The sequence below is a fragment of the Azospirillum soli genome (assembly GCF_017876165.1).
Classification (GTDB): domain Bacteria; phylum Pseudomonadota; class Alphaproteobacteria; order Azospirillales; family Azospirillaceae; genus Azospirillum; species Azospirillum soli.
In genome coordinates this window covers 1-224,515 of record NZ_JAGINQ010000004.1, presented here as the reverse complement: position 1 = coordinate 224,515, position 224,515 = coordinate 1, and the positions used below count along the sequence as shown (strand labels likewise).

Annotated in this window: 218 protein-coding genes, 4 tRNA genes and 2 pseudogenes (1 of these 224 cut by a window edge); 153 read left to right on the top strand and 71 right to left on the bottom strand. The window is 67.1% G+C overall.

Features of this window, described 5'->3' with window-relative positions; genetic code table 11:
• Positions 1-904, top strand: partial view of an ATP-dependent DNA helicase RecG gene (gene recG / locus J2852_RS08750; protein ID WP_209873961.1) — the end only. Its footprint begins 1,178 nt before the window's first position; the window shows 904 of its 2,082 coding nt (coding positions 1,179-2,082); its start codon lies off the left edge, out of view; its stop codon occupies positions 902-904.
• Positions 905-910: 6 nt separating this feature from the next.
• Here the strand turns inward: recG and J2852_RS08745 are convergent, their stop codons facing one another.
• Positions 911-1,645 (bottom strand): DUF502 domain-containing protein, encoded by a 735-nt coding sequence (locus tag J2852_RS08745; RefSeq protein WP_209873958.1) that lies wholly within the window; start codon positions 1,643-1,645, stop codon positions 911-913.
• 133 nt (positions 1,646-1,778) lie between these two features.
• Between J2852_RS08745 and J2852_RS08740 the strand changes: the two genes are divergently transcribed.
• Complete coding sequence (locus J2852_RS08740) at positions 1,779-2,825, top strand: type III polyketide synthase (protein ID WP_209873955.1); 1,047 nt, start codon at positions 1,779-1,781, stop codon at positions 2,823-2,825.
• Between the two features lie 2 nt (positions 2,826-2,827).
• A complete protein-coding gene (locus J2852_RS31990; protein ID WP_209873952.1) occupies positions 2,828-3,367 on the top strand; it encodes an isoprenylcysteine carboxyl methyltransferase family protein in 540 nt (179 codons plus the stop codon).
• Here J2852_RS31990 and J2852_RS08730 read toward each other — a convergent pair.
• Entirely contained in the window at positions 3,339-3,722 is a 384-nt protein-coding gene (locus J2852_RS08730) for a hypothetical protein (RefSeq protein WP_209873949.1), read from the bottom strand. The two genes, J2852_RS31990 and J2852_RS08730, sit on opposite strands and share 29 nt — an antisense overlap.
• A gap of 144 nt (positions 3,723-3,866) precedes the next feature.
• On the opposite strand from J2852_RS08730, the gene J2852_RS08725 reads away from it, so the two are divergent.
• Together J2852_RS08725 and J2852_RS08720 are read left to right on the top strand one after the other, a co-directional pair.
• Complete coding sequence (locus J2852_RS08725; RefSeq protein WP_343206697.1) at positions 3,867-4,574, top strand: Crp/Fnr family transcriptional regulator; 708 nt, start codon at positions 3,867-3,869, stop codon at positions 4,572-4,574.
• 108 nt (positions 4,575-4,682) lie between these two features.
• Positions 4,683-6,446 (top strand): monovalent cation:proton antiporter-2 (CPA2) family protein, encoded by a 1,764-nt coding sequence (locus J2852_RS08720; protein ID WP_209873943.1) that lies wholly within the window; start codon positions 4,683-4,685, stop codon positions 6,444-6,446.
• Between the two features lie 99 nt (positions 6,447-6,545).
• Here the strand turns inward: J2852_RS08720 and J2852_RS08715 are convergent, their stop codons facing one another.
• Together J2852_RS08715 and J2852_RS08710 are read right to left on the bottom strand one after the other, a co-directional pair.
• Positions 6,546-7,181 (bottom strand): calcium-binding protein, encoded by a 636-nt coding sequence (locus J2852_RS08715; protein WP_209873931.1) that lies wholly within the window; start codon positions 7,179-7,181, stop codon positions 6,546-6,548.
• Between the two features lie 358 nt (positions 7,182-7,539).
• On the bottom strand, positions 7,540-9,495 hold the full coding sequence (locus tag J2852_RS08710; protein WP_209873929.1) for an AI-2E family transporter: 1,956 nt from the start codon (positions 9,493-9,495) through the stop codon (positions 7,540-7,542).
• Positions 9,496-9,652: 157 nt separating this feature from the next.
• On the opposite strand from J2852_RS08710, the gene J2852_RS08705 reads away from it, so the two are divergent.
• Positions 9,653-10,099 (top strand): PRC-barrel domain-containing protein, encoded by a 447-nt coding sequence (locus J2852_RS08705; RefSeq protein WP_209873927.1) that lies wholly within the window; start codon positions 9,653-9,655, stop codon positions 10,097-10,099.
• A 6-nt stretch (positions 10,100-10,105) separates the two neighbouring features.
• Here the strand turns inward: J2852_RS08705 and arfB are convergent, their stop codons facing one another.
• Entirely contained in the window at positions 10,106-10,525 is a 420-nt protein-coding gene (arfB, locus tag J2852_RS08700) for an alternative ribosome rescue aminoacyl-tRNA hydrolase ArfB (protein WP_209873925.1), read from the bottom strand.
• A 13-nt stretch (positions 10,526-10,538) separates the two neighbouring features.
• A complete protein-coding gene (locus tag J2852_RS08695) occupies positions 10,539-11,192 on the bottom strand; it encodes a DsbA family oxidoreductase (RefSeq protein WP_209873922.1) in 654 nt (217 codons plus the stop codon).
• A gap of 175 nt (positions 11,193-11,367) precedes the next feature.
• On the opposite strand from J2852_RS08695, the gene J2852_RS08690 reads away from it, so the two are divergent.
• Both J2852_RS08690 and J2852_RS08685 read left to right on the top strand, forming a co-directional pair.
• Positions 11,368-11,829, top strand: coding sequence for a hypothetical protein (locus tag J2852_RS08690; protein ID WP_209873919.1), 462 nt, complete (start codon positions 11,368-11,370; stop codon positions 11,827-11,829).
• 87 nt (positions 11,830-11,916) lie between these two features.
• Positions 11,917-12,096, top strand: a complete 180-nt coding sequence (locus J2852_RS08685; protein ID WP_209873916.1) for a hypothetical protein — start codon at positions 11,917-11,919, stop codon at positions 12,094-12,096.
• Here J2852_RS08685 and J2852_RS08680 read toward each other — a convergent pair.
• The 4 genes from J2852_RS08680 to J2852_RS08665 all read right to left on the bottom strand — a co-directional run bounded on the left by J2852_RS08680 (position 12,093) and on the right by J2852_RS08665 (position 14,495).
• Positions 12,093-12,488 (bottom strand): hypothetical protein, encoded by a 396-nt coding sequence (locus J2852_RS08680; protein ID WP_209873913.1) that lies wholly within the window; start codon positions 12,486-12,488, stop codon positions 12,093-12,095. The genes J2852_RS08685 and J2852_RS08680 overlap by 4 nt on opposite strands.
• A 62-nt stretch (positions 12,489-12,550) precedes the next feature.
• Positions 12,551-12,805 (bottom strand): hypothetical protein, encoded by a 255-nt coding sequence (locus tag J2852_RS08675; RefSeq protein ID WP_246499393.1) that lies wholly within the window; start codon positions 12,803-12,805, stop codon positions 12,551-12,553.
• A 53-nt stretch (positions 12,806-12,858) separates the two neighbouring features.
• The gene (locus J2852_RS08670; protein ID WP_246499392.1) at positions 12,859-14,016 is read right to left on the bottom strand and encodes an extracellular catalytic domain type 1 short-chain-length polyhydroxyalkanoate depolymerase; all 1,158 of its coding nucleotides are present in this window, start codon (positions 14,014-14,016) and stop codon (positions 12,859-12,861) included.
• A 71-nt stretch (positions 14,017-14,087) separates the two neighbouring features.
• On the bottom strand, positions 14,088-14,495 hold the full coding sequence (locus J2852_RS08665) for a CopG family transcriptional regulator (RefSeq protein ID WP_209873907.1): 408 nt from the start codon (positions 14,493-14,495) through the stop codon (positions 14,088-14,090).
• 68 nt (positions 14,496-14,563) lie between these two features.
• Here J2852_RS08665 and J2852_RS32320 point away from each other — a divergent pair.
• Positions 14,564-14,995: pseudogene (locus J2852_RS32320) on the top strand (DUF6538 domain-containing protein); the annotation flags it as partial.
• Positions 14,996-15,007: 12 nt separating this feature from the next.
• Positions 15,008-16,456, top strand: coding sequence for a site-specific integrase (locus J2852_RS08660; protein ID WP_209873904.1), 1,449 nt, complete (start codon positions 15,008-15,010; stop codon positions 16,454-16,456).
• Between the two features lie 609 nt (positions 16,457-17,065).
• Here the strand turns inward: J2852_RS08660 and J2852_RS08655 are convergent.
• The 3 genes from J2852_RS08655 to J2852_RS08650 all read right to left on the bottom strand — a co-directional run bounded on the left by J2852_RS08655 (position 17,066) and on the right by J2852_RS08650 (position 18,828).
• A complete protein-coding gene (locus J2852_RS08655; RefSeq protein WP_209873901.1) occupies positions 17,066-17,287 on the bottom strand; it encodes a hypothetical protein in 222 nt (73 codons plus the stop codon).
• Between the two features lie 566 nt (positions 17,288-17,853).
• The gene (locus J2852_RS31985; RefSeq protein ID WP_281418432.1) at positions 17,854-17,982 is read right to left on the bottom strand and encodes a hypothetical protein; all 129 of its coding nucleotides are present in this window, start codon (positions 17,980-17,982) and stop codon (positions 17,854-17,856) included.
• 300 nt (positions 17,983-18,282) lie between these two features.
• Positions 18,283-18,828, bottom strand: a complete 546-nt coding sequence (locus J2852_RS08650) for a recombinase family protein (RefSeq protein ID WP_209873899.1) — start codon at positions 18,826-18,828, stop codon at positions 18,283-18,285.
• Positions 18,829-19,106: 278 nt separating this feature from the next.
• Between J2852_RS08650 and J2852_RS08645 the strand changes: the two genes are divergently transcribed.
• On the top strand, positions 19,107-20,015 hold the full coding sequence (locus J2852_RS08645; protein WP_209873896.1) for a DUF7946 domain-containing protein: 909 nt from the start codon (positions 19,107-19,109) through the stop codon (positions 20,013-20,015).
• Between the two features lie 406 nt (positions 20,016-20,421).
• Here the strand turns inward: J2852_RS08645 and glnA are convergent, their stop codons facing one another.
• Together glnA and J2852_RS08635 are read right to left on the bottom strand one after the other, a co-directional pair.
• Positions 20,422-21,831 (bottom strand): type I glutamate--ammonia ligase, encoded by a 1,410-nt coding sequence (gene glnA, locus J2852_RS08640; protein ID WP_209873894.1) that lies wholly within the window; start codon positions 21,829-21,831, stop codon positions 20,422-20,424.
• A gap of 249 nt (positions 21,832-22,080) precedes the next feature.
• A complete protein-coding gene (locus J2852_RS08635) occupies positions 22,081-22,419 on the bottom strand; it encodes a P-II family nitrogen regulator (protein ID WP_012974531.1) in 339 nt (112 codons plus the stop codon).
• Between the two features lie 353 nt (positions 22,420-22,772).
• On the opposite strand from J2852_RS08635, the gene J2852_RS08630 reads away from it, so the two are divergent.
• The 39 genes from J2852_RS08630 to J2852_RS08440 all read left to right on the top strand — a co-directional run bounded on the left by J2852_RS08630 (position 22,773) and on the right by J2852_RS08440 (position 60,094).
• Positions 22,773-22,848: transfer RNA gene (locus J2852_RS08630), tRNA-His, on the top strand.
• A 97-nt stretch (positions 22,849-22,945) separates the two neighbouring features.
• Positions 22,946-23,728 (top strand): HpcH/HpaI aldolase family protein, encoded by a 783-nt coding sequence (locus tag J2852_RS08625; protein WP_209873891.1) that lies wholly within the window; start codon positions 22,946-22,948, stop codon positions 23,726-23,728.
• Positions 23,728-25,182 carry an NAD(P)H-hydrate dehydratase gene (locus tag J2852_RS08620; protein ID WP_209874499.1) on the top strand — a complete coding sequence of 485 codons (1,455 nt, stop codon included), beginning with the start codon at positions 23,728-23,730 and terminating at the stop codon, positions 25,180-25,182. The genes J2852_RS08625 and J2852_RS08620 overlap by 1 nt, the downstream gene beginning before the upstream one ends.
• A 92-nt stretch (positions 25,183-25,274) precedes the next feature.
• Positions 25,275-26,786, top strand: a complete 1,512-nt coding sequence (locus J2852_RS08615; protein WP_209873888.1) for a malonyl-CoA decarboxylase — start codon at positions 25,275-25,277, stop codon at positions 26,784-26,786.
• Positions 26,787-26,923: 137 nt separating this feature from the next.
• Positions 26,924-27,008 (top strand) — tRNA-Leu (locus tag J2852_RS08610).
• Positions 27,009-27,099: 91 nt separating this feature from the next.
• Complete coding sequence (gene tig, locus J2852_RS08605) at positions 27,100-28,434, top strand: trigger factor (protein WP_209873885.1); 1,335 nt, start codon at positions 27,100-27,102, stop codon at positions 28,432-28,434.
• Positions 28,435-28,547: 113 nt separating this feature from the next.
• Entirely contained in the window at positions 28,548-29,174 is a 627-nt protein-coding gene (gene clpP, locus J2852_RS08600) for an ATP-dependent Clp endopeptidase proteolytic subunit ClpP (protein WP_209873882.1), read from the top strand.
• Positions 29,175-29,418: 244 nt separating this feature from the next.
• Positions 29,419-30,687 carry an ATP-dependent Clp protease ATP-binding subunit ClpX gene (clpX, locus tag J2852_RS08595; RefSeq protein ID WP_209873879.1) on the top strand — a complete coding sequence of 423 codons (1,269 nt, stop codon included), beginning with the start codon at positions 29,419-29,421 and terminating at the stop codon, positions 30,685-30,687.
• A gap of 317 nt (positions 30,688-31,004) precedes the next feature.
• A complete protein-coding gene (lon, locus tag J2852_RS08590; protein WP_209873876.1) occupies positions 31,005-33,419 on the top strand; it encodes an endopeptidase La in 2,415 nt (804 codons plus the stop codon).
• A 163-nt stretch (positions 33,420-33,582) separates the two neighbouring features.
• Entirely contained in the window at positions 33,583-33,855 is a 273-nt protein-coding gene (locus J2852_RS08585; protein WP_209873875.1) for an HU family DNA-binding protein, read from the top strand.
• A gap of 104 nt (positions 33,856-33,959) precedes the next feature.
• Positions 33,960-34,034: transfer RNA gene (locus J2852_RS08580), tRNA-Val, on the top strand.
• 114 nt (positions 34,035-34,148) lie between these two features.
• Entirely contained in the window at positions 34,149-34,373 is a 225-nt protein-coding gene (locus J2852_RS08575) for a hypothetical protein (RefSeq protein WP_209873873.1), read from the top strand.
• A 164-nt stretch (positions 34,374-34,537) separates the two neighbouring features.
• A tRNA-Asp gene (locus J2852_RS08570) sits at positions 34,538-34,614 on the top strand.
• Between the two features lie 336 nt (positions 34,615-34,950).
• Positions 34,951-35,319: an NADH-quinone oxidoreductase subunit A gene (locus J2852_RS08565; protein WP_209873871.1), complete on the top strand. Its 369-nt coding sequence runs from the start codon at positions 34,951-34,953 to the stop codon at positions 35,317-35,319.
• Positions 35,310-35,852: a NuoB/complex I 20 kDa subunit family protein gene (locus tag J2852_RS08560; RefSeq protein ID WP_014240121.1), complete on the top strand. Its 543-nt coding sequence runs from the start codon at positions 35,310-35,312 to the stop codon at positions 35,850-35,852. The genes J2852_RS08565 and J2852_RS08560 overlap by 10 nt, the downstream gene beginning before the upstream one ends.
• A 26-nt stretch (positions 35,853-35,878) precedes the next feature.
• The gene (locus J2852_RS08555) at positions 35,879-36,508 is read left to right on the top strand and encodes an NADH-quinone oxidoreductase subunit C (RefSeq protein WP_209873869.1); all 630 of its coding nucleotides are present in this window, start codon (positions 35,879-35,881) and stop codon (positions 36,506-36,508) included.
• Between the two features lie 68 nt (positions 36,509-36,576).
• Positions 36,577-37,725, top strand: a complete 1,149-nt coding sequence (locus tag J2852_RS08550) for an NADH-quinone oxidoreductase subunit D (protein ID WP_211112168.1) — start codon at positions 36,577-36,579, stop codon at positions 37,723-37,725.
• Complete coding sequence (gene nuoE / locus J2852_RS08545) at positions 37,722-38,345, top strand: NADH-quinone oxidoreductase subunit NuoE (protein ID WP_209873863.1); 624 nt, start codon at positions 37,722-37,724, stop codon at positions 38,343-38,345. The genes J2852_RS08550 and nuoE overlap by 4 nt, the downstream gene beginning before the upstream one ends.
• A gap of 10 nt (positions 38,346-38,355) precedes the next feature.
• Positions 38,356-39,648 carry an NADH-quinone oxidoreductase subunit NuoF gene (gene nuoF, locus J2852_RS08540; protein ID WP_209873859.1) on the top strand — a complete coding sequence of 431 codons (1,293 nt, stop codon included), beginning with the start codon at positions 38,356-38,358 and terminating at the stop codon, positions 39,646-39,648.
• Between the two features lie 14 nt (positions 39,649-39,662).
• Entirely contained in the window at positions 39,663-41,738 is a 2,076-nt protein-coding gene (gene nuoG, locus J2852_RS08535) for an NADH-quinone oxidoreductase subunit NuoG (protein WP_209873857.1), read from the top strand.
• Entirely contained in the window at positions 41,731-42,741 is a 1,011-nt protein-coding gene (nuoH, locus tag J2852_RS08530) for an NADH-quinone oxidoreductase subunit NuoH (protein ID WP_209873855.1), read from the top strand. Before nuoG ends, nuoH begins: the two co-directional genes overlap by 8 nt.
• Before the next feature lie 77 nt (positions 42,742-42,818).
• Complete coding sequence (gene nuoI, locus J2852_RS08525; RefSeq protein WP_209873852.1) at positions 42,819-43,307, top strand: NADH-quinone oxidoreductase subunit NuoI; 489 nt, start codon at positions 42,819-42,821, stop codon at positions 43,305-43,307.
• A gap of 30 nt (positions 43,308-43,337) precedes the next feature.
• Positions 43,338-43,952, top strand: coding sequence for an NADH-quinone oxidoreductase subunit J (locus J2852_RS08520; RefSeq protein WP_209873848.1), 615 nt, complete (start codon positions 43,338-43,340; stop codon positions 43,950-43,952).
• Between the two features lie 2 nt (positions 43,953-43,954).
• The gene (nuoK, locus tag J2852_RS08515; protein ID WP_209873846.1) at positions 43,955-44,263 is read left to right on the top strand and encodes an NADH-quinone oxidoreductase subunit NuoK; all 309 of its coding nucleotides are present in this window, start codon (positions 43,955-43,957) and stop codon (positions 44,261-44,263) included.
• A 9-nt stretch (positions 44,264-44,272) separates the two neighbouring features.
• Complete coding sequence (gene nuoL, locus J2852_RS08510; RefSeq protein ID WP_209873844.1) at positions 44,273-46,360, top strand: NADH-quinone oxidoreductase subunit L; 2,088 nt, start codon at positions 44,273-44,275, stop codon at positions 46,358-46,360.
• A 24-nt stretch (positions 46,361-46,384) separates the two neighbouring features.
• Entirely contained in the window at positions 46,385-47,914 is a 1,530-nt protein-coding gene (locus tag J2852_RS08505; RefSeq protein ID WP_209873841.1) for an NADH-quinone oxidoreductase subunit M, read from the top strand.
• A gap of 11 nt (positions 47,915-47,925) precedes the next feature.
• Positions 47,926-49,374, top strand: coding sequence for an NADH-quinone oxidoreductase subunit NuoN (gene nuoN, locus J2852_RS08500; protein ID WP_209873838.1), 1,449 nt, complete (start codon positions 47,926-47,928; stop codon positions 49,372-49,374).
• Positions 49,371-50,165: a biotin--[acetyl-CoA-carboxylase] ligase gene (locus J2852_RS08495; RefSeq protein WP_246499390.1), complete on the top strand. Its 795-nt coding sequence runs from the start codon at positions 49,371-49,373 to the stop codon at positions 50,163-50,165. The genes nuoN and J2852_RS08495 overlap by 4 nt, the downstream gene beginning before the upstream one ends.
• Positions 50,166-50,168: 3 nt before the next feature.
• Complete coding sequence (locus J2852_RS08490; RefSeq protein WP_209873835.1) at positions 50,169-50,942, top strand: type III pantothenate kinase; 774 nt, start codon at positions 50,169-50,171, stop codon at positions 50,940-50,942.
• Positions 50,939-52,657 carry a ribonuclease J gene (locus tag J2852_RS08485; protein WP_209873832.1) on the top strand — a complete coding sequence of 573 codons (1,719 nt, stop codon included), beginning with the start codon at positions 50,939-50,941 and terminating at the stop codon, positions 52,655-52,657. The genes J2852_RS08490 and J2852_RS08485 overlap by 4 nt, the downstream gene beginning before the upstream one ends.
• Positions 52,658-52,705: 48 nt before the next feature.
• Positions 52,706-53,110: a methylmalonyl-CoA epimerase gene (mce, locus tag J2852_RS08480; protein ID WP_209873829.1), complete on the top strand. Its 405-nt coding sequence runs from the start codon at positions 52,706-52,708 to the stop codon at positions 53,108-53,110.
• 30 nt (positions 53,111-53,140) lie between these two features.
• Positions 53,141-53,398, top strand: a complete 258-nt coding sequence (locus J2852_RS08475; protein WP_209873816.1) for a DUF1467 family protein — start codon at positions 53,141-53,143, stop codon at positions 53,396-53,398.
• Complete coding sequence (locus tag J2852_RS08470; protein ID WP_209873813.1) at positions 53,395-53,994, top strand: DNA-3-methyladenine glycosylase I; 600 nt, start codon at positions 53,395-53,397, stop codon at positions 53,992-53,994. The genes J2852_RS08475 and J2852_RS08470 overlap by 4 nt, the downstream gene beginning before the upstream one ends.
• A 405-nt stretch (positions 53,995-54,399) precedes the next feature.
• Positions 54,400-55,290 carry a hypothetical protein gene (locus J2852_RS08465; protein ID WP_209873803.1) on the top strand — a complete coding sequence of 297 codons (891 nt, stop codon included), beginning with the start codon at positions 54,400-54,402 and terminating at the stop codon, positions 55,288-55,290.
• An 8-nt stretch (positions 55,291-55,298) separates the two neighbouring features.
• The gene (locus J2852_RS08460) at positions 55,299-55,691 is read left to right on the top strand and encodes a hypothetical protein (protein ID WP_209873801.1); all 393 of its coding nucleotides are present in this window, start codon (positions 55,299-55,301) and stop codon (positions 55,689-55,691) included.
• Between the two features lie 96 nt (positions 55,692-55,787).
• On the top strand, positions 55,788-57,101 hold the full coding sequence (gene proS, locus J2852_RS08455) for a proline--tRNA ligase (protein ID WP_209873799.1): 1,314 nt from the start codon (positions 55,788-55,790) through the stop codon (positions 57,099-57,101).
• A 133-nt stretch (positions 57,102-57,234) separates the two neighbouring features.
• A complete protein-coding gene (locus J2852_RS08450; protein ID WP_209873796.1) occupies positions 57,235-58,482 on the top strand; it encodes a lipoprotein-releasing ABC transporter permease subunit in 1,248 nt (415 codons plus the stop codon).
• On the top strand, positions 58,475-59,170 hold the full coding sequence (locus tag J2852_RS08445; RefSeq protein WP_209873794.1) for an ABC transporter ATP-binding protein: 696 nt from the start codon (positions 58,475-58,477) through the stop codon (positions 59,168-59,170). Before J2852_RS08450 ends, J2852_RS08445 begins: the two co-directional genes overlap by 8 nt.
• Before the next feature lie 66 nt (positions 59,171-59,236).
• Positions 59,237-60,094: a dienelactone hydrolase family protein gene (locus J2852_RS08440; RefSeq protein ID WP_209873792.1), complete on the top strand. Its 858-nt coding sequence runs from the start codon at positions 59,237-59,239 to the stop codon at positions 60,092-60,094.
• 5 nt (positions 60,095-60,099) lie between these two features.
• Here the strand turns inward: J2852_RS08440 and J2852_RS08435 are convergent, their stop codons facing one another.
• Together J2852_RS08435 and J2852_RS08430 are read right to left on the bottom strand one after the other, a co-directional pair.
• Entirely contained in the window at positions 60,100-60,978 is an 879-nt protein-coding gene (locus J2852_RS08435; RefSeq protein ID WP_209873790.1) for an EamA family transporter, read from the bottom strand.
• 72 nt (positions 60,979-61,050) lie between these two features.
• Positions 61,051-61,650, bottom strand: a complete 600-nt coding sequence (locus J2852_RS08430) for a hypothetical protein (protein ID WP_209873788.1) — start codon at positions 61,648-61,650, stop codon at positions 61,051-61,053.
• Positions 61,651-61,828: 178 nt separating this feature from the next.
• Here J2852_RS08430 and dnaE point away from each other — a divergent pair, with 178 nt between their 5' ends.
• From dnaE to gloA, 17 genes are all read left to right on the top strand, one after another.
• Positions 61,829-65,311, top strand: coding sequence for a DNA polymerase III subunit alpha (gene dnaE / locus J2852_RS08425; protein ID WP_209873787.1), 3,483 nt, complete (start codon positions 61,829-61,831; stop codon positions 65,309-65,311).
• A gap of 199 nt (positions 65,312-65,510) precedes the next feature.
• Entirely contained in the window at positions 65,511-66,872 is a 1,362-nt protein-coding gene (locus J2852_RS08420; RefSeq protein ID WP_209873784.1) for a hypothetical protein, read from the top strand.
• A 233-nt stretch (positions 66,873-67,105) separates the two neighbouring features.
• On the top strand, positions 67,106-67,891 hold the full coding sequence (rpsB, locus tag J2852_RS08415; protein ID WP_209873780.1) for a 30S ribosomal protein S2: 786 nt from the start codon (positions 67,106-67,108) through the stop codon (positions 67,889-67,891).
• Between the two features lie 114 nt (positions 67,892-68,005).
• Positions 68,006-68,935, top strand: a complete 930-nt coding sequence (tsf, locus tag J2852_RS08410; RefSeq protein ID WP_209873777.1) for a translation elongation factor Ts — start codon at positions 68,006-68,008, stop codon at positions 68,933-68,935.
• A gap of 57 nt (positions 68,936-68,992) precedes the next feature.
• Complete coding sequence (gene pyrH, locus J2852_RS08405; RefSeq protein ID WP_209873774.1) at positions 68,993-69,748, top strand: UMP kinase; 756 nt, start codon at positions 68,993-68,995, stop codon at positions 69,746-69,748.
• A 40-nt stretch (positions 69,749-69,788) separates the two neighbouring features.
• On the top strand, positions 69,789-70,310 hold the full coding sequence (frr, locus tag J2852_RS08400; RefSeq protein ID WP_211112165.1) for a ribosome recycling factor: 522 nt from the start codon (positions 69,789-69,791) through the stop codon (positions 70,308-70,310).
• Positions 70,311-70,314: 4 nt separating this feature from the next.
• Positions 70,315-71,055, top strand: coding sequence for an isoprenyl transferase (locus J2852_RS08395; RefSeq protein WP_209873771.1), 741 nt, complete (start codon positions 70,315-70,317; stop codon positions 71,053-71,055).
• On the top strand, positions 70,997-71,878 hold the full coding sequence (locus J2852_RS08390) for a phosphatidate cytidylyltransferase (RefSeq protein WP_209873769.1): 882 nt from the start codon (positions 70,997-70,999) through the stop codon (positions 71,876-71,878). The genes J2852_RS08395 and J2852_RS08390 overlap by 59 nt, the downstream gene beginning before the upstream one ends.
• Entirely contained in the window at positions 71,869-73,074 is a 1,206-nt protein-coding gene (locus tag J2852_RS08385) for a 1-deoxy-D-xylulose-5-phosphate reductoisomerase (RefSeq protein WP_209873767.1), read from the top strand. The genes J2852_RS08390 and J2852_RS08385 overlap by 10 nt, the downstream gene beginning before the upstream one ends.
• A gap of 24 nt (positions 73,075-73,098) precedes the next feature.
• Positions 73,099-74,232 (top strand): RIP metalloprotease RseP, encoded by a 1,134-nt coding sequence (gene rseP / locus J2852_RS08380; RefSeq protein WP_209873766.1) that lies wholly within the window; start codon positions 73,099-73,101, stop codon positions 74,230-74,232.
• A gap of 80 nt (positions 74,233-74,312) precedes the next feature.
• On the top strand, positions 74,313-76,607 hold the full coding sequence (bamA, locus tag J2852_RS08375) for an outer membrane protein assembly factor BamA (RefSeq protein WP_246499388.1): 2,295 nt from the start codon (positions 74,313-74,315) through the stop codon (positions 76,605-76,607).
• 1 nt (position 76,608) lies between these two features.
• Positions 76,609-77,184, top strand: coding sequence for an OmpH/Skp family outer membrane protein (locus J2852_RS08370; RefSeq protein WP_209873761.1), 576 nt, complete (start codon positions 76,609-76,611; stop codon positions 77,182-77,184).
• Between the two features lie 205 nt (positions 77,185-77,389).
• Positions 77,390-77,860: a 3-hydroxyacyl-ACP dehydratase FabZ gene (gene fabZ, locus J2852_RS08365; protein WP_209873758.1), complete on the top strand. Its 471-nt coding sequence runs from the start codon at positions 77,390-77,392 to the stop codon at positions 77,858-77,860.
• The gene (gene lpxA, locus J2852_RS08360) at positions 77,857-78,651 is read left to right on the top strand and encodes an acyl-ACP--UDP-N-acetylglucosamine O-acyltransferase (RefSeq protein WP_209873755.1); all 795 of its coding nucleotides are present in this window, start codon (positions 77,857-77,859) and stop codon (positions 78,649-78,651) included. The genes fabZ and lpxA overlap by 4 nt, the downstream gene beginning before the upstream one ends.
• A 10-nt stretch (positions 78,652-78,661) precedes the next feature.
• Positions 78,662-79,519 (top strand): LpxI family protein, encoded by an 858-nt coding sequence (locus J2852_RS08355; RefSeq protein ID WP_209873752.1) that lies wholly within the window; start codon positions 78,662-78,664, stop codon positions 79,517-79,519.
• The gene (lpxB, locus tag J2852_RS08350; RefSeq protein WP_209873749.1) at positions 79,516-80,700 is read left to right on the top strand and encodes a lipid-A-disaccharide synthase; all 1,185 of its coding nucleotides are present in this window, start codon (positions 79,516-79,518) and stop codon (positions 80,698-80,700) included. The genes J2852_RS08355 and lpxB overlap by 4 nt, the downstream gene beginning before the upstream one ends.
• Positions 80,697-81,092: a lactoylglutathione lyase gene (gloA, locus tag J2852_RS08345; RefSeq protein WP_209873746.1), complete on the top strand. Its 396-nt coding sequence runs from the start codon at positions 80,697-80,699 to the stop codon at positions 81,090-81,092. The genes lpxB and gloA overlap by 4 nt, the downstream gene beginning before the upstream one ends.
• A gap of 13 nt (positions 81,093-81,105) precedes the next feature.
• Here gloA and J2852_RS08340 read toward each other — a convergent pair whose 3' ends face one another.
• Positions 81,106-81,633, bottom strand: a complete 528-nt coding sequence (locus tag J2852_RS08340) for a GNAT family N-acetyltransferase (RefSeq protein WP_209873743.1) — start codon at positions 81,631-81,633, stop codon at positions 81,106-81,108.
• Between the two features lie 268 nt (positions 81,634-81,901).
• Here J2852_RS08340 and J2852_RS08335 point away from each other — a divergent pair, with 268 nt between their 5' ends.
• On the top strand, positions 81,902-82,510 hold the full coding sequence (locus J2852_RS08335) for a glutathione S-transferase family protein (protein ID WP_209873740.1): 609 nt from the start codon (positions 81,902-81,904) through the stop codon (positions 82,508-82,510).
• A gap of 6 nt (positions 82,511-82,516) precedes the next feature.
• Here the strand turns inward: J2852_RS08335 and J2852_RS08330 are convergent, their stop codons facing one another.
• The 3 genes from J2852_RS08330 to gltX all read right to left on the bottom strand — a co-directional run bounded on the left by J2852_RS08330 (position 82,517) and on the right by gltX (position 85,537).
• The gene (locus tag J2852_RS08330; protein ID WP_209873737.1) at positions 82,517-82,723 is read right to left on the bottom strand and encodes a hypothetical protein; all 207 of its coding nucleotides are present in this window, start codon (positions 82,721-82,723) and stop codon (positions 82,517-82,519) included.
• Positions 82,716-84,029 (bottom strand): citrate synthase, encoded by a 1,314-nt coding sequence (gltA, locus tag J2852_RS08325; protein WP_209873734.1) that lies wholly within the window; start codon positions 84,027-84,029, stop codon positions 82,716-82,718. The genes J2852_RS08330 and gltA overlap by 8 nt, the downstream gene beginning before the upstream one ends.
• 95 nt (positions 84,030-84,124) lie before the next feature.
• Positions 84,125-85,537 (bottom strand): glutamate--tRNA ligase, encoded by a 1,413-nt coding sequence (gene gltX / locus J2852_RS08320; RefSeq protein WP_209873731.1) that lies wholly within the window; start codon positions 85,535-85,537, stop codon positions 84,125-84,127.
• Positions 85,538-85,608: 71 nt separating this feature from the next.
• On the opposite strand from gltX, the gene J2852_RS08315 reads away from it, so the two are divergent.
• Positions 85,609-87,804, top strand: a complete 2,196-nt coding sequence (locus tag J2852_RS08315) for a ComEC/Rec2 family competence protein (RefSeq protein ID WP_209873727.1) — start codon at positions 85,609-85,611, stop codon at positions 87,802-87,804.
• A 37-nt stretch (positions 87,805-87,841) separates the two neighbouring features.
• Here J2852_RS08315 and lexA read toward each other — a convergent pair whose 3' ends face one another.
• The 8 genes from lexA to J2852_RS08275 all read right to left on the bottom strand — a co-directional run bounded on the left by lexA (position 87,842) and on the right by J2852_RS08275 (position 93,858).
• On the bottom strand, positions 87,842-88,540 hold the full coding sequence (gene lexA, locus J2852_RS08310) for a transcriptional repressor LexA (protein WP_209873725.1): 699 nt from the start codon (positions 88,538-88,540) through the stop codon (positions 87,842-87,844).
• A gap of 127 nt (positions 88,541-88,667) precedes the next feature.
• A complete protein-coding gene (locus J2852_RS08305) occupies positions 88,668-89,891 on the bottom strand; it encodes a molybdopterin molybdotransferase MoeA (RefSeq protein ID WP_209873722.1) in 1,224 nt (407 codons plus the stop codon).
• Positions 89,888-90,367, bottom strand: coding sequence for a cyclic pyranopterin monophosphate synthase MoaC (gene moaC, locus J2852_RS08300; protein WP_209873720.1), 480 nt, complete (start codon positions 90,365-90,367; stop codon positions 89,888-89,890). Before moaC ends, J2852_RS08305 begins: the two co-directional genes overlap by 4 nt.
• Positions 90,364-90,822 carry a GNAT family N-acetyltransferase gene (locus tag J2852_RS08295; RefSeq protein WP_209873718.1) on the bottom strand — a complete coding sequence of 153 codons (459 nt, stop codon included), beginning with the start codon at positions 90,820-90,822 and terminating at the stop codon, positions 90,364-90,366. The genes moaC and J2852_RS08295 overlap by 4 nt, the downstream gene beginning before the upstream one ends.
• Before the next feature lie 18 nt (positions 90,823-90,840).
• Complete coding sequence (trpC, locus tag J2852_RS08290) at positions 90,841-91,629, bottom strand: indole-3-glycerol phosphate synthase TrpC (RefSeq protein ID WP_209873717.1); 789 nt, start codon at positions 91,627-91,629, stop codon at positions 90,841-90,843.
• 1 nt (position 91,630) lies between these two features.
• A complete protein-coding gene (gene trpD, locus J2852_RS08285) occupies positions 91,631-92,680 on the bottom strand; it encodes an anthranilate phosphoribosyltransferase (protein ID WP_209873715.1) in 1,050 nt (349 codons plus the stop codon).
• Positions 92,677-93,270 (bottom strand): anthranilate synthase component II, encoded by a 594-nt coding sequence (locus J2852_RS08280; protein WP_209873714.1) that lies wholly within the window; start codon positions 93,268-93,270, stop codon positions 92,677-92,679. The genes trpD and J2852_RS08280 overlap by 4 nt, the downstream gene beginning before the upstream one ends.
• 144 nt (positions 93,271-93,414) lie before the next feature.
• Positions 93,415-93,858: an STY0301 family protein gene (locus J2852_RS08275; protein WP_209873712.1), complete on the bottom strand. Its 444-nt coding sequence runs from the start codon at positions 93,856-93,858 to the stop codon at positions 93,415-93,417.
• Positions 93,859-93,975: 117 nt separating this feature from the next.
• Here J2852_RS08275 and J2852_RS08270 point away from each other — a divergent pair, with 117 nt between their 5' ends.
• Together J2852_RS08270 and J2852_RS08265 are read left to right on the top strand one after the other, a co-directional pair.
• The gene (locus J2852_RS08270) at positions 93,976-95,097 is read left to right on the top strand and encodes a divergent polysaccharide deacetylase family protein (RefSeq protein ID WP_209873708.1); all 1,122 of its coding nucleotides are present in this window, start codon (positions 93,976-93,978) and stop codon (positions 95,095-95,097) included.
• Between the two features lie 29 nt (positions 95,098-95,126).
• A complete protein-coding gene (locus J2852_RS08265) occupies positions 95,127-95,333 on the top strand; it encodes a heavy-metal-associated domain-containing protein (protein WP_209873705.1) in 207 nt (68 codons plus the stop codon).
• Positions 95,334-95,353: 20 nt separating this feature from the next.
• Here the strand turns inward: J2852_RS08265 and J2852_RS08260 are convergent, their stop codons facing one another.
• From J2852_RS08260 to J2852_RS08250, 3 genes are all read right to left on the bottom strand, one after another.
• Positions 95,354-96,157: a hypothetical protein gene (locus tag J2852_RS08260; RefSeq protein ID WP_209873702.1), complete on the bottom strand. Its 804-nt coding sequence runs from the start codon at positions 96,155-96,157 to the stop codon at positions 95,354-95,356.
• A 112-nt stretch (positions 96,158-96,269) separates the two neighbouring features.
• Positions 96,270-97,781 carry an anthranilate synthase component I gene (gene trpE, locus J2852_RS08255; protein ID WP_209873700.1) on the bottom strand — a complete coding sequence of 504 codons (1,512 nt, stop codon included), beginning with the start codon at positions 97,779-97,781 and terminating at the stop codon, positions 96,270-96,272.
• 11 nt (positions 97,782-97,792) lie between these two features.
• Positions 97,793-99,676 carry a SurA N-terminal domain-containing protein gene (locus J2852_RS08250; protein ID WP_209873696.1) on the bottom strand — a complete coding sequence of 628 codons (1,884 nt, stop codon included), beginning with the start codon at positions 99,674-99,676 and terminating at the stop codon, positions 97,793-97,795.
• 216 nt (positions 99,677-99,892) lie between these two features.
• On the opposite strand from J2852_RS08250, the gene tpiA reads away from it, so the two are divergent.
• From tpiA to kdsA, 5 genes are all read left to right on the top strand, one after another.
• Entirely contained in the window at positions 99,893-100,648 is a 756-nt protein-coding gene (gene tpiA / locus J2852_RS08245; protein WP_209873693.1) for a triose-phosphate isomerase, read from the top strand.
• 153 nt (positions 100,649-100,801) lie between these two features.
• Positions 100,802-101,134, top strand: a complete 333-nt coding sequence (gene secG, locus J2852_RS08240; RefSeq protein ID WP_209873690.1) for a preprotein translocase subunit SecG — start codon at positions 100,802-100,804, stop codon at positions 101,132-101,134.
• Between the two features lie 134 nt (positions 101,135-101,268).
• A complete protein-coding gene (gene pyrG / locus J2852_RS08235; protein WP_209873687.1) occupies positions 101,269-102,900 on the top strand; it encodes a CTP synthase in 1,632 nt (543 codons plus the stop codon).
• 150 nt (positions 102,901-103,050) lie between these two features.
• Positions 103,051-103,746: a dienelactone hydrolase family protein gene (locus J2852_RS08230; protein WP_209873684.1), complete on the top strand. Its 696-nt coding sequence runs from the start codon at positions 103,051-103,053 to the stop codon at positions 103,744-103,746.
• Positions 103,747-103,816: 70 nt separating this feature from the next.
• Positions 103,817-104,644 (top strand): 3-deoxy-8-phosphooctulonate synthase, encoded by an 828-nt coding sequence (gene kdsA / locus J2852_RS08225; RefSeq protein ID WP_209873681.1) that lies wholly within the window; start codon positions 103,817-103,819, stop codon positions 104,642-104,644.
• Here kdsA and J2852_RS08220 read toward each other — a convergent pair whose 3' ends face one another.
• Positions 104,645-105,268 (bottom strand): DUF1194 domain-containing protein, encoded by a 624-nt coding sequence (locus J2852_RS08220; protein ID WP_343206710.1) that lies wholly within the window; start codon positions 105,266-105,268, stop codon positions 104,645-104,647. It lies immediately after the preceding gene.
• Positions 105,269-105,359: 91 nt separating this feature from the next.
• On the opposite strand from J2852_RS08220, the gene J2852_RS08215 reads away from it, so the two are divergent.
• Both J2852_RS08215 and J2852_RS08210 read left to right on the top strand, forming a co-directional pair.
• Positions 105,360-105,815, top strand: a complete 456-nt coding sequence (locus tag J2852_RS08215; RefSeq protein ID WP_209873676.1) for a ComEA family DNA-binding protein — start codon at positions 105,360-105,362, stop codon at positions 105,813-105,815.
• Positions 105,816-105,947: 132 nt separating this feature from the next.
• A complete protein-coding gene (locus tag J2852_RS08210; RefSeq protein ID WP_209873673.1) occupies positions 105,948-106,331 on the top strand; it encodes an avidin/streptavidin family protein in 384 nt (127 codons plus the stop codon).
• 34 nt (positions 106,332-106,365) lie between these two features.
• On the opposite strand, the gene pqqE is transcribed toward J2852_RS08210, so the two are convergent.
• The 5 genes from pqqE to pqqA are packed head-to-tail and all read right to left on the bottom strand — an operon-like array spanning position 106,366 to position 109,605.
• Positions 106,366-107,472 (bottom strand): pyrroloquinoline quinone biosynthesis protein PqqE, encoded by a 1,107-nt coding sequence (gene pqqE / locus J2852_RS08205; RefSeq protein WP_209873670.1) that lies wholly within the window; start codon positions 107,470-107,472, stop codon positions 106,366-106,368.
• The gene (gene pqqD, locus J2852_RS08200) at positions 107,469-107,765 is read right to left on the bottom strand and encodes a pyrroloquinoline quinone biosynthesis peptide chaperone PqqD (protein WP_209873668.1); all 297 of its coding nucleotides are present in this window, start codon (positions 107,763-107,765) and stop codon (positions 107,469-107,471) included. The genes pqqE and pqqD overlap by 4 nt, the downstream gene beginning before the upstream one ends.
• Positions 107,762-108,538, bottom strand: coding sequence for a pyrroloquinoline-quinone synthase PqqC (pqqC, locus tag J2852_RS08195; RefSeq protein WP_209873665.1), 777 nt, complete (start codon positions 108,536-108,538; stop codon positions 107,762-107,764). Before pqqC ends, pqqD begins: the two co-directional genes overlap by 4 nt.
• The gene (gene pqqB / locus J2852_RS08190) at positions 108,535-109,464 is read right to left on the bottom strand and encodes a pyrroloquinoline quinone biosynthesis protein PqqB (protein ID WP_209873662.1); all 930 of its coding nucleotides are present in this window, start codon (positions 109,462-109,464) and stop codon (positions 108,535-108,537) included. The genes pqqC and pqqB overlap by 4 nt, the downstream gene beginning before the upstream one ends.
• 60 nt (positions 109,465-109,524) lie before the next feature.
• Complete coding sequence (pqqA, locus tag J2852_RS08185; protein ID WP_014240199.1) at positions 109,525-109,605, bottom strand: pyrroloquinoline quinone precursor peptide PqqA; 81 nt, start codon at positions 109,603-109,605, stop codon at positions 109,525-109,527.
• Between the two features lie 285 nt (positions 109,606-109,890).
• Between pqqA and eno the strand changes: the two genes are divergently transcribed.
• Positions 109,891-111,168: a phosphopyruvate hydratase gene (gene eno / locus J2852_RS08180; RefSeq protein WP_209873659.1), complete on the top strand. Its 1,278-nt coding sequence runs from the start codon at positions 109,891-109,893 to the stop codon at positions 111,166-111,168.
• A 69-nt stretch (positions 111,169-111,237) separates the two neighbouring features.
• On the opposite strand, the gene J2852_RS08175 is transcribed toward eno, so the two are convergent.
• Positions 111,238-112,278 (bottom strand): extracellular catalytic domain type 2 short-chain-length polyhydroxyalkanoate depolymerase, encoded by a 1,041-nt coding sequence (locus J2852_RS08175; protein ID WP_246499386.1) that lies wholly within the window; start codon positions 112,276-112,278, stop codon positions 111,238-111,240.
• A gap of 286 nt (positions 112,279-112,564) precedes the next feature.
• On the opposite strand from J2852_RS08175, the gene J2852_RS08170 reads away from it, so the two are divergent.
• Together J2852_RS08170 and J2852_RS08165 are read left to right on the top strand one after the other, a co-directional pair.
• On the top strand, positions 112,565-113,353 hold the full coding sequence (locus J2852_RS08170) for a rhomboid family intramembrane serine protease (RefSeq protein ID WP_209873656.1): 789 nt from the start codon (positions 112,565-112,567) through the stop codon (positions 113,351-113,353).
• Positions 113,354-113,463: 110 nt separating this feature from the next.
• Positions 113,464-113,688: a DUF2061 domain-containing protein gene (locus tag J2852_RS08165; protein WP_209873653.1), complete on the top strand. Its 225-nt coding sequence runs from the start codon at positions 113,464-113,466 to the stop codon at positions 113,686-113,688.
• Positions 113,689-113,757: 69 nt separating this feature from the next.
• Here the strand turns inward: J2852_RS08165 and J2852_RS08160 are convergent, their stop codons facing one another.
• Both J2852_RS08160 and hutH read right to left on the bottom strand, forming a co-directional pair.
• A complete protein-coding gene (locus tag J2852_RS08160) occupies positions 113,758-114,288 on the bottom strand; it encodes a peroxiredoxin (RefSeq protein WP_209873650.1) in 531 nt (176 codons plus the stop codon).
• A 133-nt stretch (positions 114,289-114,421) separates the two neighbouring features.
• Positions 114,422-115,951, bottom strand: coding sequence for a histidine ammonia-lyase (hutH, locus tag J2852_RS08155; RefSeq protein ID WP_209873648.1), 1,530 nt, complete (start codon positions 115,949-115,951; stop codon positions 114,422-114,424).
• A 341-nt stretch (positions 115,952-116,292) separates the two neighbouring features.
• Here hutH and J2852_RS08150 point away from each other — a divergent pair, with 341 nt between their 5' ends.
• Together J2852_RS08150 and J2852_RS08145 are read left to right on the top strand one after the other, a co-directional pair.
• Positions 116,293-117,900 carry a type I secretion system permease/ATPase gene (locus tag J2852_RS08150; RefSeq protein WP_246499384.1) on the top strand — a complete coding sequence of 536 codons (1,608 nt, stop codon included), beginning with the start codon at positions 116,293-116,295 and terminating at the stop codon, positions 117,898-117,900.
• Positions 117,901-117,956: 56 nt separating this feature from the next.
• Positions 117,957-119,315 (top strand): HlyD family type I secretion periplasmic adaptor subunit, encoded by a 1,359-nt coding sequence (locus J2852_RS08145; RefSeq protein ID WP_209873643.1) that lies wholly within the window; start codon positions 117,957-117,959, stop codon positions 119,313-119,315.
• A gap of 326 nt (positions 119,316-119,641) precedes the next feature.
• Here the strand turns inward: J2852_RS08145 and J2852_RS31440 are convergent, their stop codons facing one another.
• Both J2852_RS31440 and J2852_RS08135 read right to left on the bottom strand, forming a co-directional pair.
• A complete protein-coding gene (locus J2852_RS31440) occupies positions 119,642-120,163 on the bottom strand; it encodes a response regulator (RefSeq protein ID WP_343206696.1) in 522 nt (173 codons plus the stop codon).
• A 140-nt stretch (positions 120,164-120,303) separates the two neighbouring features.
• A complete protein-coding gene (locus tag J2852_RS08135; RefSeq protein ID WP_246499382.1) occupies positions 120,304-120,999 on the bottom strand; it encodes a hypothetical protein in 696 nt (231 codons plus the stop codon).
• A 221-nt stretch (positions 121,000-121,220) separates the two neighbouring features.
• Between J2852_RS08135 and J2852_RS08130 the strand changes: the two genes are divergently transcribed.
• Positions 121,221-122,651, top strand: a complete 1,431-nt coding sequence (locus J2852_RS08130) for a hypothetical protein (RefSeq protein ID WP_209873638.1) — start codon at positions 121,221-121,223, stop codon at positions 122,649-122,651.
• A 265-nt stretch (positions 122,652-122,916) separates the two neighbouring features.
• On the opposite strand, the gene J2852_RS08125 is transcribed toward J2852_RS08130, so the two are convergent.
• Entirely contained in the window at positions 122,917-123,696 is a 780-nt protein-coding gene (locus tag J2852_RS08125) for an alpha/beta fold hydrolase (RefSeq protein ID WP_209873635.1), read from the bottom strand.
• A 158-nt stretch (positions 123,697-123,854) separates the two neighbouring features.
• Here J2852_RS08125 and murJ point away from each other — a divergent pair, with 158 nt between their 5' ends.
• A complete protein-coding gene (gene murJ, locus J2852_RS08120; protein WP_209873632.1) occupies positions 123,855-125,405 on the top strand; it encodes a murein biosynthesis integral membrane protein MurJ in 1,551 nt (516 codons plus the stop codon).
• Here the strand turns inward: murJ and J2852_RS08115 are convergent.
• Positions 125,402-126,250, bottom strand: a complete 849-nt coding sequence (locus J2852_RS08115; protein ID WP_209873629.1) for a sulfurtransferase — start codon at positions 126,248-126,250, stop codon at positions 125,402-125,404. The genes murJ and J2852_RS08115 overlap by 4 nt on opposite strands.
• A gap of 194 nt (positions 126,251-126,444) precedes the next feature.
• Between J2852_RS08115 and fliN the strand changes: the two genes are divergently transcribed.
• Both fliN and J2852_RS08105 read left to right on the top strand, forming a co-directional pair.
• Positions 126,445-126,747: a flagellar motor switch protein FliN gene (gene fliN, locus J2852_RS08110; RefSeq protein ID WP_209873626.1), complete on the top strand. Its 303-nt coding sequence runs from the start codon at positions 126,445-126,447 to the stop codon at positions 126,745-126,747.
• A gap of 71 nt (positions 126,748-126,818) precedes the next feature.
• On the top strand, positions 126,819-127,157 hold the full coding sequence (locus tag J2852_RS08105) for a cupin domain-containing protein (protein ID WP_209873623.1): 339 nt from the start codon (positions 126,819-126,821) through the stop codon (positions 127,155-127,157).
• A 48-nt stretch (positions 127,158-127,205) separates the two neighbouring features.
• On the opposite strand, the gene J2852_RS08100 is transcribed toward J2852_RS08105, so the two are convergent.
• Positions 127,206-127,487, bottom strand: a complete 282-nt coding sequence (locus J2852_RS08100) for a DUF2312 domain-containing protein (RefSeq protein WP_343206695.1) — start codon at positions 127,485-127,487, stop codon at positions 127,206-127,208.
• A gap of 172 nt (positions 127,488-127,659) precedes the next feature.
• On the opposite strand from J2852_RS08100, the gene J2852_RS08095 reads away from it, so the two are divergent.
• Positions 127,660-128,889, top strand: coding sequence for a diaminopropionate ammonia-lyase (locus J2852_RS08095; protein ID WP_209873620.1), 1,230 nt, complete (start codon positions 127,660-127,662; stop codon positions 128,887-128,889).
• On the opposite strand, the gene J2852_RS08090 is transcribed toward J2852_RS08095, so the two are convergent.
• Entirely contained in the window at positions 128,879-129,607 is a 729-nt protein-coding gene (locus J2852_RS08090; protein ID WP_209873617.1) for an HAD family hydrolase, read from the bottom strand. The two genes, J2852_RS08095 and J2852_RS08090, sit on opposite strands and share 11 nt — an antisense overlap.
• Before the next feature lie 147 nt (positions 129,608-129,754).
• Here J2852_RS08090 and J2852_RS08085 point away from each other — a divergent pair, with 147 nt between their 5' ends.
• On the top strand, positions 129,755-130,939 hold the full coding sequence (locus J2852_RS08085; RefSeq protein ID WP_209873613.1) for an aminotransferase: 1,185 nt from the start codon (positions 129,755-129,757) through the stop codon (positions 130,937-130,939).
• 3 nt (positions 130,940-130,942) lie between these two features.
• Here J2852_RS08085 and J2852_RS08080 read toward each other — a convergent pair.
• Positions 130,943-131,536, bottom strand: a pseudogene (locus tag J2852_RS08080) (ion channel); the annotation flags it as partial.
• Positions 131,537-131,784: 248 nt separating this feature from the next.
• Positions 131,785-132,453 (bottom strand): ATP-dependent Clp protease proteolytic subunit, encoded by a 669-nt coding sequence (locus J2852_RS08075; RefSeq protein WP_209873606.1) that lies wholly within the window; start codon positions 132,451-132,453, stop codon positions 131,785-131,787.
• A gap of 224 nt (positions 132,454-132,677) precedes the next feature.
• Here J2852_RS08075 and J2852_RS08070 point away from each other — a divergent pair, with 224 nt between their 5' ends.
• From J2852_RS08070 to J2852_RS08025, 10 genes are all read left to right on the top strand, one after another.
• Positions 132,678-133,460 carry a CE1 family esterase gene (locus J2852_RS08070; RefSeq protein ID WP_209873594.1) on the top strand — a complete coding sequence of 261 codons (783 nt, stop codon included), beginning with the start codon at positions 132,678-132,680 and terminating at the stop codon, positions 133,458-133,460.
• 201 nt (positions 133,461-133,661) lie between these two features.
• Entirely contained in the window at positions 133,662-134,504 is an 843-nt protein-coding gene (locus tag J2852_RS08065) for an ABC transporter ATP-binding protein (protein ID WP_209873591.1), read from the top strand.
• A gap of 7 nt (positions 134,505-134,511) precedes the next feature.
• Entirely contained in the window at positions 134,512-135,321 is an 810-nt protein-coding gene (locus tag J2852_RS08060) for an ABC transporter permease (RefSeq protein WP_209873589.1), read from the top strand.
• Positions 135,322-135,368: 47 nt separating this feature from the next.
• A complete protein-coding gene (locus J2852_RS08055; RefSeq protein ID WP_209873586.1) occupies positions 135,369-136,388 on the top strand; it encodes an ABC transporter substrate-binding protein in 1,020 nt (339 codons plus the stop codon).
• Positions 136,389-136,503: 115 nt separating this feature from the next.
• Positions 136,504-136,935: an ArsC/Spx/MgsR family protein gene (locus tag J2852_RS08050; protein ID WP_209873583.1), complete on the top strand. Its 432-nt coding sequence runs from the start codon at positions 136,504-136,506 to the stop codon at positions 136,933-136,935.
• A 215-nt stretch (positions 136,936-137,150) separates the two neighbouring features.
• Positions 137,151-139,220, top strand: a complete 2,070-nt coding sequence (locus J2852_RS08045; protein WP_209873580.1) for a hybrid sensor histidine kinase/response regulator — start codon at positions 137,151-137,153, stop codon at positions 139,218-139,220.
• Positions 139,221-139,224: 4 nt separating this feature from the next.
• Positions 139,225-141,201, top strand: coding sequence for a response regulator (locus tag J2852_RS08040; protein WP_209873578.1), 1,977 nt, complete (start codon positions 139,225-139,227; stop codon positions 141,199-141,201).
• Entirely contained in the window at positions 141,198-141,824 is a 627-nt protein-coding gene (locus J2852_RS08035; RefSeq protein WP_209873575.1) for a glutathione S-transferase family protein, read from the top strand. Before J2852_RS08040 ends, J2852_RS08035 begins: the two co-directional genes overlap by 4 nt.
• A gap of 109 nt (positions 141,825-141,933) precedes the next feature.
• Positions 141,934-144,534 carry a PAS domain-containing hybrid sensor histidine kinase/response regulator gene (locus tag J2852_RS08030; protein WP_246499380.1) on the top strand — a complete coding sequence of 867 codons (2,601 nt, stop codon included), beginning with the start codon at positions 141,934-141,936 and terminating at the stop codon, positions 144,532-144,534.
• Positions 144,535-144,552: 18 nt separating this feature from the next.
• Positions 144,553-146,433, top strand: a complete 1,881-nt coding sequence (locus J2852_RS08025; RefSeq protein WP_209873573.1) for a response regulator — start codon at positions 144,553-144,555, stop codon at positions 146,431-146,433.
• A 272-nt stretch (positions 146,434-146,705) separates the two neighbouring features.
• On the opposite strand, the gene J2852_RS08020 is transcribed toward J2852_RS08025, so the two are convergent.
• From J2852_RS08020 to J2852_RS08010, 3 genes are all read right to left on the bottom strand, one after another.
• Entirely contained in the window at positions 146,706-147,476 is a 771-nt protein-coding gene (locus J2852_RS08020) for an alpha/beta hydrolase (RefSeq protein ID WP_343206694.1), read from the bottom strand.
• Between the two features lie 132 nt (positions 147,477-147,608).
• Entirely contained in the window at positions 147,609-148,253 is a 645-nt protein-coding gene (locus J2852_RS08015) for a dienelactone hydrolase family protein (protein WP_209873568.1), read from the bottom strand.
• 66 nt (positions 148,254-148,319) lie between these two features.
• Positions 148,320-149,294, bottom strand: coding sequence for a UDP-glucuronic acid decarboxylase family protein (locus J2852_RS08010; protein WP_343206693.1), 975 nt, complete (start codon positions 149,292-149,294; stop codon positions 148,320-148,322).
• Between the two features lie 225 nt (positions 149,295-149,519).
• On the opposite strand from J2852_RS08010, the gene cobU reads away from it, so the two are divergent.
• The 5 genes from cobU to J2852_RS07985 are packed head-to-tail and all read left to right on the top strand — an operon-like array spanning position 149,520 to position 152,813.
• Complete coding sequence (gene cobU, locus J2852_RS08005) at positions 149,520-150,044, top strand: bifunctional adenosylcobinamide kinase/adenosylcobinamide-phosphate guanylyltransferase (RefSeq protein ID WP_209873563.1); 525 nt, start codon at positions 149,520-149,522, stop codon at positions 150,042-150,044.
• Positions 150,041-150,661: a cob(I)yrinic acid a,c-diamide adenosyltransferase gene (cobO, locus tag J2852_RS08000; RefSeq protein WP_209873560.1), complete on the top strand. Its 621-nt coding sequence runs from the start codon at positions 150,041-150,043 to the stop codon at positions 150,659-150,661. The genes cobU and cobO overlap by 4 nt, the downstream gene beginning before the upstream one ends.
• Before the next feature lie 2 nt (positions 150,662-150,663).
• On the top strand, positions 150,664-152,121 hold the full coding sequence (locus tag J2852_RS07995; protein ID WP_209873557.1) for a cobyric acid synthase: 1,458 nt from the start codon (positions 150,664-150,666) through the stop codon (positions 152,119-152,121).
• Between the two features lie 45 nt (positions 152,122-152,166).
• Entirely contained in the window at positions 152,167-152,418 is a 252-nt protein-coding gene (locus tag J2852_RS07990; protein WP_209873554.1) for a type II toxin-antitoxin system VapB family antitoxin, read from the top strand.
• Entirely contained in the window at positions 152,418-152,813 is a 396-nt protein-coding gene (locus J2852_RS07985) for a type II toxin-antitoxin system VapC family toxin (protein WP_211112147.1), read from the top strand. Before J2852_RS07990 ends, J2852_RS07985 begins: the two co-directional genes overlap by 1 nt.
• Before the next feature lie 2 nt (positions 152,814-152,815).
• On the opposite strand, the gene cbiB is transcribed toward J2852_RS07985, so the two are convergent.
• The gene (gene cbiB, locus J2852_RS07980) at positions 152,816-153,778 is read right to left on the bottom strand and encodes an adenosylcobinamide-phosphate synthase CbiB (RefSeq protein ID WP_209873548.1); all 963 of its coding nucleotides are present in this window, start codon (positions 153,776-153,778) and stop codon (positions 152,816-152,818) included.
• Between the two features lie 3 nt (positions 153,779-153,781).
• Between cbiB and cobD the strand changes: the two genes are divergently transcribed.
• The 3 genes from cobD to J2852_RS07965 all read left to right on the top strand — a co-directional run bounded on the left by cobD (position 153,782) and on the right by J2852_RS07965 (position 157,257).
• Positions 153,782-154,852, top strand: coding sequence for a threonine-phosphate decarboxylase CobD (cobD, locus tag J2852_RS07975; RefSeq protein WP_425514359.1), 1,071 nt, complete (start codon positions 153,782-153,784; stop codon positions 154,850-154,852).
• Between the two features lie 135 nt (positions 154,853-154,987).
• Positions 154,988-156,625: a sensor domain-containing diguanylate cyclase gene (locus tag J2852_RS07970; protein ID WP_209873545.1), complete on the top strand. Its 1,638-nt coding sequence runs from the start codon at positions 154,988-154,990 to the stop codon at positions 156,623-156,625.
• 107 nt (positions 156,626-156,732) lie between these two features.
• Positions 156,733-157,257 carry a GNAT family N-acetyltransferase gene (locus J2852_RS07965; protein WP_209873542.1) on the top strand — a complete coding sequence of 175 codons (525 nt, stop codon included), beginning with the start codon at positions 156,733-156,735 and terminating at the stop codon, positions 157,255-157,257.
• Positions 157,258-157,291: 34 nt separating this feature from the next.
• Here J2852_RS07965 and J2852_RS07960 read toward each other — a convergent pair whose 3' ends face one another.
• On the bottom strand, positions 157,292-158,101 hold the full coding sequence (locus tag J2852_RS07960) for a cytochrome c oxidase assembly protein (RefSeq protein ID WP_209873539.1): 810 nt from the start codon (positions 158,099-158,101) through the stop codon (positions 157,292-157,294).
• 154 nt (positions 158,102-158,255) lie between these two features.
• Between J2852_RS07960 and ltnD the strand changes: the two genes are divergently transcribed.
• The 4 genes from ltnD (at position 158,256) to J2852_RS07940 (ending at position 161,560) form a co-directional block, all read left to right on the top strand.
• Complete coding sequence (gene ltnD / locus J2852_RS07955; RefSeq protein WP_209873536.1) at positions 158,256-159,188, top strand: L-threonate dehydrogenase; 933 nt, start codon at positions 158,256-158,258, stop codon at positions 159,186-159,188.
• Positions 159,189-159,192: 4 nt separating this feature from the next.
• Positions 159,193-159,936: an SDR family oxidoreductase gene (locus J2852_RS07950; protein ID WP_209873533.1), complete on the top strand. Its 744-nt coding sequence runs from the start codon at positions 159,193-159,195 to the stop codon at positions 159,934-159,936.
• Positions 159,937-159,939: 3 nt separating this feature from the next.
• Positions 159,940-160,917, top strand: a complete 978-nt coding sequence (locus J2852_RS07945) for a threonine ammonia-lyase (protein WP_209873530.1) — start codon at positions 159,940-159,942, stop codon at positions 160,915-160,917.
• A gap of 73 nt (positions 160,918-160,990) precedes the next feature.
• Positions 160,991-161,560, top strand: coding sequence for a putative metalloprotease CJM1_0395 family protein (locus tag J2852_RS07940; protein ID WP_343206692.1), 570 nt, complete (start codon positions 160,991-160,993; stop codon positions 161,558-161,560).
• Positions 161,561-161,716: 156 nt separating this feature from the next.
• Here the strand turns inward: J2852_RS07940 and aguB are convergent, their stop codons facing one another.
• The gene (aguB, locus tag J2852_RS07935; protein ID WP_209873527.1) at positions 161,717-162,613 is read right to left on the bottom strand and encodes an N-carbamoylputrescine amidase; all 897 of its coding nucleotides are present in this window, start codon (positions 162,611-162,613) and stop codon (positions 161,717-161,719) included.
• A gap of 505 nt (positions 162,614-163,118) precedes the next feature.
• On the opposite strand from aguB, the gene J2852_RS07930 reads away from it, so the two are divergent.
• Positions 163,119-163,622 carry a MarR family winged helix-turn-helix transcriptional regulator gene (locus tag J2852_RS07930; RefSeq protein ID WP_246499378.1) on the top strand — a complete coding sequence of 168 codons (504 nt, stop codon included), beginning with the start codon at positions 163,119-163,121 and terminating at the stop codon, positions 163,620-163,622.
• Between the two features lie 6 nt (positions 163,623-163,628).
• Here the strand turns inward: J2852_RS07930 and J2852_RS07925 are convergent, their stop codons facing one another.
• Together J2852_RS07925 and J2852_RS07920 are read right to left on the bottom strand one after the other, a co-directional pair.
• Positions 163,629-163,901, bottom strand: coding sequence for a TfoX/Sxy family protein (locus tag J2852_RS07925; RefSeq protein ID WP_209873523.1), 273 nt, complete (start codon positions 163,899-163,901; stop codon positions 163,629-163,631).
• A 3-nt stretch (positions 163,902-163,904) separates the two neighbouring features.
• The gene (locus J2852_RS07920) at positions 163,905-165,218 is read right to left on the bottom strand and encodes a pentapeptide repeat-containing protein (RefSeq protein ID WP_209873521.1); all 1,314 of its coding nucleotides are present in this window, start codon (positions 165,216-165,218) and stop codon (positions 163,905-163,907) included.
• A 209-nt stretch (positions 165,219-165,427) separates the two neighbouring features.
• On the opposite strand from J2852_RS07920, the gene phoU reads away from it, so the two are divergent.
• The 3 genes from phoU (at position 165,428) to J2852_RS07905 (ending at position 166,999) form a co-directional block, all read left to right on the top strand.
• Entirely contained in the window at positions 165,428-166,147 is a 720-nt protein-coding gene (gene phoU, locus J2852_RS07915; protein WP_209873519.1) for a phosphate signaling complex protein PhoU, read from the top strand.
• Positions 166,148-166,207: 60 nt separating this feature from the next.
• A complete protein-coding gene (locus J2852_RS07910) occupies positions 166,208-166,654 on the top strand; it encodes a hemerythrin domain-containing protein (protein ID WP_209873516.1) in 447 nt (148 codons plus the stop codon).
• A gap of 96 nt (positions 166,655-166,750) precedes the next feature.
• Positions 166,751-166,999 (top strand): hypothetical protein, encoded by a 249-nt coding sequence (locus J2852_RS07905; RefSeq protein ID WP_209873512.1) that lies wholly within the window; start codon positions 166,751-166,753, stop codon positions 166,997-166,999.
• Between the two features lie 97 nt (positions 167,000-167,096).
• Here J2852_RS07905 and J2852_RS07900 read toward each other — a convergent pair whose 3' ends face one another.
• Positions 167,097-167,321: a ChaB family protein gene (locus J2852_RS07900; RefSeq protein ID WP_209873509.1), complete on the bottom strand. Its 225-nt coding sequence runs from the start codon at positions 167,319-167,321 to the stop codon at positions 167,097-167,099.
• A gap of 229 nt (positions 167,322-167,550) precedes the next feature.
• A complete protein-coding gene (locus J2852_RS07895) occupies positions 167,551-168,387 on the bottom strand; it encodes a hypothetical protein (RefSeq protein ID WP_209873506.1) in 837 nt (278 codons plus the stop codon).
• Between the two features lie 486 nt (positions 168,388-168,873).
• Here J2852_RS07895 and J2852_RS07890 point away from each other — a divergent pair, with 486 nt between their 5' ends.
• From J2852_RS07890 to J2852_RS07870, 5 genes are all read left to right on the top strand, one after another.
• Complete coding sequence (locus tag J2852_RS07890; protein WP_209873503.1) at positions 168,874-170,412, top strand: DegQ family serine endoprotease; 1,539 nt, start codon at positions 168,874-168,876, stop codon at positions 170,410-170,412.
• Positions 170,413-170,681: 269 nt separating this feature from the next.
• Positions 170,682-171,428, top strand: a complete 747-nt coding sequence (locus tag J2852_RS07885) for a glycosyltransferase family 2 protein (protein ID WP_425514358.1) — start codon at positions 170,682-170,684, stop codon at positions 171,426-171,428.
• A 46-nt stretch (positions 171,429-171,474) separates the two neighbouring features.
• Positions 171,475-171,810, top strand: a complete 336-nt coding sequence (locus tag J2852_RS07880; RefSeq protein WP_209873497.1) for a lipid-A-disaccharide synthase N-terminal domain-containing protein — start codon at positions 171,475-171,477, stop codon at positions 171,808-171,810.
• The gene (locus J2852_RS07875; protein WP_343206691.1) at positions 171,807-173,492 is read left to right on the top strand and encodes an ArnT family glycosyltransferase; all 1,686 of its coding nucleotides are present in this window, start codon (positions 171,807-171,809) and stop codon (positions 173,490-173,492) included. The genes J2852_RS07880 and J2852_RS07875 overlap by 4 nt, the downstream gene beginning before the upstream one ends.
• A 124-nt stretch (positions 173,493-173,616) precedes the next feature.
• Positions 173,617-173,973 carry a hypothetical protein gene (locus tag J2852_RS07870; protein WP_209873494.1) on the top strand — a complete coding sequence of 119 codons (357 nt, stop codon included), beginning with the start codon at positions 173,617-173,619 and terminating at the stop codon, positions 173,971-173,973.
• Here J2852_RS07870 and J2852_RS07865 read toward each other — a convergent pair.
• Positions 173,961-174,890 carry an ROK family protein gene (locus J2852_RS07865; RefSeq protein WP_209873492.1) on the bottom strand — a complete coding sequence of 310 codons (930 nt, stop codon included), beginning with the start codon at positions 174,888-174,890 and terminating at the stop codon, positions 173,961-173,963. The two genes, J2852_RS07870 and J2852_RS07865, sit on opposite strands and share 13 nt — an antisense overlap.
• 226 nt (positions 174,891-175,116) lie before the next feature.
• Between J2852_RS07865 and J2852_RS07860 the strand changes: the two genes are divergently transcribed.
• From J2852_RS07860 to J2852_RS07830, 7 genes are all read left to right on the top strand, one after another.
• Positions 175,117-175,908, top strand: a complete 792-nt coding sequence (locus tag J2852_RS07860; RefSeq protein ID WP_209873489.1) for a hypothetical protein — start codon at positions 175,117-175,119, stop codon at positions 175,906-175,908.
• A 352-nt stretch (positions 175,909-176,260) separates the two neighbouring features.
• Entirely contained in the window at positions 176,261-177,166 is a 906-nt protein-coding gene (locus J2852_RS07855; protein WP_209873486.1) for a branched-chain amino acid ABC transporter permease, read from the top strand.
• Positions 177,167-177,170: 4 nt separating this feature from the next.
• Positions 177,171-178,688, top strand: coding sequence for a high-affinity branched-chain amino acid ABC transporter permease LivM (gene livM / locus J2852_RS07850; RefSeq protein ID WP_209873483.1), 1,518 nt, complete (start codon positions 177,171-177,173; stop codon positions 178,686-178,688).
• A complete protein-coding gene (locus J2852_RS07845; RefSeq protein WP_209873480.1) occupies positions 178,688-179,587 on the top strand; it encodes an ABC transporter ATP-binding protein in 900 nt (299 codons plus the stop codon). The genes livM and J2852_RS07845 overlap by 1 nt, the downstream gene beginning before the upstream one ends.
• A gap of 3 nt (positions 179,588-179,590) precedes the next feature.
• A complete protein-coding gene (locus J2852_RS07840; RefSeq protein ID WP_209873476.1) occupies positions 179,591-180,301 on the top strand; it encodes an ABC transporter ATP-binding protein in 711 nt (236 codons plus the stop codon).
• Positions 180,301-180,660 (top strand): DUF6867 family protein, encoded by a 360-nt coding sequence (locus tag J2852_RS07835; protein ID WP_209873473.1) that lies wholly within the window; start codon positions 180,301-180,303, stop codon positions 180,658-180,660. Before J2852_RS07840 ends, J2852_RS07835 begins: the two co-directional genes overlap by 1 nt.
• A gap of 201 nt (positions 180,661-180,861) precedes the next feature.
• Positions 180,862-181,962, top strand: coding sequence for a branched-chain amino acid ABC transporter substrate-binding protein (locus J2852_RS07830; RefSeq protein WP_209873470.1), 1,101 nt, complete (start codon positions 180,862-180,864; stop codon positions 181,960-181,962).
• Between the two features lie 121 nt (positions 181,963-182,083).
• Here the strand turns inward: J2852_RS07830 and J2852_RS07825 are convergent, their stop codons facing one another.
• On the bottom strand, positions 182,084-182,323 hold the full coding sequence (locus tag J2852_RS07825) for a hypothetical protein (RefSeq protein ID WP_209873467.1): 240 nt from the start codon (positions 182,321-182,323) through the stop codon (positions 182,084-182,086).
• Positions 182,324-182,593: 270 nt separating this feature from the next.
• Here J2852_RS07825 and J2852_RS07820 point away from each other — a divergent pair, with 270 nt between their 5' ends.
• The gene (locus J2852_RS07820) at positions 182,594-182,803 is read left to right on the top strand and encodes a hypothetical protein (protein ID WP_209873464.1); all 210 of its coding nucleotides are present in this window, start codon (positions 182,594-182,596) and stop codon (positions 182,801-182,803) included.
• A 3-nt stretch (positions 182,804-182,806) separates the two neighbouring features.
• On the opposite strand, the gene J2852_RS07815 is transcribed toward J2852_RS07820, so the two are convergent.
• Positions 182,807-183,847: an MBL fold metallo-hydrolase gene (locus J2852_RS07815; RefSeq protein WP_209873461.1), complete on the bottom strand. Its 1,041-nt coding sequence runs from the start codon at positions 183,845-183,847 to the stop codon at positions 182,807-182,809.
• A 282-nt stretch (positions 183,848-184,129) separates the two neighbouring features.
• On the opposite strand from J2852_RS07815, the gene J2852_RS07810 reads away from it, so the two are divergent.
• From J2852_RS07810 to J2852_RS07795, 4 genes are all read left to right on the top strand, one after another.
• Positions 184,130-185,152, top strand: a complete 1,023-nt coding sequence (locus J2852_RS07810; RefSeq protein ID WP_209873458.1) for an OmpA family protein — start codon at positions 184,130-184,132, stop codon at positions 185,150-185,152.
• Between the two features lie 128 nt (positions 185,153-185,280).
• Positions 185,281-185,946 (top strand): TIGR04283 family arsenosugar biosynthesis glycosyltransferase, encoded by a 666-nt coding sequence (locus J2852_RS07805; protein WP_209873455.1) that lies wholly within the window; start codon positions 185,281-185,283, stop codon positions 185,944-185,946.
• The gene (locus tag J2852_RS07800) at positions 185,943-186,554 is read left to right on the top strand and encodes a TIGR04282 family arsenosugar biosynthesis glycosyltransferase (RefSeq protein ID WP_209873452.1); all 612 of its coding nucleotides are present in this window, start codon (positions 185,943-185,945) and stop codon (positions 186,552-186,554) included. Before J2852_RS07805 ends, J2852_RS07800 begins: the two co-directional genes overlap by 4 nt.
• A gap of 66 nt (positions 186,555-186,620) precedes the next feature.
• Positions 186,621-187,814, top strand: a complete 1,194-nt coding sequence (locus J2852_RS07795) for an ABC transporter substrate-binding protein (protein ID WP_209873442.1) — start codon at positions 186,621-186,623, stop codon at positions 187,812-187,814.
• Here J2852_RS07795 and J2852_RS07790 read toward each other — a convergent pair.
• Entirely contained in the window at positions 187,799-188,914 is a 1,116-nt protein-coding gene (locus J2852_RS07790; RefSeq protein WP_209873439.1) for a radical SAM/SPASM domain-containing protein, read from the bottom strand. The two genes, J2852_RS07795 and J2852_RS07790, sit on opposite strands and share 16 nt — an antisense overlap.
• Positions 188,915-188,953: 39 nt before the next feature.
• Here J2852_RS07790 and J2852_RS07785 point away from each other — a divergent pair, with 39 nt between their 5' ends.
• The 3 genes from J2852_RS07785 to J2852_RS07775 all read left to right on the top strand — a co-directional run bounded on the left by J2852_RS07785 (position 188,954) and on the right by J2852_RS07775 (position 191,994).
• The gene (locus J2852_RS07785) at positions 188,954-190,621 is read left to right on the top strand and encodes an ABC transporter permease (protein WP_209873437.1); all 1,668 of its coding nucleotides are present in this window, start codon (positions 188,954-188,956) and stop codon (positions 190,619-190,621) included.
• Positions 190,618-191,265 (top strand): ATP-binding cassette domain-containing protein, encoded by a 648-nt coding sequence (locus tag J2852_RS07780; RefSeq protein WP_209873434.1) that lies wholly within the window; start codon positions 190,618-190,620, stop codon positions 191,263-191,265. The genes J2852_RS07785 and J2852_RS07780 overlap by 4 nt, the downstream gene beginning before the upstream one ends.
• Positions 191,266-191,349: 84 nt before the next feature.
• Positions 191,350-191,994: a response regulator transcription factor gene (locus J2852_RS07775; RefSeq protein WP_209873431.1), complete on the top strand. Its 645-nt coding sequence runs from the start codon at positions 191,350-191,352 to the stop codon at positions 191,992-191,994.
• Here the strand turns inward: J2852_RS07775 and J2852_RS07770 are convergent.
• Positions 191,971-193,440 (bottom strand): sensor histidine kinase, encoded by a 1,470-nt coding sequence (locus tag J2852_RS07770; protein WP_209873428.1) that lies wholly within the window; start codon positions 193,438-193,440, stop codon positions 191,971-191,973. The two genes, J2852_RS07775 and J2852_RS07770, sit on opposite strands and share 24 nt — an antisense overlap.
• Before the next feature lie 379 nt (positions 193,441-193,819).
• On the opposite strand from J2852_RS07770, the gene J2852_RS07765 reads away from it, so the two are divergent.
• From J2852_RS07765 to J2852_RS07720, 10 genes are all read left to right on the top strand, one after another.
• A complete protein-coding gene (locus J2852_RS07765; protein WP_209873425.1) occupies positions 193,820-194,362 on the top strand; it encodes a ferredoxin-type protein NapF in 543 nt (180 codons plus the stop codon).
• The gene (locus tag J2852_RS07760) at positions 194,353-194,661 is read left to right on the top strand and encodes a chaperone NapD (protein ID WP_209873422.1); all 309 of its coding nucleotides are present in this window, start codon (positions 194,353-194,355) and stop codon (positions 194,659-194,661) included. The genes J2852_RS07765 and J2852_RS07760 overlap by 10 nt, the downstream gene beginning before the upstream one ends.
• Positions 194,658-197,150, top strand: a complete 2,493-nt coding sequence (gene napA / locus J2852_RS07755) for a nitrate reductase catalytic subunit NapA (protein ID WP_209873419.1) — start codon at positions 194,658-194,660, stop codon at positions 197,148-197,150. The genes J2852_RS07760 and napA overlap by 4 nt, the downstream gene beginning before the upstream one ends.
• Before the next feature lie 159 nt (positions 197,151-197,309).
• Positions 197,310-198,098 carry a ferredoxin-type protein NapG gene (napG, locus tag J2852_RS07750; protein WP_209873416.1) on the top strand — a complete coding sequence of 263 codons (789 nt, stop codon included), beginning with the start codon at positions 197,310-197,312 and terminating at the stop codon, positions 198,096-198,098.
• Positions 198,095-198,991, top strand: a complete 897-nt coding sequence (napH, locus tag J2852_RS07745) for a quinol dehydrogenase ferredoxin subunit NapH (protein ID WP_209873414.1) — start codon at positions 198,095-198,097, stop codon at positions 198,989-198,991. Before napG ends, napH begins: the two co-directional genes overlap by 4 nt.
• A complete protein-coding gene (locus J2852_RS07740) occupies positions 198,988-199,440 on the top strand; it encodes a nitrate reductase cytochrome c-type subunit (RefSeq protein WP_209873411.1) in 453 nt (150 codons plus the stop codon). Before napH ends, J2852_RS07740 begins: the two co-directional genes overlap by 4 nt.
• Before the next feature lie 18 nt (positions 199,441-199,458).
• Positions 199,459-200,106, top strand: coding sequence for a NapC/NirT family cytochrome c (locus J2852_RS07735; RefSeq protein WP_246499375.1), 648 nt, complete (start codon positions 199,459-199,461; stop codon positions 200,104-200,106).
• Between the two features lie 71 nt (positions 200,107-200,177).
• On the top strand, positions 200,178-200,615 hold the full coding sequence (locus tag J2852_RS07730) for a DUF4383 domain-containing protein (protein WP_209873408.1): 438 nt from the start codon (positions 200,178-200,180) through the stop codon (positions 200,613-200,615).
• Between the two features lie 8 nt (positions 200,616-200,623).
• Positions 200,624-201,742 carry a patatin-like phospholipase family protein gene (locus J2852_RS07725; RefSeq protein ID WP_209873405.1) on the top strand — a complete coding sequence of 373 codons (1,119 nt, stop codon included), beginning with the start codon at positions 200,624-200,626 and terminating at the stop codon, positions 201,740-201,742.
• The gene (locus tag J2852_RS07720; RefSeq protein WP_209873402.1) at positions 201,739-205,140 is read left to right on the top strand and encodes a transcription-repair coupling factor; all 3,402 of its coding nucleotides are present in this window, start codon (positions 201,739-201,741) and stop codon (positions 205,138-205,140) included. The genes J2852_RS07725 and J2852_RS07720 overlap by 4 nt, the downstream gene beginning before the upstream one ends.
• On the opposite strand, the gene J2852_RS07715 is transcribed toward J2852_RS07720, so the two are convergent.
• The 5 genes from J2852_RS07715 to J2852_RS07695 form a co-directional block, all read right to left on the bottom strand.
• Positions 205,092-205,787 carry an RluA family pseudouridine synthase gene (locus J2852_RS07715; protein ID WP_209873399.1) on the bottom strand — a complete coding sequence of 232 codons (696 nt, stop codon included), beginning with the start codon at positions 205,785-205,787 and terminating at the stop codon, positions 205,092-205,094. The two genes, J2852_RS07720 and J2852_RS07715, sit on opposite strands and share 49 nt — an antisense overlap.
• Positions 205,788-205,978: 191 nt before the next feature.
• Positions 205,979-207,613: a fumarate hydratase gene (locus J2852_RS07710; protein ID WP_209873397.1), complete on the bottom strand. Its 1,635-nt coding sequence runs from the start codon at positions 207,611-207,613 to the stop codon at positions 205,979-205,981.
• Positions 207,614-207,845: 232 nt separating this feature from the next.
• Positions 207,846-208,313, bottom strand: coding sequence for a helix-turn-helix domain-containing protein (locus J2852_RS07705; RefSeq protein ID WP_209873395.1), 468 nt, complete (start codon positions 208,311-208,313; stop codon positions 207,846-207,848).
• A gap of 121 nt (positions 208,314-208,434) precedes the next feature.
• The gene (locus J2852_RS07700) at positions 208,435-209,220 is read right to left on the bottom strand and encodes a glycosyltransferase (RefSeq protein WP_209873394.1); all 786 of its coding nucleotides are present in this window, start codon (positions 209,218-209,220) and stop codon (positions 208,435-208,437) included.
• Entirely contained in the window at positions 209,217-212,207 is a 2,991-nt protein-coding gene (locus tag J2852_RS07695) for an SLBB domain-containing protein (protein WP_343206709.1), read from the bottom strand. Before J2852_RS07695 ends, J2852_RS07700 begins: the two co-directional genes overlap by 4 nt.
• A gap of 234 nt (positions 212,208-212,441) precedes the next feature.
• Here J2852_RS07695 and J2852_RS07690 point away from each other — a divergent pair, with 234 nt between their 5' ends.
• The 7 genes from J2852_RS07690 to araD all read left to right on the top strand — a co-directional run bounded on the left by J2852_RS07690 (position 212,442) and on the right by araD (position 220,677).
• Positions 212,442-212,837 (top strand): response regulator, encoded by a 396-nt coding sequence (locus tag J2852_RS07690; protein WP_209873389.1) that lies wholly within the window; start codon positions 212,442-212,444, stop codon positions 212,835-212,837.
• On the top strand, positions 212,834-213,865 hold the full coding sequence (locus J2852_RS07685) for a histone deacetylase family protein (protein ID WP_209873387.1): 1,032 nt from the start codon (positions 212,834-212,836) through the stop codon (positions 213,863-213,865). Before J2852_RS07690 ends, J2852_RS07685 begins: the two co-directional genes overlap by 4 nt.
• 613 nt (positions 213,866-214,478) lie before the next feature.
• Positions 214,479-215,552 carry an ABC transporter ATP-binding protein gene (locus J2852_RS07680; RefSeq protein ID WP_209873384.1) on the top strand — a complete coding sequence of 358 codons (1,074 nt, stop codon included), beginning with the start codon at positions 214,479-214,481 and terminating at the stop codon, positions 215,550-215,552.
• 72 nt (positions 215,553-215,624) lie between these two features.
• Entirely contained in the window at positions 215,625-216,974 is a 1,350-nt protein-coding gene (locus J2852_RS07675; protein WP_209873382.1) for an ABC transporter substrate-binding protein, read from the top strand.
• A gap of 115 nt (positions 216,975-217,089) precedes the next feature.
• Positions 217,090-218,046 carry a carbohydrate ABC transporter permease gene (locus J2852_RS07670; protein ID WP_209873379.1) on the top strand — a complete coding sequence of 319 codons (957 nt, stop codon included), beginning with the start codon at positions 217,090-217,092 and terminating at the stop codon, positions 218,044-218,046.
• Positions 218,047-218,058: 12 nt separating this feature from the next.
• Complete coding sequence (locus J2852_RS07665; RefSeq protein ID WP_209873376.1) at positions 218,059-218,943, top strand: carbohydrate ABC transporter permease; 885 nt, start codon at positions 218,059-218,061, stop codon at positions 218,941-218,943.
• A gap of 6 nt (positions 218,944-218,949) precedes the next feature.
• On the top strand, positions 218,950-220,677 hold the full coding sequence (gene araD / locus J2852_RS07660) for an L-arabinonate dehydratase (protein ID WP_209873373.1): 1,728 nt from the start codon (positions 218,950-218,952) through the stop codon (positions 220,675-220,677).
• 10 nt (positions 220,678-220,687) lie between these two features.
• Here the strand turns inward: araD and J2852_RS31980 are convergent, their stop codons facing one another.
• Positions 220,688-220,813, bottom strand: coding sequence for a hypothetical protein (locus J2852_RS31980; protein WP_281418429.1), 126 nt, complete (start codon positions 220,811-220,813; stop codon positions 220,688-220,690).
• A 149-nt stretch (positions 220,814-220,962) separates the two neighbouring features.
• On the opposite strand from J2852_RS31980, the gene J2852_RS07655 reads away from it, so the two are divergent.
• A complete protein-coding gene (locus tag J2852_RS07655) occupies positions 220,963-221,700 on the top strand; it encodes an HAD family hydrolase (protein WP_209873370.1) in 738 nt (245 codons plus the stop codon).
• A 22-nt stretch (positions 221,701-221,722) separates the two neighbouring features.
• Here the strand turns inward: J2852_RS07655 and J2852_RS07650 are convergent, their stop codons facing one another.
• A complete protein-coding gene (locus tag J2852_RS07650; protein WP_209873366.1) occupies positions 221,723-224,275 on the bottom strand; it encodes a methyl-accepting chemotaxis protein in 2,553 nt (850 codons plus the stop codon).
• Positions 224,276-224,515 lie beyond the last annotated feature (240 nt).

Sequence of the window (224,515 nt, the reverse complement as noted above, 5' to 3'; positions counted from 1 at the left end):
CGACGAGCAGCATCGGTTCGGCGTTCACCAGCGGCTTCAGCTGTCGGCCAAGGGGCGGGCGGTGGACGTGCTGGTCATGACCGCGACGCCGATCCCGCGCACGCTGACCCTGACGGCTTATGGCGATATGGACGTTTCCCGCCTGACCGAGAAGCCGGCCGGGCGCAAGCCGATCCAGACCGTCACCATCGGGCTCGACCGGCTGGAGGAGGTCGTCGGCGGCATCCACCGCAAGGTCAAGGAGGGCGCGCGGGCCTATTGGGTCTGTCCGCTGGTCGAGGAATCCGAACAGTTGGACCTTGCCGCCGTGACGGAGCGGCATGCCTTCCTGCGGGCGACCTTCGGCGACCGGGTCGGGCTGGTGCACGGCAAGATGCGCGGGCCGGACAAGGACGCGGTGATGGCGGCCTTCGCGGCGGGCGATCTCGACGTGCTGGTCGCCACCACGGTCATCGAGGTCGGCGTCAACGTGCCGGAGGCCACCGTCATGGTGGTGGAGCACGCCGAGCGATTCGGGCTGGCCCAGCTGCACCAGTTGCGCGGCCGGGTGGGACGCGGCGAGAAGCCCTCCACCTGCCTGCTGCTGTTTGACCCGCAGCTGACCGAGACGGCGCGCGCCCGGCTGAAGACCATGCGCGACACGGAAGACGGCTTCATCATCGCCGAGGAGGACCTGCGCCTGCGCGGAGCCGGCGAGGTGCTGGGCACCCGTCAGTCCGGCCTGCCGGAATTCCGCATGGCCGATCTGGCGGTGCATGGCGAGCTGCTGGCGGCGGCGCGGGACGACGCCCGGCTGATTGTGGACCGTGACCCTGAGCTGTCCAGCCCGCGCGGACAAGCGCTGCGCACGCTGCTGTACCTGTTCGAGCGGGACGCGGCGGCGAAGACGCTGCGATCGGGGTGAGAGGCTTTACGCTCGCTTCCGTTCCGGGGCGGGTGTGGCGGTCACCTCGCGCGGTTTGCGGTCGGGCGGGGTGACGATGCCGCCGGACATCACCAGCTTCAGGCCGTCCTCGACGGTCATGTCCAGAACCGTCACCTCGCGCCGGGGCACGATCAGCAGATAGCCGGCGGTTGGCGGCGCGCAGGGGATGAAGACATTCACCATCTCCTCCGCCGAGACCTTCTGCACCTCCGGGTGGGCGCTGCCGGTGATGAAGCCCAGCGACCAGACGCCCAGGCGCGGGTACTCGATCAGCACGACCTCGCGGAAGGCGTTGGACTTCTTGGCGAGCACCGTTTCGAAGATCTGCTTCACCGCGCCGTAGATGGAGCGCACGACCGGCATGCGCCCCACCACCCCTTCGCCGATGCGCAGGACGAGCCGGCCGACGTAGCCAGCGGCGAAGGCCCCGATCAGCGTCAGCACGACGATCACCGTCAGAACGCCGATGCCGGGGATGGAAAAGGGCAGGTAGTTTTCCGGATTGTAGGCGGCCGGGATCAGCGGGCGGATGTGGCCGTCGATCAGCGACACGAACCACCAGGCGATGTAGATCGTCACGGCGGTCGGCGCGGTTACCAGCACGCCGGCCAGGAAATAGGCGCGCAGCCGCGCGATCAGCCCGATCCCCTCATGCCGGGGCGGGCGCGGGGCCGTGGCCTCCGCCGTCGTGGGTTGGCCTTCCTGTTCGCTGCCCGCCACCGTCCACCCCCGAAAAGCGCCGATGCGCCATAGTGATACAGGATAATGGTGGGGCTCAACCGGATTGGTGCATCGGGCGGAACTCCGTCCGGATGAGTGGGCCGGCGGACGCGCGGGCATCACATGGAGGGCAATGGATCAAAGCCCCCGACTGGTCTCAGTTGCCACCGCCCTGCCGCCGCACCGGCTCGACCAGCACGACACGCTGGCCGCCGCGCGGGCGGTGTTCGGGCCGCGCATGCGGGATTTCGACCGGCTGGCCCCGGTCTTCGCCAACACCGGCATCGAATCGCGCCACGCCGTGATGCCCATGGAATGGTACCTGGAGCCGCGCGGCTGGCCGGAGCGCACCGCCGCCTTCCGCGACGGGGCGCTGGCCCTGCTGGAAGAGGCGGCGGGCAAGGCGCTGGCGCGGGCGGGGATGAGGCCGCAGGACGTGGATGCCATCGTCTGCGCCTCCACGACGGGGATCGCGACGCCGAGTCTGGAGGCGATGCTGCTGGAGCGCATGGGCTTCCGGCCGGAGACGATGCGCGTCCCGCTGTTTGGGTTTGGCTGCGCGGGCGGGGTGCTGGGGCTGGGGCTGGCCGGAATGCTGGCGCGGGCCGTGCCGGGGATGACTGTGCTGTTCCTGGTGGTGGAACTCTGCACGCTGGCCTGCCGGACGGGAGAGGCGACGCCGACCAACGTGGTGGCCAGCGCCCTGTTCGCCGATGGGGCGGCCGCCGCCGTGGTCCGGGCGGGCGGGGGGAGCGGGCCGCGCCTGATCGCCAGCGGAGAGCACACCTGGCCGGACACCCGCGACGTCATGGGTTGGCGGGTCGAAGACGACGGGTTCGGCGTCATCTTCAGCCAGGACATTCCGGACCTGATTCGCACGCGGCTGGGGCCGGTGGTGGAACGCTTCCTCGACGGGCAGGGCGTGGCGCGCGGCGACCTTGCCGGGCTGGTCTGTCACCCTGGCGGGGCCAAGGTGCTGCACGCGCTGGAGGAGGTTCTCGCCCCGGTGTCGGACGGGCTAGAGGATGCCTGGGCGGTGCTGCGCGACTGCGGGAACATGTCGGCGGCGAGCGTGATGTTCGTGCTGGAACGGCGGATCGCGGGCGGGGCCAAGGGGCCCCATCTGATGAGCGCGCTGGGGCCGGGCTTCACCGCCGCGCTGGCTTTGCTGGAGTTGTGACGATGGAACTGCCGACGATGGGGTTGCCGCAGATCATCGTTTTGCTGGTCGCCGCGCAGAGGCTGGCGGAACTGGCCCTGGCGCGGAGGAACACGAAACAGTTGCTGGCCGAGGGAGCGCGGGAGGTCGGGGCGGCGCACTACCCGCTGTTCGTGGCCTTGCACGCCGGGTGGCTGGCCGTGCTGTTCCTGGGCACGCCGGCCGATGCGCTGGTGGACGGGGCGCTGATGGCCCTGTTCCTGGCCTTGCAGGCTGGGCGGGTCTGGGTGGTCGCCAGCCTGGGGCGGTTCTGGACGACGCGGGTGGTGACGCTGCCGGGGGCGCCGCTGGTGCGGCGCGGGCCGTTCCGCTGGGTGCGCCACCCCAACTACCTGGTGGTGGCGGGGGAACTGGCCGTGCTGCCGCTGGCCTTCGGGGAGGTCTGGATGGCGGTGCTGTTCTCGGCGCTGAACCTGCCGCTGACCCTGCACCGCATTCGGGTCGAGGAGGCTGCTCTTGGCGACCGCCGGGGGATCACGCGGCCAAGAAGCAGGCCAGCGTGACGCAACCGGCGATGGCGGCGCCGTCCAGATGGTTGGGGAAGGCGTGCCAGAACTCTTCCTTGCTGACGGGCTCCGGCTCGTCGTACTCGTCCAGCCACAGGCCGGCGGGCAGGCCGCCGTTGGTGCGCTCGGCGATCGCGCCCGACAGGTGGGCCATGGCGACGGCCAGATAGCAGAACTTCACGAAATTCAGCAGGAAGGCCATGGTGCCGCCGGCCTCGACGATCGGGTCGGTGACCCCGCCCATGGCGGCCACGGCGGTCGCCATCGCAACGGCCGCCGCGAACGGGATGGCGACGACCGACAACAGGCGGTTGGTGTCGACGCGGCGTGCGTTGGGAATGATGATGGACATGGCTTCCGAAACTCCGTGTGCGAATGACCTCCTTTCTGCGGGAGCAGGGTTAACGGGACGTTAGCGATAACCTTTGGTTACAGACCATTCCACCTTTGCGCAGACGCGGGTATGCTCCCTACCCGTTCGAAGGGAGTGGTTCCGGTGGCTGGGGACATTCACACAAACAATTTGGATGGCATCGACCTGCTGCGCCCACTGTCGGCGGAGGAGCGGGCGGCCATCGCGCGCCAGTGCCGCTGGCGCCATTTCCAGGCGAACGAGCTGATCATTGATCACTTGGGCGAGACCCGCGACGCGGTCTTCATTGTCGAAGGGCGGGTGCGGGTGCTGAGCCATTCCGCTTCGGGCCGCGAGATCAGCTTCGACGACATCGAGGCGGGCGGCTTCTTCGGCGAGATGTCGGCCATTGACGGGCTGCCGCGCTCGGCCTCCGTCGCGGCGGTGGAGGACGGGACGCTGGTCGCCTTCTTGGCGCCCAAGCCCTTTCAGGATCTCGTCACCGGGCATCCAGACTTGGCCATCGCGGTCATGAAGCGGCTATGCCGGGTGGTGCGGCTGACCACCGACCGCATCATGGAACTGTCCACGCTGGGCGCCAACAACCGGGTCCATGCGGAACTGCTGCGGCTCGCCAAGCGGGGGCGGATGGAGGGCAAGGCCGCCGTCATCGCGCCGATCCCCGTCCACGCGGACATCGCCAGCCGGGTCAGCACCACCCGCGAGACGGTCGCCCGCGTTCTGAGCGACCTTGCCAAGGAAAGGCTGGTCGAGCGGCGGGCCGACGCGCTGGTCGTCCGCGACGTGCGCCGGCTGGAGGAAATGGTCGAGGACGTGCGCGGCGGCGCGTGAAAAGGGGCGTGAAAAACCCGGCGGAATGAGGGGCTTATGGGCTCGCGTTTCTTCGATTGTGTACGGTAGAGTGCGCGCGCTTCGCCCCCCTGCACAAGTTCTACGCCGATGCCGCACTCCACCACGCTCGACGAGGTGCTGATCATCCTGTTGGCCGCCGTGGCCGTGGTCCCGCTGTTCCAGCGACTGAGGTCCAGCCCGGTGCTGGGCTACCTCGTCGCCGGCATGCTGATCGGGCCGCATGGGCTGGGCGTGGTCGGCAATCTGGAGAGCGCCACCTTTCTCGCCCACTTCGGCGTCGTCTTCCTGCTGTTCGCCATCGGGCTGGAACTGTCGGTGGAGCGCCTGCGGGTGATGCGGCGCACCGTCTTCGGGCTGGGCACCTTGCAGGTGGTCGTCACGATGGCGGGCGCCTGGGCGGTTGGCCGCCTGTTCGGCCTCTCGAGTCCGGCGGCGCTGATCGCGGCCGGCGGCGTGGCGCTGTCCTCCACCGCCGTGGTCCTGCAAATCCTGATCGAGCGAAACGAACTGACCGCCCGGCACGGGCGCGTGTCCTTCGCGGTGCTGCTGCTTCAGGATCTCGCGGTGGTGCCGCTGCTGGTCCTCGTGCCGCTGCTCGGCACCTATGAGGCGAACATCGCGACGGCGATGGGGCTTGCCGCCGTCAAGGCGGTGGTGGCGCTGGTCGGCATCATGGTGCTGGGGCGCAAGGTGCTGAGCCCGCTGCTGCGCACGGTGGCGTCCGCCCGCTCGCCGGAGCTGTTCACCGGCGTCACGCTGCTGATCGTGCTGGGGGTGGGCTGGCTGACGGAGCGGGCCGGGCTGTCCATGGCGCTGGGCGCCTTCCTGGCCGGTCTGGTCATCGCGGAGACCGAATTCCGCCATCAGGTCGAGGCCGACATCGAGCCGTTCCGGGGCATCCTGCTGGCCCTGTTCTTCATGACCGTGGGCATGACCATCGACCTGCGCCTGATCCTGAACGAGGCGGTGTCGGTGGCCGGGCTGCTGGCCCTGGTGGTGGTCGGCAAGGCGCTGGTTCTGGCCGTGCTGTGCCGTGCCTTCGGGCAGGCGCCGGGGCAGTCGCTTCAGGTCGCGCTGGGGCTGGCGCAGGGCGGCGAGTTCGCCTTCGTGCTGTTCGATCAGGCGGCCGGGCTGGACGTGCTGCCGCGCGAGGTGGCGCAGTTGCTGATGGTCGTCATCGCCCTGTCGATGGCGGCAACCCCCTTCCTGGCGGCTGCCGGGCGGCGTCTTGCCCACCAGATGACCGCCGCCCCGCAGGCCGAGCTTCAGCGCATCGAGGGTGAGACCGCCGACCTCGACCAGCATGTGCTGATCGCAGGGTTCGGGCGCGTCGGCCAGACGCTGGGCCGCTTGCTGGAAGCCAACCGCATCCCCTATGTGGCGCTGGATCTGGAGCCCAAGCGCGTGTCCGAAGGGCGCCAGCGGAACCTGCCGGTCTATTTCGGCGACGCCGCCCGTCCCGACGTGCTGAAGGCCGCCGGCGGCGCCCGCGCCCGCGCGGCGGTGGTGACGCTGGACCACCCCCAGGCCGCCGAACGCGCCGTCCGCTCGCTGCGCCGCCTGCGTCCGGACATGCCGATCATCGTGCGCGCCCGCGACGGCAGCCACCGCGAGACGCTGGAGAAGGCCGGCGCGACCATGGTGGTGCCCGAGGCGGTGGAGGCCAGCCTGCAACTGGGCGGCACGCTGCTGCGCGGCATCGGCAAGCCGGCGGACGAGGTGTCCTATGTGCTGGACCTCTTCCGCGACGAGGCCTACGCGCGTCTGGGCGGGATGATCCCGGCCCGTCCGCAGCGGACCGCTGGGCCGCCGCCGATCAGCCTGGACGATCTGAACGACCCGCGCCGTTAACGTTGCCGGCGGTGCGAGAGGCTTTGCCTCTCGCGCTCTCCACCAAGGGCCGATGTGGCCCTTGGAACCCGATTCCTGTGTGAGGGCGGAGGACGGAGGTCAGGTGAAGATGAAATCCCGGCCTGGAAGCATGTCGTGGAGGATTTGCCGCTCGTCCTGGTAGGCGGTCAGCATGGAACCGTCGGTGAAGGTAAAGACGGTCGCGCGTTCGGTCTCGGTTTGGGAGACGAGGTCAGCCGGCGTGTAGCCCTGGAACTCGATACGGTCGCCGTACCCCTGGTCGAAGCCGAGGATGGTGTCGTCGCCGAACCCGCCGCTGGTCCTGGTGTAGATGTACCGGTCGGCGCCGTCGTCGGGGCCGGTGCGGATGAAATAACCGTCGACGATGTAGTCGTTCCCGGTGCCGCCGTCGTAGACGTCGGCGCCGGTGTAGTCGATCATGCGGTCGTTGCCGGCTCCGCCGATCATGACGTCGTCGGTTTCGAGAAAGTCGCGGATGGTGTCGTCACCAAGGCCGCCGTCGGCCGTGTCGTTGCCGAAGGACAGTTCTATGGTGTCGTTGCCCGCACCGCCATAGACCTGATCGGCGCCACCGGGATAGAGGGGCTGGCCGAAGATGTCGGCGATGTCGTCGTAGAGCGTGTCGTCTCCGTCCTCGCCAAAGATCCGGTCGCCGCCACCAAGGCCGAAGATCGTGTCGGCACCGCCCTTGCCCCGGATCCGGTCGTCCCTCATGGTTCCGGAAATTTCCTCGGGCCTGTTGTGTCCGTTGATGACGGCCATGGCGTTCCTCCCGTTTGTTTTGAAAATGGAAACGCTTTCGAAGATCTCTGCGGGTTTGGCGGAAACGAAGCCGTGCCGGCATAGCAATCATACGCCGGTATGATTCCCGGTTCGTTGCCTGAATTCTTGTGTTTTGTGGTGTAATGTTATGAGTGCCGATGATTTCTAACAAACAGTCATTCGGATGCTTTTTCTCCGAAGGGATGGCGCTGACTTTCACAGCGAGCGGCGGGCGTGGCAGGCGCTACCCCGCTATCGCGGCGCTGCCGGAATCCTTTCGGGCAGGGTCGGTCGGTCCGGATTTATGGCCTCAGGCGCTTTTGCGTTCCGTCTCCGCCACTTCGGCGGGGATTTCGCCGAGCGTGCCGAGCTCGTCCAGATGCGTGATGGCGCCAGTGACGTTCGTCGCCACGCGGTCGGCGGCGGTCTCGGCGGTGGCGCGCTCGGGCGCGTCGGCGGCCGGGTGGGCGCTCCACAGGCACAGCAGGACCGGCACGTTCGGGCCGAAATGCAGGCGCATGCGGCGCACCATGCGGCGCGCGTGCGGCAGGGAGGTGGGGTTCAGGTAGGACAGCGCGACCGCCGCCACCCCGGACGTGCCCAGCGCCACGATGTTGCGCGCGGACACCGTTTCACAGGACACCACGTCGGCCTGGGCGCCGCGCTGGCGCAGGGTTTGGGCGAGAAGGTTGGCCGCGGCCTCGTCCAGGTTGTTGCGCGCGCCGACGCAGAGGACGCGGGTGGCGGGCGAAGCCCGGTTGGCCGCATCCGCGCCGGAGACTGCGTCGGAGGCGGCGGGCGCGGGCGCGGGGGCCGGTTCCACCAACTCGTCCATCAGGGCGGCCATACCCTCGGTCACCGCTTGGCGGCCTTCGGGATTGAGGGTGCCGCGCTGGCGGTCCTGCTCGGCCAGTGACAGGGAGGGCAGGAGGATCCTGTCGCACAGCTCCGGCAGGCTGCATTCGGTCAGCTTGTCCTCGGCGATTTCGGCGGCTTCAATGGGATCGCGGGCGAGCAGGCGCTGGTAGATCTTGGCCTCGTCGGGAAGAACCTGCCGGTCGCCCAGCATCACCTCCAAGAAGCGCAGTTGCGGAACATGGCGGCCGAGGACGACCAGACAGACCGTCAGAGGTGTTGCCAGCAACAGGCCGACCGGCCCCCACAGCGCCGTCCAGAACACCGCCGCGACGATGATCGCCAGTGACGACAGGCCGGTGGCGGAACCGTAGAGCCACGGCTCGACCACGTTGTTGGAGAACAGCTCCACCGCCACGAACAGGGCGATGGTCATCAGCGGCAGCGTCCAGCCGGGGTCGACCGCGAAGGACAGCAGGATGGGGAAGGCCGCCGCGATCACCGGCCCCAGGAAGGGGATGAAGCGCAGCACCGTCGCCAGCAATCCCCACAGCAGCGGGTTCGGCACGCCAATCAGCCAGAGCCCGACGCCGATGGGAACGCCGTAGGTGACGTTCACCACGACCTGCATCAGAAGGTAACGGCTGACCCGCTCGCCGGCGTCGTTCATGGCCTCGGTCGTGCGGCTGAGATCGCCGGAACCGGCCAGCCGGATCAGGCGGTCGCGCAGATCCTCCCGCTGCAACAGCATGAAGATGGTGAAGACCAGCACCATGCCCGCCGTGGCGATGGGGGCGAGCACGGGGCCGAGGATGTCGCGCATCACCTCCAGCGGTGCGGGATCGGGCTGCTGGACGCGGACGGTGATCGGCTCCGGCTCGGGCGGCGGTGTGGCGGGGCGCGGGGTGGCGGTGGTGGGTGAAGATTGGGGCGACGGTTGGGGCGCGGGCTGATCCTGTTTGGTGGCCTGCTCCAACTCCTGGCGGAGGTCGCGGAAGGCTTCGGTCGCCTGCTTCAGGACGCCGCTCTCGGCGGTCGAGGTGGCCGAGCGCAGGGACTCGATCTTGGCGTGGAGGTTGCGCTGGTAGAGGGGAAGGTTGTTGGCGAGATCGCCGATCTGGTTGCCGACCACCATGCCGAAGCCGGCGATCCCGACGAAGACCAAAGCGACGACCGCAAGGACCGAGGGGATACGGCCCAAGCGCCAGCGTTCCAGCCGGCTGACGATGGGGGTGAGCACGAAGCTGAGCAGAACCGCCAGCGCGATGGGCACCAGGATGTCGCTGCCGACGTACAGCGTCACCACGACCAGGGCGATGACCAGCAGGGTCGTCTGGGCCGAGGCGGGCGGCGCGGCCTTCGACACCGGAATGGGGCGCACTTGCAGTTGGCGGGCGGTGTCTTCGGCCATGATCAGTTGAGCTTTTCGGTTGGGCTTTCAGGGCGGGGTGCCAACCGAGAACACGTGCCCGCGAGGGCCGGTTCCTGAAGCGTGGCCGGGCAGCGTGAGGATTGGGGGCCTCCGGCTGTTTGCTTGGGCGTACTTGTCGCTTTTTGCGGAGGGTTCGATGCGCAAGGTCGCGATTCCCGTGCTGTCGGCCGTCGTCCTGCTGTCCCTCGGCGGCTGTGCCGAGATGGGAAGCTGGTTCGGAGGCGACTCCAGCCAGCAGGCCAACCGGCCCATTTCGGAACAGTCGTTGCAGACCGCCTCGCGGTTGGAGCCGCGGGCGATGATCGGCAAGAATGTGGTCGCCTATGACGGGCAGAAGGTCGGAACGGTCGATGACGTGATCATGAACCGCAACAACCGGCCGAGTCAGCTGGTCGTCTCCAGTGGCGGCGTCATGGGGATCGGCGCGCGCAACGTGGCGCTCGACATGAACAACGTCCGCTATTCGCCCCAGCAGGACGCCATCGTCGCGACGCAATTGACCAAGGAGCAGTTCGCGAACCTGCCGGAGTTCCAGTACGGCGGGAACATGATCTCGCTGAACAAGCAGAAGACCGGGTACTAGGCCCGATCAGTCCTCCGGCTTGCCGGAGCGGAGCCGTTTGATGGCGGAACGCTGACCCTTGGCCTCCAGGCGACGTTTCTTGGAGCCAAGGGTCGGCTTCGTCGGGCGGCGCGGCGTCGGCGGGATGGAGGCCTCGCGGATCAGTTCGGTCAGGCGCTCCAGCGCCTCCTGGCGGTTGCGGTGCTGCGTCCGGTGACGGTCGGCCATCAGGATCAGCACGCCGTCCTGGGTCAGGCGGCTGCCGGCCAGCCGTTCCAGCCGGTGGCGCACGTCGTCCGGCAGGTTGGGGGAGTTGCGCACGTCGAAGCGCAGTTCCACGGCGGTGGAGAGCTTGTTGACGTTCTGCCCGCCGGGACCGGAGGAGCGCACGAAGCTCTCCTTCAGTTCGTCGTCGTCGAGCGAGATGCGGTGGGTGATGCGGATCATGCGTCGGTAACGCTCAATCCGCCGCGACCGTCACGCCTTCCTGTTCCTCCACCGCGAGGTCCAGGAGCGGGAGGAAGCTGGCCGGCTCCTGCGCGCCCGACAGCGCGTAGCGGCGGTTGAAGATGTAGCAGGGCACCGCCTGAAGGCCGAGCTGGCGGGCCAGCGCGTCGGCGCTGAAGACGGCGGCGGCCTCCGCGTCGGTGGCGAGCAGGCCCTTGATCTCCTGGAAGTCGAAACCCAGCGTCGTGGCGGTGGCGGCCAGCGTGTCACGGTCGCCGATGTCCAGCCCCTCCACGAAATAGGCGTGGAACAGCGCGTCGGCCATCGGGTCGCCGAGCCCCCGCCGCGCCGCGATGCGGATCAGCCGGTGCGCGTCGAAGCTGTTGGGCGTGCGCCGGATGAGGTCGAGCCGCAACGGCAAACCGTCGCGCTCCGCCGTTTCCTCCACCACCAGATGGATTTGCCGGGCGCGCTCCGACCCGCCGAACTTGGCCGCCAGATAAGAACCGCGGTCCATGCCGCCGGGCGCCATGTCGGGGTTCAGCTGGAACGGCTGCCACCGGATCTCCACGGGCAGCCGCTGACGGTCGGCCAGAGCGCGCGCGAGGCGGCGCTTGCCGATGTAGCACCACGGGCAGATCAGGTCGGCGAAGGTCTCGATGAGCATGATCGTCACTATCCTCCAATCGCCACCCGCCGTGCAACGGTGCAGCCCGTGCCATCATGCCTGCGTCATCATTCCATGCCGTCGAGAAGCCGGCGCAACCCTTTGTTAACCCATCCCGCCGGACAGTCGGGACAGGCTGCGGAGTGGGTTCGGGCCGAGCGGAGGCGTGCGGGCGATGGGCAATTCCTACGTGGACGGCAAGGTGCGGGACGCGCTGGTGGCGGCCAAGGGGAGCCGCGCCACGGCGCAGAAGCTGCTGATGGCCTGGGCCGTCGAGGATCCGCAACTGATGCTGGGCATCGCGCAGCCCTTCCTGAAGGCCATTTCGGCGGCGGCCGTTGAACGCGGCGTCCGGCAGTTGAGCGGTGGCGGCGGGCGGGCGCAGCCCGCGACCGGCGGGCGTTCGGGCGGCACGGGCGCCTTGAGCAAGGAAGCGCTGGCCGGTGTGCTGGACCGCTTGGGGCGCGATCCCGACGAGATGCCAATGGCGCGTCCGGCGGCCTCCGCCGGAAAGCCGGCCGGGCCGGGTCCCATGCGCGCCGCGACCGCCGTGGTGCATCAGGCCGGCGGCGACATCGACCACCAGAAGGCGATGCTGACCATCGCCAAGGCCTTCGTGGCGAAGAAGATTCGCTGACGCGCAGATTCAGTGTTTTCTAATAAGAAGAAATAAGTTAGTGTCTAAATTAGATGGGACGCGCCGCGACGGGCTGGGGAGGCCGTGGTGATCGCCGAAGGCTTATTTCAGACAGCGAGCACCCTGGAGGACAAAGGCGCGCCCTATGACGTGCTGGGGCGGCTTTACGAATCCTTCGCCCAGACCACGCTGATCCAGGCTGGGGTTGTGGTGGACCTGATGACGCTGTGCGGGTTCGACAATCCCGCCGTAAGCCCGGACTCCTAATCATCAAACCAGCCCTTGGACTTGGGAACGGGGCGGATGTCCGGCGGCGGGCTGGCCAGCGCGGTGTAGCCGTTCTTGTACGGGTCGGGGATGTGATGGCATTCCACATCGGCCAGCGTGCGGTAGCAATAGACCCGCGACCGGTCTACGGTCATCTTCTCCGGGCAATAGTCGCCGGTTTCGGTGAAGGTGATCGTCGAGCAGTCCCTGCCCGTGGCGGCGGAGGCGACATGGTCGCCCAGCGTCTTCTTGGTGCTGGTCAGGGAGACGAGCGAGGCGCCGGTGCCCGCGACGGCGACCGCAGCCGGCGTCACCACGCAGCCGCCGACCGGCAGACCCGCCAGAAGCAACCCCGCCAAGCGCAGTGCGGTGATCACGCGGATTTTCCCCATGGCCGACTCATCCTCTTCCAGACGGCACCGATTCCATGCCGGTGCCGTTAAAAAGATGTGAATTAGCGCAACAGCGTGCAAATCCGCGAACGGCACTGCACGAGGACGAAGGCGTCCTTGTCCTCGGTGCAGTTGACCTTGAACACCGTCTGGCCTTCACGGCCGACGGCGTAGCGCATCACCTCCACCTTCGCCGGCGTGCAGTTGCCGAGGGAGCGGGCGGCCTCCTTCGCCTCGGCCTGTCCGGCGGACACGTTGGCAGCCTGTGCGGCAGGGCCGAGGAGCAGAAGGGCGGTGGTGAGGGTAACGAAGCGCATGAGGCGAGTATGCCACGGCCGGAGGCGGAAGCGGTTGTGCAAAAGCACCGCCGTCAGCGTGCCGGCGCGGGGTGGCGGTGCTCCAGGAAGAAACGCAGCATTTCGCGCGCCGCGTCCGGCCCGCGCGGGTCGGTGTAGGAACCATCCGGGCTGCCACCGGCCCAGGCGTGACCGGCCCCGTGAATCGTCCACTGCTCGAACAGGGTGCGGCCCGAGGCGTCCGCGTGGACGGCGCGGGTGTAGGCATGGCCGTCGGGGACTTGGCCGCGCTGCTCGGTCGTTTGCAACGGGGCGCCCGCCTTGGATTGGGACAGGACGGAGTCGGCGTTGCGTGGATGGACGGTCTTGTCCTTGTCGCCGTGGAACACGATGGTCGGAACGACGCGCGTCGGAGTGTTGAGCGCTGTAGGCGAAGCACCGTTGCGCATGGCTGCGAAGGCGGACGGCAGGTCACGGGCGGCCCCGCAGGCCAGTCCCGAATGCACGCCGACGGCGGTGTAAAGGTCCGGATAGGTCGCGGCCATGATCGCCGCCGCCGCACCGCCCGCCGACAGGCCGGCGATGTAGACGCGGGCGGGATCGACGGGATGCTCCCGCATGATCCGGCGGGTGATGCCGGCGATCAGCGAGGGCTCGCCTTGGCCCGGCTGTTGGTGTTCGGGACTGAACCAGTTCCAGCATTTTTGAGCGTTGGCCTTGGGCGGCTGGGCCGGGTAGGCGACGAAGCAGCCGATCTCCTCGGCGAGATCGTTCATGCGGGTGCCGGCGGCGAAATCGTCCGGCGACTGGGTGCAGCCGTGCAGCATGACCACGAGGGGTAGCGGTCGGCGGCCCTGGTCGGCGCCATGGTTGGCCGGAATGTAGAGCTTGTAATCGCGCGCGCCGGCCTCGTTGCTGAAGGTGGCGGATACGAAACGGCCGGCACCCGGAGAGGCGGGGCGCGCCGTGCGCTGGTCGCGCGCGGCGGGGGCGACGCGGGCGACCAGGTTGCGGAACAGGTCGCGCAGATTTGATCCCTGGGGACCCGGTTTCGGATTTTCGGTGGCTCGGGGCGGATCGGACACGTCCACGGTGACCGCTTCCCCGTCGATGACGGTGGCGGAGGCGGCATCCTGTGTGGGTGAAGGCCGCTCGCCCCGCAACAGGCGCTGGATGAGGGCGGTCGCCTCGGCCAGCCGGCCGGCGCGGGTCAGGCGGGTGGCCTCGGCCATGCCAGAGGCCATTTCGGGCGGCATTTTTGAAGACATTTTGGGAGACATGGGCAAACGGCTTTCCTGAATTGTCAGCGCATGCGGTCGGCGAGGGCGGCCTTGACCGCGGGGCTGGCGTGAAGCGCCCCCAACACAGCGACCGAGGCAATGGTCGCGCGGGCGAGATCCGGTGTGACGTCGGGTGCGATGGTGGCGAGGCCCAGAACGCGGATCTGGAGCATCTGTCCGGCGTCCCGCGCGGCCTCAAGGTCGGCGCGGCTGTAGTGGCGCAGGCCGAGGTCCACGCTTTTGCGGGCCACCGCCTGCCGCACCACGTCACCATGCCGGTCGATCTGGTTGCGGATGGCCGTGCGGATGAAGTCGGTGCGGTTGGAATAGAAGCCTTCCTGCACCATCAGATCGATGTGGCCGAGATCGACGAAGCCGAGGTTGATCGTGATTTTCTCGCTGTCGGTTGCCTTGGGGCGATCTTCGGCCATCTTTCTGCCTTCTCCTTACCATCCAGAGGGATGGTATATGGAGTGAGGGTGCCGGGCATCAAGAGCGGGTGGGCAAAGAAAAACCCCGCCGGCATCGCTGCCGACGGGGTTTCCCGGCTGGTCCACCGCAGGTTCCGCCACGCCCGAGGGCAGGGCGGAACCGCAGGCGGTCCAATATCAGACCGAGTAGTACATCTTGGATTAGGTGTCCCACCGCGAGAAGCGAGGAAAGGCCAGGGTTCCAGCCGTCTCAATGGGTTAACCGGCGCTCCTGTACCACCAGCCTGTACCACCGGGCTGTACCACCAGGGCGTTCCATTGGGGGGCTTGGGGTGCTGCACACGTTCCGGCGGGGGGATGTCTACTGGTGGCGGCGGAAGGTGCCCGCCAAGCTTCGTTCACGGTTCGTTAGACCGGAGCTTGCATTATCGCTCCGAACCCCTGACCGCTCCGTTGCGGAGTGCCGCGCACGGGAGTTCTCCACCGTCGCTGACCGCCTGTTCGAGACCGCCATGACCGAGACCGCCTTGACCAACGCCGACCTTGATGAACTTGCGCGGCGCTGGTTCGCCAAGGTCATGGAGGGCTGGGAGAACCGCAACATGGTTCGCCCCATGGGGCAGGGCATGTTCACCCAGGGTGACGCCCTGTCTGGCGATCCCGTTGCGCACGATACGACCATCCTTGGGGAGTTTGTGGAGCGGGCGCGCAAGGCGCTGGCGAACAACGACTTCGCTCCGGTGCGGAACATCGCGGAGGGCGTCTTGCAGGACGCTGGCCTTACCCTCGACCCGTCCAGCACCGCCTATGCGCGCTTGTGCCGGGGCTTGCTGAGGGCTCAGGTGGAATACTTCAGGCTGGCAGAAGCGTGGCGGGGAGGGGATTTCTCCGTCACCCCGGCGGACCCGCTATTCGCCCAACCGCCGTCCCCTGCGCGCCCCACTCGGGAAGAACCGAAGGAGGACCCGCGCGCCAAGTCCATGCCTCTGCCCCAATTGGTAGAAGTGTTCATTGAAACACAAATCCGAGACGGAAAATGGAAGCCAGCCACAGTTAGGAACAATCCGCGAAAGCTGCGCCTGTTTGCGGAGACGCTGAACGGGAAGCCCGTTGATCTGGTCACCCGCGATGACATTCGAAATTGGCGGGACGTGCTGACCGATCTTGATCTTGCTCCGAACACCATCGGCCTTCACTTCCGAGTGGTGACGTCGATGTTCAATTGGGCCAAGCCCGAAGGCAAGGCGTCCATTGACAACCCCTTGAAGGGGCTAGCGCCCAAGGGGGAGAAGAGAACCCGCGAGGCATTCACCCCGGAAGACCTGAAGACCCTCTTCCACTCTCCGCTCTACACCGGGCACTGGCGCGCTGACCGCAGGGAACGGCCCGGAAAAGAACTGGTGAAGGACCATAAGTTCTGGCTCCCGTTGGTGGCGCTGCACTCTGGGTTGCGTGTGGAAGAAGCCGCCAAGCTGACCCTTGCCGATCTACGGGAGGAGGAGGGTGTGTGGTGCTTTTGTGTGAATAACGCTAAGACGGATGCTGGTAACCGCATTGTTCCCGTGCACCCCCGGTTGATCCGTTTGGGGCTGCTGGATCACAGGGCCGAAGTGGAGCGGAGCAAGGGAACGCAGCTTTGGCCTGAACTCAGGAAGGGTAGCGAGGGCCGGTTTAGTCAGGGGTTCGTTCAGTGGTGGTCAAGCTTCCGCCATCTAATCGGCCTCGACCGGGAAGGTTTGGTCTTCCACTCGTTCCGGCACACCTTCATTTCCACTCTTCTGAACTCCAACTCACCGGAGATTGCGGTAAAGGTGCTTGTCGGACATGCTTCCCAGGATGTTACCAAGGGGACGTATGGTGGCAAGCTGCTCACGCCACAGGGTACGCTTGAGCTTATCCAGGGCCTCGATTTCGGGGCCGACCTATCCCATTTGCTGCCCGCTCCGGACAGAGCCCCGTGAGGGTGTGCGCTATGCTCCTTGGATCGCGCCTGGGGGGTGGTCCGGTGGTTGGCTTGAGGGTAGGGGCGGACGCTTTCCAGACACCCCGCCAAGGTGCGCGGTCAGGGCCGAGGATTGCGTCTGAGTGGTGGTCTGGTAGGCCAGTAGGGAAGAAGCCGGAGGCCCCTCTACGGGCTTACCCGCACCGTAGGGACGGAACCGAGCGAACCGTAGACCGACGCTCTTGTTTTCGACCACGGTAAGGCGCGCGGCTTGTCGGACGCTGCTGACGTGAACCGCTGGCGTTCCGTTGCGGGAAACGGTGAGAGCTTCGTCCCCGTGTCCAGCACCATCCAGCTTGCGGCACAGGATGAGGATGGGGTCTTCGTCGGTGTCGGCTGTGACGGAGACACCCAGGGCGGGGCAGGAGCAAGTTTGCTTGTCGATGGTGGCGTGAAGCATGAAGCCTGTTGGTTGGTTGAACAGCGAAGGCCATTAACAACAAGCCAAATACGTTAAATATGAACGTGGATCGGGCTTGCTGGGCAATGGAGAGGGGCAGGTGTAGTCACTATACCGACGATCCGGGGACCGCCAGGGCTGGGGCGGCAGAGGAACTTGGCGGTTCCGTCAGGCCAGAGACGGGTGACCCCTCAGAACTCCCTTGTTCATCTCCTCGGAGAGGGATGACAGGGCCATGGACAGAACGATGGAATTGCTCGGGTTGACCCCCTGTTCGTCCTCGTAGCGGGTCCGGATGCGCCTGAGTGTTTCCCGGTCGGTGGGACTGAGGCGGATTTGGGAGCGGTGCAAGACCGCATCCTTGTAGCGGGAACCTTTGAGTTCCTTCATGTGTAGTTCCTTGGGATGTCGTTATTGAAAAAGGGAGGTGTCCCCTAGGATGGATGACCATGGATGAGACACGATGGAAGGTGCTTCCTGAGGTTCATCTTAGGAAGAAACTTCAGGATAAGCTTTCTAAGGGTGATTGTTGAAGATGATGAACTAGGATGAACCCTAAGTTACATCTTCAGAGAACCTTGAGATAACCCGTATCTCAACCCAGGAGTAAAGGTGTCCCCTAATTCCCTGGGCACCTTCAACGTGACTGAAATTGGTTCTGTGTCGGATCTCGGAGGGCGTCTTCTGTCCCCGCTCCGGTATCGTCTTGGCTCCGGTATAGTGACTACACCTTGAAGGCGCTGGCGGCGCGCAACAAGCCCCCATGGGACACGTCAGGAGAGACCGGGGATGCGCCACGGGGGGCTTGGTGGGAATGCCCAACAGATGTTCTCACAGACAGGCAAGCAATGTACGGTTCTATCTTGTGGTAAAGGAGGCCCCATTTATGCGCGCCTATGGACCCCGAGTGCGGCAACGATAGAACCAGCGTTCAGGAACGTCTCTCCGTCCTCGCGTCAGAACCCCCAGGATTTGCCTTCGGGATGCTCAAGGCTTGCTCCCGCTCCCTTGGATTTGGTCACCCAGAGGAAGCCATTGGCCCAGGACAGGTAAGCTCCGGTGTGGCTGTCAAACTCGATACGCATTGGTGGTTTCCTCAGGGTTACGGAGGTGTAGTCACTGCACCTCACGGACACCCAGAGACCTACCCCTTGTGATTTCACTGTGTCAAAGTGTTAAAAGTTCCGGTAACGGGACAGTCCCGCTCGTGGAACGGAGGTTTGCAACGGGACAGCATCCGGTGGTGCGGTGTGTCCCGTGGAGAGGCTTTGCGGGCTCCGGCTACCTTGGTCTATCCGGACCCTCAGGCGCAATCCTGGGAGCCTAGCGCACACCCTCACGGGCCATTCCAACGGGGAGCCATGCCGGTGCGCTGGGGAGGGGGCTTAGGAGGCCCCCAAAATGCGATAGACGGAGGCGCGACCGATCCCCAGGCGCTTGGCAATCTCCGATCCACCGACACCCTCAGCCGCAAGGGCCTTCACGGCTTCTGCGTCAATGGACGGCTTGCGCCCCTTGTAGACCCCTTCGGCCTTGGCCTTGGCGATCCCTTCCATCTGCCGCTCACGCCGAAGCTTCGTCTCGAAATCCGCGAACACCCCGAGAAGGTTGAGCGTCAATTCGCCGTAGATGTCTCCGGTGTCGAATGGCTGTTCCGTAGCCTTGAGCCGCACTCCCTTACCCTTCAGGTCCCGAACGATGTCTTGAAGGTCTCCGATGGACCGGGCCAAGCGGTCGATACGGGTAACCATGAGGGTGTCCTCAGGGCGAAGGAACTGAAGAAGGGTCTCCAACTCCGTCCGCCCCTCCCGGCTGGTCCCGCTTACCTTCTCGGTGCGGATCACCTCACAGCCCGCCTTGCGAAGGGCCTCTTTCTGAACCGTAAGGTCTTGGTCCGTGGTGGACACCCGAGCATACCCGTAGACAGCCATGATCCCCGCTCCATTGTCTCGTTTGGGCCTAGACCATCCAACGTTGATGTCTTGCAAACTGGATGTCAACCCAAATGAGACATGCAAAGCTTGGGCTTGGCTGTCTCACTGAAGCGCCTTGGTTGGGTATACTCAAATTAGACAAAAAGGGAGTGAAAATTGGTGTGCTTAGAATTGGCTTGGCCGCGCCATAGTGGAGCCAGACCTAGTTCAATCCCGTGGAAAAAGGAGATGGGGTGGTATATGCAATTAAGGGTACGGCAAATGGAGGCTGCAACATGGATGAGCGCATCACCCTTATCTTCGACGGAGGAATGGCGAGCTATGGGCGGCTGGATCTTTATGACGCCTCAACGTCCATGCTGGGGGCTGCGCGCGTTTTTTCAATACTAGGACACTATTATCAGACTGGGAGAATAATAAGCAAGGCTCCCAAAAGTCTTGCTGATGTATATATTGAGCCAGCAGAGGATGGGTCTTTTCGTCAGCAGATTATCATAGGGGTGACGACGGCCATGATAACTGCACCATTTACTATTTTTGCGGAGAGAATATTCGATAATTGGTTCCCAAAGCCAAATGACGAAATGCAGCAAGTGATAGATTTGCTCAGGGAGCAAAACAAAATTCTAAAAGGCCAGCAAAAGGTATCTGAAAAGAAAGATGCGATTGAGAGAGAGCAGAAGCGTTCTGTTGACCAATTCATCGAAGGGCACGCAACGGAAATCCATGTCATAAGAAGCATTGTCGCCAAATCAACAAAAGATATGTTTAGGCCTGTTGGTAGAAGTGCAGAATATTTAGCAATAACTCGTGGATCTCAGCGTCATCCTATATCCGCTTTAGGTGTTGAGGGTGTGCGGCAATTAGAGTACAGCATTCAGGATGAAAAAGTTTCAACGGTGGTTGGAGTAGTTAATGCCTTCAGTAGGTCGTCTAAATCTGGGGCACTTTTTTCTCCGGAATTAGAAAGGGGAATGTTGTTTTCATATGACCATCAAGGGACACTCCCTGCTGGGGACGATTTTTCCTGGAGCCAATATACTCGCCGCCCATTGGAATTTCGAGGGCGTTACGAGCGCTTCTTTGACGGATCAGTCAAAAGGTTCTGGGTTCACCAAACAAACAGGGTGGAGGCTGGTGAACCGTCCGAAGTGGCGAGGGCTGATATCTTTGACTTTGATTGACCGCTCTCAATAGCCTCTATCCCAGACATCCCCGCTAAGGTGCGCGGTAGGCCCTCAGGATGCGCCCAAGCTCCCGCTGAGCGTCGGGTGGTCAAGGAAGCCAGGAGCCCCCTCAGCGGCTTCCACCGCGCACCTCCGCAGAGGTCACCTTAGGGGCGGCGCCCTCAGCGCCCCCAGGGGAGGGCAGCAGGGGTACGGGGGGGAATCCGCCGAAGCCGTGTAACGGTTAGGGTCTGAGATTTCGTCAGCAAATCACACGGCTGACTAGGGCCGCATTTCGGCACTTGAACCGCAAGCGCCAAAAACCTCCCCCAGGTGTCCCCAGGGGAGGCTCTTGACTGTACCACCGGACTGTCACACCATCGTCAAGACGACGGCTGAAAGCCCAGCGTTTTCAACGCTTACATCAAACGCTGTAGTACATCTTGTACTCGATCGGGTGCGGCATCGTCTCGAAGGCCAGCAGCTCCTCGGTGCGCAGCTCGATGTAGGACTCGATCATGTCCTTGGTGAACACGTCGCCCTTCTGGAGGAAGGCGCTGTCGGCACGCAGGCTGTCCAGGGCCTCGCGCAGCGAGCCGCAAACCGTCGGAACCTTGGCCAGCTCTTCGGCCGGCAGGTCGTACAGGTTCTTGTCCATGGCGTCGCCCGGGTGGATCTTGTTCTGGATACCATCCAGACCGGCCATCAGCAGGGCGGCGAAGGCCAGGTACGGGTTGGCCGACGGATCCGGGAAGCGGACCTCGACGCGCTTGCCCTTCGGCGAGGCGACGTACGGGATGCGGCAGGAAGCCGAACGGTTGCGGGCCGAGTAGGCCAGCAGAACCGGAGCCTCGTAGCCCGGGACCAGACGCTTGTAGGAGTTGGTCGTCGGGTTGGTGAAGGCGTTCAGCGCCTTGGCGTGCTTGATGACGCCGCCGATGTAGTACAGCGCCAGCTCCGACAGGTCGGCGTACTGGTTGCCGGCGAACAGCGGCTGGCCTTCCTTCCAGATCGACTGGTGCATGTGCATGCCCGAGCCGTTGTCACCGAAGACGGGCTTCGGCATGAAGGTCGCGGTCTTGCCGTACGCGTGCGCGACGTTGTGCACGACGTACTTGTAGTACTGCATGTTGTCGCCGGTGCGGACCAGCGTGTCGAACTTGATGCCCAGCTCGTGCTGCGAGGCGGCCACCTCGTGGTGGTGCTTCTCGACCGGCACGCCCATCTCGGCGAGGACGCTCAGCATCTCGGCGCGCAGGTCCGAACCGCTGTCGACCGGAGCGACCGGGAAGTAGCCGCCCTTGACGCCCGGGCGGTGAGCCAGGTTGCCGTCCTCATAGTCCTTGTCCGAGGTGTACGGGCCTTCCTCCGAGTCGAACTCGTAGGAGACCTTGTTCATCTCGACCTTGAACTTCACGTCGTCGAAGACGAAGAACTCGGCTTCCGGACCGAAGTAAGCGGTGTCGCCGATGCCGGCCGACGCCATGTACTTCTCGGCGGCCTTCGCGATCGAGCGCGGGCAGCGGGCGTAGGGCTGGCCGGTCGACGGCTCGTACACGTCGCAGAGGACGTTCAGCGTCGGCTGGGCCGAGAACGGATCCATGACGGCGGTGGTCGGGTCGAGCTTCAGGATCATGTCCGACTCGTTGATCGCCTTCCAGCCGGCGATCGAGGAGCCGTCGAACATGATGCCGTCCTCGAACACGTCTTCATCGATGGTGGAGACGTGCTGGGCGGTGTGGTGCAGCTTGCCGCGCGGGTCGGTGAAGCGGAGGTCCACGTACTTGACGTCGTGTTCCTTGATCAGGTCGAAGACCTTGCTGATGTCGGACATATCTCTTTTTCCACGCTTAAGAGGTTTGGGTCCCGCAGCGTCAAACCGAACCCTTGGGGCGGGTGACGGCGCTCGCGGCGGACGTTATGTCACGCCTTTACCGCACGCACAACGGAACAGCACAAAAAGACGCGCCCTCAGGGGGCCCGGCGCACGGTAATTACCATGCGTCGCGCGCTGTGCCGGTCTGTCGTGGGCAAGAGAAAGGCGCATGTTGGCGGGTGAGGCGGGGCAGCGTGACGTGCGCGATCAGATCGCGTCCGCACCCTTCTCGCCGGTCCGGATGCGGACCACTTCTTCCACGGGGGTGACGAAGATCTTGCCGTCGCCGATGCGGCCGGTGTGGGCGGCCTGCTGGATCGCCTCAATCGCCCGCTCAACGAGGGAGTCTTCCATCACCACCTCGATCTTCACCTTCGGCAGGAAGTCGACAACGTACTCCGCGCCGCGGTACAGCTCGGTGTGCCCCTTCTGACGGCCGAAGCCCTTGGCCTCGGTGACGGTGATCCCCTTGATGCCGACTTCGTGAAGGGCCTCCTTCACCTCGTCCAGCTTGAACGGCTTGATGATGGCTTCGATCTTCTTCATGGGTCTCTCGTGTACGAGGTGCCAACGCCGGCAGGCACCGTCCACGGCTCTGCCGACGCCCGTTCGTTAGCACGCGGCGTGCCAAGCGCGGGGGCTGCGGTCCGACAGCGCAGTATGCCGGCCAGCTTGGACGCGATGCCGCCGACGGTGGCACCGGGCTGCCGTCGGATGAGGCGAATTGAACAATATTTGTGCAGAGCGTGCAAGCGATCCGCGCAACACCCCTGTACGGACGGGGTAGGGAGCGTATGGAAAGAGGGGTGAGGCAGATCGGGTGCGAAAAAATTCGCGGAGACGAAAAATCTGCTTGACCGGACCCCCAGTCTTGGAGCAAAAAGCCGCTCCCAGCGACGGCGGTGGTAGCTCAGTTGGTAGAGCCCTCGGTTGTGGTCCGAGTGGTCGTGGGTTCGAGTCCCATCCATCGCCCCATTCCCCTTCCTTGTGAAGTGTCCTTCCTCTTGCGGTCGACTAGTCGTCGGCGGGCTGCGCGCCTATGCTGCGCGAAACGCCATGCAGGGGAGGTCCAATGTTCCGCGAAAACAGGCTGAAACGCACCCTGGCCCAAGGTCGGCCGGCGCTCGGCTGCTGGCTCGACATGGCCAGCCCCGTGGCGGCGGAGATCGTCGGGCTCGCCGGCTTCGACTGCGTGGTCATCGACCACGAGCACGGGCCGGGATCGCTTCGCGACGGCTTGGCGCTTTTGCAGGCGCTGTCGGGAACACCCTGCACGGCGATCATGCGCGTGCCATCGAACGATCCCGTTTACATCAAGCGTGCGCTCGACATCGGGGTCGAGGGAATCATGGTGCCCTCCGTCAATTCGGCGGAGGAGGCGCGGGCAGCGGTGGCCGCCTGCCGCTACCCGCCGGCGGGAGCGCGCGGCGCTGCCTACGGCATGGCGCGCGGGGCGGATTACGGGCTGTGCGGCGAGCGGTACCGCGACGGCTGCGGCGATGAGCTTCTCATCATCTGCCAGATCGAAACCGTGGCGGCGGTCGAGGCGATTCCGGAAATCGCGGCGGTGGACGGCGTGGACATGCTGTTCGTCGGCCCCTACGACCTGTCGGGCGACTTTGGCCGACTGGGCCGCTTTGATGATCCCGAGGTGCTGGCCCTGTTGGAACGGGCGGAGCGGGCGATTTTGGATTCGGGCAAGCTGTACGGAACCATCCCCGTGAAGAATCGGCCGATGGACGTGCTGGCGAACGCGGGGTGCCGGCTGGTGGTCGCGGGCAGCGATATCGCCTTCGTGCGCAACGGCGCGCTCGCCCAGGTCGATGCCTTCCGCAGGGCTGTTGGAGAGAGATGATGGACGAGTTGCTGTCCGTCGCGGAGATGTATCGGGCCGACGCGCTGGCCATGGCCGGCGGCGTGCCGGGGCCGGTGCTGATGGAGGCGGCCGGGGCGGCGGTGGTGCGGGCGGTGCGCGAGCGCTGGTCGCCGCACCCGACCGCCGTGCTGTGCGGGCCGGGCAACAACGGCGGAGACGGCTTCGTCATCGCGCGGCTGCTGCTGGAGGCGGGCTGGCCGGTGCGGCTGGCGCTTTTGGGGACAAGGTCGGCGCTGCGCGGGGACGCGGCCGTGGCGGCGGAGCACTGGGGCGGGCCGGTGGAGGCCGCGGATCCGGCGATTCTCGACGGCAATCCGCTGGTCATCGACGCGCTGTTCGGCGCCGGGCTGGCGCGGCCTCTGGACGGCATAGCGAAGGCCATAGTCGAGGCGATGGCCGGACTCACCGTGGTCGCGGTGGACGTGCCGAGCGGCGTGCACGGCGACTCCGGCCGGGTGATGGGAGTTGCCCCGCAGGCCGCGCTGACGGTCACTTTCTTCCGGCGGAAGCCGGGGCATCTGCTGCTGCCGGGGCGGGCCTTGTGCGGGGAGGTGATCGTCGCCGACATCGGGATTCCCGACACGGTGCTGGACGCCATCGATCCGAAGACTCTGGAGAACGGGCCGGGGCTGTGGCGCCGCCGCTATCCGTGGCCGAGGCTCGATGCTCACAAGTACGCGCGTGGGCATGCGGTGGTGCTCGGCGGCGGGCGGATGACGGGCGCCGCGCGCCTGGCCGCGCGGGCGGCGCTGCGCGCCGGGGCGGGACTGGTGACCGTCGCCTGTCCGCCGGAGCCCTTTCCGATCTACGCGGCCGGTTCGCCGAGCGTGATCGTGCATCCGGTGGAGGACGACGCGGCGTTCGAAGCGTTGCTGGGCGATGCGCGGAAGAACGCGGTGCTGCTGGGGCCGGGCGCCGGGATGGGCGACTTCACGCGGGCGCGGGTGCTGGTGGCGCTGGAGGCTGGGAAAGCCTGCGTGCTGGACGCCGACGCGCTGACCAGCTTCGCCGGCCGGCCGGCGGATTTGATCGGCCGGCTGAACGGGCGCTGTCTGCTGACCCCGCATGAGGGGGAGTTCGCGCGGGTTTTTCCGGGCGAGGGCGACAAACTGTCGCGCGCCCGCGCCGCCGCCGCGCGATGCGGCGCCGTGGTTCTGCTGAAGGGCGCGGACACGGTGGTCGCGGCGCCGGACGGCCGGGTGGTCATCAACACGAACGCACCGCCGGATTTGGCGACCGCCGGGTCGGGTGACGTGCTGGCCGGGTTGGCGCTGGGGCTGGTCGCGCAGGGAATGGACGTGTTCGACGCGGCCTGCGCGGCGGCGTGGCTGCACGGCGAGGCAGCGAACGCGGTCGGTCCGGGCCTCATCGCCGAGGATCTTCCGGATGCCTTGCCGGGCGTGCTGAAGCGGCTGAAGGCGGGTGAGGTGTAAGGCATACGTACGGTCGTATAGCCGGCCATGCCCATGCGCCTAGGCTCAAGCTTCCGCTTGCCGGAAGCGGTTCCACGCGCCAGACTCAAGGCATGAGCGAGACGCCGGACATCATCAGCGCCGAGCCCACCCAGGCCGCGACTCAACCGCAGCCGAACCTGCTCGACCGTGCGCTGGACAATCTGCGGACGCGGTGGCGCGAGATCGCCGCGTCGGCCCGTGGGGTCGTCGGTGCGCCGCCGCGCGCGTCGCTGCCCAAGGAAGACGCCGAACGTCTGAAGGAGCAGATCGAAGCCTGCCTGGAGGCGCGCGGCGGCGAGGTGTCGGCGCGGGCGCGGGCGGCGCAGCTCGGCCGCACCTATCTGGCGCTGGATCCCCAGGGGCGGCGCAACTTCCTGATGATGCTGGCGCGTGACTTCGACGTGGACCGGGCGGCGGTGGACGAGGCCATGGGGGTCTTCCTCGCCGCGACCGATCCGGTGGCGCGCGGGCACGCCGAACGGGCGCTGCGCCGGGCGCTGGAACCACCGCGCCTGCGGCTGCTGACCCAGTTCAACGGCCTGCCGGAGGGCGTGAAGTTCCTGGTCGATCTGCGTGCTGAACTGATGGAGATGGCGCGCGGCGAACCTCTGCTGCAGGCGCTTGAGGACGATCTGAAGAGTCTGCTGCGCAACTGGTTCGACGTCGGCTTCCTGGAGATGCACCGAATCACTTGGGACAGCCCGGCTTCGCTTCTGGAAAAGCTGATCAAATACGAGGCGGTGCACGAGATCAGCGGTTGGCAGGACCTGAAGGACCGGCTCGACTCCGACCGGCGCTGCTTTGCGTTCTTCCACCCGCGCATGCCGAACGAGCCCCTGATCTTCGTCGAGGTCGCGCTGGTCGAGGGCATGTCCGACAACGTGCAGGAACTGCTCGACCCGTCGGCGCCGGTCTGCGATCCGAAGAGCGCGGACAGCGCTATTTTCTACTCGATCTCCAACGCGCAGGTCGGGCTGACCGGCATCAGCTTCGGCAACTTCCTGATCAAGCGCGTGGTGGACGGGCTGACCGGCGAGTTCCCGAACATCAAGTGCTTCGCCACCCTGTCGCCGATTCCCGGTTTCCGCCGTTGGCTGGACCGCGAACTGGACCAGCGTGGCGAGGCGCTGCTGACCCCATCCGAAGCCGAGCGCATCGCCGAACGGCTGGCCGAGCGCGAATCGGATCTGGAAGGGAAACCGATTCTGGCCGCCGCCCTGGAGGTTGGCGGCTGGCACAAGGACGAGGAACTGCAAAAGCGCCTGCGTGGCCCGCTGATGCGGCTGTGCGCCCATTACCTGACCACCGCCCGCGCGTCGGATCGGCGCAGCGAGCGGCCGGACGGGGCGCGGGCCCGCGCGCTCGACCCGGTGGCGCATTTCCACCTCAGCAACGGCGCGCGGATGGAGCGGCTGAACTGGCTTGCCGACACCTCGGCCAAGGGGTTGAAACAGTCCTGCGGGATGATGATCAACTACCGCTACAAACTGAGCGAAATCGACGCCAACCACGAAGCCTACACGGGCGAGGGAAAGGTCAACGCGTCGTCGTCGATCCGGTCGCTGGGCAAGGGGGGCGCGTGAGTCGTGCCGCTCCCTCCAAAACGCATCGCGCGGTAGGCCCATTTTGCCTGTTTGCGGCGCGAACGCTGTGCTATAGACCGGACTTCGCCGGCAGTCCGGCGGGTGTTCGGCACCCGTCGCGGGCTGTCTTTGCCATTGCGGGCGTGGCGGAATTGGTAGACGCGCTGGATTTAGGTTCCAGTGACTTCGGTCGTATGGGTTCAAGTCCCTTCGCCCGCACCATGGCAAACCCTTGGACCGCATGGGAACACACGGTTTCGGGCCGCCCGGACGGGCGCCGCCGGGCCGGACAACGAGATAGGCTTTCGTTCCGATGAACATCACCGAGACCAGCGCCGACGGCCTGAAGCGCGAGTACAAGGTCGTCATTTCCGCCCAGGATATCGAACAGAAGGTGCAGGGCCGGCTCGAAGAGCTGCGCCAGACGGTGCAGCTCCCCGGCTTCCGTCCGGGCAAGGTGCCGGTCGCCGTGATCAAGCAGCGCTACGGCGGCAGCGTGCTGGCCGAGGCTCTGGAAGATGCGATCGCTGACAGCTCCCGCCAGGCGCTGAGCGAGCGCGGCCTGCGCATCGCCATGCAGCCGAAGATCGAGGTCGAGAAGTACGAGGACGGCGGCGACCTGTCCTACACGATGGGCGTCGAGCTGCTGCCGGACATCGAGCCGGGCGACTTCGGCTCCATCGAGCTGGAAAAGCCGGTCGCCGAGGTTGACGACAAGGCCGTCGACGAGGCGGTGACCCGTCTGGCGTCGGCCCACTCCGTCCAGGCTCCGGTCACCGAGGACCGTCCGGCCGAGAACGGCGACATCGCGGTGATCGATTTCGCCGGCACCGTCGGCGGCGAGGCCCTGCCGGGCATGGACGGCAAGGACTATCCGCTGGAGCTGGGCGCCGGACAGTTCGTTCCGGGCTTCGAGGAGCAGCTGGTCGGCGCCAAGGCCGGCGAGCACCGCACCGTCACCGTGACCTTCCCGGCCGACTACCCGCACGACCGTCTGAAGGGCGCCGAGACGGTGTTCGAGGTGGACGTGAAGGAACTCCGCAAGAACGTCCCGGCCGAGGTCAACGACGACCTCGCCAAGGAGTTCGGCATGGAGAGCCTGGAGAAGCTGCGCGAGGCCATCCGCGACCGCATCAAAAGCGAGTATGCCGGCGTGTCTCGCCTGCGCGTGAAGCGCCAGCTGCTCGACAAGCTGGCCGACAGCCACTCCTTCGAGGTTCCGCCGGGCATGGTGGACATCGAGTTCGAGGGCATCTGGCAGCGCCTCCAGCAGGAGCTGAAGAACGGTACCGCCGGCGAGGACGCCGACAAGCCCGAAGAGGAGCTGAAGGCCGAGTACCGCGGCATCGCCGAGCGCCGCGTGCGCCTGGGCCTGCTGCTGGCCGAGGTCGGCCGCCGCAACAACATCCAGGTCACCCAGGACGAGGTCAACCGCGCCCTCATCGCCGAGGCGCGCCGGTTCCCCGGCCAGGAGCGCCAGGTGTTCGAGTTCTTCAAGCAGAACCAGCAGGCGCTGGAGAACCTCCGCGCCCCGATCTTCGAAGACAAGGTCGTCGATTTCATCCTTGAGCTTGCCAAGGTGAACGAGAAGACCGTGTCGGCCGACGATCTGATGAAGGACCCCGACGAGGAGGCCGAGGCGGCCTGATCGCGGAAATGGAGAGGGGCGGCCTACCGGTCGCCCCAATCCGTACCTATATGTAAGCTGCGAATGCAAGCCGTAAGGGCGAATATCGAGCTGCGGGGGCAGGGAAGAACAACATGTACGACTTCGAACCGAAGATGAATGCTCTGGTCCCGATGGTCATCGAGCAGACCAACCGGGGCGAACGCGCGTACGACATCTATTCGCGCCTGCTGAAGGAGCGGATCATCTTCCTGATCGGCGGCGTGAACGATGCCGTCGCCAGCCTGATCTGTTCGCAGCTGCTGTTCCTTGAGTCGGAAAACCCGAGCAAGGACATCGCGCTCTACATCAATTCGCCGGGCGGCTACGTTTCGGCCGGTCTCGCCATCTACGACACCATGCAGTACATCCGTCCGCAGGTGTCCACGGTGTGCATGGGCCAGGCGGCCTCCATGGGCTCGCTGCTGCTGGCCGCCGGCGCGCCGGGCAAGCGTTTCTCGCTGCCCAACAGCCGCATCATGATCCACCAGCCGTCGGGCGGCGCCCAGGGCCAGGCCTCGGACATCGAAATCCAGGCCCAGGAAATCCTGAAGCTGCGCTCGCGCCTGAACGACATCTACGTCAAGCACACCGGGCAGACGCTCGACACCATCGAGGCGGCCATGGAGCGCGACAAGTTCATGTCGCCCGAGGAAGCCAAGGCCTTCGGCCTGATCGACGAGGTGGTCGAGAAGCGTCCGGGCGGCGGCGACGCGGCGTAAAGCCGAGGCGCCCTGCGGGTCCCTCCAAATCGGGTGGGCCAACAAATGATTGATTGCGCCGGAGCCCTGTTGTTGAATGGCAGGGTATCCGGCGCGACAGGTCGGCCCAGTCGACGCACTGATGTCGATGCATTAACCTTGTCGAGGGCTCCGCCCGCGACAACCTCTGAAAGGACCGGCGTCGGGGGACGCCGCAGGCGGTTACGGGTTACTGAAACGTCCCCCGCGAGATGACGGAGTACCGATGAGCAAGTCCAGCAGCGGCGATTCGAAGAACACGCTCTACTGCTCCTTCTGCGGCAAGAGCCAGCACGAGGTCCGCAAGCTGATTGCCGGTCCGACGGTGTTCATCTGCGATGAATGCGTCGAGCTGTGCATGGACATCATTCGCGAGGAGAACAAGACGACCCTCGTGAAGTCCCGCGACGGCGTGCCGACCCCGCGCGACATCCATACGGTGCTGGACGATTACGTGATCGGCCAGGACCACGCCAAGCGCGTCCTGTCGGTCGCGGTGCACAACCACTACAAGCGGTTGGCGCACGGCACCAAGCACAACGACGTCGAACTGGCGAAGTCCAACATCCTGCTGATCGGCCCGACCGGCTGCGGCAAGACGCTGCTCGCCCAGACGCTGGCGCGAATCATCGACGTGCCCTTCACCATGGCCGACGCCACGACCCTGACCGAGGCGGGCTATGTCGGTGAGGACGTCGAGAACATCATCCTGAAGCTCCTGCAGGCCGCCGACTACAATGTCGAGCGCGCGCAGCGCGGCATCGTCTACATCGACGAGGTCGATAAGATCAGCCGCAAGTCCGACAACCCGTCGATCACCCGCGACGTGTCGGGCGAGGGCGTGCAGCAGGCCCTGTTGAAGATCATGGAAGGCACCGTCGCCTCCGTGCCCCCGCAGGGCGGCCGCAAGCACCCGCAGCAGGAGTTCCTGCAGGTCGACACGACCAACATCCTGTTCATCTGCGGCGGCGCCTTTGCCGGCCTGGACAAGATCATCGCCCAGCGCGGCAAGGGCACGAGCATCGGCTTCGGTGCCGACGTGCGCGGCCCGGACGAGCGCTCCACTGGCGACATCCTGCGCGAGGTCGAGCCGGAGGACCTGCTGAAGTTCGGCCTGATCCCCGAGTTCGTCGGCCGTCTGCCGGTCGTCGCGACTCTGGCCGACCTGGACGAGGCGGCGCTGGTCGAGATCCTGACCAAGCCGAAGAACGCGCTCGTCAAGCAGTACCAGCGCCTGTTCGAGATGGAGGACGTCCGTCTGGAGTTCTCCGACGACGCGTTGCGCCAGATCTCCCACAAGGCGATCCAGCGCAGGACCGGCGCGCGCGGTCTGCGGTCCATCATGGAGGCGATTCTCCTCGACCCCATGTTCGATCTGCCGGGCCTCAGTGGCGTGGAGAGCATCCTCGTCAACAAGGAAGTGGTCGAGGGTCGCGCCAAGCCGCTGTATGTCCATTCCGAGCGGCGTGGCGAGCAGCAGGCCCCGGGAGCATAAGGTCGAAGCGTAGGAAGAGTGCATAAGACAGAGGCGGCGCAAAGGATGCCCAAATAACCGGCATCGGAACGCTTCTATCTTTTGTACGGTAATATCCAAAACGGGCGCGTGGAAACGCGCCCGTTTTGCTGTTTGCGGCGCATTTCTATGATTTCGGACCATTTCTGTGCCGAATCTTGGCGCGCAGCCACTTGAAGGGGGCGGGGGGCTGTGCCACGTTAGAAACGTGCCGGCTTTGCTCTCCGCGCTCATCCCCGAGGCGGGAGTTCCTCAGGCCCATCCCGGGCTGACGGCGTCCCTACCAAGAGGCCCAAACAATGTTCCAAATCCCCCGTGGTGTCCTCTATCCGGTCCTCCCGCTGCGCGACATCGTGGTCTTCCCCCACATGATCGTGCCGCTGTTCGTGGGCCGGGAGAAGTCCGTGCGCGCCCTGGAAGACGTGATGAAGGACGACAAGCAGATCCTTCTCGTCACCCAGAAGAACGCTGCGCAGGATGATCCGACCCCGGCCGACATCTACAGCGTCGGCACCGTCGGCACCGTGTTGCAGCTGCTGAAGCTGCCGGACGGGACGGTCAAGGTGCTGGTGGAGGGCGGCCAGCGCGCATCGATCACGAAGTTCGCCGAGAACGAAGATTTCTTCCAGGCTTATGCTGACCTCGTTGAAGAGAAGGTCGGGGAAGGGCAGGAGCTGGAAGCGCTCGGCCGGGCCGTGGTCTCGCAGTTCGAGCAGTACATCAAGCTGAACAAGAAGATCCCGCCGGAAGTGCTGGTCTCGATCAACCAGATCGAGGAGGCCGGCAAGCTGGCCGACACCGTGGCTTCGCACCTCGCGCTGAAGATTCCGGAGAAGCAGCAGCTTCTGGAATGCGCGACCGTGTCGGAGCGGCTGGAGCGGGTCTACGCCTTCATGGAAGGCGAGATCGGCGTGCTGCAGGTGGAAAAGCGCATCCGCAACCGCGTGAAGCGGCAGATGGAGAAGACCCAGCGCGAGTACTATCTGAACGAGCAGCTGAAGGCGATCCAGAAGGAACTCGGCGAGACCGAGGACGGCCGCGACGAGTCGGCCGAGCTGGAAGAGAAGATCAACAAGACCCGCTTCTCCAAGGAAGCGCGCGAAAAGGCTCTGGCCGAGCTGAAGAAGCTGCGCTCCATGAGCCCGATGTCGGCCGAGGCCACCGTCGTGCGCAACTATCTGGACTGGATGCTGTCCATTCCGTGGAAGAAGCGCACCAAGGTGAAGAAGGATCTGAAGCTGGCGCAGAAGATCCTCGACGCCGACCACTACGGCTTGGAGAAGGTCAAGGAGCGCATCCTTGAGTATCTCGCGGTCCAGAACCGCATGAACAAGGTGAAGGGTCCAATCCTCTGCCTCGTCGGTCCGCCCGGCGTCGGCAAGACCTCGCTCGGCAAGTCCATCGCCAAGTCCACGGGCCGCAACTTCGTCCGCATGTCGCTGGGCGGCGTGCGCGACGAGGCCGAGGTTCGCGGCCACCGCCGCACCTACATCGGTTCCATGCCCGGCAAGGTCATCCAGGGCATGAAGAAGGCGAAGTCATCGAACCCGCTGTTCCTGCTGGACGAGATCGACAAGCTGGGCGCCGACTGGCGCGGCGACCCGTCGTCGGCCCTGCTGGAGGTCCTGGATCCGGAGCAGAACGGCACCTTCAACGACCATTATCTGGAGGTCGATTACGATCTGTCGGACGTGATGTTCGTCTGCACGGCCAACACGATGCGCATGCCGCAGCCGCTGCTGGACCGTATGGAGATCATCCGTGTCGCCGGCTACACCGAAGACGAAAAGGTCGAGATCTCCAAGCGCCACCTGATCGAGAAGCAGGTTGAGGCGAATGGCCTGAAGAAGGGCGAGTTCGTCATCTCCGACGACGCGTTGCGCGACCTGATTCGCTACTACACCCGCGAAGCCGGCGTCCGCAGCCTGGAGCGTGAGATCGCCAACCTTTGCCGCAAGGCCGTGAAGGAGATCCTGATGAAGGGCTCCAACGGCGGCAAGGTCTCGATCACCCGCCGGAACCTCGACAAGTATGCCGGCGTCCGCCGGTTCCACTTCGGCGAGGCGGAACTGGAGGATCTGGTGGGCGTCACCACCGGTCTGGCCTGGACCGAAGTCGGAGGCGAACTGCTGTCGATCGAGGCCGTCGCGCTGCCGGGCAAGGGCCGCGTGACCACCACGGGCAAGCTGGGCGACGTGATGAAGGAGTCGGTCCAGGCGGCCGAGAGCTACGTCAAGTCGCGGGCGACCGCCTTTGGCATCAAGCCGACTCTGTTCGAGAAGCGGGACATCCACGTCCACGTTCCGGAGGGCGCGACCCCGAAGGACGGCCCCTCGGCCGGTGTGGCGATGATCACCTCGATCGTCTCCGTCCTGACCGGCATTCCGGTGCGCAAGGACGTGGCGATGACCGGCGAGATCACGCTGCGCGGACGGGTGCTCCCGATCGGCGGCCTGAAGGAGAAGCTGCTCGCCGCTCTGCGTGGCGGTCTGAAGCATGTGCTGATCCCGAAGGACAACGAAAAGGATCTGGCGGATATTCCGGACAACGTGAAGCGTGGTTTGGAAATCATCCCGGTCAGCACGGTGGACGATGTGTTGAAGCATGCCCTGGTTCGCGCGCTTGAGCCCATTGAATGGACTGAGCCGGAGGCGGTTGAACCTGCCGCCGCCAAGCCGCAGACCGATGCGACGGGTGAGGTTCTTCGTCACTAGTCCGAGTCGCACGGTCCTTGCCGCGTAAAAATGCGACTTTTGACCGCAGCGCCCGCCCGTCGGCAATTGACGGGCGGGCGTTGCTGTGCTTATCCTTTGCGCGCACAAAGTCGTGGGGCGGCTTTGTTCTACGTTTCTTTGTCGAATTGGGAAGGGGGATTAAGTGAACAAGAATGATCTCGTGGCGCATGTCGCCGATGCGGCGGGTTTGTCTAAAACTGACGCGACCAAGGCGGTCGACGCGGTTTTCGAAGGCATTGCCGACTCGCTGAAGAAGGGTGACGAAGTGCGCCTGGTGGGCTTCGGTACCTTCGCGGTGGCCGAGCGTGCCGCCAGCGAGGGCCGCAACCCGCGCACCGGCGAGAAGATCACCATCCCGGCGTCGAAGCAGCCGAAGTTCAAGCCGGGCAAGACCCTCAAGGACGGCTTGAACTGATCGGGCCTTCCAGGCCATAGTGCAGCCGGCCGGGGGTCTTCCCGGCCGGTTTTGTTTCTGCCGGTTTTTTGTATTGAGGCTCCGCGACATCGGAGCCGCGGCGCGGGCGATTAGCTCAGCGGTAGAGCGTCTCCTTTACACGGAGAGGGTCGGGGGTTCGATCCCCTCATCGCCCACCATTCCGCGCCGCCTTCACACCCCTCGACGCCGTTTGAAAAGCGGAATTGGGCTTGCCCGGCCGATTGCTGTGCTATCGTCAAATCCACGGCAACGCGCGGAATCGGGAGGAGCAAGTGATCGAGAACGACCGTCGGCTGGGGGACCGTATCCTGAGCGCGCTGGAACTGGCGCTTGAGCAGGAAAATCTCGAAGTCTCCGAACATCTCGCGAAGGCGCTGGAAGAAACGCTGACCCGGTTCGGTGGCGCCGGGGTGGAGGACCACCGCGACCTATCCGAGAACCTGCTGCTGGCTTTAGATCGGTTGGACCGCCTGCGCCGTCGCGAGTTGGCGCGTTGAGTTTTCAAAGCCGCGGACCCGTTCTTCAATTTCGTGATTGACAGCGTGAGGGCAGGGCGGCTAGAAACCGCCCACCATACGGCGGGGGCAAACAGCCCCGAAGGCGGATCGACCGCTCCGAAACGGTATTCGGAGTCGTCCTATTCCCTTCATCGCCGCATTGCGCGGGTGTAGCTCAGTTGGTTAGAGCGCCGGCCTGTCACGCCGGAGGCCGCGGGTTCAAGTCCCGTCACTCGCGCCATTTACTCTTCCCACATCAACATGCTTCTGCCTAATCGCCGGTCGCGGCTTCTGTGTTCGCTCTGCAGGATGTTCTGTTCTCCTTTTTAAAATGCTTGGTATTACCAAGGAGAGCGTCCTTTTAAATTGTGTGGTATTACCAAGGACATCCACCCCTTTCCGCAGAGTGGATTCATTGGCCGAAAGCGATTCAAACCGCTTTCCTTGCCCACGCACTCGTCATATATTCCGGCCCGTCTGATGGGCTAATCCAAGGCATTCCAGCCACGGCACCGCGCGGCGGCCGAATTCAATGGCCGTACCGGCGTTCGTGGCGTGGGCTCATGGGAGGAGCGCGGTGACCAATCCGCTGATCATTGAGTACCTTCCGATCCTGGTGTTCCTGCTGATCGGTATTGCGCTGGCCGTCGTCATGGTCGGGGCGTCCTACGTCATCAGCCCGAAGAACCCGGACGCGGAAAAGGTCTCCCCCTACGAATGCGGCTTCGAGCCGTTCGAGGACGCCCGCGCGAAGTTCGACGTGCGGTTCTATCTGGTCTCCATCCTGTTCATCATTTTCGACCTGGAAGTCGCCTTCCTGTTCCCGTGGGCGGTCGCCCTCGGCGACATCGGGCTGTTCGGCTTCTGGTCGATGATCGTGTTCCTCGGGATCCTGACCATCGGCTTCATTTATGAGTGGAAGAAAGGAGCTCTGGAATGGGAGTAGAGGCTGCCAAGCTGGCGCCGATTCCGCCCGGACCGGAACAGGACGCCTACCTCCGCGCGGTGACGGAGGAGATCCAGGAAAAGGGCTTCATCACGGCCAAGTATGAAGACGTCCTCGCCTGGGCCCGCACCGGCTCGCTGTGGCCGATGACCTTCGGTCTGGCCTGCTGCGCGGTGGAAATGATCCACGCCTACATGAGCCGGTACGACCTGGACCGCTTCGGCGTGATCCCGCGCCCCAGCCCGCGCCAGTCGGACTGCATGATCGTGGCCGGCACGCTGACCAACAAGATGGCCCCGGCACTCCGCAAGGTCTACGACCAGATGCCGGAACCGCGCTGGGTGATCTCGATGGGCTCCTGCGCCAACGGCGGCGGTTATTATCACTACTCGTACTCGGTGGTGCGCGGGTGTGACCGAATCGTCCCGGTCGACATCTACGTTCCGGGTTGCCCGCCGACGGCGGAAGCGCTCGTGTACGGCATCCTGCAGCTCCAGAAGAAGATCCGGCGCGGCAACCGCATCGCCCGCTGAGACAAGAATAAGGCAGGCCCTGGCCCATGTCCGAACAGGCGTTGAAGGAACTTGGGGACCACATCGCCGCGAAGCTTGGCGATGACGTCCTGACGGTCGAGCTGAAGCTCGGCGAACTGATGGTCACCGTGCGGCGGCCCTCGATTGTGAAGGCGCTGACCTTCCTGCGCGACGACACGACCTGCTCGTTCGAGCAGCTGATCGACGTCACCGCGGTGGACTGGCCGGAACGCGAGGAGCGGCTGGAGGTCGTCTACAACCTCCTCAGCTACAAGCACAACCGCCGCATCCGCGTGAAACTGACCACCGACGAGGACACGCCCGTGCCCTCCGCCGTGCCGGTCTACAACGCGGCCAACTGGTTCGAGCGCGAGACCTGGGACATGTACGGGGTCTTCTTCTCCGACCACCCGGACCTGCGGCGCATCCTCACCGACTACGGGTTCGAGGGCCATCCGTTCCGCAAGGACTTCCCGCTGACCGGCTATGTCGAGTGCCGCTACGACGAGGACCAGAAGCGCGTCGTCTACGAGCCGGTCCGCCTGACTCAGGACTTCCGTTCCTTCGACTTCCTGTCCCCCTGGGAAGGCATGACCAACGTCATGCTGCCCGGTGACGAGAAGGCCCAGGCCCCTGACACTGGGAGCAAGCCGTGACCATCGCCACGTCCGCACATCCCTCCGCCGGTCAGGCCGGCGGCAAGACCCAGATCAAGCCCTACACCATGAACTTCGGGCCGCAGCACCCTGCGGCCCACGGCGTGCTGCGCCTGGTGATGGAGCTGAACGGCGAGGTGGTCGAACGCTGCGATCCGCACATCGGCCTGCTGCACCGGGGCACCGAAAAGCTGATCGAGTACAAGACCTACATCCAGGCGATCCCCTATTTCGACCGCCTGGATTACGTCAGCCCGATGTGCATGGAGCACGCCTTTGTGCTCGGCATCGAGAACCTGCTGCAGATCAAGGCGCCGCTGCGCGCCCAGTACATCCGCGTGCTGTTCTCCGAGATCACGCGCATCCTCAACCATATCCTGTCGATCACGACCGGCGCTCTCGACGTCGGCGCGATCACGCCGGCTTTGTGGGGCTTTGAGGAACGCGAAATCCTCATGGAGTTCTACGAGCGCGTCTCCGGCGCTCGCCTGCACGCCAACTACTTCCGTCCGGGCGGCGTCGCTTGGGACCTGCCGGCCGGCCTCGTGGACGACATCTGGGAGTTCACCGAGCGATTCCCGAAGTTCTGCGACGACATCGACAACCTGCTGACCGAGAACCGGATCTTCAAGCAGCGCACGGTCGACATCGGCATCGTGACGAAGGAAGAGGCGTTCGACTGGGGCTTCACCGGCCCGATGCTGCGCGGTTCGGGCGTCGCCTGGGATCTGCGCAAGTCGCAGCCCTATGAGGTCTACGACCGCATGGACTTCGACGTGCCCGTCGGCCTGACCGGCGACTGCTGGGCGCGCTATCTCGTCCGCATGGAGGAGATGCGCCAGTCGAATCGCATCATCCGCCAGGTCCTGAAGGAACTGCCGGACGGTCCGGTGCGCGTCGAGGACCGCAAGGTCTCCCCGCCGCCGCGCGGCGAGATGAAGCGCTCGATGGAAGCGCTCATCCACCACTTCAAGCTCTTCACCGAGGGCTTCCACGTCCCGGCCGGCGAGACCTACACCGCCATCGAGGCGCCGAAGGGCGAGTTCGGCGTGTATCTGGTGTCCGACGGCACCAATAAGCCGTACCGGTGCAAGATTCGCGCGCCGGGCTTCGCCCATCTGCAGGGCCTGGATTTCATGTCGAAGGGCCACATGCTGGCCGACGCGGTGGCCAACATCGCGTCGATGGACATCGTGTTCGGAGAGATTGACCGATGAGCGCCCCGGCTCACGACCCGGCCATGGAGCCGGCGTCCTTCACCTTCACTCCGGAAAACCTGGAGCGGGCGAAGCAGATCATCGCCAAGTACCCGGAAGGCAAGCAGGCCAGCGCCTGCATGCCGCTGCTGGATCTGGCGCAGCGTCAGAACGCCGGCTGGCTGCCGCGCGCGGCCATGGACGCCGTCGCCGACCTGCTGTCGATGCCGCGCATCCGCGTGTACGAGGTCGCGACCTTCTACACGATGTACAACAAGACCCCGGTCGGTAAGCACGTCATCCAGGTCTGCACGACCACGCCGTGCTGGCTGCGCGGGTCGGACGACATCGTGCACACCTGCGAGAAGAAGCTGGGCATCTCGGTCGGCGAGACCACCGACGACGGCCAGTTCACGCTGCGCGAGGTCGAGTGCTCGGGCGCCTGCGTCAATGCGCCGGTCGTTCAGATCGGCGACGACTATTATGAAGACGTCAGCTCGGAGCACATGGAGAAGATCATCGACGCGCTGAAGCGCGGCGAGATCCCCAAGCATGGCTCTCAGATCGGCCGGCAGTCCTCCGAACCGGTGGGCGGTCCGACGACTCTGAAGGCGTTCACCACCGACACCCAGGCCGATTGAGGGGGATGCGATGCTTCGCGACGAGGACCGCATTTTCACCAACCTCTACGGTTTCCAGAGCTTTGGCCTGGAAGCCGCCAAGAAGCGCGGTGACTGGGACGGCACGAAGGCCATCATCGAGAAGGGCAAGGACTGGATCATCGAGCAGGTGAAGGAGTCCGGGCTGCGTGGACGCGGCGGCGCCGGCTTCTCCACCGGCATGAAGTGGTCCTTCATGCCGAAGAACGTGACCGACAAGCCCGTCTATCTGGTGATCAACGCCGACGAGGGCGAGCCCGGCACCTGCAAGGACCGCGACATCCTGCGCCACGATCCGCACAAGCTGATCGAGGGCTGCCTGATCGCCGGTTTCGCCATCGGTGCGAGCGCCTGCTACATCTACATCCGCGGCGAGTTCTACAACGAGGGCTCCAACGTCCAGCGCGCCATCGACGAGGCGTACGCGGCGGGGCTGATCGGCAAGAACGCCTGCGGCACCGGCTATGACTACGACATCTACATCCATCGCGGTGCGGGTGCCTACATCTGCGGCGAGGAGACGGCGCTCATCGAGTCCATTGAGGGCAAGAAGGGCCAGCCGCGCAACAAGCCGCCGTTCCCGGCCCAGGCGGGTCTCTACTCCTGCCCGACGACGGTGAACAACGTCGAATCGATCGCGGTGGTTCCCACCATTCTGCGCCGTGGCGCGGGCTGGTTCGCCGGTCTCGGCCGTCCGAAGAACACGGGCACCAAGCTCTTTTGCATCTCCGGCCACGTGAACAAGCCGTGCAACGTGGAAGAGGAGATGGGCATCCCGCTGAAGGAGCTGATCGAGAAGCACTGCGGCGGCGTGCGTGGCGGCTGGGACAACCTGCTGGCCATCATCCCCGGCGGCTCGTCGGTTCCGGTGCTGCCGAAGTCGATCTGCGACACCGTGCTGATGGACTTCGACAGCTTGCGCGAAGTGCGCTCGGGCCTCGGCACCGCTGCGGTGATCGTGATGGACAAGTCCACCGACATCGTGAAGGCCATCGCCCGCCTGTCGCAGTTCTACGCCCATGAGAGCTGCGGCCAGTGCACGCCGTGCCGCGAGGGCACCGGCTGGATGAGCCGCATCATGCAGCGCATGGTCACCGGCAACGCCCGTGTCGAGGAAATCGACATGCTGCTGGACGTGACCAAGCAGATCGAGGGTCACACCATCTGCGCGCTGGGCGACGCCGCCGCTTGGCCGATCCAGGGCCTGTTCCGGCACTTCCGGCCGGAGGTCGAGCGCCGCATCCTCGCCTACCGCAACGCCGCCCATTCGCTGGCGGCCGAGTAAGGAGCCCGGTTCCCATGCCGAAACTCACCATCGACGGGATCGAGATCGAAGTCGAGCCGGGCACCTCGATCCTGCAGGCCTGCGAACAGCTGGGCATCGAGATCCCGCGCTTCTGCTACCACGAGCGCCTCAGCGTGCCGGCCAACTGCCGCATGTGCCTCGTGGAAATGGAGCGGGCGCCGAAGCCGGTGGCCGCCTGCGCCATGCCCTGCGGCGACGGTATGGTCGTCAAGACCAACACCGATCTGGTCCACAAGGCCCGCAAGGGCGTCATGGAATTCCTGCTGATCAACCACCCGCTGGATTGCCCGATCTGCGACCAGGGCGGCGAGTGCGACCTGCAGGACCAGGCCATGGCCTATGGCTTCGACCGTGGCCGCTACGGCGAGAACAAGCGCGCGGTCAAGGACAAGTACATGGGTCCGTTGATCCGGACCGAGATGACGCGCTGCATCCACTGCACGCGCTGCATCCGCTTCATCAACGAGATCGCCGGCGTGCCGGACCTCGGCGCGGTGAACCGCGGCGAGCACATGGAAATCACGACCTTCGTCGAGAAGGCCATCGGGTCGGAGCTGTCGGGCAACCTTGCTGACGTCTGCCCGGTCGGTGCGCTGCTGTCCAAGCCCTACGCCTTCACGGCGCGTCCGTGGGAGCTGCGCAAGACCGAGACCATCGACGTCATGGACGCCGTTGGCTCGAACATCCGCGTGGACACCCGTGGCCCCGAGGTGATGCGCGTCCTGCCGCGCGTCAACGAGGATATTAACGAGGAGTGGATTTCGGATAAGACGCGCTTCGCCTATGACGGGTTGAAGCGCCAGCGTCTGGACCGCCCCTACGTCCGCAAGGACGGCAAGCTGCAGCCCGCAACCTGGGGCGAGGCCTTCCAGGCCATCGCCGCTAAGGTGAAGGGCGTGGCGGGCAACCGCATCGCCGCCATCGCCGGCGACCTCGTGGACGTCGAGTCCATGCTGGCGCTCAAGGAGCTGATGGCTGGCCTTGGTTCGGCCAACATCGACTGCCGCCAGGACGGCGCGGTGTTCGACACCTCGGCGCGCGCCGGCTACCTGTTCAACTCCGGCATCGCCGGGATCGAGCGGGCCGACGTGATCCTGCTGGTCGGCACCAACCCGCGCTGGGAAGGCACGATCGTCAACGCCCGCATCCGCAAGCGCTACCTGATGGGTGGCCTGAAGGTCGCGGTCGTCGGCGAGGCGAAGCCGCTGACCTACCCGTACACTCATCTCGGCACGGGGACGGACGTCCTGTCGCAGTTGGCCGACGGCAGCCATGCCTTCGCCGACGTGCTGAAGGGCGCCAAGAACCCGATGATCATCGTCGGCGCGGCCGCCTTCACGCGCAAGGACGGCATCGCCGTTCAGGCGGCGGCGCGCAAGATCGCCGAGGCCTACAACGTCGTTCAGGACAGCTGGAACGGCTTCAACGTCCTGCACAGCGCCGCGTCCCGCGTCGGTGGTCTGGAGATTGGCTTCCTGCCGAGCCAGGGCGGGCGCGACGTCGCCGGCATCCTGGACGGGGCAGGGAAGGGCGAAATCGACGTCGTCTATCTGTTGGGCGCCGACGAGATCGACACCGCCAAGCTCGGCAAGGCGTTCGTCATCTACCAGGGCCATCACGGCGACAAGGGCGCGCACCGCGCCGACGTCATCCTGCCGGGTGCCGCCTACACCGAAAAGAACGCGATCTACGTCAACACCGAAGGCCGTCCGCAGCTGGCGCGGCTCGCCACCTTCCCGCCCGGCGAGGCGCGGGAGGACTGGAAGATCCTGCGCGCGCTGTCCGAACAGCTCGGCCACAAGCTGCCGTACGACAGCCTGACCCAGCTGCGTCAGCGCCTCGTCGCGGTGAACCCGATCTTCGCGAAGATCGGCTCGGTCACTCCGGCCGCCTGGGCGCCGTTCGGCACCGTCGGCGCGCTGGACCCGGCGCCCTTCGTGTCGCCGGTCGCGAACTTCTACATGACCGACCCGATCAGCCGCGCCTCGGTGACGATGGCCCGCTGCACGGAGACGCTCGTCAACCCCGGCGCCGAGGCCGCTCAGGAGAGGACCGGTACCAATGGCTGAGTTCTGGAGCGGCTTCCTGCTGCCGCTGATCATCATCGTCCTCAAGATCCTGGCGATCGTCGTGCCTCTGCTCGTCGCCGTGGCCTTCATGACCTACGCCGAGCGCAAGATCATGGGCGCCATGCAGCTGCGCCAGGGTCCGAACATCGTCGGCCCCTTCGGCTTGCTGCAGCCTTTCGCGGACGGCTTGAAGCTGTTTGCCAAGGAGCAGATCCTGCCGGCCGGCGCCAACCGCATCGTGTTCTACGTGGCGCCGATGCTGACTTTCTTCCTGGCGCTGGTCGCCTGGGCGGTCATTCCCTTCGACTACGGGCTGGTGCTGGCCGACATCAATGTCGGTATCCTGTACCTCTTCGCGATCTCGTCGCTGGGCGTGTACGGCATCGTGATGGCGGGCTGGGCTTCGAACTCCCGCTACGCCTTCCTCGGCGCGCTCCGTTCGGCGGCGCAGATGGTGTCCTACGAGGTCTCCATGGGCCTCGTCATCATCACGGTGCTGCTGTGCGTCGGTTCGCTGAACCTGACGAAGATCGTCGAGGCGCAGGAGACCATCTGGTTCGCCATTCCGCTGCTGCCGATGTTCGTGATCTTCTTCATCTCGGCGCTGGCGGAGACCAACCGTTCGCCCTTCGACCTGCCGGAAGGCGAGTCGGAGCTGGTCGCGGGCTTCATGGTCGAATACAGCTCGGCCCCCTTCGCGCTCTTCTTCCTTGGCGAATACGCCAACATGATCCTGATGAGCGCGATGACCAGCATCCTGTTCCTGGGTGGCTGGCTGCCTCCGCTGCCGTTCGCGCCCTTCACCTGGATCCCCGGCCCGATCTGGTTCGCCCTGAAGATCGCCTTCTGCCTGTTCGTGTACGTCTGGGTCCGCGCGACCATGCCGCGCTACCGCTACGACCAGCTGATGCGTCTGGGCTGGAAGGTGTTCCTTCCGTTCTCGCTGCTGTGGGTCGTCCTGACGGCCGGCGTGCTGGTGACGTTCGGGTGGCTGCCGAAGTAAGCGACCAATCGTCGAGATTTTAAGAGAAAGCGCGGGCGCCGTCTGATGGCGCCCGCAAGGAAGGAGACGAAGAGGCCATGGCGTTCCTCGATCGTGCGGCGCGCAGCCTGTTCCTGAGCGAACTGCTGGGCGGCCTGGGGCTCACCCTCCGCTACATGTTCAAGCCCAAGGTGACCCTGAACTACCCGTTCGAGAAGGGCCCGATCAGCCCGCGCTTCCGCGGTGAGCACGTCCTGCGCCGGTATCCCGGCGGCGAGGAACGCTGCATTGCGTGCAAGCTGTGCGAGGCGGTGTGTCCGGCCCTGGCCATCACCATCGAGGCCGAACCGCGCGAGGACGGCAGCCGCCGCACCACGCGTTACGACATCGACATGACGAAGTGCATCTACTGCGGCTTCTGCCAGGAAGCCTGCCCGGTGGACGCCGTCGTCATGGGCCCGAACTTCGAGTTCTCGACCGAGAACCGCGAAGAGCTTTTCTACAACAAGCAGAAGCTGCTGGCGAACGGCGACCGCTGGGAAGCGGAAATCGCCCAGAACCTCGCGGCCGAGGCTCCCTACCGGTAAGGCCGGGCGGTAAGCGAAACGGGGATTTCGATGATTATCCAAGGCATCGCCTTCTACGTATTTGCCGCGCTGCTGGTGGCCTCCGGTGTGATGGTCATCTCGGCGCGCAATCCAGTTCATTCGGTCCTTTATCTGGTCCTCGCCTTCTTCCAGGCCGCGGGTCTGTGCGTGCTGCTGGGCGCCGAGTTCATCGCGATGATCCTGGTGATCGTCTATGTGGGCGCGGTCGCGGTGCTGTTCCTGTTCGTGGTGATGATGCTCGACATCAACTTCCGCGAGCTGAGGGCGGGCGCCATGCAGTACCTGCCCATCGGCGGCCTGATCGGCCTCATCCTGCTGGCGGAACTCGCCGCCGTGCTGGGTGGCTGGATCATCGCTCCGGCGGCGGAGAAGGCGGCTTCGGCGCCGCTGGCCGCGCTCGGCAACGTCAGCAACACCGAGGCACTCGGGCAGTTGATCTACACCCACTACGTCTACCTGTTCCAGGCGTCGGGCATCGTGCTGCTGATCGCCATGATCGGCGCCATCGTCCTGACCCTGCGCCAGCGCGAGGGTGTGCGTAAGCAGAACATCGGCGCCCAGCTCGCCCGTCGGCGCGAGGATGTGGTCGTCGTCCGCAAGGTGTCGACCGGGGGAGGCGTGTGATCATGGAAATCGGTCTCGGACATTACCTGACGGTCTCGGCCATCATCTTCACGCTGGGTGTGCTGGGCATCTTCCTGAACCGGAAGAACGTCATCATCATCCTGATGTCGATCGAGATGATGCTGCTGGCCGTCAACCTCAACCTCGTGTCGTTCTCGGTCTACCTGAACGATCTGGTCGGGCAGGTCTTCTCCATGATCATCCTGACCGTGGCGGCCGCCGAGGCGGCCATCGGCCTCGCCATCCTGGTGGTCTACTTCCGCAACCGCGGCTCGATCCGAGTCGAAGACATCAACATGATGAGGGGCTAAGGCGGCGCCATGGAAGTCCTTGTCGTATTCCTCCCGCTTCTGGCGTTCCTCGTCGCCGGATCGATCGCCCTGTTCGGCGGTCCGAAAGTCGAGCCGGCCGCGGCCGGTCACGGCCATGGCCATGGTGACGCTCATGGGCATGGGCACGGTCACGACGATCACGCCCACGTTTCCCATGACGAGCATCACGACGATGCCCATGACGACCATCACGTCGTCGCGGGCCCGCCGACCGCGGGCGACCGCGCGGCGCAGTTCGTCACGGCCGGCGCGGTCCTGATTTCCGCCGTCCTGTCCTGGATCCTGTTCTTCGACGTCGCTGTCGGCGGCAACGCCCGCACGATCGAGCTGATGACCTGGATCCGCAGCGGCGGGCTCGACGTGTCGTGGGCGCTGCGCATCGATCAGCTGACTGCCGTCATGCTGGTGGTCGTGAACACCGTGTCCGCCTGCGTGCACGTCTACTCCCTCGGCTACATGGCCGAGGACCCGCAGAAGCCGCGCTTCATGGGGTACCTGTCGCTGTTCACCTTCGCCATGCTGATGCTGGTGACGGCCGACAACCTCGTGCAGCTGTTCTTCGGCTGGGAAGGCGTGGGCCTCGCGTCCTACCTGCTCATCAATTTCTGGTACGAGAAGCCGTCCGCCAACAACGCCGCGATCAAGGCCTTCCTGGTCAACCGCGTCGGCGACTTCGGCTTTGCGCTGGGCATCTTCGCGATTTTCGTTCTGGCCGGTTCGGTGCAGTTCGACGCGATCTTCGCCAAGGCGCCGGAGCTGGTCGGCCAGAAGATCCACTTCCTGTCCTGGAACGTGGACGCGCTGACCGTCACCTGCCTGCTTCTGTTCATGGGCGCCATGGGCAAGTCGGCGCAGCTCGGCCTGCACACCTGGCTGCCGGACGCGATGGAAGGCCCGACCCCGGTGTCGGCCCTCATCCACGCGGCCACGATGGTGACTGCCGGCGTCTTCATGGTCTGCCGTCTGTCCCCGGTGTTCGAGTACGCGCCGACGGCCCTGGAGGTCGTGGCGGTGGTCGGCGCCCTGACGGCCTTCGTCGCGGCGACCATCGGTTTCACCCAGTTCGACATCAAGCGCGTCATCGCCTATTCGACCATGAGCCAGCTCGGCTACATGTTCTTCGCGGCGGGCGTTTCGGCCTACGGCGCGGCGATGTTCCACCTGTTCACGCACGCCTTCTTCAAGGCCCTGCTGTTCTTGGGCGCCGGCTCGGTCATTCACGCGCTGCACCATGAGCAGGACATGCGCAACATGGGCGGCGTCTGGAAGAAGATCCCCTTCACCTACGCGGTGATGTGGATCGGCAATCTGGCGCTGGCCGGTCTGCCGTTCTTCGCCGGCTACTATTCCAAGGACATGATCCTGGAGGCGGCCTATGCCTCGGCCAGCCCGGTCGGCAAGTTCGCCTTTGCGCTGGGCATCGCGGCGGCATTTCTGACTGCCTTCTACTCCTGGCGTCTGCTGTTCATGACCTTCCATGGCAAGCCGCGCATGGCGAAGTCGGTCTTCGACCACGCCCATGAGTCGCCCATCGTCATGCTGATCCCGCTGGCGGTGCTGGCGCTGGGTGCCCTGTTCGCCGGTGTCGGTTTCCACAACTGGTTCATCGGCCACGACATGGCGCACTTCTGGGGCAAGGCCATCCTGGTGCTGCAGGACAACAACAGCATCGAGGCTGCGCACCACCACACGCCGGGCTGGGTCAAGCTGGCTCCGCTGGTCGTCGGTCTGATCGGCATCGCGCTCGCCTACATCGCCTACATGGCGATGCCGGGCCTGCCGGCCAAGGCGGCGGCGACCTTCCGTGGCGTGCACCAGTTTCTCTACAACAAGTGGTATTTCGACGAGCTGTACGACTTCCTGTTCGTGCGCAGCGCCAAGTATCTGGGCTATGGCCTGTGGAAGTCCGGTGACGGCGCTGTGATCGACGGCGTCGGTCCGGACGGCCTCGCCGCCGCCACCCGCGACGTCGCGGCGCGGGCGAGCCGTCTGCAGTCGGGCTACGTCTACCACTACGCCTTCGCTATGGTGATCGGGGTCGTCCTGCTCGTCGCCTGGCTGTCGATGTTCGGTTGAGCGGTTTGAAGGGGAACAAGAACAATGGCTAGCTGGCCGCTCCTGTCGTTCACGACCTTCCTGCCGCTTGCCGGTGTGGCGTTGATCCTGCTGTTCTGCAGGGGCAACTCCCCGGATGTGGTTCGGAACGTCCGTTACGTCGCGCTTTGGACGACGCTGATCACCTTCGTCCTGTCGCTGTTCATCTGGTTCAACTTCGACCCGCGCAACCCCGGCTACCAGCTGGTGGAGAAGGCGGCGTGGATCCCGGAATTCGGGATCTCCTACCACATGGGCGTCGACGGCATTTCGATGCTGTTCGTGATCCTGTCCACCTTCCTGATGCCGCTGTGCATCCTCTCCTCGTGGGAGGCGGTGCAGCTGCGCGTGAAGGAGTACATGATCGCCTTCCTCGTGCTGGAAACCCTCATGGTGGGGATGTTCTGCGCGCTGGATTTCGTCCTCTTCTACATGTTCTTCGAGGGCGTCCTGATCCCGATGTTCCTGATCATCGGTGTCTGGGGCGGCGCCCGCCGCGTCTATGCGGCGTTCAAGTTCTTCCTCTACACGCTGCTCGGCTCGGTGCTGATGCTGCTGGCCATCCTGGCCATGTACTTCGTCGCCGGCACGACCGACATCCCGACCATCACCGCCACGCACTTCCCGCGTTCCATGCAGCTGTGGCTGTGGCTGGCCTTCTTCGCGTCCTTCGCGGTGAAGGTGCCGATGTGGCCGGTGCACACCTGGCTGCCGGACGCCCACGTCGAGGCGCCGACCGCCGGGTCGGTGATCCTGGCCGGCGTGCTGCTGAAGATGGGCGGCTACGGTTTCCTGCGCTTCAACATCCCGATGCTGCCGGAAGCGACCGAGTATTTCGCGCCGCTGATCTACACGCTTTCCATCGTCGCGGTGATCTACACCTCGCTGGTGGCGCTGGCGCAGGAGGACATGAAGAAGCTGATCGCCTACTCCTCCGTGGCGCACATGGGCTTCGTCACCATCGGCATGTTCGCGCTGAACCAGCAGGGCATCGAGGGCTCCATCTTCACGATGCTGTCGCACGGCATCGTGTCGGGCGCGCTCTTCCTCTGCGTCGGCGTGGTCTACGATCGGCTGCACACCCGTGAGATCGCCCGCTACGGCGGCCTCGTGAAGAACATGCCGAAGTACGCGGTGATTTTCCTGTTCATGACCATGGCCTCGGTCGGCCTGCCGGGCACCTCCGGCTTCGTCGGCGAGTTTCTGGTCCTGCTGGGTGCCTTCCGCGACAACACCTGGGTCGCCTTCCTGGCCGCCACCGGCATGGTGCTGGGTGCCGCCTACGCGCTGTGGCTGTTCCGCCGCGTCGTGTACGGCAAGATCACCAAGGCGGACGTCCGTTCGATGCTCGACCTCAGCCCGCGCGAGGTGGCGATCTTCCTGCCGCTGGTCGCCGTGGTGCTGTGGATGGGCGTCTATCCGTCGAGCTTCCTGAACGTCACCTCGGCGTCGGTCGGGCAGCTGATCCAGACTTACCAGACGAAGCTGGCCGCCGCGCAAGGCGGCGAGGGCGGCGTCTCCGTCGCCGCGCGCTGAGGGTTTCCGACATGACCGCTGTGTTTCCCGACATCTGGCCGGCCCTGCCGGAGATCTTCCTCGCCTGCGCCGGCATGGCCCTGCTCATGATCGGCGTGTTCCGGGGCGACGGCTTCACGCGCACCATCGGCTACATGACGATGGTCGCGCTGCTGCTGGCCGCCATCTTGACCATGGGTTACGGCTCCGGCCGCGTGGTGACCTTCAACGGCCTGTTCGTGATGGACAGCTTCGGCGTCTTCATGAAGGTGCTGATCCTGGTTGCCGCAGCCCTGTCCGTGCTGATGACGCTCGGCTTCAACGAGCGTGAGAAGATGGCCCGGTTCGAGTTCCCGGTGCTGATGCTGTTCTCCACGCTCGGCATGCTGATGATGGTGTCGGCCAACGACCTCATCTCCCTGTATGTCGGCCTGGAGACGCAGAGCCTCGCGCTCTACGTCGTCGCCGCCTTCCGCCGCGACAACGCCAAGTCGTCGGAAGCGGGCCTCAAGTACTTCGTGCTGGGCTCGCTGTCGTCGGGCATGCTGTTGTACGGCGCCTCGCTGGTGTACGGCTTCGCCGGCACGACCTCCTTCGACAAGATCGCAGCGCTGTTCGCCGGTGGCGCGCATCCGTCGGCGGGCCTGATCATCGGCCTCGTCTTCGTGGCCGCCGGTCTGGCCTTCAAGATCTCGGCGGTGCCGTTCCACATGTGGACGCCGGACGTCTACGAAGGCGCGCCGACCCCGGTCACCGCCTTCTTCGCCGCCGCCCCGAAGGTTGCCGCCATCGCGCTGTTCACCCGCCTGCTGATCGAGCCGTTCGGTCATCTGGTGCACCAGTGGCAGCAGATCATCATCGTCACCTCGATCCTGTCGATGGCGCTCGGCTCCTTCGCGGCGATCACGCAGACCAACATCAAGCGCCTGATGGCCTACAGCTCCATCGGCCACGTCGGTTACGCGCTGGTCGGCCTCGCGGCCGGCACCCAGGAAGGCGTGCGCGGCGTGCTGATCTACATGGCGGTCTACATCGTCATGAACATCGGCACCTTTGCGGTCATCCTGTGCATGAAGCAGCAGGGCCGCATGCTGGAGGAGATCAAGGATCTCGCCGGCCTGTCGCGCACCAACCCGATGCTGGCCGGCGCCATGGCCGTGTTCATGTTCTCCATGGCGGGCATCCCGCCGATGGCCGGCTTCTTCAGCAAGCTGTACGTGTTCCTCGCCGCTATCGAGGCGCAGCTGTACACGCTGGCCGTCATCGGCGTGCTGACCAGCGTGGTTGGCGCCTACTACTACCTGCGCATCATCAAGATCATGTACTTCGATGAGCCGGTGGAGGCGTTCGACAAGATCAACGACGACGGCATGACCGGCATCCTGGTCGCCACCGGCCTGTTCACCCTGCTGTTCTTCGTGGTTCCGGCGCCCGTCCTGAACTACGCGGCGGCAGCGGCGGCGTCCCTGTTCGCCGGATGATGTACGGTCGGAATCCGGAGGGGGCGCGGCTGCGCCTGCCTCCGGGCTTCCGGGTTGAGGCCTTCGCCTCCGTCGGCAGCACGAACGACGAGGCGAAGGCTTTGGCGCGTTCTGGGGCCGCCGAAGGCACCATCGTCTGGGCCAAGCGCCAGGAAGCGGGCAGGGGACGGCGCGGTCGCGCCTGGACCTCGCCGGAAGGAAACCTCTACACCTCCACCGTCCTGCGCCCTGGTCGACCGCCGGCCGAGGCGGCACAGATATCGTTCGTCGCGGCGCTGGCCATCGCCGAGACGGCGGCGGCGGTCCTGCCGGAGACGGCTGATATCCGCTGCAAATGGCCGAACGACGTGCTGGTGAACGGGCGCAAGCTGTCCGGGATTCTGCTGGAATCCGAGGCGGGGCCCGATGGCGGTCTGGCCTGGCTCGTGCTGGGCGTCGGCATCAATCTGCGTCATTTCCCGGAAGGTACCGAGTTCGCGGCCACCTCGCTGATCGCGGAGGGCGCGCCGGCGATGCAGCCCGCCGGCCTGCTGGAGGTCTATGCCGAGCAACTGGCGACGTGGTACGCGCGCTGGCTGGAACATGGCTTCGCGCTGGTCCGCTCGGCCTGGATGGCTCGGGCGAAGGGCATCGGCGAACCGGTGGCCGTTCGGCTGTCCGACCGGACGCTGACCGGCACCTTCGCCGATCTGGACAGCGACGGGGTTCTGTTGCTTGATCGGGATGACGGCACCGGGCGGCAGCGCATCGCCGCCGGAGACGTGTTCTTCCCTCCCGCTGTGGAGACCTGACCTATGCTGCTCGCCATCGACGCCGGCAACACCAACGTGGTGTTCGCGATCTATGAGGGCGACGACCAGCGCGGCATCTGGCGGACCGCGACCGACCAGAAACGCACCGCCGACGAATACATGGTGTGGCTGACGCACCTGATGGCCCTGAAGGGCCTACGCCCCGCCGACATCGAAAGCACCATCATCGCCAGCGTCGTGCCCGGTGCGACCTTCAATCTGAAGCGCCTGTGCAAGGACCATTTCGGCTGCGAGCCGCTGGTCGTCGGGGCGCCGAACGTCGACCTCGGCACCAAGGCGCTGGTCGACAAGCCGGAGGAGGTCGGGGCCGACCGCCTCGTCAACACGGTGGCGGCGGCGGCAACCTACAAGACGCCGCTGATCGTCATCGACTTCGGTACGGCGACCACCTTCGACGTGGTGGACAAGGACGGGAACTACCGCGGCGGCGTCATCGCGCCGGGGCTGAACCTGTCGTTGGAGGCCTTGCAGATGGCGGCAAGCAAGCTGCCGCGCGTGGAGATCCAGCAGCCCGGCCACGTCATCGGCAAGAACACCATCGAGTGCATGCAGTCCGGCATCTTCTGGGGCTACGTCGGCCTCATCGAGGGGCTGGTGGCGCGCATCCGGGCGGAGTACGGCGAGCCGATGACCGTCGTCGCGACCGGCGGGCTGGGTGTGCTTTTCGCCAAGGCTACCCATGTAATCGAACACACCGACGGCGAGCTGACGCTTCGCGGTCTCCTCCTGATCCACAAGCGCAACACGGCCCAATGACCCAATCCGCCTCCGATCTCCCCGCCCCGAAGGACGCGGGAGGCGGCGAACCGTTCGCTCCCGAGGACGACTCGCTCTATTTCCTGCCGCTCGGCGGGTCGGGCGAGATCGGCATGAACCTCAACCTCTACGGCCATCGCGGCAAGTGGTTGATGGTGGACCTCGGCATCTCCTTCGCGGACGACACGATGCCGGGTCTCGACGTGATCATGCCCGATCCGGCTTTCATCGCGGAGCGGAAGGACGATCTGGTCGGGCTTGTGGTCACCCACGCGCATGAGGACCATCTGGGGGCGATCCAGTATCTGTGGCCGCAGCTGCGCTGCCCGGTCTATTGCACGCCCTTCACGGCGTCGGTGCTGCGGGCCAAACTGCACGAGCGCGGGCTGGCCGCCACCGTGCCGATCACCGAGGTGCCGCTGGGCGGTTCGGTCGAGGTCGGGCCGTTCGCGGTCGAGTATGTGACCGTCACCCATTCCATTCCGGAGCCGAACGCGCTCGCCATCCGCACGCCGGTCGGAACGGTGCTGCACACCGGCGACTGGAAGCTGGACCCCGAGCCGATGCTGGGAGACACGGCGGACGAGGAGCGCCTGCGCCAGATCGGCGATGAGGGCGTGCTGGCGCTGGTCGGCGACAGCACCAACGCTCTGGTCCCCGGTTCCTCCGGCTCGGAAGCCGGCGTGCGCAAGGCGCTGACCGAGCTGATCGGGCAGCATCCGGACGTGCGCATCGCGGTCAGTTGCTTTGCCACCAACGTGGCGCGGCTGGAGAGCATCGCCCATGCGGCGGCCGAGCACGGTCGGCATGTCGCGCTGGTCGGGCGTTCGCTGTGGCGGATCAACGAGGCGGCGCGAAGCAACGGCTACATGGCCGAGGTGCCGGCCTTCCTGACGGAGCACGACGCCAATTACGTGCCGCGCGAGAAGCTGGTGCTGATCTGCACCGGCAGCCAGGGGGAGCCGCGCTCGGCGCTCGCCCGCATTGCGTCGGACGACCACCCGCAGGTGACGTTGCAGCGGGGCGACGTGGTGATCTTCTCCTCGCGCGAGATCCCCGGCAACGAGCGCGCCATCGGGCGCATGCAAAACCTGCTGGTCTCGCAGGGCATCCGGGTCGTGACGGCCGACGATGCGCCGGTCCATGTCTCCGGCCATCCCGCGAAGGATGAGCTGGTGCGCATGTACCAGTGGGTGCGCCCGCGCATCGCGGTGCCGGTGCATGGCGAGCAGCGCCACCAGCAGGAGCATGCGAAGCTGGCGCAGGGGTGCCAGGTGCCGGAAGCGCTGATCCCGTCAAACGGCGAATTGATCCGCCTCGGCCCCGGCGGGCCGGCTCGGGTGGTGGCCCATGTGCGGGCCGGGCGCATGGCGCTGGACGGCAAGCGGCTGGTGCCGCTCGACACCGGGCTGATGCGCTCGCGCCACCGTATGGTGCACAACGGCGCCGCCGTGGCAACGCTGGTCATGAACGGCAAGGGTGAGTTGGTGACCGCGCCGCAGGTGGCGGTGATGGGGCTGCTGGACGATTCGGCCGACCGCGACATGCTGCTGGACGTGGTGGACGCGGTGCGCGAGGCGGTCGCCGATCTGTCGAAGACCGCGCGGATGGACGACGAGCAGGTGCGCAACGCCGCCCGCATCGCCGTTCGCCGCTGTTTCAACGCGACCCATGGCAAGAAGCCGGTGACGGAAGTGCATTTGGTCCGTGTATAAGATGTGCGGAATATTCAAGCCTGGAAATTTTAGGCCTTTGGGGGAAACATGATCGGAAAGCTGAACCACGTTGCCATCGTCGTGCCGGACCTGCCGGCTGCGACGGCGCTGTACCGCGACACGCTGGGCGCCACGGTGTCGGAGCCGGTGGATCTGCCGCCGCACGGGGTGACCGTGGTGTTCGTCACTCTGCCCAACACCAAGATCGAACTGCTGCACCCGTTCGGGGAGAAGTCGCCCATCGCCGGCTTCCTGGAGAAGAACCCGTCCGGCGGCATCCACCACATCTGCTACGAGGTGGACGACATTCTGGCCGCCCGCGACCGGCTGAAGGCGCAGGGCGCCCGCGTGCTGGGCGACGGCGAGCCGAAGATCGGCGCCCACGACAAGCCGGTGCTGTTCCTGCACCCGAAGGACTTCGTCGGCACGCTGGTCGAGTTGGAGCAGGCGTAATCCCTTGGTGCTCCTTTAAGGGAGGATGCGATGGGGCTGGTGACGGGGATTTCCGTCTATGTGGTCGTCTGGTGGGTGGTGCTGTTCGCGGTGCTGCCTTGGGGCGTGCGGGCGCCGGACACGCCGGAGCCGGGCATGGCCGACAGCGCGCCGGAACGCCCTCGCATCCTCCTGAAATTCGCCGTCACGACCCTGGTCGCGGCGGTGGTATGGCTTGGCATCTTCGCGCTGGTCCAGTCGGACCTGATCTCCTTCCGTGAGATGGCCAAGGGGATGGGCGCGCCGTGAGCCTGACCTACTGCCAAGCGGCACCGGGCCATCCCTTCCACGGCCCCTATCACGAGACCGAATACGGCTTTCCCAGCGCCGACGACCGGGTTTTGTTCGAACGGCTGGTGCTGGAGATCAACCAGGCCGGCCTGTCCTGGCTGACCATCCTGAAGAAGCGCGAGGCCTTCCGTGCCGCCTTCGACGGGTTCGACGTGGACCGGGTAGCGCGCTATGGCGAGGCGGAGCGGGCACGGCTGCTCGCCGACGCGGGCATCATCCGCAACCGGCTGAAGGTCGACGCCGCTATCGAGAATGCCCGGCGGATCGTCTCCTTGCGCGCCGGCTATGGCTCCTTCGATGGCTGGCTGCGCGCCCATCACCCGCTGAGCAAGGCGGAGTGGATCAAGCTGTTCAAGCGGACCTTCCGCTTCACCGGCGGAGAGATCGTCGGGGAATTTCTGATGAGCCTCGGCTATCTGCCCGGCGCGCATCAGCCCGGCTGTCCCGTGTGGGCGGTGGTGGAGGGCTTGAGTCCGCCCTGGATTGAGGCCATACGCCAGGGCTTCACCGGTTATGATGTTCATGCCGTGAGCGAAAGCCTGCCTATTCCATAGTCAACTGCATCTAGTCTGTGCGGATGGGGAGAAATACTGTCCAGAAGCTTGGGTTAGCCCGGATTTGGGCTTGTCATCGTGCAATTGCGGGTTCAGAGTCTTGTTTGTGACGAGGGGCGCTGTCCCTCTTTCCGACGCCTGGTGGCGATTCCTCCCTAACCTCGGGCCGCGCTGCGCTTCGCCGCGCGGTCTTTCTTTTCGCGCACGGATCCAGCGAGGTGGCTGGCCGGCCGAGTGAGGAATTCGGATTCCCTACAGATAGAATTAACGGTTTACCCGGTAATGTTATATCAACTACGAAGGGGATAGGGTGCGGTGTGAGGGCGCCGGGACGCCCCTGCATTTTTGCCGTGCGCGGTCTCAACACCGCAAGTGGCGATAGGGGAGAGTGATGTCGAGGCGTCGATGACCGCGAATGAAAACGAGAAGTTGGATCAATTCGCGGCGGTCCTCCTGACCGAAATGCTGGAGCGCACCAAGAAGAACATGGAGCTGCTCACGCCCGACCAGCGTCCCGGTTCCACGCTCCCCTTCGCCCTGACGTCGTCTTTTCAGGACCTTTACGCCGAACTCATTCGCGTCGGCATTTTCCCCGTCGTGCTGAGCCGCCGTCCGGTGCGCGCCATCGTCGGCGACGTGGACTGGCCGAGCGAGGGCCGTGAGTATCTGCTGACGGTCCTGGACGACCGCTCCAACGCCATCTTCACCGCCTGGGACTATGCCTGGGATGCCCTCTGGGATGAGCGGAAGGTGGGCGCGGACAGCGCCGCCTCGGCCGCCCCGGCGAAGAAGAAGGGCTTCTTCAGCTCGCTGTTCGGCCGGAAGGGGCCGGAGAAGCAGGAAGCCAAGCCGTCGGAGTCCGGCGAGGGCGACGTGATGGCCGGCCTCTACACCATGCTGACCCAACTGGCGGAAAAGCGCGGCTACCTGCCGCTGTTCCACGACGACGTCAAGGTGTTCAAGGGGTTGATCCGCGTGAAGCCGGGGCGGCTGGCCCAGGCCTGGAAGGAAATTACCCAATACCACCATCAGGAATTCTACCTGAGCGGCAACGAGCAGGCGAAGCCGGGCGTGACTTCCGACTGCCTTCAGAAGTGGCACTACAACCTGCCGGACCGGATCGGCGAGTTCCTGGTGCTGAAGGCCGCCGTGGACATGGAGCACGTGGACAAGACCTTCGTCGGCAAATACATCCGGCAGTCCGCGCGCACCCAGGAAGAGGCGGAAAAGGGCATGCCCTACCTGTCCATCTACTGGAAGGCCATGCCGGCGCGCGCGATCGCGCAGCAGTCCTGAGGCCGACCATGCGGCGGGCGGCGTGCATTCTGATCGCGACGCTGGCCTTTCCCGGCGCGGCCCTTGCGCAAATCGACCTGTCTGTCTGCCAGTATCTGCCGCGCCACCGGCCGGCGCCGGACGTTGAATACACGCCGGGCGTGGACGTGAAGGGGCGCGCAGTCGCGCCGGCGGACCTGCCGGGCTCCGCCGGAGCAGCGGCACCGATAGAGCGGTTCGACATCCCGGTCACCCTGAACTTCGCGCGGCGCATGGGCTTTGCGGTGCCGTCCGGCGGCCTGCCGGGCAACGCGGAGGTCGGCACGCTGACCCTGAAAGGCAACCGGCTGTTCTTCAACGGCCAGCCGGTCGGCGGGCCGAGCGAGGCGCAACTGTACGCGCTCTGCCGCACCGCCCGATGAGTGGGGTTGCGGTGAGGATGGACTTTCCCCCCGGTCCTTCCTAAAGTCCCTGTCCCGATTCCCGGCACCAAAACCCTCGAAACCGAGAGCAGAGCCATGCGGCTGTCCACCTTCTTCATGCCCACCCTCAAGGAGACCCCGACCGAGGCGCAGATCGTCTCGCACCGCCTGATGCTGCGGGCGGGGATGATCCGGCAGACGAGCGCCGGCATCTACGCCTGGCTGCCGCTGGGCCACCGGGTTCTGAAGAAGATCGAGCAGATCGTCCGCGAGGAGCAGGACGCCGCTGGCGCCCAGGAACTGCTGATGCCGACCATCCAGTCGGCGGAGCTGTGGAAGGAAAGCGGCCGCTACGACGATTACGGCAAGGAGATGCTGCGCATCACCGACCGTCATGAGCGCGAGATGCTGTTCGGCCCGACGAACGAGGAGATGATCACCGACATCTTCCGCGCCTTCGTGAAGAGCTACCGTCAGCTGCCGCTGAACCTCTACCACATCCAGTGGAAGTTCCGGGACGAAATCCGGCCGCGCTTCGGCGTGATGCGCGGGCGTGAGTTCCTGATGAAGGACGCCTACAGCTTCGACATCGACCCGGCCAGCGCCAAGCGCGCCTACCAGAAGATGTTCCTGGCCTATCTGCGCACCTTCGCCCGCATGGGGCTGAAGGCGATCCCGATGCGCGCCGATACCGGCCCCATCGGCGGCGACCTCAGCCACGAGTTCATCATCCTGGCCGAGACGGGCGAAAGCGGCGTCTTCTGCCACAAGGATTGGATGAACCTGGACGTGCTGCAGAACGCGCCGGGCTTCGACGAGGATCTCCAGGCCTTCTTCGACAAGACCACCTCGATCTACGCCGCGACCGACGAGAAGCACGACGCCGCCACCTGCCCGGTGCCGGAGAGCGATCTGGTCTCCGCCCGCGGCATTGAGGTCGGCCATATCTTCTACTTCGGCACCAAGTACTCCAAGCCGATGAACGCCGTCGTCGCCGGTCCGGGCGGTGAGTCGATCCCGGTCGAGATGGGCAGCTACGGCATCGGCGTGTCGCGCCTGATGGGCGCCATCATCGAGGCCAGCCACGACGACAACGGCATCATCTGGCCGGACGCAGTGGCGCCCTTCAACGTCGGCATTGTGAACCTGAAGGTCGGCGACGCCGAGAGCGACCGCGTCTGCAACGAGCTGTACTACAAGCTCCGCGCCAACGGTCTGGACGTGCTGCTGGACGACCGCGACGAGCGGGCGGGCGCGAAGTTTGCCGACATGGACCTGATCGGCGTGCCGTGGCAGCTGGTCGTCGGCCCGCGTGGCCTGAAGAACGGCGTCGTGGAGCTGAAGCGCCGCGCCACCGGTGAGAAGGAAGAGCTGTCGGTCGAGAGCGCGCTGGCGAAGCTCACCAAGTAGCCGACTGGGGTAGAGCGCGCGCGCAATCGTCGCCCTTTTCCTGCCACGGTTAAGCACCTATGTTGCGAGGCGGCGGGCCACTGGCTCGCCGCCTTTCCTTTTCCCCGTGGCGACGCATCGCCTGAGGACACGCATGATCTTCTCCGCCTTCGAACGCATGGTCGCGATGCGCTATCTCCGGGCGCGTCGGCAGGAAGGGTTCATCTCGGTCATCGCGGGATTCTCGCTGCTGGGCATCGCGCTCGGCGTGGCGACGCTGATCATCGTCATGGCGGTGATGAACGGTTTCCGGGCGGAACTGCTGGGCCGCGTGCTTGGCCTGAACGGACACCTGAACGTCTACAACGTGCGCGGCGGGCCGCTGCCCGGCTATGAGGAGTTGACCGAACGGCTGCGCGGTGTGCCGGGCGTCCTCACCGTCACGCCGACGGTGGAGGGGCAGGCGCTCGTCTCCGTGCGCGGCGTGGCCTCCGGCGCCGTGGTGCGCGGTGTGCCGCCGGAGGATTTCCGGGTGCGGCCGACCTTGGCGCGCAACATCGTGCGCGGTTCGGCGGAGCAGTTCGGCGAGGACCGAATCGCCATCGGCGCGCGCATGGCGCAGCGCCTGGGCCTGTCGGTCGGCGATCAGCTGACCCTGATCGCGCCGCAGGGCAACGTGACTGCCTTCGGCACCGTGCCGCGTATGCGCAGCTATCCCATCGGCGCGATCTTCGACGTCGGCATGTTCGAATACGACAACACCTTCATCTTCCTGCCCTTGGCGGAGGCGCAGGCCTTCTTCCGCACGGGCGAGGCGGTGACCTCGCTTGAGGTGTTCGTCCATGACCCGACGCAGATCCGCCCGGCGCGCGAGGCGATTCAGTCGGCGGTCGCCGGGGTGGGGCGCGTTGTGGACTGGCAGCAGTCGAACGCCAGCTTCTTCACCGCCCTTCAGGTCGAACGGAACGTCATGTTCCTGATCCTGTCGCTGATCATCATGGTGGCCGCGTTCAACATCATCTCCAGCCTGATCATGCTGGTGAAGGACAAAGGGCGCGACATCGCCATCCTGCGCACCATGGGCGCCACGCGTGGCATGATCATGCGCATCTTCTTCCTGTCCGGTGCCTCGGTCGGGGTGACGGGGACGGTGCTGGGGCTGATCCTGGGCATCTCCTTCGCGCTGAACATCGAGACGATCCGGCAGGGCATTCAGGCGCTGACCGGCACAAACCTGTTCTCCGCCGAGATCTATTTCCTGTCGCAGCTGCCGGCGAAGATCGACTGGGGCGAGGTGACCCAGGTGGCGCTGATGGCGCTGGGCCTGTCTTTCGCCGCGACCGTCTACCCGTCCTGGCGGGCCGCCCGCCTCGATCCGGTGGAGGCCCTGCGCTATGAGTGAGCCGATGCTGGAACTGTCGGGAATCGTCCGCACCTTCGAACAGGCCGGGACGGTGCTGGAGGTGCTGCGCGGCGCCGAGCTGACCGTGCGGGCGGGGGAGCTGGTGGCGCTGGTCGGCCCGTCGGGCGCCGGCAAGTCCACCCTGCTGCACATCGCCGGCCTGCTGGAGCGCCCCACGGAAGGCACCGTCCGCATCGCCGGGACCGACGTGTCGAAGCTGGACGACGGCAAGCGGACCGAGGTGCGTCGGCGCGCCATCGGCTTCGTCTACCAGTTCCATCACCTGCTGCCGGAGTTCTCCGCGCTGGAGAACATCGTGCTGCCGCAGATGATCAACGGCGTGGCGAAGCGCACCGCCAAGGACCGGGCCATGGAGCTGCTGCGCATGGTCGGGCTTGAGGCGCGCGCCACGCACCGCCCGTCGCGCCTGTCGGGCGGCGAGCAGCAGCGCGTCGCCATCGCCCGCGCGCTGTCGAACGCGCCCGGCCTGCTGATCGCCGACGAGCCGACCGGCAACCTCGACCCGCACACGGCGGAGCACGTCTTTGCCATGCTGACCACGATCGTCCGGCAGGCGCGGGTGGGGGCTCTGGTCGCCACGCACAATCTGGAACTGGCGCAGCGCATGGACCGGGTGCTGGAGATGCGCGACGGCCTGCTGGTGGAGCACGTCCCCACGCATTCGTGAGCGAAAGGCCGATTGTCAGTCCGGGGGTGCGTTGCCACACTTCTGAAAACGTTAGAGGGGTGAGACGTGGACCAGAAGATCATCGACCTTTACGACGAGTACACCCACAAGCCGCTGCCGCGCCGGGTGTTCCTGGAACGGCTGGCGGTGCTGGTGGGCAGTGCCACGGCCATTCCCGCCATTCTGGCGCAGATCGAGCCGAACTACGCGCTGGCCGCCCAGGTGACGGCCGAGGACACGCGAATCGCGGCGGAGCGCATCACCTTCCAGGGGGCGACCGGCGACGTCGGCGGCTATCTGGCCCGGCCGAAGCTGGCGGAGAAGGCCCCGGCGGTGATCGTCATCCACGAGAACCGTGGCCTGAACCCCTATGTCGAGGACGTGACCCGCCGCCTCGCCGCCGATGGGTTCGTGGCGCTGGCGCCCGACCTGCTGGCCCCGCTCGGCGGCACGCCGCAGGACCCGGACCGGGCGCGCGAACTGATCGGGCAACTGGACGCCGACAAGGCGGTCAACAATCTTATCGCGGCGATGAGCCACCTGATGGCCTACCGCTATTCGAACGCCAAGGTCGGCGTGGTCGGCTTCTGCTGGGGCGGCGGCATGGTCAACCGCCTCGCCATCAAGGCGCCGGATCTGAAGGCGGCGGTGGCCTTCTACGGCCCGACGGCCGATCCCGCGCTGGTCGGCACGATCAAGGCGCCGTTGCAGTTGCACTACGCCGGGTTGGATCAGCGCATCAACGCCAACGTTCCCGCCTACGGGAAGGCGTTGAAGAAGGCCGGCGTGTCGCACGAAATCCACATGTACGAGGGCGTCAACCACGCCTTCCACAACGACACCTCGGCCGAGCGTTACAACAAGGAGGCGGCCGGCCTGGCCTGGGGCCGGACGGTGGAGTTCCTGAAGAAGAACCTGGGGTAACCGGATTATCGGGCGGTGGCCGGCCGTGGCAACTTCAGCACGGCCACCGCCAAACCAGTGAACACCAGCACAGCGCCGGCCAGCTTCACCGGCGTGAAATCCTCGCCGAGCAAAAGCGCGCTGGAACTCATGCCGAAGATCGGCACCAGCAGCGAGAAGGGGGCCACGAGGCTGGCCGGGTAATGCCGCAGCAGGAAGCCCCAGGCCGCGAAGCCGAACAACGTGGCGCCGAAGGCGATGTAGGCCACCGAGGCGACGCCGACGGGCGTCAGGGTCGTCAAAGCGTGGGCCACGCGTTCCGGCCCTTCCAGCGTCAGGGACAGTGCCAGTAGCGGCAGAGGCGGCACCACGCTGACCCACAGCATCATGCGGAACAGGTCCGGCGCCTTGGCCTGCTTCATCAGGATGTTCGACACGCCCCAGGCGGCGGCGGCCGCGATGGCCAGCGCCAGACCGAGCAGGGAGTTGCCGGCGGGCATGTCCGTGGCGATCAGGCCGATGCCCGAAAAGGCCACGGCCATGCCGACCAACTGTTTCGGCCCCGGCCGATCACCCAGCGCCACGGCGGCGAACAGAGCGGTGAAGAAGGCCTGGGATTGCAGCACCAGCGACGACAGGCCCGCCGGCATGCCGACATCCATGCTGACGAAGAGCAGCGTGAACTTCACCACCCCCAGCACCATTCCGATTCCCAGAATGAAGCGCCAGGGCACCGGCGGCCCACGGTGCACGCCCATGAACAGCAGTGGCAGCGCCGCCAGCGCGAACCGCAGGGCGCAGAACAGGATCGGCGGAAAATCCTTCAGCCCGACCTTGATCGCGACGAAATTGAAGCCCCAGATCGCGGCGACGGAAACCGCCAGGGCAATGTGGCTGGTGCGCATTAAGGGAGGCTAGTGGCGCTTGTCCCATGCGTCAACGCGCCGGGGTTGCAACGGAATTGCGCCCAGCGCAGGTCAGCCGTCCGTGTGCAGAATGCGGCATTCGTCCAGTGCGTTGAGCGCCCAGGAAGAGCCGCCCAGGCTGACGTCGCCGACCGTACCGTTGGCGGAGTCGCTGTGGAGTGTGACGGCCTTCGACCGCATGAAAGGCTCGAACAGATCCTCATAGCTGGGAAGCTCGACCGGCACCATCACGCCGCCGTTCGGCAGCGGCTTGGCTTCCAGCGCCACCTTCTCGCCATCCGGGAACATGGCCATCAGCTTAGCGTCCCGGTCCTCCGCCGGCTGGGCGTGCTGGTCGCCGTTCACCAGCATGGCGGCACCCTTGGCCGTTGCGCGGAAGGACAGGGGCGAGGACGAATCCGCGCGCGTCGCGAAACAGTAGGCGGCGCCGGTCTTGGTCGCCGGATGCGCCCGCACGACCCAACCCTTGTTCTGCGCGACGACGCGGCCCGGCGCTTCGGACAGACCGGAGCTGTTCGTGATGCGCGGTGCGGCCGGAGCGGGAGCGGTGGACGCGGTAGGCTGGGTGGTCTGGCAAGCGGCAAGAAGGGCAGCGGCGAGAAGGGCGACGGCCAGCACCGCGGCGGTGCGACCGGAGCGGGGGCGGCGCATCGAGACCTTCACCTCACGTCGTGGCACTCCCTCTTTCGATAGCACAAAGCCCGCCGATCGGCGATGCTTGTCACCCCTGCGGCCGTGACTTCGCTTGGTCCCTTGATTTGTGGGCGGCGGATGCGCGACCAATCCCAGGCAACGACCCCGAACCGCCGACCCGGTGCCACACCCGATCATGCCGCACGCCGACTTCATCCATCTGCGCGTCCACTCCGCCTATTCCCTGTCCGAGGGCGCCATCAAGGTGAAGGAGCTGGTCAAGCTCTGCCACAAGCAGCAGATGCCGGCGGTCGCGGTGACCGACACCGGCAACCTGTTCGGCGCGCTGGAATTCGCGCTGGCCGCATACGATTCGGGCGTGCAGCCGATCATCGGCACGGTGCTGGGCATCACCCGAGTCGTCCCCGCCAACACGAAGCCCGGTGTTCCGGGCAAGGCGGCCTCGACCCCCGACCAGCTTGTCCTGCTCTGCCAGACGGAGGAGGGCTACCGGAACCTGATGAAGCTGGTCTCCAAGGCCTTCCTGGAGTCGGACCCCATGGCCGGCCCGCAGGTGCCGCTGGAGGCGCTGGAGGGGCATTCGGGCGGGCTGATCGCACTGACCGGCGGCCCGGCGGGCTCTGTCGGGCGCCTGCTGGGCGAGGGGCAGAAGGATTTGGCGCTCGACGTGCTGGAACGGCTGAAGGCTTTGTTCCCCGGCCGGCTGTACGTGGAGCTTCAGCGGCACCGTGACCATTTCCAGGTGATTGAGGACGCCATCGAGCCGGCGCTGATCGACCTCGCCTACGCCCACGACCTGCCGCTGGTCGCCACCAACGACTGCTATTTCGCGACCGAGGACATGTACGAGGCGCACGACGCGCTGCTGTGCATCGCCGAGGGCGCCTACATCAGCCAGACCGAGCGCCGCCGCCTGACCCCCGACCACCGCTTCAAGTCGGCGGAGGAGATGCGGCTGCTGTTCACCGACCTGCCGGAGGCGGTGGACAACACCGTCGCCATCGCGCGTCGCTGTTCCTTCCTGCTGAAGCCGATCAAGCCCATCCTGCCCGCCTTCCCCACCGAAGCCGGCCGGACGGAGGACGAGGAACTGCGAGCCCAGTCCCGCGAGGGCCTGGAAATGCGGCTGGAGAAGGTCGTCTACACGCCCGACATGACGCCGGAGCAGCGCGCGGAAACGCGCAAGACCTACTTCGAGCGTCTGGAGTTCGAGCTGGACGTCATCGTGAAGATGAAGTTCCCCGGCTACTTCCTGATCGTGTCGGATTTCATCAAATGGGCGAAGAACCACGACATTCCCGTGGGGCCGGGGCGCGGTTCGGGCGCGGGCTCCGTCGTCGCCTGGGCGCTGACCATCACCGACCTCGACCCGCTGCGGTTTGGCCTGCTGTTCGAGCGGTTCCTGAACCCCGAACGCGTGTCGATGCCCGACTTCGACGTGGACTTCTGCCAGGACCGCCGCGAAGAGGTGATCCGCTACGTCCAGGACAAATACGGCTACGACCGCGTCGCGCAGATCATCACCTTCGGTAAGCTCCAGGCCCGCGCCGTGCTGCGCGACGTGGGGCGCGTGCTGCAGATGCCCTATGGGCAGGTGGACAAGATCTGCAAGCTGGTGCCGAACAACCCGGCCAACCCCGTCACGCTGCAACAGGCGCTGGACAGCGAGGAACTGCTGCGCCAAGCCCGCGACGGGGACGAGACGGTGGCCCGCCTCATCAACATCGCGCTGAAGTTGGAGGGGCTGTACCGCCACGCCTCGACCCACGCCGCCGGCGTGGTGATCGGCGACCGCCCGCTGGACGAATTGGTGCCGCTGTACCGAGACCCGCGCTCGGACATGCCGGTCACCCAGTTCAACATGAAGTATGTGGAGCAGGCCGGTCTGGTGAAGTTCGACTTCCTGGGCCTGAAGACGCTGACCGTGCTGAAGACGGCGGTGGACTTGATTCCGGAAAAGCCGGACCTGACCACCGTCACGCTGGACGACGTTAAGAGCTACGAGCTTTTGGGCCGGGCGGAATCGACCGGCGTGTTCCAGCTGGAAAGTTCGGGCATGCGCGACGTGCTGCGCCGCCTGAAGCCGAACCGGCTGGAGGACATCATCGCGCTCGTGTCGCTGTATCGGCCGGGCCCGATGGACAACATCCCCAAATACATCAAGGTCAAGAACGGGGAGGAACCGGCCGACTACATGAACCCGGCCCTGGAGCCGATCCTGAAGGAGACCTTCGGGATCATGATCTACCAGGAGCAGGTCATGCAGATCGCCCAGGTGCTGTCCGGCTATTCGCTGGGCGGCGCCGATCTTCTGCGCCGCGCCATGGGCAAGAAGATCAAAGAGGAGATGGACGCCCAGCGGAAGATCTTCTGCGATGGTGCCGCCGGGCGCGGGGTGGACCCCGATCAGGCCAGCATGATCTTCGATCAGGTCATGAAGTTCGCGGGCTACGGCTTCAACAAGTCGCACGCCGCCGCCTACGCTTTGGTCGCCTATCACACGGCCTATTTGAAGGCGAACCATCCGGTGGAGTTCATGGCAGCGTCGATGACGCTCGACCTTGGCAACACCGACAAGCTGAACGTCTTCCGGCAGGAGCTGGCGCGCCTCAAGATCAAGCTGCTGACGCCGGACATCAACAAGTCCGATTCCATCTTTGGAGTGGAGGTTCTACCCGACGGCAGCAAGGCCGTGCGCTACGCGCTGGCCGCCGTGAAGGGCGTCGGCCTGCCGGCCATGAAGGCGGTGGTCGAGGAGCGCCGGAAGAACGGCCCCTACAAGAGCCTGTTCGATTTCGCCCGGCGCCTGGACTTGAAGACCATCAACAAGCGCCAGTTGGAAAACCTGACCTGCGCGGGCGCCTTCGACGAGATCAACCCCAACCGCGCCCAGGTGCACGCGGCCCTTGAGACGCTGATCCGCTACGCCCAGGCGGAGACGGCCGAGCGCGAGAGCGGCATCGGCAACCTGTTCGGCGGCGGTGGCGGGGGACTGAAGGAACCCGACCTGCCTAAGGTCAAGGATTGGGAGCCGCTGGAGAAGCTGAAGCACGAGTTTGGCGCCATCGGCTTTTATCTCTCCGCCCACCCGCTGGACGCCTTCTCCGGCCCGCTTGGGCGCATGAAGGTGGTGAAGTCGGCGGAACTGACCCAGGCCATGTCGCGCGGTGGTTCCACCCGCTACAAGATGGCCGGCATCGTGGTCAGCCGGAAGGAGAAGACCGCCAAGTCCGGCAACCGCTTCGCCTTCGTGGAATTGTCGGACGCCTCCGGCGGATACGAGGTCACCTGCTTCTCCGAGGTGTTGGCCGGCAACCGCGAGCTTCTGGAGGCGGGGCGCCCCGTTCTGATGAGCGTGGACGCCCAGATGAACGGCGAGGAAATCCGCCTGACCTGCCAGGAGGTGAAGCCGCTGGAGGACGCCGTCGCGCAGGTCTCCGACGGGCTGAAGGTGGTGCTGCGCGACGCCCAGCCGGTTGACAGCATCAAGGCGATGCTGGACCGGCTTGGGAAAGGGAAGGGCAAAATCCACCTTCTGGTCGAGATCGACCCGCTGAAGGAGGTTGAGATCCAGCTTCCCGGCGCCTTCGCAATCTCCTCGCAGAGCCGCGCCGCGCTGAAGTCCGTGCCGGGTGTGGTGGAGGTGGTGGAGTTGTGACCGTTGTGTCCGACCTTCTACGAAAGGCGAACACAGTCATTGAATCAGGCCGGGCGTTCCAGTAACGACATACTGCGGTATGCATTCGCCCCCTCCGTTCCCAAATAACGGAGGGGGATCTAATACCGTTTTCGGACTGTTCGAAAACTGTTGACCTGTAGCACTATTTCCCGACCTGGCCAAACAAGGGGAGGGAGATATGGCGGATATCAGCTTCGATCACCCGTTGCTGGACGGTTATCGGCGGCCGGAGCTCATGGCCATCGGGGACTCGCTGTTCAACGGGGTGCGCTCGCTCAGCATTTTCGCGCCTCTCGCCGAGCTCTCGCCACCGGCGCAGGTCGCCGACGCCTTCAACTGGCCCCTCATCACGCCGGATTATCCACGACCGGTGCTGTTCGACATCGAGGCGATGTTCCGCAGCGGCGTCATCGACCTGAAGGACTTGCACACCAAGATTCTGACGAACGCCGGGCAATGGATGAGCGCGGCGCCGCACGGATGGTCCAAACGGCCGTTCTTCGACAACGTGTCGAACGCGGGCGCAACCATCGGCGGCCTCTTCACCGACACCTACGCGAAGCATTTTCCGACCATCGATCCGCTCGTGAACGAGGTCGTGCGCACGGGGCCGTTGGGCATCCAGGCCAAAGGCGACCTGTACTACGCCCTCAATACGGCCTTCCTTCTCAACCCTGCGGGCATCGATGAGCTGGCCTACGTCACGCCCGTCGAACTTGTGGGATTGCGCCGGCCCAAGCGCCTGCTCATCAACATCGGCAGCAACGAAGGGCTGTTCCGCGCTTGCCTGACCGCGAAATACAGTGACTTCGCGGAGAGCATCGACCGAATTCCCGGCCTGATGCAGAAGTTGGGGGAGGCCCTTGCGCCTCATGTGCCCCATGTCGAACGCATTTACGTCAATTCGCTTGTCCGCCCCCGTTGCGTGGGGAATCTCTGGACCAGGGCCGACTATTCGGAGCCATCGCCCGGCTGTTCCGGCTATTTCTCGAACTACGTGGGGCGTCTTGGGTTCCTGGGCGGGATGTCCGGCGCCGAGATGCGCGTGTTCGACGAGCACATCAAGGACATCAACCAGCGCGCCTTCGCCGCCTTCCGCGCGGCTATGCCGGAGCCGTCGCGGGTGCATGCCGTCGATTGCTACGCCTTGTCGAGCCGTCACGATCGCAAGCACGATTGCGAGGCAGAGGTCGACGAGACCTGGGTCAAGCTGCGCAAGGCCAAGGTGCGGCTCAGCAACCTCCCGCTCGGGGCGCTGGGCGGTTTCAAGCACGGCGGTTTCTTCGGTCTCGACAACCTGCATCTGACGGGGCCGGGGTCGGCGCTGATGGCCGGTGAGATCGCCGACGTGATTTCCGCCACCGAAGGGCTGCCGATTCCCGATCCGATCGACATGCAACGCGTCACCGACCGGGACACGCTCTTGCAGGACATTCCGAAAATGCTGGACCTCCAGTTCTTCATGGTCGGCTTCGTGGCGGCGATGCTCGGAATCTTCTCCCTGGTTGGCGGCAACCTATCGGCGCGCACCGACGTCTGAGCGCCGGAAATCCTGCCCCCCACGCGACGGTCCCGACCACCGCGTGGGGGCGTTCCCATTTGCCTTTTCCTTCCAACGCTGTTGCCAAACCCTATTCGCCAAGCTATGTAAGCGCCGTCGTCAAAACCTCACGCGGGCTGGCGGACCCTCGGCTTTACCCGATGGCCCGATCCGGTGTCCTGTCACAGGACATTGCCCGCGGCGGAGCAACCGGAAAAAGGAAGTTTTTCCAAATGGCTATTCCGTCCTTCACCATGCGCCAGCTGCTCGAAGCCGGCGTCCACTTCGGCCACCACACCCGCCGCTGGAACCCGAAGATGGCCCCGTACATCTTCGGCGTGCGCAACGGCGTGCACATCATCGACCTGGAGCAGACCGTCCCGGCCCTGCACCGCGCCCTGCAGGCCGTCCGTGACGTCGTCGCCGGCGGCGGCCGCGTTCTGTTCGTCGGCACCAAGCGCCAGGCCCAGGAGCGTGTCGCCGAGGCCGCGTCGAAGTGCGGTCAGTACTACGTCAACCACCGCTGGCTCGGCGGCATGCTGACCAACTGGAAGACCATCTCCCAGTCGATCAAGCGCCTGCGCGAAATGGAAGAGCGTCTGGCCGGCGACACCTCGGGCCTGACCAAGCGCGAGATCCTGGAGCTGACCCGCGAGCGCGACAAGCTGGAGCGCGCGCTGGGCGGCATCAAGGAGATGGGCGGCCTGCCGGACGTGCTGTTCATCATCGACACCAACAAGGAGTCGATCGCGGTCAAGGAAGCCAACAAGCTGGGCATCCCGGTCATCGCGGTGATCGACAGCAACTCCGATCCGGACGGCGTCGCCTTCCCGATCCCGGGCAACGACGACGCGCTGCGCGCCATCGACCTGTACTGCGACCTCGTCTCCGGCTCGGTGCTGGACGGCCTGCAGGCTGAGATGAGCGCCGCCGGCATCGACGTCGGCGCCCGTGAGGACGCCCCGGCCGAGCAGCTGCCGGAAGAGGAAGGGGCCGAGGCCGAGCAAGCTCAGGCCTGATCCCGGTAATACGGGGCAGCCGGGCCTTACGACCTTTGGCCCGGCTGCCTTTTTTATGAGTTGATAGCGACAACCCGATCCGCTTGGATCCGTTCGGAAGGAAGAGGGCGAAACATGGCCGAGATTACCGCCTCGCTCGTCAAGGAACTGCGCGAGAAGACCGGCGCGGGCATGATGGACTGCAAGAAGGCGCTGGCTGAGACCGGTGGCGACCTCGAGGGCGCCGTGGACTGGCTGCGCAAGAAGGGTCTCGCCGCCGCCGCCAAGAAGTCGGGCCGCGTCGCCGCCGAGGGTCTGGTTGCCGTCGCCACCGCCGGCACCGTCGGTGCCGTCGTCGAGGTGAACGCCGAGACCGACTTCGTCGCCCGCAACGACAAGTTCCAGGCCTTCTCCGCCAAGGCCGCCGAGCTGGCCCTGGCCGGCACGGGCGACGTCGAGGCCCTGAAGCAGGCCGCCTATCCGGGCACCTCGCACAGCGTCCAGGACGAGCTGACCAGCCTGATCGCCACCGTCGGCGAGAACATGAACCTGCGCCGCTCGGTCCGCCTGTCGGTTCCGGCCGGCGTCGTCGTCTCCTACGTCCACTCCGCCATCGCGCCGGGCCTCGGCAAGATCGGCGTGCTGGTCGCCCTAGAGTCGACCGGTGACGCCGCCAAGCTGGCCGAGCTGGGCAAGCAGATCGCCATGCACATCGCCGCCGCCCGTCCGGACGCCCTGGACATCGCCGACGTCGATACCTCGGCGCTCGAGCGTGAGCGCAACGTGCTGGCCGAGCAGGCCCGCGCTTCGGGCAAGCCGGAGAACATCGTCGAGAAGATGCTCGAAGGCCGCATCCGCAAGTACTACGAGGAAGTGGTGCTGCTGGAGCAGACCTACGTGATCGACGGCGAGACCAAGGTCCGCAAGGTGGTCGAGAACGTTGCCAAGGAAATCGGCACGCCGGTCAAGCTCACGGGCTTCGTCCGCTACGCGCTGGGCGAGGGCATCGAGAAGGCCGAGTCCGACTTCGCCGCCGAGGTCGCCGCGGCCGCCGGCCAGAAGTAAAGACGAGCCAAGTCGCCGCGCTACACCTTCACACCAACAATCGGGAGATAACCCTCCATGGGCCAGACCTCCGGGAACACCGTGCCGGCTGACGGCATCCGCTTCCGCCGAGTCCTTCTCAAGGTATCCGGCGAGGCGCTGATGGGTCAGCGCGATTACGGCCTCGATCCGGAGGTGGTCAACCGCGTCGCCAACGAGGTGAAGGCGGTGATCGAGCTGGGTGTCCAGGTCAGCCTGGTCATCGGCGGGGGGAACATCTTCCGGGGTGTGAAGGGCGCGGCCGGCGGCATGGAACGTGCCTCGGCTGACTACATCGGCATGCTCGCCACCGTGATGAACGCGCTTTCGATGCAGAGCGCGCTGGAACGGATGGGCGTTACCACCCGTGTGCAGTCGGCCATCCCCATGTCGTCCGTGTGCGAGCCGTATATCCGGCGCCGCGCCATCCGGCACATGGAAAAGGGCCGCGTGGTGATCTTCGCCGCCGGCACCGGCAACCCGTTCTTCACCACCGACACCGCCGCGGCGTTGCGCGCCTCGGAAATGGGCTGCGACGCTCTGCTGAAGGGCACGCAGGTGGACGGCGTCTACACCGCCGATCCGAAGAAGGTGAAGGACGCGGAACGTTACGAACGTCTTACCTATCTCGATGTGCTCGCGCGTGACCTTCAGGTCATGGACGCCTCCGCAATCTCCTTGGCGCGCGAGAGCCACATCCCCATACTCGTCTTCTCGATCCACACGCCCGGCGCCTTCGCCGAGGTGATGCAGGGTCGGGGCAAGTTCACGATCATAACAGAAGAAACGGAGTAAGCCCGTGGCTGCGCCCGACGCATCGGATCTCAAGCGCCGCATGGAAGGAGCGCTTGAGGCGTTTCGCAAGGAGTTGACCGGTCTCCGCACTGGCCGGGCCTCCGCCAGCCTGCTTGAGCCCGTGACCGTCGAGGCCTACGGCAGCAAGATGCACCTCAAGGAGGTCGGCACCGTCAGCGTGCCCGAGCCGCGCCTGATCGTCGTCCAGGTCTGGGACCGGGGCATGGTCAAGGCGGTGGAGAAGGCCATCCGCGATTCGGGCCTGGGCCTGAACCCGCAGACCGAGGGGCAGAACATCCGCGTGCCGCTGCCTGACCTGACGCAGGAGCGCCGCCAGGAGCTGACCAAGGTCGCCCACAAGTACGCCGAGCAGACCCGCGTCGCCGTGCGCAATATCCGTCGCGACGGCATGGACGGCCTGAAGAAGGCGGAAAAGGCCAGCGAGATCACGCAGGACGAGCACAAGACCCTGGCCGACAAGGTGCAGGCGCTCACCGATCAGTACATCAAGCTGATCGACGACACGCTTGCGCAAAAAGAAAAGGACATCATGCAGGTCTGACGGCATGCGCGACGCGGAAGACAGCCGCCCCCTGCGCCCGCCCGCGCACGTGGCCGTGATCATGGACGGCAACGGGCGCTGGGCCAAGGCGCGCGGCCTGCCGCGCACCGCCGGCCACAAGAAGGGCGTGGACGCCGTCCGCCGCACGGTCGAGGCGGCGCGGGAGCTGGGCGTCGGCTATCTGACGATCTTCAGCTTCTCCTCCGAGAACTGGCGCCGGCCGGAGGAGGAGGTGACCGACCTGATGCAGCTCCTGCGCTTCTACCTGCGTAGCGAGATCGCGGAGCTGCACAAGGGCGGCGTCCGTCTGCGGGTGATCGGTGACCGTGCGCGCTTGTCCGCCGACATCGTCCAACTGATCGAGAACGCCGAGACTCTGACCAGGGACAACCGCCAGCTGACGCTGGTGGTCGCTCTCAGCTACGGTTCCCGGCAGGAAATCGCGCTGGCGGCGCGGCGCTTGGCCGAGGAGGTCAAGGCCGGACGGCTGGATCCGCAGGACATCAATGAAGAGGCCTTTGCGAGCCGCCTGTTCACCACGGACATCCCGGACCCCGACCTGATCGTCCGCACCAGCGGCGAGAAGCGCATCAGCAACTTCCTTCTCTGGCAAGCGGCCTACGCCGAGCTGGTCTTCGTCGACACGCTCTGGCCCGACTTCACCAAGCGCGACCTGGAGGCGGCGATTGAAGAGTTCCACCGACGGGAACGTCGCTTCGGCGCCACAACAGTCGGCTCGCGATAAGACGGTTCCGGGCAACGCGCCCTCCGGCAAGGCGGGTGACCTCAAGACGCGTGCCATCTCGGCGCTCGTGCTGGCTCCGCTCGTTCTGGGCGCGGTCTGGGCCGGCGGCTGGGTGTTCCGCGCGTTGATCGCGGCGGGCGCGGTCGCCGCCGTCATCGAATGGGTCAACCTCGTCCCCAGCCAACGCAAGACGCCGGCCCTGCTGCTGTCGGGGCTGGGCGTGCTCGGCACGCTCGCCGTGCAGATCGTCGCAGGGCCGCTGCCCGCCATGGCGGTCGCGCTGGTTGCGGCGGTGCTGGTGGCGGTCGTCGGAGGCGGGGAGAACCGGGGGCTGCTGGGGCTTGGCGTCGTCTATGTCGCGGCCGGGCTCGCCGGCCTGATGTGGTTGCGCGACCTGCCGGACAGTGGTCTGGCCCTGTTCCTCTTCGCCATGCTGGCGGTCTGGGCGACAGACATCGGCGCCTACGCCGCAGGGCGCAGCATCGGTGGGCCGAAGCTGGCGCCACGCATCAGTCCCAAGAAGACCTGGGCCGGCCTGATCGGCGGCATGGTCAGCTCCGCCCTGGTGGGGCTGGGCATTGCGGAGGCGTTCGACGCGCACCTGCCGATGCTGGCGCTGCTGGTCGGCGCGCTGATCGCCGTGGTGGGGCAGGCGGGGGATCTTTTCGAGTCTGCGGTCAAGCGCCGTTTCAATGTTAAGGACAGCGGCCATCTCATTCCTGGGCATGGCGGCATTCTGGATCGCATCGACGGGCTTCTGGTCGCCGCCCCGGTGCTGGCTCTCTTCCACGCGACCCTTGGAACAGCGGTATCATGGTGGTGACGCCCAACGTCGGAACGGCTGAGAAGTTGGCGCAAGCGCCGCGCCGGGTGACGATTCTCGGTTCGACGGGGTCGGTCGGCACGCAGACCGTGGACCTCGTCGCCCGCGATCCGGACCGCTTCGTCGTGGAGGCTCTGACCGCCAACCGCAACGTCGCTCTGCTGGCCGAGCAGGCCCGGCAGTTGAAGCCGAAGCTGGCCGTCGTCGCCGATCCCGCTTGCTACACCGAACTGAAGGATGCGCTGGCCGGCACCGGAGTCGAGGCCGCCGCCGGGCCGGAGGCCGTCGCCGAGGCCGCCGCGCGCCCGTCCGATTGGGTCATGGCCGCCATTGTTGGCGCCGCCGGGCTGGAGCCGACGCTCGCCGCCGTGCGCCGGGGTGCCTGCGTCGCCTTTGCCAACAAGGAGGTGCTGGTCTGCGCCGGTGCCCTGATGATGGAGGAGGTGCGCGCCCACGGCGCCACGCTGCTGCCGGTCGACAGCGAGCATTCGGCCATTTACCAGGTCTTCGATTTCCAGAGGGTGGACAGCGTCCTGCGGCTGATCCTGACCGCGTCGGGTGGCCCGTTCCGCACCAAGGACCGCGCCTTCATGGCGGCGGCGACGCGTGAACAGGCCGTGAAGCACCCGACCTGGGACATGGGCGCCAAAATCTCCATCGACAGTGCCACCATGATGAACAAGGGCCTGGAGATCATCGAGGCCCACTTCCTCTTCGGCATTCCGGAGCCGAAGATCGACGTTCTCGTGCACCCGCAGTCGGTCGTGCATTCGCTGGTCGAGTATGTGGACGGCTCCGTCCTGGCGCAGTTGGGCACCCCCGACATGCGCACGCCCATCGCCTATGCGCTGGGCTGGCCCGCGCGCATTCCGACCCCGGCGGAGCGGCTCGACCTCGTCAAGGCGGCGACCCTCACCTTCGAGGCACCAGATCCGGAGCGGTTTCCGGCCCTTCGGTTGGCCCGGGCCGCCTTGCAAAGCGGTGGGGGCGCTCCTACTATTCTCAGTGCCGCCAATGAAGTGGCCGTGCAGGCGTTTCTCGACCGCCGAATCGGCTTTCTCGACATCGAAAAGATCGTCGAGGGGACGTTGGAGGCGCTGCCCCACCGGCCGCTCCGCGATCTGGGAGAGGTTCGGGACACCGACGCCGAGGCGCGCCGCATGGCCGCCGACCGGGTGTCGGCTGTGGGGCACTGATCCCGTCGAAGCGCAAAGGGTGTGATGGACGTTATGGGCGGATTCGGGACCACGATTCTGTCGTTTCTGTTGGTCCTGACCGTGCTCGTGTTCGTGCACGAACTCGGCCACTACCTCGTGGCGCGCCGCAACGGCGTGCGGATCGAGGTCTTCTCCATCGGCTTCGGGCCGGAGCTGTTCGGCTGGACCGACAAGGCCGGCACGCGCTGGAAATTCAGCGCGATCCCGCTCGGCGGTTACGTCAAGATGTTCGGGGACGCCGATCCGGCCAGCACGCCGTCGGCCCAGACCCACGTCATGACGCCGGAAGAGAAGGCCGTCTCCTTCCACCACAAGCGGCTGGGCCAGCGTGCCGCCATCGTGGCGGCCGGCCCCATTGCGAATTTCGTCTTTGCCATTCTGGCGCTGACCATCCTGTTCGCCACCGCCGGCCAGTCCTTCACCCCGCCCGACGTCGGCGGCGTGCAGCCGGGCAGCGCCGCGGAGCGCGCCGGTCTGCAACCCGGCGACCTGATCGTTTCGATCAACGGCAGCGGCATCCAGCGATTCGAGGAAATCCGGCAGATCGTCTCGATCCAGCCGGGCGCGCCGCTGGAGATGGTGGTGGAGCGCGAGGGCCGAAAGGTCAATCTGACCGCCACGCCGGACGTGCGTGAGGTCACCGACCGATTCGGCAACACGCACCGCATCGGCCAGCTGGGAATCATGCGCGGCGGGGCGGAGAACAAGCGCCACGACCCGCTGACTGCCCTCTGGCAGGCGGGGCGCGAGGTTGCGGGCATGGTCAGCGGCACCTTCATCGCGCTCGGCCAGATGGTCGAGGGCTCGCGTGGGACCGAGGAACTCGGCGGTCCGCTGCGCATCGCCCAGATGTCCGGCGAGGTCGCTCAGACCGGCTGGTATCCGCTGATCTGGTTCATGACCTTCCTGTCGGTCAATCTCGGCCTCATCAATCTGTTCCCCGTCCCGCTGCTCGACGGCGGCCATCTGATGTTCTACGCCCTGGAAGGCCTGCGCGGCCGTCCGCTCGGACCTAGAGCGCAAGAATACGGTTTCCGCATCGGACTTGCTTTGGTATTAACGCTCATGGTTTTCGCCACGTGGAACGACCTCGTTCAGCTGCGCGTGGTGGACTTCTTTCGGGGGCTGATCTCCTAAGCGAGCACCCCCAAGCCAGGGAGCGTGCTTTGCGGGTGTCGAGCAGGGTTTTGGCGTTCAGCCTGATGGCTGGCTGCGCCATGACGACGGTTTCTCTTGCCCCTTCCTATTCGGCATGGGCCCAGACCAACGGGGCTTCGGCCTTCGGTGATCGGACGCAGGTCGCGCAGGTCTTCTCAGGTGGCACCATCCGCGACATCCGTGTGGAGGGGGTGCAGCGCATCGAACCCTCGACGGTGCGCTCCTACCTGACCGTGCAGCCGGGCGAGCCGTTCGATCCCGACCGCATCGACGAATCGCTGAAGGCCCTGTTCAACACGGGCCTGTTCGCCGATGTGGTGCTGAAGCGCGAGGGCGACACGCTGGTGGTCGCGGTGGTCGAGAACCCGATCATCAACCGCATCGCCTTCGAGGGCAACCGGCGCATCGAAAAGGAAAACCTGGAGAAGGAAATCCAGCTGCGGCCGCGCGTCGTCTACACGCGCACCCGCGTGCAGGCCGACGTTCAGCGCATCCAGGAGATCTACCGCCGCCAGGGCCGCTTTGCCGCTACGGTGGAGCCGAAGATCATCCAGCTCGATCAGAACCGTGTCGATCTGGTGTTCGAGATCAACGAGGGTGTGCGCACCGGCGTGCGCAGCATCACCTTCGTCGGCAACGAGAAATTCTCCGACGGCACGCTGCGCGAGTCGATCCAGACGAAGGAAACCGCCTGGTGGCGCTTTCTGACGTCCGACGACAACTACGATCCGGACCGTCTGAACTACGACCGCGACCTGCTGCGCCGCTTCTATCTGAAGGAAGGCTACGCCGACTTCCGCGTCGTGTCCGCCGTGGCGGAGCTGACGCCGAACCGCGAGGATTTCGTCATCACCTTCACGGTGGACGAGGGCGAGCGCTACAAGTTCGGCAAGATCGACGTCAACACCACCCTGAAGGCGCTGGACCCCGAGCAGGTTCGCGGCGTGATGACCACGCGCGAAGGCGACTGGTACAACGCGCAGGAGGTGGAGAACACCATCAACAAGCTGACCACCGCGGTCGGCGACCTGCAGTACGCCTTCGTGGACGTCCGCCCGCGCATCAACCGCAACCGCGACGAACACACCATCGACATCACCTATGAGATTGTCGAGGGTCCGCGCGTCTTCGTCGAGCGCATCGACGTCAACGGCAACGTCCGCACGCTGGACAAGGTGATCCGGCGCGAGGTGCTGCTGGCCGAAGGCGACCCGTTCAGCGCCACCAAGCTGCGCCGCTCCGAGCAGCGCATCAAGGATCTGGGCTATTTCGAGCGCGTGAACGTCACCACTGCCGAGGGCTCCACCCCCGACCGTTCGGTGGTGAACGTCGAGGTGACCGAGCAGTCCACCGGCGAAATCTCCATCGGTGCCGGTTACTCAACCTCGGACGGTCCGCTGGCCGACTTCTCGATCCGCGAGCGCAACCTGCTGGGCCGTGGTCAGGACCTGCGCTTCGGCGCCACCGTGTCGGGCCGCCGGCAGGAATACGACGTGTCCTTCACGGAGCCGTACTTCCTCGACCGCGACCTGTCGGCCGGTGTCGACGTCTTCCGGATCACCCGCGACTATCAGGACGAAAGCTCCTTCAACGAGAAGAACAACGGCTTCGCCCTGCGCATGGGCTATCCGCTGGCGGAAAACCTGCGCCAGCGCCTGTACTACCAGTTGCAGCACACGCGCATCGACTCCGTGCCGACCACCGCGTCGAAGTACATTCAGGACCAGAAGGGCGGCCGCCTCACCTCGCTGATCGGTCAGGAACTGCTCTATGACCGCCGCAACAGCCGCCTGACCCCGACGGACGGCTACTACATCCGTCTGGTGAACGACTTCGCCGGCCTGGGCGGCAACGCCAGGTTCCTGCGCAACCGTCTGGGCGCCGGCTACTATCTGCCGCTGTTCGACGAGAGCTGGGTGCTCAGCACCTCCGGCGAAATCGGTTACATCTTCGGTCTCGGCAAGGACGTGTCCCTGTCCGACCGCTTCTTCATCGGCGGCGACACGCTGCGCGGCTTCAACACCGCCGGCATCGGCCCGCGCGACCTGACGACCGGCGACGCGCTGGGCGGCCAGCGTTACGCCCGCGGTTCGGTGGAGATGAGCTTCCCCGTCGGCCTGCCCGAAGAGTTCGGCCTGAAGGGTCACGCCTTCACCGACTTCGGCACGCTGGGCAAGGTGGACATCAACGACCCGAACGTCGCCGACAAGGAGTCGATTCGCGTATCGGTCGGCACCGGTGTGTCGTGGCGTTCGCCGTTCGGCCCGATCCGTCTTGATTTTGCCGTACCGATCCGCAAGGAAACGTACGATAAGAAAGAGATCTTCCGTTTCAGCTTCGGAACCAGGTTCTAACATGCAGTTCAGCAAGATCAGGGCGCTGTTCGCCGCCGTTTCCGTGGCCGGCCTGATGGCCACCTCCACGGTGGCGCTCGCCCAGGAGACGAAGACCGACCTGAAGGCGCCGGTCATCGCGGTGATCGACGTTCAGAAAATCATGCAGGAGTCGAACGCCTCCAAGGGCGTGTCGAAGTCCTTCGAGACGCTGCGCGAGACCTACCAGAAGGAAATCTCCTCGCTGGAGGACAAGCTGCGCAAGTCCGAGGAGGAACTGCGCAAGCAGCAGACTGTGCTGGCCCCCGACGCGCTGGCCACCAAGCGGCGCGATTTCGAGAAGCAGGTCGGCGAGGTCCAGAAGACCGTGCAGTCCCGCAAGCGCGCCCTTGAGAACGCGCTGAACGAGGCGATGGCTGTCGTCCACAAGAACATGGTCGAGGTCGTGGCCGACGTCGCCCGCGAGCGCGGCGCCAATCTCGTTCTGGCCCGCCAGCAGTTCGTTCTGGTCGATACCCAGCTCGACGTTACCGACACGGTGATGGAGCGGGTGAACAAGAAGCTGCCGCAGGTCGCGCTCAACGTTCCCAAGCAGTAACGCCTGCCGGGAACGAGAGATTGAGATTGCCGGGCCGCCATTGCCCCTTCGGGTGGTGGCGGCCTTCGGCGTTCCAGGCGGTGGCGCGGTGGCGTTGTCGTTGATAAATCCCCGGAAATGGGGCACAAGGGGCGATGTCCCCGAGCCGGCGCGCTCCGCGCCGCAGGGGCGATTCCCGGAGATTCGAAAGGCGAGCGGCCGGACCATGGACGTGACGGCGGAAAACAACAAGGTGGCCGACATCGACATCACGCGGATCATGGAGATGATCCCGCACCGCTATCCGATCCTGATGATCGATCGCGTGGTCGACGTGGTGTTGGGCGAAGGCGCCACCGGCATCAAGAACGTCTCAATCAACGAGCCGTTTTTCCAGGGTCACTTCCCGTCGCGCCCCGTCATGCCGGGCGTGCTGATCATCGAGGCGATGGCCCAGACCTCCGCCGTGCTGGTGGTCGCCACGCTGGGCAAGGAGTCGGAAGGCAAGCTCGTCTACTTCATGACCGTGGACGAGGCGCGCTTCCGCCGGCCGGTGACGCCGGGCGACACCATCCACATTCACGTGTCCAAGCAGCGCCAGCGCGCCAACGTGTGGAAGTTCAAGGGCGAGGCGAAGGTCAACGGTGTCCTGGTCGCCGAAGCCGTCTATTCCGCCATGATTCTGGACGAGAAATGAGTGTTTCGATCCACCCGTCCGCGGTCGTCGATCCGGCGGCCAAGCTGGGCGAGGGCGTCTTCGTCGGTCCGTTCTGCGCGGTCGGTCCCAACGTCGAACTCGGCGACAACGTGCGGCTGGTGTCGCACGTCTCCATCGATGGGCGGACCAAGGTCGGCGAAGGCACGGTCATTTATCCCTTCGCGTCCATCGGCCATCCGCCGCAGGACCTGAAGTACAGGGGCGAGCCGTCGGAACTGATCATTGGCCGCCGCAACCAGATCCGCGAGCACGTCACCATGAGCCCCGGCACCGAGGGCGGCGGCATGGTGACCCGCGTCGGCGACAACGGCCTGTTCATGGTCGGCGTTCACGTCGCGCACGACTGCGTCGTCGGCGACAACGCGGTGCTGGCGAACAACGCCACGCTGGCGGGCCATGTGGAGTTGGGCGATTTCGTCACCATCGGCGGCCTGTCGGCGGTGCACCAGTTCGTCCGCATCGGCTCGCACGCCATGATCGGCGGCATGTCCGGCGTGGAGAAGGACGTCATCCCCTACGGCCTTGTCATGGGTGAACGGGCGCGTCTGGCCGGGCTGAACCTGATCGGGCTGGAGCGTCGCGGCTTCCAGAAGGACGACATTCACGCCCTGCGTGCGGCTTATCGCATGCTGTTCGGGCCGGAAGGCACCTTCGCCGAACGGGTGGACGAGGTCGTTCGCGACTTCGGCGAGAAGACGCTCGTCACCGACGTGCTGGAGTTCATCCGCGCCAAGGCCTCGCGCTCGCTCTGCCAGCCGCGCGAGAACTGACGCGGATCCGGTGTCCGATTCCTTTCCCAAGCTGGGCATCCTGGCGGGCGGCGGCACACTGCCCGCCCGCATCGCCGCCGCCGTGCGCGGCCAAGGGCGGGAGGTTTTCGTGGTCGCCTTCGAAGGCCACACGGATCCCGCCACCGTTGAAGGGCTGCCGCATCTGTGGAGCCGCTTCGGCGCTGCCGGCAGCATCATCGCCCGCCTGAAGGACGAGGGCGTGGGCGAGCTGGTCTTCGCCGGACCGGTGCGCCGGCCGTCCTTCAGCGAACTGATCCCCGATTGGTACACGACCAAGTTCCTCGCCAAAGTGGGCACCCGCGCGCTGGGCGACGACGGGCTGCTGCGTTCCGTGGCGAAGCAGCTGGAGGGCGAGGGTTTCCGTGTCGTCGGCCTGCATGACCTGCTGGGCGACTTGCTGACCCCGCCGGGGCCGGTCGGCCGGCTGACCCCGGACGCCGAGGCCGAGATCGACATCGCCCGCGCGGTCGAGGTCGCCCGCGCGCTGGGTGCGCTGGACGTGGGGCAGGGCGCGGTGGTGCAGCAAGGAATCGTGCTGGCCGTGGAGGCCATCGAGGGCACCGACGCCATGCTGGAACGCTGTGCCGGCCTCGCCCGGCCGGGGGTGGGTGGCGTGCTCGTCAAGGTGAAGAAGCCGCAGCAGGACCGTCGACTCGACCTGCCGACCATGGGCGTGACCACGGTGGAGAACGCCGCGAAGGCCGGCCTGCGGGGCATCGCCGTGGAGGCCGGCGGCAGCCTGCTGGTGGACCGCGCGGCGGTCGCCGAGGCGGCCAACCGGCTTGGCCTGTTCGTGGTCGGCATCGCCGTGTCATCGAAGAACGGGCCGCCGGAGGGTGGGGCGTGAGCGATCCGCTGTTGTTCCTGATCGCCGGAGAGCCCTCCGGCGACGCACTGGGTGCGCGCCTGATGGCCGCCTGCAAGCGCCTGACCGGCGGACGTGTGCGCTTCGCCGGCGTCGGTGGCGAGAAGATGATCACGGAGGGGCTGGAAAGCCTCTTTCCCATGGGCGAGCTGACGCTGTTCGGCGTGTTCGAACTGCTGCCGCACCTGCCGAATCTGCTGCGCCGCATGGATCAGACGGTGGCCGAGATCGCGCGGTTGTGTCCCGACGCGGTGATCGGCATCGACTCGCCGGGCTTCACCGTGCGCATCGCCAAGCGCGTGAAGGCGGAAGCCCCCGGCATACCGCTGATCCATTACGTCGCGCCGAGCGTGTGGGCCTGGAAGCCGAAGCGTGCGGCTAAATACGCGGCCATTTACGACCATCTGCTGGCGATCCTGCCCTTCGAGCCTCCCTATTTCGAGCGCGAGGGCCTGGCCTGCACCTTCGTCGGTCATTCCGTGGTCGAGAGCGGGGCGGGCAACGGCGATGGCACCCGGTTCCGCGCGCAGCACGGGCTGGCCGAGGACGCGCGCGTCGTCGCCGCGCTGCCCGGCAGCCGCAAGGGCGAAGTCAGCCGGCTGCTGCCCGACTTCCGCGCCACGTTGGAAGCGCTGCTGCCGACCCACCCGAACCTCGTCGCGGTGGTGCCGACCGTCGCCACCGTGCGCGACCGCGTCGCGGCGGAGGTGGCAAACTGGCCGCTGCGCACCATCCTTGTGGAGGGCGAGTCGGCCAAGCACGACGCCTTCGCGGCGGCGGAGGTGGCGTTGGCCGCGTCCGGCACGGTGGCGCTGGAACTGGCGCTCGCCCGCCTGCCGGCGGTGATTGCCTACCGGCTGAACCCGGTGACCGTGGCGCTGTACCGGCGCTTCATCCGGGTCAAATACGTCAACTTGGTCAACCTGATGCTCGACCGCATGCTGGTGCCGGAGTTGCTGCAGGAGGAGTGCCGGCCCGATAGACTGGCCGCTGAGTTGGAGCGCCTGCTCGACGATCCCGCCGCCCGGCAGGCCCAGGTGGAGGGCGTCGCGGAGGTCGCGCGTTGGCTGGGGCAGGGCGACACGCCGCCCAGCGAACGCGCCGCCCGCGTGGTTCTCGACGTTATTGCCAAACACCCGCAAAGGGGAGATGAGAGACAATGAGCGAATACCGCCTGCTTCACACCATGCTCCGGGTGTTCAACCTGGAGAAGTCCATCGACTTCTACACCCGGCTGCTCGGCATGAAGCTGCTGCGCCGCAACGACTATGAGGGCGGGCGCTTCACGCTGGCCTTCGTCGGTTACGGCGACGAGTCGGACACCGCCGTTCTGGAGCTGACCCACAACTGGGATCAGGCGGAGCCCTACACCATCGGTTCCGGCTATGGGCACATCGCCATTGGCGTGCCGGACATCTACGCGACCTGCGAGCAGCTTGCCAAGGAAGGCGTGAAGATCCCGCGCCCGCCCGGCCCGATGAAGCACGGCAGCACCGTGATCGCCTTCATTGAGGATCCGGACGGCTACAAGGTTGAGCTGATCGAGAAGAAGTAAGGCGCGCCGCGCCCTACAGGTTTTTATAGAACAGCACAGTGGCATGGAAGCTGCCGTCGGCCTCGACCGTGTATCCGGGAATGAGGCCGGCGCGCCGCCACCCCGTTCGCTCATAGAACGGCTCGCCGAAGTTGCCCTCCAGTGTGTCCAGCACCAGGAGCGTCCGGCCGAGTCCGCGCGCCAGTTCCTCGGTTTCGGCCATAAGGCGCCGTGCCACGCCCCGACGCCGGTGGGCCGTGTGGACCAGCAGCTTCTGCACCTCCGCCCGATGCGCCCCGTTCGGCTTGGTGCACAGCGCCAACTGCGCGCTTCCCAAAACCGTGCCATCGCGATCCTGAGCGACCAGCAGGCGGTGCGCGCCGCCATTCAACTGCTCCGCGACCCCATCCCAGAAGTTTCGGTTCAGTTCCGGGGAGAGAGGGTGATGGTAGCCGACGGAGGCGCCGCTGGCGACGGCGTCCTCAAGCAGGGACTCAAGGCGGATGCGGAGAGGGCCGTCGTTCAGACAGCGGACTTCGGTGATGATCGGAGTGGTGGTCATAGGGTGTCACCGTCATCGTTTCCATCCCTTGAGCCTGCCGCCGCTCCCCATGGCGTGCAATTGACTTTGCAACGGATCGGCGTGGGGAATGGCTGGAACCGGGGCGGTGCGTGCAGCGCCTTTCGGACGTGGCTGCTCGACGAGGCCAAGGCCGACCGCAAGCGCTTTGAGACGTTCGGCATCGGATTGCAGCAAAGAGCCTCTGGCGCGGAGTGAGGTGCCGTGCTTTCATCCGATATCGGATGAATGGAACGAGGGTCGGGTCACCATGCTTCGCCTGTACGACAACCTGTCCTCCGGCAACGGCTACAAATGCCGCCTGCTGCTGCACAAGCTGGACATCCCCCACGAGCGAATCGAGTTGGACATCGACCGTGCGGAGACGCGCACTCCCGATTTCCTCGCCAGGAATCCGAACGGCCGCGTTCCGACCCTGCAGTTGGAGGATGGCAGCTACCTGCCGGAGTCGAACGCGATCCTCTGGTATCTGGCGGAGGGCTCGCCATATCTGCCGGACGACCGGGAGGGGCGGGCGCGGGTGCTGCAATGGATGTTCTTCGAGCAGTACAGCCACGAACCGAACATCGCCACCGTCCGCTTCTGGATCACCCACCATGTGGAGATGACGGAAGAGCGCAAGCTGGGCCTCGTGACCAAGCGCAAGCTCGGCTACGACGCGCTGGGCGTCATGGAGACGCACCTGAAGGATCGGAGTTTCTTCGTGGGCGAGCGGTTCAGCATCGCCGACATCGCGCTCTACGCCTACACGCATGTGGCGGAAGAGGGCGGGTTCGACCTGTCGGGTTATCCGGTGGTGCGCGCGTGGCTGGACCGCGTGGCGGCGCAGGAGCGGCACATTCCCATCACCCAGGGATAAAACGGGTCAGATCAGCACGATCCCGGCGATCAGGGCCAGGATCAGCACAATCGCGAAAAGGCGACGAAGCCGCTGTGAAAACGGCGGCTTGTTGTCGTTCGCGACGGGCCGGCCCAGAAGGGCCCGCCGCGCCGGAACGATGTACGCACCGGGGTTGCGGGCGGCCCCATCGGAGCCGCCCGTCCCGATATGCGCTGTTGGCCGATTAGCCACGCTGCGCCAGCGGGACGAAATCCCGCTTGGTCTGGCCGGTGTACAGCTGACGCGGGCGGCCGATCTTCTGCTGCGGGTCCTCGATCATCTCCTTCCACTGGGAGATCCAGCCGACGGTGCGAGCCAGCGCGAACAGCACGGTGAACATGCTGGTCGGGAAGCCCATAGCCTTCAGGATGATGCCCGAGTAGAAGTCGACGTTCGGGTACAGCTTCTTCTGGACGAAGTAATCGTCCTCAAGGGCGATCTTCTCCAACTCCATCGCGATGTCGAGGAGCGGCTCGTCCTTGATGCCCAGCTCGGCCAGCACCTCGTGGCAGGTCTTGCGCATGACCTGGGCGCGCGGGTCGTAGTTCTTGTAGACGCGGTGGCCGAAGCCCATCAGGCGGAAGTTGTCGTTCTTGTCCTTGGCACGGCGGACGATCTCCGGAATGCGATCGACCGAGCCGATCTCCTCCAGCATGTTCAGCACGGCCTCGTTGGCACCACCGTGCGCCGGACCCCACAGCGAGGCGATGCCGGCGGCGATGCAGGCGAACGGGTTGGCGCCCGACGAACCGGCCAGACGGACGGTCGAGGTCGAGGCGTTCTGCTCGTGGTCGGCGTGCAGAATGAAGATCTTGTCCATGGCCTTGGACAGGACCGGGTTGACCTTGTACGGCTCGCACGGCGTGCCGAAGGTCATGTACAGGAAGTTCTCCGCGTACGACAGGTCGTTGCGCGGGTACATGAAGGGCTGACCGGCCGAGTACTTGTAGGCCATCGCGGCGATGGTCGGGATCTTGGCGATCAGGCGGTGAGCGGCGATCTTGCGCTGCACCGGATCGTCGATGTCGGTCGAGTCATGGTAGAAGGCCGAGAGGGCGCCGGTGACGCCGCACAGGATGGCCATCGGGTGCGCGTCGCGGCGGAAACCGCTGTAGAAGCGGGTCAGCTGCTCGTGCACCATCGAATGGCGGCGCAGGATATTCTCGAAATCCTCCTTCTCCTTGGCGTTCGGGAGATGGTTGTTGAGGAGGAGGAAGCAGACCTCGGGGAAGGTCGCGTGTTCAGCGAGATCGTCGATGGCGTACCCGCGGTGCAGCAGAATGCCCTCGTCACCGTCGATGTAGGTGATCTGGGATTCGCAGCTGCCGGTGGAGGTGAAACCCGGGTCGTAGGTGAAACAACCGGTCTCCGCGTAGAGCTTGCGGATGTCGATCACGTCCGGGCCGGTGCTGCCCTTCAGCACCGGCAGAATGACCTGCTTGCCGGTGCGGTTGTCGGTAAGGGTGAAGGTATCGGCCTTGTCCGCGGGTTGGGTCATCTCGGCACGTCCTTATCTATTAGGGTTGGGGCTTACCGCCCTTTTCGAATCGGCGCAGCATAGTTCCATGCCGTAAGGATATCAACGCAGGTAAATTAGCTTTTCGCTGCACCTGCGGCCTCGGCCATGCGGGCCAACGTCTCCGTCCGGCCCAGCAATTCGGCCACCTCGAAAATCGGTGGCGAAACGGTCGAGCCGGTGAGCGCAGCGCGCAACGGTTGAGCCACCTTGCCAAGTTTCTCCCCCCGTTCCTCGGCGAATCGCCGGACCTGGGCCTCCAGCGCGGCCGCCGTGAAGTCCGGCTCCGCCCCGAACAGGGCGCCCAGATCCGTCAACACCGAACGGCCCTTTTCGTCCAACAGGGCAGCGGCTTTCTCGTCGTAGGAGAGCGGGCGGGACGCGATGTAGAAGCGGGCGCTCTGTGCCAAGTCCACCACGGTGCGCGCGCGCTGCTTCAGCCCGTTCATGGCGCGCTTCAAAAGGTCGCGGTCGGCGTCGGTCAGGGCGCGGCCAAGATCGGCCTCCAGGCGCGGGACGATCAGGTCCACCAGACGGGCGTCGTCGGCCTGACGCATGTAGTGGGCGTTCAGGTTTTCCAGCTTGGCGAAGTCGAAGCGCGACGGTGAGCGGCCGATGCCCTCCAGGTTGAACCACTCGATGGCCTGCTCGGTCGAAATGATCTCGTCGTCGCCGTGCGCCCAGCCAAGGCGCAGCAGGTAGTTGCGCACGGCCTCCGGCAGGTAGCCCATGTCGCGGTAGGCGTCCACGCCCAGCGCGCCGTGCCGCTTCGACAGCTTGGCGCCGTCCGGCCCGTGGATCAGCGGGATGTGCCCGAAGTCCGGCAGGTCCCAGCCCATGGCGTTGTAGATCTGGATCTGGCGGAAGGTGTTGGTCAGGTGATCGTCGCCGCGGATGACATGGGTCACGCCCATGTCGTGGTCGTCCACCACCACGGCCAGCAGATAGGTCGGCGTGCCGTCGGCGCGCAGCAGGATCAGGTCGTCGAGCTGCGCGTTCTGCACCCGCACCTCTCCTTGGACATGATCCTTTAGAACGGTTTCACCCTCCTGCGGGGCCTTCAGGCGGATCACCGGCTTTACGCCGGCGGGAGCCTCCGACGGATCGCGGTCGCGCCAGCGGCCGTCGTAGCGCACCGGCTGGCCGGCGGCCTTCTGCGCCGCGCGCATCTCGTCCAGCTCCTCGGGGCTGGCGTAGCAGTAGTAGGCCTTGCCGGCGTCCAGCATCTGCTTGGCGACCTCGGCATGGCGGTCCTTGCGGGCGAACTGGCTGATCGCCTCGCCGTCCCAGGTCAGGCCAAGCCAGGAGAGGCCGTCGAGAATCGCGTCTACGGCGGCGTCGGTCGAACGCTGTCGGTCGGTGTCCTCGATGCGCAGCAGGTACTTGCCGCCCGTGTGCTTAGCGTACAGCCAGTTGAACAACGCGGTGCGGGCGCCGCCAATATGGAGAAAGCCGGTGGGCGACGGGGCGAAACGGGTGACGACGGTCATCGGTGGCTCAATTCCGGGTTCAGCACTGATACAGTGGTGCGGTGGTGTAACACATTAGTGGCGCGTGAGGCATGGCCCAAGCGCGCATAGGCGACGGTGCGGTGGCGGACGGTCTTTTCGACGAGGATGGCCCGGCGTTTGCGGGGGAGGGCGCCCGGCCGCGCGCCTTTGCCCGTGCGCTGGGCTGGCTTGCCGGGCGGCTGGCGGTGGAGCGGGAACGCTGGGCGCTGTGGGCGCCGGTCGGATTTGGGCTGGGTGTGGCGCTGTACTTCGCACTGCCGACCGAACCGCCGCTGTGGCTGGGACCGTCTCTGACTGTGACGGGTGTTCTGTTGCTGTGGGCTGAGCGGCGCCATCTGGGGCTGCTGGCCGGTATGCTGGCTGTGCTGTCGGTTGCGCTGGGCTTCACGGTGGTGCAGACGCGAACGGCGCTGATTGCCGCGCCGATCCTGATGCGCGAGGTCGGGCCGACCATGGTCACGGGCCGCGTTCTGTCGGTGGAGCGCCAGCCGGGCGCCGTGCGCGTCATCCTGGGGGACCTCGCCGTCGAGAAGCTGAAGCCGGAAGCCACGCCGGGCAAGGTGCGGCTCCGCCTGTCCGAAAAGTATCCGACGCCCGAGGCCGGGACGGTGATCCGGCTGCGCGCGGCGCTGCATCCCCCTCCGCCGCCGGCCGAACCGGGCGCCTTCGACTTTCAGCGCCGGGCCTTCTTCCAAGGAATGGGCGCGGTCGGCTTCGCGCTGGGCGCGCCGCAGGTGGTGGACGCACCGCCAGTGACCGGCCTGCAACGACTGTCCATGGTCTTCGAGAGGGCGCGCGCGGTGATCGCCGAGCGGGTGCAGCGCGCCGTTTCCAACCCGGTGGAGGCCAGCGTCACCGCCGCCCTGCTGAACGGCGAGGATGTGGCCATCCCCGAACCGACGATGGAGGCTTTCCGCGACAGCGGATTGGCCCATCTGCTGTCCATCTCCGGACTGCATGTGGGGATCGCGGCGGGCATCGTGTTCTTCGTGGTGCGGGCGCTGTTCGCGCTGGTGCCCTGGCTGGCCCTGCGCTGGCCGATCAAGAAGATCGCGGCGGCCTTGGGCATTCTGTCGGCGATCGTCTACACGCTGCTGGTCGGGGCGCCGGTGCCGACGGTGCGGTCGGTGCTGATGACCGGGCTGATCATGGCGGCAATGATCGCCGACCGCGACCCGTTCAGCATGCGGCTGGTCGCCTTTGCCGGCCTCGTCACCACGGCGATGGAGCCGGAAGGCATGCTCGGCCCCAGCTTCCAAATGTCCTTCGCGGCGGTGGTGGCGCTGATCGCCGCCTACGAGGCTGCCGGCCCGGCGCTGGTGCGCTGGAAGCGTGAGATGGGCTGGGTGGGGAAGGCCGCGCTGTATCTCGGCGGCACCGCCTTTACCAGCGTGATCGCGACGCTGGCGACGACACCCTATTCGCTGTTCCATTTCCAGCAGATCGCCTTCTACGGTGTCTTTTCCAACATGATCGCGGTGCCGGTGACCTCCGTCTGGGTCATGCCGTGGAGTCTGCTCGCCTACCTGCTGATGCCCTTTGGGCTCGATTGGCCGGCACTCGTCGCGATGAACTGGGGCGTGCGCCTGATCATCTGGACGGCGGAGGTGGCCGCCGGGCTTCCCGGCGCGACCGCGCTGGTTCCGGCCATGCCGGTCGCCGGCATCGTGGCGGTGACGCTCGGCGGGCTTTGGCTGACGATCTGGACCGGGCGGTGGCGTCTGCTGGGACTGCTTCCCATCGCGGTGGGGATGCTGACGCCGGCCCTTGCGCAACGCCCCGATGTTCTGGTGACAGGCGACGGCACGATCATGGGCGTGCGGATGGCTGACGGCCGGCTGAGCTTGTCGGGCAAGAGCGAGGGGCGGGTCGCGGAAACCTGGCTGCGGCGGGACGGGCACGACATGGCAGCGGGGCTCTGGCCGAGCGCGGGGGCGACTCTGGATGGCCGGCTGAGTTGCGACGCGTTGGGGTGCCTCTATCGAGCGGAAGGGCGCACTGTGGCGCTGGTCCGTATGCCGGATGCCTTGCCGGAGGACTGCAAACTCGCCGATGTGGTGATCACGGCGGAGGCGGCGCGTGGATGCCGCGCGCCGCTGGTCATCGACCGCTGGCGCCTGCGCCGGGAGGGGGCTCAGGCGCTGTACATCTCACCAGAGAACGTGCGTGTGGAAAGCGTGCGGGATGGGCGCGGCGACCGGCCTTGGACGGGCGTGCGGCCAGTGCAGACCTCGCCCCCTCCCTAACCCTCCCCCGCTTTCGCGGGAGAGGGGACAACCGCCTTTAGTACTTCCGCAGCAGACCGACCAGACGGCCTTGCACGCGCACGCGGTCGGCGCCGAAGATGCGCGTCTCGTAGGAGGCGTTCGCCGGTTCCAGGGCGATGGTGTTGCCCTTGCGGCGCAGGCGCTTCAGCGTCACCTCGGCCTCGTCCACCAGGGCGACGACGATGGCGCCGTTCTCGGCGTTGTCGCAGCGCTGGATCACCACCGTGTCGTGGTCGAGGATGCCCGCCTCGACCATCGAGTCACCGGCAACCTCCAGCGCGTAATGGTCGCCCGACGCCAGCATGCCGGCCGGGATGTCCACATAGGCGGAGTTGTCGCGCAGCGCCTCAATGGGCGTGCCGGCGGCGATGCGGCCGTAGAGCGGAAGCTGCACCGTCTCGGCCGACGCGATCACCTCGCGGCCGGCCAAGGCGAAGTCGCCCTTGATGACGTTCGGCTGGAACTTGGCGCGCGGTGGGCGGGCACGGCCGGCCTCGACACCCTCCGGAAGGCGCAGCACCTCCAGCGCACGGGCGCGGTGGGGCAGGCGGCGGATGAAGCCGCGCTCCTCAAGGCCGGTGATCAGGCGGTGGATGCCCGACTTGGACTTCAGGCCAAGCGCGTCCTTCATCTCGTCGAAGGAGGGGGACACACCGCCTTGACCGAGCCGCTCGTGGATGAAAAGCAGCAGTTCATGCTGCTTGCGCGTGAGCATTTGTGCCTCCCGGACGGTGCCGCACTAGATATGGAACAAAAGCAAAACGTTCCAGTATGTTCTAGTTTGGTTCCTTCCGCCCGTCAAGCCCTGCAAAACGGTAATACGCGCAAATTGTAATGATTCTTTACAGGCTGAGCACGCCGCCGGAGAGCGGAATGATCGTCACCGTTTCTCCCGCTTCAGCGGCCGGCGCATGGGGCGGGCGAAGGATCAGGCAATCGGCCTGGGCAAGGCGCGACACCATCGCGCTGTCCTGGCGCGGGAAAGGCGTGGCGACCGGATCGCCATCTTCCCCGACGGTCAACGTGGCGCGCATGTAGTCCTCGCGCGCGTCGTTGGGCTTCAGCGGCGCGCCGAGCTTGGCGGTGCGCGTTGCCTCGTCTGGCGGCAGGCCCTGAAGCACGCGCAGGATCGGCTTGAGGAACAGGATCGCGCCTATTCCGGTCGGCACTGGGTTGCCTGGCAGGCCCAGCAGTGGAACCCCGCCCACGCGGCCGAACATCACCGCTTTTCCGGGCTTCATGGCGATGGTGTAGAAGTCGAGGCTGAGGCCCCTGTCCCCCAGCACGCCGTGCACGAGGTCGTAATCGCCCTGGGAGGCACCGCCGGTCGTCACCAGAAGATCGCAGCCCGCCGCACCGGCGGCCATGGCCGCGAGGCTTTCGGCGTTGTCCCGGGCGATGCCCAGGTTGTGCGCGATACCGCCCTGAGTCGCGACCAGCGCGCAGAGACCCAGTGCGTTGGAACTGACGATCTGGCTGGGTCCCAGCGGTTCGCCGGGCAGGGCGATCTCGTCCCCAGTGGCGAGCACGGCGACGCGGGGCCGGCGGTGCACGCGCAGCCACGGCACGTTGGCGCAGGCGGCCAAGGCGACATCGCGCGCGGTGATCAGGCGCCCCTTGGTAAGCAGTTCGTCGCCGGCCGAGAAATCCAGCCCGGCGGGGCGGACGAAGCGGCCGGCCGGAACGGCGCGGCGGATGCGCACCGTGTCCCCGTCCGCCTCCGTGTCCTCCTGCATCACCACGGCGTCGGCGCCGGCGGGCAGGGGGGCGCCGGTGAAGATGCGCACTGTCTCGCCCGATCCGACCGTTCCGGCAAAGGCATGGCCGGCGGAGGCCTCGCCGATGCGGCGCAGGGTGATGGGGGTGGTGGCGTCGGCGTCGTCGATATCGGCGGCGCGAACCGCCCAGCCGTCCATGGCGGTGGCCTGGAACGGCGGCTGGGTCAGGCGGGCGACGACGGCTTCGGCAAGCACGCGGCCCAGCGCGTCCGGCAACGCCACCGTCTCCGCCGGCAGGGCGGAGAAGGCGGACAGGATGCGCGCACGGGCCTCGGCAACCGATATCAAGCCGCATTCCCCCATTCGCCGCTCTTACCGCCGGCCTTGTGGACGAGGCGGACGTCGGTGATGGTCATGCCCTTGTCCACCGCCTTGCACATGTCATAAACGGTCAAGGCGGCGATGGACACGGCGGTCAGCGCCTCCATTTCCACGCCGGTCTGGCCCTTCAGCTTGCAAGTCGCGGTGATGTCCACGGCGTTGCGGTCGGGGTCGCAGGTCAGGTCAACCTTGACCGAGGTCAGCATCAGCGGATGGCACAGCGGAATCAGGTCCGGCGTGCGCTTGGCGCCCATGATGCCGGCCAGACGCGCGACGGACAGCACGTCGCCCTTCTTGAACCCGCCCTCCAGGATCCGCTTCAGCGTCTCCGGCTGCATGATGACGGAACCCCGCGCGGTCGCGGTGCGCTCCGTCTCCGCCTTGTCGGAAACGTCCACCATCACGGCGCGTCCTTCGGCGTCGAAGTGGGTGAAGCCGGTCATGGCACCTTCTCCATGAAGACGCTGAGCGGGTCGGAGCCGTAGGGGCCGAACGGCCCGCGCTCCCTGAAGCCCAGCTTGCGGTAAAGACCCAGCGCCTCGGCCTGATGGATGCCGGTTTCCAGCCGCAGCGCGGACAGCTTCTCGGCGCGGGCTTGGTCCTCGATATGCTCCAGCAGGCGGCGGCCGATCTGCCCGCCGCGCGCGGTGGGGTGCACGTACATGCGCTTCACCTCGCCGTAGCCCTCCGCATCGACGCGCACGGCGCCGCAGCCGACGACCGTGCCGCTGCGCCGGGCCACGAAGAAGCGGATGTCCGGGGCGGCCAGCGTGTCGATGTCCAGCAGGTGGTTGCTCTCCGCCGGATAGAGGTCGCCGAGATAGGCGTCCAGCTCCTTGATCAGGCGGACGACCTCGTCCTGGCGCGGGCTTTCCTGGGCGATGGTGACGTTGGGCAACGAACGCTCTCCGGGAAATCAGGCCAGCAGGGCGCGGGTGGCGGCAGTCACGTCGTCCTGGCGCATCAGCGATTCGCCGACCAGGAAGCAGCGCGCGCCGACCTTGGCCATGCGCGACAGATCGGCCGGCGTGTTCAGCCCGCTTTCGGCGACCAGCATGCGGTCGGCTGGGACATGAGCGGCCAATTCCTCCGTCGTCGTGATGTCCACGACGAGCGTCTTGAGGTTCCGGTTGTTCACCCCCAGCAGAGGAGTCTTCAGGGCCAGCGCCCGGTCCAGCTCCTCGCGGTTGTGCACCTCGACCAGCACGTCGAGGCCCCAGGACATCGCCGCGTCCTCGATCTCCTTCGCCTGCGCGTCGCTGAGTGCCGCCATGATGATCAGGATGCAATCGGCGCCCAGCGCGCGGGCCTCGGCGATCTGGTAGGGATCGACCATGAAGTCCTTGCGCAGCACCGGCAGATCCACGGCGGCGCGGGCGGCCACCAGATACTCGTCCTTGCCCTGGAAATAGGGCTCGTCCGTCAGCACCGACAGGCAGGTGGCCCCGCCTTCGCGGTAGGCGCGGGCAAGCGTCGGCGGGTCGAAGTCGGCGCGGATCAGGCCCTTCGACGGGCTGGCCTTCTTGATCTCGGCGATCAGGCCGTAGCGGCCGGCCTCGACCGTGTCGCGCAGCGCCCGGATGAAGCCGCGCGTCGGGCCGGCCTCGCGGGCGGCGGCCTCCACCTCGGACAGCGGGCGGGCGGACTTGCGGGCGGAGACCAGCGCGCGCTTGTCGTCGCAGATCTTGGTGAGAACGTCACTCATGTCAGGCGGCGACCGGTTCGTTGGTGATGGAGACGAGGCGCTGGAGGGCCGCGCGGGCGCCGCCGCTGTCGATGGCGTGGCGGGCGCGCTCCACGCCCTGCTTCAGGTCGCCCGCCTTGCCGGCCACGACCAGCGCTGCGGCGGCGTTCAGCAGGACGATGTCGCGGTAGGGCCCATGCGCGCCGTCGAACAGCGCGTGGATGGCGCCGGCGTTGACTTGGGCGTCGCCGCCCTTCAGGTCGTCGGGACGGGCGCGGAAGATGCCGGCCTGCTCGGGCTCCACCTCGAACACGGTGACCTCGCCGTCCTTCAACTGGGCGACGGTGGTCGGGCCGGTGGTGGTGATTTCGTCCAGCCCGTCGGAGCCGTGGACGATCCAGGCGGCTTCCGAGCCTAGACGCTTCAGCACATGGGCCAGCGGCTCCACCCATTGCTTGGCGTAGACGCCGAGGACCTGACGCTTGGCGCTGGCCGGATTGGACAGCGGACCCAGCAGGTTGAAGATGGTGCGCGTGCCCAGTTCCACACGGGTCGGGCCGACGTTGCGCATGGCGAGGTGGTGACGCGGCGCCATCAGGAAGCCGATTTTGGCCTCCCACAGCGCCTTGCGGACCAGCCCCATGTCGCAGTCGAGGTTGACGCCCAGCGCGCCCAGCACGTCGGCGGCCCCGGACTTCGACGACATGGCGCGGTTGCCGTGCTTGGCGACCGGCACGCCGCAGGCGGAGACGACCAGCGCCGCCGCCGTGGAAATGTTGTAGGTGCCCGAACCGTCGCCGCCCGTGCCGCAGGTGTCGATGGTGCCGGCGGGCGCCTCCACCGGGATCGCCTTGGCGCGCATGACGCGGGCGGCACCGGCGATCTCGTCCACCGTCTCGCCGCGCACCCGCAACGCCATCAGGAAGCCGCCCATCTGTGAAGGCGTGGCGTTGCCCGACATGATGATATCGAAGGCGAGCGACGCCTCTTCCTCGGTCAGCGTGGCGCCGGTCGCGACCTTGGCGAGGATGGCCTTCATGTCGGCGAGGTCACCGTGCGCGGGCGTGCTCATGCGGCGTTCTCCAGCGGGGCGCGCGTGGTGTTCAGGAAGTTCTCCAGGATCCTGTGCCCATGCTCGCTCTCGATGCTCTCCGGGTGGAACTGCACGCCGTGGATCGGCAGCTCTTTGTGGGACAGCGCCATGATCAGGCCGTCCTCGGTCTCGCCCGTCACCTCCAGGCAGGAAGGCAGCGAGGAGCGCTCGACGATCAGCGAATGGTAGCGGGTGGCCCGGAACGGGGAGGGCAGGCCCTTCAGCACGCCGCGCCCGTCGTGGCGCATGCTGTCCACCTTGCCGTGCATCGGCACCGGGGCGCGCACCACCTTGCCGCCGAAGGCCTGCCCGATGGTCTGATGGCCCAGGCACACGCCCATCAGCGGCACGCCCGCCTTCGATGCTGCGTCGATCAGCGGCAGGCAGATGCCGGCCTTGTCCGGATCGCAGGGGCCGGGGGAGAGGACGATGCCCTGCGGCTTCAGCGCGAGCGCCTCTTCCACCGTCAGGCTGTCGTTGCGGCGGACGTCCACGTCGGCGCCCAGCTCGCCCAGGTAATGGACGAGGTTGTAGGTAAAGCTGTCGTAGTTGTCGATGAGCAGCAGCATCGGGCGCCCCAGGCTTGTCCGGCCACGATGAACGGGGTCAACCGTTCCGGCCTTGTTCCAAGGGCCGTACCCTAGCGGCTGGCACCGCGGATTTCCAGCCTCACCGCCATGGAATCAGCGGGCATCGAATCAACGGGCATGACATCAGCGGCAGAGGAATTGCGGCGCCTTGCGCGGATCGTCCACGGCGTTGCCGCGCGCGTCCGTCTCGACGGTGAACTCGCAACGCCGCACGTCGCGTGGCAGGTCCAGCGCGATGGTCGCCTGCGTGCCGGCGTAGCGGCAGACCAGGAACACGTTCTCCCGGCGCGGGCCGACAAAATCCCAGACTTGAGTCGCGGAGCGGCCGCGCCGCACGGTGCGCTCCGGCGCCAGGGCCGCCGGGGCGGGGGAGGCCATCTCCTTCACCCGGTCGCCCTCGACCAGCGACACGCCGGAAAAGGCGTGGCTGTCCTTGGCCGCGTAGGGCGTCCAGCCGGTGGGCGCCTCCGGCTGGCCCAGCACGCCAAGGCTCGGCGGGCAGCGCACCTCTGCCGCAACGGCGGTGGAGGCGGCCAGGAGGATGAGGGCGGCGAGCAGGCTTCGCATGGGGTCACAGCATAGCCACAGCTTGCGTGCTTCTCCACCCCGCTCGGCTGTTGCAGGGCGATGCGGAGGGTGCCACCTTGCGCGCAACACGAAAACCAGGGTTCGAGACGCCATCCCATGGCCAGCAAGACGCCGCGCAAGCCCCGGAAGGCGGCGGCCCCGAAAACTACTGCAAATCCTGTTCTGCTGGCGCTGGCGGCGGTCGCCGTCGTCTTCGCGGTCGGCTTCGGCGCGACCTTCCTGATCGGCCGTCAGGTGGCCGAGCCGTCCCACACGCCAGCACAGACGGCGGCGCAAGTTCCGACGCCGACTCCGCCGACCCCTAAGCCCCTGCCCCCGGCGCCGACCGTCGCGGACGTTCCTCCGGCTGTCACCGAACCCGAGCCTGGAGTCGCGGCGGAGGAGGTGACGCCCCCACCGCCGGCTGCCCCCGAACCGCCGCCGAAGCCGGCCGTGGCGATGCTGCCGCCCCCTGTCCCGAGCGTGCCGACTCCGCCCGTGCAGGCCCCGTCCGGCACGCCGCTGTGGAAGAAGAACGCGGTCCCGGCCAAGGTGCCCGCCGACAAGCCGGCCATCGCCATCGTCATCGACGACATGGGCGTGGACCGCAAACGCTCGGCCCGCACGGTGTCGTTGCCGGCGCCGCTGACCCTGGCGTGGCTCCCCTACGCGCACGATCTGTCCGCTCAGGCCCGCGCCGCCCGCGCCGCCGGGCATGAGTTGATGCTGCACATTCCCATGGAACCGAGCGTCCAGGCCGACCCCGGCCCCGGCGCGCTGCTGGTGAAGTTCGACAAGGGGGAAATTCTGCGGCGGGCCAAGGCGGCGCTGGACAGCTTCGACGGCTATGTCGGCGTGAACAACCACATGGGCAGCCGCTTCACCGCCGACCACGCGGCGATGGCGCCGGTGCTGGGGGAGATCGCGCGGCGCGGTCTGTTGTGGCTGGACAGCCGGACTACGCCCAAGACCGCCGGTCCGGCCATCGCGCAGGATTTGAAAATGCCCCATGTCGGGCGTGACGTGTTTCTGGACAACGAGATGACCGTCGCAGCGGTGCGCGCCCAGCTCGCCAAGGCGGAACAGGTGGCGCGTCACCAGGGCTTCGCCATCGCCATCGGCCACCCGCACGATGCGACGATCGAGGCGCTGGCGTCCTGGATGCCCGAGGTGCAGAAACGAGGCTTCGTTCTGGTCCCCGTCAGCGCCGTCGCGCGCGCGCGTCAAGCCGGTGGCTGAAAGTTTGACGGTTGAAGAAGGAGAGAGGAATGGCTGAGATGTACAAGGTGGACGGCATGACCTGTTCCGGTTGCGCCCGGTCGGTCACCAACGCGATCACCAAGGCCGCCCCGAACGCCGAGGTCTCGGTGGACCTGACGGCCGGGATCGTTACGGTGGATGGCGGTGTGCCGTCCGACACGGTGAAGAAGGCCGTCGAGGCCGCCGGTTTCGACTTCGCCGGCCAAGCCGCCTGATTGGCCAAGCCGCTGAGTGGTCAAGCCGCCTGAGTCGTCCGCCGCGCCCGCCAGACCAGCAGGCCGCCCGCCCAGGCCAGCGACACGACGAGCGCGGCGCTCAGCGCCGCCGTCCGGCCGAACGGTTCGGCCATGAGGTGGGCGGTCAGCAGGGACAGGCCGAATCCGGGGTTGGTGATCAGCGCGCTGCGCATCGCGGCGGCGACGGCCGCACCGCCCAGCCGCTGGTGCAGGATGACGGTCAGGCTGGTCAGCGCGATGGGATAGATGGCGGCGATTCCCGTCGCCGCCGGCCCGATGACGTGGCTGAGCGAGGTCACGGTGGCGACCAGCACGCCGACCAGCGCCGCCCGCGCCGGGATGTCGTACCAGCGCGAACGCGCCTTCTTCATCGGCCCATCCTCGCTGCGCTGGCGCACCAGCCAGAAGGCAAAGCCGTAGCAGGCGAGATTCAGCAGGATCGCCGTAGGCAGAGTCCACTCCGCAGCCGCGCGCAAAGCCACGGCGATGCCGATCCACAGCGCTGACGAGACCAGCACCGTGAACGCCATGCCATGGCGCGGCGCGATGCGCACCAGTGCCGCCAAAAACAGGATCATCGCCCCGTTGCTGACGTAGCTGGACAGGGTGCTTCCGGCGATGAAGGCGTCGTCGTGCTCGATGGCGAGCAGCACGTAGGCCGGTCCGGTGGACACCGGCAGGGTGGAGATCATCCCGCCGTAGAAGGGGCCGGCCTTCTCCGACGCGATGGACGCGAGCACGACGACCAGGGCCGCCGCTGTGACCTTGATCAGCAACGGCAACAGGACCGTATCGAACGGCATCAGGGGGACGTTTCCTCGATTGTTTTTTCACACGAAGACTCGAAGACGCGAAGGTGGCAAGGCAGGGCTCCGCACCTTCGTGTCTTCGAGTCTTCGTGTGTCTTTCTTGTCTTTACCGCGCGGAGGTGGTGCGCACCGTTTCCTCAGCGGCGCGGATCAGGGCCTTGGCCTTGTTGACCGTCTCCTGATACTCGGCCTCGGGATCGCTGTCGGCGACCACGCCGCCGCCGGCCTGGACGTACATCATGCCGTCCTTCAGCACGGCGGTGCGCAGCGCGATGCAGGTGTCCATCGCGCCCGACGCGCCGAAATAACCCACGCAGCCGGCGTAGACGCCGCGTCGGGCCTTCTCCAGCTCGTCGATGATCTCCATGGCGCGGACCTTCGGCGCGCCCGACACCGTGCCGGCGGGGAATCCGGCGATCAGCGCGTCCAACGCATCGTGGCGCGGGTCAAGCTCGCCCTCCACGTTGGAGACGATGTGCATGACGTGGCTGTACAGCTCCACGATCATCTTCTGCGTCACCTTGACGGTGCCGACCTTCGCCACGCGGCCCACGTCGTTGCGGCCGAGGTCCAGCAGCATCAGATGCTCGGCCAGTTCCTTCGGATCGCTCAGCAGATCGTCGGCGAGCGCCTGATCCTCCTCCGGCGTGGCGCCGCGCTTGCGGGTGCCGGCGATGGGGCGGATCGTCACCTTGCCGTCGCGCACGCGCACCAGGATTTCCGGGCTGGAGCCGACGATGGTCAGCTCGCCGAAGTCGCAGTGGAACAGGAAGGGCGACGGGTTCAGGCGGCGCAGCGTGCGGTACAGCGCCAGCGGCGACGGCTTGAAGGGGAAGCGGATGCGCTGCGACGGCACGACCTGGAAGATGTCGCCGGCGCGGATGTAGTCCTTCGCCCGCTCCACGATCGCGTGATACTCCTCGCGCGTCGTGTTGGAGGTCCAGGCGAGCGGCAGGCCCGCCTCCGTGCGCGGCTCGCGCCGGTAGGGAAGGGGCCGCTCCAGATCGGCCAGCGCGTCGGTCAGGCGTTCGCGGGCGCGGGCGTAGGCCGCCTGGGAATCGACGCCGCTCTCCGGCCACACCGGGGTGACCAGCGTGACCGAATCCGTGTGGCTGTCGAAGATGGCGACGATGCTGGGCCGGGTCAGGATGGCGTCGGGTATGTTCAGCTCGTCCGGATTGTCGTCCGGCAGCTTCTCCATCAGCCGCACCATGTCGTAGGTCATGTAGCCGAACAGGCCGGCGGCCATCGGGGGCAGGTCGTCCGGAAGATCAATGCGGCTTTCGTTGATCAGCGCGCGCAGCGACTCCAGCGGCGCCGCCCCGACCGGCTCGTAGGCGTCGCGGTCGTGCAGGGCGCGCCGGTTGACCTCCGCCTGCGAGCGGCGGCAGCGCCAGACCAGATCGGGCTTGAAGCCGATGACCGAGTACCGGTCGCGGCGCGACCCGGCGCCGCGCTCCGCCGACTCCAGCAGGAAGCCGAAGGGGCGGCCGTCGGCCAGCTTCATGTAAGCGGAGACGGGCGTCTCCAGATCGCTCACCAGCGTGGTCCACACCACCTGCGGCTTGCCGGCCGAATAGGCGACGTCGAAGGCGGTGAAATCGGGTTGCACCTTCACGGCTCTGGACCTCAGTTGGCGGCGAAGAACTGGTCGATCCGGTTGTGGTGGATCGAGACCGGGTATTGGTTGCGCAGGGCGTTGCCGAACTGCGCCATGATGTCATTGCCCATGCCCTGGGCCACCGTGCTCTCCACCTGCGCCACGGTGGCGTCGGATGCTGCCGGGTCGGCCGGGATGACCTCCTTCAGGCGGGCGACGATCTGCGCGTCGCCGGAGGCGCCGGTGACGACCTCGCCCGGCTTGGCGTCGAACAGCTTGCGCACCAGCTCGGCGGTCAGCCCCTCGACCGAGCGGGCGTCGCGGGTGAAGGGAACGGTCATGGCGAAGCTGCCGCCGGACTTAGCGGCGATGTTCTGCGCGGCACCCTCCGCACCCAGCTTCAGCTGGCCGGCGATCTCCCCCGCCTTGGCGGCGGCGAGCTTGGCGCGCTTCTCCTCCTGCCAGCCGGCGACCACCTCGTTGCGAACGTCGGTCAGCGGCTTCACCTTGGCGGGCGTCGTGCCGTCCACGCGCACGGCGTAGAACTGGTTGTTGGCCCCTTCGGTCAGGCTGGAGGTGGCACCCGGCGCCAGTTGGAAGGCGGTCTTCAGCACCTCCGGCAGCTGCGGCTTGTCGGGGGCGGCGTCCTTGCCGTCCGGCGCCTTGCCGCTGCTGTCCACGGCGGCGATCTTGGTCAGCGTAAGGCCCTGAGCCTGCGCGACCTCATCCAGGGAGGCGCCGCTCGCCAGCTGATCCTCGACCCGGTTGGCGATGGAGTAGACGGAGTCGAGCGCCTTTTCCTTCTGCAACTCGGCGAGCAGCTGGCCGCGCACCTCGTCGAAGCTCTTGGTCGTGCCAGCCTGGATGCCGGTCACCGACAGGACGTGCCAGCCGAGCCCGGTCTTGATCGGCTCGCCGACCGTGCCCTGGGACAGCGCGAAGGCGGCGTCGCCCAGTTCCGGCAGGTCGTTGCGGGCGATGCCGTCCATGGTGATGGTGTCCACGCCCGCGTCCTTCGCGGCGGCGGTCAGGCCCTTGGTCTTGGCGGCCTCGGCGATCTGCTTGGCCTTCGCCTCGTCGTCCACCAGCGCCATTTCGACGCTGCGGCGCTCCGGCGTGCCGAACTCGGCCGCGCGCTCGTCATAGGCGGCGCGGACCTGGTCGTCGGGGATCTGGACGTCCTTGGCCAGCGCGTCGGGCGACAGGCGCGCGATGGTGATCGCGCGGTATTCGGGGGCGGTGAAGCGGACCTGATGGTCCTCGTAATAGCGGGTCAGCTCGGCGTCGTCCGGCACGCCGACGTCGCCGATGCTGGCGTTGGGCAGGGTGACCACCTCGGCCACGCGCTTCTCGCCACGGAAACGGTAGAGATCCTCGACCAGCGGCTTCGGGGCGGCGACACCCGAGCTGACGGCGCCGGCCACCAGCTCGCGCCCAGTCTCGCGGCGCAGGATGGCGACGTAGCCGTCCTCGGTCAGCTGGTTCTCGCGCAGCACGGCGCGGAAGCGGTTGGCGTCGAACTGGCCCGTCTCGTTGCGGAAGGCCGGCTCCTCGGCGATGCGCTGCTTCACAACCTCCGGCCCGACGGCGATGCCGATGTCTTTGGCCGCCTGATCGTACAGCGCGCGCTGCACCAGCACCGACACGGCCTGATCGAGCAGGCCGAACTGGCGCGCCTGCTCGGTCGTCAGGTTGCCGCCCAGCATGGGGCGCAGCCGCTCCATCTGGCGGCGGAACTCTTGGTCCAGCTCGGCGCGATCGATGTCCACCTTGCCGACCTCGGCAACGGTGCTGGAGATGCCGCCGGAGCGGACCACGTCGCCGATGCCCCAGACGCCGAAGCTGAGGATCAGGAGCACGAACAGGATCTTGACGACCCACGAACCGGCGAAAGTGCGGATGAACTGGAGCATGGGACCCGAGTTGAGAGCGCGAAATGCGGCCGGCAGGCCGGAGGCGGGGCATCATAGATAGGGCGGAGAGGGCCGGCAACACCCCATTTCCCCCGGCATTTTCCCGGTTCGGCAGCCGGTCGGATGGGTGGAAATGGCGCCCGCGCCTTGCTAGACAGGGGCCGGGACTTTCGAACAACCACCCACAACGAACAATCGCCGGAGGACCGAACCGCCATGGCCGCACGCCGCAAGCTGATTGCCGGAAACTGGAAGATGAACGGCCTGAAGGCCGACGGGCTGGCCCTTGCCTCCGACCTCGCCGGCCGGCTGAAGGGGGCCGGTGCGGTGCCCTTCGACATGCTGGTCTGCCCGCCCTTCCCGCTGCTGTTCCCGGTCGGCGAGGCGATCAAGGACAGCCCGCTGGCGCTCGGCGCGCAGGATTGCCACGCCAAGAAGTCCGGCGCCCACACCGGTGACGTCAGCCCGGTGATGCTGGTCGATGCCGGCTGCCGCTTCGTGATCCTTGGCCATTCGGAGCGCCGCGCCGACCACGGCGAATCCGACGCGCAGATCGCCGCCAAGGCCGCCGCGGCGCACGCCGAGGGGCTGGTCGCCATCATCTGCGTCGGCGAGACGGAGGCCCAGCGCGACGCGGGCCAAGCCAACGCCGTCGTCTCCACCCAGCTGGCAGGTTCCATCCCGCAGGGCGCCACCGCCGCCAACACGGTCATCGCGTATGAGCCGGTTTGGGCCATCGGCACCGGCAAAACCGCGACGCCGGCCGACGTGCGCGACATGCACGCCCACATCCGCGCCGAGCTGGCGGGCAAGATCGCCGATCCGGACGCGGTGCGCATCCTCTACGGCGGTTCGGTGAAGCCGGACAACGCGGCGGAACTGATGGCGGTTGACAACGTGGACGGCGCGCTGGTCGGCGGGGCTTCGCTGAAGGCGAACGATTTCTGGGCCATCGGCACCAGTTGCCGCTAGCATCTCGCGGCGGACCGCGTTAAAAACAATGGGCGCGCGCCACGGGCCCTTACCAAGGTCTGTGGCGCGCTGTTGGTTTGGGCGAACCGCATGGGCGAACCTCAGGGTCGTCCCAAATGGGTTCAGGGGATTGGGTTCAAGGGAACGGCTTGCATGGAAACGGTGATTCTCGTCATTCACCTGCTGATCGCCTTGGCGCTCGTCGGCGTCATCCTGATCCAGCGGTCGGAAGGCGGCGGTCTGGGCATCGGCGGCGGCACCATGGGGGGCATGATGACCACCCGCGGCACGGCCAACCTGCTGACGCGGACCACAGGCATCCTGGCCGGCTGCTTCATGGTGACCAGCCTGGTCCTGGCCATCCTGGCAGGCTCGCACACGCGCCCGGCGTCGATCATCGACACGCTGCCGGCCACTCCGGCGCAGCCCGTCGCTCCCGCCCAGCCGGTCGCGCCGGCGCAACCCGCCCCGCCCGTCGCCCGGTAACAACGCGGCACGGCTCCGGTCGGGTTTGAACGAGAGGCGGCCTCCCCCGAAGCCGCCTCTTTCTTTTGAGGAACGCGCTCCGCGCGGACCTCATCTCGGGGAACGGAACAGGCTCTCAAGGTCTTCGGACGGACATGACTCGCTACATCTTCATCACCGGTGGCGTTGTTTCCTCGCTGGGCAAAGGTCTGGCGTCGGCGGCGCTGGGGGCGCTTCTTCAGGCGCGCGGCTACAAGGTGCGGCTCCGCAAGCTGGACCCGTATCTGAACGTCGACCCCGGAACGATGAGCCCGTATCAGCACGGCGAGGTCTTCGTGACCGACGACGGCGCTGAGACCGACCTCGACCTCGGCCATTACGAGCGCTTCACCGGCGTGTCGGCGCGCCGTGGCGACAACATCACCACGGGCCGCATCTATTCGACCGTCATCGCCAAGGAGCGGCGCGGCGACTACCTGGGCGCCACCGTCCAGGTGATTCCGCACATCACCGACCAGATCAAGGAGTTCATCCGCGCCGACGCCGGCGAGGAGGACTTCATCCTGTGCGAGATCGGCGGCACGGTCGGCGACATCGAGTCGCTGCCCTTCCTGGAAGCCATCCGCCAGTTCGGTAACGAGGTCGGTCCGGAGAACGCGCTGTTCGTCCACCTGACCCTGCTGCCTTACATCCCGACCGCGGGCGAGCTGAAGACCAAGCCGACCCAGCATTCGGTGAAGGAGCTTCTGGGCGTCGGCATCCAGGCCAACATCCTGCTGTGCCGCGCCGACCGCCCGATTCCGGAGAACGAGCGCAAGAAGATCGCGCTGTTCTGCAACATCCGGCCGGAGCGCGTGATCGCCGCCCTGGACGTGGACAACATCTATCAGGTGCCGATCAGTTACCACGAGGAAGGCTTCGACACCCAGGTTCTGGCCTATTTCGGCCTGCCGACTGCGGGCAAGCCGGACCTCACGCGCTGGACCACCATCGCCGAGCGCGTGCGCAAGCCGCAGGGCGAGGTGACCATCGCCGTCGTCGGCAAGTACACGAGCCTGCTCGACAGCTACAAGTCGCTGGCCGAGGCCTTGACCCACGGCGGCATCGCCAACAACGTGAAGGTCAAGCTGGACTGGATCGACTCGGAGATCTTCGAGGACGATGGCGCGGTCCAGCGGCTGGAGCATGTCCACGGCATCCTCGTTCCGGGCGGCTTCGGCTCGCGCGGCACCGAGGGCAAGATCCGCGCGGCGCAGTTCGCGCGTGAGCGGAAGGTGCCGTACTTCGGCATCTGCTTCGGCATGCAGATGGCGGTGATCGAGGCGGCGCGGAACCTCGCCGGCATTGTGGACGCCGGTTCGACCGAGCTGGGCAAGCCCGGCAACCCGGTCGTCGGCCTGATGACCGAGTGGATGCGCGGCAACAGCCTGGAGAAGCGCACCGAGGGCACCGACCTTGGCGGCACGATGCGTCTCGGCGCCTATCCGGCCAAGCTGATCCCCGGCAGCAAGGTGGCCGAGGTCTATGGCGGCAGCACCGACATCTCCGAGCGACACCGTCACCGCTACGAGGTGAACGTCTACTACAAGGAGCGGCTGGAGAAGTGCGGCATGCTCTTCTCGGGCCTGTCGCCCGACGGCGAGCTGCCGGAGATCGTCGAGATCCCGGATCACCCGTGGTTCATCGGCGTGCAGTTCCATCCGGAACTGAAGTCCAAGCCGTTCGACCCGCACCCGCTTTTCACGTCCTTCATCAAGGCCGCGATGGAGCAGGGCCGTCTCGTTTAAGGCGGCAGGGGTTCGATCCGACCGGATGGGGGAGGTCATGCCTCCCCCGCGTGCGTCTGTTTCCTGTTCCCGGTGGTTATAGTGAAGACGGCGGCCGACCCAACGGCCGCCGTTTTTCGCATTGAGGGCCAAAAGGGAGGGGGTAGGACAATGACCGACGTCACAATCCCGGCTGCCGATGGCGGGGGCTTCTCCGCCTATGTCGCCAAGCCGGCGCGGACTCCGGCGCCGGGTCTCGTCGTCATCCAGGAGATCTTCGGGGTGAATCGGGTGATGCGCGACCTGTGCGAAGGCTTTGCCGCTCAGGGCTATTTGGCCGTCTGCCCCGATCTGTTCTGGCGCCAGCAGCCGGGCATCCAACTGACCGACAAGAGCCAGGAGGAATGGAACCGCGCCTTCGAGCTGATGAACGGCATGGACCAGGGCAAGGCGGTGGAGGATCTGAAGGCAACGCTGTCGTGGTTGCGCGGAAACCCGGACTGCTCAGGGAAAGCCGGCAGCGTCGGCTACTGCCTCGGCGGGCGGCTGGCCTTCATGATGGCGACGCGGTCGGACGCGGACGCCAACGTCAGCTATTACGGCGTCGGGCTGGACTCGCTGACGGGCGAGATCCCGAACATCTCGAAACCACTCCTGATGCACATCGCGGAGCAGGACAAGTTCGTTCCGCCCGAAGCCCGACAGGCCGTCCTGAACGCGGTGAAGGGCAACCCGAACATCACCGCGCACGTTTACCCCGGCGTCAACCACGCCTTCGCCCGGGTCGGCGGCGAGCATTACGACGAGAAGGCCGCCGACCTCGCCAACGGACGCACGGCAGCCTTCTTCAAACAGCATCTGGGTTGACCCCGATCCCCATTATCTGGGATGCAAGTGCGGGAGGGCCGTGCCCTCTCGCTTATTTTTGGAGCACTGCATGACCACCGCCAAGACCGTCCAGATCGGCAACCTGACCATCGCCAACGACCGGCCCTTCGCCTTGATCGCCGGCCCGTGCCAGATGGAAAGCCGCGAGCACGCGCTGGAGACGGCGGCGGCGCTGGTCGAGATGACGGGCAAGCTGGGCATCGGCCTGATCTATAAATCCTCCTTCGACAAGGCCAACCGCACCTCGATCAGCACGGCGCGCGGCCTCGGCATGGACAAGGCGCTGCCGATCTTCGCCGAGGTGCGGGAGCGGTTCGGCTGTCCGGTGATCACCGACGTGCACGAGGCGGACCAGTGCGCTCCGGTGGCCGAGGCGGTGGACGTGCTCCAGATTCCGGCCTTCCTGTGCCGGCAGACCGACCTGCTGATCGCCGCCGCCAAGACCGGCCGGGCGGTGAACGTGAAGAAGGGCCAGTTCCTCGCCCCGTGGGACATGAAGAATGTTGCCGCGAAGCTGGTCGCGTCCGGCAACGAGAAGGTCCTGCTGTGCGAGCGCGGGGCGAGCTTCGGCTACAACACGCTGGTCTCGGACATGCGGTCGCTGCCGATCATGGCGGAGACCGGCTTCCCGGTGGTGTTCGACGCCACCCACTCCGTCCAGCAGCCGGGCGGGCAGGGGACGACCTCCGGCGGGCAGCGGGAGTTCGTGCCGGTGCTGGCCCGCGCCGCCATCGCGGTGGGCGTGGCCGCCGTCTTCATGGAGACCCACGAGAATCCCGACTGCGCCCCCAGCGACGGCCCGAACATGGTCCCGCTGAAGGAGATGCCGGCCCTGCTGGCGCGCCTCCAGGCCTTTGACAAGCTGGCGAAGGCGTAATTACGGGAGGCCTGTGATCTCCTGGATCAGCTTGTCCAGGATCGCGCGGCCAAAGCTCTGCGGCGTGTCGGCTACCATGACGAAGGCGGCCGGCCCGCCGATGACGTGCGCTTCGAAATAGTCGGCGAGCCACGGCACCTCGTCGAGGATGACAAGGCCGTTGATGGTGATCCCCTGGGCGACGACACGGTCGCGCGCCGCCTCAGGGATGATGCCGATGTTGTTGTAGCCGTTGCTGACGATGTCGATGACGCGCCGGCGGGCCGTGTGGTCGCCGCCGAACAGGTTTGACGCGTTGAGAAGCGCTCCTCCAATCCCTGTGCTGCCTCGCAAGGGTTGGCGCGGCACCGCGTCGATGGCCGCTGCGAAACGGTCGGCCGCCGCCTCATCGGCGATCCGCGTCCAGGGAACGAGCATCTGAAGCGCTGACGGATTCGACCACTGGACCAGCGTGACCGCGATGCCCCCGCCGCTGGCGATGGCCTCGACCACCTTCGGATCGCGGAATGCGGCGGCGTGCCCCTGAAGCTGAAATTCGAACAGGTCTCCCCGAATGCTCGTCGATCCATCGATGGCGAGCACGAGTTCCAGGCTTACCGGTCGGTCCGCCGAGGCACTCCCGATGCATAGGAGGACAACCAGGAAAGCCCATCCGATGGAACGCCGAGCCGCCTTGGGCGTTGCCCTTCCGTTGCATGAGCGAAGGAGAATCGCGATGAAGCTTAGCCGTGTGTGCGCCATCGCCGCGATTGGCGCTCTGATCACCGTGCCCGTGCTGGCGCAATCGACGTCCACGAGCCCTTCCAAGACCACGACTCAGTCCTCTCCGCCCCCGACCGCTCCGACACCGGCGATGAAGCCGACTCCACCGGCCGGCACCAGCGGCTCGACCGCGCCGTCGTCGTCGGTCACCGGTTCCGGCGCATCGACATCGAAGGCGACCAAGGCCATCGACATCAACACCGCCAGCAAGGAGGAGTTGCAAACCCTGCCGGGCATCGGCGAGGCGCGCTCCGACGCCATCATCAAGAACCGGCCCTATCGTTCGAAGGACGAGTTGGTCAGCAAGAAGATCGTTCCGTCGAACGTCTACGACGGGATCAAGGGCCAGATCGCGGCCGTGGGTGGCGGCAAAAACACGGCTGCGGCCGGCACCACGACGAAGAAGTGACGGCGCCTTTGGGTGTTCCCGGAACTCCCGGCCGTGGCTTTGAGGGGCGGTCCCTCACGGTGGGGAACCATGTCCGACCCTGCTTGTATTCGTGGACAGGATCGGTCTGGTTCCCCTACCGAGGAGGCTTGGATGCGCGAAATGGCTCACGCCCCTTCGACGGAAGGCTCTTCTTCCAGCGGCAAGTTTCGCGGCGTTTGGCGGAACGAACTCAACTCGACAATGACGCTGACCGTTACGGGAGCGAAGGTCGAGGGGACCTATGAAAGCCCTGTGAGCACCAGCGGCGGTCCTGCCAGGGGCGACGTGACCGGGTTCGTGCACGGGGACCACATTTCATTCGTGGTAAACTGGTCAACGGGCTCCCTGACGGCTTGGGTGGGGCAATTGGTCGTCGAAAATGGCAGGGAGGTGCTCCAGACACTCTGGCAGATGATCAAAGCCCCGTCGCCGCAAGAGAGCGCGGCGGAAGCCTGGAAGTCCATCATGTCGGGGACGGATCAGTTCCACCGCTAGACTCACGGCCGTTCCGAGTGCCGACAGCCGCGCCTTACAGGCTGAAGCTCCGATAGATGAAGGGCGTCTCGGCCGTGCCGCCGTCCGTCTCGATGATGCCGGCGAGCACGCCGTGGTGCTCGGACAGATCACAGACCGGGTCGGGGTTGTCGGCGTTGCCGGTCAGCGCCAGGGCTTGGCAGCGGCAACCGCCCCAATCGACCTCCTTCTGGTCGCAGGAGCGGCAAGGCTTCGGCATCCAGTCCGTTCCGCGATAGCGTTGGAAAGCCGCCGAATTCGCCCAAATGTCGCCCAGCGAGCGCTCGGTCACGCTGTCGAACGCCATGCCTGGGATCGTCTCCGCCGCGTGGCAGGGCAGCACCTTGCCGCTGGGGGTGACGTTCAGGAACTTACGGCCCCAGCCGCCCATGCAGGCCTTCGGCCGGCTGGCGTAATAATCCGGCACCACATAATCGACCACCAGCCGGCCCTTCAGCTCCGGCAGACGGGCGCGCACCGCCTCGTCCATGCGAACCAGTTGCTCGCGCGTCGGCATCAGCGCGCCACGGTTCTTCAGCGCCCAGCCGTAATACTGGACGTTGGCGATCTCGATGCGTCCGGCCTTCAGTTCCAGCGCCAAATCAATGAAGTCGTTCACGCGGTCAATGTTATGACGCTGGACGATGGCGTTGACGGTCAGCGCCAAGCCGAGGTCGGTCACCTCCCGCGCCACGTCCAGCTTCTTCGGATGGCCGCCGGGGAAGCCGCTGATAACCTCCGCCTTGCCGGCCATGGTGTCCTGAAAGCCGATCTGCACATGCTGAAGGCCGGCATCGCGCAGCCGCGCCAGCCGTTCACGGTCGAGCAGCACCGCCGAGGTGATGAGGTTGACGTAGAGGCCCGCCTTGGTGGCGTGCTCCACCAGCTGTTCCAGATCCTTCCGCGCGGTCGGCTCGCCGCCGGAGAAATGCACCTGGATGACGCCGAGGTCCGCTGCCTCGTCCAGTACACGGCACCAAGTGGCGGTGTCCATCTCCTTGCTCGCCGGATCGAGCGCCAAGGGGTTGGAGCAGTAGACGCAGCGCAGAGGGCAGCGGTGCGTCAGTTCCGCCAGGACGGCGAGCGGCGGCTCAACCCCGGTCGTCGTGCCACAACTGGTCATCGGGTCAAAAACCCTCTCGCGATCATGTCCGTCAGCACGTCCAGCACGTCCGACGCGATGTCCCCGCGCGGCGCGTCGAATTGCCGGGCGAGGTCGTCGATGGCCTCGCGCACCGTCACCGGCTTGCCCGTCGCGGCGCGCACCACGTCCAGAGCGACCTCGTCCAGGATCAGCACGCGCTCCGGCCCCAGAAGCTGCCAGTGGTTGCGCACCTTGTCGAGGCGGAGCATGACGCCGGGCGCAAGCCGCACCCGGTCGTCTTCGGTCACTTGGCGTTCAGCAGAGGCGGTCATCGCGTGTAGACCGTCGGCTCCATGTCGTCCGGCACGAAGGCGCCGGGCGGGATCAGGCCGGGCGACACATAGGCGTGGTGCAGCGCGTCCAACTGCGCCCACAGAAGCTCCGCCTTGTGGCGCAGGGCGGCGATCACCTGCTGCTGCTGTTCGGGCGTGCGGGCGTTGTCGAGCACGTATTCCAACCCGAATTCCACGTCGCGCGGGGCCTCGGACAGGCGCTTGCGGAAGTAGGACAGGGTCGCGTCGTTGGCGAAGGCGTAATAGGCCTTGAACCCGGCGATGCGCTCGCGGTGGATGGCCGGCGCGAACAGCTCCGTCAGGGAGGAGGCAACGGCCTCCAGCGTGCTCTTCGACGAGACGAAGTTCACGTAGGCGTCCACAGCGTAGCGGGTGGCCGGCAGGATGCCCTTCAGCGAGACGACGTAATCACGGTCGAGGCCCAGCCCGTCCGTCAGGCGCAGCCAGCGCTCGATGCCGCCGACCTTGCCTTCTTCGCGCTGGGCCTCCTCACCGAAGCCGTCGTGGTCCAGTACGCGCTGGATCCAGGCGCGGCGCAACGCCGGGTCGTCCATGCGCGCCATCAGCGCCAGATCCTTCTTCGGGATGCAGACCTGATAATAGAAGCGGTTCAGCGCCCAGGCCTGGACCTGTCCGCGCTTCAGCTTGCCGCCGTGCAGGAGTTTGTGGAACGGGTGAAGGTCATGGTATTGGCGCTCGCCGATGGCGCGCAGTTCGCGTTCCAGTTCCTCGCGCGACAGCAGTCTGGTCATAGGGTGAACTCCATCCCGTCTTGAGCGATCTCCCAGCCGGCACCTTCGGCCGCGGCTCGTTCGGGCGAGTCGTCAAGCAGTGCCGGATTGGTATTATTTATGTGGACGAACACCTTGCGGCGCACACCCAGCTTTTCGAACGCGGCGATGGAGCCCTCGGGGCCTGACATCGCCATATGGCCCATGCGCTGGCCGGTCTTGGTGCCGGTGCCGGCACGGATCATTTCATCATCGGTCCAGGTGGTGCCGTCGAACAGCACCAGCGGCGCCCCCCGTAGCCGGTCGGCCAGCCAGTCGGGCATGGCGGAACAGCCGGGGATGTAGAAGAACTCCGCGTCGCTCGACGTGTCGCGTACGCGCAGCGCAACCGTGTCCTCCGCCACCGAACCGAACCCGGCGGCGCTCGGGTCTTCCAGATAGAGGGCGATCTTGCCCGGCACGGCGAAGGCTTCGATCTCGAAGGGTAGGGGATCGCCGTTCGCGTCGGCCGGAACGTAGGGCTTGTCGAGCGCCACCGTGCGTCGCGGCGCCAACTCCGGGTTCACCACGCGGAAGACGGAATTTGCGGCCAGCACCGTGTGCACGCGCTCCGTTGCGTAGATGGCGAAGGGCTGGGACTCGCGGAGCGTCAGCAGGCCCGCGACATGGTCGATGTCGGCGTTGGTCAGCACCGCCGCGCTGATCGGGCTGTGGCGGATGCCCTGTTGCGGGTGCAGCGCCGGATTCGCCAGAATTTGCGCCCCGAGGTCGGGCGAGGCGTTCAGCAGCACCCATCGCCCGTCGCCGCCGCTGACGGCGAGCGAGGATTGCGTGCGGGGCTTCGCGGCCGGATCGCCGGAACGGGCGCGGCGGCAGCCCTCGCAATTGCAGTTCCATTGCGGAAACCCGCCGCCCGCTGCGGAGCCGAGGACCAGGATCTTCAGCATGGGGTCATCCCCCTGTCTTAGGCGTGAGTCGGCGGGTTTCGCGCAATGGTATGGCCGCGCTCAGAGGCGGGCGCAGGCGTAGGCGTTGATCTCGGTGCCGACAGCGATCTCGACGATCTGGGGCTTGCGCCAGGTCTTCATGGTCTTATCCTCCGCGCGTGGGTGGCCGCCCAGGTTTGGGCATTTCGCTTCGCCGTCCGCCGACGGTCGAACAATAGAACGCTAAGGGTCGCGGGGTGCGCGGGTCTATGCGACTTTGGAATGAGGCGGCCTGCTCGATCGGCTAGGGTCGCCGGTCCGCTTACCCCGTTCCTCCGAGCGTTTTTCCGTCCCTGCGGCCTTGCATCCCCTGTCTTGCGGGGCTATCAAGCCCGCGCGCCCCTTTTTCGCCATGAGCGCGCGCGCAACGCGGAGGAAGAACCGACCATGAGCGCCATCACCGAAATTCACGCCCGCGAGATTCTGGACAGCCGCGGCAACCCGACTGTGGAGGTCGATGTCCTGCTGGAGACCGGCGCGTTCGGCCGCGCCGCCGTCCCGTCGGGCGCCTCGACCGGCGCGCACGAGGCGGTCGAGCTGCGCGACGGCGACAAGGGCCGCTACGGCGGCAAGGGCGTGCTGAAGGCCGTCGAGTCCGTCAACGGCGAAATCTACGATACCCTGGCCGGCCTGGACGCCTCCAACCAGCGCGCCATCGACATGGCGATGATCGAGCTGGACGGCACTTCGAACAAGGGCCGCCTCGGTGCCAACGCCATCCTCGGCGTGTCGCTGGCCGTCGCCAAGGCCTCGGCCGAGGAAGCCGCGCTGCCGCTGTTCCGCTACGTCGGCGGCGCTTTCGCCTCGCTGCTGCCGGTGCCGATGATGAACATCATCAACGGCGGCGCCCACGCCGACAACCCCATCGACATCCAGGAATTCATGATCATGCCGGTCGGCGCCGAGAACGGCGCCGAGGCGATCCGCATGGGTGCCGAGATCTTCCACCAGCTCAAGAAGAAGCTGAAGGACGCCGGCCACAACACCAACGTCGGCGACGAGGGCGGCTTCGCCCCGAACCTCGCCTCCACCGACGAGGCGCTCGGCTTCGTGATGAAGGCCATCGAGGCGGCCGGCTACAAGCCGGGCGATGACGTCATGCTGGCGCTCGACGCCGCCTCAACCGAGTTCTTCAAGAACGGCAAGTACGAGCTGGCTGGCGAGGGCAAGTCGCTCAGCCCCGACCAGATGGTCAAGTACTGGGCCGATCTGGTCGGCCGCTACCCGATCATCTCGATCGAGGACGGCATGTCCGAGGACGATTGGGAGGGCTGGAAGGCGCTGACCGACGCCATCGGCAACAAGGTGCAGCTGGTCGGCGACGACCTGTTCGTGACCAACCCGGCGCGTCTGGCCGAGGGCATCCAGAAGGGTGTCGCCAACTCCATCCTCGTGAAGGTCAACCAGATCGGCACGCTGTCGGAGACGCTGGAAGCCGTCGACATGGCCCACAAGGCCGGCTACACGGCGGTGCTGTCGCATCGCTCGGGCGAGACCGAGGACAGCACCATCGCCGATCTGGCGGTCGCCACCAACTGCGGCCAGATCAAGACCGGCTCGCTGTCGCGCTCCGACCGCCTTGCCAAGTACAACCAGCTGATCCGCATCGAGGAGCAGCTGGGCCAGGCCGCCCGCTTCGCCGGCCGTGGCATCCTGAAGGCCTAAGGGCCGCAGGATCTGAATGAGAAAAGCCCCTCTCCGGGATGCCGGAGAGGGGCTTTCTCTTTGGGACGCTTACTTTGCAATCGCCGCGATCATCTTGCGGATGGCCGTCGGCTGGAAGCCGCTCTTCAGGTTGTAGTCGTAGCCGGTGTAGGCGAACCAGTCCCAGCAGCCGTTCGGGTTGGAGGTGGGCTTGGCGCTGTGCTTGATCTGCGGGTACAGCACGACGATGTTATTCACGTCCGCCCAGCGGTTGTAACCGGCGTTGACGGGGAAGGCGTTGCCGATCTTCTCGGCCGACATCTCGCAGCCGTGGAAGGCGATGTGCAGGCGGCAGGCCTGACCGCTGGCGCAAGCCTCGGGCACGTACAGATAGCCGTATTCCAGCATGCCGGAGCGGCTCTGGTCGCCGATGAACTCCTTCTGCGAGAACTTGACCGGCTGGGCCTTGGCCTCCGGCGCGTTCGGAGTCTTCACGTCGGGATAGAGATGCTTCAGCAGCTCGCCGGCCTGATCGTACTTGCAGTTGTTCAGGTAGTCGCCGCCCAGATAGCTGCAGGCCGCACCGAAGTTGTCGGTGACGAAGGCGTGCTCGGCGTCCGGGAACTGGTTGATGAACTTGATGTTGTCCGCCGGCACCTTCAGCGCGCTGTAGAACTGGAAGGCCGCCTCGACCACCGGGGTGGTGACGACGCTGTCCTTGGCACCGTTGAACAGATAGACGCGGGCCTTCTTCAGGTTGTCCAGGCTGTCGATCTGCTTGCTCTTCTCGCGGCTCTGCGCGTTCGCGATCAGCTGGCCGAGGTCCGGCTTGCCAGCGGTGGTCTTCATGCAGCGCTGCAGCGCCACCTGCCCCGGCACGGCGCCGGGAACGTTGTCGGCGCAGCCCCAGGGGCCGCCGGCGACCAGGGCCGCGCCGGCGACGACGTCCGAATAGGCGATGTGCATCTGCGTCGCCATGTAGGCGCCGGACGACACGCCGGACGTGGTGGTCTGCTTGGCGTCAATGTTCAGCTTCGGCAGCTTGATCGGTTCGTCGGCCGCCAGAGCCGGCATGGACAGGGCCGTGGTGAGCGCGACGGCGGCCGCGCCGAGGGTCCGCATCGGGAGCATGTGCCTTTTCCTCTCGTTGTCGTAGCTTTGCGCATGGCCCGGTTTCGCGCGATCCGCCCTTCCGGGGCCGCCCTTCCGGGCATCTTCGCTGCACTGCACCGTAGCGAAGCAATCGACAAAGTCCACCACTGAGACGTGTGACAAAAGCGCTTGCGACTTTTCATGAATACATGGGCGTGCAACTTCTCGCTTGGGAAAATCGCCGCAGGATGCCGCGACCGCTTGGCGGGACGGGAAAGGCCGCCCATCGTTTCAGAAGACCCAGTGTCCTTCCGGAACGCCGCCGATGCTTTTCCTTCCGCTTTACGACGACAACCCGACCCGCCGGACAGCGGTCGTCACCATCGCCATCATCGCGCTGTGCGTGGCGGTCTTCCTCTGGCAGCGGTCGCTGGGACCGGTCGGGGAGGGGCGTGCCGTCTTCTCCTTCGGCGTGATCCCGGCGGTTCTGTTCGGCTACGCCGAGTTGCCGGAGCGGCTTCAGGTCGTGCCGCCCTGGATGTCGGTCGTCACCTCGATGTTCATGCACGGCGGCTGGCTGCACCTCGCCGGGAACATGCTGTACCTCTGGATCTTCGGGAACAATGTGGAGGACAGCATGGGGCGGGGGCGCTTCATCGTCTTCTACCTGCTGTGCGGGACGGCCGCCGCGCTGGCGCAGAGTATCGCCCACCCGACCTCCGAGATTCCCATGCTGGGGGCGAGCGGTGCCATCGGCGGCGTGCTGGGCGCCTATCTGGTGCTGCACCCCAGGGCGAACGTCGGCGTGCTGTTCTGGTTCATCATCATCGTCCGAATCATCACCGTGCCGGCCATTCTCGTGCTCGGCGTCTGGTTCGTCGGGCAGATCCTGAGCGGGGTGACCACGCCCACCTCGGACGAGGGCGGGGTGGCCTTCTGGGCGCATGTCGGCGGGTTCGTCATGGGGGCGGTTCTGATCCCCTTCTTCAAGCGCCCCAACGTGCAACTGATGGAACCGGCGCACAGCCGCCCCTTCGCGGTGATGCCGCCCGGCACGCCGATCCGCCGCGGGCGCATTCCCGACGCCGGAGACCGGCGCCGACCCTTCAGGTGATGAGATTGATAGATATTTTCTATTGATGGATGTGGAGCAATCGATTGGACCTTTGATCGTGTATCAGCCACCATGACCCTGACAAAGAACACCGGGTTTCGGGGGCGATCATGGCCAAGACGTTGAGCTTCGCGTGCGTGCACTTCACCGTGGCCTTCACGGTCGGCTACCTGATGACGGGCAGCATCGCCGTGGGCGGCGCGCTGGCGCTGGTCGAGCCGCTGTGCAACACGGTCGCCTATTATCTGCACGAGAAGGCGTGGGCTGCGGCGTCGCGCCGACGTGAGCAGGCGGGCGACGAAGACGCCGATGTCGCCGGGGCCGTCGCCGCCTGAAAGGATAGGGCCTGACCACGAAAAAGCCCCTCTCCCCAGGCGGGAAGAGGGGCTTTTCGCGCCACCGTATTACTTGGAGCGCAGGTAGTTCAGAACGTTCTCCGGGGAGGATTCGCCGTACGGGTCGCCGTTCTGGCCGGCGTCGTTGATGCCCGGCTCCTCGAACCACTTCTCGATCACGCCGTCCTTCACGACCATGGCGTAGCGCCAGCTGCGCTGGCCGAAGCCGACATGGTCCTTGTTGATCAGCATGCCCATGCGGCGGGTGAAATGGCCCGAGCCGTCCGGGATCAGCTTCACGTTCTTCAGGTTCAGGCTCTTGCCCCACTGGAACATGACGAAGGCGTCGTTGACCGACAGGCAGTAGACCTCGTCGACGCCCAGGTCGCGGAATTCCGGATACAGGCGGTCGTAGGCCGGGCACTGCTCGTTCGAGCAGGTCGGGGTGAAGGCGCCCGGCAGCGAGAAGACGACGACGCGCTTGCCGGCGAAAATGTCGTCGGAGCTCACGTCCTGCCAGCGAAACGGGTTCGGACCGCCGACGCTCTCGTCGCGCACGCGGGTCTTGAACACAACAGAGGGGACCTTGCGCCCTTCCATGACGATCTCCGAAAAAGAATGAACGGTCCCGGCCGGCGCGGCCGGTGAGAAGGAGATCAAGACCTTAGCGGCTCACGGGCGCGCATCCAACCACCATCGACCGTCCTCGGCCGGCCTGCGCCGACATGTCTCATCAACGGATTGTTGGTGCATCGAAGAAGGCGCGAAAGGCCCCGGACACGATCAATTGCTTCGCGGCGGCGATGTCAGGGGCCATCGCCCGGTCCTCGTCCCAGCGCGCCACGCGGGTGCGCAGCAACGCCTTGACAGCCTCCAGCTTGGGCGAGGAAACGAGCGGCGCACGCAGGTCCACACCTTGCCCGGCGGCCAGCAGTTCCACCGCCACGATGCCCGCCAGATTGTCGGCCATGTCGGTCAGACGCCGCGCGGCGTGGGTCGCCATGCTGACGTGATCCTCCTGGTTGGCGGAGGTCGGCAGGCTGTCCACGCTGGCCGGATGAGCCATCTGCTTGTTCTCGGACGCGAGCGCCGCCGCCGTCACCTGCGCGATCATGAAGCCGCTGTTCAGCCCCCCGTCCTTCACCAGGAAGGGCGGCAGGCCCGACAGGTGCGTGTCCATCAGCAGCGCGATCCGCCGTTCCGACAGGGCGCCGATCTCCGCCATGGCGATCGCCAGCATGTCGGCTGCCATGGCGACCGGCTCGGCGTGAAAGTTGCCGCCGGACAGAATCTCGCTGGTGTCCGCGAAGACCAGCGGGTTGTCGGACACGGCGTTCGCCTCGCGCTCCAGAACGCCGGCCGCGAAGCGGATGTGGTCCAGCACCGCCCCCATCACCTGCGGCTGGCAGCGCAGGCTGTAGGGATCCTGCACCGTTCCGTGATCGCCCCGGTGGGACTCCCGGATGCCGCTGCCGTGCAACAGGTCGCGGTAGACGGCGGCCACTTCCCGCTGCCCCGGCTGGCCGCGCAGATCGTGGATGCGCGCGTCGAACGGCCCGTCGCTGCCCTGCGCCGCATCGACGCTGAGCGCCCCCGCCACCAGCGCGGCAGCGAACGCGTCCTCCGCCGCGAACAGCCCGACAAGCGCCAGCGCCGTGGACACCTGCGTGCCGTTCAGCAGCGCCAGCCCTTCCTTCGCCTCCAGCACCAGCGGAACCAGCCCGGCGCGCGCCAGAGCCTCCTTGGCCGGCAGCCGCTCCCCATCGACATCCGCCTCCCCCTCGCCGATCAGCACGGCGGACAGGTGGGCCAGCGGCGCCAGATCGCCCGACGCGCCGACCGACCCCTTGGCCGGCACCACCGGCAGGACGCCCCGGTTGAACAGCGCCAGCAGCGCTTCGATCACCTCCGGCCGCACCCCGGAATGGCCGCGCGCCAGCGCGTTCGCCTTCAGCGCCAGGATCAGCCGCACCACGTCAGGCGGCAGCGCCGGCCCTGTCCCGGCGCAGTGGGAGAGCACAAGCCGCCGCTGCAACTCCCGCACCTGATCGGGGGCGATGCGCTGGCGGGCCAGCAGGCCGAAGCCGGTGTTCACCCCATAGACCGCGCGCTCGCCCCCAGCCGCATCTGCCACCGTTCGGGCTGACGCAGCGATCCCCTCTCGACAGTCCGGCGCCAGCGCCAAACCCACGGGTTCCCGCGCGATCCGGCGCAGGTCGGCCAGCGTCAGACAGCCCGGTTCGAGCTTCAGAACGTCGGTCATGCGTCCTCCAATGCGGCGCCCGGAAACGGCGGTTCGAAGGGGGCCTTTCCTTCACATGAGCATCGCGGTGCCGTGCGCAAAGGGGGTGGTTTCTGGTGGCATTCCTGTGATGTCGATCAATGTTTAGGTTTCATTTACCAAGATCCCGTCACCTGTGCCTCGCCTGCATCCAGTGGGCACTGCCTTAAACGGTGACAATTGGAGGGCTTTAAATGCCTCGCCTTTTTGGACGTAAGCCGGAAACCACCGGCGAAGATGCGGCTTTCGGGAGCCAATATTTCTCCAGGATACTTATTGGTGCTTTTGTCTTCAGCGCTGCCATCAACCTTCTTATGTTGGCGATGCCGCTCTATTCCCTTCAGGTATTCAGCCGCGCCATTCCGTCGGGCAATTTTGACACGCTGATCATGCTGACCGTGATCGTCGTGATCGCCCTGACGCTGACCGCCATGCTGGAAACGGTTCGCTCCCGCATTCTGTGCCGCGCCGGCAACGGGCTGGAGGTGGCTTGGCGCCGCCGCCTGACCGCCGACGTGCTGGACGCCTCGGGCCGTGGCCGTCCCGACAGCGCGCCGCTCAGCGACCTCATGGAGGTCAAGAGCGCCCTGTCGCGTCCGACCGTGGGCGCGCTGATGGACCTGCCGTGGGTGCCGCTGTACGTGATCGGCATCTACCTGATCCACCCGCTGCTGGCGGTGATCCTGGTCGCCTCCATGCTCATCATGACCGCGCTGGGTTACATCAGCCACGCCGCCGTCCGCAATTTCGCCGACGAAGGCAAGGCTCCGTCCACCCGTTCGCAGCGCCTGTTCGATGCCCTGTTGGCGAAGTCCGACACGGTGCGCGGCCTGCGCATGGGCTCGACCGCCCTGGACGCCGTCGCCCGCGACGCCATGACCTCGTCGGCCCTGCAAGGCCGCTCGGCCGAGCGCGCCGCCGCCATCGGCGCCTTCACCAAGTGGGTGCGCATGATCCTGCAGATTTCCGTCACCGGCGTCGGCGCGTGGCTGGTGATCGAGCAGCACCTGTCCTTCGGCGGCATGATCGCCACCTCGATGCTGGTCGGCCGTGGCCTCGCCCCCGTGGAGCAGAGCGCCGGCGCCTGGGGCCAGCTGCAGAAGTCGATCCAGTCCTTCCGCCGCCTGTACCCGCTGCTGAAGCGCCTGTCGCGTGAGCAGCCGCGTCCGGTGACCCCGGTTGAGCGCGAGCGTCTGACGGTCGAGAACCTGCTGTTCGTCTCGCCGCGTGACCAGAAGCCGATCCTGCGCAGCGTCACCCTGTCGGTCGAGCCGGGCGAGACCATCTGCATCGCCGGTCCGAACCGCTCGGGCAAGTCGGTTCTGGCGCGTCTGCTGGCCGGTGTCGCCACGCCGTCCGCCGGCACCGTCCGCCTCGGCGGCCTCGCGGTGGCCTCCCTGAACCCGGACAGCGTCGCCCACGGCATCGGCTATATGTCGCAGAGCGCCGACCTGCTGCCCGGCACCATCGCCGAGAACATCGCCCGCTTCACCGAAGCGACTCAGGAGCAGGTCGAGGAAGCCGCCAAGCGCGCCGGCATCCACGAGTGGATCGAGAGCCTGCCGAACGGTTACGAGACCGAGGTTTCCGACCCGCTGTTCCCGATCACCGGCGCCTCGGCCCGCCTGATCGCCCTGGCCCGCGCCGGCTTCGCCAACCCGCCGCTGCTGGTCCTGGACGAGCCGTCCGCCGGCATGGACGAGATCGGCCACAAGGCGGTGCGCGACTTCGTGATCGACGCCAAGACCCGCGGCACGACCACCATCGTGCTGACCCACAGCCCGGCCTTTGTCGATCTGTCGGACAAGACCTTCGTGCTCAAGAACGGCATGGCGGTGGAACTGCCGCAGCGCCAGGAGCAGCAGCAGGGCGCCAACTGGGCCCGTCTGCGCAACATCGGCCCGGCGCCGGTGCAGAGCGCGGCCGGCTGATACGGCCCCTGAAGCGAACCCCTGAAGCGAACGCGGGCAAAAAAGGACACTCTTCCATGACCACCACCAAGAATTCCTTCAAGGCGAAGACCATGACGTCGATCAGCGCGCTGCGCGCGCTGGTCCCCGACACCAAGGTCAGCGGGCTTCTGGCCGGCGGCTTCATGGTCCTGGCGGTGGGCTTCGGCGGAATGACCGCCTGGGCCGCGCTCGCTCCGCTCCACAGCGCCGTGATGGCCTCCGGCGCGCTGGCGCCGGAAACCGGCCGCAAGGTCGTGAAGCACACGGAGACCGCCCAGATCGACGAGATCCTCGTCAAGGAAGGCGACAAGGTGAAGGCGGGTCAGACCCTGATGCGCCTGGACAGCACCGAGGCGGTCACCCGCCTGCAGGTGCTCACCACCTCATGGCTCGACACTCTGGCCCTGGAAGCCCGCCTGACGGCCGAGCTGTTCGAGCAGCCGACCATCGAGTGGCCGGACGACCTCGCCAAGCGCCGTGGCGCCAACCGCGCCGTGGAAAAGACCATGGGCAACCAGGAGAACCTGTTCCAGGTCCGCCGCAACCAGCTGGAGACCGAAGCCAAGCTGACCAGCGAGCGCGTCGCCACCCTGAACGAGGAGGTGAAGAGCCTGGAGGAGCAGCGCAAGTTCCTCGCCCGCGAGATCGCGCTGATCGAGGACGACCTGCGCATCACCCAGGGTCTTCTGAATCGCGGCAACGCGACCCGCACCAAGCTGGTCGAGCAGCAGAAGGAAGAGGCGCGCCTGAAGGGCCGCGAACATGAACTCGAAGCGAAGATCGCCCAGTCCAAGCAGGCCGCCGTGGACGCCCAGGGTGATCTGATGCGCCGCCGCAACGATTTCCGCGAGAAGGTCATCGTCGAGCTGGAGCGGGCGCGCGGCGAGGTCGTGAAGCTGGCCGAGCAGATCCGCGACGCCGCCAATCGCCTGGAGACCCGCGCCATCAAGGCGCCGGACGACGGCACCGTCGTGATGCACAGCCACTGGGCTGTCGGCGGCACGATCACCGCGAACGAGCCGATCCTGGACATCATCCCGGACGAGCGCGCCCTGCTGGCCGAGGTGAAGGTCCAGCCGAAGGACATCAAGTCGCTGACCGTGGACCTGCCCGTGAAGGTGCAGCTGACCGCCTACGACAGCCGCGTCGTCGGCTCTCTGGACGGCACCGTCACCTACGTGTCGGCCGACCGCATCATGGACCCGGTGACCCGCCAGGAGCACTATCTGGCCCGCATCCGCCTGAAGGACAGCGACGCGCACCAGGCGCACAACCTGACCATCAAGCCCGGCATGCCGGTCGAGGCGCGCATCCTTCTGTCCGCGCGCACCCCGCTCGACTACTTGGTCCAGCCGCTTTCGCACTCCTACGTGAAGGCGTTCGTCCAGGAGTAAGGAGACTTTTCCCCACCTGGTTGTTCCCGCCTTCGCGCATACGCGCTGACTTAAGGACCGTAAGATCGGTCCAAGTATCCCGTTACCTCTCCACCGTCATTCCCGCGAAGGCGGGAATCCAGGCCGAACAAGCAGTTGTACGGAAAGCTACTGGATCCCCGTCTGCGCGGGGATGACGAGAGGAAAAGGAAACGCTTCGAGCGGAAATGTTTCACCGGACAGCCGTGCGCTTGCGCGGGAACAATGGTGATAAAGATGTCGGTAACGGAAAAGGCGGCTCCCACGGGTGGGATGCCGCCTTTTTCTTTGAGGAGCTTCGTTCTCTGTTACGCCCCGCGCGGCCCCTTCAGCCGCCGCGCCGCCAAATCCAGCGCGACCTTCAACTGGGCGAAGGAAAACGGTTTGTGCACGACGCCCAGCGGATAGGTTTCGGTGATCCGGGCCATGGTCGCGTGGTTGGCGTATCCCGACAGGTAGATCGACCGGATGCCGTAGTTGAGGTGCAGGCGCCGCGCGGCCTCGATGCCGTCGCCGCCAGCAAGGCGCACGTCCATCAGCGCGAGGTCCGGCCGCTCGCGCCCGGCGATCTCCACGGCTTCCGCTTCGGTCCGCGCCGTCCCGCACACCGTGTGACCCAAGTCGGCGACCGCCATGCAGACGGCTTCGGCGGAGGCGATTTCGTCCTCGACGACCAGCAGGCGCAGCGAGCGCACGGCAGTCGGGGCCGCCGTCGGAGCCGTCGTGCGAACCGTGTCCCGGCGGAGGGCAATGGCGCCCGGACCGCAGCGGTGACGCTGCTCCGCGCTGGGGACTGGCTTGGCCAGTGTATCGATGTCGTCCCGTGCCACGACCGCCACCTTGGTAAAAATCCGTTTACCAAATAAAGTGGTAGCCTCACCCGAAAGAAAGATCAAGCGCAATTGCATCGATTGTGGTTAACCGCAGCCTGCGACATATGGACGACGACGGATGCGCGTGGAAGAGGCGGTCAGCGCCCGGCTGGGCCGAGCCAGTCGATTCCCTTGTTCGCGCCGGTTGTGGAACCGGTGCGTGGCGCTGCTCCGCGCGATGGCGCGGGCGGAGCGCTGGGACTGGACAGCCACGACGCGGCCGGCGGCGGTGCCGGATCGGGGCGTCGGGGCGCTGGGGGCGGGGCAGGGTAGGCCGCCGGTGCGGCTGGAGCGAACGGCGACGGCGGCTCCGGCGGGGGCGGGTCCATCCGCTGAACGGGCGGCGGAGGCGGCGCGACCGGCTCGACCGGAGCCGGCGTCTTGACGGACGGAGCGTCCGGCGGGGCGGCCTTCACCACGGTCGGGCGCAGGCGCGGGGCCTCGGCGGCGGCCATCCAGGACGGGCGGTCGTCGTCGGACAGAGGGCCGGTCTGGGTGTTGAGACGCCGGGCCTGTTCCCGAATGTCCAGCAGGGTCGAGACGGCGAATTGCAGCAACGGCGCCATCTTCACGGGGTCGGCCATCTCCTCCGCCGTCAGTGCGGCGAAGCGGGCGCGCACCTGTTCGACGGCCTCCTCCACGCTGTCGCGGAGCGTGCCGGTCTCCTGAACCATGCGCTCCAGATCCTCGCGCAGGGTCGAGATCTCGCAGGCTTGCCGCAGCTCGTGAAAGCCGATCGGTGTTGCCGGCGCGTGCCCGGCGCCTTTGCCGGGAGAGCGGAAGTCATGAGGCATCTGTGCCGAACCCTGGGTGCTACCCTGCAATCAACCCTGGGACCAAGGAAGGGCGCCCTGTCGTGTTGTCGTGTCTCATGTTTAGTGCAGTTGAACACGGTTGGAAACCGTTTGCGCGCCCCAATGGCTTGTACTATTTTTTGCGCGCCGGGGGAACGGAATCCTGCGGCATCACAAATCCTTCGTTTCCCCGTCCACGACTTATCTGCCGGAACAACACGGTGTCGATTGATCGCACGGAACTCGAACGGCTCCTTGCCGATCGCCCGACCGGCAGCCGCTCCGCGATGCAGGCGGTGCGCGAAAGCTACGCCGACATCAGCCTGATGCGGGAACGCGGCCTGTCCTGGGCCGAGATTTCCGAACTGCTGGCGAAGCTGGGCATCACGGCGCGCGACAACCAGCCGATCTCGCCGGTGACGCTGCGCTCGGCCTTCTTCCTGGTCGGCAACGAGGACCGTGGCGGTGAGGCCGCCGGCGAGGATGAGTCGCCCACCCCGCCCGAAACGCTGGAAGCGGTCCATCGCGCCGCCCTCGAAGCGGGCCGTCCTTCGGAATCCGAACCGGAGCCCTCCGATGCGCCGCAGGTTGCGGACGAGCCCGTCGCGGAACCGGTCGCCGAACCCGAAGCGGCGACCGAAGTTCCCGCCGAGGAGCCCGCCCCGGAACCGGAGCCCGAGCCAGTCCCGGTCGAACAGCCAATCCCACAGGCGGTCCAGGAACCGGCCCCGGAACCGCCCCAGGCTTTGGAAGCGCCCGAACCGGTCGCCGTTGACCCGGCACCCGACCCCAACCCGACCCACCACGACTCAACAACGAATAGACTTTTGAAAGGCGATCGCATGCTGGGCACGATCTTCGTCCTCAATGACCGCGGCGGCGTCGGCAAGACGCTGCTGTCCCATCACCTGATGGCGACCGCCATGCTGGAAGGCCTGCAGCTCAAGGTCGTCGAATACGAGGTGAACGAGCGCCTCAACCGTCTGTTCGGCCCGGAAGTCGTGGAGCATCGCCGCATCACCCAGGACTTCATGAACATGATGGGGTCGGGGGACGGCTTCTACGAGTTCTGGGACATGATCGGTCCGGAGTTGCAGCGCGGCGGCCGCCTGTTCGACTTCGGCGGCAACATCTCCCAGTGGTTCTTCAACTGGGCCGAGGTGTCGGGCTTCGACTACTACGTCGGTGACGGCGAGCGGCTGACCTTCATGGTCCCGGTGACCGTCGATCTGGCCTCGCTGTCCACCGGCATGGCCACGCTGGAGCGTGTCGCCACCATCGCCCCGAAGGCCAAGCGCGTCCTCGTCGAGAACGGCTTCTCCGGCCCCTTCAGCCAGCTTGAGGACAGCCAGTACGCCCGCCGCAAGGCCGAGATGGTCGAGCGCGAGGGCGTTCAGGTCATCTCCATGCCGCCCTGCACCGCGCCGGCCTGGGCGCGCCTGACCGGCCACCGCCTGGATCAGGTCGCGCAGATGACCCGCGAGGATCTGGTGAAGCTGGGCATGACTCCCCCGGTCGCCTCCCGCTCGTTGATCATCATCCACGAGTGGCTGCGCGGCATGCGTCAGGCTCTGTCGCCCTACCTGCACGACGCCTTCCGCCAGACGCCCGGTGCCGCCGCCAAGTCCGGCGTCCGCCAGGGCGCGGTCTGATCGCGTTCAAGCGTCCAGCAGCATGCGAAACGACGGGGGCCTTCGGGCCCCCGTTTTGTTTTGGGCGTTGGATTCTCGTCGGGCAACAGGGTTTTTACGGATTTCACGAATCAAAGCACGGATTACACGGATTTTTGATGATCCTGGCGACGCCGCGCCTTTTTGCGTCGGTTTCGGCGCAGGCAAGCCCAAAGAAAAATCCGTGTAATCCGTGGCAAAATCCGCGCAATCCGTGAAAACTTCGTTGTCCGCCAAGAGTCCCGGACTACACGAACGCCTCGACCAGCGCCGCGAACTCGTCCGGGCGCTCGGCGTGCACCCAGTGTCCGGCATCGCCGATCATTTCGATCTGCGCCGTCGGGAAGTGGCGGGTGATGGCATCGAAGTATTCCGGCGTAATGTAGTCCGACCGCGATCCGCCGATGAAGCGCGTCGGGCCGGTGTAGCGCGTGTCGCCCAGGTCCGGGAAGCCGATCAAGTCTTCCATCGACGCCCCGATGGCGTTCAGGTTGATCCGCCAGTGAAACTTGCCCTGCTCCAGGACGAGGTTCTGCAACAGGAACGACCGCAACGGCGCTTCCGGAATGGCGTCCGCCAGTTGCGCCTCGACCTCCGACCGGCGGGTGCAGCCTTCCAGATTGGCGCGCTTCATGGCGGCCACGAAGGGGGTGTGGGTGTGGGTGTAGGCGACCGGCGCGATGTCCGCGACGACCAGTCGCTCGACCCGGTCCGGGTGGTTCAGCGCCAGCGTCATCGCCACCTTGCCGCCCATCGAGTGGCCGACGATGGCCGCCCTGGCGAAGCCCCGGTCGTCGAGGAAGCGCAGCACGTCCTCGGCCATGTCCGGGTAGGTCATGCGGTCGGACCAGGGCGCGCCGCCGTGGTTGCGCAGGTCGAGCGCGTAGACGCGCCGCTTCTCGGAGAAGCGCTTCGCCAGCGTCTGCCAGTTGCGGGCCGAACCGAACAGGCCGTGCAGCACCAGCAGCGGCGTGCCGCCGACCGCCTCGCCGGCCTCCAGATAGGTGAGGGGTAGACCCTGGGCCATGGTGTCCCGATGCCTTGTCGTTGATTGGTGTCGTTGATTGGTCTCTGACGCGGGCCGATCCTACCAGACAATTCCACGGGCGCGGCTATTCCGAAAGACGTGACCTGCGCGCCGAAAACGATAGGATGGCGCCACACCTCTCTGGGATCCGTACCACCGTGCTTCGCAACATCCTGTCCGTCGGCGGGCTGACCCTGGCCAGCCGCGTCCTTGGCTTTCTGCGCGACATTCTGACGGCGGCGCTGCTCGGCGCCGGGCCGGTGGCCGACGCCTTCTTCGTGGCGTTCCGCCTGCCCAACCACTTCCGCGCGCTGTTCGCCGAGGGCGCCTTCAACTCCGCCTTCGTGCCGTTGTTCTCGGCCAAGCTGGTGCAGGACGGGCAGCCCGCCGCCAAGCGCTTCGCGGAAGAGGTGATGTCCCTTCTGCTGGTGGTGCAACTGGTCTTCCTGGCGGTGATCCTGGCGATCATGCCGCAGTTCATGACGGTCTTCGCCCCCGGCTTTTCCGACGAGCCGGAGAAATTCCGCCTCGCGGTCCTCTTCACCAGCATCACCTTTCCCTATCTGCTGTTCATCTCGCTTGAATCGCTGCTGGCCGGCGTGCTGAACAGCATGAACCACTTTGCCGCCGCCGCTGCCGCGCCAATCCTGCTGAACCTCTGCCTGATCGCGGCGTTGGTGATCGCCGCACCCTTGATGCCCACGGTCGGGCACGCGCTGTCCTGGGGCGTCTTCGTAGCTGGCGTGGCGCAGTTCCTCTATCTCTACTGGGACGCGAACCGCGCCGGCATGGGCCTGCGCTTGACCCTGCCGCGTTTCACCCCCGACGTGAAGCGCTTCCTGAAGGTGCTCGGCCCGGCCGCGCTCGGCTCCGGCCTCACGCAGATCAGCCTGTTCGTGGACACGCTGATCGCCTCGCTGCTGCCGACGGGAGCGGTGTCCTACCTCTACTACGCGGACCGGCTGAACCAGCTTCCGCTGGGCGTCATCGGCATCGCGGTCGGCACGGTGCTGCTGCCGGAGATGGCCCGCCGCATCAAGGGCGGCGACGAACCCGGCGCGGTGGAGAGCCAGAACCGCGCCATCGAACTCTCCCTGGTCCTGACCCTGCCAGCCGCCGCCGCCTTCCTGGTTGCCGGCCTGCCCATCGTGTCGGTTCTGTTCCAGCACGGCGCCTTCGGCCCGACCGACGCGGCGCAGTCGGCGGCGACCCTGCAAGCCTACGCGCTGGGCCTACCGGCCTTCGTGGTGATCCGCAGCCTCGTCAACGGCTTCTACGCCCGCCACGACACGGCGACGCCGGTGCGCGTGGCGCTGGTGGCGGTCGGCGTGAACGTGGCGCTGAAGCTCGCCCTCATGGGGCCGCTGGCGCAGGTTGGTCTGGCGGTGGCGACGTCCGTGGCCGCCTGGGTCAACGCCGGCCTGCTGGCGTGGCTGCTGACCCAGCGCGGCCTGTTCACCGCCGACGACCGGCTGAAGCGCAACCTGCCGCGCATGGCGCTGGCGGTGCTCGCCATGGGCGGGACGCTGTGGCTGGTGCAGACGCGCCTGTCGCCCTGGCTGACCGCCCACACGCTGTTCGAGCGGCTGGGCGGTCTGGTTCTGCTGGGCGTCGCCGGGCTGCTGGTCTACGCCGTGCTGGCGCTGGTCCTCGGCCTTGTCCGCCGGTCGGACCTGACCCGTCTGCGCCGCCGACGCAAGTCCGCTTAACCGTTCTTGGCCTCTCCGTTCTTCAGGGGCCGCGACGGGTCCGAACTCCATTCCACCATCGACCCGTCGTAGAGCCGCACGCCCGGCACGCCGGCCAGCTCGCTCAGGGCGAACCACGCCACGGTGGCGAGGTGGCCAGTGTTGCAGAAGGTGATCGGCCCGTCTCCGACGCCCGCCTGTACCGCCAGCGCCTTGGCGGAGGCGCCCGACACGAAGCGCTGGTCGGCGCCCGAATAGAAGGCGCCGTTCTCGATGTTCACCGCGCCGGGCAGTGTGCCGGCGGCGCGCGCCTGCGGGCTCTTGGCCTGCCCGGCGAACTGGTCGGCCGAGCGCGAGTCCACCAGCGGCACGCCGCCCGCCGCGACGGCCGCCTGCACCTCCGGCAGAGTGGCGCGCAGTTCCGGCCGGGGGGCGGCCTTGAAGGTCTTTGCCGGGCGCGTTGCCGGGGCCTCCGCCAAATCGCCGCCCGCGTCCTTCCACGCGGCGAAACCGCCGTCCAGCACCGACACCCGGTGGTGGCCCAGCACCTTGAAGGTCCAGTAAACCCGCGTGGCGTTGCCCATGTCCGGCGCGTTCAGCCCGGAGGCCACGATCACCACATGGTCGTCGTTCCCAATGCCCAGCCCGCCGATCAGCGTCTCCAGCGCTGCGATCTCCGGCAGGAAGCCCGGCAGCCCGTTCACGGTCGCCCGCCACCCGGCCTTGGCGTAGTCGGAATGCGCCGATCCGGCCACGAATCCCCCCTCCGGCGGCGTGCGCACGTCCAGCACGACGAGGTCGGCGCGGCCCAGGGCGTTCTTCAGCCAAGCGCTGTCCACCAGCGGACGGGAAGTGTCGGTCGTCATCGGTCGCCTTCAGCTGCTTTGTGTCGGACGGCCAGCGTAACAACACAAGCCGGCGCGGGAAAACCAAATCTGTCCTGTTCTATTTCCCATCCTTGTCGCAGCCCGTCCGCACCGTCGCCGTTGCCGAACCTTCGGAATCCGGTATAAATCTTGAGGATTCAAGCGACCGCCCCCGCGCGGTGAAGGAGTGCGCCATGGCCAACATCGATGATCTGCTCGGCGCGGCCTCGTCCAGCGACGGCGAGACCGATGCGTTCGCCATCGGCGACGCGCCGGTGGAGATCAAGGTGGTGATCGGCACGGCCATGCTCCGCGTTCGCGACCTGCTGAAACTCGGCCGTGGCGCCGTCGTGGAACTCGACCGCCATCTGAAGGACCCGACCGACGTGTATGTCGAAGGCGTCCTCGTCGCGCGCGGCGAAGTGGTGATCGTCGACGACAAGATCGGCGTGACGCTGACCGACTTCATCAAGTCCAGCCGCGAATGGAAGCGTTGAGCGGAGATCGCTGGCGCGCGTAATTTTTTCGCCGGCTTGCCTGTTCCATTCCGAAAGGGATGGAGGACGCGATGGCCGACAGCAGCGCGCGGAAGATCGACGTTCAGACTGCCGCCACCGGCGCCATGGGGCAGAAGTACCTTGCCACCGGCCAGTTCGTGGCGATGCGCCTGTGGGACGAGGAACCGACCCTGACCGACAAGCCGCAGAGCCGGCGCGAGTACGAGACCGTGGGCTTCGTCATCGCCGGCCGCGCCGAACTGCACGTCGAAGGGCAGATCGTCCAACTGCGCCCCGGCGATTCCTGGGTCGTGCCCAAGGGCGCCCTGCACACTTACCGCATCCTGGAGCGCTTCCAGGCGGTGGAGGCCACGTCGCCCCCGGCGCAGGCGCACGGCGGGGACGTGTGATCTCCCCCTCCCAGTGGGGCTGGGAGAGGGAAACCAGCGGCTCGCGCCTTACTCGGCCGGTTCGGGCATGACCACGTCCAGCGGCGTGCCGGTGGCGTGGGCGTACAGCATCAGGTCGTTCAGAAGCTCGGCCTCCTGCTCGCTGGCGTCCTTGCGGCGGATGGCGACCAGCTTGTCCAGCGCCTTGACGTTGAAGCCGGCGGCCTTGGCCTCGCCGCGCAGGTCCTTCAGGTCGGCCTTCAGGCCGTCGATCTCGTCCATCAGCCGTTCCATGCGGTCGGCGAACTGCTTCAACTGGTCGGCGGCGGTGTTGTTGAACCCGATCGTCACGACGGAAAAACTCCCTTCAGGAATGGACCCCGCCAAGCTCCGGCGCAAAGGCCGGCCGGCGGGGGAGGGGCTGTTAGCACAGCTCGCGGCCGTTTGTCCGGGGACAACGGGCCGGCTTGACGCGGTGCGGTGTGCAGTGCTTTCGTTCGAAACGGCCTGGAGAGCGAAACCGATGTCCGACTTGCCACCCCTTGGCACCCCGCGTCTCTTTTCCAACCCGCGCGCCGATCACGAGCGCGCCTACGGCCCGTCCGAGCGCGCGATCCTCAGCCGCGCCGCCTTCGACGAGGCCATGGCGGAAATCGGCGCCTGGCCGGGCTACGCGCCGACGCCACTGCGTTCCCTGCCGGGGCTGGCGCGGGCGGCGGGCATCGACCGCATCTGGTACAAGGACGAAGGCTCCCGCTTCAACCTGAACAGCTTCAAGGCGCTGGGCGGCGCCTACGCCGTGCTGCGCCTGCTGGCGCGCGAGGTGCAGGCCCGCGTGCCGGGCGTTCCGGTGACCGCGCTGGACCTCGTCGTCGGGCGCTACGGCAAGATCACACGCACCCTGACCGTGACCACCGCCACCGACGGCAACCATGGCCGTTCGGTCGCCTGGGGCGCGCAGGTGTTCGGCTGCAATTGCGTGATCTATGTGCCGGCCAAGTGCTCCGAAGGCCGTCAGGCGGCCATCGAGTCCTACGACGCCCGCGTCGTCCGCGTGGACGGCACCTACGACGACGCGGTGCGGCAGGCGGCCTCCGACGCGGCGGCCAACGGCTGGTATGTGGTCTCCGACACCTCCTACACCGGCTACATGGACACGCCCCGCGACGTGATGCAGGGCTACACGGTGATGGTGGAGGAGGCGATTTCTCAGCTTCCCACCAGCGAGCGGCCGACCCACGTCTTCATTCAGGGCGGGGTGGGGGCTCTGCCCGCCGCCGTCTGCGGCCATCTGTGGGAAAGCTGGGGCCGCCAGCGCCCGCGCCTCGTGGTGGTGGAACCGCACAGTGCCGATTGCCTCTACCGCAGCGCCGTCGCGGGCCGTCCGGCCAAGGCCGAAGGCGACCTCGACACCGTCATGGCCGGTCTGGCCTGCGGGGAGGTGTCGCTGCTCGCCTGGGCGATCCTGGAGCGCGGGGCCGACGATTTCCTGACCATTCCCGACGAGGCGGCGGTCGCCACCATGCGCCTGTTGGCCGATGGCAAGCACGGTGGTCGTCCCATCGTGGCCGGTGAGTCGGGCGTGGCTGGTATCGCCGCCTTGCTGTGCGCGGCGGCGGACCCGGAGGTCCGCCTCGGCCTGGGACTCGCCCCCGATGCCCGCGTTCTGGTCTTCGGCACCGAAGGGGCCACCGACCCGGAGGTCTACCAGAGCATCGTCGGCCGCTCGCCGGACGCGGTCGTTAATGGTTAGCCGGCCGTAGCGGCGTCTCCGATTCCTCCGGCTCCTCCGGCCTGTGGTCGGCGAAATCGGTCTCGATCAGGCGGTCGATCAGTTCGATGGCCCCCGCCGTGGCGGCCCCATGGGTGACGAGGTCGCATTCCTCCTTGACCGAGGGCAGGGCGTTCGCCACGGCAACCGACAGGCCGCACAGTCTCAGGTAGGCGTGGTCGTTTTCGGCATCCCCGACCGCGACGACCTCGCGCGGGTCGAGGCCCAGCTCCGCCAGCGCGGCCTCCAGCCCCGTCCGCTTGTTCACGCCGTCCGGCAGGATCATCACCGCGCCCTTGTTGAAGACCACGTTGTTGTCCAGCGCCAACTCCCGGATGGTGTCCAGCACCGCCTTTTCGTGCGGGGTGTGGGTGGCGGCGATGACGAGGCCGACCGACAGCGGCTGGATGCCCTGGCGGTGCAGCGCCTCCACCAGCTTGGCCGGCACGGGTTCGGCCAGAGCCACCGTCTGACCGGTCCGGGGACGGTGCAGCACGGCTCCGTTTTCCGCCACCACCCGGTCGAAGCGGTCGAGGTGCGGGAAATGCTGGTGCAGGTCATCCAGCATCCGCCCGGTCACCAGGATGAGAGAGCGATCCGTCGCCCGCAGCCGGTCGAGTGCGGCGACGGCGGCCTCGTCCACCCGCCCCAGGGCTGCCAGCGTGCCGTCGTAATCGGTGGCGAGTGCGCTGTACTGCATGGCTGCCGTCCGTGCGAAGAAAGACCCGTTTACGCTTAAGACAGCGCGGCACGGCGAAGGTCACGGGGGCACCCCTTGCACTCGCGGACGCCGTCGGTCCACCATGGGAACCGGTACCCAACCAAGAAAACGAACGGACATCAGGGAATGGACCGGAGAGACACCAACCCGCTCGTAACCTCGACCGAGGCCCCGCCGATTGCCGAGGCGTGGCGCTGGGTCGAGGGGCGCAGCTTCCCGGCGGACAAGCCGCTGATCGACCTCTGCCAGGCGGTTCCCGGCTACCCGCCGGCCCCGGCGCTGACCGCCCATCTCGCCGAGCAGGTCCAGGCCCCGGACACCGCCCGCTACACCGGCATCGACGGCATTCCGCCATTGCGCGAGGCGTTGGCCGCCCGCACCAGCGCCCTCTACGGCGCGGAGGTGAAGGCCGACGAGGTGCTGATCACCGCTGGCTGCAACCAGGCCTTCGCCATCGCCGTAATGACGCTGGCCCGCGCGGGGGAGAACGTAATCCTGCCGGCGCCCTGGTACTTCAACCACAAGATGACCCTGGACCTGTTGGGAATCGAGGCCCGGCCGCTGCCGCTGCACGAGTCCAACGGCCTGCTCCCCGACCCGGCGGAGGCCGAGCGGCTGATCGACGCCAACACCCGCGCCCTGGTCCTGATCACCCCGAACAACCCGACCGGCGCCATCGCCCCGCCCGAAACCATCGCCGCCCTTTATGAATTGTGCGAACGGCGCGGCATCCGCCTGCTGCTGGACGAGACCTACCGGGACTTCCCGGACTGGCAGGGGCAGGCACCGCACGACCTGTTCCGCCGGCCGGACTGGCAGCGGACGCTGGTGCATCTCTACAGCTTTTCGAAGGTCTATAGCCTCGCCGGCTATCGCGTCGGCGCGGTGATCGCCGACGCCGCGTTGCAGTGGAATGCCCGCAAGGTCATGGATTGCCTCGCCATCTGCGCTCCGAACGTTGGTCAGAAGGCGGCCCTCTATGGGCTTGAGCATCTGGAGCCCTGGGTGGCCGAGAAGCGCGCCGACATCGCCACCCGCGTCACCGCCTTCCGCAAGGCCATGGAGGACAGCGGCACCGGCTACCGCATCGCCAGCATCGGCGCCTATTTCGCCTACGTTCGCCATCCCTTCGGGGACAAGCCGGCGCACGACGTGGCGGAGGGGCTGGCCCGCGACCACAACATCCTCTGCCTGCCGGGCTCCATGTTCGGCCCCGGACAGGACGCCTATCTGCGCTTTGCCTTCGCCAACGTGGACGCCGCCGTCATGCCCGAGATTGCGCGGCGGCTCGTGGAAAGCGAGCGAGGCTAGGATCTATTCGCCTTCCGTGTCGATGTGCACGACCGCGCCGCAGTGCTTGCAGTGCACCGCGTCGGGGTCGTGCCGGGACAGGCCGCACTGCTGGCATTCGACATGGATCTTGGCCGGCCGGAAGATGGCTTGGGCCAGTTTCACGAACAGCGAAATGCCGATCACCATGATGATCACGGACAGCAGCTTGCCGCTTTCCCCGACCAGCGTGATGTCCCCGAACCCGGTCGTGGTCAGCGTGGTGACGGTGAAATAGACCGCGTCGATGATGTTGGTGATCTTCTCGTTCCGGCCCACCTGGAACTCATAAACCAGGGCGCTGGTCACGAAGATGAACAGGATCAGGTTGACCGCGCTGGAGATCAGCTCGCCATGCCCGGCAAAGAAGCCGCCGCGCTTCTTCAACTCGCGCAGCACCTTCAGCGCCCGGAACATCCGCAGGGCGCGGAGGATTCGCAGGAAGGTGAAGTTGCCGATCAGCGTCGGGACGAACAGCGTGCCGATGATGACGACGTCCAGCCAGGTGCCGAGGCTGGTCCAGAAGGCCCGCTTGTTCCGCGCGATCACGGCCCGCGCCGTGAACTCCAGGGCCAAGAAGCACGCCCAGCACCGCGTCCACCACGATGGACCAGGGGGAGAGCGGAACGAAGGTCATGGCCATGAAGACCAGGACCGTAAGGGCGTCAAAGGCCAGCAGGGCAAGGCGGAAGTTATCCGACTCGTCGTAGAGTCGGCACAGGGTCTCCCGCAGGCTCTCGTGGCGTGCCACGCCGATGGCCGGCTTGTCGGTCATACCCTGGAAACAGGCGGCGGCGGTTAAGGTTCTCGCCGTCGCATGTTCCGGCTCAATGAATCAGGTCGGTGACGACGTTGGCGCCGACCTCGGTCAGATGGTCGGCGCGGTCGCGGTAATCCATGCTGCCCGAGAAGCCGCCGGCCGCCCGGACATGCTCGATCCAGTTCTGGGAGACGCCAAGGGAGACGAGGCGCTTCACCATCATGTCGGTGGAGCGCAGCGTCATCCGACCATTCTCGGCCAGACGCGGTGCGTGCACCATGAACTCAGCCGTCGGGGCGGCGTAGCGCGGGTAGCCGGCGAGGTAGAGGCCGACGCACATGCTCTCGCAGGACTCGCCGCCCTTGACGCGGGTGGAAAGGGGGCGGCCCGCCTGACGTTCGGCCAGAATCAGATCGATCATGCGGTAGCCGGCCGTCGTGAAGCCGCCGGGGCTCGACAGTTCAAGCGTCACCGGCTTGCCCGCAGGGACGCCGCGCAGGGCGTCGGTGAAGCGCTGCTCCACGCCAGGGGTGATGATGCCGTCGATGCGCAGGAGGGTGGAGCCGGCCTGATCGATCCGGACCAGGGTGGCGTCCGGAAACTCCGGCGTGGTGGGCGGGGCGGGCTGGGGGGCTATCCGGGCCACCGACACGCTGTCGGAGGACGCGGCGCAGGCGGCACCGACGCTCAGCAGCGTTGCGAAAGCCATGATCCGTGCGGTGGCGCGAAACGACATGCCAATCTCCTCGTTCTGCCGAGGAGCGTGGCGGGAAAAGCTTGCGCTATGGTTAACGGGGTGCGTACCCGAAAGGGTAACATCCGCCGATTCTGGCTGTTTGCGAAAGAAAGCGCCAATTCGGCTGAGGGATGAAGAAGCAAGTTTGCGCATATTGCGCCGCAATCGTGCTGTTTTTGTGGCCAGCGTTCGGCATAACGGCAGATTTGGTTAAGAATGTGGCGGTGCAGCATCCGTCCGCCGGTTGCGGCTGGCCGCCGCCGGAAACGCCGCCGGTCGTGTTGACCGTGGACGGCCGTCCCCGTGATCTCATTGCCGTCTTTCCCCCGGATTACCGGCCGGACAGCCCGCATGCTTTGGTGGTGGCCTTTCACGGGCGGACCAACACCAACGCGGAGGTCCGCCGCTATTTCGACCTGGAGCGGTATGCGACCGAACCGACCATCTTCGTCTATCCGGCCAGCCTGAAGGATGCCTCCGGCCGCAACGTCTGGGCCGATCCTGGCGACAAGCCGGAAAGCTTGCGCGATTTCAAGCTCTTCGACGCCATTCTTGATGTGCTTTCACAAAGCTACTGCATCGACCGCAGCCGCGTGTTCGTGGTCGGGCACTCGTTGGGGGCGTCCTTCGCCAACAGCCTCGCCTGCGCGCGTGGCGACGTCATTCGCGGGCTTGCCAGCGTCGGCGGTGGCATCCAGAGGCCCAAAGACTGCCGGGGGCCGGTCGCGGCCATGCTGGTGCACAACCCGCGCGACGCCCAGGTGCCCATCGACGAGGGACTGCGGGTGCGCAACGCGCTGCTCGATCAGGATGGCCTGACGACTGGCAGCGAGCCGGACTTGCCACGGCGCTTCAACTGCCGCCGCTATGGCTATGAAAAGGCTGAAAACCCGGTGCTGTGGTGTCCATCCCCGGACGACCGCACCCGGTCCGGCCGCTTCTATCCGCACCAGTGGCCGGCCGGCACGGGCGAGGCGTTCATGCATTTCTTCGCCAGCCTGGATTGATACGGACGGCGCCTGAAGGCGCCGTCCGTATCACCCTCTCAATCAATGCTATCGCATTGATCTGGCGGGTTTCACCGGCGGCGCTCAATGAAAGCGTTCAAGCGCCGCCGGTATGACTCCAAACAATCCGCTACCCCCATTGCCGATTGATGGTTGTTCCGCCAAGATGATCGGAAAAACGATCAGGGACGGAACGCACCAATGGCTGAAGCGCCCGCCCTCCGCCCGGAGGGAACGGAGACACCCGCCCTTCGCCTGGAGGGCGTGACCTGCACCTTTCCATCCCCGGACGGACGGGGGAGCACCTACACCGCCGTCCAGGGCGTCAGCTTCACGGTCGCCGCCGGGGAATTCGTGTCCATCGTCGGCCCGACCGGCAGCGGCAAATCCACGCTGCTGAACGTCGCCGCCGGCCTGCTGGAACCCAGCGAGGGCCGGGCGTTCGCCTTCGGCCAGTTGGTGAACGGCATCAATCCGCTGGCCGGTTACATGTTCCAGGCGGAAGCGCTGATGCCCTGGAAGTCGGCGCTGGAGAACGTCGCCGCCGGCCTGGAATTCCGTGGCGTGTCCAAGCGCGAGGCGGAGGAGCGCGCCCGCCCCTGGCTCGCCCGCGTCGGGCTGGACCGGTTCGGCGACCGCTACCCGCACCAACTCTCCGGTGGCATGCGCAAACGCGTGGCGCTGGCCCAGACGCTGATCGTCGACCCGAAGATCGTGCTGATGGACGAACCCTTCTCCGCGCTCGATATCCAGACCCGGCAGATGATGGAGAACGAACTGCTCGACCTCTGGTCGGCGGACCGCAAGTCGGTGGTCTTCATCACCCACGACTTGGAGGAGGCCATCTCCATGTCCGACCGGGTGCTGGTCCTGTCCGCCGGCCCCGGCGCGCGGCTGATCGGCGAGTATCCGGTGGATCTGGAGCGCCCGCGCGATGTGGCGGAGATCCGCATGACGCCGCATTTCCTCGACCTGCACCGGGAGATCTGGGGACAACTGCGCGAGGAAGTGCTGAAGGGCTACGCCCAGACAAAGTTGAAGTGAGGACGTTATGGCCGTAGCCCGCACCAAACGCCTGCCGAGCCGCCCGGTGATCCTGCTGTTGCAGGTGGCGGTTCTCATCGGTTTCTTCCTGCTCTGGCACGTCCTGACGGCGACGAACATCCTGAGCCCCTTCTTCTTTGGCACGCCGCTGGCCGTGCTGGAGCGCACCTGGAACGACTTCGCGTCGGGGGTGATCTGGTACCATCTGGGCATCACGCTGCTGGAGACCGCGCTGGCCTTCGCCATCGGCACCGTGGCCGGCATCGCCTTCGGCTTCTGGTTCGCCCGCGCGCCGTTGGTCTCCGTCGTGTTCGACCCCTACATCAAGGCGGTGAACGCGCTGCCCCGCGTGGTGCTGGCCCCGATCTTCGCGCTGTGGCTCGGCCTCGGCATCTGGTCGAAGGTGGCGCTGGGGGTGACGCTGGTCTTCTTCATCGTCTTCTTCAACGTCTACCAGGGCGTGAAGGAGGTCAGCCCCGTCGTGCTGGCCAACGCGCGGATGCTGGGGGCGAGCAACCGGCATCTGTTCCGCCATGTCTACCTGCCGTCCGCCCTGTCCTGGGTCTTCTCCAGCCTGCACACGGCGGTCGGCTTCGCCATGGTCGGCGCGGTGGTGGGCGAGTATCTGGGATCCGCCGCCGGCCTCGGTTACCGCATCCATCAGGCGGAGGGCGTGTTCGACACGGTCGGCGTGTTCTCCGGCATGCTGGTGCTGACCATCTTCGTGGTGGTCATCGACGTGGTCGTGACCGTCATCGAAAAGCGCCTGCTGCACTGGCGCCCGCAAGAGGCCCAGACCACCAACGCGCAAGGCTGAACAAAATCAAATCGCCAAACAAAACAGATCATTGTGGGAGGAAACACATGCGCATCCAGAACCTGATCGCCGTCGCGGCGGTCGCGCTGGCCTTCGGGGTCGGCGGGGCCAACGCCCAGCAGGTCGAGAAGAAGGATCTGAAGCTGGCGGTCGGCGGCAAGCCGCTGCTCTACTACCTGCCGCTGACGCTGGCCGAACGGCTCGGCTACTTCAAGGAGGCCGGGCTGAACGTCGAGATCAACGACTTCGGCGGCGGCGCCAAGAGCCTTCAGGCGCTTGTCGGCGGCTCGGCGGACGTGGTGACCGGCGCCTACGACCACACGGTCCAGATGCAGGCGAAGAACCAGCCCATCGTCGCCGTGGCGCTGCTCGGCCGCTATCCCGGCATCGTGCTGGCCTCGGTGAAGAAGGCCGGGACCATCACGTCGATCAAGGAGTTGAAGGGCAAGAAGATCGGCGTGACGGCGCCCGGCTCCTCCACCAACTTCATGGTCAACTACCTGCTGACCCGGAATGGCATGAAGCCTGAGGACGTGTCCTTCATCGGCGTCGGCGGCGGCCCCAGCGCGGTGGCGGCGGTGAAGCGTGGCGAGATCGACGCCATCGCCAACCTCGACCCGGTCATCAGCCAGCTTGAGGCGGACGGCGACATCACCCCCATCGCCGATACCCGCACGGAGAAGGGCACGCTCGACACCTACGGCGGGCCGTACCCGGCAGCGGTGCTCTACGCCACCCAGTCCTTCGTGGAGAAGAACCCGAAGACCACCCAGGCGCTGGTGGACGTGTTCGTGAAGACGCTGAAGTGGCTCGACCAAGCCAAGACGGAGGATGTGCTGAAAGTGCTGCCGCCGGAGTATTTCCTGGGCAACCAGACGCTCTACGCCCAGGCGTTCGAGCATTCGAAGCCGACCTATTCCCCCGACGGCCGCTTCACCCAGGCGGGTGCCGAGGCTGCCTACACGGTGCTGAAGGCCTTTGATCCGGCGGTGGCGTCGGCAAGCATCGACCTTTCCAAGACCTACACCAACAGCTTCGTGGAGGACGCCCACAAGCGCTTGAAGTGATGTTCTTCCTGAAATGACTGATTGTCCGGAGGTGCGACATTCTGCCGTTCGCACCTCCGGCGCGGCCCCCGCTAGATTGGACAAAATTCGTCCTGTTTCACGCGGAGCCAACCCCATGGCGGAAGTGATCTTTTACGGCTTGGCCGGCTGCACGGCGAACGCCAAGCAGAAGCTTCAGCTCCAGGCCGCCGGCCACACGCTGGTCGAGCGCGATCTGGCGGCCGAGCCGCTGACCCCTGAAAGCCTGCGTCCCTTCTTCGAGGATCGCCCGGTCGAGGAATGGTTTAACCGCCGCGCCGCCGCCGTGAAGGCCGGTCAGGTAAAACCGGACGAACTGGACGAGGCCGCCGCGCTCAGCACCCTTCTGGCCGACCGCGACCTGATCCGCCGTCCGCTGATCCAGGTCGGCGAGGCGCGCAAGGCCGGCTTCGACCCCAACACCCTGCACGGCTGGATCGGTCTCTCCCCCTCGGCCGAGAGCTGCGACGACAAGCACGCCCGCGGCCAGTGCGACCACGGCCATCACCATTTCCCAAAGCAGGCGTAAAGCCCTTCTCCCCATATGGGCGTCCTTTCGTCGTCATTCCCGCGAAGGCGGGAATCCAGGGCACCCCGTGGGGTATCCGAATTGCCCTGGATCCCCGCCTTCGCGGGGATGATGGGAAAGTTGTGGAGCTTTGCTTTTACAAAGCTCCCCCATGAGGGCTTTCGAGTTGGCTTTCTTCTGGCGGCCGGCCGGGGGGAATGGTTCAATGCCAACTTATGGACCGGCTTGACCTCGACCTTGCGCAACTGCGCGAGCGGCTGAACACAGCGACCACCGACGATCTCGCCGGGATGGGCGATGAACTGCGCGCCCTGCGGGCGACGCTCGACCGCGTGATCGACGGTGAAAGGGCGGCGCCCGACGCCGAACACATGCGGGCGCTGCTCTCCGATGCCATCGGCTGCGTGTCGGAGGGCTTCGTCCTGTTCGACGAGGACGGTCGGCTGGTTCTCTGCAACGAGCGCTACCGCGCCGCCTATCCGCTCCTGTCCGACCATCTGCGGCCCGGTGTCCGCTTCGCCGACCTGCTGCGCCTCGCCGTCGAACGCGGAGCGGCCGGGGACGATGTGGACGACCCCTCGGGCTGGATCGCCGAGCGGCTGAGCCGCCACATCCACAACGAGCGGCCCTCCGACCACCGGCTGGGTGACGGGCGCTGGTACCGGATCAGCGAACACGCGACGCGCCACGGCGGCGTGGTCAAGATCCTGACAGACATCACCGAGTTGAAGCGCCACGAGGAAGCGCTGGCCCAGAGCGAGGCGCGCTACCGCCAGCTGGTCGAGATGGCGCCCTACGGCATCATCGTCTGGGACGGCGAGCGGGTGCGCTTCGTCAACCGCTCTGCCGCGCTGATCATCGGCAGCGCCGACCCGGTCACCATGACCCGCATCCCCATGGTCGAAGCGACGGAGTTCGACGGCATCCAGCGCCTGTTCGACTGGCTACCCCAGCCCAGTCCTCATGCGGAGGAGCCCGGCCCGGTCGAGGCCCGCGTCATCGCGCCCGACGGCACCTTGCGCGAGGTGGAGGTCGGCATCCACCCCTTTGTGGTCGAGGGGCGAGCGGCGTGGTTCCTCGTCCTCAATGACATTACGCACCGCAAGCAGGCGGAGCGGGCGATCCATCAGGCGCAGAAGATGCAGGCCATCGGCCAGCTGGCTGGCGGCATCGCGCACGAGTTCAACAATATGCTGACCGCCATCGGCGGCTTCGCCCTGATGGCCCGGCGCGCGCCTAACGACCGGCCGCGCGTCGAGCAATGCCTGACCGAGATCGTCAAGGCGACCGACCGCGCCGCCGGCCTGACCGCGCAGCTGCTCAGCTTCGGCCGGCCGGGCCGGGACGAGGCGGTGAAGCCGGTCCGGGTCTCCGCCGTGATCGACGACCTGCGCCGCTTCCTCGGCCCCACGCTGGGCGAGCGGCACCCGCTGGGCGTCGAGGTCCGTGACGATGCCGCCGTCGTGGTGATCGACCCGTCTCTGCTGCACCAGTCCCTCGTCAACCTCGTCATCAACGCCCGCGACGCCATGCCGGAAGGTGGCCCGATTTCGGTGTCGGTGGAGCGGGTGTCGTTCGAAGCCGCCTTCCTGCACCGCCACGCGGAACTTGTCCCCGGCCCTTACGTCGCCATCGCCATTCGCGACGGCGGCACCGGCATCGACGCGACCGTGCTGGACCGCGTGTTCGAACCCTTCTTCACGACCAAGGAGCCGGGGGCGGGCACCGGCCTCGGCCTGTCTCTGGTCTATTCCACGGTCACGCGGGCCGGCGGCGCCGTCGATGTGACGACCGAGCCGGGGCAGGGCACGACCTTCACCCTCTACCTGCCGGCCGAGCGCAGCGCCGCCCCGGCCGATTACGACCTGGGCCTTGACCTCGACACCGAGGAGGACGAGCCGGAGGGCCTGTCCATGGCCGCCACCGTCCTGCTGGTGGAGGATGAGGATCAGGTGCGCGACTTCATCCGCCTGACCCTGGAGGATATGGGCATGCGGGTGGTCTGCGCGGCGGACGGGACCGAGGCGTTGCGCGCCTATGCCGAGCATGGCGGGGCCTTCGACCTGCTGGTGACCGATCTCGTCATGTCCCGCATGGGCGGGGCGGAGGTCGCCCGCGCGTTGCGCCGCGAGAACCCCGACCTGCCCACCGTCCTGATCTCCGGCTACCCGCCCGAGAAGGAGAATTTGGGCGATCTGCTGGCCGACACCCGCCGCACCGTCTTCCTGCGCAAGCCGATCAACCCCGACGAGCTGGCCGACAAGGTCCACTCCCTGGTCGTGTGACGCCATGACGAGTTCCGACCACCACCCGAACGACCAAAAGCCGCCGGAAACGCTTCCGCCCAGCGCCTACGACGTCGATGCGCTGCTGGTCGAGCTTGGCGCCGACGTCGGAGGCGAGCCGGATGAGGCCGCCGTCTGCCAGACGGTCGAGGATGTCTACGGCACCGCCTCGCGCTTCCTGATCGCCGAGGAGTTCGCCGAGTTTTTGGAGGCGCGCGGCATCACCCCCACGGAATTCCTGCACAAGGAAGAACCGCAGCGTTCCTTCCTCGACTGGCCGCGCCGGGCATCGGTGCTGGACCGGGTGGCGCAGACGCAGGCCCGCCCCGGCCGCCGGTCTCCGGCCATGCGGCTGGAGGAGTTGAGGCGGCTCGAAAAGGAAGTTCTGGCCGTCACCGCCAAGCGCGCGCCGAAGGGGGCGCCGCCCAACTTCGACCCCAAGACCTTCGCCGCCACCGTGGCCCAGGTGATGGCGAAGACGCCGGGTTTCGCCGGCCGCTTCGCGCTCGACGCCTGGCTGTCGGTCTGGCTGGGCGAGGGCGGCAGCAACGAGTTGCGTCTCGTCCGCCTGCTTTCGCTGGACAGCGAGGCGCTGTCGCCGGAAGGCATTGCCATCCTCGACCAGATCATCGGGGAGATGCTGGTCAACGGTCTGGTCATCGAGGAACTCTTCAGCTGGGTGGACGGTCTGCGGCCGACGCTGGAGGCCATCGCCCAGGTCTGGAAGGGCGATCACATTTCCCACCCCCGCGCCCCGGCGGTGGTCCGCCGGCTGTCCGCCTTCATCAGCGCCCGGCAGGCCTGGGCCGCCCGGCGGGGGCTGGAAATGACCATCCAGCGCGCGCTGGTCGGGGACGCGCGGCTGTCCACCGGCGGCGGCTTCGACCCGCGCGCCGCGTCGGCCGTGCTGGACGAGCTGACCGCGACGGCGACGCTGGCCGGCAAGCTGAAGGTCCACGGCGTCATGATCGGCGGGGAGCGGACCACCCGCCTGCTCGACCACCGGGTGGCGCTGCTGCTGACGGAGGAGCGGCTGGACGCCGTCCTCAACGGCAAGAGCCACTACGCCCGCATCATCGACCTTCTGGGCTTCGAAGGGGCGGTGTCCGGCGAAACCAGCCGCAAGATGGTCGTCTCCAACATCCAGCGGCACATGGAGGCGCGCGACTTCACCCAGCGCCTGTTCGAGACGGCGCGCACCCCGCGCTCCCGCATCAAGGCGCTGGCCGATCTGCAACGGCGCATCCAGCGCTCCACGCTGCCCGACAATCTGCGCGACCGCTACACCCGGATGCTGGACGACATCCAGTTCACCTACCTGCGCACCAACCGCATCTTCGGCCGCATCGCCAAGGACCGCACTCCCAGCGTGGACGAGGTGATGGAGTTCGCCAGCCTGCTGGCCGAAGGCGCCTTCACCGAGGGCAAATGCGCCAACGCGGCGCGCGATCTGGTCGGCCATCACGTCCGCGCCACCGCCTTTCTGCGCGCCTACCTGACCCGCTACAAGGACGCGACCGAGCAGCGGGCCGAGCGCTTCGCCCAGTTCTTCTCCACCCTGGCCGCCGCCGGGCTGCCCATGCGCGACATGAGCACGCTGCGCATCCTGCTGGCCGACGACGAGCCGGCGGCGCGCGGCTATGTGGAGATGATCCTGCGGGATCTGGGCATCACCAACATCGCCATCGCCGAGGATGGGCACGATGCCCTGTCCCGTTTCGACGGGCATGAGACCGACTTCGACCTGATCATCTGCGACTGGAAGATGCCGCGCCTGTCGGGGCTGGAGTTCCTGAAGCTGGTCCGCGCCTCCCGCCCGGAATTGCCGTTCCTGATGGTCACGGCGCTCGCCACCATGATCGCGGTCGAAGAGGCAATGGCCCATGACGTCACCGCCTACATCGCCAAACCCTTCTCGCCCGAGCAGTTGGAAGAGAAAATACTGGTGCTGGTGAACCGTCCCGGAGGAGGGCGCCCGTGATCCTGATCGGCCAATATGATTCTCCCTTCGTCCGGCGCGTCGCCATCGCGCTGCGCCTTTACGGCTTCGCCTTCGAACATCGCCCGTGGTCGGTCTTCTCCGACGCGGAGAAGGTCGCCCGGTACAACCCCTTGCGCCGGGTGCCGACGCTGGTGCTCGACGACGGCGAGGTGGTGATCGAAAGCGGGGCGATCCTCGACGGGCTCGACGAGATGGCCGGTCCGGACAAGGCCCTGATGCCACGCAGCGGCCCCGCCCGGCGCCGGGCGCTGAAGGTCTGCGCGCTGGCGACCGGCCTTGCCGACAAGGCGGTCAGCCTCGTCTACGAACGGGCGCTGCACGCCCAGACCTCCGACGACTGGGTGGCGCGGTGCAGCGGGCAGATCCAAGGCGTCCTTGATGCCCTGGAAGCCGATCTTACCGGGAAGACGACGCCCTTCTGGTTCGGTGAGAGCATCGGGCATGCGGACATCGCCGTGGCCTGCGCCCTTCGTTTCACGCGCGAGGCGCATCCCGCGATCTTCGACGAGGCGCGCTGGCCCGCTCTGGCGAGCCTCGCCGTCCGTTGCGAAGCCATGGAGCCGTTCCGCGAGATCGTGCAGCCGCTGGTTCCGCCGAGCTGATTCGGATCGCACGGCCCCGTCACGGTTACAATCCTGAAACCCGACGTTAACGGCTTGCCGTCTATGAAGGTCCGATGTCGCGCGCCCGCGCGGCACATGATCCTCTTCGATGGACCGAGGCTCCGTGGACGTCAGCAACGCCGCCGAACGCCGTCCAACCCAGACCATGCCATTGCGATCCTGCTGGGTCGCCGTGCCGGAACTGCTGCTCGTGCTGCTTGGCGCGATTGGGGTTCTGGCGCTGCTGTATCTGGGGGGCGGCAGTGACAAGCTGGTGCTGCCCGTCGGCGTCGTGCTGGTCACCATGGCCGCGCTGGCCATCCTGGCGGTGCGCCGCGCCCGCGCGTCGGCCGAAGCCGTGGACCGCGCGGCCCAGATGCTCCGCGCCGCCAACGAGGAACTGGCCGAAAGCCAGCAGCGCTTCCGCGACTTCGCGGAGGCCGCCTCCGACTGGTTCTGGGAGAGCGACGCCGGCCACCGCTACGCCTATGTGTCCGAACGGCTGACCGATATTCTGGGGCGTGACCCGACCCCGGTGTTCGGCCATTCGCTGCTGGATCTCGCCGAACTGGTCGAGGACGCCGACACGTGGCTGGAATACAAGGCGGACATCGAGGCCGGGCGCCCCTTCCGTGACCTTGAGGTCTCTTTTCAGGACGAAACCGGAGAAACGCGCGTCTTCCGCATCAGCGCGCAGCCGGTGTTCAACCAAGCCGGCGCCTTCGTCGGCTATCGCGGGACCGGCATCGACACCACCGTGGAGACGATGGCGCTGGTCGAAGCGCGCTTCATGCAGGCGGTGGTGCACGACGCGCTGGACAGCATTTCCGAAGGCTTCGTGCTGTTCAGCCCGGATGGGCGGCTGATCTTCTGCAACGAGCGCTACCGTCAGGCCTATCCGAACCTTGCCGACGTGCTGGTGCCCGGCGCCTCCTTCGAGAGCATTCTGCGGGCAGCGGCCGAGCGCGGTGGCTTCGAAGGCGACCGCCAGGACATGGGTTCCTGGATCGAGGACCGGCTGAAGCGCCACCTGCTGCACAAGGAGCCGGTGGACGGCCGCCTGTCGGATGGGCGCTGGTACCGGATCAGCGAGCACGCCACCGGCGCTGGCGGCATCGTCAAGATCCTGATGGACATCACCGAACTGAAGCGCCGCGAGGAAGAGTTGGCCGGCCAGACCGGGCGGCTGGAGGCGACCGTCCACGCGCTCCGCGAGAGCGAGCGGCGCTACCGCCAGCTGGTGGAACTGGCGCCCTACGGCATCGCCATCTGGGACCGCCGGGCGATCCGCTTCGCCAACGCGGCGGCGGCGTCGATCCTGGGCGTCGGCGGCGACGGCGGGCTCAACGGTGTGATGCTCAGCCGCTTCATCGAACATGCCGAGCCCATCGAGGAACAGCTTGCCGTGGCGGCCGAGGGCAACGGACAGCGCGTTGAGTGCGAGGTCATCCGGCCATCCGGCGAGCGGCGGCATGTGGAGATCGGCGCCTATCCGGCCGCCTACCAGCGCGAACCGGCAGTGCTGCTGGTGCTGAACGACGTGACCGACCGCCGCCGGGCGGAGGCCGAGCTTCAGCGCTCGCAGAAGATGGAGGCGGTTGGCCGCATGGCCGGCGGCATCGCGCACGAATTCAACAACATGCTGACCGCCATCGGCGGCTTCGCACGGCTGGCCGAACGCAACCCGGCCGACGAGGCGCGCGTCGTCACCTGCGTGCGGGAGATCGCCAAGGCGTCCGACCGGGCGGCGGCGCTGACCGCACAGCTTCTCGACTTCTCCCGGCGGCGGGCGGCGGACGAGCGCGAGGAGGTGGCGCTGGCCCCGCTGGTGCGCGACCTGCGCGTTTTCCTGAAACCGCTGATGAGCGCCGGCATCGACCTCGAACTTCAGATCCTCGACGAATCCGCCCACGCGGTCGCCAATCCGGTGACCCTAAATCAGGCGCTGCTGAACCTCGCGCTGAACGCGCGCGACGCCATGCCGGAGGGCGGGCGCCTCACCGTGTCGCTGACCAGTGAAACGCCGGACAGCGCCTTCTTCACCCGGCACGAGGGGCTGGCGCGCGGACGCTACGCGGTGATCCGCGTGACCGACGAGGGCTGCGGCGTGCCGGAGGAAATCCGCGACCGCATCTGGGAACCGTTCTTCACCACCAAGGAGCCGGGCAAGGGCACGGGCCTGGGGCTGTGGATGGTCTACGGGACCGCGCAGCAGGCGGGTGGTGCTGTGGAGATGGAAAGCGGGGCCGAGCGCGGCAGCGTCTTTTCCATCTACCTGCCGCTGATCGCGGCGCCGGAACCGGCCGCGGGCGGGATGGAGCCGCTGCGGCTGGGCGAGGGCGACAGCGCCGCGATCCTGCTGGTGGACGACGAGGACTCCGTCCGCTCCTACCTGAAGCTGGCGCTGGAGGAGGCGGGCTGCGTCGTCACCGAGGCCGCCGATGGTGTGGAAGCCCTGGCGCGCTGGGACGAAAGCGGCGGGCTGTTCGACGCGGTGGTTACCGACGTCTCCATGCCGCGCATGAACGGCCTGGACCTTGCCCGCGCCTTGGAGGACCGCAATCCCGGCCTGCGCATTCTCTTCCTCACCGGCTACGCCTCGCAGGAGACGGCGGCGGGAGTGACCGCGCAGCCGGGCCGCCAGATCGTCATGAAGCCCGTCACGCCGGAGCGGTTGCTCCAGGCCGTGCGGGACCTGTTGTCCGACTAAGATAAGGCTTGAACGTCAATGACATCGGACACCGGAATCACGGACGCAAAGGACATCGACGCGGAAGGCGGGTTGGACGCCGCCGTCTGCCAGTCGCCGGACGACTTCTACGCGCCACAGGCGCGCGAGAGCATCGGCCGCTACTGCCAGCGATTTTTCGAAGAGAGCGCGCTGACCCCGACGGAGCTTCTGCACTCCCCCCGTCATCAGCAATCGCTGTCCAACACCCCGACCTTCGTCGCCATCCTTCAGCAGGCCGAGCGGGTGATGGACCGCAAAGGCACCCTGACCGCCCTGGTCAACGAGGTTGCCCGGCTGACGCGCGAGCGGCTGAAGGACGCCCTGCCGCCGGACCTGCTGGCCAGCACCTACGTCGCGACGGTGGAACGGCTGAGCGGCGGCAAGGACGCGTTCCTCGGCCGCTTCATGGTCGACGCGGCGCTGACCACGCACCTGATGCAGGGGCGCAGCTTTGCGGAAAAGGCGCGCCTGCTGCTGGAACTGGCCGCCGAGACGGAAGACGCCGACGCGCTCGCCCCCATCGACCGGCTGCTGGGCGAGATCATGCGCAGCGACACGGGCACGGCGTCCTGCGCGCAGGATGCGCCCTTCACCGATCTGGTGGACATGATCGTCACGCTGATCGCCGGCGACCGGGCGCTGCCCGACACCGCGCCGCCGGTCTTCAAGACGATGGAGACGCTGGTCCGGCGCACGGCGATGCCGTTCCTGTGCGACAGCCTGATCGTCGCCTTCCGCCGCGAACTCGCCAAGCCCCACCGCTTCACCATCACCAGCACCGGCGACCTGTTCGGCATCGAGGCCGTGCAGCGGGAGATCATGGCGCTGAGCCAGCTCGCCCAACGCCTGCGCACGGGCGAAGGCTATTTCGGCGGCGACCGGACCGAGGCGGCCTTGCAGCGGCGCACCGCGCTGCTGGTCAACGAGGACACGCTGCCGGAGATCACCAAGGGGCGGAACTTCATGCAGAAGCTCCGCATCCTGTTCGTGCTGCAGAAGATGCCGCTGTCGCCCAGCGCGGGGCGGGCGGTCAACGATTACCTGAAGCAGTTCTTCGACGGGCGCGACTTCGCCGGCCGGCTGCTCGACTGCTGGAAGGAGCGGAACGAGAAGCTGAAGGGCCTGGGAGAGGTCCAGAAGATGGTTCAGGAGAGCGCCTTTCCGGAAGACGACCGGGAGGTCATGGCGCAGCAGGTGGACGATATCCAGAACGCCTTCATCCGCACGCAGCGCCTGCTCAGCCCCCTTCAGAGCAAGGACGAACCGAACCCGGACACCGTTCTGGACATCGTCAAGCTGGCGGGGGAAGGGGCCTTCTGTATGGGCAAGAGCCGGTCGGCCGTCGCCAAGGCGCTGTACCGGCAGGTGCACCGGCCACGCTTCGTGCGCTCCTTCCTGCTGGGGGCGGCGGGCGGCAAGGAACGGGCGGCGCGCGCCTCCTGGTTGCGCGGGGCGCTGGCGGTGATCGGCGTGCCCTTCATCGACCTCAGCAACCTGAAGGCGCTGGTGGTGGACGACGAGGACGGGCCGCGCAACTTCGTGGAATCGGTGCTGCACGACCTTGGCATCGGGCAGATCGAGACGGCGGCGGACGGCCAGCAGGCGCTCGACAAGCTGATCGGGCATGAGGAAGCCTACGACCTGATCGTCTGCGACTGGATGATGCCGAAGGTCAGCGGCCTCGACGTGCTGAAGCGCGTGCGCGAGGCGCGGCGCGACCTGCCGTTCCTGATGGTGACGGCGCTCGCCACGCTGAAGGCGGTGGAGCGGGCGATGGCGCACAACGTGAACGGCTACATCGCCAAGCCCTTCACGCCGGAACAGCTGGAGGACAAGGTGTTCCTCGTGCTGACCCAGAAGAGCGCACCGACGGTGTAGCTGCGCGCGATCCACGCATTGCCCGTAATGCGTATTCTAAAAATTGTTGTGCTGTAGCGGAGCCGTTAGGGTCTGGCGGTCGGCCGGGACTGGCCCGGCCAACGCAACAGAGGGAGAAGACGATGCTACGATCATCGCTTCTCTTCCTGTTTCGGCGTAAGCCCCTGGGGATCAAGTTCCGCTGGAAGCTGACGCTGAACTAAGGAAGGGTCGGGGGACGGTAGCCGCCGCCTCCCGGCTTCCTCTCAGGATAGTACGAATCCGCCGCTCGTTCAATCCGCCGCCTGGCTCTGCTCCGCACCGGCGACGGTCGCTTCGACCCAGCCCTCGATGTGGCGGGCGACGCTTTCCCAACCCGGTTCCAGCATCATGGTGTGGCCCATGCCGGGGAAGAAGACGGGCTGCGTGCGGAAGGCGCGGGCGGTGGCCCGGATCTGATCGGCCGGGAACAGCAGGTCCTTCTCCGCACCCAGCACGGCGACCGGGATGCTCGGGTCGGGCATGGGCGGGAAGGGGATCCAACCGCCGATGTCCAGCATCACCCGGCGCGATTCCTCCTGAAGGTACGGCTCGTATTTCCGGGCCTCGTCCGCCGGCATGTTGTCGGAGAACATGGCGCGGCGCACCGCCTCCGGGTCGATGCAGTTGGCTCCGAAGGTCATCAGCATGCCCATCTGCTGGAACACGTAGGGCGCGCGCCACGCAAGACCCATGGTGGACTCCCACAGGCCATGCGGCGGGGCGGAGGCCATCAGCACGGCACCCGGCAGCTTGCGGCGGATCAGCGTGCGCTGGACCACCATGCCGCCCATGGAATGGCCGATCAGCATGGGCGGCGCGGAACAGCGCTCCACGGCGGCGAGCACGTCGTCCACATAGTCGGCGATGCCGAAATCGTGCAGGCGGTCCTGCCCCTCGCTGCGCCCGTGGCCGCGCAGGGAAACGGCGTGCACCTCCCACCCCTGGGCGGCGAACCAGGGCAGGAACTTGGCGTCCCAAATCCACGCGCCGCAGAAGGCGCCATGGACGAACAGCAGAGGCACAGGCTTCGCCGGGCCGGAGGGCTTCCGACTGAGGATTTCGAGCTTGGGCATGGGTTGACGGTGGGGGTTATCCGGTGTGGAAGGGACGTTGCCCCATAGGTAAGCCGGTCCCGCGCGCTTGTCGACCCGCGCTCAACCGTTGGCTGCCTTGAGCAGATGCGTGTTGAACCAGGATCGCGCGGACTCCGCGACCATGTCGAGCTTGCCGGGCTCCTCGAACAGGCGGCCGGCGCCGGGCACGACCTCCAGCGCCTTGACGCAGTGCAGCCGCCCGAAGGCCTCGGTGTTGAGGTCGAGCGCCGGGGCATCCTTGCTGCCGACGATCAGCAGCGTCGGCGCGGCGACGCCGTTCAGCCACACGTCGGCAAGGTCCGGGCGCCCGCCCCGGCAGACGACGGCGCCGATGCCGTCGTGCTCGGCCGCGCGGCCGGCGGCGATCAGGGCCGTCGCCGCCCCCGACGCGCCACCGAAATAGCCGATGGGTTTCTGCTCGACCGGCGTGTCGGTGCGCAGGAACCGGGTCGCCTGCAACAGCCGCTCGGCCAGGCGGTGGACGTCGAAGGTGTTGGCCGGGTCGGGCCTTTCCTCCTCCGTCAGCAGGTCCATGAGCAGAGTGGCGAACCCTGCCTCCCGCAACGTGGCCGCGACGTGCAGGTTGCGTGGGCTCATCCGTCCGCTGCCGGTGCCGTGCGCGAACACCACCGCCGCAGCGAAACCGTCCGGCATGGACAGTGAGCCCGGAAGCCCGAGCGGCGGAATGCGGACGTTCGGTTCCATGCGTGTCTTCCCCCTGTGTTTCCCCTTGCCGGATGCTTCAACAGGTGGGACCGCCGGCCGGTGCCGTCACTCCGCCGCACGCAGGCGCTGAAGGTCGAGTTGCATCTCGAAATAGGCGACGGTCCGCTTCAGGCCTTCCTCCAGCGGGATGGTCGGTTCCCAGTTCAGCATCGTCTTGGCGCGGGTGATGTCGGGTTGGCGCTGCTTGGGGTCGTCCTGCGGTAGGGGCTTGTGCACGATCCGGGAGCGCGAGCCGGTGAGGCGGATGACCGCTTCGGCCAGCTCCAGAATGGTGAACTCGCCGGGGTTGCCGAGGTTGATCGGCCCGGTGATGTCGGCCGGTGAGGCCATCAGGCGAACGAAGCCCTCGATCAGGTCATCGACGTAGCAGAAGGAGCGGGTCTGCGAACCGTCGCCGTAGATGGTGATCGGCCGACCTTCCAACGCCTGGACGATGAAGTTGGAGACCACGCGCCCGTCGTTGGGGTGCATGCGCGGTCCGTAGGTGTTGAAGATGCGCGCCACCTTGATCGACAGGCCGCACTGCCGGTGATAGTCGAAGAACAGCGTCTCGGCGCAGCGCTTGCCCTCGTCATAGCAGGCGCGCGGCCCGATCGGGTTCACGCAGCCGCGATAGTCTTCCGGCTGGGGATGCACTTCCGGATCGCCGTAGACCTCCGAGGTGGAGGCCTGGAAGATGCGCGCGTTCAGGCGCTTGGCGAGGCCCAGCATGTTGATGGCGCCGTGCACGCTGGTCTTGGTCGTTTGCACCGGGTCGTGCTGGTAGTGCACGGGCGACGCCGGGCAGGCGAGGTTGTAGATCTCGTCCACCTCGACGTAGAGCGGGAAGGTCACGTCGTGCCGCATCAACTCGAAGCGGGGGTGGGAGAGCAGATGCGCCACGTTCTCCCGCGTGCCGGTGAAATAGTTGTCCACGCACAGCACCTCGCACCCGTCGGCCAGCAGCCGTTCGCACAGGTGCGATCCCAGGAAACCAGCCCCACCGGTTACCAGAACGCGTTTGGTGGCAAACGTCTTCACGGTGTCCCTCGCAGTTGCCGGCGGTGTGCGACCGCCCGGTCGTGGTCCCATGTCGGATTCCATCCGACGTATGTGCGCAACACGTATGTGAAACCAACGTTCAAGATGCCATTCGACATATCCCGCATGTACGGTATCGAAATGGGCGGTTCGGCAAGGCGCTTTGCAGTGGGGACGGAAGTGCGCTAACCATCCGGGCTTCGAAGCCACGGGGGTGCCCTCTGCATGAGCGCCGACATCACCCTGGTCCTGGGCGGAGCTCGCTCCGGCAAGAGTCGCCATGCCGAAGGGCTGGTGACGTCCGCTCCAGGTCCGCGCGTCTACATCGCCACCGCCCAGATCTGGGACGCGGAGATGGCCGAGCGCGTGGCCCGGCATAAGGACGACCGCGGCCCCGGCTGGACCACGGTGGAGGAGCCGCTGGACCTGCCCGGCGCGCTGCGCCGCCACGCGGTCGCCGGGACGAACGTGCTGGTCGATTGCCTGACGCTGTGGCTGTCCAACCTGTTGATGGCGGAGGCCGACGTTCCGGCGAAGGCCGCCGAACTGCTGGGCGCGTTGGCCGAGGTGGACGGGCGGGTGGTTCTGGTGTCCAACGAGGTCGGGCTCGGCATCGTGCCGGACAACGCGCTGGCGCGCCGCTTCCGCGACCATGCCGGGCGGCTGCATCAGGACGTAGCGGCGGTGGCGTCGCGCGTCGTGTTCGTGGCGGCGGGGCTGCCCTTGGTGCTGAAAGGGAACGGGACATGAGCGACAACGAGAACGAAGCGGATATCAACGCCCGCCACGCGGAAAAGATGAAGCGCCGCAAGGCCCTGCGCGACCGGGTGATGGCATCGAAGACCCAGGAGAAGGGGCTTTTGATGGTCAACACCGGCAACGGCAAGGGCAAGTCCACGGCGGCCTTCGGCCTGATCATGCGCGCGGTCGGGCACGGCATGCGCGTCGGTGTCGTGCAGTTCGTGAAGGGCGCCTGGTCCACCGGCGAGACCGTGGCGCTGGAGCGCTTCGACGACCTCGTGGACTTTTACACCATGGGCGAGGGCTTCACCTGGGAAACCCAGGACCGCGAGCGGGACATCGCCGCCGCCAAGGCCGCCTGGGCCAAGGCGCAGGAGCTGATGGCCGACCCGAAATACCAGCTGGTCGTGCTGGACGAACTGAACATCGTCCTGCGCATGGACTATCTGCCAGTTGCCGACGTGCTGTCGGTGCTGACCGGCCGCCGGCCCGACCTGCATGTGATGGTCACCGGCCGTACGGCGAAGTCCGAACTGATCGAGGCCGCGGACCTCGTGACCGAGATGACGCTGGTCAAGCATCCCTTCCAGGCCGGCATCAAGGCCCAACCCGGCATCGAGTTTTAATCATGCCTCGCGCCATCATGCTCCAGGGCACGGGCTCGGACGTCGGCAAGTCGCTGCTGGTGGCGGGGCTGTGCCGGGCGCTGGTGCGGCGCGGCCTGACGGTGCGGCCCTTCAAGCCGCAGAACATGTCCAACAACGCGGCGGTGACCGCCGACGGCGGCGAGATCGGGCGCGCCCAGGCGCTCCAAGCGCGGGCCTGCGGGGTGGCGCCGACCGTCCACATGAACCCGGTCCTGCTGAAGCCGCAATCGGAAATCGGCTCCCAGGTGGTCGTGCGCGGGCAGGTCACCGGGACGGCGAAGGCCGGCGACTACCAGTCCCGCAAGGGGCAACTGCTTCCCACCGTGCTCGACAGCTTCGAACGGCTGAAGGCCGAGGCCGACATCGTGGTGGTGGAAGGGGCGGGCAGCCCAGCGGAGGTGAACCTGCGCGCCGGCGACATCGCCAACATGGGCTTCGCCACGGCGGCGGACGTGCCGGTGGTTCTGGTCGGCGACATCGACCGGGGCGGCGTGATCGCCAGCCTCGTCGGCACGCACGCGCTGCTGCCGCCCGACGAGCAGGCGCGGGTGAAGGGCTTCCTCATCAACAAGTTCCGGGGCGACGTGCGGCTGTTCGACAGCGGCCTGTCGATCATCGCGGAGCGCACCGGCTGGCGCGGCTTCGGCGTCGTGCCATGGCTGACGGAGGCCGCTCTGCTGCCGGCTGAGGATGCCGTGGCGCTCGACACGATGAAAAGCCGTGGTGGCGGGACGCTCCGTGTCGCCGTGCCGATGCTGTCGCGCATCGCCAATTTCGACGACTTCGACCCGCTGGCGCAGGAGCCGGACGTGGCGCTGACCATGGTGCCGCGCGGGCAGCCGCTGCCGCACGACGCCGACCTGATCATCCTGCCGGGCACCAAGGCGACCATTGCCGATCTGGCCTTCCTGCGCGCCCAGGGCTGGGACGTGGATCTGCTGGCCCATTGGCGGCGCGGCGGGCGGGTGCTGGGCATCTGCGGCGGCTACCAGATGCTGGGGCGTCGCATCGCCGACCCGGAGGGCATCGAGGGACCACCGGGCAAGGCCGCCGGGCTGGGCCTTCTGGATGTCGAGACGGTGCTGAAAGGCCCGAAAGTCCTGGAGGAGGCGAGGGGCACCGAGCGCACCACCGGGGCTTCCGTGACCGGCTATGAGATGCACATGGGCCGCACCGAGGGCCCGGACCGCGCCCGCCCGATGCTGAACCTGAGCGACGGGCAGACGGACGGCGCCATCACAGCGGATGGGCGCGTGATGGGCTGCTACCTGCACGGCCTGTTCGGGGCTGATGGCTTCCGTGCCGCCTTCCTGCGGGGCCTTGGCGCCAGCGCGTCGGGGCAATCCTATGACGCAACCGTTGAGCAGGCGCTCGACGCCATTGCCGACCGGCTGGAGGCGCATGTGGATGTCGGGGGATTGCTCGGCATAGCGGAATAGGCTACGCCTGCGTTTCAGTTGTGTGACGCCCCCCGGAGCAAGCCCATGGCTCTGCACATCGAATCCGACGAGGCCGAGCGGATGGCCCGCGAACTGGCCGCGATCACCGGCGAAAGCCTCGCCACGGCGGTGACCGCCGCACTGGCGGAGCGGCTGGGCCGGTTCGCGCGCCCGAACGACCCGGCGCGGCGTCAGGCACTGCGCGAGATTCGCGAACGGGTGTCCGGCCTGCCCGTGCTCGACGACCGTCCGGATGACGAGGTGCTGGGCTGCGACGCGCAGGGGATCTTCGGGTGATGGTCATCGATACCTCGGCCATTGTGGCCTTTCTGCGCGGCGACGCAGACGCCGACCGGATCGAAGCACTGCTCGACGCCAGCGCGGTCAGCCACATGTCGGCCGTCAACGCCTTCGAGTGCCGAATCCTGCTGTTCAACCGCTTCGGCGAGTCGGCCCTGCGCGAGTTCGACCGTCTGATCGAGCGCGCCGGCATCATCGTGCGCCCCTTCGACCGGATGCAGGCGACGCTGGCCTACGACGCCTTCCGACGCTTTGGGAAGGAGCAGGGGCATCCCGCCCAGCTGAACTTCGCCGACTGCGCCGCCTATGCGCTTGCGAAGTCGCTCAGCATGCCGCTGCTGTATGTCGGGCGCGATTTCGCCCAGACCGACATAGCGCCGGCCCTGACCTGAACTCAGAGCAAAATCGCCAGCACCAACGCCGCGCCGACCATCACCGCGCAGGCCTTCCGGTAGAGGCGCAGGGCGCTGCTGATATCCTCCGGCGTGGCTGCGGTGCGGCCCGGTCCCATCCAGGCATCCTCGATCCGCACGGCGCCGTAGGTGCGCGGCCCGCCGAGGCGCAGGTCCAGTGCCCCAGCCATCGCGGCTTCCGGCCAGCCGGCGTTGGGCGAGCGGTGGCGGTGCGCGTCGCGGCGGACGGACCGCAGCGCTTCTCCGGCGTCGGCGCCCGGCGTAAAGCTCGCCGCCGCGGCGATCAGCAGCGCGGTCAGGCGCGATCCCGGCAGGTTCACCAGATCGTCCAGCCGCGCCCCGGCCCAGCCGAACGCCTCGTGCCGGGGGGTGCGGTGCCCGATCATGCTGTCCGCCGTGTTGATCGCCTTGTACAGCGCGACGCCCGGCAGGCCGCCGACCAGCAGCCAGAAGGCCGGCGCCACGACTCCGTCGGAGAAGTTTTCCGACAGGCTCTCGATGGCGGCGCGGCAGACGGCGGGTTCGTCCAGGGTCGCCGGATTGCGGCCGACGATGCGCGACACGGCCTCGCGCGCCGCCTCCAACCCGCCGCTGCGAAAGGCCGAGGCGACCGCCGCGACGTGGTCGTAAAGGCTGCGCTGGGCGATCAGGGTGGAGGCCAGCGCCGCTTCCCACAGCCCGCCGAGCGGCAGGGCCCGGCACAGCGCCGCCACGGCCGCAGCGACCCCTCCGACGACCAGCAGCAGCACAACCATCGCCAGCACCCCCGCCGCCTTGCGCATGGCAAAGGAATCGCCCTCGCGGTTGAGCGCGCGGTCGAGCTGGGCGATAAGCCCTCCGATCCACACCACCGGGTGGCGGATTTGGGCGTACAGTGCGTCCGGATAGCCGGCGGCGGCCTCGATCAGGAGGGCGGCGGCGAGCACGGACGGATGAAGCTCCACGGCATGAATTCCGGGTTTGGACAGAAGAAGGGCGCGATCATGGCGGAAACGCTGGCCGGGACCAAGGGCATCCTCAAGGGTGGCATTCTCCACGGCGGGGATCTCGACGGCGCCCGCGCGATGTTCCCCAAGGCTCCGGAGCCCTGGGTGGACCTGTCCACGGGCATCAACCCCTGGCCCTATCCGTTGCCGCCGATTCCCCCCGACGCCTGGACGCGCCTGCCGGCCCGCCACGCCGAATCCGCCCTGCTGGAAGCAGCCGCCGCCTGTTACGGCGCGCCATCACCGGATATGGCGGCGGCGGCGAGCGGGTCGCAGGCGCTGATCCAACTGCTTCCCCGGCTGCGCGCACCGGGGACGGTGGCGGTCCTGGGGCCGACCTATGCCGAGCACGCCGCCGGCTGGACCGGCGCCGGCCATCGCGTGACGGAGGTCACGTCCTGCGATGGCGCGGCGGCGGACGTGCTCATCGTCGTCAACCCGAACAACCCCGATGGGCGCATTCTGCCGGTCGCCGAGTTGCTGGCCTTGGCGGAGCGGCAGGCGGCGCGCGGCGGCTGGTTGGTGGTGGACGAGGCCTTCGCCGACGTAACGCCGGCGGCGAGCGTTGCAGCCCATGTCAGCCGGCCCGGATTGGTCGTTTTGCGGTCCTTCGGCAAGTTCTTCGGGCTGGCCGGCCTTCGCCTGGGCATCGCGCTGGCCGAACCGGCGCTGGCGGCGGCCCTGCGCGCGGCCATCGGGCCTTGGGCGGTGTCCGGGCCCGGTCTCACCGTCGCGACGGCCGCCCTCTCGGATTCGGCCTGGATCGCCGCGATGCGGGCGCGCCTGCACGCCGAGGCGGAGCGGCTGGATCGTCTTTTGGCCGAGGCCGGACTGACCGTCGCGGGGGGCACATCCCTCTTTCGTCTGGTTTGCGATCCGCGTGCCCCGCAGTTGTACAATGCGCTCGGGCGAGCGGGTATTCTGGTGCGCCGCTTCGACTATCGGGTGGACTGGCTTCGGCTGGGCCTACCGGAGGGCGAGGACGTGCGGGAACGGCTGGTCGCCGCCTGCCAGACCATCACGCATCCGTAGCTTTTGTTTGGATTTTAAACGATGGGTGACATAAGCGCGACAAGATGGCACACATGGGTGGTTCCGGCCTTCGGCTAACGTAAGCACGCAACGCTCCATTGCGACGCAACAAGATTCCATGGCAATGGAGCTGCAATGTTCGATTCGGTTGGTACAACGATGAACCCTGAGGGGGATGTGGGGGAAACGCAAAAGGCTCTGTGGCGCGCGTTCGACGCGCTGCCGACGGGCGTCTGCGTCTCGACGCCCGAGGGGACCATCGTCCACGCCAACCGCGCGCTCCACACCCTGCTCGGCTATGCGGAAGGCTCCCTGCAGGGCATCGGCTTGCGCTCGCTGGAACCGACGGACGGGCTGGTCGCATCCCTGGACCTGCAGGCTGAAGGGGCGGCGCGCGAGCGGCGCCTGCTGCGCCAGGACGGCGGCATCGTCTGGGTGTCGGAAGCGGTCAGTCCCATCGACGGGCCGAACGGCGAGTCCCTGTTCCTGCGCATCCTCACCGACGTCAGCCACCATCGCCGCGCCGAGGCGGTGTTGCGCGACCAGCTGCTGATGAAGGAAGTGCTGTTCGAAACGCTGCCGGTCCCGGTCTTCGTGAAGGATGCCGAGGGCCAGTACGTCGATTGCAACGATTCGTTCGAGCGCTACACCGGCCTGTCCCGCAAGGACATCATCCAGAAGACCGCCTTCGCGGTGATGGACCCGAAGCTCGCCAAGGCCCACGCGGAACATGACCAGGAGCTGGTCGTGAACTGGGGCCAGCGCAGCTATGAGGAGGAGGTGCCCTTCGCCGGCAATTCCACCCGCATGGCCTGCCTGACCAAGGCGGTGTTCTGCGACAGCGCCGGCAACTTCGGCGGCATCGTCGGGGTGATCCACGACCTGTCGGAAGGCCTGCCCAGCGAGGAGCGGCTTCAGGCCATCCTGGAGCAGAGCCCCATCGGCGTGTCGGTGTCGCGCCGCGACGACGGGCGGATCATCTTCGCCAACACACGCTTCGCCGAACTGATCGGGCTGCGGCGCGACGACGTGATCGGCCGGCACGCGCGCGATTACTATGTGGACGACCATCAGCGCGAGCGGGTGATCGAGCGGCTGCGCACCTCCGGCTCCGTCGTGAACATGGAGGTGCAGTTCAAGCGCGCCGACGGTTCGTCCTTCTGGACGCTGTTCACGGTGAACCAGGCGGTGATCCAGGGCGTGCAGGTGAACCTCGCCTGGATCTACGACTACACCGAACGCCGGAACATGGAGGAGGCGTTGCGGGACATGGCCTCCCGCGACCCGCTGACCGGCATCTACAACCGGCGTTCCTTCATGGAACTGGCGCGCTCGCAGATGGCTCGCGCGCATCGCTACAACGAGCCGATGTCGGTCTTCGTGCTGGACGTGGACCACTTCAAACTCATCAACGATACCTACGGGCACGCCACCGGTGACGACGCGTTGCGCATGGTGGCCGGCGGCTGCCAGTCCATCCTGCGCGAGTACGACATCCTGGGCCGTCTGGGTGGCGAGGAGTTCGTCGTGATCCTGCCCGGCGCCACCGCCGACGAATCCCGCGTGGTGGCCGAGCGCGTGCGCCGCCATCTGGCGCGCATGCCCATTCCCGGGCCCGAAGGACGCTTCCACCTGACCTCCAGCATCGGCATCGCCTCGGTCGACGGCCCCTCCGACACCCTGGAAAAAGCCATTCACCGCGCCGACCTCGCCCTCTACCGGGCCAAGCGCGAGGGACGCAACCGCGTGGTCGTGTTCGAGCCGGGCATGTAAGCCGGTACCCCGACCGAAAGTGGTGCGGCCTTTTTCCGGGCTGCGCCGCATTGTTGCGTCGCTAAAATTCCCGAACACGAACAGTCACGGCGAACGGGAGGACGGGAGTGGTCGAGATCTTCGAAACGGATCGTCTGCGCGCCCACCGCGTCCGACACGAGGATCTGGACGATCTGGTGCGGATGCACACCGACCCCACGGTGATGGCGACGCTGGGCGGCAAGGTGTGGAGCGTTGACGAGACGCGCGCCTTTCTCGACCGCCTGATCGACCATTGGGACAGCCACGGCTACGGCGTTTGGACGGTGCGGGACAAGGACAGCAACCGTTTCCTGGGCCGCGCGGGCCTGCGGCGCAAGACCATCGACGGCTTCACCGAAACCGAATTGCTCTACGCTTACCTGCCGGACGTCTGGGACCAGGGGGTGGCGACCGAGGTGGCCCGCGCCGTCGTCGGTCTGTCCTTCGACCGGCTGAAGTTTCCGACCTTGGTCGCCTTCACGCAGCCGTCCAACGCGGCCTCGCGCCGGGTGATGGAGAAGTCCGGCTTCACCTACGAACGCGACTTCATCCACGCGGGCATGCTGCACGTCCTCTACCGCCAGCGGCGGCCGGACAGCGCAGCGGACTGACGTCGCTCAAGCCGCATTTCGACGAACTGGTGCGCTATCGGGCCGCCGGGTTGCGCGCCGACTCCGATCCGCTCAGCCACCGCGCGAGCAGCCAGAGCGCCACGCCCATATAGGCCAGCCCACCGGGCACCCACATGATGAGACCGGCCGCCTGCTGGTCGGCCAGCGCCGCCGCCGGGTCGCCTCCGTAGGCGTACCAGGGCACCGGGGACAGGGTCATCAGGGCCGCCAGCAACGTGCTGTGGAGCGCCGTCACGAACAGTCCCAGGATCGCGCGCCCCGTCGCCGCCGCGCCGCGCCCGACCAGCACCGCCCACCAGAACAGCAGCGCCGTTCCGAACAGCGACAGGTGCTGAAGCGCGTGCACCGCCCGGTTGACCAGCGTGGCGTCGAACAGCGCCGGGACGTGCCACACCCACAACGCCGCCCCGTGCAGGGCCGTCGCGACCACCGGGCCGGTGGCGGCCGCCCACAGCGCTCCCCAACCCCGCCGCGATCCGGCCGGCAAGGGCGCCAGCAGCACGCCCAGGGGGCGCGAGGCGACCAGCAGAGGCGAGGCCACGACCATCAGCAGCTCATGCTCCAGCATGTGCGCGGTGAAGGAAACCTCGGCGAGGTCGTAGAGCGGCGACAGCAGGGCCATGGCGACCACCGACCATCCTGCCCAGAACAGCGCCGCCCGCTTGGCTTGCCAGCGCCGGAAACCGGCGAGATACAGCCCGGCGGACAGCGCCAGCGGCCCCGCCGACCACAGGTCTATGGTCCAGCCGCTTTCCCCCGCCGCGTGCGCCAGCGCCGGCGTGGGGAGGAGCATCCATAGGACAAAAAGGGCCAGGGCGGGCATCGTTGCCTCCGGACGTTCGAGGGCTTAACGACATGCGCCCCGCGCAGTTCCGCCATCCGCCGAGGAACAGGACAGCGGCGGCAGCTTGACGCGCGCCCGCTCCGCACCCGACACTTCATCGCAACAACGGCACATACTGCCGCCGGGGAGGATCATGAGCGAAGACGTCACACCGGCCCGCGTCGCGGGTGTCATCGGCCTGGGATCCATGGGGATGGGCGTGGCGCTTTCGCTGCTGCGCGCGGGCTTCCGCGTGATCGGCTGCGACGCCGAACCCTCCAAATGCATGAGCCTCGTCACGCGCGGCGGCGAGGCGGTGGGCTCCCCCGCCGAACTCGGGCGCCGGGTGGATCAGGTGGTCGTCCTGGTCGCCACCCCCGATCAGGTGGAAGAGGTGCTGTTCGGCCCGGAGGGCATCGCCGCCACCCTGCCGAAGGGCGCCTGCGTCGTCCAATCCGCCACCGTCCCGGCCTCCTTCGCGGAGGAGATCGGGCAGCGGCTCGACGCGCTTGGCCTGCTGATGCTCGACGCCCCGGTCAGCGGTGGGCCGGTGAAGGCGGCGGAAGGGCGGATGACCGTGATGGCCGCAGGCCCCGACGAGGCGTTTGAGAAGGCGGAGGAACTGCTGGCCTCGGCCTCCGGCACGCTGCACCGGGTCGGCGCGCTGCACGGCCAGGGCTCCGTCGTGAAAACGATCAACCAGCTGCTCGCCGGGGTGCACATCGCCGCCTCGGCGGAGGCCATGGCCTACGGCATGCGCGCGGGCGTCGAGCCGCAGCGCATCTACGACGTCATCACCTCCAGCGCCGGCAACAGCTGGATGTTCGAGAACCGCGTGCCGCACATCCTGGCCGGCGACTACACGCCGCACAGCGCCGTGGACATCTTCGTCAAGGATCTGGGCATCGTCGTGGACTCCGCCCGGCGCATGACCTTCCCGACGCCGCTCGCCTCCACCGCGTTGCAGATGTTCACCATGGCGGCGGCGGCCGGGCTGGGGCGCGAGGACGATTCCGCCGTCATCAAGATCTTCGAACGGCTGGCCGGCATCACCCTGCCACAGGCCGACAACGCAACGGAGGGCTGAGTCCATGAAATCCCTGATTGTCACCGGCGGCAGCCGTGGCATTGGCGCCGCCGTCGCGCGGATGGCGGCGCAGCGCGGCTACGCCGTTACCCTCTCCTATGTCGGCAACGCCGACGCGGCGGAGGCGACCCTGTCGGCTATCCGCGAGGCGGGCGGGCAGGCGCAGGCCGTCCGGGGCGACGTGGCGCGGGAGGAGGACATCGCCGCCCTGTTCGACGCCGCCGAGTCCCGTTTCGGCCCGACCGCCGGTCTGGTCAACAACGCCGGCATCGTCGGCCCCTACGGGCGGCTGGACGAGGCGCCTACGGACGCCATCCGCCGCATGCTGGACATCAACGTGACCGGCGCCATCCTCTGCGCGCGGGAGGCGGCGCGGCGCATGTCCACCCGTCACGGCGGGCAGGGCGGGGCGATCGTGAATCTCGGCTCCATCGCGGGCGTGCTGGGCGCGCCCAACGAATATGTGGCCTACGCCGCCAGCAAGGGCGCCATCGACAGCCTGACCATCGGCCTGTCCCGCGAGGTCGCGAAGGAGGGCATCCGGGTCAACTGCGTCCGTCCCGGCCTGATCGACACCGACATCCAGGTGATCCCCGGCGTCGGCAACCGCCTGGAGATGCCGGCCCTGACCCCGCCCATGGGCCGCCCCGGCACCGCCGACGAGGTGGCGGAGAGCGTGCTGTGGCTGCTGTCCGACGCCGCGTCCTACGTGACCGGCGCGGTTCTCAACGTGTCGGGAGGGCGCTGACCCATGCTCGCCATCGGATTTCAGGATGTGGTCGAGGCCGCGCGCCGGCTGGACGGCTACGCCGTGCGAACCCCGCTTCTGGAAAACGCCCTGCTGAACGAGCGGGCCGGCGGGCGCGTGCTCATCAAGCCGGAGGTCCTGCAGCGCAGCGGCTCCTTCAAGTTCCGGGGCGCCTTCAACCGCATCTCGCAACTGACGCCCGAGGAGCGTGGGCGGGGCGTGGTGGCCTGGTCGTCTGGCAACCACGCGCAGGGCGTGGCCGCCGCCGCCGCGCTGCTGGGCATCCGCGCGGCCATCGTCATGCCGAGCGACGCGCCCGCGCTGAAGATCGAGAACACCCGCTCTTACGGAGCGGAGGTCGTGCTGTACGACCGTTGGACGGAAAGCCGCGAAGACATCGCCAAGGCCATCGCCGACGAGCGGGGCAGCGCGGTCGTTCCGCCCTACGACCACCCGCAGATCATGGCCGGGCAGGGCACCGTTGGGCTGGAGATCGTCGAGCAGGTTGCGGCGCTGGGCATCACGCCGGACGACGTTCTGTCCCCGTGCAGCGGCGGCGGTCTGGTGTCGGGTCTCGCGACGGCGGTCCGCCACGCCCTGCCGGACACGCGCGTGTGGAGCGTCGAGCCGGCCGGCTTCGACGACGCGGCGCGCTCGCTAGCGAAAGGGGAGCGCGTCAGCAACGAGGCCGGGCACAGCAGCCTGTGCGACGCGCTGCTGACGCCGACGCCGGGCGCCCTGACCTTTCCGGTTATGAAGGAGCTTCTGGCCGGCGGATTCGCCGTCACCGACGCGGAGGTGCAGGCCGCCATGGCCTACGCCTTCTCCGTCCTGAAGCTGGTGGTCGAGCCCGGCGGCGCCGTGGCGCTGGCGGCGATCCTCTCCGGGAAGCTGTCCACGGCGGGCCGCAAAGTCGTCGTGGTGCTAAGCGGCGGCAACGTCGATCCGGGGACCTTCACCGACGCGCTGGCGGCGCGCTGAGCGCCGCGTTGCCGCCCGACGCCGGTGGGTGTAGGGTGTTTCGGTTGAGTGGATCGCGTGGGACTCGCGGGCCGTGATTTCGGGTGTCTCATCCTCGGCGCTGTTCGGGCTGCCGCAGACGCGGACCGGCCGGAAAACCGGTGCCCAGACGGACGCCCAGGCGGGCGCCGCCGACGAGGTCCAATCCCCCGAACAGCAGCAGCGCACCCAGGAGCTTCAGCGCACCGACACCAGCGTCCGCCAGCACGAGGCGGCGCATCAGGCGGCCGGCGGACCTCACGCCGGGGCGGCGTCCTTCACCTACACGCGCGGGCCGGACGGCAAGAACTACGCGGTCGCGGGCGAAGTGCCCGTGGACACCAGCCCGGAGCGCGAGCCCGAGGCCACCATTCGCAAGATGGAGACGGTCAAGGCGGCGGCCCTGGCCCCCTCCGACCCGTCGGCCCAGGATCTGCGCGTCGCCCAGCAGGCCGACGCGCAGAAGGCCCAGGCACAGCAGGAGTTGCGCCGCAAGCAGTCCAGCGAGGAGGCGGGCGGTCAAAACGGCACCGCCGCCCCGGCGCTGGCGGCGCGCGGAGCGGCGGCGTATGGAGCGGCTCAGGGCCTTGGTCAGCCAATGACCCGAAGCGCTATCACCGTCTGAATGGGCTTCTCAAAGCCCCTCTCCCTTGATGGGAGAGGGGTTGGGGTGAGGGTGGCGCCAGCGCAGCCGGCCGGAAGCTGTTTTCCGCCCTTCCGGGCGTAACCACCCCTCATCCCACCCCTTTTCCCACAAGGGGAGAAGGGCTTTGAGGCCACCTCAGCGGCGGACCGGGGTCTCGCCGTCCAGCGTCATCAGCGGGCCGTAAAGTTCCGGACGGCGGTCGCGGAACACGCCCCAGGACGCTCGCTGGGCCGCGATGCGGTCCAGGTCGAAGGAGGCGGTGAGCACCGTCTCGCTCTCCCGGTCGGCCTGCGTCACCAACTCACCCGTCGGCCCGGCGATGAAGGAGGAGCCGTAGAAAGTGATCCCGCAGGTCTCCCCTTCCTCGCGCCCGACGCGGTTGGACGCGACCAGCGGCATCAGATTGGCGCCGGCGTGGCCCTGCATGACGCGCGTCCAGTGCCCCTGGCTGTCCAGCGACGAGTCCTGCGGTTCCGAACCGATGGCGGTCGGGTAGAACAGGATCTCCGCCCCCTTCAGCGCCATGGCGCGGGCGGTTTCCGGGAACCACTGGTCCCAGCAGATCGCGCAGCCGATGGTGGCGTAGCGCGTTTTGTAGACCTGGAAGCCGGTGTCGCCGGGGCTGAAGTAGAATTTCTCCTGATAGCCGGGGCCGTCGGGAATGTGCGATTTGCGATAGACGCCCAGCACCGTCCCGTCCGCGTCCACGATGGCCAGCGAGTTGTAATAGGCGTTGCGCGCCCGCTCGAAGAAGCTGACGGGGATGACCACGGACAGCTCGCGCGCCAGCGCGCTCATCCGCGCGATGACCGGATGATCCTCCACCGGGTGGGCGAGGGCGAACAGATCCTGCTTCTGGTCCTTGCAGAAGTAGGGAGTCTCGAACAGCTCCTGCGGCAGGATGATCTGGGCGCCGCGCGAGGCGGCCTCGCGCACGAGGCGCTCGACGCCGCTCACATTGGCATCCCGGTCCCAGCTGCAGGCCATCTGGGTCGCGGCGACGGTAACGGTGCGTCCGGTGGTGGGGCGCATGGCGGCGGTGCTCCTGTACTCTCGTGTGCGTGGGCTGGATGCCGTTGCGGTGGCATTGTTTGACGGTGAAGCGCCAGCAGCGCAACCGTTCTTCGGGAAAGCGGGCTTTTGAGAGAGAAGTTTAATAAAATTGAAAAACGAAAAAGACCCGGTTCAGTATTGATCAGGGAAAGTGTCGTTATGTCGCACTGCATACGCGGATATGAAGGGCTTTGCCGCTGTCGTCATCGACCTTCCTTCGCTTCCAGGTAAGGGGTGAAGCCGCCAATGCCGGGTTTTGTTTATCGCTGAAACCATTATCGCCGACGTGGATGGACATATCATTGCATGCACGCGAAATGAGAATGCGCATTTTCTTTGCGATTTTTTCGCGAAAAGATATGATCGGGTAAGTTGATTGTGTTCGTTCGTTTCGGACCGGCGGTGCCACGCCGCCCCGCCGAACGGCTGCTGAAAGATTGTCTTGATGATTGGGCGATTCAAGAGACAGGAACCGAAGTTTGTCTTGGCCGGGAATGGGGATTCGGACACCGTTCCAGAGGTCAACAACGACCTGTCCGCCGGGGGAAACCTGTCCTATGTGACGCGCGAGGTGCACCGCGCCTTCTCGCGCGCGCTGCAGAACCGCATCACCAGCCACGGCGTCAGCATGGGGCAGTGGTATTTCCTGCGCGCCCTGTGGGAGGAGGACGGCCTGACCCAGCGCGAATTGAGCCAGCGCGTCGGCATGATGGAGCCGACCACCGTCACCGCGCTGAACACGCTGGAACGGCTGGAACTCGTCAAGCGCGTGCGCAACCCGCACGATCGCCGCAAGGTGAATATCTTTCTGACGCCGAAGGGACGGTCCCTGCGCGACGCGATACTCCCCTGCGCCGCCGAAATCGCCGAGCAGGCGACCCGCGGCATCCCGCCCGACGACATCGCAAGGACGATCAACGTGCTGCGCCGGGTGTCGGCGAACCTCGGCGGTCCGCCGCCGGCCGGTCTGGACGAGGAATTGGCGTAGACGTGTTCAGGACGAGGTGTTGAGTTCGGCCAGCAGCCGTTCCTTAGTGGTGGGATCAATGCGCGTCCAGGGAATGCCGGTCAGCGCGGCGTGCAGACCCCACAGCGCGTTCAGGCTGACTCGCTTTGGATTCCAGTGCTTGAGCCGGCGGTAGGCGGCCACGGCGCCGAGCGCGCGGAGGTCGGATTCCGTCGCGATGCCCACTTCGGCAAGCCAGGACGCCGTAGTGGGCCCGAGGCCGGGAAGGGTGTGGATCAGGCGGTCCGCTTCCGCACCCATCACTCAGTCGTCCGGATCGGGCGGGGGCGGCAGGCTGGCGCCGGTCAGGTTGGCGCCGGCGAATTTCGCGTCGCGGATGTTGGCGTCGCTTAGGATCGCGCCGGTCAGGTCGGCGTCGGTGAAATCGCAGCCGGCGAGGTTCGCGCCCCGCAGGTTGGCGCGCACGCAGGACGCACCGGTGAAGTTGCAGCCCGTCAGGTTCGCCGCCCACAGCCGCCCGGTCGGCTTGCCGTCCGGCCCCTTTACATCGACCCAGCCGATGCCGGCCCCGTCCAACCGCGCACCGGAGAAATTGGCGCCGCGCAGGTTCGCGCCGTCCAGAATGGCGCCGGTGAAGTCGCTGCCGGAAAGGTCGGCCTCCGACACGTCGCACATGATCAGCAGGGCGTCGCGCATCTTGGCGCCGCCGAGGTTCACCCGCTTCAGATTGGCACCGGACAGGTTCACGCCGTGCAGGTCGATGTGCGACAGGTCGGCCCCGCCGAGGTCGGCGCGCGAGCCCATGACGCCGTTGGTGTTGATCCAGGTGTAATGGTTGTGCAGCGCTTCCTGGATGTGCAGCGAGAAATTCTCGGCCGAGCGGGCGAGGTTGGCGCCAGTCGTGTCGGCCCCGGCGAGGTCCGCGCCCTCCAGTTTCGCGCCCTGAAGGTCGGCGTTGCGTAGGTTGGCGCCGGCCAGCACCGCGCCGGTCAGGTTGGCATCGCGCAGCACAGCCCCCTGCAGGTTCACGCCGGAAAGGTTGCTGCCGCGCAGGTCCGCCCGCGCGAGGTTGACGTTCTTCATGCTGGAGCGCATCAGCGTCGCCCCGGTCAGCAGCGCGCCCTCGCAATCCGCTCCATTCATCGACACGTCGGTCAGATCGGCACCGGACAGGTTGGCGTTCGCCATCATCGCGTCGTCGAAATCGCTGCCCGCCAGATCGGAGCGGACGAAGTCCAACCCCTTGCCGTTGTTGCCCTTGCCCCCGCCGCCGTACAGCAGGGCGCCGCCGCGCAGGTCCGCTTCCTTCAGGATGGCGCGCTTCATCTTGGCGCCGCGCATGTGGGCGCCGCGCAGGTCGGCGCGGTACAGGTTGCAGCCGGTCAGGTCGGCCTTGGTCAGGTGCGCGGCGAACAGGTCGGCGTGGCTGAGGTTGGCGTTGGACAGGTCGCAATGGGCGAGGTTGGCCCCCGACAGCTTGCCTTGCGTCAGGTCCACGCCGGCCAGATTGGCGCCTTCCAGGTTGCCCATGGTCAGGTTGGCGCGGTTTCCGCCCTGCTTGTTCTTCAGCCAGCGCTCGTGCTTTTCCAGCACTGCGACCAACTCGTGTGGCGTCATGGACCTGTCCGATGGTCTGGCCGTCGCGCGCGGCGGGCGCACGCGATGGACCCTGTTTCCTCAATGGCGGTACCAGTGTCTTAAGATAATCTGTTCTATTCGTTAAGGGCCAATCGGACCGCCCGGCGGGACGGGATGGCGAAGGGCGTGCGGATTGCCATCTATGATCGCGCACGCCCTGAATTGACGACGTGAACAGGAGAACAGGAATGGTCGGCGGGCATACCGTTGCCGCTTTCGACGCGGAGCTGAAGCAGCTCCACCACACCATCGTGACGATGGGCCGGCTCGTGGAGAGCCAGTTCGCCGCCGCCATGGAGGCGATCACCGAACGCGACGCCGACAAGGCCGCGAAGGTCGTCGAGGGCGATGCCGAGATCGACCGGCTGGAGCTGGAGTTGGAAAGCCTCTCCGTGCGCCTGCTCGCCCTGCGCCAGCCCATGGCCAAGGATCTGCGGGAAATCGTCTCGGCGCTGAAGATCGCCTCGAACCTGGAGCGGATGGGCGACTTCGCCAGTTCGGTCGCCAAGCGTGCGGTGACTCTGTCGAACCTGCCGGTGGCGCCGCCCGTCGCCTCCCTGTCCTGGATGGGGCAGACGGTGCTTGGCATGATCCGCGACATGGTGAAGTCCTACGAGGACCAGGACGCCGCGCTCGCCCTGGCCGTGCGCGAACGGGATGGGGAGGTGGACGCCGCTTACACCAGCCTGTTCCGGGAATTCCTCACCTACATGATGGAAACCCCGGCGCAGATCACCGGCTGCACCCACCTGCTGTTCGTCGCGAAGTCGATCGAGCGCGTCGGCGACCACGCCACCAACGTGGCCGAGAACGTTTGCTTCCTCGTCCAGGGCCGCCTGCCCTCGGAGGAACGGACGAAGGGCGACCTCACCAGCTTCGCCGTGATCGAGGAGAAGAAGGAAGAATAGGGAACAGCGGAGCCGGGGCGGGGTTCTTGGCTGCGGGTGCAGCAAAGGAGTCCCGTCCCCATGATCGCCGCCATCATCGAACAGGACCACGAGGCCGGACGGGAGCTGTTCGCCGACGTCGGCAACGCTCCCGAACCCGCATGGGACAGTCGCGGCGACGGCATGCGGATCCTGGCCGCCTTGTGGGACGACCATGGAGCGGTTCTCGAACAGGCGGTGTTCCCGCGTCTGTCCGGTGTGGCCGGGCAGGGGGGCGTGGTCGAAGCGTTGCGCCTGCAGCAGCGTCGCGTCTTCGAACTGGCGACCGACCTTGCCCGGCGGTCCGCGAACCACGACGCCGACGGGCGTTGGCTCACCGACTTCGAAGAGCTGAAAACCGTCTTCGATGCCCAATGCCTGCGGGAGATGATGGAGCTGATCCCGCTGATCCGCGACCGGGTGCCGCCGCCGGATGTCGCGGAGATGACCCGTCAGGCGAGGGCGCTGCGGCAGGCGCGCGGGCACTGATTTCGAGGGCTGATTTCGGGATGGAATAAGGGGAGAGCGCGCGGCGTCTACGAGACGGCCGCCCGACAGGGGCGGCGGACAACGGGAGGACATCTCATGCTGCGCAAGACCGCTCTCGCCGCCCTTCTGACCGTGGCCTTCGCCGCCCCGGCGCTCGCCAACAGCTGCCCCAAGCATATGGCCGCCATCGACGCGGCGCTTGCCAAGAACCCGCAGCTGTCGGCCCAGCAGATGACCGAGGTCAAGCAGTTGCGTGCTCAGGGCGAGGAATTGCACAAGGCCGGCAAACACGCGGAGTCCGAGGCCACGCTCGCTAAGGCCGAAGGGATTTTGGGAATCAAGTAGGGCCGCAAACGAAGCGCCCCTCCGCGCCATTGAAGGCGGGAGGGGCGTTGGGGGCGGTTTTCTGTCGCCGAATCCGTGTTTCGGCTTCCAGGTGTTCTTAGTGTTTCGGCTTCCAGCCGTCGCCGTCCTGCTCATAGCGGCGCCGCACGGCGGCCCAGGCGACTTTGTGCGCGGTCTGCTCGCGTTGAACGGCCTTGCGCACGGCCTCCGACCGGCAGCCCTGCCAGGCGGAATTGAAAGCGGAACGATAGATGTCCTGCGCGCGGGCAGGCAAGTGACCCTTCACCGATTCGGGGAGTTCGGCGTTGGTGCGATAAGGCATCGCGCGTTTCCTCCAAAGATTCTTCGTTTCGTTTTTTCCGACTATACACAACAAGAACACAAATCTTGTAGGGATTTCGCCCACCCAATAAGCATTAGTCCTAACCTCGCGAGGCTTATGCCGTTGGGCAAGGTGTGCACTGCAACCAAAGCCATAAAGAAAAAGAGCCCTTCCCCGGTGCGCGGGGAAGGGCCCTTTCCTGGAACCAAGCAGCTGAGTGGACTCGTCCTTACGGCGTGCGGCGCGCGGCGCGGTGGGCCGGGATCGGGATCGGGCGAATCGCCTGCTCCTCGCGGCGGCTCGCCGACATGTCGATCTCGATGCGGGCCAGCGCCTTGCGCAGTTCATGCACGGCGTCGGACAGCGCCTGGATCGAGGTTTCGCCCGGCTGCTGACGCCAGCCGCGATAGGCGGCAAGGCAACCACGCGCGGTCTCGCGCAGGCGGGCTTCCACCGCATCGACCGGCGGAGTCGGCTCGGCCCGGCCACCGGCGGCGGCCTGCGGTGCGGGGGCCGAAGCCGCCGTCTGTGCAGCCGGAGCAACCGGGGCCGGAGCGACCGGAGCCGGCTGGGGGGCGGGCTGCGGATCGGGCCGGTTCAGGCGCAGGGTTTCGGTCGGCGCGGCCGGAGCCGGGGCTACCTCGGTCGCCTGCGGTGCCGGAGCGGCGGCCGGCGGCGTGACCGTCAGCGTCGGGCGGCGTTCCTCGGCCGGCAATTCGGCGGCTTTGGATTCGGTAGCCTTGGCTTCGGGGGCCTTGGATTCAACCTTGGGCTCGGCAGCCGCACGGCGCGAAGCCTTCGGCGCCGGGGCGGGCGATTCGGCGGGAGCGGCTTCGGCGGCCGCTTCGGCCGGGGCAGCGCCAGCTTCATCCTCGCCGGGGGCATCAGCGGCCTCGGCTTTGCGGATGATGTAGGAAATGGCGCTGGGCGTGCATTCGAATTCACGCGCGATCGCCGACAGGGTTACGCCGGAACGGTAACGCTCAAGAATTTGCGGCCACGCCGCCTGCGGAATTCGGCCGCGTTTCTTCGGAGCCTCCGGTTCGGTCCCGGTTTCTGCGTTCATTATGTCGCTCGGTTGCCAAAGTGAATTTTGAGTCATTTGTCAGCTGCTTGGGCCGGATCGCACGCTCCTGACGCGTCGGCACGCGGGCGCGTGCACGAACATCACGTCAAAGTCCGGACTTGCGGGCGATGTTGTCGGTACCGATGAATATCGGGAACTCGCTTGGAAAATACCAGCATAGATTTGCGTGGCAAAGCAAAATTGCGGCTCGATGTGTTGCGCGTGGCCTAACCCCAACGTTCAAACACGGGATGACGCACAACCCCGACGAAGCGGGTGGGGGATTCCAAAGGGATACGCTTTTAAAAAGCACCGGCTTTCCTGTGGGTGGTTTTCAAATTGGGCGGTGGTCCGGAATGCGTTGCGGCGCGTTCTGTTGACAAGACGCGGCCCTGCGCCTTCGAGAACCCCATTTTGAAACTAGGGTTTGAAAATGGAACTCGAAACCAGGGGAAGCGCGTGCCGCCCGATTGCCGGAGTTGATTCATGCCGCATTCATCCGACCGTTCCCGGTGCGTCTCCACGCTTGCACCCCGGCTGGCGCCGTCCGCCGCTGGAGCGGGGCTGGTCGCCCTGACGTTGGCGCTGATGGCGCCGGCCATGCCGGCCGGGGCGCAGGACCCGTCGCCCATCCCCAAGGGCGCCCCCGCCACCTTCGCCGACCTTGCCGAAAAGCAGGTGGACGCGGTGGTCTATATTTCCACCACCCAGGCTCCGCAGCAGAGCGCGCAACGCGGGCAGGACATTCCCGAATTCCCGCCCGGCTCGCCCTTCGAGGAGTTCTTCAAGGAATTTCGCGATCGCCAGCGCGGCCAGCAACAGCAACAGCGCCCGACCACCGCGCTTGGCTCCGGCGTCATCATCGACCCGGCGGGCTATGTGGTGACCAACAGCCACGTGGTGTCGGAAGCCGACGAGATCTCCGTCACCCTGCACGACGGGACCAAACTGCCGGCCAAGCTGGTGGGCACCGACGCGCCGACCGATCTGGCGCTTTTGAAGGTCGAAAGCTCCAAGCCGCTGACCGCCTCCCAATGGGGCGACAGCGACAAGGTCCAGGTCGGCGACTGGGTGGTCGCCATCGGCAATCCCTTCGGGCTCGGCGGGTCGGTGACGGCCGGCATCCTGTCGGCGCGCGCGCGCGACATCCAGCAGGGACCCTACGACGACTATCTGCAGACCGACGCCTCGATCAACCGGGGCAATTCCGGCGGGCCGCTCTACAGCATGGCCGGCGAGATCATCGGCATCAACACGGCGATCTATTCGCCGACCGGCGGGTCGGTCGGCATCGGATTCGCCATCCCGTCCTCCACGGCCCGCCCGGTGATCGAGCAGTTGAAGGAGCACGGGCAGGTGCGGCGCGGCTGGCTGGGCGTTCAGGTGCAGCGCGTCACCCCCGACCTCGCCGAGACGCTGGGCATGGGCGAGCCGAAGGGCGCGCTGGTCACCAGCGTGTCCCCCGACAGCCCGGCGGGCAAGGCCGGCGTCAAGCAGGGCGACATCATCACCCGCTTCGGCGACAAGGACATCGAGCAGATGCGCCAACTGCCGCGCGTCGTCGCGGCGACGCAAATCGGCAAGAATGTCCCCGTGACCCTGCTGCGCGACGGCAAGCCGGAGTCGGTCACCGTCACGGTGGGCGAGCTGGAACCGCAGCCGCAGCAGGTCGCCGCCGGGTCGAGCGGCGAGCCCCGGTCGGCGGCTCCGGTGGAATCCAAGAAGGTGCTGGGGCTAACCCTGGCGCCGTTGACGCCCGGCCTGCGCGAGGCCTTCTCCATCACCCCGGACGTGGAGGGCGTCGTGGTCACCGAGGTGGGCGAGCGCAGTCAGGCGTCCGAGCGGGGAATCGAGGCCGGCGACGTGATCGTCGAGGCCGGGCAGGAGCCGGTGAAAACCCCCGACGAGTTGAACACGCGCATCCAGGAGGCCAGGGACCAGGGCCGCAAGACCGTGCTGATGCTGGTCAGCCGGGACGGCGACCTGCGCTATGTGCCCGTGCCGATCGAAGATAAGAAGGGCTGATACCGAAGGCGTTTGATGGCTTCGTCAAACGCCTTCGGTTCCAACCCGGCAGCACTTTGCGCAGTTCTCGCCCTTTGCCTTTGGCAAAGGGCTGCCGCCAGCGCTTTCATTCTGAAAGCGCGATAGGCAACGTGCGAGAGGGGCATGCGGTCGGCCGAACATGAAGCATTCATGCGTTGGCCGTTTGATTCCCGGTCTTACCTTTTCCTCTACCGTTCGCCGGGCGGTGGCGGTATTTTGCCGCCCGCTTGGCGAATGGGATGTCTTCAGTGAGCGCTCTTCCGGAGGGCCGGCCGCCCGTGCGGCTGTCGGTCGTGGTCCCGGTCTTCAACGAGGCCGAAAACGTTCTTCCCCTGCTTGAGGAAATCGAGCGGGGCGTGGCGGCCCTGGGGGCCTTCGAGGTGATTTTCGTGGACGACGGATCGTCTGACGACACGGTGGCGCGGCTCGCCCCCGCCGTGGCGGCCGGACGCCTGCGCCTGCTGCGCCATGTCCGCCGGTCGGGGCAGAGCGCCGCCGTGCGCACCGGCGTGAAGGCGGCGCGCGGGGAATGGGTCGCCACGCTGGACGGCGACGGGCAGAACGACCCGGCCGACATCCCGAACCTGTTCGCGCTGGTCGCCGATGGCGGGCCGGACACGCCGATGCTGGTCGGCGGCCTGCGCAAGAAGCGTCGCGACATCCTGTCCAAGCGGCTGGCGTCCAAGTTCGCCAACGCCGTGCGCCAGTCCTTTTTGCAGGACGGCTGCACCGACAGCGGCTGCGGGCTGAAGCTGTTCCGCCGCGACGCCTTCCTCGATCTGCCGTTCTTCGGGGCGATGCACCGGTTCCTGCCCGCGCTGTTCAAGGCGCACGGGCATCCCGTCGCCTATGTGCCGGTCAACCACCGCCCGCGCGAGCGCGGCGTCTCCAAGTACAACAACTGGCGCCGTGGCCTGATCGGCGTGGTCGATCTGCTGGGCGTCTACTGGCTGAAGCGGCGCACCGCGCTGTCGCCCGCGGTCGAGGACCGCTGATTCCCTGCGGTTCTCGACCGCAGATTCTATGCGACTGGATGTCTTGATGCTCGAACGCGCCATCGCCTGGTTTCACGACCAAAGCACGACTGATCTGGTGTGGATCGGTCTGGGCTTCTTCGCCCAATTCCTGTTCATGATGCGCTTCGTGGTCCAGTGGATCGCCAGCGAGCGCGCCAAGCGCAGCGTCATGCCGGAGGTCTTCTGGTACTTCTCCATCGGCGGCGGTGCGCTTCTGCTGGCCTATTCGATCTACCGGTTCGATCCCGTCTACATGTTCGGGCAGGGGCTGGGGCTGATCATCTATTTGCGCAACCTCTACTTCGTCTGGACCCACAAGAAGGCGGACGGGGTTGAGACCGCCGAGGCCGGTAAGCCGTGAGCGAGGCGACCATCGGCACCGGAACCATAGAGGCGCCCGCCATCCAGGCCGGGCGTCTGCCGATTCTGGCCTACGCGCTGCTGGCGGTGCTGAGCGTCGCGCTGTTCCTGCCGGGCTTTTTCCAACTGCCGCCCTTCGACCGCGACGAGGCGCGCTTCGCACAGGCGTCCTACCAGATGCTGGAAAGCGGCGATTACGTCGATATCCGCTACCAGGAGGAGGCGCGGCACAAGAAGCCGGTCGGCATCTATTGGCTTCAGGTCGCGGCGACGCATTTCGTTGATGGCCCGAAGGAGATCTGGACCTATCGCATCCCGTCGCTGACCGGCGCGGTGCTGGCCGTGCTGGCGACCGCCTGGGTCGGGGCGCGCATGTTCGGCGGGGCGGTCGGATTCCTCGCCGGGCTGATGATGGCGTCCTGCGTCGTGCTGGGCGTCGAGGCGCGCATGGCGAAGACCGACGCCGTGCTGCTGTCCACCATCGTGCTCGGGCAGGCGGCGCTCGCCAGCCTCTACCTGAACCGCCACGCGCAGCAGTCCGGCTGGGCGCCGCCGCTGGTCTTCTGGATCGCGGCCGGTGTGGGGATCCTCATCAAAGGGCCGATCGTTCTGTTGGTGTCCGGTACGACGGCGCTGGTGCTGGTTGCGCTGGACCGCAAGGCGGGGTGGCTGAAGCGGCTGCGCCCACTGGCGGGATTGGGCATCGTGCTGGCCATCGCCGCGCCCTGGCTGATCGCCATCACCATCAAGACCAAGGGCGCCTTCTTCGCCGAATCCGTCGGGCACGACATGCTGGGCAAGGTGACCAGCGGGCAGGAGAGCAAGGGCCTGCCGCCCGGCTATTACCTGAGCACTTTCTGGGTCACCTTCGCGCCCTGGTCCTTCCTGGCTCTGCTGGCCGTGCCGTGGGTTTGGCTGAACCGCCGCGTCGATGCGGTGCGCTTCTGCATCGCCTGGATCGTGCCGAGTTGGCTGGTGTTCGAGGCGGTGCCGACCAAGCTTCTGCACTACACGCTGCCGGTCTTCCCGGCCATCGCGATCCTGGTCGCGGCGGCATCGCGCGAGCATTTCGCCCGGACGGCGGCAAAGGGCCGCCGCGTGCTGTTCGCCGTGGCGACCGGCTTGGGCTTCGTCGGGTTCGGCGCGCTGGCCTTGGCCGTGGCGGTGATTCCCTGGCTGGTGGATCGTCGGATCGACCCGGTTGCGGTTGCCATGGTGCCGGTCGTGCTCGTGCTGTACGCCCTGGCCGTACGCCTGTTCGCGCAACGCCGGGAGCGGGCCGGGTTCAGCGCGGCCTTGGCGGCGGCAGCGGTGCTGTACGCTGGCACGTACGCGGCGGTTCTGCCGGCCATCGACGGTGTTTGGATCAGCCGGCAGGCGGCGCGGGCGGTCGCGGCGGTGCGCCCCTGCGCCTCCGGCACCGTGGCCTCCGCCGGTTATGCGGAGCCGAGCCTCGTCTTCCTTCTGGGAACGGAAACGCGCCTGACCCACGGCAGTGGCGCGGCCAATCATCTGATGTCCGACCGCGCCTGCGCGCTGGCTCTGGTGGACAGCCGGGAAGAGGCGGAGTTCCGCGCGGCGCTGAGCGGGGCGGAGCCGGTGAAGCTGTCGGAGGTGACGGGCTTCAACTACAACACGGGCAAACGCATCACCCTGAACCTGTACGGGGCGCCCAAGCCATAAGGTTCCCAAACACATTGGTGGGTGCCCGGGCAGGGTAACGCGCCTCCGCCCTGGACGGTTCGCCCGCTTTTGAGGCCGAATCGCGGCTCTTTGCTTCCGAAGATGGATGAAAGGCCGCCGCGTCATGCTTCGTACGATGGCTGTAGCGACCCTGACGGTTCTGGCGTTCGCCGCGCCGGCAAACGCGCAGAAACAGGAATACCCGGCCTGGGTGTTCGACCATATGGTGCCGACCGGCCCCTATATGCGGAACATGGAACAGGCCCAGCCCATTCCGGGGCCGCGCCCGTCCCATTGGGGCGCCATGGGCAACGGCGACCAGCATCGCGCGGGCATGCGCGCCTACGGCACCGACGCGGTCCGAACCACACCCAGCTATTCGCGCACCCAGTCGCTGACGCCCCCGGTGCGCGATGGCCGCGCCGCCGGGCCGGGTCCGGAATTGACGCTGACCACGCCGCGTCAGGTTCAGATCGACTGAGCAACCTCCTCCGGCCGCCACAGCCACGCCGCGCCGCGCACGCCGCTTGAATCGCCGTGCGCGGCGCGGCGCACCGGCGTGTCGATGCGGTCGGAAAAGGCCCAGCGCTTGATGGCCGGCGGCAGGGTGTCGTAGAGCATCGCCACGTTCGACAAGCCGCCGCCCAGCACGATCACGTCCGGGTCGAGAACGTTGACGATGCCCGCCAGCCCGCGCCCCAGCCGGTCCACCAGCCGGTCGAGCGTGGCGCGGCAGGGCGCGTCGCCGGCTTCGGCGCGGGCGACGATCTCCTCTGCGGACAGCGTTTCGCCGGTGACGGCTTTATGGTCGACGGCGACGGCCGGGCCGGACACGAAGGTTTCCAGGCAGCCGTGCTTGCCGCAGTAGCAGGCCGGGCCGGGAAGCTCCCCCTCCGCCGGCCGGGGCCAGGGCAGGGGATTGTGCCCCCACTCGCCGCCCACCGCGTTGCGGCCCGACAGCACCCGCCCGTTCACCACGATCCCGGCCCCGCAGCCGGTGCCGAGGATCGCCGCGAACACCACGCCGCAGCCGGCACCCGCGCCGTCCGCCGCCTCCGACACGGCGAGGCAGTTGGCGTCGTTCTCCACCCGCACCGGACGGCCGAGCGCGTCGGACAGGTCGCGGTCGAACGGTCGCCCGATCAGCCAGGTGGAGTTGGCATTCTTCACCAGCCCCGTGGCCGGCGAGACGATGCCGGGGATACCGACGCCGACCGTGGCACGCCCGCCGCCGGCCGATGCCTCCAGCCCCGCCACCAGTTCCACGATCGTACGTAGCGTGGCGGCATAATCCTCCCGAGGGGTGGCAACGCGGCGGCGGGAAATCTGGTTGCCGTGTCGGTCGAGGACAATTCCCTCGGTCTTCGTGCCGCCAAGATCGATTCCGATGCGGATCATGACCGTTCGCCGGACAGTGAGTGGGATGGAGGTGAAAATACTCGACAATGGCCGGGAACGTCCAAACGAAGCAACCATCGGCAAAAACGCCATGGGCTGGGACAAATCGCCGGGGCGGCGCGGATATGGGTTGACCGCTTCTTCGGATCGAGTAGAACCAGCGAAAGAGAGGGCCGGAATCGGAAGATTTCGCCCGCCAACACGGGCCACCGGAGCCGTACCAACGATGATTCGCCAGCGCGCCGCTCATCGCTCTTCTTCCTTCACCATTGGCCGCGCCGCCGCGGCCGGTCTCGCCGTTCTGATCACCGGCGCCGTCCTGCCGGCCGCCGCCAAGGACGCGGCGAAGGACACGATGCAGGTCGCGGCCAAGCCGCCGGCCGCGCCCAAGCCAGCCGCCTCCAAGCCCGCCGCGAAGTCCTCGGGCAGCAAGGCGCAGGCCTGCTACAACCGGGCTGAGCACGCGGCGGAGCAGACCATCCGCATGCACACCGAAATGATGGTGGTCGGCCTGACCTGCCAGCAGGTGTATCCGGACAAGAAGCCGTTCAACGTCTATCAGGATTTCACGATCAAGCACCGCGCGCTGCTCTCCAATTCGGAGGCGGCGATGATCGACCATTTCCGCAAGGCCGGCGGCGGCAACGCGACCCGTCAGTTCGACATGTTCCGTACGGAGATGGCGAACGAGATCAGCCGGCGCGCGGCGGTGATCGGCACCACGAACTACTGCTACAACTTCGTCGATCGCACCAAGGCGGCGACGGAGATGACGCCGGAGGACATCCGCACCCTGACGGGCGACGAAAAGAACGCCGGCGTGATGCACCTGTCCAGCAAGCCGCTGTGCGACGTGCAGGTGGTCAGCAACCCCGACGCTCCCGTGCATGTCGCGCAGACCCCGCCGAGCCGCACGTCCAAGCCCGCCGCCAAGGCGACCACGGGCAAGGCGACCGCCAAGGCCCCGGCCAAGCCGAAGGAGCCGGCCAAGGCGCAGCAGGCCTCCGCCAATCGCTGAGGCGGTCGGGAACCAAGCCTTCTTTCAAAAGCCCTCTCCGTTCCACGGAGGGGGCTTTTTTCTTTCCAAAAATTACTGATGCCGACTTTTGCAAGTGTAAAGTTCACGCATCTGACATGAATCGATATTGCAAATTGTTGGAAAATTGGTACTACCGAATATCGAATGAATGTTTGCCCTCTTCCCCCTTGAAACGGGCTGGGCTAACGTTCCGACCAGACAACAATCTTGGCCCCGAGCCAATCGGCGCGGGAAGCCAGAGCAGGGAGTGCCTGTTCACGTGACCGGTGTACCGAGCGTGCCCGTCTCGCTCGCCCATGCCTGCGCGAAGCGCTAAGGGCGAGGTGAGGCCATGGATTATTTTCTTCAACAGTTGATCAACGGCCTGTCGCTGGGCGCCATCTACGGCCTCATCGCCATTGGCTACACGATGGTGTACGGCATCATCGGCATGATCAACTTCGCTCACGGCGAAATTTACATGATCGGCGCCTTCGTGGCGCTGATCACCTTTCTGGCCCTGGGGAGCCTGGGGATCACCTGGGTTCCGCTGGCGCTTCTGGTGATGCTGGCGGCGTCGATGCTGTTCACCGCCGTCTACGGCTGGACGGTGGAGCGGATCGCCTACCGGCCGTTGCGCAGTTCGCCACGTCTGGCGCCGCTGATCTCCGCCATCGGCATGTCGATCTTCCTCCAGAACTACGTCCAGATCCTTCAGGGCGCGCGCAGCAAGCCGCTGCAACCGATCCTGACCGGCAATCTGACGATGATGGACGGCGCGGTGTCGGTCAGCTACGTGCGTCTGGCGACCATCGTGATCACGGTGGCGCTGATGTACGGCTTCACCCAGCTGATCACCCGGACCGAACTGGGCCGCGCCCAGCGCGCCTGCGAGCAGGACAAGACGATGGCCGGCCTGCTGGGCGTCAACGTCGACCGCATCATCTCGCTGACCTTCGTCATGGGTGCCGCGCTGGCCGCCGTGGCCGGCATGATGGTGCTGCTGATCTACGGCGTGATCGACTTCTACATCGGCTTCCTGGCCGGCGTTAAGGCGTTCACCGCGGCGGTTCTCGGCGGCATCGGCTCGCTTCCCGGCGCGATGCTGGGCGGCGTCGTGATCGGCCTCATCGAGGCGTTCTGGTCGGGCTACATGGGCAGTGAATGGAAGGACGTCGCGACCTTCACCATCCTCGTGCTCGTCCTGATCTTCCGTCCGACCGGCCTGCTGGGCCGTCCGGAAATCGAGAAGGTGTAAGGCCATGACCGCGATTTCCGTATCCTCCCCGCGCGCCATTGCATGGCCCGCGATCATCAAGGAGGCGGCGCTGACCGCCTTCGTCGCCCTGCTGCTGACGGTTCCGCTGGTCGGCCTGCGCACGGTGGACCGCCCCACCGGCCTGGGTCTGGAGACCCGCTGGAACGAGGTCGTGGCCGCCGTCGGGCTGGTCTTCCTCGGCCGCATCGGCATCTGCCTGATCCGTGAGGGGCAGGGCGTGCTGGTTCTGGTGTTGGCCGCTGCCGCCGCCGCCGCCGGCTTCTTCATCAAGATGCCGACCGAGGCGCTGCGCATCATCCTGATCGTCGGCGGCGCCATCATCGCGATCCGCGCCGCCATGGCGGTGCGCACCGGCCGGTCTAAGCTGTCCCAGGCCGAGCGCGACAAGCGCATGGACCGCATCGCCGCCAAGGTGCAGGACGCATCCCGCTGGCTGGGTCCGATCGGCGTGGTGCTGGCTCTGGCCTTCCCGTTGACCCCGCTGGCCGACCGCCAGCTGCTGGACATCGGCATCCTGCTGCTGACCTACGTCATGCTGGGCTGGGGCCTGAACATCGTGGTCGGCCTCGCCGGCCTTCTCGACCTCGGCTACGTCGCCTTCTACGCGGTGGGCGCCTACAGCTACGCGCTGCTGGCCCACTATTTCGGGTTGAGCTTCTGGCTGTGTCTGCCGCTGGCCGGCCTGCTGGCGGCCTTCTCGGGCGTGCTGCTGGGCTTCCCGGTGCTGCGTCTGCGCGGCGACTATTTCGCCATCGTGACGCTGGGCTTCGGTGAGATCATCCGCATCATCCTCGTGAACTGGTACCAGTTCACCGGCGGCCCCAACGGCATCTCCGGCATTCCGCGCCCCAGCTTCTTCGGCATCGCCGACTTCACCCGCACCCCGGCGGAGGGCACGATGGCCTTCCACGAGATGTTCGGGCTGGAGTTCAGCGCGCTGCATCGGATCATCTTCCTCTACTACCTGATCCTGGTGCTGGCGCTGGTCGTGAATTTCTTCACGCTGCGTGTCCGCAAGCTGCCGCTCGGCCGCGCGTGGGAGGCCCTGCGCGAGGACGACATCGCCTGCGCGTCGCTGGGCATCAACCGCACCAACATGAAGCTGGCCGCCTTCGCCATCGCGGCGATGTTCGGCGGCTTCGCCGGCTCCTTCTTCGCCACGCGCCAGGGCTTTATCAGCCCGGAGAGCTTCACCTTCATCGAATCGGCGATCATCCTCGCCATCGTGGTGCTGGGCGGCATGGGCAGCCAGATCGGCGTGGTCGTGGCGACCCTGCTGGTCATCGGCCTGCCGGAAGCGTTCCGCGAACTGGCCGACTACCGCATGCTGGCCTTCGGCATGGGCATGGTCCTCATCATGCTGTGGCGTCCGCGCGGCCTGCTGGCCCACCGCGATCCCACCATCCTTCTCTATGGCCGCAAGGGTAAGGGCGCGGGCGGTCCGGCCGCCGGCACCGCCGCGGCCGGCGGCGAGGGCATCGCCGGGGGGAGGGCGAAGTGATGACAGACCTTTCCATGACCCCCACTGTGAAAAACGACACGCCCCTCCTGACGGTCGAACACCTCACCATGCGCTTCGGCGGCTTGGTGGCGGTGAACGATGTCTCCTTCACCGCGCGCAACAGCGAGATCACCGCGATCATCGGCCCGAACGGCGCGGGCAAGACCACGCTGTTCAACTGCATCACGGGCTTCTACTCCCCGACGGTCGGCCGGATGACTCTGCGCCACCCCGACGGCAAGGAGTTCCTGCTGGAGCGGATGCCGGGCTACCGCATCTCGCAGCAGGCCAGCGTCGCGCGCACCTTCCAGAACATCCGCCTGTTCGGCGGCATGAGCGTTCTGGAAAACCTGATGGTCGCCCAGCACAACAAGCTGATCAAGGCGTCGGGCTTCTCCATCGCCGGTCTGCTGGGCCTGCCCAGCTACACCAATGTGGAGCGCGAGTCCGTCGAACTGGCGAAATACTGGCTGGACCGCGTGCGGCTGCTGGAGTTCGCCGATTGGGAAGCCGGCAATCTCCCCTACGGCGCCCAGCGCCGTCTGGAGATCGCGCGCGCCATGTGCACCGAGCCGGTGATGCTCTGCCTGGACGAACCGGCCGCCGGCCTAAACCCGCGCGAGTCGGCCGACCTTGCCGAGATCCTCACCTTCATCCGTGACGACCACAAGACGGGCGTGCTCCTGATCGAGCACGACATGAGCGTCGTGATGACCATTTCCGACCACGTCGTGGTGCTCGACTACGGGCGCAAGATCTCCGACGGCGACCCGCATTTCGTGAAGAACGACCCGGCGGTGATCCGCGCCTACCTCGGCGAAGAGGAAGGCGAGGAGCTTCCGCCGGAGATCGCCGCCGACCTGCCCGAAGTCGCCAAGCGCGCCGAAGAGGGGGCCTGATCCATGCTGAAGGTATCGGGCGTCCACACCTTCTACGGCGCCATCGAGGCGCTGAAGGGCATCGACATCGAGATCGGGTCGGGCGAGATCGTCTCGCTGATCGGCGCCAACGGCGCTGGCAAGTCCACCCTCCTCATGACCATCTGCGGCAACCCGCGCGCCCGCATGGGCCGGGTGTATTTCGAGGGGGAGGACATCACCGACCTGCCCACCTACGAGATCGTCCGCCGCGGCATCGCCCAGTCTCCCGAAGGGCGACGGATTTTCCCGCGCATGAGCGTGCTGGAAAATCTCCAGATGGGCTCCATCACCGCCAAGCCGGGCAGCTTCGCCACGGAGCTGGAGCGGGTGCTGACGCTGTTCCCGCGCTTGAAGGAGCGCATCAACCAGCGCGCCGGCACCATGTCCGGCGGTGAGCAGCAGATGCTCGCCATCGGCCGCGCGCTGATGAGCCAGCCGCGCCTGCTGCTGCTGGACGAGCCGTCGCTGGGCCTCGCCCCCCTGGTCGTGAAGCAGATCTTCCAGGCGGTGAAGGACATCAACCGCGAGCAGAAGATGACCGTGTTCATGGTGGAGCAGAACGCCTTCCACGCGCTGAAGCTGGCCCATCGCGGCTACGTCATGGTCAACGGCAAGGTGACCATGTCGGGCACGGGGGCGGAGCTGCTCGCCAACGAGGAAGTGCGCTCGGCCTATCTGGAAGGAGGTCACTGATGGACGGCATTCTCGGCTCAAGCCTTCCGGTCTTCCTGGGCCTGACCGTGCTGGTGTTCGGCGGCTGCGGCATCCTGACCGGCCAGACCCTGGCGGAAGGCTGGAAGCCGCAATGGGTGGTCTTTTCCTACATCCTGCTGCTGGGCGCCGGCGACCGCTTCCTGACCTGGGGCCTGTTCGGCGGGGAACTGCTGTCGCTCTACGGATTCGTGGTGCACACGGTGGTGATCGGCGCGATCACGCTGACCGCCTACCGCATTGCGCTCGCGCGGCGGATGGTTACCCAGTATCCATGGTTGTACGAACGATCAGGTCCATTCGGCTGGCGCGAACGTGTGGGCGGTCATCTCGCCGAGTGAGGGTGCCTCTGACCTATCCAAATCGGATAGTTGGGGTGGTGAAACTGTCGCACTTGGTGACAGTCGAGGTATAGTAGAAGCTTAATCCGCCGGGGCGTTTCCCAGAGGGCTCCCACCAGAGGGCTCCCCGAGGGACCCGGCGGGCAAGGCCCCAAGCGGGGGGTCCGCGTGACGACTTATAACAGGGAGCAAACAAACGTCATGAAGTACAAGCTGTCCCTCCTCGCCGCGGTCGCGGCGACCGCGCTGACCGCCACGGCGGCCAAGGCCGACATCGCGGTGGCCACCGCTGGCCCGATCACCGGTCAGTACGCCACCTTCGGCGAGCAGATGAAGAAGGGCATGGAGCAGGCCGTTGCGGACATCAACGCCGCCGGCGGCGTCCTCGGCCAGAAGCTGAAGATGGAAGTGGGCGACGACGCGTGCGATCCGAAGCAGGCCGTCGCGGTCGCCAACGACCTCGCCAAGAAGGGCGTGAAGTTCGTCGGCGGTCACTTCTGCTCGGGCTCGTCGATCCCGGCGAGCCAGGTCTACGCCGAGGAAGGCGTCCTGCAGATCTCCCCGGCCTCGACCAACCCGAAGCTGACCGAGCAGGGCCTGAAGAACGTCTTCCGCGTCTGCGGCCGTGACGACCAGCAGGGCCAGATCGCCGGCAAGTACCTCCTTGAGAAGTACAAGGGCAAGAACGTCGCCATCCTGCACGACAAGTCGGCCTACGGTAAGGGCCTCGCCGACGAGACGCAGAAGGCGCTGAACGCCGGCGGCCAGAAGGAGAAGATCTACGAGGCCTACACCGCCGGTGAAAAGGATTACTCGGCGCTCGTCTCCAAGCTGAAGCAGGAAGCCATCGACGTCGTCTACGTCGGCGGCTACCACACCGAAGCCGGCCTGCTGGCCCGCCAGATGAAGGACCAGGGCCTGAACGCCCCGATCGTCTCCGGCGACGCGCTGGTCACCAACGAGTACTGGTCGATCACCGGTCCGGCCGGCGAAGGCACCATGATGACCTTCGGCCCGGATCCGCGCGAGATGCCGGAAGCCAAGGAAGCCGTCGAGAAGTTCCGCAAGGCCGGCTACGAGCCGGAGGGCTACACCCTCTACACCTACGCCGCCCTGCAGATCTGGGCCGAGGCGGCCAAGCAGGCCAACTCGACCGACGCCGCCAAGGTCGCCGAGGTGCTCCGCAAGAACACCTACAACACGGTGATCGGCAAGATCGGCTTCGACGCCAAGGGCGACGTGACCACCCCGGCCTACGTCTGGTACCGCTGGAACAACGGCCAGTACGCCCAGGTCAAGTAAGCCCCAGGTGAAGTAAGCCAGGGTCAAGCAAGACCGGAACGGTCGAACGATCAAAAGGTCCGGCGGGCAACCGCCGGGCCTTTTTCGTTCAGGCATTTTCCGCTGCAGGGCCGCGGGCTGGTCAGGTCGCCAGACTTTCGGAAAGCGGGGCGCCGCCGGTCGTGGGCGGCGGCATGTGCTGCGGTCTCTGTTCCAGCAGCTGTTCGGAGGTGTGCAGCACGTCACGCCAGAAGGCGGCGGCCCGGAGGTTGTTGGCAGCCGTCAATTCCACAAGGCGGACGCGGCTGATGCGGATAGCGGACTCGCCAAGTTCTTCCACCAGGCGAGTCGCGAACAGAAGCACGTCGTGGTCGATCTTCATGACGCCACTAAACACCATCGGCGGAGGTTTGTTCCACACCGGGTCCGGAGAGCCCGCCGGGGGCATCGGGGCTGCCCTGTTGTGAACCGGCCGCTGCCCTGGATGTTGCCCCCTTGTTGCAGACCGGCTACATCCGGTCTGCGCCTTGCGTCTGTCCCATAACGGACACTCGCCATGGCAGGTCCGTTTCGTGTTTGATCCGTTTCGTGTTTGAATAGCGTGCCGGGGCCATGAGAGTTGCCCCGGTTACTCGGGTTTTGGAGAGCTGTCATGCGCAGGAAGCGCGAAGTCGTCGAAGGCCAGATGTACCGGAAATTGGGGCCCGGCGGCGGGATCTGGGAAGTGGTCGCCATCCGCAAGGACGGGCTTGGGACCCAGCACGCCCAGATGAAGCGGGCGGACGATCCCAAGACCTTGAAGACGCTGGCGGTCGCGGCGCTGCTCGACCCCAGCCAGTTCGAAATGGTCGTCGAACAGTAACCCTTACGCCCTGGCGTAAAGGTCGGCACCGTCCGGACCGGGCGTGCGCGTCAGCGCTCCCCGGCGGACGAGGTGGTTGAGGTGCGCGATCGCCTCGCCCACCGCGAACACCATCTGGTGCGCATCGAGGTCCGGGGGAAACAATGCCCCCGCGACCTGTGCCGCCGTGCGCGGCGTGGCGCACAAGGCCGCGATCTCGACCAGCCGTTCCTCATGATGCTGCTGCAATGCGGCCAGCCTCCGGTGCAGTCCGTGGAACGGGCGCCCGTGCGAGGGCAGCACCAGCATGTCCTCCGGCAGCTCCAACAGAGGCTCGAAGGAGGTCAGGAAGTCGGTCAGCGGATCGGCGTCGGGCTCGTTCGCCCAGACGCTGATGTTCGGGCTGATGCGCGGCAGCACCTGATCGCCCGAAATCAGCACGGGCTTCTCGCCGAGGCGGAACAGGCACACCGGTTCCGGCGTGTGGCCGCCGCCGACGATCACCCGCCACGGCGCATCGCCGATCTCCACCGCATCGCCGTGGCGCAGCCGCGTCAGCGTTGACGGCACCTCGTGGATCGAGCGCGCGTAGGCGTTTCCTCGTCCCAGCACCGCCGCGAGCGCCCCCGATTCGAGCCCGGCGCGCCGGTAGAACCGCTCCACCGCCGCTGCTTGCCCTGCCGAACTGTCGTTCTTCAGCGCGCGGGCGAGCAGCCAGTCGGTCAGGCTGCAGGCGAAGCCGGCGCCGGTGCGCTCCGCCAGCCAGCCGGCCAGCCCGATGTGGTCGGGGTGGAAATGCGTGGCGATGACCCGCGTCACCGGCCGTCCGCCCAGCGCATCGCCCAGCAGATGCTCCCACGCCGCGCGCGTGCGCGGATCGTCCAGGCCGGTGTCCACGATGGTCCAGCCGGGGGAACCCTCGATCGCCCACACGTTCACATGGTTCAGCCGGTAGGGCAGGGCCAGGCGGATCCACAGCAGGCCGGGTTCCACCGCCACGAACTCCCCATCGCCGGGCTGTCCGTCCAAAGGGTAGGAAAGTTCGTCGTCTTGCGGGCGGGTCATTCGAGGCCTAATCCTTTGCGCGGGAAGGGGTGTTAACAAACGGCTGCAAAAATGCAACAGGGCTGGAGTTCTTACAACAGGGGTCTTGAGACCTTCGAAAGTAACTGATATCTCCGGAACCAGACGTTTCAACCGCCGACGGAACGCGGCGGGCTCGCTCGGCGACGGCAAGCGAGGATTGTGCAGGGGGCTCGCCCCGAAGATGCACGGTTCTGTGTCCGCCGCCCTCTGGTGGTTCACATCGACCGGCCCGACAACGCCGTCAACAAGGGAAAGAAGAAAATGACTCTGCGTGGGATTTTGCTCGGCACGGCTGTCGCGGTCATGCTCCCGACCGCTGCCATGGCCGCCCCCGAGGGCTTCTACGTCGGTGCTGGCGCTGGCGTGAACTGGACCCGTGACGCCGACATCGAACTCGAAGGCACCCCGTTCTCGCTGACGGCCGACCACAAGATCGGCGGCGTCGCGAACCTGTCGGCCGGCTACGCGACCTCCTACGGCCTGCGTCCGGAGCTGGAGTTCGCCTGGCGCTGGCGCAACTCGATCAAGGGCACCGAGAGCGCGACCCCGGGCCTGAGCGGCATGACCGGCAAGCAGTCGTCGATCGCGTTCATGGGCAACCTGCTCTATGATATCGACACCGGCACCGCCTTCACCCCGTACATCGGCGCCGGCGCCGGTATCTCGCAGGTTCGCCTGAACCTCGGCGGCTTCAGCGACAAGGATTGGGTGTTCGCCTACCAGGGCATCGCCGGTGTTGCCTACAACATCACCAACGCCCTGGCCCTCACCGTCGACTATCGCTACTTCGGCACCGTCGATCCGAAGTTCGACATGGGCGGCACCAACGTGAAGGGCGAGTACCAGAACCACACCATCCTCGCCGGCCTGCGTTACAGCTTCGGTGCTCCGGCCGCTGCCCCGGCCGCCGCTCCGGTTGCCCCGGCCGCTGTCCAGCAGCAGGCTCCGCAGACCGAATACCTGGTGTTCTTCGACTGGGACAAGGCCAACATCACCCCGGTCTCCGACAAGATCATCGGTGACGCCGCCGCCGCCGCCGGCAAGGTCCGCGCCGTCAGCATCCACGTGATCGGCCACACCGACACGTCGGGCTCGCCGGCCTACAACCAGAAGCTCTCGCTCCGCCGCGCCGACGCGGTGAAGAACGCTCTGACCGCCAAGGGCGTCCCGGCCAACCAGATCACGGTTGAGGGCAAGGGCGAGACCCAGCTGCTCGTCCAGACCGGTGCGAACGTGCGTGAGCCGTCGAACCGTCGCGCGCAGATCCTCATCCGCGTGAAGTAATCCGGCGGACGGCCGGGCCTTCGGGAACGGCCGCCAACCAAAGGGTTCCGGAAAGGGCGTCGCATCCGCGGCGCCCTTTTCGCATGCGCGCTCCTCGGGCAGAATGGCCGCCTCGCACGAGGGGTGCCATGCCGGTCGCCGTCATCATTCCCACGCTGAACGCCGCGCCGCTGCTGCCGGCCACGCTGGCCGCGCTGGACGGCTTTGGGCGCGTCGTGGTGGCGGATGGCGGGTCGGCGGACAGCACCCGCGATCTGGCGCGCGCGGCCGGCGCGCTGGTGGTGAAAGCCCCGCGCGGGCGCGGGCCGCAACTCGTTGCCGGGGCCGCCGCGACGGATGCGCCGTGGCTGCTGTTCCTGCACGCCGACACCCGCCTTGGAGTCGGCTGGCGCGACGCGGTGGAGCGGTTCATCGCGAAGCCTGAAAGCACGGATCGCGCCGCTTACTTCCGCCTGCGCTTCGCCAGCGAGCACCCGTCCGCGCGTCGTATCGAGCGTCTGGCCGCGTGGCGGGCGCGAAGGCTGGGGTTGCCCTACGGCGACCAGGGATTGCTGATCGCGCGGAGCCTCTACGAGGCGCTCGGCGGCTATCGTCCGCTGCCGCTGATGGAGGACGTGGACTTCGTGCGCCGAATCGGGCGAAACCGCTTGGTGGAACTGCCGGCGGAGGCCGTCACAGCGGCCACCCGGTACGAACGGGACGGCTGGTGGGCGCGTCCGGCGCGCAATCTGGCCTGCCTGTCGCTCTATTTCGCCGGCGTACCGCCCCGGCTGATCAAGCGGATGTACGGATGAGGCGCCGCAACCACCTGATCGTCTTCGCCCGTCCGCCCAGACTCGGGCGCGGCAAGCGGCGACTCGCCGCCGGGATCGGGGCCGTGGCGGCGTGGCGGTTCTACCGGACGGTGCTGGCCGGCCTGCTCAGGCGGCTGGAGCGCGATCCGCGCTGGGTGCTGTGGCTGGCCGTCACGCCGGACCGTGCCGTGCACGAACGCGGCTGGCCGATCCGGCACAAGGAACGGCGGGTCGGGCAGGGGAGTGGTCACCTCGGCCGGCGCATGGCTCGGGCCATGGCCGGGCGACCGCCGGGTCCGGTGGTGCTGGTCGGCAGCGACATTCCCGACATCCGGCCGAATCACATCGCCGAAGCGTTCCGCCTGCTGGGGCGGCACGACGTCCTGTTCGGGCCGGCGGAGGACGGTGGCTATTGGCTGGTCGGCGCGCGCCGCACGGCCGCCCTGCCGGCCGGCCTGTGCGAGGGTGTGCGCTGGTCCACGCGGCATGCCTTGGCCGACACCCTGGCCAGCCTGCCGCCCGGCACCTCAGTCGGCTTCGCCGCGACCCTGGACGATGTGGACGACGCGGCTTCCTACCGCCGCTGGCGGGCGCTCACGCAGGTTTGAGCGGGCGGGGCTTGCCGGGGCCGGTCCCGTGCCGCCATCTTGAGGCAAAACAAACGGGAATCCGCCATGCGCCTCGTGTCTCGTCTGCTGATCGCGCTCGTCCTGCTGGCCGCCGGTCCGGCCGCCGCGCAATCCTGGGCGGAGATATCGGGCAAAGCGCGCGGGCAGACCGTCTATTTCAACGCCTGGGGCGGCTCGACCAAGGCCAACGACTACATCGCCTGGGTCGGGGAGCAGGTGAAGGCCCGTCACGGAATCGAGCTTCGCCATGTCAAGGTGACGGACATCGCCGAGACGGTCGCCCGCGTCCTGGCCGAAAAGACCGCCGGGCGGATGGAGGGCGGCTCCGCCGACCTGCTGTGGATCAACGGCGAGAATTTCGCGGCGATGAAGGCCAACGGCCTGCTCCACGGCCCCTTCACGCAGGCGTTGCCGAACATGGCGCTGGTGGACACGGCGGGCAAGCCGACGACGGTGGACTTCACCGTGCCGGTGGACGGCTACGAGGCGCCCTGGTCCATGGCGCAACTGGTGTTCGTGCGCGACACCGCCGTCTTGCCGGACCCGCCCACCAGCATTCCGGCGCTGCTGGACTGGGCCAAGGCCAACCCCGGCCGCTTCACCTATCCGCAGCCGCCGAACTTCCTCGGCACGACCTTCCTGAAGCAGGCGCTGATCGCCCTGACCGACGACCCGGCAGCGTTGACGAAGCCCGTCGAATCGGCGGCGTTCGAGCGGGTGACGGCGCGGCTGTGGCCCTACCTCGACGCGTTGCATCCGCTGCTGTGGCGGCAGGGCCGCGTCTTCCCGGCCAACGGACCGGACCAGCGCCGTTTGCTGAACGACGGGGAAATCGACATCTCACTGGCCTTCAGCGCCCTGGAGGCGGCGAGCGCCATCGAATCCGGCCTGCTGCCGGCGACGGCGCGGGTCTACACGCTGAACAACGGCACCATCGGCAACGCCAACTTCGTCGCCATCCCCTTCAACGCTCGCGCCAAGGAGGCGGCGATGGTTGTCGCCGACTTCCTGCTGTCGCCGGAGGCGCAGGCGCGCAAGCTCGACCCGCGCCATTGGGGCACCGGTACGGTGCTGGACTTGGACAAGCTGTCCGCCGACCAGCGCGCGCTGTTCGACGCGGTGCCGAAGCACCCCGCCGCCCCCGCGCTCGATTCGCTTGGCCCCGCCCTGCCGGAACCGCACCCGTCCTGGATGGAGCGCATCGAGAAGGAGTGGGCGCGCCGCTACGCCGCCGGATGACCAGCCCGGCGCGCGCGGCGCTGCTCGGCCAGCTCGTCGATGACCGGGGCGAGCACCGCCTCATGAAACCGGTCGCAGCCGATGCACAGGTTGCGGTAGGGGCGCCCTTGCGGCGTCGTGGTCGCGCAGGACGCCAGGAAGTCGTCCACGCTCCACCCCATGGTCAGGCCCATCCGCTCCGGCCGGCCGGCGGAGATCGCCTCGAACGCCGGGTGGCCGGCGAGGCTGTCCAGGATCCCGATCAACGGTTCCTCGGTCAGGTTGCCGATGGCCCGCCGGGTCTTCATGCAGCAGGGATAGACGGACCCGTCCGGCTCCACCGCCACCTCCGACCCGTTGAAGCCGTGGCGCAGAAAACCCAGGCCGCCGGACCACGCGTTGCAGAAGTTGTCGGCCAGTGTGGCGGTGGACAGCCCGTTCTCCCACGCCCGGCCGCGCGGCCAGATCTTGCCGATCCAAACGTCCGGAGTGGCGCCGAAGAAGGAATAGGTGGGGCCGGGTGCCGGTGCCGCCGCTGTGCCGGCCTGCATCCCGGAACGGTCGAACAGGGCGGTCAAGTCGGCGCGCAGGACATCCTTTTTGTTCCCCTGCATGCCGACGTGGAAATCGTCCAGACCGGAAACGGAGATGTGGTCGGCGCCGGCGTGCAGCAATTCCCCGACGATGGTCTCGGTGACGAGGTCGCCCGTCGTCTGCACCACCAGCCGCACGTCGCGCCCATAACGGTCGCGCAGGCGCTTCAGCGTCGGGTAGAGCACACGCTCGCGCACGGGATCGACCAGCACGTCGCCGCCGGCCAGGATGATCCGCCCGACCTTGCGGCGCGGCTCGCCCGCCTCGTCCACATCGGACAGGTCGCGGTAGAGCATGGTGTCGGGGAAATGGTCGATGATGCGCGGGGCATTCGCCTCGGCTTCCCGCACCACGGCCTCCAGCGCGTCGCCGACGTAGGGGCGGAAGCGGTCCTCGTAACAGTGCTTGCACCGGCGGTGGCAGGCCCAACTGAGCACGTAATAGATCGACTCCACGCGCGGCTCCGGATTTTCAGCGTTGCAGGGAAGGTAGGGCGCCAGGGCGCCGAGGGGAATGGGGGCACGCATCACGCTCCTGTCAGTCACGTCCTTGTGAGAGGGCGCTAGGTGCTCTTCCCCATCATCACCGCCGTTCTGTTCCTGGCGCCTATCGCCGTCGGGCTGCTGGGCACGCTGCTGCCGTCCTTCGGCATCCTGCCGGCCCTGGGTGGGGTGGAGCCAAGCATTCAGCCGTGGCGCGACCTGTTCGCCACGCCGGGACTGTGGACGGCGTTGCGGTTGACCGTCACGACCGGACTGGCCGCGACGCTGCTGTCCTTCCTCCTCGCGGTTGGTTTCTGCGCGGCCTGGCAGGGGAGCCGCTGGTTCGCGCGGCTGCAACGGCTGCTGCCCCCGCTGCTCGCCGTGCCGCACGCGGCCTTCGCCATCGGCTTCGCGTTCCTGGTGGCGCCCAGCGGGTGGGTGGTGCGTCTGCTCTCGCCCTGGGCGACGGGCTGGACCCGGCCGCCGGACCTTCCCCTGATCCAGGACCCCTGGGGCATCGCGCTGACGCTGGCCTTGGTGGTGAAGGAGGTGCCATTCCTGGTGCTGATGATCGGCGCTGCCTTGGCGCAGACGCGCGCCGACCGGCTGCTGGCAGGCGCGCGGGCGCTGGGCTATGGGCCGGTGACCGGCTGGGTGAAGGTCGTGCTGCCGCTGGTTTACCGGCAGGTGCGCTTGCCGGTTTTGGCGGTGCTGGCCTATTCGCTGTCGGCGGTGGAGCCGGCGCTGGTGTTGGGGCCGTCCACGCCGCCGCCGCTGACGCCGCTGGTCCTGCGCTGGTTCGCCGACCCGGACCTGTCCATGCGCTTCCGCGCGGCGGCCGGCGCGGTGTTGCAGTTGGGCGTCGTGGTCGGCGGAATCGGCGTCTGGTGGCTGGCGGAGCGGATCGTCGCCGTGAAAGGGCGGCGTTGGGCCGTCGCGGGTGCGCGGGGCGGACGCGGGGCGGGGGCACGTCTGGCCGGTGGCGGAGCGATGGCCCTCGCCGTGCTGGTCTCGGTTGCGGCGGTAGCGGTGCTGGCCGTCTGGGCCTTCGCACGAAACTGGCGGTTCAATGAGGCTTTTCCGGGCGCTTGGAGCCTCGACACGGTGGGGCGCACGCTGCCGCAACTGACGGAACCAGCCTGGACCACGCTCGTCATCGCCGTCGCGGCGGTGCTGATCGGGCTGGTGCTGGTGGTCGGCTGCCTGGAGCACGAACGGCGTGGCGGCGCCGCGCTCGGCCGCCGGGCGCTGTGGCTGATTTACGCGCCGTTGCTGGTGCCGGGCGTCGGGTTTCTGTTCGGCATTCAGGTGGTGTTAGTGGCGAGTGGGCTTGATGGCTCCTGGGCGGCGCTGGTGTGGGTGCATCTGCTCTATGTGCTGCCCTATCTGTACCTGACTCTGGCCGATCCGTGGCGGGCGCTGGACGAGCGGTACGAGCGCACCGCGCGCTCGCTCGGCGCCTCGGCGTCGCGGGCCTTCTGGCGGGTGCGGGCGGCGATGCTGCTGCGGCCCATCCTGACCGCCTGCGCGGTCGGTTTCGCGGTCAGCGTCGGACAGTATCTGCCTACCCTGTTCGCGAGCGGCGGGCGCATGGCGACTCTGACGACGGAGGCCGTAGCCCTGGCGTCGGGTGCCGACCGGCGGGTGACGGCGGTGTACGCCTTCGCGCAGGCAGCCTTGCCGCTGCTGGCCTTCGCGGCGGCGCTGGCGGTGCCGGCTTGGGCCTACAGAAACCGGAAGGGCATGCGATGACGGATCTGACGCTGGACGGAATCACGTTGGAGGTCGCCGGGCGCCGTGTGGTCGGGCCGGTCAGCCTCGCTGTGCCGGCCGGTCGGGTGGTGACCGTCATGGGGCCGTCCGGCTGCGGGAAATCCAGCCTGCTGGCCTTCGTCTCCGGCGCGCTGGACCCCGCCTTCCGGGCAAGGGGGCGAGTCGCGCTGAACGGGCGCGATCTGGACGGGCTGCCGCCCGAACGGCGGCGGGTCGGTATCCTGTTCCAGGACGATCTGCTGTTCCCGCACCTCTCCGTGGGAGAGAACCTCGCCTTCGGCCTGCCGGCCTCGGTGAAGGGGAGGGAGGCGCGGCGTGCGGCGGTGGAACGGGCGCTCGGCGAATGCGGGCTGGCGGGTTTCGCCGATCGCGATCCGGCCACCCTGTCGGGCGGGCAGCGGGCGCGGGTGGCGCTGATGCGCACGCTGCTGTCGGGGCCGGAGGCGCTGCTGCTGGACGAGCCCTTCGGTAAGCTGGACATGGACCTGCGGGCGCAAATGCGCGCTTTCACCTTCGGGCACGCGCGGCAAGCTGGGCTGCCGACCCTGCTGGTCACCCACGACGCGGCCGATGCGGAGGCGGCCGGCGGGCCGGTGCTGCGGTTGGATGGCGCGGCCGTATAGAGAAACACGCATCAGGTGTGGCGCGAAACGTTCGGGCGGCGTATGAGGTTGACACCGATTCGCACTTTGGTCCCGAGACGCGCCATGCAGGTATTGATTGCCGACGACCACTCCATCGTCCGCAGCGGCTTGACCCACCTTGTGGGAGAGCTGAACGAGGACGCGCGCGTGGACGCCGCGACCAGCTTCGACCAGCTGAACCAAATGCTGAGCGGCGGCGGGCCTTACGACCTCATCATCATGGACCTGCGCATGCCCGGCATGAGCGGCCTGGACGATGTGGAGGATCTGGTGCGCCGCGTGGCGCCGGTTCCGGTCGTGGTCTTCTCGATGATCGAGTCGCCGGACGAGATGCGCGCAGTGCTGTCGCGCGGCGTGCGCGCCTTCATACCGAAATCCACCGACGACGTTCTGGTGGTGAACATCCTGCGCCTCGTTCTGGCCGGCGGGTCCTACGTGCCGCCGGTTCTCGGCATGCCGGGCGTGACCAGCGCCCCGGCGGCCAAGCCGCAGCAGCCCAGCGTCTTCGACGGCATGACCCGCCGCCAGCTGGAGGTGCTGGACCTCCTGGCCCAGGGGCTGTCGAACCAGGAGATCGGGGAGCGGCTGGGACTCAACCTCTCCACCGTGAAGACCCACGTCACCGGCGTTCTGAAGGCGCTGGGCGTCGGCAGCCGCACGCAGGCCGTTCTGCTGGTGAAGGAATCAGGCCGCGACCGTCTGGTTTGAATTTGAAGTAACCACCAGCGGCACCCCCACCGCGAACACCGACCCGCGCCCCTCGACCGAGCGCACCGCCAGCGTGTGGCCGAGCAGACGGGCCAAGCGATCCACGATGGCGAGGCCAAGCCCGATCCCCTCGCTGCGGTCGCGGTCGGGGCGGTCGAGCTGCACGAACTCCTCGAAGATGCGGCGGCGGTCGGATTCGGCGATGCCGCGCCCGGTGTCGTAGACCTCGATCCACAGCGTGTCACCGCGTCGGCGGCAGCCCAGCAGCACGCCGCCCTCTTCCGTGTAGCGCACGGCGTTGGCGATCAGGTTGCGGACGATCCGCTCCAGCAGGAAGGGGTCGGATCGCACCGTGGCGTCGGTGGGGACGACCTGTAGGCGCAGGTTCTTGGCTTCCGCCAGAGCGGCGAATTCCGATTCCAGCTGGTCGAACAGCGGCTCCAGCGGCACGTCGGCGAGCTTGGCCTCCACCACGCCCGATTCCAGCTTGGAGATTTCCAGGATCGCGTTCAGCAGGTCGCGCATGGACCGCTGGGCCAGCCGCATGTCCTTGACCAGCGCCTGCCCGCGCGGCGTCTGGATCTGCCGCTCCAGCATGCCGGTGAACATGTTGATGGCCTCCAGCGGCTGCTTCAGGTCGTGGCCGGCGTGGGACAGGAAGCGGGACTTGGCGCGGTGCGCCTGCTCGGCGGCCTCCTTGGCGGCGTGCAGTTCGGCGGTGCGGGCGCGGACCTGGGCCTCCAGCGTTTCGTTGGCCTGCTCCAGTTCCTCCGTCATGCGGGTGATCTCGGCGAACTGGCGCTGCACATGCCGGGTCATCGGGCGGAAGATCACCAGCGCCTCGACGCACAGCGTCAGCAGCGTCAGGGCAAGCGCGGCGATGCCCAACTTGTGCAGCATGGCGAATCCGCTCTCGCCCGTCGCCTGATAGCGCGCCACCATGTCATCCAGCCGCGCCAGCAGCGGGCCGAGCGCCTGGTGGGTGATGTAGGCGGGCTCCTTCATGTCCGGCGGCAGGCCGGACGGCCCTTCCGCGATCACGGCGCGCAGCGCCGCGATGTAGCGCAGCACCAGCCCGTTCAGCGGCTCCGGCCCGTCGAAGTAGAGGTCGCGGACGGCCATGCCCAGCGCCGGCTCTTCGCCGGTGCCGGTCAGGCGGCGGTGCGCGTTCTCGAACAGCTCCGTCGCCTCGGTCAGGCGGCCGGTGATCTCCTCGCGGTCGGCGTCCGTTTGCGCATGCCGAAGCTGTTCGACCAGCAGGGCCGTGCGCTGGGACAGCATGCGCTGGCGGCCGGAGATGTTGACGACCTCCAGCATGTCCGCGTGCTGGTTGATGACCCGTTCGGTCATCAGGAAGCCCGCCAGCGTGCAGAGCGCGATCACCGCCAGCGCAAGGCTGTAGCGGAGCGTCATCCACCGCGCGGTGGTCTTCCCGATGGGCACCATGCTGTCCGTTCCTGCGCTGAAAACGCCCCCGAAGGGAAGGGTTGGGATGAGGGAGCGGCCAACAACCGGGCCAGCCTCACCACCGTGACCGCGGCATCGTGTGCGCCGCCACGCACAGCCGTCAATTCCCTTGAGGTCCGCGGATGAACGACGCCGTGACATCCTGCCGCACCAAGCCGTCTTCCGCCATCGCACCGCTCGCGCTTGACCAGGATCAAGGCGGAAAGTCCCCATCGACGTAAGGCTATTTACGACTTTAGTGCCAACCTGCGGCAATCCGACACGTACCCGGCAAAGCTCAGGAATGGCACCTTAGTCGTAATTCCAGTGTGGGCTTTGGCGCTCGGCCAAGGCTCCGGCGGCGAGAGAGGCATCCACCATGGCGGTCAGCCGCGCAAGTCTGCTGCGTGGGCAGTTCCGGTCCGATCCGTCCGCGATCCGCCCACCTTGGGCGATTGGGGTGGCTTTGGCCGATGCGCGGGCTTTCGCCTCGGCCTGCGACGCCTGCGGGCGCTGCGGTCCGGCCTGCCCCGGGGGGATCGTCGTCTTCGACCGCGTCGGCCGCCCCACCGTGGATTTCACCAAGGGCGCCTGTACCTTCTGCGGCGATTGCGTGAAGGCCTGCCCGTCCGGCGCGCTCGTCCGGACGGAGGGCGCCGCCCCCTGGACGCTCAAGGCCGGCATCGCGGCGACCTGCCTGTCCTTCGGCGGGGTCGACTGCCGGATGTGCGGCGACCATTGCGACACCCGCGCCATCCGCTTCCGCCCGCTGGGCGGCGGGCGCTGGCTGCCGGCCGTCGAGGCGGCGGACTGCACCGGCTGCGGCGCCTGCGTGGGCGTCTGCCCCGTCAAGGCGATCGCCCTGAAGCCAGCCGAACAGACCCCCGCCGATCCGAACAAGGAGCTCGCATCATGCGGCTGAACCGCTTTCTGAAGCGGGAGGCCGAACGGCCTTCCATCGGGCACAACCTGTGCGGCGTTCTGGTCCACGCGGAACCGGGGCGGCTGGCCCTGGCGTGCCGTCATCTGGCCGAACTGCCGGGCGTGGAGATCCACGAACAGGCCCCCGATGGCCGCATGGTCGTCACCATCGAGGATGTGGACGGCCTGCCCGCCGCCCTGACCCTCGCCAAGCTGCACGAGATCGAGGGCGTCGCGTCGGCGGCGCTCGTCTACCACCACTGCGAAACAGAAGACCGGTCGGAGGAGATGTCCTCATGAAACTCACCAGGCGCAACTTCGTAAAGGCCAACGCCGTCGCGGCGACCGCGGCCGTGGCCGGTCTTCCGGTGACCTCGGAACTGGCGCAGGCCGCCGGCCGTCCGGTGGACGACATCCGCTGGGACAAGGGCGCCTGCCGCTTCTGCGGCACCGGCTGCGGCGTGCTGGTCGGCGTCAAGGGCGGCCGCGTCGTCGCCACCCAGGGCGACCCGGACGCGCCGGTCAACCGGGGTCTGAACTGCATCAAGGGCTATTTCCTCTCCAAGATCATGTACGGAGAGGACCGCCTGACCACGCCGCTTCTGCGCAAGAAGAACGGCAAATACGACAAGAACGGCGAGTTCGAGCCCGTCTCCTGGGACGAGGCCTTCGACGTCATGGCCGACAAGTACAAGGCCGCGCTGAAGAAGGGCGGGGCGTCGAACATCGGCATGTTCGGCTCGGGCCAGTGGACCATCTGGGAAGGCTACGCCGCCGCCAAGCTGTTCAAGGCCGGCTTCCGGTCGAACAACATCGACCCGAACGCGCGCCACTGCATGGCGTCCGCCGTCGCCGGCTTCATGCGCACCTTCGGCATTGATGAGCCGATGGGCTGCTACGATGATATCGAGCAGGCCGACGCCTTCGTGCTCTGGGGCTCGAACATGGCGGAGATGCACCCGATCCTGTGGTCGCGCATCACCGACCGCCGCCTGACCCATCCCGACGCCAAGGTCGCCGTGCTCTCGACGTTCGAGCATCGCTCGTACGAGCTGGCCGACATCGGCATGACGTTCAAGCCGCAGACCGACCTTGCGATCCTGAACTGCATCGCCAACCACATCATCCAGACCGGCCGCGTGAACCAGGAGTTCGTCGCCAAGGCGGTGAACTTCAAGAAGGGCGTGACGGACATCGGCTACGGCCTGCGCCCCGACCACCCGCTGGAGAAGAACGCCAAGGACGCCAAGGACCCGAACGCCTCCTCGCCGATCAGCTTCGATGAGTTCAAGGCCTTCGTGTCCGAATACACCTTCGAGAAGACCGCCGCCCTGTCCGGCGTGTCCGTCGAGAAGCTGAAGGCCCTGGCGGAGCTGTACGCCGACCCCAAGGTGAAGGTCATCTCCTTCTGGACCATGGGCTTCAACCAGCACACCCGCGGCACCTGGGTGAACAACCTCGTCTACAACGTGCATCTGCTGACGGGCAAGATCAGCCTGCCGGGCTGCGGCCCGTTCTCGCTGACCGGCCAGCCCTCCGCCTGCGGCACGGCGCGCGAGGTCGGCACCTTCGCCCACCGCCTGCCGGCGGACATGGTGGTCACCAACCCGGCCCACCGGAAGCACACCGAGGAGCTGTGGAAGGTTCCCGAGGGCACCATTCCGGACAAGATCGGCTACCACGCCGTTCAGCAGCACCGGATGATGAAGGACGGGAAGCTCAACGCCTACTGGGTCATGTGCACCAACAACATGCAGGCGGCCCCCAACCTCAATGAGGAGAGCTTTCCCGGCTACCGCAACCCCGACAACTTCGTCGTCGTCTCCGACCCGTACCCGACCGTCACCGCGCTGGCCGCCGACCTGATCCTGCCCACCGCCATGTGGATGGAGAAGGAAGGGGCCTACGGCAACGCGGAGCGCCGCACCCAGTTCTGGCGCCAGCAGGTGAAGGCACCGGGCGAGGCCAAGTCCGACCTGTGGCAGCTGATGGAGTTCGCCAAGCGCTTCAAGATCGAGGAAGTGTGGCCGGAGGAGCTGATCGCCAAGGCTCCGGACGCGCGCGGCAAGACGCTGTACGAAGTCCTGTTCCGCAACGGGCAGATTGACAAGTACCCGGTCTCGGAATGCCAGCAGGGCTTCGACAACTCCGAATCCGAACACTTCGGCTTCTACGTGCAGAAGGGCCTGTTCGAGGAATACGCCGTCTTCGGTCGCGGCCACGGCCATGATCTGGCGCCGTTCGACACCTACCACAAGGCGCGCGGCCTGCGCTGGCCGGTCGTGGACGGCAAGGAGACGCTGTGGCGTTTCCGCGAGGGCTACGACCCCTACGTGAAGGCCGGCGAGGGCGTGAAGTTCTACGGCAACAAGGATGGCAAGGCGAACATCTTCGCTCTACCCTACCAGCCCGCCGCCGAGGAACCGGACGCCGACTACGACCTGTGGCTGGTCACCGGCCGCGTGCTGGAGCATTGGCACTCCGGCTCCATGACCCGGCGCGTGCCTGAGTTGCACCGGGCCTTCCCGAACGCGGTCGTCTTCATGCACCCGGACGACGCCAAGAAGCGCGGCCTGCGGCGCGGCATGCCCGTGAAGCTGCTGAGCCGTCGCGGCGAGGTCATCAGCCGGGTCGAGACGCACGGCCGCAACCGTCCGCCGGAGGGTGTCGTCTACATCCCCTGGTTCGACGAGAGCCAGCTCGTCAACAAACTCACGCTCGACGCCACCTGCCCGATCTCCAAGGAGACGGACTTCAAGAAGTGCGCCGTCAAGATCGTGAAGGCGTAAGCGCGCCGGCCGGAGCGCCCCCACCCTGACCCTCCCCCATGCTGTGCACGGGGGAGGGGAACCAACCTTCCCCCGCCGCGAGGTGGGGGAAGGAGGGGCCCAGCCGAGGGCTGGGAGGAAGGGGGCCCGGTGCAGGCGCTTTCATGAGGAGTGCTCGTCATGAGCGCACAATCGGACAAGCAGGGCGTGGCACGGCGCCGCTTCCTCGCCACGGCTGTGAAAGCCACGGCGGGGGCGGGCTGCGCCGCGCTGCTGGTCGGCGAGGTGGCGGCGCCCAGCCGCACGCTTGCCGCGACCGCGCTGCGTCCGCCCGGCGCGAAAGGCGAATCCCATTTCCTGGCCGCCTGCGTGCGCTGCGGGCTGTGCGTGCGCGCCTGCCCCTATGACACGCTGAAGCTCGCCGATCTCGCCGACCCCGCCTCCAGCGGTACGCCCTATTTCGAAGCCCGCCAGATCCCCTGCGAGATGTGCGAGGACATTCCCTGCGTCGTCGCCTGCCCGACGGGTGCGCTCGACAAGGGGCTGACCGACATCGCCCAGGCCCGCATGGGCACGGCGGCGCTGGTCGGGCACGAGACCTGCCTGAACGTGCTGGGGCTGCGCTGCGACGTCTGCTACCGCGTCTGCCCGCTGATGGGGAAGGCCATCACGCTGGACATGCGCCACAACGAGCGGACCGGCAAGCACGCGTCCCTGATCCCGGTGGTCCACACCGACGCCTGCACCGGCTGTGGCAAGTGCGAGAAGTCCTGCGTGCTGGAGGAGGCCGCCATCAAGGTTCTGCCGACCGAGCTGGCGCGCGGGCGCATCGGTGGCCACTACCGCCTCGGCTGGGAAGAGAAGGCCAAGCATGGTGGGGAGCTGGTGGATGGCATCATCGACCTGCCGGACCGTGGCTATACGCCGCCCTCGTTGGGCCCCTCGCTGGGTAAGGAGTTCAAGCCATGAGCGCGATCTCCGAACGAATTCCCGGCCGCGAGGCCGTGAAGGCCAAGGGCTGGTTCCGCGCCCACAAATGGCTGCTCGCCCGCCGCGCGTCCCAGCTGGCCTTCCTCGCCCTGTTCCTGAGCGGGCCGCTGTTCGGCCTGTGGATCGCCAAGGGCACCCTGGCGAGCAGCCTGACGCTCAACGTGCTCCCCCTGACCGACCCGCTGGTCGCGCTGCAATCGCTGCTGGCTGGTCACTGGCCGGAGACTGCGGCGCTGGCCGGCGCGGCGATCGTGCTGGCGGTCTACGCGGCGCTGCGCGGGCGGCTCTACTGCTCCTGGGTCTGCCCGGTGAACGTCGTCACCGACACGGCCGGCTGGCTGCGCCGCCGGCTCGGCTGGAAGGACGGCGTGTCGCTGAACCGGCGCACGCGGCTGATCCTGCTGGCCGGCATCCTGATCGCCTCCGCCGTCACCGGCACCATCGCCTGGGAGGTGGTGAACCCCATCACCCAGCTGCACCGCGCGCTGGTGTTCGGTTCGCTGTTCGCGGGCGGCATCGCCTGGACGGTGCTGGCGGCGATCTTCCTTTTCGACCTCGCGGTGGCTCCGCGCGGCTGGTGCGGGAATCTCTGCCCGGTCGGTGCCTTTTACGGGCTGGTCGGCCGCTTCGGCCGGGTCGCCGTGTCGGCGCCGCGCCGGGCGGCCTGCGACAGCTGCATGGACTGCTATCAGGTCTGCCCCGAACCCCACGTCATCTCGCCCGCCCTGCGGGGCGCCGGTTCCGAGGTGATCCAATCCCCCGACTGCACCGCCTGCGGCCGCTGCATCGACGTGTGCCCGCAGGACGTGTTCGCCCTCGGCCTTAAAGGAACGGCCGGCGCGGCACCCCTTCGCCAAGGAGAACGACTGTGAAGACCAAACTGAAGATATTCGCCGTGGCGGCCAGCCTTGTGCTGGGGGTGGCGACCCTGATGCCGACGGGTGGCGTCACGGGCGAACTGAAATCGCTGCGCGGCGAGGTCGGCATCGGCGAGACCGACGCGATCCCGGACATCCACGCTGTCAAGGAAGGTGCCGACCATGGTCGCGCCTACCGCCAGCAGCCGCCGCTGATCCCGCACAAGATCGAGAAGTACGAGATCGATCTGAAGGTCAATCAGTGCATGTACTGCCACGACTGGCCGAACAACACCAAGATGGGCGCGCCCAAGATCAGCGAGACCCATTACATCGACCGCCAGGGCAACCGCCTGGACAACGTGGCCGGCACGCGCTGGTTCTGCGTCCAGTGCCACGTCCCGCAGACCGACGCCAAGCCGCTTGTGGACAACGGGTTCAAGCCCGCCACGGCGGTTCGCTGAACCGGGGAGGGACAGGCCATGACCATGCACACTCCCGAAAAGGGCGAGGAGCCCCGTCCCGGACTGCTCGTCCGGCTGTGGCGGCTGTTCGCCCGCCCGACCGCACGTTATTCCCTGGGTCTTCTGCTGCTGGTCGGCGGGGCCGGCGGTGTCATCTTCTGGGGCGGCTTCAACTGGGCCATGGAGATGACCAACCGCGAGGAATTCTGCGTCACCTGCCACGAGATGGGCGACAACGTGTATGCCGAGTATCGCGGCACGGTGCACGACAGCAACCCGTCCGGCGTACGCGCCACCTGCCCGGACTGCCATGTGCCGAAGGAGTGGACGCACAAGATGGTGCGCAAGATGCAGGCGTCGATGGAACTGTACCATCACCTCGTCGGCTCCATCAAAACGCGCGAGGACTTCGAGGCGAACCGCCTGCGTCTGGCCACCAACGTGTGGACGGCGATGAAGCACACTGACAGCCGCGAATGCCGGAACTGCCACAATTTCCAGAGCATGGACGTGTCGCAGCAGAACTTCCGCGCGCGCGACCGGCATCTTGAGGCGGCGCAGCGCGGCGACACCTGCATCGACTGCCACAAGGGCATCGCCCACCAGCTCCCCGCCGGTGCCTTCGAGGCCGAGCGCAAGCTGAACGAGAAATTCGTCCAGAAATAAGGTCCGGAACACCCATGGGGGCTTTCTGTTGGTAAGGCGACCTGTCCCCCGCTTTACCGATGGAGGCCCCCATGTGGTGGCGCAACGTGACCCTGATCTACGCCGTCGCCTTCACGGCGGTCGGCATCCTCGGCTTCGTGCCGACCTTCCTGTCGCCGCCGGCCGACGGCGCGGCTCTGACGGTGAACGCCTTCCACGGCCTGCTGTTGGGCCTGTTCCCGGTCAACCTGCTGCACAACATCGTGCACCTGCTGTTCGGCCTGTGGGCGTTCTTCGCCTATTTCTCCGGCCGGCTGGCCTCGCGGGGGTATCTGAAGAGCGTCGCGGTGATCTACGCCGTGCTGACCGTCATGGGCCTGATCCCTGGCCTGAACACGCTGTTCGGTCTGGTGCCGCTGCACGGCAACGACATCTGGCTGCACGCGCTGCTCGCCATCGGCGCCGGCATCGTCGGCTACGCCGTGCGGGAGCCCGAGGCTGACACCACCCGCGCGCAGTGGCATGCCTGATCCGGGCCATGCGTGACCTGTCCCTGATCCTGTCCGGCGGCAACGCGTTGGGCGCCTACCAGGCGGGCGCCTACGCGGTGCTGCACGAACGCGGCTATCGCCCGGCCTGGATTTCCGGCGCTTCGGTGGGGGCGGTGAACGCCGCCATCATCGCCGGAAACCCGCCGGACCGCCGCGTCGCGCAACTGCGCCGCTTCTGGGAAGAGGCGTCCCATCGCGCCGCCGACTGGAGCAGCCCCCCCTTCGGCGTGGCGCGCCGCTTCCACACGCAGCTCAGCGCCCTGCAATCGCGGCTTTTCGGCAGTCCGGGCGTGTTCCGGCTGCGCTTTCCGGGCGCCTTCTCGGCGCTGCCCGGCATGCCCGACGACGCCAGCCTCTACGACCTGGGGCCGTTGCGGGCGCGGCTGGAAGGGGTGATCGACTTCGCCTTCCTGGCAACCTCGCCGACCCGGCTGACGGTCACCGCCGTCGATCTGGAAACCGGGGGGGAGGTGCGCTTCGACACGCGCCGCGACCGGCTCCGGCCGGAGCATCTCATCGCCAGCTGCGGCTTCCTGCCCGACTTCCCGCCGGTCGAGGTGGACGGCCGCCTGCTGTGCGACGGCGGCATGTCGGCCAACCTGCCCCTGTCCGCCGTCATGGAGGAGGTGATGGAGGAGGCGGGCGGCGACCGGCTGTGCATCGCGGTCGATCTGTTCAGCCGTTTCTCCCCGCGCCCCCGCACGGTGGCCCAGGCGGCGGAGCGGCAATTGAGCCTTCTCCTCGCCAACCAGACCCGCAAGACCATCGACACGCTTCAGGAACTCTACGCCCTGCGGCAACGACTTCGCGCGCTGGAGGGCAAGGCCGGGCCGGGGGCGACGACGCTTCTCCACCTCAGCCACCGCCCAGCCCCGCATGAGATGCCGTTGAAGAGCTTCGACTATTCCGGATCGACCCTCGCCGAACGCTGGAAGGCCGGCGAGAGCGACATGGCCGCCGCGCTCGACCGGCTGGCCGCGCACCGGCCGCCGGGCGACGGGCTTTCCGTGCTGGAGGTCCACGGCGTGGAAGAACGCGACGAACGCCCGTCCCCCGAATGCCCATTCGCCAAACGCCCATCTTCGGCAAGAAACGAGGCCGCATGACCCTGCCCGATGGGCTGACCGAACCGGGGCGCCGCACGCTGCACGGCGTCCCGGAAGGCTTCGACGCGTGGGTGGCCGCCGACCTCGCCCGCGCCGCTGGCACCGTCCTGCACGTCGCTGAGGACGCGCGCCGGCTGGAGCGTCTCTGCCGCAACCTGCGCATCGTGGCGCCCGATGTCGAAGTTCTGAGCTTCCCCGCCTGGGACACGCTGCCCTATGACCGCGCGTCGCCCTCGGCGCGGGTGGCGGCGCGGCGCTTGGCGACGCTGAACCGCCTCGCCGAACCGGCCGCCGGCTCGCGCGTCGTGGTGACCAGCGCTGGCGGCCTGCTGCGCCGTTTGCCGCCGGCGGAGGCGCTGGCCGGCGCCGCGCTGCGCCTGTCGGGTGAGGAGCCGGTGGAGGCCGAGGCGTTGCGAAGCTGGCTGTTCCGCAACGGCTACAGCCCGGCCGCCGAACTGCGGGACCCCGGCGACGTCCAGTTCGGCGACGACGAGGTGACGATTCTCGCGCCGGGCCGCCCGGAACCGTTGCGTCTCGACCTGCCCGGCGGTCGGATCGACGCGGTGCTGCCGCCGCTGTCCGAGGTGTCGCTGACCGGCCCCGCCATCGACCGTTTCCGCTCGGCCTATCTCGCCGCCTTCGGCGCGGAGGCCGAGAGCGACGCCGTGTATCAGGCGGTTCTGGCCGGCCGGCGCCATGCCGGGCTGGAGCATTGGCTCCCGCTGTTCTTCACCGACACCGACACCCTGTTCGAGCGGATGCCGGACGCGCTGGTCATCCTGGACGAGGGCGCCGAGGCCATGCGCGACGCCCGGCTGGAGCAGGCCCGCGACGCCTTCGAGGCGCGGCGGCGCCAGCTTGCGGCCTCGGAAAAGGCCGGTTTGCCGGTCTACCGCCCCCTGCCGGTAGAGGCGGTCTTCCTCGACGGAGCCGCCTGGGAGGCTGGCCTGGACGGCCGCGCGCTGGTCACCCTGACCTCCGCCTCCGGGGAACCCGATGCCGGAGGCCACCCCCTGATCTTGACCGGCGAGGACGAGGAAGACCGCATTGCCGCGTTGCGCAGTGACGGACGCCGCGTGCTGATTGCCGTGGATGACCCGGCGCGCCGGAAGGGGCTGGCACGCCATCTGCGCCGGGAGGGTGTCGAGGCTGTCGCGGCCGATGACGCGACCAGCGCGGAGGCGATCGCCGCAGAACCAATTTCCATCGTGACGCTCGACCTCGACACCGGCTTCATCGCACCGGGCCTTGCCGTCATCACGGCGGCCGAAGTGATGGGCGAGGCGGTGACCCGTCCCAGCCGCCGCCGGACCCGGCGTCTGGTGGACGACCTGACCGCCGAGGCGGCGGAACTGGCGTCGGGCAGTTTGTTGGTCCATCTCGACCACGGCATCGGCCTGTCCGACGGGCTGGAGGTGGTGGAGGCGAACGGAGAGCCCCACGACTGCCTGCGCCTGCTCTACCGCGACGAGGCGAAGACCTACGTTCCCGTGGAAAATCTCGACCAGCTCTGGCCCTTCGGCGCGTCGGACGGCGCCGTTCCGCTCGACCGCATGGGCGGCGCCGTCTGGGCGCAGCGCCGCGACAAGGTGGCGGAAAGCCTGCGCGTCGCGGCGGCGACGCTGGTGCGCACCCAGGCGGAACGGGCGCTCGCCCGCACCACCCCCATCCGGCCGGAGCGCCGCGCCTACCGCCGCTTCGCGGACCGCTTCCCGCATGAGGAGACACCCGACCAGCAGGCGGCCATCGACGCGGTGCTGGGCGACCTCGCGTCCGGTCGGCTCATGGACCGGCTGATCTGCGCCGATGTCGGTTTCGGCAAGACGGAGGTTGCCCTGCGCGCCGCCTTCGCCGTCGCCATGGCCGGGCGGCAGGTGGCGGTGGTCGCCCCCACCACGCCGCTCAGCCACCAGCACGCCGAGGATTTCCGGGAACGCTTCGCCGGCTTCAACGTGTCCGTCGCCGAACTGGCCCGCAACGTCACCGCGTCCGAAGCCAAGGCGGTCAAGGCCGGGCTGAAGGCCGGCGACATCCGCATCGTCGTCGGCACCCACGCGCTGCTCAGCGACAGTGTGGAGTTCGCCGACCTCGGCCTGCTGGTGGTGGACGAGGAACAGCGGCTGGGCGTGAAGCAGAAAGAACGGCTGAAGGCCATGGCCGGCAACACGCACGTCCTGACCCTGACCGCCACGCCGATCCCGCGCACCTTGCAGCTTGCCATGGCCGGCCTGCGCGACCTGTCGGTGATCGCCACGCCGCCGCTGCGCCGCCGCCCGGTGCGGACGGAATTCACCCCCTTCGACCTCGACGTCGTCGCCGAAGCCCTGCGGGCGGAGCGGGCGCGGGGCGGGCAGGGCTTCTACGTCTGCCCCCGCATCGAGGATCTGGAGGAGGTGCGCGCCCGCCTGTCCGCCATGGTGCCGGAATTCCGCGTCATCGAGGCGCACGGCAAGATGAAGCCCGACGCGCTGGACGACGCCATGACGGCCTTCGCGGAGGGGGCGGGGGATCTGCTGCTCGCCACCAACATCATCGAAACCGGGCTGAACATCCCCAACGCCAACACGCTGATCGTCCATCGCGCCGACCGCTTCGGGCTGGCGCAACTGCACCAGCTTCGCGGCCGGGTGGGCCGGGCGGCGGTGCAGGGCCGCTGCTGGCTGACCGTGGAGTCGGATCAGGAGCTGTCCGAGGCGGCGCGCGAGCGCCTGCGCGTGCTGACGAGGCTCGACCGGCCGGGGGCAGGCTTCGAATTGGCTGCGCGGGATCTCGGGCTGCGCGGTGCCGGCGACCTGCTGGGCGAGGAGCAGTCCGGCCATCTGCGCGACGTTGGCGCTGAACTGTTTCAGGAGATGCTGCGTCAGGCGGTGGAGGCCGCCCGCGCCGGACGACCGGTTCCCGCTACCATCGCGCCGCGGGTCACGCTGGGCGAGGAGGTGCGGATCCCCGACGACTTCATCCGCGACGCCAACCTGCGGCTGGCCGTCTACCGCCGTCTCGCCACGCTCGACGATCCGGAGGAGCGCGAAACCTTCGCCGCCGCCATCGCCGACCGCTTCGGCCCTTTGCCTGAGGCCATGGAGACGCTGATGGATCTCGGTGCCCTGAAGTGCTTCAGCCGCGAGGCAGGTGTCGCCGCGCTGGACATCGGCCCGAACGGCGCGCTTCTGGCCTTCGCCGAGGACGCCGGGCCGGACGCGGCGACGCTGGACGCCTTCGCCGAACGCAAACCGGGCGTGAAGCTCCGGCCCGATGGCCGCCTCGTGCTCGCCGCCGGGGATCGGCCGCCGGACGCCTTTCGCGGGGCGGTGCGGCGCCTGCTGCGCGATCTGATCCGCTTGCGGAAGGTTCAGACGGTCTCGACGAAGCCGCAGGCGGAGAGCGCCGCCAGCATGTGACCCGGAACCGGCGCGACCGCCCCAACCGCTTCCCGCGACGGGTAGAGGGGCAGGGAGATGGCGCGGGAATGCAGGTGCAGCGGCTTGTCCGCCGGGCCGCCGTACTGCGGGTCGCCCAGCAGCGGGCAGCCGAGCGCCGAGGCGCAATGCACGCGGATCTGGTGGGTGCGGCCGGTGTGCGGTTTCAGCTCCAGCCACGTGATGCCGTCGCCCCGGCCCATGACCTTGTACTCGGTAACCGCCGATTGCCCGCCGTCATCATCCTTCGCCGCCGCGACGATGCGCCAGCCGCCGGTCTTGTTGCTGACCTTCTTCAGCGGCAGTTCGATGCGTCCCTGCTCCTCCGCCGGAGAACCGGCGACGACGGCCCAATAGGTCTTGTCCACCTTGCCGTCCTGGAACAGCTTGCCCAGCTTGCGCAGCGCCTTCGGGTGCCGCCCCAGGATCAGGCAGCCCGACGTGTCGCGGTCGAGCCGGTGCGCCAGCCCCGGCGGCTTCGGAAAGCCGTAGCGCAGGGCATCGAAATGCCGCTCCAGGTTCGGCCCGCCGCCCGGCCCGGCGTGGACCGGCAGTCCCGCCGGCTTGTCGATGATGAGCATCAGCCCGTCGCGGTACAGCACGCGGGCCTGGATCTGGTCTGGGGTCATGATGTCCTTAACGGGCAAGGCGCTCGCCCCCTCCCTAAAGCGAATTTGCATTCGCTTTAGATTCACATGGCCTCACTTGCCGGCCGGGCTTCGGACGCATGGGCGTCCGGGACTGCAGTCGCAGTCCAGAGCGGATCAAAATCCGCTCTAACCCTCCCCCGCCGACGCGGGGGAGGGGATAGGGAAGCGGATCAGGCGAGCTTCAACTCCTTGAAGAAGTCGTTGCCCTTGTCGTCCACGATGATGAAGGCCGGGAAGTCCTCGACCTCGATGCGCCAGATGGCTTCCATGCCGAGTTCCGGATACTCGACGCACTCCACCTTCTTGATGCAGTCCTGGGCCAGACGGGCAGCGGCGCCGCCGATGGAGCCAAGGTAGAAGCCGCCGTGCTTCTGGCAGGCCGCCGTCACCTCGGGGCTGCGGTTGCCCTTGGCCAGCATGACCATGGAGCCGCCCGCCGCCTGGAACTGATCGACGAAGCTGTCCATGCGCCCCGCCGTCGTCGGACCGAACGAACCCGACGCGTAGCCTTCCGGGGTCTTCGCCGGGCCGGCGTAGTAGATGGGGTGGTTCTTGAAGTAGTCGGGCAGCGGCTCGCCCGCGTCCAGGCGCGCGCGCAGCTTGGAATGGGCGAGGTCGCGGGCGACGATCAGCGGGCCGGTCAGCGACAGGCGGGTGCGGATCGGGTGCTTGCTCAGCGTGGCGAGGATCTCGCTCATCGGCTGGTTCAGGTCGATCTTCACCACCTCGCCGGCCAGATCGCCGTCGGTGATCTCCGGCAGGTACTTGGCCGGATCGGTCTCCAGCTGCTCCAGGAAGATGCCGTCCTTGGTGATCTTGCCCACCGCCTGACGGTCGGCGGAGCAGGACACGCCGATGCCGATCGGCATGGAGGCGCCGTGGCGTGGCAGGCGGATGACGCGCACATCGTGGCAGAAGTACTTGCCGCCGAACTGCGCGCCGATGCCCATGCCCTGGGTCAGCTTGTGGACCTCAGCCTCCATGGCCAGATCGCGGTAGGCGTGCGCGTCCTCGCTGCCCTCGGTCGGCAGGTTGTCGAGGTAGCGGGCCGACGCCAGCTTCACCGTCTTCAGGTTCTGCTCGGCCGACAGGCCGCCGATGACGATGGCGAGGTGGTAGGGCGGACAGGCCGAGGTGCCGAGATAGCGGATCTTGTCCTCAAGGAACTTCAGCAGCCGGTCCGGCGCCAGCACCGACGGGGTGGCCTGATGCAGGAAGGTCTTGTTGGCCGACCCGCCGCCCTTGGCCATGAACAGGAACTTGTAGGCGTCCTCGCCCTCCGCGTAGATCTCCACCTGGCCGGGCAGGTTGTTGCGGGTGTTCTTCTCCTCGTACATGGAGATCGGGGCGAGCTGGCTGTAGCGCAGGTTGCGCTTCAGGTAGGCGTCGCGCGCACCCTCGGACAGAGCGGCCTCGTCGCCGCCCTTGGTCCAGACGCGGCGGCCCTTCTTGCCCATGATGATGGCGGTGCCGGTGTCCTGGCACATCGGCAGGGTGCCGGCGGCGGCGATGTTGGCGTTCTTCAGCAGGTCCAGCGCCACGAACTTGTCGTTCGGCGAGGCCTCCGGATCGTCCAGGATCGCGCGGATCTGGCTCAGGTGGCCGGGGCGCAGCAGGTGGTTGATGTCCTTGAAGGCCTCCTCGGCCAGCAGACGCAGGCCTTCCGGCTCCACCTTCAGGACCTGCTCGCCGTCGAACTCGACGACGGAGACGTGGTCGGAGGTGAGCTTGCGGTAGGGCGTGTCGTCCTTCGCCAGCGGGAAGAGGGTCGAGTAACCGCGGGCGAGGCTGGTATCGTCGGGCATGGGGAGGCTTCCTTCCTGGACGGTCGTTGGGTCCCCGACCCCAAGTGCCGCGCGCAAGGCGCGCAAAAGGGGCAGGACCGCGCTCGGGCACCGTTATACACCCCTGAAGCCGTCGCACAATGGGAACAGATCGCTGGCGGGAACGGAGCACCGCCGGAAGGAAAGCGGCTGCGGCACAAAAGAAAACCGGCCCCGCGCGCTGGCGTGGGGCCGGTTTTCTTTTAGAAGCGCTTCACTCGTCGTCGTCGGACGCCTTGTCGCCGCCCAGCGCCTTCAGCAGGTCGAAGGTGCGCTTGCGCACGGCCGGGTCGTCGATGCGGTAGTAGGCGCGGACCAGCTCCAGCGTCTCGCGCCGCGCCATCGACTCGAACTCCTCGGTTTCCGACGGCGGCAGGTCGGGGGAGGGGGTGCTGATCTGCTCCGGCGAGGGCATGTCGTCGAAGAAGTAGCTGACCGGGACCCCGAGAACCTGCGACAGATTGAACAGGCGGCTGGCGCTGATGCGGTTGGAACCGCGCTCGTACTTCTGCAACTGCTGGAAGGTGATTCCGACCGCCTCGCCCAGCTTCTCCTGGCTCAGCCCCAGGAGAGTCCGGCGCAGACGCAGCCTCGCCCCGACATGGATGTCGATGGGATTGGGGCCCTCGCCACGGCGCGACAGGGTGTGGGCGGGCGCGAGCTTGCTCTTCGTCGAACTCATTATTGGGACCTCAGTATGGAGGCGGCGGGGGCGCCGGGGGCAATTGGTTAGGTCAGAAAGTAAATTCTATGCAACTATTCGTGAGCATCAACACTTTGATGCGTGGTTGAGGGCTCCAGGATCACGAAAGACATGATGTTGCGGCGCTCCGGAAACGCAATTTCGCGTAGAGCCCCGGAATGTGCCGCCTGATGGTTAACGCGAGCCATTGTATTCCCGAAAGTGTCGCGGTGGCCAACGCACCGTGCCCCATCATGTCGCGCCGAATCTCCGCCTGCTCCGCCCGGCCGCGCGCCGCGTCCTGCTGCGACCGACCGTCGGGCGCGAAGACGCACACGGGGAAGTCGAGCCGGACCGCCTTGCCGCGCTTCAGCACCTCCAGCGTGAAGGCGTAATCGGCGGCCAGCGCGTAGCGCAGGTCGAATCGCACCTCCGCGACATCCAACCGCCGGTAGATCATGGCCTGATGGTGCGTGAACATGCCGAACACCGCCAGACGGTGCGAGCGCGCCGGCTTCGCCACGACCCGCCCGTCGGACAACCGCTCCAGCGCGTCCCCATAGAGCAGGCCGGCGTGCGGCGCCCGCGCGATGGCCTCCGCGATGCGCCCGGCGGCCTCCGGCCCTGCCAGCGTGTCGCCCGCGTTCAGGAACAGGACGTGGCTGGCCGTCACCGCCTCCAACGCCACATTCATCGCGTCGTACAATCCCCGGTCGGGGGCGGACCGCCACCACGTGAACTCTTCGACATGGGCGGCCAGCCATTCGGCCGTGCCATCGACCGACGCCCCGTCCACCACGATCCAGTCGAAGTCCCGCCACCGCTGCGCCCGCAGGCTGGCGCGGGTGGCGAGCAGGCCGGGCAGGTCGTCGCGGACCACGGTCAGAATGGCGAGACGCCCCGTCATCGCGAAATCACCGACACCGACGCCGCCGTGATGGCGAGCTGGCTGAGGATGCTGCCGATGTTCTTGGAGAATTCCAGGAAGTCGAACGGCTTCGGGTCGCGCGGCACGACGATGATCGACCCCGGCGGGATCGTGCTGACCGCGTGGTTCCAGGAGGAGAGCGACAGCGGCTGCGACCGACCGTCCGGCATGACGACGAAGATGCGGCCCGTATCGGCGGCGCGTGTCGGCCCGCCAGCCTCGCGCAGATAGTCCTCCGCCGGCTTGCCGCTGACAAACGGAACCGACGCCGGGTGCATGACCTCGCCGGCCACCGCAACGGTCAGCGGGCGCTTGGGGATCACGATGCGGTCGTCGGCCTCCAGCAGGATGTCCCGGTCCTGATGCGCGCGCAGCTGGGCTGGGTCGGCCTCGACCACGATGCGGCCCAACGGCTCGATGCCGCGCAGCTGCGTGGCGACGCTGCGGGCCAGTGCGACGTTTTCCGCCTTGACCGGCTCGCCCTTGTCCACCTCCAGAGCGACCCAGCGTTCCATCTCGCGGGCTTCCTGGGCGAACCGCTCCTTCTCGCGGCGGCGCTCGCTCTCGCGGGTGAAGACGGCGCCGTAGGGATAGGCTTCCTCCGTCAGGCCGCCGGCCCGGTCAATCAGAGAGGACAGTGTCTCGCCGCGCCCCACGTCGTAGCTGCCGGGACGGCGCACCGCACCGGCGATGGTGACGGCGCGCGCCTCCAGCGCCTGCGGGATGGGATTGACGCGGATCGCGTCGCCGGGTCCGGCCATCGCCCGCCCCGTGCCCACCGAGGCCAGATCGACGCGCCGCCGTGCGCCGGTGGAGGCGGTCAGCTCGACCGCCGTGGGATCGGCGGTGCTGGACAACCCGCCCGCCGCCGCGATCAGCGCGTCCAACGGCGTGGCGTCGGCCACCGGATAGGCGCCCGGTTCGCGCACCGCGCCGCGCACCTGCACGATGCGTTCGTTCAGCAGCGCCGCCACGGCGGGATCGACCGGCCCTTCGACCAACGATGCGGGATCCGGCGTCACGGCGTCCTCCGTCTGATGGCGCGGGTCGCGCGCGGCCTTCGCCACCAGCGCGCGAACCTGCGCCGCCGAGAACAGATGCACCCGGTCACCGTCGGACAGCACGCGGTTGGCCCGGCCGCCCGCGACCTCCTGCGGCGAAAAGGCGACCAACGCCCGGTTCAGCGTGCGCCGGTCGAACCGTTCGACCACCCCCAGCAGGGGATACACGTCGCGCTTCAGCCCGTCGCCGCCGGTCAGCGCGTCGCGCAAGGTTGTCCCGCCACCCAGCAGCCGCGTGCCGGGCCGCCGCACATGGCCCAGCAGCTCGTAGCGCGGTCGGTTGGATTCCTGGATCGCGCCGACCGCCGCGTCCTCGCCGCGCGACGCGCCGCCATAGGCCGGCATGTCGGCACCCCCAGAAGCGGTCCCAAAGCCGACCCTTGGGTAGAAACCCGGCCGGGCCGTGCCGCCCAGCTTCAGCGTCGAACGCTCAAGCGCGAAGACCAGCAGGTCGGGCACCGCGTCGAACAGGGGCGGGCAGGGGATGCGGCTGCCGGTCAACTCCGCCGCCGCGTGCACCTGCGGACCGCTCGCCAGCAGGCCGTCCGGCTGCGCGGCCAGCGCGCGGGCCAGCACGATCAGGCCCTGGCAGGCGTCCGGCGGCGCGTCCTTCATCCCGCGCAGCAGGTCCAGCACCGGCTCCGAGGTCAGAAAATCCACGTCCTCGGCCCCCAGCACGTAGAGCGTGTCGCCCTCGGCCAGCGCCCGCTTGTCGCGGCCCTTCAGCACCGCCGCCAGATCGACCGCCGTCAGCGTCCGCGCCCGTGTCGCCAGGTCGGTGGAGGCCAGCACGGCGAAGGGCAGGTACGGGTCCGGCCGCAGGTCGGCCTTGCCGACCAGCGCGTCGAGGGTGCGGACCTTGGTCAGGGCGCGCGGGCCTGGACGCAGCACATGGCCGTCCAGCCGCACCTCGTCCCGGCGGTCCTCTCGCATCGGGGCAAGCACCAGCAGATCGCCGTCACCGATGACGCGGGCGTGCTGGTTGGCGACCTCTTCCGTCACCTCCTCGCCGGACGGGCCGATGGTGAAGCGCAACGCCCGGTGCGCGCCGGGGCGCAGCACGCCGCCCGCCAGATCCTTCAGCTCCACCGCCGTCAGCACCGGCTGGTTCGGCGACAGCTCGAAGATGGCCGGACGCTTGACCGGGCCGGTGACCGCGACCGTGGGGCCGAGCGGCGGCACGAACAGCCGGTCGCCGTCGCGCAGCCGCAGGTCGGCGCTGCCCCCGTTGCCGGTCAGGAACAGGCCGTAGAGATCGACCGCTTGCGGCTCCTCCGCCGTTCCGGCCCGCGTCAGCCGTATCCGCCGCAGCGACCCGTCGCGCGTCACTCCGCCGGCCGAGGCCAGCGCGTCCAGCACCGTGGCGAAGGCGCCGACCTCGTGCCGGCCGGGCTTGCCGACCGCGCCCGTGATCAGAATGCCGATGCGCCGCACCTCGGTCAGCGAGACGAAGGTGTCGGTGTTCGGGTGCGTGGCGGCGACGGCGTTCGACAGCTCGGCGCGCAGCTCCGCCAGGGTCAGCCCTTGGGCCACCACCGGACGCACCTCGTCGATGGTCAGCAGGCCCGCGTTGTCGATGGCGTAGCGCTTGCTGGAGGATTTCTGCCCGCGCAAGCTGACCAGCAGCTCGTCGCCGGGGCCGAGCGTGTAGTCGCCCTGCACGCCGCCGGCTCCGGGGCGCCCGCCTGTCTCCTGTCCGAGCTGCCCATGTCCGAACTGCCCATGTCCGAATTGGTCGTAGCCGAATTGCCGCAGGGGCGTTCCGGCACGGTCCGAATAGGCCGCCTCCACGGCGGACGGCGCGTCCTGAACCGAAGCAGCCGGGGTCCGGGCATGCGCCACCGAACGCACCGGCTCGGCGGCCGACGCGGCGTACACCCATAGGATCAGCGCCGCCAGCGGCACCAACCGGGCGAATATCCTGCACGCAGCAGCAAACATAAGATGTCAACAACCCGTCCATAACCACCGGCGGGGTGCCGATACCGGACAATGCACACTATTGCGTGCATTTCATCGGAGCGCAACCGCCACGCTGGTGCCGACGCCCCAAGACCGGATATGCGAAAAATTGGCCCCCTTGTCCGCAACCGAGCGGCTATCATGGGCTTCGGCCTTCATGTTCCCGGACGGTTCCTCATGGCGCGCATCATCGTGATCGACGACGACCAGACCACCCTGTCCGCCGCCCGCGCGCTGCTGGAAAAGCTGGGGCACGAGGCCATCACCGCGGCAAGCGGGGTGGAAGGGGTGGTATCCTACCTCGCCTTCGAACCCGATCTGGTGCTGACCGACATCTTCATGCCGCACCAGGACGGTTTTGAAACCCTCAAGCGCCTGAAGGCGTTGAATCCGCAGGCCAAGGTGGTCTGCATGTCCATCGGGCCGGACCGGTTGATCGACGCGGTCACGGTGCGCGACACCATGCTGCGCTTCGCCACGGAATTCGGCGCCGACGGCAGCCTCACCAAACCGCTTCGAATCGACGACCTCCGCGACACCATCGACAAGGTTCTGAAGGCAGACGCAGCGTGATCATTGTCTACAGTGAAGAGCATCGGCTCCAGGCCGGCCGGTCGGAGCTGAACGACGGCCAGCTCGTGCCCTGTTACGAGAAGCCCGCCCGCGCCGACATCGTGCGCGGCCGGGTGGAGACCGCCGCCATCGGCCCCATCGTGGAGCCGACCGCCCACGGCGTGGAACCGCTGGTGCGCGTGCACGACGCCGGCTATCTGGAATTCCTGCGCACCGCTTGGGGCGAGTGGGTGGCGGAGCATGGCGACTGGGACGCGCTGCCCCTCAACTGGGTGGCGCCCGGCATGTCGCGGCGCCATGTGCCGAAGAACATCGACGGCAAGCTCGGCTACTATTCCTTCGACGCCGGAACCCCCATCACCGCTGGGACGTGGCGGGCGGTGACCGCCGCCGCCGACGTGGCGCTGACCGGGGCCGACCACATCCGCGTCGGCGACCGCGCGGCCTTCTCGCTGTGCCGGCCGCCGGGGCACCATGCGGGCCATGCCTTCTACGGCGGCTACTGCTTCTTGAACAACGCGGCCATCGCGGCGCAGAGCCTGCGCGATCATGGTGCGGCGCGGGTCGCGGTGCTGGACGTGGACTATCACCACGGCAACGGCACGCAGGAGATTTTCTGGGAGCGGAACGACGTCCTGTTCATCTCCCTGCACGCCGATCCGATCCAGGAGTTTCCCTATTTCTGCGGCTACGCCGACGAGGTCGGGGCCGGAGCCGGCGAGGGCTTCAACCTCAACCTGCCGCTGCCCTGGGGCACCGACTGGGCGTCCTACGCCGAGGCTCTGGGTACGGCGGCGGAGCGCATCAAGGCGTTCGGTGCCGATGCGCTGGTTGTCTCGCTGGGTGCCGACACCTACGGCGGCGACCCCATTTCCCGCTTCCGCCTGCTGTCGGAAGACTTCCTGCGTATGGGCGGGGCGCTGGCCCGCATCGGCCTGCCGACTCTGTTCGTGATGGAGGGCGGCTACGCGGTGGATGACCTCGGCATCAACGTCGCGAACGTGCTGACCGGGTTTGAAAACGCCTGACCGGACGGGAACGGGGCATCGTTCTTGCCCTGTTCCCCCGCTTCCCGTATCCTCTCTTCATCAACGGCCGATCCGCGCCCATTCACAGCCATGCGCCAAACGCGATGGTTCGTGTACGATTCGTTGTGCATCGACTGCACAATGGAAGCATGCGAACAAATCGCCATACCGCGTTGTTGTAATGGGGAAAAATGGCAATTTTCGCCATTGTGCACTTTTGAAAATCGGCGAAATCTGCACAACGATGCACAATGCGCCGCCTGGTATCGTCCTGCGAAAGGCGCACCCCCTCCGGCACTGACCAAACGCCGAGTTGACCGGCCGGCATCGTCAAGCGCTATCATCAATCGACCGCTTGACTAATTATCAGTTAAACGAACAATAGGCGGGTGCTGGCACGAGTCCGGAACAACCGGGCCGGCCACCAGGGAGGACAGAGACAATGCCCGATACCCGGTCCGGGGGACGGTGGCGTCCCCACGCCGGCGGGGAGGCGCCATGCGCGTCCTGATCCCCGACGCCACGTTCGCCGATTCCGGCCTCACCTGCATCCCCCACCCCAAAGCCGTCACCACCACCCGGCCATCTTTTGCCGCGTGAGAGGAGGGAACCCATGGCCTCCGTCGATATCCGTCAGGTGCGCAAGGCCTTCGGCACGTTTGAGGTGATCCACGGCATCGACGTGGACATCGGCGACGAGGAGTTCGTCGTCCTCGTCGGTCCCTCCGGCTGCGGCAAGTCCACGCTGCTCCGCATGATCGCCGGGCTGGAGCAGATCAGCGGCGGCGAGATTTCCATCGGTGGCCGGGTGGTGAACCAGATGCCGCCGAAGGAACGGGACATCGCCATGGTGTTCCAGAACTACGCGCTCTACCCGCACATGAATGTCTTCGACAACATGGCCTTCAGCATGAAGCTGCGCCATGCCGAGAAGTCCCTGATCGAACAGCGCGTCCGGCAGGCCGCCGAAATTCTGGACCTGACCAAGTACCTCGACCGCTACCCGCGCCAGCTCTCCGGCGGGCAGCGCCAGCGCGTCGCCATGGGCCGGGCCATCGTCCGCGACCCGCAGGTCTTCCTGTTCGACGAGCCTCTGTCCAACCTCGACGCCAAGCTGCGCGTGCAGATGCGCACCGAGATCAAGGCCCTGCACCAGCGCCTGCGCACCACCTCGATCTACGTCACCCACGACCAGATCGAGGCGATGACCATGGCCGACCGCATCGTCGTCATGCATGAAGGTCACGTCGAACAGATCGGCACCCCGCTGGAGTTGTACGACCGCCCGGCCAACCTGTTCGTTGCCGGCTTCATCGGTTCTCCCGCCATGAACTTCATGGAAGGCACGCTGCGCCGTGAGGGCGACCGCGCCTGGGTGGCGGCGAAGGGCGACTTGGCTCTGCCGGCCCCGCGCGGTGTCGGCGGCAGCGACGGCCAGACGGTGGTCTACGGCATCCGCCCCGGCCACCTCCGCATCGCGTCGGACGCCGAGCAAGGCTTGCCGGCCGAGGTCGAAGTGATTGAGCCGACTGGGGACAACACGCTGGTCTTCTGCCGGCTGGGCGACATCATCGTCTGTGCCGCGACGACCGAACGCCATCCGCTGCAGCCCGGCGAACGGCTGCGGCTCGTGCCCCAGCGCGACGCCGGGCACGTCTTCGACGCCGCCACCGGGCAGCGTCTTTAAAGGCCAAAGAACACCAACGGCCGACCGGCAGAGCAAGCCGGCCGACCCTTCAACCAAAAGGGAGGAGCGGTCATGGTTTCCAAATTCGGGGAGTTCACGAGAAGAGACGTCCTGAAAGCAACCGCCGCCGTCGCCGCACTGGGCGCTGGTCTCGGCGGCGCCGGCCTCGGTAACGTCGGCATCGCCGCCGCCCAGCAGCCGGAGCTGAAGATCGAGCCCGAGAAGGGCGCCGAACTGCGCATCCTGCGCTGGAAGAAGTTCGTCCAGGGCGACGAGGACGGCTGGAACGCCAACACCCAGAAATTCACCGAAAAGACCGGCATCAAGGTCCGCATCGACAGCGAATCCTGGGAGGACATCCGGCCCAAGGCGGCGGTCGCCGCCAACGTCGGCAGTGGCCCGGACATCATCTTCGGCTGGTTCGACGACCCGCACCAGTACCCGGACAAGCTGGTGGACCTGACCGACCTCGCGACCTATCTCGGCAACAAGTACGGCGGCTGGTACGAAGCGGCGCAACGCTACGGCATGCGCGACGGCCGCTGGATCGGCTTGCCGGTGGGTGCCGCCGGGGCCTGCATCGTCTACCGGAAATCCTGGCTCAACGAGGCCGGCTTCGAGACGATGCCCCGCGACACCGACGGCTTCCTGAAAGCCTGCCAGGCCATGGCGAAGAAGGGCCACCCGTCCGGTTTCGCGCTCGGCAACGCGGTCGGCGACGGCAACACCTGGACGCACAGCATGCTCTGGGCCTTCGGCGGCCGCATGGTGGACGAGCAGGGCAACGTCACCATCAACAGCCCCGAGACCGTCCGGGCGCTGGAATATGTGGCGGAGCTTTACAAGACCTTCGCGCCCGGCACGCTGTCTTGGCTCGACCCCAACAACAACAAGGCCTTCCTGGCCGGCGAGATCGGTGTCACCGCCAACGGCATTTCCGTCTATTACTCGGCCAAGACTTCGCAGGATCCGGCGATGCAGGCGCTGGCGAAGGACATCGAGCACGTCAACTTCCCCATCGGCCCGGTCGGCAAGCCGTCGGAGCTGCACCTGTTCACCCAGGGCATGGTGTTCAAGCATTCCAAGTACCCGAACGCTGCCAAGGAATACCTCCGCTTCATGATGGAGAAGGAGCAGTACGAGCCCTGGCAGCAGGCCGCCATCGGCTACATCACCCACCCGCTGGCCGCCTACGAGAACAACCCGATCTGGACGGCCGACCCCAAGCACACCCCCTACCGCGACACGGTCAAGAACATGCTGTGGAATGGCTATGCCGGGAAGCTGGGCGCCGCGTCGGCGGGCGTGATGGCCGACTACGTCGTCGTCAACATGTTCGCCGAGGCCGCCAGCGGCCAGCAGACGCCCAAGGAGGCCGCCGCCCGCGCCGAGCGTCGGGCCGCGCGCTACTACAAGGTCTGAGGGCGCTTTGCCCCCTCCCTAACCCTCCCCCGCTGACGCGGTGGAGGGGACCAAGCTCCTTCCCCCACCCAGTGGGGGAAGGTTGGGATGGGGGCCACATATCGAGGGCCTCGCCATGTTCGTGGACACCAAACACCACCGTCCGGCCAAGCCGCGCGCAGCACCAGCCCCGCCGCGCTTCCGCCTCGGCGAGAGCCGGGCCGCCATGGGGCTGCTGTTCATGCTGCCGGCCGCCAGCATCCTGCTGCTGTTCCTGGCCTATCCGCTTGGACTCGGCGTCTGGCTCGGCATGACCGACACGCGGGTGGGGCGGATCGGCCACTACATCGGCATCGAGAATTACGAGATGCTGTGGATGGACAGCGTGTTCTGGACCTCGGTCTTCAACACCTTCCTCTACACGGTGGTCGCCAGCATCGCGAAGTTCGCGCTGGGCCTTTATCTCGCGCTGCTGCTGAACCGGCATCTGCCGTTCAAGGCGTTCCTGCGGGCCATCGTGCTGCTGCCCTGGATCGTGCCGACGGCGCTGTCGGCCATCGCCTTCTGGTGGATCTACGACAGCCAGTTCTCGATCGTGTCCTGGTCGCTGCAACGGCTCGGCCTCATCGACAACTACATCAACTTCCTCGGCGACCCGGCCTGGGCGCGGGCCAGCGTCATCATTGCCAACGTCTGGCGCGGCATCCCCTTCGTGGCGATCACGCTGCTGGCCGGACTCCAGACCATCCCGCCGTCTCTGTACGAGGCCGCGACCATCGACGGCGCCACGCCGTGGCAGCGGTTCCGCTACGTCACCTTCCCGATGCTGACGCCGATCATCGCCGTGGTGATGACCTTCTCGGTCCTGTTCACCTTCACGGACTTCCAGCTGATCTACGTGCTGACGCGCGGCGGACCGCTGAACGCCACGCATCTGATGGCGACCCTGTCCTTCCAGCGCGCCATCCCCGGCGGGAATCTGGGGGAGGGCGCCGCCATCGCCGTCACGATGATCCCGTTCCTCCTGTCCGCCATCCTGTTCAGCTACTTCGGCCTGCAACGCCGGCGCTGGCAGCACGGCGGCACCGATTGACGGAGGCCTCGCATGTTCCGCAAGAAGACGGAGACACCCGCCGGTGACGGCATGGATTATCTGGAATCCATCCCCCGTCGCGTCGTGACGCTGTGGATCCCGCTGATCCTGTTCCTGTTCGTGCTGCTGTTCCCCTTCTACTGGATGGGGGTCACGTCCTTCAAATCGAACGAGGAGCTGTACAACTTCAACGACTTCAGCCCCTTCTGGGTGGCGCACCCGACGCTGGACAACATCCACCGCCTGCTTTTCCGCACCGCCTATCCGGAGTGGCTGCTGAACACCATGCTGGTGTCGGTGGTCAGCACCTTCCTGTCGCTGTTCTGCGCCGTCTGCGCCGCCTACGCCATCGAGCGGCTGCGCTTCAAGGGGGCGCGCTACGTCGGGCTGGCGATCTTCCTGGCCTACCTCGTGCCGCCGTCGATCCTGTTCATCCCGCTGGCCTCCATGGTCTACGCCTACGGGTTGTTCGACACGAAATGGGCGCTGATCCTCACTTACCCGACCTTCCTGATCCCGTTCTGCACGTGGCTGCTGATGGGCTATTTCCGCTCCATCCCCTACGAACTGGAGGAATGCGCCCTGATCGACGGGGCGACGCGCCTGCAGATCCTCGTGAAGATCCTGCTGCCGCTGGCCGTTCCGGGGCTGATCTCGGCGGGCATATTCGCCTTCACCCTGTCCTGGAACGAGTTCATCTACGCCCTGACCTTCATCCAATCGTCGGAGCAGAAGACCGTCCCCGTGGGCGTGGTCACGGAACTGGTGGAGGGCGACGTCTACCATTGGGGCTCGCTGATGGCCGGGGCGCTGCTGGGCTCCCTGCCGGTGGCGATCCTCTATTCCTTCTTCGTCGAGCATTACGTCGCCAGCATGACCGGCGCCGTGAAGGAGTGACCTTGCATGACCGCCAAGAAGCCTCTGCGCTCCGCCGCATGGTTCGGCCGCAACGACAAGGACGGGTTCATCCACCGCAGCTGGATGCGCAACCAGGGCCTGCCGAGCCACCTGTTCGACGGCCGCCCGGTCATCGGCATCTGCAACACGTGGTCCGAACTGACCCCCTGCAACGCCCATTTCCGGGTGCTGGCCGAGCGGGTGAAGCGCGGCGTCTACGAGGCTGGCGGCTTTCCGCTGGAATTCCCGGTGATGTCGCTGGGCGAGACCAACCTGCGCCCGACCGCCATGCTGTTCCGCAACCTTGCCAGCATGGACGTGGAGGAGTCGATCCGCGGCAACCCCATCGACGGGGTGGTGCTGCTCTGCGGCTGCGACAAGACCACGCCGTCGCTGGTTATGGGCGCGGCCAGCTGCAACCTGCCGACCCTGGTGGTGTCCGGCGGGCCGATGCTGAACGGGCATTACCGGGGCGGGCTGATCGGCTCCGGCACCTCGGTCTGGGAATTCAGCGAGGACGTGAAGGCCGGCAAGATGAGCCTTGAGGACTTCATGGACGCGGAGGCCTGCATGTCCCGCTCGGTCGGGCATTGCATGACCATGGGCACGGCCTCGACCATGGCGTCGATGGTGGAGGCGCTGGGCCTGGGCCTGCCGCACAACGCCGCCACGCCGGCCGCCGACAGCCGCCGCAACGTGCTGGCCCACATGGCCGGCCGCCGCATCGTCGAGATGGTCCAGGAGGACCTGACGATGGACCGGATCCTGACCAAGGACGCCTTCGAAAACGCGATCCGGGTCAACGGCGCCATCGGCGGTTCGACCAACGCCGTCATCCACCTGATCGCCATGGCGGGACGGATCGGCGTGAATCTGACGCTGGACGACTGGGACCGGCTGGGGCGCGAGGTTCCGACCCTGGTGGACCTGATGCCGTCCGGCCGGTTCCTGATGGAGGATTTCTACTACGCGGGCGGCATCCCGGCGGTGGTGCGGCTGCTGGGCGAGCGGGGGCTGCTGCACCGGGACGCCCTGACCGTCAACGGGCGGACGCTCTGGGAGAACTGCGAGAAGGCTCCGAACTGGAACGAGGCGGTGATCCGGACCTTCGACCACCCGCTGGTGGCGAGCGGTGGCGTGGCGGTGCTGCGCGGCAACCTCGCTCCCGATGGGGCGGTGCTGAAGCCCTCCGCCGCGTCACCCCACCTGATGAAGCATCGGGGGAGGGCGGTGGTGTTCGAGGACATCGAGCATTACAAGGCCCGCATCGAGGATCCGGCCCTGGACATCGACGAGACCTGCGTCATGGTCCTGAAGAACTGCGGTCCAAAGGGCTATCCCGGCATGGCCGAGGTCGGCAACATGGGCCTGCCGCCGAAGCTGCTTCAGAAGGGCATCACGGACATGGTCCGCATCTCCGACGCCCGGATGAGCGGCACGGCCTACGGCACCGTTGTCCTGCACGTCTGTCCGGAGGCGGCGGCGGGCGGGCCGCTGGCCCTGATCCGGGATGGCGACATGATCGAACTGGACGTGGAGGTCCGCCGCCTGCACCTGGACGTTCCGGACGAGGAACTGGCCCGGCGCCGGGCGGCGTGGCAGCCGCCGACACCGGCCATGAAGGGCGGCTACCAATCCCTGTACGTCGAGCACGTCATGCAGGCCGACAAGGGCGCCGACTTCGATTTCCTGGTCGGCTGCCGTGGGGCGGGCATCCCCAGGGAGTCGCACTGACGGCGGGCGGTCACATCCGGATATCGACCTGAAACAGCTCGAAATCCAGGAACTCCATCGGAGGCCGCCGCTTGCGCCGGAAGGCGTTGCGGGCGCGGCCGATGAGAGACGCGTAGCTCTTCAGTTTCGTACCCATGTCCGTTCCTCTCCGGCGTGGTCGAAGATTCAACGGACCTGAGCTATGCCGGGTTTCTGTGACACTTTCCATCGTGCGTTCCTGTGTCCATTGGAACACACCCCCGACGCCGCCTGTTCGGTGAAAATACGGATGGTGAGGAGGGGGCGATGACCGGCATCCTGCGAGCCGTCATCTTCGACGTGGACGGCACCCTGGTCGATTCGGTCGATCTGCACGCCCACGCTTGGGTGGAGGCGATACGGCACTTCGGTTACCACGCGGACTTCGACGAGGTTCGATCCCAGATCGGCAAGGGCGGCGACCAGATCATTCCGGTGTTCGTGCCGCAGAAGGATTTGAAGCGGGTCCAGGACGACATGGACCATTTCCGCCACGACCTGTTCGCCCGCAAATACATGCCCAAGGTCAAGGGCTTCCGCCGGGTGCGCGGGCTGTTCCAGCATCTGCACGCCGACGGCCTGCGCATCGCGCTCGCCTCCTCCGCCAAGGGGGACGAGCTGGAGCATTACAAGCGGGTCGCCGAGATTGAGGATCTGGTGGACGTCGAGACCTCCTCCGACGACGCCGACCGGTCCAAGCCCTATCCGGACATCTTCCAGGCCGCGCTCGACAAGCTCCACGTCGGGGCGGACGAGGCCGTGGTGGTCGGCGACAGCCCGTGGGACGCGAAGGCCGCGAGCCGCGCCGGCCTGCCGGTGCTGGGGGTCCTGTGTGGCGGCTTTTCCGAACAGGACCTCCGCAAGGCGGGCTGCGTCGAGATCTACCGCGACCCGGAGGATTTGCAGCGCCGCTTCGCCTCAAGCCTGATCGGCCGGCACAGCCCGAAGACGCTCGGCCAGCCGGGCCGGCCGCCGACACGCGGCGAGAGACGAATGGGCGCGTAGACCTTCACCGGCCCTTCGCCCCTCACGCGCTCTGGCGGAAGAAGGCGACGAGGGTGCGCAGGTCGCCGGCCTGACCGGCCAGGGAATGAGCGGCGGCGGTGGTTTCCTCCACCAGGGCCGCGTTCTTCTGGGTCATCTCGTCCATGTGGGAGACGGTGTTGTTGATCTCGTCCAGAGCCGAGGCCTGCTGGGCGGAGGCGGCCGCCATTTCGGCGATCAGGCCGGCGACCTGACGGACACCAGTGACGATGCCGTCCAGAGCGCTGCCGGCCTGCTCGACCAGTTCGACACCGCTCTTGACCTGGGCGTCGCTCGCCATGATCAGGCCCTTGATCTCCCTGGAAGCCTGGGCCGAGCGCTGGGCGAGGTTGCGGACCTCCTGCGCCACCACCGCGAAGCCCCGGCCGGCGTCACCGGCGCGGGCGGCCTCCACAGCGGCGTTGAGGGCCAGCAGGTTGGTCTGGAAGGCGATCTCGTCGATCACGCCGATGATGTCGGTGATCTTGCGGCTGGCGTCGGCGATGCGGTGCATGGCCTCCACGGCGGTGTCGGCGATGCCGCCGCCCCCCTCGGCCGCGCGCTGCGCGTCGGTCGCCATGCCGTTGGCTCGCTGGGCGTTCTCGGCGTTGGAACGGACGGTGGCGGCCAACTCCTCCATGGCGGCGGCGGTCTCCTCCAGGGCGGAGGCCTGCTGCTCCGTCCGGTCGGCGAGGTCGGAGGAGCCGGCGGAGATCTCCGCCGACGCCGTGCCGATGGTGTCGGCGGCGCCGACGATGCGGGCCACGATGTCGCCCAGCCGTTCGGCCGTGCGGTTGGCGTCGTCCTTGATCTGGCCGAACATGCCCCGGTGGTCGCCCTGGATGCGCTTGGCGAGGTTGCCGCCGGCCAGTTCCGACAGGAAGTCTACCACGTCCTGGAGCGAGCGTCCCGAGGTCTCCGCCAGTTCGTTCATGCGGCGGGCGAGGTCCAGCATGAAGCCGTCCTTGCCGGCCAGCGGCACGCGCTGGGCGAAGTCGCCTTCCGAGGCGGCGCGGACCATAGTCGCGACCTCCTCCTGGATGGCGAGTTCCTGGGTGATGTCGCGCCATTCGATGACCGTGCCATGGCGGGTGCTTTCCTCGTCGATCACCGGGGTGGCGACGATGTCGAAGCGGCGCGTGCCGATGGCAAGGCGTGCGGTGTGCGATTCGGTCAGGCCGGCCAGCAGGGCGGTCTCGATCAACGGATCGCGGAAGGAATCGACGCTGGCACCGGCCAGGGCATCGGCCTTGAAGGTCGGGATCGGGTGGCGGATGTCCTCCTCCGCCCGGCGGAACATGTCCTGCACCGCCCGGTTCAGGTAGATGATCCGGCCGTCGGTGTCCGCCATCATGGCGTTGGCCGAGACGGTGTCGAGCGCGGTCTTGATCCGCATGGCCGAAACGCCGGCCGTTCGGATCTCGTGGATCGCGCGGGCGAGCGCGCCGACCTCGTCCCCGCGCTCCTCGCCGGGGATGGCCATGCCCACCTCGCCGGCGGCGATGCGCTCGGTGGCGTGGGTCAGGCCGGCGACGGCGCGGGTGATCGACCGGACGATGGTCAGGCCCACGATCAGGGCCAGCGCGGAGCCACCGAGGGCCACCGCCAGTACGATGGCGAAGGTCAGCCGCGCGGCCTCGCCCTTGTCGGCGGCCAGGACGCGCAGGCCCTTGGCGAGATCGTCCTCGACCGTCTTCATCTGGTCGATGCGTTCGGTCGCCTTGCGGAACCAGACGCCGGCCTCGGCGCCCTTCAGGTCGCCGCCGGCTCCGGCCGTCAGCGCGATCTGCCGCATCGCCTGGACCTCCTCGCGGGCGCGGCCCTCCACGCGCTGCTCCAGAGCGGCGACGGTGTCGGCCGGCGCGATGCCCCGGAATACGGCGAAGAAGGTGTCCTGGGCCGAGCCCAGACCGACGAAGCGCTGGAACAGCGCCGGATCGAAGCGCCCGGCGGCGAAGCCAGCGGAGCCGGTCGCCCGTTCCTGGCCGGCGCGCTCCTTGCCCTGCATGAAGACGCCGTAGGCAGTCACGAGGTTCTTGAGGTCCGCATCGCCGGTCAGGCGGGCGATCTCATAAGTCGAATCAAGCAGTCCGCCGATGATGCGGGTGTAGTGGGCGATCACGTCCGCCGGCTTGGCGGTCAGCCCGTCCGCCTCGGCGCGCCGCCCGTCGAGCCCGGCCAGCTGGCTTTCGGCATCGGCGATGCGGTCGAGGAAAGCCTTGAAGGCCGCTTGGCCGCGCAAGGGGGCCAGAGCGGCGGTCAGCGCCGTCCGGGTCTCGTCCGAGGCGCGGCGCTGGGTGCCCAGTTCGGCGCGGAACTGCTTGCCCTCGCTGCCGAGGAAGAGGGCGGTGGCGCCGCGCTCCCTCTGGAGTTCATGGGACAGGGCGCCGATCGCCGTGGTGGCATCAACCAGCGTGCGCAGGTTCGAGATCGCCGTCATCTCCCGTGCGCGGTCGTAGACCACGGCGGCTGACAGGGCGGCCAGGGAGAGGATGGCGACGGAGAGGGCGGCGAGAACCTGACGGCGCAGGGGCCAATGCGAAAGGCGGAAGGTCATGGTCGTGTCCGGCGGTCCCGTTGACGGCGAGGGGATCGGTCCCACTCAACCCTGAGGCACGAGCTAAACCGGCACCTTGATCCGCGTCAATTCGCGGCATGTGCATTGCCATTGTGCACCAATGTGCATCGCAATTGTGCATCGTTGCGGCATTATGGAGCAAACGCCACCAACACTTAGCACACTAAGCGTCTGATGGCGGGCTAGACTCCCCGGAGGTTGAACGCACTTCCGGGGACG

Excerpts from the sequence above, each read along its gene's own strand:
- J2852_RS08395 (WP_209873771.1), top strand. The coding sequence starts at position 70,315 with ATGCGCGACGCGGAAGACAGCCGCCCCCTGCGCCCGCCCGCGCACGTG.
- J2852_RS08625 (WP_209873891.1), top strand. The coding sequence starts at position 22,946 with ATGTTCCGCGAAAACAGGCTGAAACGCACCCTGGCCCAAGGTCGGCCG.
- J2852_RS08215 (WP_209873676.1), top strand. The coding sequence starts at position 105,360 with ATGAAGCTTAGCCGTGTGTGCGCCATCGCCGCGATTGGCGCTCTGATC.
- J2852_RS08065 (WP_209873591.1), top strand. The coding sequence starts at position 133,662 with ATGGCTGAAGCGCCCGCCCTCCGCCCGGAGGGAACGGAGACACCCGCC.
- J2852_RS07760 (WP_209873422.1), top strand. The coding sequence starts at position 194,353 with ATGCGGCTGAACCGCTTTCTGAAGCGGGAGGCCGAACGGCCTTCCATC.
- napG (WP_209873416.1), top strand. The coding sequence starts at position 197,310 with ATGAGCGCACAATCGGACAAGCAGGGCGTGGCACGGCGCCGCTTCCTC.
- J2852_RS07670 (WP_209873379.1), top strand. The coding sequence starts at position 217,090 with ATGTTCGTGGACACCAAACACCACCGTCCGGCCAAGCCGCGCGCAGCA.
- J2852_RS08710 (WP_209873929.1), bottom strand. The coding sequence starts at position 9,495 with ATGGCCGAAGACACCGCCCGCCAACTGCAAGTGCGCCCCATTCCGGTG.
- J2852_RS07985 (WP_211112147.1), top strand. The coding sequence starts at position 152,418 with ATGGTCATCGATACCTCGGCCATTGTGGCCTTTCTGCGCGGCGACGCA.
- J2852_RS07925 (WP_209873523.1), bottom strand. The coding sequence starts at position 163,901 with ATGGGTGCGGAAGCGGACCGCCTGATCCACACCCTTCCCGGCCTCGGG.
- proS (WP_209873799.1), top strand. The coding sequence starts at position 55,788 with ATGCGGCTGTCCACCTTCTTCATGCCCACCCTCAAGGAGACCCCGACC.
- gltA (WP_209873734.1), bottom strand. The coding sequence starts at position 84,029 with ATGACCCAACCCGCGGACAAGGCCGATACCTTCACCCTTACCGACAAC.
- ltnD (WP_209873536.1), top strand. The coding sequence starts at position 158,256 with ATGAGCGAAGACGTCACACCGGCCCGCGTCGCGGGTGTCATCGGCCTG.
- J2852_RS07900 (WP_209873509.1), bottom strand. The coding sequence starts at position 167,321 with ATGCCTTATCGCACCAACGCCGAACTCCCCGAATCGGTGAAGGGTCAC.
- frr (WP_211112165.1), top strand. The coding sequence starts at position 69,789 with ATGGAAGGAGCGCTTGAGGCGTTTCGCAAGGAGTTGACCGGTCTCCGC.
- napA (WP_209873419.1), top strand. The coding sequence starts at position 194,658 with ATGAAACTCACCAGGCGCAACTTCGTAAAGGCCAACGCCGTCGCGGCG.
- J2852_RS08655 (WP_209873901.1), bottom strand. The coding sequence starts at position 17,287 with ATGAAGGAACTCAAAGGTTCCCGCTACAAGGATGCGGTCTTGCACCGC.
- J2852_RS07870 (WP_209873494.1), top strand. The coding sequence starts at position 173,617 with ATGCTTCGTACGATGGCTGTAGCGACCCTGACGGTTCTGGCGTTCGCC.
- nuoH (WP_209873855.1), top strand. The coding sequence starts at position 41,731 with ATGGCTGAGTTCTGGAGCGGCTTCCTGCTGCCGCTGATCATCATCGTC.
- J2852_RS07735 (WP_246499375.1), top strand. The coding sequence starts at position 199,459 with ATGACCATGCACACTCCCGAAAAGGGCGAGGAGCCCCGTCCCGGACTG.
- J2852_RS08495 (WP_246499390.1), top strand. The coding sequence starts at position 49,371 with ATGATGTACGGTCGGAATCCGGAGGGGGCGCGGCTGCGCCTGCCTCCG.
- J2852_RS08650 (WP_209873899.1), bottom strand. The coding sequence starts at position 18,828 with ATGGCTGTCTACGGGTATGCTCGGGTGTCCACCACGGACCAAGACCTT.
- J2852_RS08150 (WP_246499384.1), top strand. The coding sequence starts at position 116,293 with ATGCCGCTCTATTCCCTTCAGGTATTCAGCCGCGCCATTCCGTCGGGC.
- fabZ (WP_209873758.1), top strand. The coding sequence starts at position 77,390 with ATGGACGTGACGGCGGAAAACAACAAGGTGGCCGACATCGACATCACG.
- J2852_RS08090 (WP_209873617.1), bottom strand. The coding sequence starts at position 129,607 with ATGCAGTACAGCGCACTCGCCACCGATTACGACGGCACGCTGGCAGCC.
- lexA (WP_209873725.1), bottom strand. The coding sequence starts at position 88,540 with ATGCTCACGCGCAAGCAGCATGAACTGCTGCTTTTCATCCACGAGCGG.
- tsf (WP_209873777.1), top strand. The coding sequence starts at position 68,006 with ATGGCCGAGATTACCGCCTCGCTCGTCAAGGAACTGCGCGAGAAGACC.
- J2852_RS08715 (WP_209873931.1), bottom strand. The coding sequence starts at position 7,181 with ATGAGGGACGACCGGATCCGGGGCAAGGGCGGTGCCGACACGATCTTC.
- dnaE (WP_209873787.1), top strand. The coding sequence starts at position 61,829 with ATGCCGCACGCCGACTTCATCCATCTGCGCGTCCACTCCGCCTATTCC.
- J2852_RS07820 (WP_209873464.1), top strand. The coding sequence starts at position 182,594 with ATGCGCAGGAAGCGCGAAGTCGTCGAAGGCCAGATGTACCGGAAATTG.
- J2852_RS07815 (WP_209873461.1), bottom strand. The coding sequence starts at position 183,847 with ATGACCCGCCCGCAAGACGACGAACTTTCCTACCCTTTGGACGGACAG.
- J2852_RS08670 (WP_246499392.1), bottom strand. The coding sequence starts at position 14,016 with ATGGCCGAGGCCACCCGCCTGACCCGCGCCGGCCGGCTGGCCGAGGCG.
- J2852_RS31985 (WP_281418432.1), bottom strand. The coding sequence starts at position 17,982 with ATGCGTATCGAGTTTGACAGCCACACCGGAGCTTACCTGTCCTGGGCC.
- J2852_RS08085 (WP_209873613.1), top strand. The coding sequence starts at position 129,755 with ATGGACCGGAGAGACACCAACCCGCTCGTAACCTCGACCGAGGCCCCG.
- J2852_RS08050 (WP_209873583.1), top strand. The coding sequence starts at position 136,504 with ATGGCGGAAGTGATCTTTTACGGCTTGGCCGGCTGCACGGCGAACGCC.
- J2852_RS08335 (WP_209873740.1), top strand. The coding sequence starts at position 81,902 with ATGCTTCGCCTGTACGACAACCTGTCCTCCGGCAACGGCTACAAATGC.
- J2852_RS08460 (WP_209873801.1), top strand. The coding sequence starts at position 55,299 with ATGCGGCGGGCGGCGTGCATTCTGATCGCGACGCTGGCCTTTCCCGGC.
- J2852_RS08250 (WP_209873696.1), bottom strand. The coding sequence starts at position 99,676 with ATGCTCCAGTTCATCCGCACTTTCGCCGGTTCGTGGGTCGTCAAGATC.
- J2852_RS07715 (WP_209873399.1), bottom strand. The coding sequence starts at position 205,787 with ATGACCCCAGACCAGATCCAGGCCCGCGTGCTGTACCGCGACGGGCTG.
- J2852_RS08175 (WP_246499386.1), bottom strand. The coding sequence starts at position 112,278 with ATGCTCCCGATGCGGACCCTCGGCGCGGCCGCCGTCGCGCTCACCACG.
- nuoG (WP_209873857.1), top strand. The coding sequence starts at position 39,663 with ATGCCGAAACTCACCATCGACGGGATCGAGATCGAAGTCGAGCCGGGC.
- glnA (WP_209873894.1), bottom strand. The coding sequence starts at position 21,831 with ATGTCCGACATCAGCAAGGTCTTCGACCTGATCAAGGAACACGACGTC.
- J2852_RS08635 (WP_012974531.1), bottom strand. The coding sequence starts at position 22,419 with ATGAAGAAGATCGAAGCCATCATCAAGCCGTTCAAGCTGGACGAGGTG.
- J2852_RS07855 (WP_209873486.1), top strand. The coding sequence starts at position 176,261 with ATGGATTATTTTCTTCAACAGTTGATCAACGGCCTGTCGCTGGGCGCC.
- clpP (WP_209873882.1), top strand. The coding sequence starts at position 28,548 with ATGTACGACTTCGAACCGAAGATGAATGCTCTGGTCCCGATGGTCATC.
- J2852_RS08620 (WP_209874499.1), top strand. The coding sequence starts at position 23,728 with ATGGACGAGTTGCTGTCCGTCGCGGAGATGTATCGGGCCGACGCGCTG.
- fliN (WP_209873626.1), top strand. The coding sequence starts at position 126,445 with ATGGCCAACATCGATGATCTGCTCGGCGCGGCCTCGTCCAGCGACGGC.
- bamA (WP_246499388.1), top strand. The coding sequence starts at position 74,313 with ATGACGACGGTTTCTCTTGCCCCTTCCTATTCGGCATGGGCCCAGACC.
- J2852_RS07880 (WP_209873497.1), top strand. The coding sequence starts at position 171,475 with ATGCTCGAACGCGCCATCGCCTGGTTTCACGACCAAAGCACGACTGAT.
- J2852_RS08445 (WP_209873794.1), top strand. The coding sequence starts at position 58,475 with ATGAGTGAGCCGATGCTGGAACTGTCGGGAATCGTCCGCACCTTCGAA.
- J2852_RS07655 (WP_209873370.1), top strand. The coding sequence starts at position 220,963 with ATGACCGGCATCCTGCGAGCCGTCATCTTCGACGTGGACGGCACCCTG.
- J2852_RS07700 (WP_209873394.1), bottom strand. The coding sequence starts at position 209,220 with ATGACGGGGCGTCTCGCCATTCTGACCGTGGTCCGCGACGACCTGCCC.
- J2852_RS08385 (WP_209873767.1), top strand. The coding sequence starts at position 71,869 with ATGGTGGTGACGCCCAACGTCGGAACGGCTGAGAAGTTGGCGCAAGCG.
- J2852_RS08475 (WP_209873816.1), top strand. The coding sequence starts at position 53,141 with ATGGGGCTGGTGACGGGGATTTCCGTCTATGTGGTCGTCTGGTGGGTG.
- eno (WP_209873659.1), top strand. The coding sequence starts at position 109,891 with ATGAGCGCCATCACCGAAATTCACGCCCGCGAGATTCTGGACAGCCGC.
- nuoK (WP_209873846.1), top strand. The coding sequence starts at position 43,955 with ATGGAAATCGGTCTCGGACATTACCTGACGGTCTCGGCCATCATCTTC.
- J2852_RS08450 (WP_209873796.1), top strand. The coding sequence starts at position 57,235 with ATGATCTTCTCCGCCTTCGAACGCATGGTCGCGATGCGCTATCTCCGG.
- J2852_RS08435 (WP_209873790.1), bottom strand. The coding sequence starts at position 60,978 with ATGCGCACCAGCCACATTGCCCTGGCGGTTTCCGTCGCCGCGATCTGG.
- pqqC (WP_209873665.1), bottom strand. The coding sequence starts at position 108,538 with ATGACCAGACTGCTGTCGCGCGAGGAACTGGAACGCGAACTGCGCGCC.
- trpD (WP_209873715.1), bottom strand. The coding sequence starts at position 92,680 with ATGAGCACGCCCGCGCACGGTGACCTCGCCGACATGAAGGCCATCCTC.
- J2852_RS07805 (WP_209873455.1), top strand. The coding sequence starts at position 185,281 with ATGCCGGTCGCCGTCATCATTCCCACGCTGAACGCCGCGCCGCTGCTG.
- J2852_RS07650 (WP_209873366.1), bottom strand. The coding sequence starts at position 224,275 with ATGACCTTCCGCCTTTCGCATTGGCCCCTGCGCCGTCAGGTTCTCGCC.
- J2852_RS07690 (WP_209873389.1), top strand. The coding sequence starts at position 212,442 with ATGGCGCGCATCATCGTGATCGACGACGACCAGACCACCCTGTCCGCC.
- clpX (WP_209873879.1), top strand. The coding sequence starts at position 29,419 with ATGAGCAAGTCCAGCAGCGGCGATTCGAAGAACACGCTCTACTGCTCC.
- J2852_RS07730 (WP_209873408.1), top strand. The coding sequence starts at position 200,178 with ATGTGGTGGCGCAACGTGACCCTGATCTACGCCGTCGCCTTCACGGCG.
- kdsA (WP_209873681.1), top strand. The coding sequence starts at position 103,817 with ATGACCACCGCCAAGACCGTCCAGATCGGCAACCTGACCATCGCCAAC.
- J2852_RS08705 (WP_209873927.1), top strand. The coding sequence starts at position 9,653 with ATGCGCAAGGTCGCGATTCCCGTGCTGTCGGCCGTCGTCCTGCTGTCC.
- J2852_RS07970 (WP_209873545.1), top strand. The coding sequence starts at position 154,988 with ATGTTCGATTCGGTTGGTACAACGATGAACCCTGAGGGGGATGTGGGG.
- J2852_RS08260 (WP_209873702.1), bottom strand. The coding sequence starts at position 96,157 with ATGCCGTTCGATACGGTCCTGTTGCCGTTGCTGATCAAGGTCACAGCG.
- J2852_RS08275 (WP_209873712.1), bottom strand. The coding sequence starts at position 93,858 with ATGCGAAGCCTGCTCGCCGCCCTCATCCTCCTGGCCGCCTCCACCGCC.
- cobU (WP_209873563.1), top strand. The coding sequence starts at position 149,520 with ATGAGCGCCGACATCACCCTGGTCCTGGGCGGAGCTCGCTCCGGCAAG.
- J2852_RS08095 (WP_209873620.1), top strand. The coding sequence starts at position 127,660 with ATGTCCGACTTGCCACCCCTTGGCACCCCGCGTCTCTTTTCCAACCCG.
- J2852_RS08740 (WP_209873955.1), top strand. The coding sequence starts at position 1,779 with ATGGATCAAAGCCCCCGACTGGTCTCAGTTGCCACCGCCCTGCCGCCG.
- J2852_RS08420 (WP_209873784.1), top strand. The coding sequence starts at position 65,511 with ATGGCGGATATCAGCTTCGATCACCCGTTGCTGGACGGTTATCGGCGG.
- J2852_RS07910 (WP_209873516.1), top strand. The coding sequence starts at position 166,208 with ATGATCGCCGCCATCATCGAACAGGACCACGAGGCCGGACGGGAGCTG.
- J2852_RS08720 (WP_209873943.1), top strand. The coding sequence starts at position 4,683 with ATGCCGCACTCCACCACGCTCGACGAGGTGCTGATCATCCTGTTGGCC.
- J2852_RS08210 (WP_209873673.1), top strand. The coding sequence starts at position 105,948 with ATGCGCGAAATGGCTCACGCCCCTTCGACGGAAGGCTCTTCTTCCAGC.
- J2852_RS08690 (WP_209873919.1), top strand. The coding sequence starts at position 11,368 with ATGGGCAATTCCTACGTGGACGGCAAGGTGCGGGACGCGCTGGTGGCG.
- araD (WP_209873373.1), top strand. The coding sequence starts at position 218,950 with ATGACCGCCAAGAAGCCTCTGCGCTCCGCCGCATGGTTCGGCCGCAAC.
- J2852_RS08675 (WP_246499393.1), bottom strand. The coding sequence starts at position 12,805 with ATGCGCTTCGTTACCCTCACCACCGCCCTTCTGCTCCTCGGCCCTGCC.
- J2852_RS08645 (WP_209873896.1), top strand. The coding sequence starts at position 19,107 with ATGGATGAGCGCATCACCCTTATCTTCGACGGAGGAATGGCGAGCTAT.
- J2852_RS08550 (WP_211112168.1), top strand. The coding sequence starts at position 36,577 with ATGAACTTCGGGCCGCAGCACCCTGCGGCCCACGGCGTGCTGCGCCTG.
- J2852_RS07770 (WP_209873428.1), bottom strand. The coding sequence starts at position 193,440 with ATGGTGCCCATCGGGAAGACCACCGCGCGGTGGATGACGCTCCGCTAC.
- J2852_RS08115 (WP_209873629.1), bottom strand. The coding sequence starts at position 126,250 with ATGACGACCGACACTTCCCGTCCGCTGGTGGACAGCGCTTGGCTGAAG.
- hutH (WP_209873648.1), bottom strand. The coding sequence starts at position 115,951 with ATGACCGACGTTCTGAAGCTCGAACCGGGCTGTCTGACGCTGGCCGAC.
- J2852_RS08105 (WP_209873623.1), top strand. The coding sequence starts at position 126,819 with ATGGCCGACAGCAGCGCGCGGAAGATCGACGTTCAGACTGCCGCCACC.
- livM (WP_209873483.1), top strand. The coding sequence starts at position 177,171 with ATGACCGCGATTTCCGTATCCTCCCCGCGCGCCATTGCATGGCCCGCG.
- J2852_RS08665 (WP_209873907.1), bottom strand. The coding sequence starts at position 14,495 with ATGGCCGAAGATCGCCCCAAGGCAACCGACAGCGAGAAAATCACGATC.
- J2852_RS08160 (WP_209873650.1), bottom strand. The coding sequence starts at position 114,288 with ATGGAAGGGCGCAAGGTCCCCTCTGTTGTGTTCAAGACCCGCGTGCGC.
- pqqE (WP_209873670.1), bottom strand. The coding sequence starts at position 107,472 with ATGACCAGTTGTGGCACGACGACCGGGGTTGAGCCGCCGCTCGCCGTC.
- J2852_RS07775 (WP_209873431.1), top strand. The coding sequence starts at position 191,350 with ATGCAGGTATTGATTGCCGACGACCACTCCATCGTCCGCAGCGGCTTG.
- nuoE (WP_209873863.1), top strand. The coding sequence starts at position 37,722 with ATGAGCGCCCCGGCTCACGACCCGGCCATGGAGCCGGCGTCCTTCACC.
- J2852_RS07780 (WP_209873434.1), top strand. The coding sequence starts at position 190,618 with ATGACGGATCTGACGCTGGACGGAATCACGTTGGAGGTCGCCGGGCGC.
- J2852_RS08430 (WP_209873788.1), bottom strand. The coding sequence starts at position 61,650 with ATGCGCCGCCCCCGCTCCGGTCGCACCGCCGCGGTGCTGGCCGTCGCC.
- aguB (WP_209873527.1), bottom strand. The coding sequence starts at position 162,613 with ATGCGCCCCACCACCGGACGCACCGTTACCGTCGCCGCGACCCAGATG.
- J2852_RS08170 (WP_209873656.1), top strand. The coding sequence starts at position 112,565 with ATGCTTTTCCTTCCGCTTTACGACGACAACCCGACCCGCCGGACAGCG.
- J2852_RS07920 (WP_209873521.1), bottom strand. The coding sequence starts at position 165,218 with ATGACGCCACACGAGTTGGTCGCAGTGCTGGAAAAGCACGAGCGCTGG.
- lpxA (WP_209873755.1), top strand. The coding sequence starts at position 77,857 with ATGAGTGTTTCGATCCACCCGTCCGCGGTCGTCGATCCGGCGGCCAAG.
- J2852_RS08135 (WP_246499382.1), bottom strand. The coding sequence starts at position 120,999 with ATGCCTCATGACTTCCGCTCTCCCGGCAAAGGCGCCGGGCACGCGCCG.
- J2852_RS07665 (WP_209873376.1), top strand. The coding sequence starts at position 218,059 with ATGTTCCGCAAGAAGACGGAGACACCCGCCGGTGACGGCATGGATTAT.
- J2852_RS08485 (WP_209873832.1), top strand. The coding sequence starts at position 50,939 with ATGACCCAATCCGCCTCCGATCTCCCCGCCCCGAAGGACGCGGGAGGC.
- J2852_RS08055 (WP_209873586.1), top strand. The coding sequence starts at position 135,369 with ATGCGCATCCAGAACCTGATCGCCGTCGCGGCGGTCGCGCTGGCCTTC.
- gltX (WP_209873731.1), bottom strand. The coding sequence starts at position 85,537 with ATGACCGTCGTCACCCGTTTCGCCCCGTCGCCCACCGGCTTTCTCCAT.
- J2852_RS08730 (WP_209873949.1), bottom strand. The coding sequence starts at position 3,722 with ATGTCCATCATCATTCCCAACGCACGCCGCGTCGACACCAACCGCCTG.
- J2852_RS07710 (WP_209873397.1), bottom strand. The coding sequence starts at position 207,613 with ATGCCCGACGATACCAGCCTCGCCCGCGGTTACTCGACCCTCTTCCCG.
- J2852_RS07960 (WP_209873539.1), bottom strand. The coding sequence starts at position 158,101 with ATGCCCGCCCTGGCCCTTTTTGTCCTATGGATGCTCCTCCCCACGCCG.
- J2852_RS08660 (WP_209873904.1), top strand. The coding sequence starts at position 15,008 with ATGACCGAGACCGCCTTGACCAACGCCGACCTTGATGAACTTGCGCGG.
- napH (WP_209873414.1), top strand. The coding sequence starts at position 198,095 with ATGAGCGCGATCTCCGAACGAATTCCCGGCCGCGAGGCCGTGAAGGCC.
- J2852_RS07950 (WP_209873533.1), top strand. The coding sequence starts at position 159,193 with ATGAAATCCCTGATTGTCACCGGCGGCAGCCGTGGCATTGGCGCCGCC.
- J2852_RS08270 (WP_209873708.1), top strand. The coding sequence starts at position 93,976 with ATGGCCAGCAAGACGCCGCGCAAGCCCCGGAAGGCGGCGGCCCCGAAA.
- J2852_RS07890 (WP_209873503.1), top strand. The coding sequence starts at position 168,874 with ATGCCGCATTCATCCGACCGTTCCCGGTGCGTCTCCACGCTTGCACCC.
- J2852_RS07995 (WP_209873557.1), top strand. The coding sequence starts at position 150,664 with ATGCCTCGCGCCATCATGCTCCAGGGCACGGGCTCGGACGTCGGCAAG.
- J2852_RS07725 (WP_209873405.1), top strand. The coding sequence starts at position 200,624 with ATGCGTGACCTGTCCCTGATCCTGTCCGGCGGCAACGCGTTGGGCGCC.
- mce (WP_209873829.1), top strand. The coding sequence starts at position 52,706 with ATGATCGGAAAGCTGAACCACGTTGCCATCGTCGTGCCGGACCTGCCG.
- J2852_RS07905 (WP_209873512.1), top strand. The coding sequence starts at position 166,751 with ATGCTGCGCAAGACCGCTCTCGCCGCCCTTCTGACCGTGGCCTTCGCC.
- trpC (WP_209873717.1), bottom strand. The coding sequence starts at position 91,629 with ATGAGTGACGTTCTCACCAAGATCTGCGACGACAAGCGCGCGCTGGTC.
- J2852_RS07825 (WP_209873467.1), bottom strand. The coding sequence starts at position 182,323 with ATGAAGATCGACCACGACGTGCTTCTGTTCGCGACTCGCCTGGTGGAA.
- J2852_RS31990 (WP_209873952.1), top strand. The coding sequence starts at position 2,828 with ATGGAACTGCCGACGATGGGGTTGCCGCAGATCATCGTTTTGCTGGTC.
- J2852_RS08505 (WP_209873841.1), top strand. The coding sequence starts at position 46,385 with ATGGCTAGCTGGCCGCTCCTGTCGTTCACGACCTTCCTGCCGCTTGCC.
- nuoN (WP_209873838.1), top strand. The coding sequence starts at position 47,926 with ATGACCGCTGTGTTTCCCGACATCTGGCCGGCCCTGCCGGAGATCTTC.
- J2852_RS07840 (WP_209873476.1), top strand. The coding sequence starts at position 179,591 with ATGCTGAAGGTATCGGGCGTCCACACCTTCTACGGCGCCATCGAGGCG.
- gloA (WP_209873746.1), top strand. The coding sequence starts at position 80,697 with ATGAGCGAATACCGCCTGCTTCACACCATGCTCCGGGTGTTCAACCTG.
- lon (WP_209873876.1), top strand. The coding sequence starts at position 31,005 with ATGTTCCAAATCCCCCGTGGTGTCCTCTATCCGGTCCTCCCGCTGCGC.
- J2852_RS07810 (WP_209873458.1), top strand. The coding sequence starts at position 184,130 with ATGACTCTGCGTGGGATTTTGCTCGGCACGGCTGTCGCGGTCATGCTC.
- pqqD (WP_209873668.1), bottom strand. The coding sequence starts at position 107,765 with ATGACCGCCTCTGCTGAACGCCAAGTGACCGAAGACGACCGGGTGCGG.
- J2852_RS07865 (WP_209873492.1), bottom strand. The coding sequence starts at position 174,890 with ATGATCCGCATCGGAATCGATCTTGGCGGCACGAAGACCGAGGGAATT.
- J2852_RS08025 (WP_209873573.1), top strand. The coding sequence starts at position 144,553 with ATGACATCGGACACCGGAATCACGGACGCAAAGGACATCGACGCGGAA.
- J2852_RS07830 (WP_209873470.1), top strand. The coding sequence starts at position 180,862 with ATGAAGTACAAGCTGTCCCTCCTCGCCGCGGTCGCGGCGACCGCGCTG.
- J2852_RS07720 (WP_209873402.1), top strand. The coding sequence starts at position 201,739 with ATGACCCTGCCCGATGGGCTGACCGAACCGGGGCGCCGCACGCTGCAC.
- J2852_RS08265 (WP_209873705.1), top strand. The coding sequence starts at position 95,127 with ATGGCTGAGATGTACAAGGTGGACGGCATGACCTGTTCCGGTTGCGCC.
- J2852_RS08045 (WP_209873580.1), top strand. The coding sequence starts at position 137,151 with ATGGACCGGCTTGACCTCGACCTTGCGCAACTGCGCGAGCGGCTGAAC.
- cobO (WP_209873560.1), top strand. The coding sequence starts at position 150,041 with ATGAGCGACAACGAGAACGAAGCGGATATCAACGCCCGCCACGCGGAA.
- J2852_RS08490 (WP_209873835.1), top strand. The coding sequence starts at position 50,169 with ATGCTGCTCGCCATCGACGCCGGCAACACCAACGTGGTGTTCGCGATC.
- tpiA (WP_209873693.1), top strand. The coding sequence starts at position 99,893 with ATGGCCGCACGCCGCAAGCTGATTGCCGGAAACTGGAAGATGAACGGC.
- J2852_RS08555 (WP_209873869.1), top strand. The coding sequence starts at position 35,879 with ATGTCCGAACAGGCGTTGAAGGAACTTGGGGACCACATCGCCGCGAAG.
- J2852_RS07945 (WP_209873530.1), top strand. The coding sequence starts at position 159,940 with ATGCTCGCCATCGGATTTCAGGATGTGGTCGAGGCCGCGCGCCGGCTG.
- J2852_RS07675 (WP_209873382.1), top strand. The coding sequence starts at position 215,625 with ATGGTTTCCAAATTCGGGGAGTTCACGAGAAGAGACGTCCTGAAAGCA.
- J2852_RS08560 (WP_014240121.1), top strand. The coding sequence starts at position 35,310 with ATGGGAGTAGAGGCTGCCAAGCTGGCGCCGATTCCGCCCGGACCGGAA.
- tig (WP_209873885.1), top strand. The coding sequence starts at position 27,100 with ATGAACATCACCGAGACCAGCGCCGACGGCCTGAAGCGCGAGTACAAG.
- nuoF (WP_209873859.1), top strand. The coding sequence starts at position 38,356 with ATGCTTCGCGACGAGGACCGCATTTTCACCAACCTCTACGGTTTCCAG.
- J2852_RS08370 (WP_209873761.1), top strand. The coding sequence starts at position 76,609 with ATGCAGTTCAGCAAGATCAGGGCGCTGTTCGCCGCCGTTTCCGTGGCC.
- J2852_RS08680 (WP_209873913.1), bottom strand. The coding sequence starts at position 12,488 with ATGGGGAAAATCCGCGTGATCACCGCACTGCGCTTGGCGGGGTTGCTT.
- moaC (WP_209873720.1), bottom strand. The coding sequence starts at position 90,367 with ATGACCGGCTTCACCCACTTCGACGCCGAAGGACGCGCCGTGATGGTG.
- J2852_RS07895 (WP_209873506.1), bottom strand. The coding sequence starts at position 168,387 with ATGAACGCAGAAACCGGGACCGAACCGGAGGCTCCGAAGAAACGCGGC.
- J2852_RS08280 (WP_209873714.1), bottom strand. The coding sequence starts at position 93,270 with ATGCTGCTGCTCATCGACAACTACGACAGCTTTACCTACAACCTCGTC.
- J2852_RS08165 (WP_209873653.1), top strand. The coding sequence starts at position 113,464 with ATGGCCAAGACGTTGAGCTTCGCGTGCGTGCACTTCACCGTGGCCTTC.
- cobD (WP_425514359.1), top strand. The coding sequence starts at position 153,782 with ATGAATTCCGGGTTTGGACAGAAGAAGGGCGCGATCATGGCGGAAACG.
- pqqB (WP_209873662.1), bottom strand. The coding sequence starts at position 109,464 with ATGCTGAAGATCCTGGTCCTCGGCTCCGCAGCGGGCGGCGGGTTTCCG.
- J2852_RS07860 (WP_209873489.1), top strand. The coding sequence starts at position 175,117 with ATGATTCGCCAGCGCGCCGCTCATCGCTCTTCTTCCTTCACCATTGGC.
- J2852_RS08340 (WP_209873743.1), bottom strand. The coding sequence starts at position 81,633 with ATGACCACCACTCCGATCATCACCGAAGTCCGCTGTCTGAACGACGGC.
- pyrG (WP_209873687.1), top strand. The coding sequence starts at position 101,269 with ATGACTCGCTACATCTTCATCACCGGTGGCGTTGTTTCCTCGCTGGGC.
- J2852_RS07800 (WP_209873452.1), top strand. The coding sequence starts at position 185,943 with ATGAGGCGCCGCAACCACCTGATCGTCTTCGCCCGTCCGCCCAGACTC.
- J2852_RS07790 (WP_209873439.1), bottom strand. The coding sequence starts at position 188,914 with ATGCGTGCCCCCATTCCCCTCGGCGCCCTGGCGCCCTACCTTCCCTGC.
- J2852_RS08030 (WP_246499380.1), top strand. The coding sequence starts at position 141,934 with ATGGACCGAGGCTCCGTGGACGTCAGCAACGCCGCCGAACGCCGTCCA.
- J2852_RS08520 (WP_209873848.1), top strand. The coding sequence starts at position 43,338 with ATGATTATCCAAGGCATCGCCTTCTACGTATTTGCCGCGCTGCTGGTG.
- J2852_RS08615 (WP_209873888.1), top strand. The coding sequence starts at position 25,275 with ATGAGCGAGACGCCGGACATCATCAGCGCCGAGCCCACCCAGGCCGCG.
- J2852_RS31980 (WP_281418429.1), bottom strand. The coding sequence starts at position 220,813 with ATGGGTACGAAACTGAAGAGCTACGCGTCTCTCATCGGCCGCGCCCGC.
- rseP (WP_209873766.1), top strand. The coding sequence starts at position 73,099 with ATGGACGTTATGGGCGGATTCGGGACCACGATTCTGTCGTTTCTGTTG.
- pyrH (WP_209873774.1), top strand. The coding sequence starts at position 68,993 with ATGGGCCAGACCTCCGGGAACACCGTGCCGGCTGACGGCATCCGCTTC.
- pqqA (WP_014240199.1), bottom strand. The coding sequence starts at position 109,605 with ATGAAGACCTGGCGCAAGCCCCAGATCGTCGAGATCGCTGTCGGCACC.
- J2852_RS07835 (WP_209873473.1), top strand. The coding sequence starts at position 180,301 with ATGGACGGCATTCTCGGCTCAAGCCTTCCGGTCTTCCTGGGCCTGACC.
- nuoL (WP_209873844.1), top strand. The coding sequence starts at position 44,273 with ATGGAAGTCCTTGTCGTATTCCTCCCGCTTCTGGCGTTCCTCGTCGCC.
- J2852_RS07765 (WP_209873425.1), top strand. The coding sequence starts at position 193,820 with ATGGCGGTCAGCCGCGCAAGTCTGCTGCGTGGGCAGTTCCGGTCCGAT.
- J2852_RS07705 (WP_209873395.1), bottom strand. The coding sequence starts at position 208,313 with ATGAGTTCGACGAAGAGCAAGCTCGCGCCCGCCCACACCCTGTCGCGC.
- J2852_RS07795 (WP_209873442.1), top strand. The coding sequence starts at position 186,621 with ATGCGCCTCGTGTCTCGTCTGCTGATCGCGCTCGTCCTGCTGGCCGCC.
- phoU (WP_209873519.1), top strand. The coding sequence starts at position 165,428 with ATGGTCGGCGGGCATACCGTTGCCGCTTTCGACGCGGAGCTGAAGCAG.
- secG (WP_209873690.1), top strand. The coding sequence starts at position 100,802 with ATGGAAACGGTGATTCTCGTCATTCACCTGCTGATCGCCTTGGCGCTC.
- J2852_RS08125 (WP_209873635.1), bottom strand. The coding sequence starts at position 123,696 with ATGGCCCAGGGTCTACCCCTCACCTATCTGGAGGCCGGCGAGGCGGTC.
- J2852_RS08230 (WP_209873684.1), top strand. The coding sequence starts at position 103,051 with ATGACCGACGTCACAATCCCGGCTGCCGATGGCGGGGGCTTCTCCGCC.
- J2852_RS08075 (WP_209873606.1), bottom strand. The coding sequence starts at position 132,453 with ATGTCGTTTCGCGCCACCGCACGGATCATGGCTTTCGCAACGCTGCTG.
- J2852_RS08060 (WP_209873589.1), top strand. The coding sequence starts at position 134,512 with ATGGCCGTAGCCCGCACCAAACGCCTGCCGAGCCGCCCGGTGATCCTG.
- J2852_RS08695 (WP_209873922.1), bottom strand. The coding sequence starts at position 11,192 with ATGCTCATCGAGACCTTCGCCGACCTGATCTGCCCGTGGTGCTACATC.
- J2852_RS08315 (WP_209873727.1), top strand. The coding sequence starts at position 85,609 with ATGGCCCAAGCGCGCATAGGCGACGGTGCGGTGGCGGACGGTCTTTTC.
- nuoI (WP_209873852.1), top strand. The coding sequence starts at position 42,819 with ATGGCGTTCCTCGATCGTGCGGCGCGCAGCCTGTTCCTGAGCGAACTG.
- J2852_RS08015 (WP_209873568.1), bottom strand. The coding sequence starts at position 148,253 with ATGGAACCGAACGTCCGCATTCCGCCGCTCGGGCTTCCGGGCTCACTG.
- J2852_RS07990 (WP_209873554.1), top strand. The coding sequence starts at position 152,167 with ATGGCTCTGCACATCGAATCCGACGAGGCCGAGCGGATGGCCCGCGAA.
- J2852_RS08040 (WP_209873578.1), top strand. The coding sequence starts at position 139,225 with ATGACGAGTTCCGACCACCACCCGAACGACCAAAAGCCGCCGGAAACG.
- J2852_RS07845 (WP_209873480.1), top strand. The coding sequence starts at position 178,688 with ATGACAGACCTTTCCATGACCCCCACTGTGAAAAACGACACGCCCCTC.
- arfB (WP_209873925.1), bottom strand. The coding sequence starts at position 10,525 with ATGATCCGCATCACCCACCGCATCTCGCTCGACGACGACGAACTGAAG.
- J2852_RS07680 (WP_209873384.1), top strand. The coding sequence starts at position 214,479 with ATGGCCTCCGTCGATATCCGTCAGGTGCGCAAGGCCTTCGGCACGTTT.
- rpsB (WP_209873780.1), top strand. The coding sequence starts at position 67,106 with ATGGCTATTCCGTCCTTCACCATGCGCCAGCTGCTCGAAGCCGGCGTC.
- J2852_RS08145 (WP_209873643.1), top strand. The coding sequence starts at position 117,957 with ATGACCACCACCAAGAATTCCTTCAAGGCGAAGACCATGACGTCGATC.
- J2852_RS08465 (WP_209873803.1), top strand. The coding sequence starts at position 54,400 with ATGACCGCGAATGAAAACGAGAAGTTGGATCAATTCGCGGCGGTCCTC.